Below are 230,686 nucleotides of genomic sequence, written 5' to 3' on the forward strand. Positions count from 1 at the left end.
CGGCCTCATCGTCGGAATGCCGCCCAGACCAAGCCCGCTCCCACAGGGATCTGTGCTGGCTCGGAGTAAGAGCCAGACAATAAAAAGCCCCCGCCGCCTTTACGGCAACGAGGGCTTTTTGATGTCGCGGGCTTACATCTCGACCTGCGTCCCCAACTCAATCACCCGGTTCAGCGGCAGATTAAAGAAGCGCAAATTGCCATTGGCGTTTTTCAACATGAAGGCGAACAACGCCTCGCGCCAGCGGGCCATGCCTTCAAGCTTGGAGGCAATCACCGTCTCGCGGCTGAGGAAGTAGGTGGTGCGCATCGGGCTGAAGTCCAGGTCATCGAGATGACACAACTTCAAGGCCTGCGGCACGTCCGGTTCGTCGACGAAGCCGAAGTGCAGGATCACCCGGAAGAACCCTTCGCCGTGGGACTCGACCTCGAAGCGCCGTGTTGGCGGCACTCGGGGGATGTCTTCATAGACCACCGTCAGCAGCACCACCTGTTCGTGTAACACCTGGTTATGCAACAGGTTGTGCAACAACGCATGAGGCACAGCGTCCGGGCGGGCGGTGAGGAACACGGCGGTGCCCTGGACGCGATGCGGCGGTTGGACGGCGATGCTGCTGATGAAAATCGGCAGTGGCAGCCCCCCTTCGTCCATGCGTTCCACCAGCAACTGTTTGCCGCGTTTCCAGGTGGTCATCAACACAAACAGCGCAATACCGGCGATCACCGGGAAGGCCCCGCCCTGAACGATTTTCGGCACGTTGGCGGCGAAGTACAGACCGTCCACCAGCAGGAAGCCGAGCAATACCGGCACCGCGAGGATCGGTGGCCATTTCCACAGCAACAACATCACCGCCGACACCAGAATGGTGGTCATCAGCATCGTGCCGGTCACCGCCACGCCATAGGCAGAGGCCAAGGCGCCGGAGGATTCGAAGCCGATCACCAGCAGGATCACGCCCACCATCAATGCCCAGTTCACCGCGCCGATGTAGATCTGGCCCTGTTCGGCACTGGAGGTGTGCTGGATGTGCATGCGCGGAATGTAGCCGAGCTGGATCGCCTGACGGGTCAGGGAGAACGCACCGGAAATCACCGCTTGCGAAGCGATCACTGTGGCCAGGGTCGACAGGCCGACCAGCGGAATCAACGCCCAACTTGGCGCCAACAGATAAAACGGGTTGCGCGCCGCTTCCGGATCGCCGAGCAACAACGCACCCTGGCCAAAGTAGTTGAGCACCAGCGCCGGCAGCACGAGGATGAACCAGGCGCGGGCGATCGGCTTGCGCCCGAAGTGGCCCATGTCGGCGTACAGCGCTTCGGCGCCGGTCAACGCCAGCACCACCGCGCCAAGAATCGCCACGCCCATGCCCGGGTGAACAATGAAGAAACGCACGCCCCAGGCCGGGTTCATCGCTTGCAACACTTCCGGGTGTTGCAGGATGCCGTAGACGCCCAGCGCACCCAGTACCACAAACCATGTAACCATGATCGGCCCGAACAGGATGCCGATGCGCGCGGTGCCGTGACGCTGAATCAAAAACAGCGCCACCAGCACGATCAGCGACAGCGGCACCACCCAATGGTCGATGCCATCGAAGGCCAGCCCCAGGCCCTCAATCGCCGAGAGCACGGAAATCGCCGGGGTGATCATGCTGTCGCCGTAGAACAGCGCCGCGCCGATCAGCCCGCAGACCACCAGCAAGGTGCGCAATCTCTTGTGCCCCGCCGCTGCCCGCCGCGCAAGCGCGGTCAACGCCATGATCCCGCCTTCACCCTGGTTGTCGGCGCGCAGGACAAACATCATGTACTTGATCGAGACCACCCAGATCAGCGACCAGAAGATCAGCGCCAGGATGCCCAACACGCCGTCATGGTTGACCGGCACGCCATAGCCGCCGGAGAACACTTCTTTGAGGGTGTACAGCGGGCTGGTGCCGATATCGCCATAAACCACCCCGACCGCCGCGACCAGCATGCCGATCGGCTTCGCCGCCGAATGCTCGGTATCCGCAGCCTGACTACTTGCCTGACCCATCCAACACTCCCGTTACCCAGACCGGACTTCTTTAAAAAGAAGCACTATGCTTTGCACGCAGCATGCGCTGTTTTACATGACGTTACAGACGTTTTGTTGACTGTAAAAAATCGGTAATGCCCAACGGCGCGAAGCATAGCGCAGCACTCGTCGTATTTCCCTGCATAAAGCTGGTCAAGTGCGTTGGTCACCGCTAGAATTGCGCACTTTTTGATCAGAGGCGCAGCAAAAGCGTCCGATTGTCGCCTTGCCCGTTTGCGGCTGGAGGCGTCACAAACACCGAGGTTAGACATGTCCACCACTCCTGCGCCGGCCAATCCAAAAGTTGGCTTCGTATCCCTGGGCTGCCCGAAGGCGCTCGTAGACTCCGAGCGCATCCTTACCCAGCTGCGCATGGAAGGTTATGACGTTGTGTCCACCTATCAGGACGCCGACGTCGTGGTGGTCAACACCTGCGGTTTCATCGACTCGGCCAAGGCTGAGTCCCTGGAAGTGATCGGCGAAGCCATCAAGGAAAACGGCAAGGTCATCGTCACTGGCTGCATGGGCGTGGAAGAAGGCACCATCCGCAACGTGCACCCGAGCGTGCTGGCCGTGACCGGTCCGCAGCAGTACGAGCAAGTGGTCAACGCCGTGCACGACGTCGTGCCGCCGCGCAAGGATCACAACCCGCTGATCGACCTGGTGCCGCCGCAAGGCATCAAGCTGACCCCGCGCCACTACGCGTACCTGAAGATTTCCGAAGGCTGCAACCACAGCTGCAGCTTCTGCATCATTCCGTCGATGCGCGGCAAGCTGGTCAGCCGTCCGGTCGGCGACGTGCTCGACGAAGCCCAGCGCCTGGTCAAGTCCGGCGTCAAAGAGCTGTTGGTGATCTCGCAAGACACCAGCGCCTACGGCGTCGATGTGAAATACCGCACCGGTTTCTGGAACGGCATGCCGGTGAAAACCCGCATGACCGAACTCTGCGAAGCCCTGAGCACCCTCGGCGTCTGGGTACGCCTGCACTACGTTTACCCGTACCCGCACGTTGACGAACTGATTCCGCTGATGGCCGCCGGGAAAATCCTGCCGTACCTGGACATCCCGTTCCAGCACGCCAGCCCGAAAGTCCTGAAGTCGATGAAACGCCCGGCGTTCGAAGACAAGACCCTGGCGCGGATCAAGAACTGGCGCGAGATCTGCCCGGACCTGATCATCCGTTCGACCTTCATCGTCGGCTTCCCCGGCGAAACCGAAGAAGACTTCCAGTACCTGCTGAATTGGCTGACCGAAGCCCAGCTCGACCGTGTCGGCTGCTTCCAGTACTCGCCGGTCGAAGGCGCCCCGGCCAACGATCTCGACCTGGAGATCGTGCCGGACGAGGTCAAGCAGGACCGTTGGGACCGCTTCATGGCGCATCAACAGGCCATCAGCTCGGCGCGTCTGCAACTGCGTGTCGGCCGTGAAATCGAAGTGCTGGTCGACGAAGTCGATGAGCAAGGCGCCGTTGGCCGCTGCTTCTTCGATGCTCCGGAAATCGACGGTAACGTATTCATCGACAACGGCAGCAACCTGAAGCCGGGCGACAAGGTCTGGTGCAAAGTGACTGACGCCGACGAGTACGACCTGTGGGCTGAACAGATCTAAACGCAAAAAATACAAAAAGCCCTGCTCTCTTGACGAGATGCGGGGCTTTTTTACGGCTATCGTTTCAGGTGAGAAAGGACTCGCACATTCCATTGCAAAAGGGGCAGCCGGCCATGCGCCAACACTCGGTCATCCACACGCCGAAACACAGTGACTATCAGGAACTCACGCAAGTCTGGGAAGCTTCGGTGCGCGCCACCCATGACTTTCTGCCGGACAGCTACATCGAATTGTTGAAGAACCTGGTGCTGACCCGTTACCTCGACGCGGTGATGCTGATCTGCACCAAAGACTCGCGCCAGCGCATCACCGGGTTCGCCGGCGTCGCGGCGGGCAAGATCGAAATGCTCTTCATCGACCCCGCTCATCGCGGTCAGGGTCTGGGTAAATTGTTACTGCGCTATGCCATGGAACACCTGAACGCCGATGAACTGGACGTCAACGAACAGAACCCGCAGGCGCTGGGGTTCTACCTGCAACAGGGCTTCGAGATCATCGGTCGCACCGAGCACGACGGCATGGGGCAGCCTTACCCGTTACTGCATATGCGTTTGCGCCAGGCGCAACAACTGACGCGCAATGGTTGAAACACCACAGACCCACTGTAGGAGCTAGCTTGCTAGCGATGGTCGCGAACGATAACGCGCCCTTTCAGGATAAAACGCGGTGGCTGTGGATCCATCGCAGGCAAGCCAGCTCCTACAAAATGCAGCGTACTGAAATGGACCCGCGATTAACCCGCGCCTAGCAGGTACAATGCTCACCCCTTTTTTGTTACGGCCCTGTCATGACTGACCCGATTCGTCTCTCCAAACGCCTCATCGAACTCGTCGGCTGTTCCCGTCGGGAGGCTGAGCTGTTCATCGAGGGCGGCTGGGTCACCGTGGACGGCGAAGTCATCGACGAGCCGCAGTTCAAGGTCGACGCCCAGAAAGTCGAACTTGACCCAGAAGCCAAGGCCACCGCGCCAGAGCCTGTGACCATCCTGTTCAACGTGGCGGCAGGCATGGACGCGGAAACGGCCATGGCCACCATCAGCGCCGACACCCTGAGCGAAGAACACCGCTTCAGCAAACGCCCGCTCAAGGGCCATTTCCTGCGCCTGACCGCCAGCACCGACCTGCAGGCCAACGCCAGCGGTCTGCTGGTGTTCACCCAGGACTGGAAAATCCTGCGCAAACTGACCGCCGATTCGGCGAAGATCGAGCAGGAATATGTGGTCGAAGTTGAAGGCGACATGGTGGCTCACGGGCTCAATCGCCTGAACCACGGCCTGACCTACAAAGGCAAAGAGCTGCCACCGGTGAAAGCCAGCTGGCAGAACGAAAACCGTCTGCGCTTTGCGATGAAGAACCCACAACCGGGCGTGATCGCCCTGTTCTGCCAGGCCGTCGGCCTGAAGGTCGTCGCCATCCGCCGCATCCGCATCGGCGGCGTGTCCATCGGCAAAGTGCCGTTGGGGCAATGGCGCTACCTGTCCGGCAAAGAGAAGTTCTAAGACTTTTCACGCCGCCACACATTTCGGCGCCGCTGCTTATGCGGCGCCCACTGCTGAATATCAGGATTGCACACCATGATTCATAACGACGTACTGCGCAGCGTGCGCTACATGCTCGACATCAGCGACAAGAAAGTCATCGAGATCATCAAACTCGGCGGCATGGATGTGTCCCTGGAAGACCTGGTGACCTACCTCGACAAGAAAGAGGAAGACGAAGAAGGCTTCGTGCGCTGCCCGGACGAAGTCATGGCGCATTTCCTCGACGGCCTGGTGACCTTCAAGCGCGGCAAGGACGAAAGCCGTCCGCCGCAGCCGATCGAAGTGCCGGTGACCAACAACATCATCCTCAAGAAACTGCGTGTGGCCTTCGAACTGAAGGAAGACGACATGCACGCGATCCTCAAGGCCGCCGAGTTCCCGGTGTCCAAGCCTGAGCTGAGCGCGCTGTTTCGCAAGTTCGGCCACACCAACTACCGTCCGTGCGGCGACCAGTTGCTGCGCAACTTCCTCAAGGGCCTGACCCTGCGCGTTCGCCCACAGTAACGCCGATGTAGGACCGTAGGAGCTGTCGAGTGCAACGAGGCTGCGATCTTTTGATCTCAAATGTCCAAAAAGATCGCAGCCTCGTTGCACTCGACAGCTCCTACAGTCCTACGGCTCCTACAGCTCCGTATGGCCCCCCATTCCTCGCAAAAATAGTGGCTCCGCTTTCCGCGACTGACGACTAGGGTGTAAAGACCCTCAGCTCTCAGGATTCGCCATGCACCCGTACTTTTCCCTGCAAGGCCGCACCGCTCTGGTGACCGGCGGCACCCGTGGTATCGGCAAAATGATCGCCAAGGCCTACGTCGAGGCCGGGGCTACCGTGTACGTCTGCGCCCGTGACGCCGAAGCCTGTCGGCAAACGGCTGACGAATTGAGCGCATTCGGGCGTTGCCACGGGGTGGCCGCCAATCTGGCGGCTGAAGAAGGTGTGCTGCAACTGGCCAAGCGCCTGGGCGAGCAGATCACCCATCTGGATATTCTGGTCAACAACGCCGGCACCACCTGGGGCGCGCCGCTGGAAAGCTATCCGGTGAAGGGCTGGGAAAAGGTCATGCAGCTCAACGTGACGTCGGTGTTTAACTGCATTCAGCAGTTCTTGCCGCTGCTGAAGAAAGCCGGTTCGGCGGCGAACCCGGCGCGGATTATCAATATCGGTTCGGTAGCGGGGATTTCTTCCTTCGGCGAGCAGGCTTATGCCTACGGGCCGAGTAAAGCTGCCCTGCATCAATTGTCGCGGATTCTCGCGCGGGAACTGGTGACCCAGCACATCAACGTCAACGTGATCGCGCCCGGGCGCTTTCCGAGCAAAATGACCCAGCACATCGGCAATGATGAGCAGGCGTTGGCTGAGGATACGGCGTTGATTCCGATGAAGCGCTGGGGACGGGAGGAAGAAATGGCGGCGCTGGCGATCAGCCTGGCGAGTACGGCCGGGGCGTACATGACCGGGAATATTATCCCGCTGGATGGTGGGTTCAGTCTCTGATATCCGCTTTTGTGGCGAGGGAGCTTGCTCCCGCTCGGTTGCGAAGCAACCGCCCAGACCACCGAGTTTCCACTGGAGAAACTCGGTGAAGGTGTTGGGGGCGCTTCGCGCCCCAGCGGGAGCAAGCTCCCTCGCCACAGTGTGCGCATGGGCTATCATATCCGCCCTCATTCCTGGCTCGACTCCACACCATGACCTACAGCGTTTCCCCCATCGGCTTCGTGCGCTCCTGCTTCAAGGAGAAGTTCGCCATCCCGCGCCAGCCGCAATTGGCGCCCGCCGCGCGCGGTGTGCTGGAACTGGTGGCGCCGTTTGATCAGGGGGATGCGGTGCAAGGCCTGGAACAGGTCAGCCACGTCTGGCTGCTGTTCCTGTTTCATCAGGCCCTGGAAGAGAAGCCGCGCCTGAAAGTCCGCCCTCCTCGCCTTGGTGGTAATAAATCCATGGGCGTGTTCGCCACCCGCGCCACGCACCGGCCCAATGGCATCGGCCAGTCCGTGGTGAAACTCGACAAGGTTGAAGCCGGTCGCTTGTGGATATCCGGCATCGATTTGCTGGATGGCACGCCAGTTCTCGACATCAAACCCTATGTGCCCTACGCCGACATCATCGACACGGCGTCAAACAGCATCGCCAGCGCTGCGCCGCAATTGATTGCCGTGCAGTGGACGGATTCGGCGCTGCAGCAGGCGCACGAGCACGCTCAGCGCCTTGAAGAACCGCTGGTCGAGCTGATTGAGCAGTGTCTGGCGCAAGACCCAAGGCCGGCGTATCAGACACCGACGCCGGAGCGCGAGTATGGGGCGCAGTTCTGGGATGTGGATGTGCGCTGGCATTACCCGACACCGGAGCTGATCCGCGTTCTGGAAGTCATCCCAGCCTCCAACCTGTAGGAGCTGTCGAGTGAAACGAGGCTGCGATCTTTTGATGTTGCTTTTAAAAACAAGATCAAAAGATCGCAGCCTCGTTTCACTCGGCAGCTCCTACAAGGATTGTGGCAAGCACAAAAAAGCCCCCATTACCGGTTAAGGCAATGGGGGCTTTTCAGTGGTGCGGTGCGCTTACTTCTCGACGAACGCACGCTCGATCAGGTAATCACCCGGCTCGCGCATCCGTGGCGAAACTTTCAGGCCGAAGCTGTTCAACACTTCGCTGGTTTCGTCGAGCATGCTCGGGCTGCCGCACAGCATGGCGCGGTCGTCCTGCGGGTTGATCGGCGGCAGGCCGATATCGCTGAACAGCTTGCCGCTGCGCATCAGGTCCGTCAGGCGGCCTTCGTTCTCGAACGGCTCGCGGGTCACCGTCGGGTAGTAGATCAACTTGTCACGCAGGGCCTCGCCGAAGAACTCGTTCTGCGGCAAGTGCTCGGTGATGAATTCGCGGTAGGCGACTTCGTTGACGTAACGTACGCCGTGGCACAGGATCACTTTTTCGAAACGCTCGTAGGTTTCCGGGTCCTGGATGACGCTCATGAACGGCGCCAGACCGGTACCGGTGCTGAGCAGGTACAAATGTTTGCCAGGCTTCAAGTCGTCCAGTACCAGCGTGCCGGTAGGCTTCTTGCTGATGATGATCTCGTCGCCTTCCTTCAGATGCTGCAGCTGGGAAGTCAACGGGCCATCAGGCACCTTGATGCTGAAGAACTCGAGATGCTCTTCCCAGTTCGGGCTGGCAATCGAGTAAGCGCGCATAAGCGGGCGGCCATTGGGCTGTTGCAGGCCGATCATCACGAACTGACCGTTCTCGAAGCGCAGGCCCGGGTCGCGGGTGCACTTGAAGCTGAACAGAGTGTCGTTCCAGTGGTGAACACTGAGGACACGCTCGTGGTTCATGTTGCTCATGTACGTGGGACTCCTGGAGATGGGTCTGCGCGGGTTCTGCGAAAAGAAAACCAGCTGTGCGCAATTGCATCGCATTCTAATGGCAGCGACAATATCTGTTAAATGGATTATTAAGATAAGGGTTATCGGTTATATAGATATGCGATTTACTCTCCGTCAACTTCAAGTCTTCGTTGCCGTTGCCCAGCAGGAAAGCGTATCCCGTGCCGCGGGTCTGCTCAACCTCTCGCAATCGGCGGCAAGCACCTCGATCACCGAACTCGAGCGCCAGTCCAGCTGTCAGCTGTTCGACCGCGCCGGTAAACGGCTGAGCCTCAACGCGCTCGGCAAACAGCTCTTGCCACAAGCCGTGGCATTGCTCGATCAGGCAAAGGAAATCGAAAACTTGCTCAACGGCAAGTCCGGCTTCGGTTCTCTGGCGGTCGGCGCGACCCTGACCATCGGCAATTACCTCGCCACCCTGTTGATCGGCAGCTTCATGCAGCGCCATCCGGAAAGCCAGGTGAAGCTGCACGTGCAGAACACTGCCAACATCGTGCAACAAGTTGCTCACTATGAAATTGATCTGGGTCTAATCGAGGGCGATTGCAGCCACCCCGACATCGAGGTGCAGAGCTGGGTCGAGGATGAACTGGTGGTGTTCTGCGCGCCACAGCATCCACTGGCGATTCGCGGCACGGCGAGCATGGATGAGCTGAGTCATGAAGCGTGGATCCTGCGGGAACAAGGCTCCGGAACGCGGCTGACGTTTGATCAGGCCATGCGTCACCATCGCAGCGCGTTGAATATCCGCCTGGAACTGGAGCACACCGAGGCCATCAAGCGCGCGGTCGAATCGGGATTGGGGATTGGCTGCATTTCGCGGCTGGCGCTGCGCGACGCGTTCCGTCGCGGCAGCCTGGTACCGGTGGAAACACCGGATCTGGACTTGGCGCGGCAGTTTTATTTCATCTGGCACAAACAGAAATTCCAGACGCCGGCGATGCGTGAATTCCTCGACCTGTGTCGCGCCTTCACCGCCGGAGTTCAGCGCAGCGACGAAATCGTGCTGCCCACCATCGCTTAAAGCAGGATCACCGCCCACACCAGCGCGATCAGGGTCAAGGCCACGAATTGCGCGGCGCTGCCCATGTCCTTGGCGTTCTTGGACAGCGGGTGCAATTCAAGGGAAATGCGGTCAATCGCCGCTTCCACCGCCGAGTTGAGCAACTCGACGATCAAGGCCAACAGACAGACGGCGATCAGCAACGCCTGCTCGACGCGGCTGACGTTCAAAAAGAACGAAATCGGAATCAGGATTACATTGAGCAACACCAGTTGCCGAAAAGCCGCTTCGCCGGTGAAGGCGGCGCGCAGGCCATCCAGCGAATATCCAGAGGCGTTGAGGATGCGTTTCAGGCCGGTCTGGCCTTTGAAAGGGGACATAGAATGGCAACTGACCAAAAAAGAGTGGGAAAGCTAGATCAACCCAAGTCAAAAAAGCGTGAAGACGCCACCCTCAGTGACTTGAAATTGACTCAAGTTGTTGCAGCAGCAACGCCGCCTGAGTCCGGGTCCGCACATTCAGCTTGCGGAAAATCGCCGTGACGTGGGCCTTGATCGTCGCTTCCGACACGCTCAACTCGTAGGCAATCTGCTTGTTCAGCAAGCCTTCGCAGACCATGGTCAACACCCGGAACTGCTGGGGGGTCAGGCTGGCAAGGCCTTCGCTGGCGGCCTTGGCTTCGTCGGACACGCTGACCGCTTCAAACGCCTGCGGCGGCCAGAACACATCGCCATCGAGCACCGCCCGGACGGCTTTCTGGATCACGCTCAAGTCACTGGATTTGGGAATGAACCCGCTGGCGCCAAACTCACGGGACTTGACCATGATCGAGGCTTCTTCCTGGGCCGAGACCATCACCACCGGAATCTGCGGGTACTGACCGCGCAACAGCACCAACCCGGAAAACCCATAGGCCCCCGGCATGTTCAGGTCCAGCAACACCAGGTCCCAATCGGACTTCTCGTCCAGACGGGTTTCCAGCTCGGCAATGCTCGCTACTTCGACCAGACGGACATCAGGCCCAAGGCCCAGGGTCAAGGCTTGATGCAAGGCGCTACGAAAAAGAGGGTGGTCATCGGCAATCAGGATTTCGTATGTGGCCATTTTTCTAATGATCCTGTTTTTCTAACAACTCGAGGTACAGCCACGAAGCTGCACCAACGGGGCACGTTCAACGCCAATCACGGCGCTATTTACATAGCTGTCCATGCAAGCATGCGGCGTATCAAATTTCGGCCGCGCCCCAATCGGCGCCAAGCATGCCCAGCGAAGCCGGGGTGGTCAAGGTGCCTGGCTGCTACAGATCTTTGCAGTATGGGCGACAATCAGGCCGTGACGACGAGCGTTTTCTGCACGAACGGCATCAGCTCGGCATGCGCCGGTGTTGCAACGTTCATGTCCAGCTGATGCTTGGCATCGAGGTAATGCTGGCTGAACACGTCAAAATAAGCGTCCAGTGCCGACGCAGCCTCGACATCGCCCGCCAGATCAAGGCACAGGGCCGCCACTTCAGCGGTGCACAAATGTTCGCTGCGGGTCGACCGGCGTAGCCGATAGCGTGACAATTTTTCGGGCAACAGGCTGAGGATCGGCAAAGCATCGAAATACGGACTTTTACGGAAAATCTTCCGGGCTTCGGTCCAGGTCGCGTCCAGCAGAATGAACAGCGGTCGCTTGGTGCTATCAACGTCGACTGTGTGGGTGACCCGCTGCGGTTCAACGTACTCGCCCGGAAATACCAGATAAGGCTGCCATTGCGGATCGGCCAGCAACGCCAACAGCTGGGGGTCAGTTTCCGTGCGCGACCAGATGAACGCATGGTTGTCGCGCACCACGTCAGCGATCAGCCACCCGGTGTTGCTCGGCTTGAACACTTCCTTGTTGGTCATGATCAGGCACACCCCGGAACGGGTTTCGACCTGCGGGCGCCAGGCGCACAGGCAGTGGCTCTCGATCACCCGGCACGCCCGGCAACGGGTGGCCCGCCAGCCACGGGCCTGAATCGGCTTGATGCCTTCTTCTTCACGTTGATCACGAAGGCGCGCGACAGCGTTGGGGGCATGGGTCATTGTGGGCAACGCCGGCAGACGGGGAAACTCGACACGACTATCACTCGGGACAATAAAGAGGCGGCAGTTTACCAGAGCATCCGGCGCAAGCCTGTACCGTCCAGACCAGCTCCCCTATAATTCGCCGCCAATGAACGCACAGTCATGTGACGGGTCGAACCACCAGTCACTGAACCAGGAGAGTTTCATGCTGCGCCTTATCGTTCCCACCGCTGCCATTCTACTGGTGTCGTCCTTCAGCGCTCAGGCTGCATCCCTGAGTGAACAGAATCTGAACAGAGAGCTGCGAAACGTCGCCGCACAAAGCAGCGCTGGCACTCCGCGGGCGATCAACGAAGACATTCTTGATCAAGGCTACACCGTTGAAGGTAATGTGCTGATCAACCACCTCAGCGTGCAAAGCAGCCATGCCAACAAGATGCGCGAAGACCCGAAAGCGGTGTACTTCCAGCTCGGCGCTTCGGTCTGCAGAAACGAGGGTTTTCGCAAGCTGATGAAGAAGGGAGCGGTAATGCGCTACGACTTCACCGAAGTGAAGACCAATCGCGCGGTCGGCTCTGCCAGTTTCCAGGAATCGGATTGCCCGAAAGCCACGCCAGCGAAGAAGAAGTAATTCAATGGGAATTGGCGCGCCGCTGTTCATCCTCGGCGCGCAATTCTGCCAACAGCGCCTGCAAGTATCGAGAGCGGCGCTCGGCGCCCTCCAGACGTCGGCAGCACTCCTCTTCGAGACTCAAATGATTGGTCTCGGCTGATGACTTCAGTAATCGATACAGTTGCGTATCGATCTCCAGAATGACTCTGGCCATAGCATCCCGCCTCCTTGCACCTCGCCCTTGCTTGAGCGATAAAATCCTTGAACCGCTTGTGCCGTGCGCCTTGCCTTAGACGCAAATTTCTCGTGTGACGCCTGTAACTCAGTAAATCAGAGTGGCAGAAGCTCGGCGTGCGTTCAGACGAGCGGTGAAATCACCTTGCATATCGTCAATAACCGGTTGCCAGCAAAGACTTTGCGGCGCAATCATCAAGTCAGCGAACTTCTCCGCAAGGGTCTAGATTCATAGAGTTCTCGTTCACTTTTCAGGGCAGAAAAGGGGCTGCCTGGTTTGCGTTTTTGATGCGAATGTTTCCTCATCCCAGGGAAACCAGAGCCTGTATGGAAGGAGAAATTGATGCCTTACCAACCGAATGACCTCCTGAGCCGCCATTTTGCAGAGAGCGGCCACGACCTCATCACCAAGGTCGAAGAACAACTCAAACTTGTTTCACCCAACAGCCCGAACATCCCGATCTACCGCGACATGATCCTGACCGTGCTGCGCATGGCCCAGGAAGATCACAACCGCTGGAATGCCAAAATCACCCTGCAAGCCCTGCGCGAACTGGAGCACGCCTTCCGTGTGCTCGAGCAGTTTCGCGGGCGGCGCAAGGTCACTGTCTTCGGCTCGGCCCGTACACCGATCGAACACCCGTTGTACGGCCTGGCCCGGGAACTTGGCGCAGCTTTGGCGCGCTCGGACCTGATGGTCATCACCGGTGCCGGCGGCGGCATCATGGCAGCTGCTCACGAAGGTGCCGGCCTTGAACACAGCCTGGGATTCAACATCACCCTGCCTTTCGAGCAGCACGCCAACCCCACTGTGAACGGCACCACCAATCTGTTGCCCTTCCACTTCTTCTTCACCCGCAAGTTATTCTTCGTCAAGGAAGCCGATGCGCTGGTCCTTTGCCCAGGTGGTTTCGGCACGCTCGACGAAGCATTGGAAGTGCTGACACTGATTCAGACCGGTAAAAGCCCACTGGTGCCAGTGGTGCTTCTCGACGCTCCGGGTGGCAAGTTCTGGCAAGGCGCGCTGGACTTCATCCGCAATCAACTGGAGGAAAACCGCTACATCCTGCCAACCGACATGAAGCTGGTGAGCCTGGTCTACAGCGCCGAAGAAGCGGTGGAACAGATCAATCAGTTCTACAGCAACTTCCACTCCAGCCGCTGGCTCAAGCATCAATTCGTGATCCGCATGAACCACAAGCTCAGCGACGACGCGCTCGAGCACATGCAGAAAGCATTCGCCGACCTGTGCCTGAGCGATCACTTTCATCAGCATGCCTACAGCGGCGAAGAACACGACGACCCGCAGTTCAGTCATCTGGCACGACTGGCCTTCACCTTCAACGCCCGTGATCATGGGCGTCTGCGGGAACTGGTGGACTACATCAACCTGGCGGAAAACTGGGCGCATTCCCAACCCCAGGCACAGCAACGCACGCGGGAACCATCCAAGGTTACGTGAAGCAAAAAAAACGGCCCGCTATCGAAATAGCGGGCCGTTTTTGTTTAATCATCCAGTCCCCGGCCGCTGAACAGCCGGCTGATCATTTCCATGGAATATCCCCGATAACTGAGGAACCGCCCTTGTTTGGCGCGTTCCCGGGCGTCTATCGGTAAATGCCCGGCAAACTTGCGCCGCCAGGTGTCTTCCAGCTGCTCCTGCCAGTTCATACCGCTCTCGCGAAGTGCGAGTTCGATATCGCTGCGTTGCAGGCCACGCTGGCTCAACTCTTCGCGAATGCGCAAAGGGCCGTAACCGGATCGGGCACGGTAGGAAACGAAGCTTTCGAGGTAACGGGATTCAGACAGCAGGCCCTCTTCCGTCAAGCGGTCGAGTGCTGTGTCGATCATTTCAGGGAGGGCGCCGCGCTGACGCAGTTTACGCGTCAGCTCGACTCGACCGTGCTCGCGTCGCGCGAGCAGGTCCATTGCGGTTCGCCGCACCGCGACGAGTGTATCGAGTACGGCGGTCATCGGATCAATCAGATGTCAGCGTCAGCCAGGTCATCAGCCGTCTCTTTGACGGGCGATGCTTTAACGTCCGGCGCTGGAGTCAGCAGTTTGTCGCGCAGCTGCTTCTCAAGTTTCTTGGCGATTTCCGGGTTGTCTGCCAGGAACTTGGCCGAGTTCGCCTTGCCCTGACCGATCTTGGTGCCTTCGTAGGCATACCAGGCACCGGACTTCTCAACGAAACCGTGCAGCACGCCGAGATCGATCATCTCGCCGTTGAGGTAGATACCCTTGCCGTAAAGAATCTGGAACTCAGCCTGACGGAACGGCGAAGCGACCTTGTTCTTCACAACCTTGACGCGGGTTTCGCTACCGACGACTTCATCACCTTCTTTCACCGCGCCAGTACGACGGATGTCCAGACGGACCGAAGCGTAGAACTTCAACGCGTTACCACCGGTGGTGGTTTCCGGGCTGCCGAACATCACGCCGATCTTCATGCGGATCTGGTTGATGAAGATCACCAGGCAGTTGGCGTTCTTGATGTTACCGGTGATTTTACGCAGCGCCTGGGACATCAGACGGGCTTGCAGGCCCACGTGCATGTCACCCATTTCGCCTTCGATTTCAGCCTTCGGAACCAGGGCGGCTACGGAGTCGACGATGATCACGTCAACCGCGTTGGAACGCACCAGCATGTCGGTGATTTCCAGAGCCTGCTCGCCGGTGTCCGGCTGGGAAACCAGCAGGTCGTCGACGTTGACGCCGAGTTTGCCGGCGTATTCAGGGTCAAGGGCGTGTTCGGCGTCGACGAATGCACAGGTCGCGCCGGCTTTTTGAGCCTGGGCGATCACCGACAGTGTCAGCGTGGTTTTACCGGAGGATTCAGGACCGTAGATTTCAACGATACGGCCTTTTGGCAGGCCGCCAATGCCGAGCGCGATGTCCAGACCCAGAGAGCCAGTGGAGATAGCCGGGATCGCCTGACGGTCCTGATCGCCCATACGCATTACGGCACCCTTGCCGAATTGACGTTCGATCTGACCCAGGGCCGCAGCCAAGGCTTTCTTCTTGTTGTCGTCCATTAAAGTCCTCACGTAATCAATAAGGCCTGACGGCCAACACCTGTATAAGTAGCCAGTATTATTCCACAGCGTTTCAGGATCGCCTACCCCTGATTTGAGATTTCTCCCGCAGCATGGCGAAGCAGCCCGTCTAGCGCGGCCTTCACCGTTTGTCGGCGAACCTCGTCACGGTTGCCAGGGAAGTGCTGCACCTCGCTGAACACCTGCTCGCCGACGCCCCAGGCCAGCCACACCGTGCCGACCGGCTTGTTCGGTGAACCGCCGTCAGGTCCCGCCACGCCACTGACCGCCACGCCAAAATGCGCCCGGCTTTTTTCCTGCGCACCGCGCACCATGGCCTCGACCACCTCGCGACTGACAGCCCCGACCGTCTCGAACAATTCAACCGGGACGCTCAACTGCTCAGCTTTCTGACGATTGGAGTAGGTGACATAACCGGCTTCGAACCATGCCGAACTCCCCGGAATACGCGTGATGGCCTCGCAAATGCCGCCCCCGGTACAGGATTCGGCGGCCGTGACATGCGCGTTGAGAACTTGCAGGCGCCTGCCCAGTTCAGCGGCCAGTTGGGTGATTTCTTTCACGGTGATCTCCTGAACGAGCGGAATGAGAACTACCGTACACGAGCGCATCGCGCTTGCAAGGCACAGGGTCGGTCAAAATGTTAGCCAGTCCAGGACTGCACTGTTGACAGTTATGGCGCCCGCTGATCTGGATCAGGCCGCGACCGCGATAGCGTTGACCGTCACCGTCGGGCGCCGCGCTATTGCCGCGGAGGCTATTGGTCCCGCGGGGAATCACGCGGCCGGATGTCACACACGCCGATGCGTTTGGCCGCCCAGCGCTCATAGAGGCCGATGGCAACATCAGCCCCGGCTATCGCTGTGAGGCCCCCGAAAGCGCCGGCCGCCCAGATCGACAAACCCGCGGCGTACAGCAGCATGAACGCCGACACCCCGCAAACCATGCAGGCCCCGGAACGCAGAGCCAGACGCCGCATCAATGACCAGCCGCGAGCGCCTTCCTTGTCAGCTCGCCACATTTCGCCGGTCAGCCCGCCCACCAGGGCGAGCGCGAGGACCAGCCAGATCGGCATGTCCAGCAACGCTTGTTGCTCGTTTGTCATGTCGCGCCTCCTGGGGGATGTGTGTGCCTCAAACAGTTTGCGATTGAGTACGCGCTGTTTGCGTATTTGTCGGCAGCCCGCACATCGAGCCCCTCAAATGCAAAAGGAGCCGGATGTATCGATCGCGCTACCCGAGCGGTCCGGCAATTACTGCCTTGTCGAGCGGCTTGAGACAAAGAATATGCATGGATGCATATACAGTCAATGCACTAGCGCATTTATTTTCAGGACGTAAATGCATTGGCGCATAGAACCCGATGAAATTAGAGGCTAACGGTTTTCAGCAGACGTAAAAAAACCCGCACAGCGGCGGGTTTTATCTGACAGCGTTGGGGTTATCGAGCGTACATACCCCACCAGAAGACATGACCAAGAATGACAATCTGCTCTCCCTGAATCTCCTGGAAGGTGTAGTCCTCGTCCGGATGCTCTTCACGATTGAAACTGCGCAGACGAATGCCCGTCGGCAACCGGTAAAGCTGTTTAACCCGTAGCTGCCCGTTGTGATTGATCGCATACAGGTCGCCATCGACGATGTCGCCAATCCCGCATTTCCCGGCATTGACCCCCACCGTCGCGCCGTCACGCAACACCGGCAACATACTGTTGCCGCGCACTGTCACACATTTGGCCTGATCGAACTGCACACCGTTGTGCCGCAAGCTGCGCTTGCCGAAGCGCAGGCTAGAGCGCTCGCTTTCTTCGATAACGAATCTTCCTGATCCAGCAGCCAATTCAACCTCTCGAAGAAAGGGGACCGACACCTCATCGTCATCGACGGGCGTATCGTCGTCCCACAGGCTTATGTCCTTGAGTTCGGAATGCGATGCCGCGCGTCCGGCATGGGCGGCGGGCGCGACATCAGCGCGGCCACGCAACTGGTCGGTGCTCACGGCGAAGTACTCGGCGATCTTCGAGATGTGTTTATCCGAAGGGTCGACGATCTTCCCGCTGAGGATGCGCGAAAGTGTGGATTGGGGCACGCCGGTGCGACGGTGAAGCTCCGTCGGGGAGATACCGTGCTGATCGAGCAGCGCTCTTAAGACAGAAGAAACATTGCGTTTTTGCATAACGCGCATAGTGCTTGATGTTTTTTCCGATGACAAATGCTGAATTGCATAACCCGTGCATAAAAAATCGGAAATGTATCGCGTGGCTTTCATGCCTGCGTCGGGCAGACCGCCCATGGTAACCTTGCGCCCATCGCGGAAAAGCCGGGCCGACGTCCCTCCTTTGCCCTACACCTTTCAACGAATTTGCCTGATTATCCGATGAATAAAGCCCTCTCCGATCTGTCTTCTCACACGCCAATGATGCAGCAGTACTGGCGCCTGAAGAACCAGCACCCAGACCAGTTGATGTTCTACCGCATGGGCGACTTTTACGAGATCTTCTATGAAGACGCGAAGAAGGCCGCCAAGTTGCTGGACATCACCCTGACTGCCCGTGGGCAATCGGCCGGTCAGGCGATTCCGATGTGTGGGATTCCTTACCACGCCGCGGAAGGTTACTTGGCGAAACTGGTCAAGCTTGGCGAGTCGGTGGTGATTTGTGAGCAGGTTGGCGATCCGGCCACCAGCAAAGGTCCGGTGGATCGTCAGGTGGTGCGGATCATCACGCCGGGTACGGTCAGTGATGAAGCGTTGCTGGATGAGCGTCGGGACAATCTGATCGCGGCGGTGCTGGGCGACGAGCGCCTGTTTGGCCTGGCCGTGCTGGACATCACCAGCGGCAATTTCACGGTGCTGGAGATCAAGGGTTGGGAAAACCTGTTGGCGGAGCTGGAACGGGTCAATCCGGTGGAGCTGATGATCCCGGATGACTGGCCGAAGGATTTGCCGGCGGAGAAACGTCGTGGTGTTCGTCGCCGTGCACCGTGGGATTTCGAGCGCGACTCGGCGCTGAAAAGTCTCTGCCAGCAATTCTCGACTCAAGACCTGAAAGGTTTCGGTTGTGAGAACCTGACCCTGGCCATCGGCGCTGCCGGTTGCCTGCTCAGCTACGCCAAGGAAACCCAGCGCACCGCCCTGCCCCATTTGCGCAGCCTGCGCCACGAGCGTCTGGATGACACGGTGGTGCTGGATGGCGCGAGCCGTCGCAACCTGGAGCTGGATACTAACCTTGCCGGTGGCCGCGACAACACCCTGCAATCGGTGGTCGACCGCTGCCAGACCGCGATGGGCAGTCGTCTGCTGACCCGCTGGCTGAACCGCCCGCTGCGAGACTTGAACGTCTTGCTGGCACGCCAGACCTCGATCACCTGTCTGCTCGACGGTTACCGTTTCGAAAAACTGCAACCGCAGCTCAAGGAGATCGGCGACATCGAGCGCATCCTTGCGCGGATCGGCCTGCGCAATGCCCGCCCCCGTGACCTGGCGCGTCTGCGCGACGCCCTCGGTGCGTTGCCTGAGTTGCAAGTGGCGATGACCGAGCTTGAAGCGCCGCACATCATTCAACTGGCGAAGACCACCAGCACATACCCGGAACTGGCGGCGCTGCTGGAAAAAGCCATCATCGACAACCCGCCAGCAGTGATCCGTGACGGCGGCGTGTTGAAAACCGGTTACGACGCAGAATTGGACGACCTGCAATCGCTCAGCGAAAACGCCGGGCAGTTCCTGATCGATCTGGAGGCGCGCGAAAAAGCGCGCACCGGCCTGTCGCATCTGAAAGTCGGCTACAACCGCATTCACGGTTACTTCATCGAGCTGCCGAGCAAGCAGGCCGAATCCGCGCCGGCAGACTATATCCGCCGCCAGACGCTCAAAGGCGCCGAGCGCTTCATCACGCCGGAGCTGAAGGCCTTCGAGGACAAAGCGCTGTCGGCGAAAAGCCGTGCCCTGGCCCGCGAGAAGATGCTTTACGAAGCGCTGCTCGAGGACCTGATCGGCCAGTTGCCACCGCTGCAAGACACCGCCGCCGCCCTGGCGGAACTGGACGTGCTGAGCAACCTTGCCGAACGCGCACTGAACCTCGATTTGAACTGCCCGCGTTTCGTCGAAGAGCCGTGCATGCGCATCACCCAGGGCCGTCACCCGGTGGTCGAGCAAGTGCTGACCACGCCGTTTGTGGCCAACGACCTGAGCCTCGACGACAACACGCGCATGCTGGTGATCACCGGTCCGAACATGGGCGGTAAATCCACCTACATGCGCCAGACTGCGCTGATCGTGTTGCTGGCGCACATCGGCAGCTTCGTGCCGGCGGCCAGTTGTGAACTGTCCCTGGTTGACCGGATTTTCACCCGGATCGGTTCCAGTGACGACCTGGCGGGCGGGCGCTCGACCTTCATGGTCGAAATGAGCGAAACCGCAAACATTCTGCACAACGCTACCGAACGCAGCCTGGTGCTGATGGACGAAGTCGGGCGCGGCACCAGCACCTTCGACGGCTTGTCGCTGGCCTGGGCCGCGGCCGAGCGCCTGGCACATCTGCGGGCTTACACGCTGTTCGCCACCCACTACTTTGAGCTGACGGTGCTGCCGGAAGCGCAACCGCTGGTGGCCAACGTGCACCTCAACGCCACCGAGCACAACGAACGCATCGTGTTCCTGCACCACGTGCTGCCCGGGCCTGCCAGCCAGAGTTATGGCCTCGCCGTGGCGCAATTGGCCGGCGTGCCGAGCGAAGTAATCGTGCGTGCTCGCGAGCATCTCGGTCGACTGGAAGCCACCGCGCTGCCTCACGAAGTGCCCAAGACGGCCAAAGGTAAACCGGCAGCGCCGCAGCAAAGCGACATGTTCGCCAGCCTGCCCCACCCGGTGCTCGATGAACTGGCCAAACTCGATCTGGACGACCTGACGCCGCGTCGCGCGTTAGAAATGCTCTATACACTGAAGACACGGATCTAACGCACTTGCCTGCAAGCTGTTAGAATCTCGCGCGGTTTGGGATGCTGCAGGCTAATAGCCTGGCCTGCAGACTATCGCTCCCAAACCTGGCGTCCCCAACGTGAAGGGGCTCCGCTGCCGCCGCCTGAGGAGAAAATTAGAAATGACCTTCGTCGTCACCGACAACTGCATCAAGTGCAAGTACACCGATTGCGTAGAAGTCTGTCCGGTGGACTGCTTTTACGAAGGCCCGAACTTCCTGGTGATTCACCCGGATGAGTGCATCGACTGCGCACTGTGCGAACCAGAATGCCCTGCCGTGGCCATCTTCTCTGAAGATGAAGTACCGGAAGACATGCAGGAGTTCATTCAGCTGAACGTTGAGCTGGCCGAAATCTGGCCGAACATCACCGAGAAGAAAGAATCGCTGCCAGACGCTGAAGAGTGGGATGGCAAGAAAGGCAAGATCAAAGACCTCGAACGCTGATTTTCCCCCGCGTTCTCGAAAAGGCCCCTTGCGGGCCTTTTTCATTTTCAGGATCAAGTCAAAAGATCGCAGCCTTCGGCAGCTCCTACAAGATCATCGGAAATTTGTAGTAGCTGCCGAAGGCTGCGATCTTTACTTTTCTGCAGGCAAAAAAAGGGGCGGTTTGACCCGCCCACATTTTTTCCCTATTCCCTGTGTTCCTTTTCATCGTCCTGATGAATCGCTTCCTGCAATGTCCTTTCCCCTCATCCTTGAGGGGCGTGTCGGTCCGTTGACACAACCTGGATACTAAAGCGTTTTCGGAACAGCGCAATCGGCCTCAGTCGCAAAATGGAACCGCCAAAAATTTTAGTATTTACATAAATATCCAATTAAATCAGATAGATGAAAACTACCACTGACTATCATGGACATCTGCGGGGGTGTAAAAATTGCGAACACTTACGAGAGAGTAAGCGAAGACTTACAACGCAAGCCTACAAAGCTGCCGCGCTTGCCTGGCCAACTGCCAGACACAAAAAACCCCGAACCAGTCGGGGCAGTTTGTGACTTGCTCAAGCGATTGCCTTATTGAAACAGCGACTCGCTCGATAGGCCATTTTTCTCCAGAATTTCCCGAAGACGCTTCAGGCCTTCAACCTGGATCTGTCTGACACGTTCCCGTGTCAGGCCAATTTCCAGGCCTACATCCTCAAGCGTGCTGCTCTCGTGACCGCGCAGGCCGAAGCGGCGTATCACCACTTCGCGCTGCTTGTCGGTCAATTCCGAAAGCCATTGATCGATGCTCTGGGACAGGTCGTCATCCTGCAACAGTTCGCATGGATCGGTAGGACGGTCATCAGTGAGGGTATCCAGCAGGGTTTTATCCGAATCCGGACCCAGCGAGACGTCGACCGAAGAAACCCGCTCGTTCAAACCAAGCATGCGCTTGACCTCTCCCACCGGTTTTTCCAGCAGGTTGGCGATTTCTTCGGGTGAGGGTTCGTGATCGAGTTTTTGCGTCAACTCCCGCGCAGCTCGCAGGTACACGTTCAGCTCTTTGACCACATGGATCGGCAACCGGATGGTCCGGGTCTGATTCATGATCGCGCGCTCGATGGTCTGACGAATCCACCAGGTAGCGTAGGTCGAAAAGCGGAAGCCGCGTTCAGGGTCGAATTTCTCCACGGCCCGGATCAGCCCGAGGTTGCCCTCTTCGATCAGGTCCAGCAGAGACAGGCCACGATTGACATAGCGTCGGGCGATTTTCACCACCAGCCGCAAATTGCTTTCAATCATGCGTTTGCGCCCGGCCGGATCGCCACTTTGCGACAAGCGTGCAAAGTGAACTTCTTCTTCGGGGGACAGCAGAGGGGAAAAGCCGATCTCATTGAGGTACAGCTGCGTGGCATCGAGTGCCCGAGTGTAGTCAATGTACTTGTGTTGCTTTAACGAAGCGGAGTGTCTGGATTTGGCACGAACGGAAGGTGGAGCAGCCCCTTCATCATTCGACATCGAATCCGTACCGATGCCGGTCTCCATCAGGAGAACCTCATCGTCGATGTCAAACTCCGGCACTTCTTTACTGAGAGCCATTGTTATAGTCCTTTGGTGAGTTCGACCTCAAGCTCAAGCGGCGCCTTTATCCTTGGCAACGCTGGAGCCTGTTCCCTCTACGTGACGGAACAGGCTGGTAACAAATCAACGACGTGGCAGGAACTGCAGCGGATCTACAGGTTTACCTTGTCGGCGAATCTCAAAATGCAGCTTCACCCGGTCTGTACCCGTTGACCCCATTTCGGCAATTGTCTGTCCGACCTTGACCTGCTGCCCCTCCCGAACCAACAGCCTGCGATTATGTCCGTAGGCACTGACGTAGGTATCGCTGTGTTTGATGATGACTAATTCGCCGTAGCCCCTTAAGCCACTCCCGGCGTATACCACCGTCCCATCAGACGCAGCTAAAACAGGCTGTCCCAAATCCCCGGCGATATCAATTCCTTTATTCAAACTCCCGTTTGAAGAGAATTTTCCAATCAGGATGCCATTAGAAGGCCATCCCCAGCCGGTCGGGGCCGGGCCTGCCGGAGGCATCGGGGCGGGTGCTGGCTTGTTCGCGACGGACGGTACAACCACCGCCGTACCAGTGGTGGCACCGTTCACCGGACGCTTGAATACCGTGGTTTTACTCGATGAAGAAGGTGTTGAATTGGAGGAACTGACCACCGCCGTCGGCGTTGAACCGGTGCGACCGTCAAAGCGAATCGTCTGACCCGGATGTATCGTGTAAGGCGCAGGAATGTTGTTACGCGCCGCCAGGGCCTTGTAGTCCCAGCCGTAGCGAAAGGCGATCGAGAACATCGTGTCTTTAGGTCGAACCACGTACTGCCCCGTGGTCACTGCCGGACGCTGGGCGGCGGCATTGTTGCGATCGATGACGCGCACGTCGCTCGATTTGTTGCTGGAACAACCGACCAGCAAGGTGCTCAAGACAAGGCCAGTCACCAGGCGCTGAAAGCTCGTGTTACCCATACGCTGCGCAATGACTGTGAGACTCACCCGCCGCTCCCTTTGTGGTGGCTGAAAATTTGAAATGCCGTGCTTTGGCATGAAGTGTCGCAAGTATAACGGGCCGTGCAGGCTTTACCTTTAATGAAGCGAAATGACATCGCGCACACGTTTGCTGCCTGACGATGAATCCCGTTTAACTGATCGATGCCGCTGTAAGACAGGGGCAATCGCAGAGAATTCAGCACGCTTTAACAAATGCTCAGGCCAGTGGCCCATTGAGCAATGGAACGAAGCGCACCGCCCCCAAAACACGTCGGGAAAACCCGTGCTCCTCACGAATGATCAACATCAATTGTTGCACCTCGCCGGAGCCGACGGGTATTACCAGGCGCCCGCCCGGCGCCAACTGATCAAGCAATGCCTGAGGCACATCAGTGGCCACCGCGGTCACGATAATGCCGTTGTACGGCGCCAGCGCCGGCCACCCTTCCCAACCGTCGCCCCAACGGAAGACCACGTTGCGCAGGTTGAGATCGACCAGACGTTCCTTGGCCCGGTCCTGCAAAACCTTGATGCGCTCGACGGAAAAAACCCGCTCGACCAACTGCGACAGAATCGCGGTCTGATAACCAGAACCCGTGCCGATTTCCATCACCTTGTCCAGAGGCCCCGCCTCCAGCAGCAGCTCGCTCATGCGGGCGACCATGTAAGGCTGGGAGATCGTCTGGTTGTTGCCGATCGGCAACGCCGTGTCTTCGTAGGCGCGATGCGCCAGCGCCTCGTCGACGAACAGGTGACGCGGTGTACGGCGAATCACTTCCAGCACCTTGGCGTTGGAAATACCTTCTTCATACAACCGCTGGATCAGGCGCTCGCGGGTTCGCTGCGAGGTCATGCCGATGCCGCGATGCATCGGGTCTTGTTCACGAGCCATCAGTTCAGTCCCTCCAGCCAGCCATCAAGACTTCTGAAGGCGTCATTGAAGGTGCGGTCCAGTTGCAGTGGCGTGATCGAAACGTAACCTTGCATGACCGCATGGAAATCGGTGCCCGGGCCGCCGTCTTCGGCGTCCCCGGCAGCAGCGATCCAGTAACCGGACTTGCCGCGCGGGTCGACCACTTTCATCGGGGCCGCCGCGCGTGCGCGATGGCCGAGGCGAGTCAGCTGAATTCCACGGATGTGGTCCAGTGGCAAATTGGGAATGTTCACGTTCAGTACCGTGCGCGGTGGCAGCTCAAGGTCAGCGTGGGCTTGCACCAGTTTGCGCGCAAAGTAAGCCGCTGTGGGAAGGTTATCAACCTGGCGTGAGACCAACGAAAAGGCAAACGAAGGGCGCTCGAGGAAACGCCCCTCAAGGGCCGCGGCCACGGTGCCGGAATACAACACATCGTCCCCCAGGTTGGCGCCCAGGTTGATCCCGGAAACCACCATGTCCGGTTGCCGCTCCAGCAAGCCGTTGAGGCCCAGGTGCACGCAATCGGTGGGTGTGCCATTGATGCTGATAAAGCCGTTGGCCAAAGTCTGCGGGTGCAACGGACGGTCGAGCGTCAGCGAACTGCTGGCGCCGCTTTTGTCCTGGTCCGGGGCGATAACCACGCATTCGGTGTAATCCGCCAGCGCAGCATAAAGCGCGGCGAGACCGGGTGCGGTTACCCCATCGTCGTTAGAAATCAGAATACGCATGGGCTGTCCGTCTGCCCCACCGGCACCAGATCGACAAGCTCGCGCACCAACACAGTGGCGAAGCATCCGGCCGGCAGGACGAATTCCAGTTGCAGAATGTCAGGCTCGGGATAATGCCACGTCAACCCAGCAATGGGCAGCCGCAGGATGCGACGTTCGTGGCTCATACCGGCGTTAATCAACCAATCGCGAAGGTCTGCTTCGCGGGCGGCGATTGCCTGCTCCAGTTCATGGACAGCGCCTGTCGCCGGCGAGTCACCTTCGCCCCACTGCGGACCGGTCGGGTGCAGGTCGAGAATCGCCAGGCGCGGGTCGCTGCACTCGGCCTCACCGGCCGGAAAGAAACTGCGGCTGTCGGTAAACGCCAGCAAATCGCCGACCTGCGCTTGCTGCCAGGTACCGTCGGCAACACGCGCCGCCAGAACCTGATTAAACAGAAAACTGCGCGCGGTGGAGAGCAAGCGCGACCGCACGTTACGCTGCTCCGGCAACGCTTTACGCGCGGCCCAGGCACGCGCGTCGACCACATTGCCGCCATCGAAGCCGAAGCGCTGGGCGCCGAAATAATTGGGAATACCTTGTTTGGCGATCAGTTGCAGACGCGCTTCGATCGCCGCTTTGTCGCCCGCGAACTGGGTCAGGCGCAACGTAAATCCGTTGGCCGAGTGGGCACCGCGCTGCAGCTTGCGTTTGTGCCGACCGGTCTTGAGGATTTTCAACGTGTCGTTTTCGGCTGCCGACAGATCAGGGTCGGCCTTGCCCGGCAGTTGTACGCTGAACCATTGACGCGTCAGCGCCTGACGATCCTTGAGCCCGGCGTAACTCACCGTGCGCAACGGCACGCCCGCAGCCTTGGCGATTCGACGTGCCGCTTCTTCGGTATTCAGACCGCGCTTTTCCACCCAAATCCACAGGTGCTCGCCGTCACCACTGAGCGGGATATCGAGCACTTCATCGACCTGAAAATCTTCCGCCGTGGCTTTCAACACCGCCGTGCCGAGGGCTTCACCATAGGCACGCGGGCCGAGCAATTGCGCCTCGTTCATGCGCGCAGCAACAAGGCAACGGAATGCACGGCGATGCCTTCTTCGCGACCGACAAAGCCAAGCTTTTCAGTGGTGGTAGCTTTCACGTTCACTTGATCCAGTTCAACTTGAAGATCCGCGGCAATCAGCGCGCGCATCGATTCGATATGCGGGGCCATTTTTGGCGATTGGGCGACGATGGTGTTATCGACGTTGCCGACTTTCCAGCCTTTGGCGTGGATCAGTGCGACGACGTGACGCAACAGCACGCGGCTGTCGGCGCCCTTGAATGTCGGGTCGGTGTCCGGGAAGTGCTTGCCGATATCACCCAACGCAGCGGCGCCGAGCAAGGCATCGCTCAAGGCGTGCAGCAGGACGTCACCGTCGGAGTGAGCGAGCAGCCCGAAGCCGTGTGCAATGCGCACGCCGCCCAGAGTAATGAAATCGCCTTCAGCGAAACGGTGCACATCATAGCCGTGGCCAATACGCATAAAAAAACGCCCCGATTTTTGTCAGGGCGTGATTCTACCCGCATTACACGCCTAGGGCGCGCCCGTGATGCTGTAAGTGGTCGTCGATGAAACTGGCGATGAAGAAGTAGCTGTGATCGTAGCCCGGTTGCAGCCGCAACGTCAGTGGATGACCGGCCAGTTTGGCCGCCTGTTGCAGGGCTTCAGGCTTGAGCTGAGTGGCGAGAAAATCGTCGCGATCCCCTTGGTCGACCAACAGCGGCAACTTCTCGTCAGCCTCGGCAATCAATGCGCAGGCATCCCATTCGCGCCACTTGGAACGGTCTTCACCCAGGTACCGGGAAAAGGCTTTCTGGCCCCACGGGCAATCCATCGGATTGTTGATCGGCGAGAACGCCGACACCGATTGATAACGCCCCGGATTGCGCAACGCACAGACCAGCGCGCCATGGCCACCCATGGAATGACCGCTGATGCCGCGCTGGTCCGATGCAGGGAAATGAGCCTCGACCAATGCCGGCAATTCCTGCACGACATAGTCATGCATCCGATAATGCCGCGACCACGGTTCCTGCGTGGCGTTGAGATAAAACCCGGCGCCGAGACCGAAGTCCCACGCGCCATCCGGATCGCCCGGCACGTCAGCACCGCGCGGGCTGGTGTCCGGTGCCACAATGATCAACCCCAGCTTGGCAGCCATGCGCAGGGCGCCGGCCTTGTGCATGAAATTTTCGTCGGTGCAGGTCAGGCCGGAGAGCCAGTACAGCACCGGCAATTTGCCGCCCTGCTCCGCTTGCGGCGGCAGGTACACGGCGAACACCATGTCGCAGCCGAGCACCTCGGAGCGGTGCCGGTAGCGTTTGTGCCAGCCGCCGAAGCTCTTCTGGCAGGAGATATTTTCCAGGCTCATGACCGACCTCAGAAATGGATGACGGAACGGATGCTCTTGCCTTCGTGCATCAGGTCGAACGCCTTGTTGATATCTTCCAGGCCCATGGTGTGGGTGATGAAAGTATCCAGCGGGATTTCGCCTGTTTCGGCCATTTCGACATAGCTCGGCAACTCGGTACGACCGCGCACACCGCCGAACGCCGAACCGCGCCAGACGCGACCGGTCACCAGCTGGAAGGGACGGGTGGCGATTTCCTGACCGGCGCCGGCCACGCCAATGATCACCGACTCGCCCCACCCTTTGTGGCAGCACTCAAGTGCAGCACGCATCAATTGGACGTTGCCGATGCACTCGAAGGAAAAGTCGACGCCGCCATCGGTCATGTCGACGATGACTTCCTGGATCGGACGGTCGAAGTCTTTCGGGTTCACGCAATCGGTTGCACCCAACTGTTTGGCAATTTCGAATTTGGCCGGGTTGATGTCGATGGCAATAATCCGCGCAGCCTTGGCTTTTACCGCACCGATCACCGCTGACAGACCGATACCTCCGAGACCGAAAATGGCCACGGTATCACCAGGTTTCACCTTGGCCGTATTGAGCACTGCGCCAATGCCGGTGGTGACACCGCAGCCCAGCAGACAGACTTTTTCCAGTGGCGCTTCCTTGGGGATTTTGGCGACAGAGATCTCCGGCAGCACGGTGTACTCGGAAAAGGTCGAAGTACCCATGTAGTGGAAAATCGGCTGGCCCTTGTAGGAAAAACGCGAAGTGCCGTCCGGCATCAAGCCTTTGCCCTGGGTGGCGCGAATGGCCTGACAGAGGTTGGTTTTGCCCGACAGGCAGAATTTGCACTGGCGACATTCCGGGGTGTAAAGCGGGATCACATGATCGCCGACCGCAACGGAGGTCACGCCCTCGCCGATCGCCTCGACCACTGCGCCACCTTCGTGACCGAGGATCGACGGAAAGATCCCTTCCGGATCAGCACCGGACAAGGTGTAAGCATCGGTATGACAGACACCGGAGGCAACCACACGCAGTAAAACTTCACCGGCCTTGGGCAGGGCGACATCGACTTCAACGATCTCGAGGGGTTTCTTGGCTTCGAAGGCAACGGCGGCACGTGACTTGATCATGTGGGTTCTCCAGAGAATTAAAGCGAGACAGGGAGTGTAATACAGCGATTTACGATGAATAATCGGGGCAAAAGCAAAACATTATTGCCATACAGGGATAATCCTTGATGTCCGAAAATCGCTGGGAAGGGATTGACGAGTTCGTTGCAGTGGCCGAGTGCAGTCAATTCACGGCAGCGGCAGAACGCCTCGGGGTTTCTTCCTCCCACGTCAGTCGCCAAATAGTACGTCTCGAAGAGCGCCTTCAGACGCGGTTGCTGTACCGCAGCACCCGACGCGTCACGCTGACCGAAGCCGGGCAAACCTTTCTGCAACATTGCCAGCGATTGCAGGACGGTCGCGAAGAGGCACTCAGGGCGGTCGGCGACTTGACCAGTGAGCCTAAAGGTATGCTGCGCATGACCTGCGCGGTGGCGTATGGCGAGCGATTTATCGTGCCGCTGGTCACGCGTTTCATGGGGCTTTATCCGCAGCTTCGAATTGATATCGAGCTGAGTAACCGCCAACTCGACCTGGTCCATGAGGGCCTGGACCTGGCGATCCGCCTGGGTCGTCTGCAAGATTCGCGATTGGTGGCTACGCGCTTGGCACCACGACGCATGTACCTGTGCGCATCGCCGTCCTACATCGAAAGGTATGGACGCCCACATAGCTTGTCGGAATTGAGTCGTCATAATTGCCTGATTGGGAGCTCGGATCTTTGGCAACTTGAACAGAACGGGCGGGAATTTTCCCAGCGGGTGCAGGGAAACTGGCGCTGCAACAGTGGGCAAGCGGTGCTGGATGCGGCGTTACAAGGCGTGGGGTTGTGTCAGCTTCCGGACTATTACGTGCTGGAGCATCTGAAAAGCGGGGTTTTGATTTCATTGCTTGAGGCGCATCAACCGCCGAATACGGCGGTGTGGGCGCTCTATCCGCAGCAACGGCATTTGTCGCCGAAGGTGCGCAAGTTGGTGGATTATTTGAAAGAAGGGTTGGCCGAACGGCCGGAGTATCAGGTTTAAGATCAAAGGATCGCAGCCTTCGGCAGCTCCTACAGGAGACTGCGTTCCCCGAGGGCTGCGATCTTTTTAGCGGCGGTTAGCCCAGCGCTGGCGCAGCCACTCCAGGTCTTCGGGGCGCGTAACCTTGAGGTTGTCTGCCCGTCCTTCGATGAGGCGTGGCGCCAGCCCGGCCCACTCCATCGCCGAAGCCTCGTCAGTGATCAGCGCATCGGCCACGAGACTGTCAGCCAATGCCCGATGCAAGGCACCGAGGCGGAACATCTGCGGCGTATAGGCCTGCCAAATCACACTGCGATCCACGGTTTCAACCACGCGACCGTGCTTGTCGACCCGCTTCAAGGTATCGCGTGCCGGCACCGCCAGCAGACCGCCGACCGGATCGTCAGCCAGTTCCATCAGCAACTTATCCAGATCATCCCGGCTCAGATTGGGCCGCGCAGCGTCGTGCACCAACACCCAATCCTCGTCGCCAGCGCCCAGTGCATGCAAATGCAGCAAGGCATTGAGCACTGATCCGGAGCGCTCGGTGCCGCCATCAACGCGTTGAATCCGCGAGTCGCTGGCGCACGCCAGATTGGGCCAGTAAGGATCATCGACAGCAAGACTGACCACCAACCCCTTCAGGGCAGGATGATCAAGGAAACAGCCGAGGCTGTGTTCGAGAATAGTGCGCCCGCCCAGCGGCAAGTATTGCTTGGGACGGTCCGCGGCCATACGGGCACCGACGCCCGCGGCAGGAATCACGGCCCAGAAGGCCGGTATCGAGGAATTCATTGCGCTAGCTGGTAAAGGGTTTCACCGTCCTTGACCATGCCCAGCTCATGGCGAGCCCGTTCTTCAACGGTCTCCATGCCTTTTTTCAATTCACTGACTTCGGCGTCCATGACCCGATTGCGCTCCAGCAACCCTTCGTTCTCAGCGTGCTGATCCGCGATCTGCTGAGTCAGCTCGGCCACTTGCGCGAGACTGCCATTACCCACCCACAGGCGGTATTGCAGGCCAGCCAGCAGCAAGAGCAAGACGAGGAACAACCAATTGGGACTGCGCATCGAATATCAGGTTTCCAGTGAAAAAAGACAGCCATGCAAAAACTTTGAAGCTTCTGATAGCACGAAGCCTGGAAGACCCAGGCTTGTGCTCTCAAGGCATCAGATTAGTGGCAAATCCATCGCTGTCGCGATTTTTTCGCCACAATCCGCTGACTTTATATCAGTCAACGATCAGCCGCGGAATTCGCTGCGGCCGTTGTACTTGGCTTTGCCATTCAACTGCTCTTCGATACGCAGCAGTTGGTTGTACTTGGAAACGCGATCGGAACGGCACAGGGAGCCGGTCTTGATCTGGCCAGCCGCGGTGCCCACGGCCAGGTCGGCAATGGTCGAATCTTCGGTTTCGCCGGAGCGGTGCGAGATGACAGCGGTGTAACCCGCGGCCTTGGCCATCTGGATGGCTTCCAGCGTTTCGGTCAGGGTGCCGATCTGGTTGAACTTGATCAGGATCGAGTTGGCGATCTTTTTATCGATGCCTTCCTTGAGGATCTTGGTGTTGGTCACAAACAGGTCGTCGCCTACCAACTGGATCTTCTCGCCGATTTTGTCGGTGAGGATTTTCCAGCCAGCCCAGTCGGACTCGTCCAGGCCATCTTCAATGGAGATGATCGGATAACGCTCGGTCAGGCCTTTCAGGTAATCGGCGAAACCTTCAGCGGTGAACACCTGGCCTTCGCCGGACAGGTTGTATTTACCGTCTTCGTAGAATTCGCTCGCCGCGCAGTCCAGTGCCAGGGTCACGTCGGTGCCCAGTTTGTAACCCGCGTTGGCCACGGCTTCGGAGATCACTTTCAACGCATCTTCGTTGGAGGCCAGGTTCGGCGCGAAACCACCTTCGTCACCGACTGCGGTGCTCAGGCCACGGGCCTTCAACACAGCTTTGAGGTGATGGAAAATCTCGGTGCCCATGCGCAGGCCTTCCGAGAACGACTTGGCGCCCACCGGCTGAACCATGAATTCCTGGATGTCGACGTTGTTATCGGCGTGCTCGCCACCGTTGATGATGTTCATCATCGGAACCGGCATCGAGTAAACACCCGGGGTGCCGTTCAGGTTGGCGATGTGTGCGTACAGCGGCAGGTCCTGGTCCTGTGCTGCTGCCTTGGCCGCAGCCAGGGAAACGGCGAGGATCGCGTTGGCGCCCAGGGAGCCTTTGTTTTCAGTACCGTCGAGCTTGATCATCGCGTGATCGAGGGCTTTCTGGTCGCTTGGGTCTGTGCCTTTCAACAGGTCGCGGATCGGACCGTTGATGTTGGCGACGGCTTTGAGAACGCCTTTGCCCAGGTAACGGCTCTTGTCGCCATCACGCAGCTCAAGCGCTTCGCGCGAGCCAGTGGAAGCACCGGACGGCGCGCAAGCGCTACCGATGATGCCGTTATCGAGAAGCACGTCCGCTTCCACGGTGGGGTTGCCACGGGAGTCGAGAACTTCACGACCTTTGATGTCGACGATTTTTGCCATTGTTGTAAACACTCCAAAGTTGACGAAAACGCTCTGTACCGATCGATTTATAACTTGTGGGTCACATTGTTGCATAAGACCGGCTTGCAAATGGTGCCCTCTCGGACCCCATCGCGAGCAAGCTCGGCTCCTACACGGAGAAATGAGGTTTACGCGGTTTCTACCGTCGGAAAACCCTTCACCAGTTCGTCCAGTGCTTTGAGCTGGGCCAGGAATGGCTCCAGTTTGTCCAGGCGCAAGGCACAAGGGCCATCGCATTTGGCGTTGTCCGGGTCCGGATGCGCTTCGAGGAACAGACCGGCCAGCGATTGGCTGATCCCGGCTTTCGCCAGATCCAGGACCTGGGCACGGCGACCGCCGGCAGAATCGGCGCGACCGCCCGGCATTTGCAGCGCGTGGGTCACGTCAAAGAACACCGGGTATTCCATCTGCTTCATGATGCCGAAGCCGAGCATGTCGACGACCAGGTTGTTATAGCCGAAGCTCGAACCGCGTTCGCAGAGGATCAACTGATCGTTACCCGCTTCCACGCATTTGTTCAGGATGTGCTTCATTTCCTGAGGCGCGAGGAATTGGGCTTTCTTGATGTTGATCACCGCACCGGTCTTGGCCATCGCGACCACGAGGTCGGTCTGGCGCGACAGGAAGGCCGGCAGCTGAATGATGTCGCAGACCTCGGCGACGACCGCAGCCTGCTCAGGCTCGTGGACGTCAGTGATGATCGGCACGCCAAACGCTTGCTTGATGTCCTGGAAAATCCGCATGCCTTCTTCCAGGCCGGGACCACGGTAAGAGGTCACCGAAGAACGGTTGGCCTTGTCGAAGCTGGCCTTGAACACGTAAGGGATACCGAGTTTCTCGGTGACCTTTACATACTCTTCGCAGACCTGCATCGCCATGTCGCGGCTTTCCAGCACGTTCATGCCACCGAAAAGCACCATTGGCTTGTCGTTGGCAATCTCGATATCGCCTACGCGGATGATTTTCTGCGCCATAAGGTTCAAGCCTTCTTCTGGTGTTGAGCCAAAGCTGCTTTGACGAAACCACTGAACAACGGGTGCCCGTCGCGCGGCGTCGAGGTGAACTCAGGGTGGAACTGGCAAGCGACGAACCATGGATGATCCGGGGCTTCGACCACTTCAACCAGCGCGCCATCACCGGAGCGACCGGAGATTTTCAGACCGGCCTCGATGATTTTCGGCAGCAGGTTGTTGTTCACTTCGTAGCGGTGACGATGACGCTCGACAATCACATCCTTGTTGTAGCAATCGTGCACCAGCGAACCCGGCTCAAGCAGGCAATCCTGTGCGCCAAGGCGCATGGTGCCGCCCAGGTCGGAGGTTTCGGTACGGGTTTCGACCGCGCCGGTGGCATCTTCCCACTCGGTGATCAGCCCCACGACCGGGTGGCCGCTGGCACGATCGAACTCGGTGGAGTTGGCGTCTTTCCAGCCCATGACGTTACGAGCGAACTCGATCACCGCCACTTGCATGCCCAGGCAGATGCCGAGGTACGGAACCTTGTTTTCGCGAGCGTATTGAACGGCGGTGATCTTGCCTTCCACGCCCCGCAGACCGAAGCCGCCTGGCACCAGAATCGCGTCGACACCTTCCAGCAGCGCGGTGCCCTGGTTTTCGATGTCTTCGGAGTCGATGTAACGCAGGTTGACCTTGGTGCGGTTGCTGATGCCGGCGTGACTCATTGCTTCGATCAGCGACTTGTAGGCGTCCAGCAGTTCCATGTACTTGCCGACCATGGCGATGGTGACTTCGTGCTCAGGGTTGAGCTTGGCGTCGACCACGGCTTCCCACTCGGACAGATCGGCGCCGCCACATTGCAGGCCGAAACGCTCGACGACAAAATCATCCAGGCCTTGCGAATGCAGGATGCCCGGGATCTTGTAGATGGTGTCGGCGTCTTCCAGCGCGATCACCGCACGTTCTTCAACGTTGGTGAATTGCGCGATCTTGCGACGCGAAGAGATGTCGATCGGGTGATCGGAGCGGCACACCAGCACGTCAGGTTGCAGGCCGATGGAACGCAGTTCCTTGACCGAGTGCTGGGTTGGCTTGGTTTTGGTTTCGCCGGCGGTGGCGATGTACGGCACCAGTGTCAGGTGCATCAGCATCGCGCGCTTGGCGCCGACTTCGAAACGCAACTGGCGGATGGCTTCGAGGAACGGCTGGGATTCGATGTCACCGACGGTGCCACCGATCTCGACCATGGCCACGTCGGCATCGCCGGCGCCCTTGATGATCCGGCGCTTGATTTCGTCGGTGATGTGCGGGATCACCTGAATGGTGGCGCCCAGGTAATCACCACGGCGCTCTTTGCGCAGCACGTGCTCGTAGACACGGCCGGTGGTGAAGTTGTTGTTCTGGGTCATGGTCGTGCGGATGAACCGCTCGTAGTGACCCAGGTCCAGGTCGGTCTCGGCGCCGTCGTGGGTGACGAACACTTCACCGTGCTGGAACGGGCTCATGGTGCCCGGATCGACGTTGATGTACGGGTCCAGTTTCAGCATGGTGACCTTAAGTCCCCGCGCCTCCAGGATGGCCGCCAATGAAGCCGATGCAATGCCTTTCCCCAATGAAGAAACAACACCGCCCGTGACGAATATGTAGCGCGTCATGAAAAACCCTAGAAGTCTGCGTTAAAGCGGTCCGAGCCGCCGGGGAAAGCGAAGGAAGGCCGAAGCCCCCGATCACCTGCATTAATCACAGTGCACCTTTCGAAAAAACCGCCGCGTTGTGACAGACCGGGAGATGAATCACCGGTACGTTGCTCGCTACACATTTTTTGGAATCGCCCAGCAAAGACTGCTTGGTAATCGGCAACTCCTGCAATTCAGGCGAATCCACAGAAGTTGTATCAAGAAGGGAGCGTAGTCTACCGGAAAGCCCCTTTCAGCTCAAACCTTGATCTTCGCCCGGTGGCTGCCAGTGAAAATTCCAGCCGTCCTGCGCGCTGCCGTTCAAACCCTGAACGCTGGCCACTGCGAGTAATTGCCGGTCACGATACAACAGCGGCAATCTGCCACGGGCGAACCCCGGAACGCCGCGTTCGTTGAGCAATCGCTTCAGATCACGGTGGCCACGCTCGGGCAGAGTCATGACCTCTCCACCCTCACGATAGCGGATATGCAGCGGTCCAGCGGGGCTTTGCCCGGTGCAGGTGAGCACCCCGTTTTCCGGCAAAATCAGGGCGGTCGAGGGGTCAGCCCAGACGCCGGCGGTCGGCGGGAGCCGCAGCCAGCAGCCGGACAGCCACCAGATCCGCCCACCCGCGCGATGCAACTCGCCATCCGCCAGGCGCCAGATCGGACGCGCATCGCCGGTGGCATCGCGCAAATCTTCCCAACCCGACCAATGGTCACTGTCCGGCAGCCGTGTCCGTGCGTTGAGCCAGTGACTCAGTGCGTTGCGCTGGCGCGAAGCAGACAGTTCTGCAAGGGGCGCCAACGCCAGCGACGGCAGGCCCAGCCAATCGAAATCACTGGCGGTGCGGGCACTGGCCAGGTCGATTTGCGCCAGTTCATCGAGCAACGCCTGCGCTTCAGTCAGATGCGCTGCACTGCGGGCCATGGTTGCAACGGCTTGAGGCCAGCGCTCGGTCAGGACCGGGAACACTTGTTGCCGCAGGTAATTGCGCGAGAATTGCCGGTCCTGGTTCGAAGGGTCTTCGATCCAGCGCAACCGATGCTCGGTAGCGTAAGCCTCAAGCTCCGCCCGTGTGACATCGAGCAGGGGGCGCAGCAGATGCCCCTTGCCCAGCGCGCGCTGGCTCGGCATCCCTGACAAGCCTCTGACCCCGGCCCCGCGCAACAGCCGGAACAACAGGGTTTCAGCCTGATCGTCGCGGTGCTGGGCGGTCAGCAGCACTTCGTTTACTTGAGTAGCCTCGATGAAGGCGTCATAACGCGCATCCCGCGCAGCACGCTCAAGGCTGGCGCCGGGTCGAACCTGAACGCGAACGACCTGTAGCTGCACACCCAGCGCATCACAGACCGACTGACAATGTTGCGGCCACGCATCAGCTGCGGCCTGAAGGCCGTGATGAATGTGAATAGCGTTGAGTACGGGGAGGGATTCGGTTTTTGCGAGATTGGCGAGCAGGTGCAGCAGGACGGTCGAGTCGAGACCGCCAGAGAACGCGATGCGCCAGGTTGTGGCGTTACGCCACGGGGCAAGATGCTTCAAAAGCCTGGCAGAAAGATCGATGTTGGAGGAATTCATAGGGATCGATCACTTCACACCAATCCCCTGTAGGAGCTGCCGCAGGCTGCGATCTTTTGATTTTGCATTTTCAAGATCAAAAGATCGCAGCCTGCGGCAGCTCCTACGGGGGTATTGCGTGTTCTTTAGAGACCGTAGCTCATCAGTCGCTCGTACCGACGGGTCAGCAGCGCTTCGGTATCGAACTTCTTCAGCATCGCCAGTTGCGAGCTCAGCTCGGCGCGGATCGATGCAGCGGCCGCCGCAGGATTGCGATGAGCGCCACCCAACGGTTCGCCGATGACTTTGTCGACGATGCCCAGGCCTTTCAGACGCTCGGCGGTGATGCCCATCGCTTCAGCGGCATCCGGGGCTTTTTCCGCGGTTTTCCACAGAATCGAAGCGCAACCTTCCGGCGAAATCACCGCGTAGGTCGAATATTGCAGCATGTTCAGCTGATCGCAAACGCCAATCGCCAGAGCACCACCAGAACCACCTTCACCGATCACGGTGGCGATGATTGGGGTTTTCAGGCGGGCCATCACGCGCAGGTTCCAGGCAATCGCTTCGCTCTGGTTACGCTCTTCAGCGTCGATGCCTGGGTAAGCGCCCGGGGTGTCGATGAAGGTCAGGATCGGCATTTTGAAACGCTCGGCCATTTCCATCAGGCGGCAGGCCTTGCGGTAGCCTTCCGGACGCGGCATGCCGAAGTTGCGGCGAACCTTCTCGCGCACATCGCGGCCTTTCTGGTGACCGATGATCATCACCGGCTGGTCGTCCAGACGGGCAACGCCGCCGACGATAGCCGCGTCGTCGGAAAAGTGACGGTCGCCGTGCAGTTCGTCGAACTCGGTGAAGATGTGTTCGATGTAGTCCAGGGTGTACGGACGTTTCGGGTGACGCGCCAGACGCGCGATCTGCCAGCTGGTCAGCTTGCCGAAGATGTCTTCGGTCAGCGTGCTGCTTTTGTCCTGCAGGCGGGAGATCTCATCGCCGATATTCAGCGAATTGTCGTTACCGACCAAGCGCAACTCTTCGATCTTGGCTTGCAGGTCGGCGATTGGCTGTTCGAAATCTAGAAAATTCGGGTTCATAGGCGTCCGTCTAGGGTCGACGTCCAAGAGAGCTTGGGCCGGCCGGTTGTCTATTCGCGCCCTACCTTAAGGGACAGGCGCGTTCAGGTCGAGATTAAAAATTCAGGTCGAGATCAGGGGAGTAGAAAGCACCTGACCGTCAACGGTATTGGAGGAAGACGTTGTCTCGCCCGAACTGGTCACGCAGGGCTTGAATCAACGCATCCGCCGGGTCGATCCGCCAAGTCTCGCCAAACTGCAGCAAGGCCTTCGCATCGGGGCTCGTGTACTCCATGGTAATCGGGCAGGCGCCGCGATGACGTTTGAACAACTCACCCAGCCAGCGTAGCTGATCGCCCTTCAAATCCTTGGTCTGCAACTTCAATCGCAGGCTTTCGGCGAGGTTGGTGCGCGCATCTTCCATGCTCATCACCCGTTTGACCCGCAGGCGCAAACCACCGGAGAAATCGTCGTTGCTGACTTCGCCTTCAACCACCACCATCGCGTCAGTCTGCAACAGCGAATGCGCCGAGTGGAACGCTTCTGCAAACAGCGAAGCTTCGATTCGCCCAGAGCGATCGTCAAGGGTGATGAACCCCATCTTGTCGCCCTTTTTGTTCTTCATCACGCGCAGGGCGATGATCATGCCCGCGACGGTCTGGGTATCGCGAGCCGGCTTCAGGTCGATGATGCGCTGGCGGGCAAACCGGCGGATCTCGCCTTCGTATTCGTCAATCGGGTGACCGGTCAGGTACAGGCCCAGCGTGTCTTTCTCGCCTTTGAGGCGCTCCTTCAACGTCAGCTCTTTCGCCTTGCGGTGATTGGCATAGACGTCCGCATCGGCTTCGACGAACAGCCCGCCAAACAGGTCGGCGTGGCCACTGTCGTGGGTGCGAGCGGTTTGCTCGGCGGCCTTGATCGCCCCTTCCATCGCGTTGAGCAACACCGCGCGGTTCTGGTCGATGCTCGCTTGATAGGCTTTCGGTTCGTCATGGAAATACGGCCCCAGACGATCCAGTGCACCGCTGCGGATCAAGCCGTCGAGGGTGCGTTTGTTGATGCGCTTGAGGTCGACACGGGCGCAGAAATCGAACAGGTCCTTGAACGGCCCATCCTGACGCGCCTCGGTGATCGCTTCTACCGGCCCTTCGCCCACACCCTTGATCGCGCCGAGGCCGTAAATGATCCGGCCTTCGTCATTGACCGTGAACTTGAACTCCGAAGTATTCACATCCGGCGCGTCGAGACGCAGCTTCATGGTGCGAATTTCTTCGATCAAGGTCACGACCTTGTCGGTGTTGTGCATGTCCGCCGAGAGTACCGCCGCCATGAACGGCGCCGGGTAATGCGTTTTCAGCCACGCCGTCTGATACGACACCAGGCCGTATGCAGCGGAGTGAGATTTGTTGAAGCCGTAACCGGCGAATTTTTCCACCAGGTCGAAAATGTTACCGGCCAGGTCAGCTTCGATATTGTTGGTCTTGCAACCTTCAATGAAACCGCCGCGCTGCTTGGCCATTTCCTCGGGCTTTTTCTTACCCATGGCTCGACGCAGCATGTCTGCACCGCCGAGGGTGTAACCGGCCATGACCTGGGCAATCTGCATCACCTGTTCCTGATACAGAATGATGCCGTAAGTCGGAGCCAACACAGGCTTGAGGCCTTCGTACTGGTAATCCGAGTGCGGGTACGCCAGTTCGGCGCGACCGTGCTTACGGTTGATAAAGTCGTCAACCATGCCCGATTGCAACGGGCCCGGACGGAACAGGGCCACCAGTGCGATCAAGTCTTCCAGGCAGTCGGGCTTGAGCTTCTTGATCAGCTCTTTCATGCCGCGAGACTCAAGCTGGAACACTGCGGTGGTTTCAGCTTTTTGCAGCAGTTGATAAGTCGGCTTGTCATCCAGCGGGATAAACGCGATGTCCAGCGGCGGCTCATCGACCTTGGCGCGGTCGCGGTTGATGGTTTTCAGCGCCCAGTCGATCACCGTCAGGGTACGCAGGCCGAGGAAGTCGAACTTCACCAGGCCGGCGGCTTCAACGTCGTCCTTGTCGAACTGGGTCACCAGACCGTCGCCGGCCTCGTCGCAATAGATCGGCGAAAAGTCAGTGAGTTTGGTCGGCGCGATGACCACACCACCGGCGTGCTTGCCGACGTTACGCACAACGCCTTCAAGTTTGCGCGCCATTTCCCAGATTTCCGCGGCTTCTTCATCGACCTTGATGAAATCACGGAGGATTTCTTCTTGCTCGTAGGCTTTTTCCAGGGTCATGCCGACTTCGAACGGAATCATCTTCGACAGACGATCCGCCAGTCCGTAGGACTTGCCCTGCACCCGCGCCACGTCACGGACCACAGCCTTGGCCGCCATGGAACCGAAGGTGATGATTTGACTGACGGCGTTGCGACCGTATTTCTCGGCCACGTAGTCGATCACCCGATCACGACCGTCCATGCAGAAGTCGACGTCGAAGTCGGGCATCGAGACCCGTTCCGGGTTGAGGAAGCGTTCGAACAGCAGGTCGTATTCCAGCGGGTCGAGGTCGGTGATCTTCTGCACATAGGCCACCAGCGAACCGGCACCCGAACCACGGCCCGGACCTACCGGTACGCCGTTGCTCTTGGCCCACTGGATAAAGTCCATCACGATCAGGAAATAACCGGGGAAGCCCATCTGGATGATGATATCCAGCTCGAAATTCAGCCGGTCGACGTAGACCTGGCGCTTGGCTTCGTAATCTTCAGTGGTGTCCTTGGGCAGCAGCACGCTGAGGCGGTCTTCAAGACCGTCGAAAGACACCTTGCGGAAATACTCGTCGATGGTCATGCCATCGGGAATCGGGAAGTTGGGCAGGAAGTGCGTGCCCAGCTTCACTTCGATGTTGCAGCGCTTGGCGATCTCGACCGTGTTTTCCAGCGCTTCGGGAATGTCGCTGAACAGCTCGGCCATTTCCTCGGCGGTTTTCAGGTATTGCTGATCGCTGTAATTCTTCGAGCGTCGCGGATCGTCGAGGGCGCGGCCCTCACCGATGCAAACACGGGTCTCGTGAGCGGCGAAATCTTCCTGCTTGATGAAACGAACATCGTTGGTCGCCACCAGTGGCGCACCGATTTTCTCGGCCAGGGCCACGGCGCCGTGCAGTTGCTCTTCATCATTGGGGCGACTGGTGCGCTGGATTTCCAGGTAAAAGCGATCCGGGAACACGGCCATCCATTCCCGCGCCAGTTTTTCCGCTTCAGCCGGGTTGCCACTGAGCATCGCCAGGCCGATCTCACCCTCTTTCGCCGCCGACAGCATGATCAAGCCTTCGCTGGCCTCAGCCACCCACTCGCGCTCGATGATCACCGAGCCATTGCGCTGGCCGTCGATGAAACCACGCGAGATCAGCTCGGTCAGGTTGCGATAACCGACCGCGTTCATCGCCAACAGGCTGATCCGGCTCAGGGCATTGTCCGGATCCTTGTTCGACAGCCACAGGTCAGCGCCGCAGATCGGCTTGATGCCTGCGCCCATGGCTGCTTTATAGAATTTGACCAGGGAACACATGTTGTTCTGGTCGGTGACCGCTACGGCAGGCATGTTCATGCCGACCAGGGTCTTGACCAGCGGTTTGATCCGCACCAGACCGTCGACCAGGGAGTATTCAGTGTGCAGGCGTAGATGGACGAATGAAGCCGGCATAGTGATCCTGCGTTAAGTCATGAAAACAACAAGGCCCGGATTGTACCGGGCCTTGGCGAAAACATCAGCCTTGCGACTAACTCTCGATCAGGCTTTCCCGCGCTTCATACGCCAGCCGCACCGGCGCGAACGAGCGACGGTGAATCGGGGTCGGGCCCAAGCGAGCCAGCGCTTCCAGATGAACGGGCGTCGGGTAGCCTTTGTGCCCGCCGATGCCGTAGCCCGGGTAAATCAATTCGAAGGCGGCCATCTCGCGGTCGCGGCTGACCTTGGCCAGAATCGACGCGGCGGCGATGGCAGGAACCTTGCCGTCGCCCTGCACCACCGCTTCGGCGCGCATGGACAGTTTCGGACAGCGGTTACCGTCGATCATCGCCAGTTTCGGCTGAATGTGCAGGCCCTCGATTGCGCGCTGCATCGCCAGCATCGTGGCATGGAGGATGTTGAGCTCGTCGATTTCTTCGACTTCGGCGCGGGCGATGCACCAGCTCAGGGCTTTTTCGCAAATTTCGTCGTAGAGCTTTTCGCGGCGCGCTTCGGTGAGTTTCTTCGAGTCATTCAGACCGAGGATCGGGCGATTCGGATCGAGGATCACCGCGGCAGTCACCACGGCACCGCAAAGTGGGCCGCGTCCGACTTCGTCAACACCGGCAACCAGTTCTTCGACTTCGGCGACCAAGGTGAAATCCAGGCCCATCTGTATCACTTTTGTCATTGTGTTTTGCCGATCAGATTCAGTACCGCGTCGGCTGCCTGGTTGGAGGCGTCCAGGCGCAAGGTACGGTGGATTTCGTCGAAACCGCGGGTTTGTTCTTCTCCACCTTCGATCAGGGGCGACAACGTCTGGGCCAGCGCTTCAACGGTTGCGTCATCCTGAAGCAACTCGGGCACTAACAGGCGCTGGGCCAACAGGTTCGGCAAGGACACATAGGGACTTTTCACCATGCGCTTGAGGATCCAGAACGTCAGCGGCGCCAGGCGATAGGCGACTACCATCGGCCGTTTGTACAGCAACGCTTCAAGCGTAGCCGTTCCGGAGGCAATCAACACCGCGTCGCAGGCGGCGAGCGCCAGATGGGAATTGCCGTCGAGCAAAGTCAACGGCAGGTCGCGACCGGCGAGCAACTCTTCAAGTTGCACGCGGCGCTGAGGGCTGGCGCAAGGCATCACGAACCGTACGCCGGGGCGCATGGCGCGCAAACGCTGGGCGGTGTCGAGGAACAACGCCCCCAGACGGCCGACTTCGCCACCGCGACTGCCCGGCATTAGCGCGACCAAGGGCCCATCCGGCAAACCGAGTTCGGCCCGCGCGGCGGCGCGATCGGCTTCAAGCGGGATTGCATCGGCCAGCGAGTGCCCGACAAACCGCACCGGCACGCCCTTCTCTTCGTAGAATTTGGCCTCGAACGGGAACAGCGTCAGCATCAGGTCGCAACCCTCGCGAATCTTCAGCACCCGCTTCTGCCGCCACGCCCACACCGACGGGCTGACGTAATGCACGGTCTTGATCCCGGCCTGACGCAGTTTCAGTTCGATATTGAGATTGAAATCCGGGGCATCGATACCGATGAAAACGTCCGGTTTCTCGGCGATCAGGTCAGCGATCAGCTTCTTGCGACGTTTCAACAACTCGCGCAGCCGACCCAGCACTTCCACCAGGCCCATGACCGAGAGACGTTCCATCGGGAAATACGAGTTCAGGCCTTCAGCCTGCATCAGCGGACCGCCAACCCCTATGAACTCGACCGCCGGATGCTGTGCCTTGAGCGCGCGCATAAGACCGGCGCCGAGAATGTCACCGGAAGCCTCACCCGCCACCAGCGCAATACGCAGATTAGCCATGGTTAACGCGTGATGCCGCGGGTCGAAGACTGGATGGAGTCACGAAACACCGCGACTTCCGGAAACTGTGCCGAAGGTTCGGCCAGTTCGGCGAGCGCTTGCTCAACGGTCAGGCCCTGACGGTAAACCGTCTTGTAGGCGCGCCGCAGGGCATGAATCGCGTCTTCGCTGAAACCGCGACGGCGCATGCCTTCGAAGTTCATGCTGCGGGCTTCGGCGGGGTTGCCGAACACCGTGACGTACGCGGGCACATCCTTGCCAATGGCGGTGCCCATGCCGGAAAAGCTGTGGGCGCCGATGTGGCAATACTGATGAACCAGGGTGAAGCCGGACAGGATCGCCCAGTCCTGGACGTGCACATGGCCAGCCAACGCCGTGTTGTTGACCAGAATGCAGTGGTTGCCGATGACGCTGTCGTGGCCGATGTGGGCGTAGGCCATGATCAGGTTGTGATCGCCCAGGGTCGTTTCCGCACGATCCTGAATGGTCCCGCGGTGAATCGTCACGCCTTCGCGGATGATGTTGTGATCACCGATGACCAGGCGTGTTTCTTCGCCCTTGTATTTCAGATCGGGCGTGTCCTCGCCTACCGAAGAAAACTGGTAGATGCGGTTGTGCTTACCAATTCGGGTCGGACCTTTGAGAATTACATGTGGCCCGATCACTGTCCCCTCGCCGATTTCCACACCAGCGCCGATGATCGACCAAGGGCCGACCTCGACGTCGTCGGCCAGAACGGCCGTCGGATCGATGATTGCGCGAGGGTCAATCAAACTCATACTTTTTGTTCCGCACAGATGATCTCGGCCGAGCAGACCGGCTTGCCATCCACCGAGGCCTGGCATTCAAACTTCCAGATCTTGCGCTTGCAGCTGATGAACCTGGCTTCGAGGATCAACTGGTCGCCAGGCTTGACTGGCTGACGGAAACGCAATTTGTCGGAACCGACGAAGTAGTACAGGGTGCCATCAGCCGGCTTCACGTCCAGCATCTTGAAACCAAGGATCCCGGCAGCCTGAGCCATCGCTTCGATGATCAGTACGCCCGGCATGATTGGATGCGCAGGGAAGTGACCATTGAAGAACGGTTCGTTGATGCTGACATTCTTGTAGGCGCGAATGCGCTTGCCTTCCACATCCAGATCCACGACCCGGTCCACCAGCAGGAACGGGTAACGGTGAGGCAGGTATTCGCGAATCTCGTTGATGTCCATCATTTCGGGAGGAAGCCTATGTAAAGATTGGGAACGCGCGACTGACGCGCGCTCCGCTAGCAAATCAAGGAGGCAGTCTAGCGGCTGTGCACACTTGATATGGAAATGGTATCAGCCATCTGATGAAGCATTACCGTCAGGGGTCACGTCCCCAACGCGCTTTTCCAGCTGTCGCAGCCGTCGCGCGATGTCATCGAGCTGACGGAGGCGTGCCGCGCTTTTGCGCCATTCGGCAGCCGGTTGCATGGCCGTACCGGAAGAATAGGAGCCCGGCTCGGTAATCGAGTGGGTCACCATGGTCATCCCGGTGATGAAAACCTTGTCGCAAATTTCGATATGCCCCACCAGCCCTACGCCACCGGCCAGCATGCAATGCTTGCCGATCTTGGTGCTGCCGGAAATGCCCACGCACGCGGCCATGGCGGTGTGATCACCGATCTGCACGTTGTGGGCAATCTGAATCTGGTTGTCGAGTTTGACGCCATTACCGATGACCGTATCCGCCAGCGCACCACGGTCGATGGCGGTATTCACGCCAATCTCCACGTCGTCGCCAACCAGCACACCACCGATCTGGGCGATTTTCTGCCAGATGCCTTTCTCGTTGGCAAAACCGAAACCTTCGCCCCCCAGAACCGCACCGGATTGAATCACCACACGCTTGCCAATGCGCACGTCGTGATACAGCGTGACTTTCGGGGCCAGCCAGCCGCCCTCGCCGATTTCGCTGCGGGCGCCGATGAAGCAGTGCGCGCCGACGGTCACACCGGCAGCAATACGCGCAGCGCTTTCGATCACGGCAAAGGCACCGATACTCGCCGCCGGATCGACCACCGCGTCCTCGGCCACGACTGCCGTCGGATGAATACCGGCAGCTGCTTTCGGCTTGGGATCGAACAGGTGGGAAATACGTGCGTAGGCCAGGTAAGGGTCGGGCACTACCAGCGCATCACCGGAAAAACCGTCGGCGTCAGCGGCCTTCAGCAACAAGGCTGCGGCCTGGCTGTCCACCAGGTATTTACGGTATTGAGGATTTGCCAGAAAGCTCAACTGAGCTGGGCCAGCCTCTTGCAAAGTGGCTAGCCCAGTAATTTCCTTCTCCGGGTCGCCACGCAGGGTGGCGCCGAGGAACTCGGCCAACTGGCCGAGTTTTATGGTCGCTGTCATGGATTACTTCAGCTGATTCATGCGCTCGATAACCTGGCGAGTGATGTCGTACTGAGGTTTGACATCAATCACTGCGCCACGCTCGAAGACCAGGTCAAAAGCACCTTTCTTGATGACTTCTTCCACAGCGCCGTCCAGTTTCGGCTTGAGCTGCTTCAGCATTTCACGGTCGGCAACGGCTTTGGCTTCGTTCAGCTCCTTGGACTGGAACTGGAAGTCACGGGCCTTTTGCTTGAATTCAAGCTCCAGACGCTCGCGCTCGCCTTGCTGCATCTTGTCGCCGCCCGCCATCAGGCGGTCCTGAATGCCCTTGGCGCTGCTTTCCAGCGTCTTGAGCTTGCTCAGCTGCGGGCCAAATTTCTTCTCGGCATCCACGGCGTATTTCTTGGCCGCGTCGGACTCCAGCAGAGCCATCTGATAGTTCAGAACGGCGATTTTCATGTCGGCAAAAGCCGGACCTGCTACCAGTACGGTCGCCAGGAGAACCAATTGAGTCAACTTACGCACGATGCACTCCTACAAAATCCATTGTCGTTATCTTGGGTCAGACGCTTAGAACGTCTGGCCGAGGGAGAATTGGAACACTTGAGTTTCAGCCTCATCCGGTTTCTTGATCGGCATGGCCAACGCGAAACTCAGAGGACCCAGTGCGGTGACCCACGTCACACCTACACCGACGGAACTGGCCATGTTGCTCAGGCTGATGTCGTTGCACTTGGTGTTGGACGACGAACCGTTTGCGTTGGTGCTGTCCTTACACGTCGAGTCGAAAACGTTACCCACATCCCAGAATACCGAAGTACGCAGGGAACGTTGATCCTTGACGAACGGCAGAGGGAACAGAAGCTCGACACCGCCCTGGATCAGGACGTTACCACCGAACGGCAGAGGATCCTGGTCCGGGTCAAGCGCTGTACCCGGGTTGGTGCCACGGCTCGGCGTACTGCGAGGACCCAGGGTGCTGTCCTTGAAGCCACGAACCGAGTTGAAACCACCAGCATAGTAGTTTTCATAGAACGGCAAGCCGTCGGTCGAACCATAACCATCGCCATAGCCCAGCTCGGTGTGCAGACGCATGGTGTAGTTTTCGCTCAGTGGCTGGAACAACTGGCCACGGTAGTCGAGTTTGAAGAACGACAAGTCACTGCCCGGCGTCGTGGTTTCCAGCACCAGACTTTGGGAATGTCCGCGGGTGGCCAGCACGCCCTTGTTCAGGGTCGACTCGGACCAACCGGCCGAAGCCTTGAAGTTGAGGTAGTTGTCGCCTTCCTTGTTAACGAAGTCGAAGATCTCGTCAACGGTGTACAGGCCCGTCTTGATCTTGTCCTGTTGCGCGGTCAGGCCGAAGGTCAGACGCGAGGTTTCGCTGATCGGATAACCGACGCTCACACCCGCACCCAGGCTGTCTACGGCGTAGCTGGCCACGTCGACGTCGAGGTCTTTGTAGTCAGTGGTGCGATAGAACGCGTTGTAACCCAGGCTCACACCGTCAGCCGTCCAGTACGGGTCGACATAACCGAAGTTATAGCGGCTCTGGTATTCACTGCGGGTCAGGCCGATGCTGACCTTGTTACCGGTACCGAGGAAGTTGTTCTGGGTGATCGAACCACCGAGGATCAGACCGGCGCTCTGTGCGAAACCGACGCTGGCAGTGATCGAACCGGACGCCTGTTCTTCAACGCTGTAGTTCACGTCAACCTGGTCGTCGACACCCGGTACGGCCGGGGTCTCGACGTTGACTTCCTTGAAGAAGCCCAGACGCTCAAGACGGGTCTTGGATTGGTCGATCAGGTAAGTCGACGCCCAGCCACCTTCCATCTGGCGCATTTCACGACGCAGCACTTCGTCTTCGGACTTGGTGTTGCCGCGGAAGTTGATGCGGTTGACGTAGGCGCGCTTGCCTGGATCGACGGCGAACGTGATGTCTACCGTGTGATCTTCATCGTGCGGCTGAGGCACACCGTTGACGTTGGCGAAGGTGTAACCCTCGTTACCGAGACGGCGGGTGATCAGTTCGGACGTGGTGGTCATCAGCTTGCGCGAGAACACCTGACCTTTCTGTACCAGCAGCAACGACTTGACCTGGTCTTCAGGGACTTTCAGGTCACCGCTGAGCTTGACGTCACGAACGGTGTACTTATCGCCTTCGTTGACGTTGACAGTAATGTAGACGTGTTTCTTGTCCGGGGTGATGGACACCTGGGTCGAAGCGATATCCATGTTGATATAGCCGCGGTCCAGGTAGTAGGAGCGCAGACGCTCCAGGTCACCGGAAAGCTTTTCACGTGCGTACTTGTCGTCGTTCTTGAAGAACGACAACCAGTTGGTGGTCTTGAGTTCGAACAGGTCGATCAGGTCTTCGTCAGGGAAAACCGTGTTACCCACCACGTTGATGTGCTGGATAGCGGCGACGGTGCCTTCGTTGATATTGACCTTCAGTGCCACGCGGTTACGCGGCTGCGACACCACTTCGGTGTCGACGGTAGCGGAGTAACGACCCTGAGCGACGTATTGGCGCTGCAGTTCGTTACGCACACCTTCGAGGGTGGCGCGCTGGAAGATTTCGCCTTCGGCCAGGCCGGATTGCTTGAGGCCCTTCATCAGGTCTTCAGTGGAGATCGCCTTGTTACCCTCGATCTCGATACTGGCAACCGACGGACGCTCGACTACTGTAATGACCAGGACGTTGCCATCGCGGCCCAGCTGGATATCTTGAAAGAACCCGGTTTTGAACAGCGCACGAGTGGATTCCACCAGGCGACGATCATCCGCCTGTTCACCGACGTTCAACGGCAAGGCACCAAAGACACTACCCGCGGAGACCCGCTGGAGGCCATTGACGCGAATATCAGAGATAGTGAAGGACTCGGCGTGAACTTCGGCGATCATCAATACGGTGAGAACCGCAGTTAGCAGCAGACGTTTCATGAAGTCCTTTCTTATTCCAACTGGCAATAAACAAACTGCCGCAAAATGCGGCAGATTCGCAATTCAGCGAAGTGTTACAGACGGCCCAAATCATTGACCAGAGCAAGCAACATCACCCCGACCACCAAACTGATACCGATCTGTATCCCCCAACCCTGCACCCGATCCGACAAGGGACGACCACGCGCCCACTCGATCAGATAAAACAACAAATGCCCCCCATCCAGTACAGGAATGGGCAACAAATTCAGAACTCCCAGGCTAATACTCAGATAAGCAAGGAAATTCAGGAAATCAGCGACGCCCGACTGGGCAGAAGCGCCCGCCACTTTAGCAATGGTTATCGGTCCACTCAAGTTTTTTACCGAGAGCTCACCGAACAACATTTTCTTTAGCGAATCGAGGGTCAGTACGCTCATGGTCCAGGTGCGTCGCGCGCCCTCGTCAATCGCTGCCAAAGGCCCGTAACTGACCTCGCGAATCATCTCTGGCGGCCAGTCGATTGCTTTCACGCCAGCCCCAAGATAACCACTGGGTGCCTTTTTCTCGCCACGCGCAGCCAGCGTCACGGGGACGTCGATTTGAGCACCCTCGCGCTCGACGCGCAGCATGATTTTGCTATCCGGACGCAAACGAACGGTATCGACCACCTGTTGCCAGTCATCCAGAGCCTTGCCATCCAGGGCCAACAAACGGTCACCGGTTTTCAGGCCGGCAGCCTGCGCCGGGCCTTTCGGATCGATTTCAGCAAGGACGGGCGGCAACGCCGGACGCCACGGACGAATACCCAGCGAGCGGATCGGATCCGGCTCCTCGGCGCCCTTGAGCCATTTGTCCAGCACCAGCTCACGCGGCGAGTCCGCCGTGGAACCCTGCTCACGGACCAGCACCTGAAGCGCACCGCTCTCGCCGAGACGACGAACCAGCTGCAGATTCACCGCGCCCCAGCCCGATGTCGGCTCGCCATCAATCGCAATAATTTCCTGACCCGGGCTCAAACCCGCCTTGGCGGCAATGCTCCCGGACTCAACAGCACCAATGACCGGGCGCACTTGCTCGCTGCCGAGCATGGCGAGCACCCAGAAGAAAATCATCGCCAGTAAAAAGTTGGCAATCGGCCCGGCCGAGACGATGGCAATGCGCTGGCGCACGGTTTTGCGATTGAAGGATTGATCGAGCTGATCGGCCGGCACTTCGCCTTCGCGCTCGTCGAGCATTTTCACATAGCCGCCCAGCGGAATGGCGGCGACGACGAACTCGGTACCTTGCTTGTCGTGCCAGCGCAGCAACGGCATACCGAAGCCTACGGAGAAACGCAGCACTTTGACCCCACAGCGACGTGCGACCCAGAAATGGCCGAATTCGTGGAAGGTGACCAGCACACCCAATGCAATCAGGGTGCCGACAATCATATAGAGCGCGCTCATCTACTTTCTCCGCAATCCTATCCAGTGCTGCATGGGCCAACGTATCGCAACACTTATCGCCCGTGACGACTCAACCATTGCCCGGCCAGTACTCGCGCTTTCGCGTCAGCCGTAAACACGGCCTCAAGATCATCCACCGCAACCACCGGCTCCAGATTCAAGACTTCTTCGATGATACTCGCGATTTCCGGATAGCGAACCCGCCCGTCTAGAAACGCCGCGACAGCCACTTCATTAGCGGCATTGAGCATCGCCGGCGCACTGTTGCCGGCTTCAGCAGCCTGCCGCGCCAGGCGCAGACAAGGGAAACGCTCTTCATCGGGCGCCTGGAAGTCCAGACGCGCGATGGCAAACAGGTCCAGCGGTGCAACCCCCGAATCAATCCGCTCTGGCCAGGCCAGGGCATTGGAGATCGGCGTGCGCATGTCCGGATTGCCCAACTGGGCCAATACCGAACCGTCGATGTAGTCGACCAGTGAATGAATGACGCTCTGAGGGTGAATCACCACTTCGACCTGGGACGGCTTGGCGTCAAACAGCCAGCAGGCTTCGATCAACTCGAGCCCTTTGTTCATCATGCTGGCCGAGTCCACCGAAATTTTGCGCCCCATGGACCAGTTCGGATGAGCGCATGCCTGATCAGGAGTGACGTGCATCAGCTCAGCCATCGGTGTCTGCCGGAAAGGACCGCCAGACGCTGTCAGCAAAATCCGACGAACCCCCACCGCACCGAGGCCGCGGGCAAAATCCTGTGGCATGCACTGGAAAATCGCGTTGTGCTCGCTGTCGATCGGCAGCAAAACCGAACCGCTCTTGCGCACGGCCTGCATGAACAATGCACCGGACATCACCAGTGCTTCTTTGTTGGCCAGCAGGATTTTTTTGCCCGCCTCTACCGCCGCCAGCGTCGGGCGCAGACCCGCCGCACCAACGATGGCCGCCATGACGGCATCGACTTCAGGATCGGAAGCGACCTGACACAGCCCCTCCTCCCCCACCAGCACGCGAGTCGACAGACCGGCTGCACGCAAATCATCCTGCAAGCCGCGGGCAGCAGCCTGTTCCGGCACAACGGCGAACTGTGGCGCATGACGGACGCAAAGTGCGAGCAGCTCGCTCAGGCGCGTGAATCCGCTCAGGGCAAACACTTGATAGCGCTCGGGATGCCGGGCGATCACGTCGAGCGTGCTCAAACCGATCGAGCCGGTTGCCCCCAGAACGGTGATCCGCTGTGGGCGGCTCACGGTGCTGCCATCCACAGCAACACGGCAAAGATCGGGATCGCAGCGGTCAGGCTGTCAATTCGATCCAGTACGCCACCGTGACCCGGCAGCAGATTGCTGCTGTCCTTGATCCCGGACTGGCGCTTGAACATGCTTTCGGTGAGGTCACCGACCACCGAAATGAACACGATGATCGCCGCGCCGATCAGCCCCATCAGCATTTGGCCGAAGCTCCAGTCACGCACCATACCGACGATCGCCGTGATCACCAGCGCCAACGCCAATCCGCCGTACACGCCTTCCCAACTCTTGCCGGGACTGACCTGCGGAGCGAGCTTGCGCTTGCCGAATGCGCGACCGGAGAAGTAAGCACCGATATCGGCGCCCCAGACCAACACCATCACCGCCATGATCAGCCAGTTGCCCAAGGGGTACTGTTTGATCTGGACCAGACCTTGCCAGGCCGGCAGCAGGATCAGCAGACCGATCACCAGTTTGCACGCGGCACTGGACCAATGCGCGCTGGAGCGCGGATACGTCAGCACCAGATACGTCGCCACGCCCCACCAGAGCACCGAAGCGCCCAACACCCAGGGCGCAAGGCCCGGCAGGATGTGCATCACAAACAGCATCAGCGCGACCACGGCCGCATAGGCAACGCGAATCGGCTGGGCCGTGAAGCCCGCCAGACGCGCCCATTCCCAGGCGCCAAGCGTCACGACCAGACCAATGAACAGCGCGAAGCCAGAGCCTTCGAGCAGGAAAAACCCGCACAGGGCGATCGGTAGCAGGATCAGTGCAGTGATGATTCGTTGTTTAAGCATTAAACCCGGGCTCCAGCCTCGACCTGCTCGCTCGTTTTACCGAAGCGGCGCTGGCGAGAAGCGAAATCGGCCAGCGCGGTGCGCATGGCGTCGTGTTTGAAGTCCGGCCAGAACAGGTCGGAGAAATACAACTCGGCGTAAGCCAGTTGCCACAGCAGGAAGTTACTGATGCGGTGTTCGCCGCCGGTACGGATGCACAAGTCCGGCAACGGCAGGTCGCCGGTGGCCAGACAGGTTTGCAACAGTTCCGGGGTAATGTCTTCCGGCCGCAGATGCCCGGCCTGAACTTCCCGCGCCAGACGCTGCGCGGCTTGCGCAATATCCCACTGACCGCCGTAGTTGGCAGCGATCTGCAGGACGAAGCGATTGGCGCCGGCCGTCATCGCTTCCGCCTCGCGCATTGCAGCCTGAAGCTCAGGATGGAAGCGCGAACGGTCGCCAATGATGCGCAAACTGATGTTGTTGTCGTTGAGGCGTTTAGCCTCGCGACGCAATGCCTTGAAGAACAGGTCCATCAAGGCACTGACCTCATCGGCCGGGCGCTGCCAGTTCTCGCTGGAGAAGGCAAACAGGGTCAACACTTCGACCTTGGCCTCGGCGCACACCTCAATCACGGCACGAACCGCATCCACACCCGCCTTATGCCCGGCGACACCCGGCATAAAGCGTTTTTTCGCCCAACGATTATTACCATCCATGATGATCGCGACATGGCGCGGCACCGCGGACGGCGCACCCTGCTTGCTCTTTTCCATGAAAACGCGACCCTTATACGGCCATCAGGTCCGCTTCTTTAGCCTTGGTGGCGGTGTCGATATCCGCCTCGGCCTTATCCGTCAGCTTCTGGATATCGGCAGCGGCACGACGCTCCTCGTCTTCGCTGATTTCCTTGTCCTTGACCAGTTTCTTCAGATCACCCAAGGCATCGCGACGAATGTTGCGCACGGCCACACGAGCATCTTCGGCGGCGCTACGCGCCTGCTTGGTAAAGCCTTTGCGGGTCTCTTCGGTCAACGCCGGCATGGAGATCAGCAGCAACTCACCCAGGTTGGTCGGGTTGAGATTAAGACCAGCGCTCTGAATGGCCTTGTCGACAGCCCCCAGCATGTTGCGCTCGAACGCCACGACTTGCAGGGTGCGGGAGTCTTTTACGGTGATGTTGGCCACCTGGGTGATAGAGGTGTCAGTGCCGTAGTACGGCACCATCACGCTACCCAGAATGCTCGGGTGCGCCTTGCCAGTACGAATCTGGCCAAATGCATGGTTCAGAGAATCCAGGGATTTCTGCATGCGCTCTTGAGCGTCTTTCTTGATTTCGTTGATCATTGTTGGCCTTCCTCGATCAGGGTCCCTTCAGCGCCGCCGTGCACGATGTTCAGCAGGGCGCCGGGCTTGTTCATGTTAAATACGCGCAATGGCATCTTGTGGTCGCGGCACAGGCAAATGGCCGTCAGGTCCATCACACCCAGCTTGCGATCCAGCACTTCATCGTAGGTCAGATGATCGAACTTCTCGGCATGCGGGTCTTTGAATGGGTCAGCGGTGTAGACGCCATCGACCTTGGTCGCCTTGAGCACGACATCGGCATCGATTTCGATCGCACGCAAGCAGGCTGCCGAATCCGTGGTGAAGAACGGATTACCGGTACCGGCCGCGAAGATCACGACTTCCTTGGCGTTCAGGTGACGCATGGCTTTGCGGCGGTCGTAGTGATCGGTCACGCCCACCATGGAAATGGCCGACATCACGATCGCCGAGATATTGGCACGTTCCAGCGCGTCGCGCATGGCCAGGGCGTTCATCACAGTGGCCAGCATGCCCATGTGGTCGCCGGTCACCCGATCCATGCCGGCCGCGCTCAGCGCTGCACCGCGGAACAGGTTGCCGCCGCCGATCACCAGACCGACCTGGACACCGATGCCGACCAGTTGGCCGACTTCCAGCGCCATGCGATCCAGAACTTTCGGATCGATCCCGAACTCTTCCGAGCCCATCAGGGCCTCGCCGCTAAGCTTGAGTAGAATGCGTTTATAGCGAGCCTGATAACCACTGCCCTGCTGAGCCATTGCGAATCTCTCCTGCGGCGTATTTTAAAAATTCTTTGCGAGCTGTTTACAGCTGGCGTTCACTCTAGCGTGGCGCTGCTTCAGCGCCATCGGAACATGGCTTTGTAAGCCAGTTCCAAGGGGAAACCAATAAAAATCGGCACCCCATCTGAAAAGAGGCTGCGCGCGTTAGCGGGCAGCCTCTTCAGGGCGACAGTTGAAAAACTGTCTTATTGCTTGGCGGCAGCCAGCTGGGCAGCAACTTCTTCAGCGAAGTTGTCGACCGGCTTCTCGATGCCGTCGCCTACTTTGAAGTAGGTGAAGGAAACGATTTCAGCACCGGCTTTCTTGGCCAGTTCGCCAACCTTGATTTCAGGGTTCTTGACGAACGCCTGCTCAACCAGGCTCGCTTCAGCCAGGAACTTGCTGATACGACCTTTGACCATGTTTTCAACGATGTTTTCCGGCTTGCCGGCGATCTTGTCAGCGTTGAGGGTCAGGAACACGCCTTTCTCGCGCTCGACCGCTTCAGCGGAAACTTCCGATGGCAGCAGGAATTCAGGGTTGGTGGCCGCTACGTGCATAGCGATGTCTTTGGCCAGTTCAACGCTGCCGCCTTTAAGGGCAACCACAACGCCGATCTTGTTACCGTGCAGGTAACCACCAACAACATCACCTTCAACGCGAGCCAGACGACGGATGTTGACGTTTTCGCCAACCTTGCCGACCAGAACCAGGCGATCGGCTTCTTGAGCTTCGATCAGTGGAGCGACGTCAGTCAGTTTGTCAGCAAACGCTTTTTCAACGCTGGAAGCGACAAATGCCTTAAAGTCGTCCTGCAAAGCCAGGAAGTCGGTCTGCGAGTTCACTTCCAGCAGAACAGCGGATTTACCGTCTTCTTTCAGAGCGATGGCGCCTTCAGCAGCCACGTTGCCTGCTTTCTTGGCAGCCTTGATGGCGCCGGAAGCACGCATGTCATCAATGGCTTTTTCGATGTCGCCGCCGGCCTTGGTCAAGGCCTTTTTGCAATCCATCATGCCTTCGCCGGTACGCTCACGCAGTTCTTTGACCAACGCTGCAGTAATCTCTGCCATTTCAAAATCCTCTTGGATAGGTTTTCAACCATTCCACCCGATCAAACGGGCGTTCAATTCTTCCCGAACCACCTTTGTTAGCAGCTGCAAGTTACAAATGCTGTAAATGCGCCACCAGACAAACGGTTTTCGAGGTGGCAAAAAGGGGGCCAAGCCCCCTTTTTGCTTACTGAGTCAACGCCAGGGCGTCAATTACTCAGCTGCAGCTGCCGGAGCTTCTTCAACGAACTGCTCGGCGGCGCCGCCAGCAACGTGGTTGCGGCCACGGATAACAGCGTCAGCCATCGAACCCATGTACAACTGGATAGCGCGGATTGCGTCATCGTTGCCTGGGATGATGTAGTCAACGCCTTCCGGGCTGCTGTTGGTATCGACTACGCCGATAACCGGGATGCCCAGCTTGTTGGCTTCGGTGATCGCGATGCGCTCGTGATCAACGTCGATAACGAACAGTGCGTCTGGCAGACCGCCCATGTCCTTGATACCACCCAGGGAACGATCGAGCTTCTCAAGATCGCGAGTGCGCATCAGCGCTTCTTTCTTGGTCAGCTTGGCGAACGTACCGTCTTCGGCCTGGATTTCAAGGTCACGCAGACGCTTGATGGAAGCACGGATGGTTTTGAAGTTGGTCAGCATGCCGCCCAACCAGCGGTGATCGACGTACGGCGAACCGCAACGTGCTGCTTCTTCAGCAACGATCTTGCCAGCGGAACGCTTGGTGCCGACGAACAGAATCTTGTTTTTGCCCTGGGCCAGGCGCTCTACGAAAGTCAGAGCTTCGTTGAACATTGGCAGGGTTTTTTCAAGGTTGATAATGTGGATCTTGTTACGCGCGCCGAAAATGTACTTACCCATTTTCGGGTTCCAGTAACGGGTCTGGTGACCGAAGTGCACACCGGCCTTCAGCATATCGCGCATGTTGACTTGGGACATGATAGTTCCTTAATAAGTCGGGTTTGGCCTCCACGTATCCCAATGACCAACCAGCAGCATCAGCTGAAGGCACCCAGGTCATCGTGTCGACACGTGTGTGGATTTAAGCCTTTCGGGGTATCCCCGGAAAGCGGCGCATTTTATATCACAAGGCTGCAAAAAACGGAACTCGAATTCTGAATTCCTGGAGCACGCCTTCATTCGCGCCCTTGGAATCGCCCAAGGATGCGCCTATCTATAGAGAGAAGCGATGCACAGAGGCTCAGATTTGCCCTGTTCGTCTGATAGAATCGCGTTTTTCAGGGCGGCGACCATTGATCGCACCTCGCCCATTTCGTTTTAGCGAGCGCCATCGAGCGCAGAGAGAGCCTGTATGACCGTCACCCTCAAAACCCCGGAGGACATCGCAAAAATGCGTGTCGCCGGCAAACTGGCCGCCGACGTGCTGGAAATGATTGCCGAACATGTCAAGCCGGGCATCACCACCGAAGAGCTGGACCGCATCTGCCACGACTACATCGTCAACGTGCAGCAGGCCATCCCTGCCCCGCTCAACTACAAGGGCTACCCGAAGTCGATCTGCACCTCGATCAACCATGTGGTCTGCCACGGCATTCCGAACGAGAAGCCGTTGAAGGATGGCGACACGCTGAACATCGACATCACCGTCATCAAGGACGGTTACCACGGCGACACCAGCCGCATGTTCCACGTCGGCACAGTGCCGGTCTGGGCTGAGCGCCTGTCGCAGATCACTCAGGAATGCATGTACAAGGCCATCGAAATCGTCAAACCCGGCTGCCGCCTGGGCGACATTGGTGAAGTGATCCAGAAGCACGCCGAAAAGAACGGGTTCTCGGTGGTCCGCGAGTTCTGCGGCCACGGCATCGGCAAAGTGTTCCACGAAGAGCCGCAGATCCTGCACTACGGCCGTGCCGGCACCGGCATGGAACTGAAAGCCGGCATGACCTTCACCATCGAACCGATGATCAACCAGGGCAAGGCCGACACCAAGGTGTTGGGCGACGGCTGGACCGCGATTACCAAGGACCGCAAGCTGTCGGCCCAGTGGGAACACACCTTGGTAGTGACCGACACCGGCTACGAGATCTTCACCTTGCGCAGCGATGACACCATCCCGCGCGTTTCGGCCTGATCCGGCCCGCACTGCACTCAGCCTTATAGAAAGGAAAGCCAATCGATGCCGCAGGTGGATCCCGAACTCTTCGACCGTGGCCAGTTCCAGGCTGAACTGGCCCTGAAGGCCAGCCCGATCGCGGCTTTCAAGAAGGCCATCCGCCAGGCGCGCGAGGTGCTTGACGGGCGCTTTCGCAGCGGCCGCGAGATTCGCCGGCTGATCGAGGATCGTGCGTGGTTCGTCGACAACATCCTGCAAAAGGCCTGGGAGCAGTTCGACTGGAGTGAAGACGCCGACATCGCGCTGGTGGCGGTGGGCGGCTACGGTCGCGGCGAGTTGCATCCCTTTTCCGACATCGACTTGCTGATCCTGCTGGACAGTGCCGACCATGAGATCTTTCGCGATTCCATCGAGCGTTTTCTGACGCTGTTGTGGGACATCGGCCTGGAAGTCGGTCAGAGCGTTCGCTCGGTCGACGAATGCGCGGTAGAGGCCCGCGCCGACCTGACGGTGATCACCAACCTGATGGAAAGCCGCACCATCGCCGGCCCCGAGCGCTTGCGCCAACGCATGCTGGAAGTCACCAGCACCGCGCACATGTGGCCGAGCAAGGATTTCTTCCTGGCCAAACGTGCCGAGCAGAAAGCCCGCCATCACAAGTACAACGACACCGAATACAACCTGGAACCCAACGTCAAAGGCTCGCCCGGCGGACTACGGGATATTCAGACGATTCTGTGGGTGGCCCGCCGTGAGTACGGCACGTTGAACCTGCGGGCGCTGGCCGGCGAAGGTTTCCTGGTCGAGAGCGAAAACGCGTTGCTGGCCTCCTCCCAGGAATTCCTGTGGAAGGTGCGTTACGCGCTGCACATGCTCGCCGGCCGTTCCGAAGACCGCCTGCTGTTCGATCACCAGCGTTCGATTGCGACGTTGCTCGGTTTCGAGGGCGATGACGCCAAGCAAGCCATCGAAAATTTCATGCAGCAGTATTACCGGGTGGTCATGAGCATCGCCCAACTCAGCGATCTGATCATTCAGCACTTCGAGGAAGTGATCCTGGCGCCGGAAGATGAAGCGCCGCCGCAGCCGATCAACTCGCGTTTCCAGCTGCACGACGGTTATATCGAGGCACGCAACGACAACGTATTCCTCCGCACGCCATTTGCCATGCTCGAAATTTTCGTGCTGATGGCCCAGCAGCCGGAAATCAAGGGTGTGCGGGCCGACACCATTCGTCTGCTGCGCGAAAACCGTCACTTGATCGATGACGATTTCCGCAACGATATCCGCAACACCAGCCTGTTCATCGAACTGTTCAAGTGCAAGATCGGCATCCACCGCAACCTGCGACGGATGAACCGTTACGGCATTCTCGGGCGCTATCTGCCGGAGTTCGGCTTTATCGTCGGGCAAATGCAGCACGACCTGTTCCACATCTACACGGTCGACGCGCATACCCTGAACCTGATCAAACACCTGCGTAAGTTGCAGTACACGCAAGTGTCGGAAAAATTCCCGTTGGCCAGCAAGCTCATGGGCAAGCTGCCGAAACCCGAGCTGATCTACCTCGCCGGCCTGTATCACGACATTGGCAAGGGGCGACATGGCGATCACTCGGAAATCGGCGCCGTGGATGCCGAAGCGTTTTGCCAGCGCCATCAACTGCCCGTGTGGGACAGCCGGCTGATCGTCTGGCTGGTACAAAACCATCTGGTGATGTCGACCACCGCACAGCGCAAGGATTTGTCCGACCCGCAGGTGATCCACGATTTCGCCCAGGCCGTCGGCGACGAAACCCGCCTCGACTATCTGTATGTGCTGACCGTTGCCGACATCAACGCCACCAACCCGACGCTGTGGAATTCCTGGCGCGCCAGCCTGCTGCGCCAGCTCTACACCGAGACCAAGCGTGCGTTGCGCCGTGGCCTGGAAAACCCGGTGGATCGCGAAATGCAGATCCGTCAGACCCAGAGCGCCGCCCTCGATATTCTGGTGCGCGGCGGCACCGATCCGGATGACGTCGAACAGTTGTGGTCGCAATTGGGCGATGACTATTTCCTGCGCCACACTGCCGGCGATGTGGCCTGGCACACCGACGCAATCCTGCAGCAGCCGGCCGACGGCGGCCCGTTGGTACTGATCAAGGAAACCACCCAGCGCGAATTCGAGGGTGGCACGCAGATCTTCATCTACGCGCCGGATCAGCACGACTTCTTTGCCGTGACCGTGGCCGCGATGGACCAGCTCAATCTGAACATTCACGACGCCCGGGTCATCACATCCAGCAGCCAGTTCACCCTCGACACCTACATCGTGCTCGATACTGACGGCGACTCGATTGGCGATAACCCGGCGCGGGTCAAGCAGATCCGCGAAGGCCTGACCGAAGCGCTGCGCAACCCGGACGACTACCCGACGATCATCCAACGACGCGTGCCGCGCCAGCTCAAGCATTTCGCGTTTGCGCCCCAGGTGACCATTCACAACGACGCCCAGCGCCCGGTGACGGTGCTGGAACTCAGTGCCCCGGATCGCCCGGGCCTGCTGGCACGGATCGGCACGATTTTCCTCGAATTCGATCTGTCGCTGCAAAACGCCAAGATTGCGACCCTCGGCGAACGCGTTGAAGACGTTTTCTTTATTACCGACGCCAACAACCATCCGTTGTCCGACCCGCTGCTGTGCAGTCGTTTGCAGGATGCAATTGTCGAGCAGCTCAGCGTCAGCGCGGAACCGGACATCAAATTGTCGCGAATCAGTATTTGAACAGGCCGGCTCTTTGTAGGAGCGAGCTTGCTCGCGATGAACTAACAAACGCCGCGAGGCATCAGGTGCCCCGCATTTGCGCTGACGACCATCGCGAGCAAGCTCGCTCCTACAGGGACCAGCGTCGCCCCACACCGAACGAGATCTACCGATGAACAACGCTCTGACCCAGCTCCAGCCCTACCCGTTCGAGAAGCTCCGCGCCCTGCTCGGCAGCGTCACACCTAACCCGGACAAGCGACCTATCGCGCTGTCCATCGGCGAGCCGAAGCACCGCTCACCCGGCTTTGTCGCCGAAGCCTTGGCAAGCAACCTGGATCAGATGGCCGTTTACCCGACTACCCTGGGCATTCCGGCCCTGCGTGAAGCCATCGCCGCGTGGTGCGAACGCCGTTTCAACGTCCCGAACGGCTGGCTCGACCCGGCGCGCAACGTGCTGCCGGTGAATGGCACCCGCGAGGCGCTGTTCGCGTTTACCCAGACCGTGGTCAACCGTGGCGACGACGCGCTGGTGGTCAGCCCAAACCCGTTTTATCAAATCTACGAAGGCGCAGCGTTCCTCGCCGGCGCCAAGCCGCATTACCTGCCGTGCCTGGACGAGAACGGTTTCAACCCGGATTTCGATGCCGTTTCCCCGGACATCTGGAAACGCTGCCAGATACTGTTCCTCTGCTCTCCGGGCAACCCGACCGGCGCATTGATCCCGTCCGAAACCCTGAAGAAACTGATCGCCCTCGCCGACGAATATGACTTCGTGATCGCCGCCGACGAATGCTACAGCGAGCTGTACTTCGATGAGCAAACCCCGCCGGCCGGACTGCTCAGCGCCTGCGCGGAACTGGGCCGCAAGGATTTCAAGCGTTGCGTGGTGTTCCACAGCCTGTCCAAGCGCTCCAACCTGCCGGGCCTGCGTTCGGGTTTTGTCGCCGGAGACGCTGAGATCCTCAAAGGCTTCCTGCTCTATCGCACTTATCACGGCTGCGCGATGCCGGTGCAGACTCAACTCGCAAGCGTTGCCGCATGGAATGATGAAGCGCATGTGCGGGCCAACCGTGACTTGTACCGCGAGAAGTACGATGCGGTGCTGGCAATCCTCAGCCCGGTCATGGATGTGCAGCGTCCGGATGGCGGTTTTTACCTGTGGCCGAATGTTGAAGGAGATGACGAGGCGTTCTGCAGGGACTTGTTCGTCGAAGAACATGTGACCGTGGTGCCGGGCTCTTACCTGTCCCGTGAAGTCGATGGGTTCAACCCGGGCGCAGGCCGCGTGCGCCTGGCGCTGGTTGCGCCACTGGCTGAATGTGTCGAAGCGGCAGAACGTATTCGCAGTTTTATTATTCGCCGCAAGTAACTCGAACTTGCCTGCACTGCGCAACGCAGTGCAGGCATTAATAACTCTTTGCAACAACCACTAATGAATACCAACTTTACGCCCGCCCGCACACCCAACTAACCTCCGACCAGAACCTTACCTGACCCACAACTTCAAAGTTCTAACACGGAGAACAATAATGTCTGACACACACCCCTGCAAAATAATCAGCAACTTTGATAGCCAAGCCTCTTATAACGCTGCCATCAGTGAAAGCACTGCCAACAAACAAAACGCTTCCAGCACAGGCAGGCAAAAACGTGGTGTCGCCACCCATACCAAATTCTGGGCTAGCCATAGAACCCTTAAAATCGCGTTCCTTAACCCTCCCTCCGATGCGCACCGTAAAGCGGCCACGGAAGCTATCAAGCAATGGCAGCCTTCCATCAATCTGAGCCTGGAGTTCGCACACGATGCCGAGGGCGACATTAGAATCACAATGGAAGCGCCTTTGAATTATTCGGCCGTGGGCACCGATGCCACCCTGCGCGGGCCTGGCGAAAACACAATGAACATCGGCACCGACCTTACACATCCGGGGTTTGAAAGCGCCGTGTTGCATGAGTTCGGACACGCACTGGGACTGGAACATGAACACCAGCATCCGCACGCCGATATCCCGTGGAACAAACCCCTCGTCTATTACCATTACCTGACTCGCTACAACTGGTCCAAAGAAGAGGTCGACCACAACTTATTCAGAAAACTCGAAACAACAAACACTCGAACTACACCCTACGACACAACATCAATAATGCATTACGCAGTTCCCAACGAATTGACTACAGGCGAATGGTTTGTGGAAAAAAACAAACACATCAGTCAAAACGATCGGAGACTGATGCGTAAAATCTATCCTAAGTAAAAACTCTCCCATAAAAAACATTACACGGACGTATATATGACTAGCGCAGTTTGTTGCCACATCAAAAAACCGGAAGACATTCAAGCTTCTTACGACATTGCTATCGCTGAAAATCCGGCGAATCGGCAAACCTCTGTGACCGGCCGCAAAAAGCGGGCAGCGGGCAAGCACACTTATTTCTGGGCACCCGGTCGAACCTTACGCATTGCATTTCTAAACGGAGATCAAAGTTTCAAGGACGCTGTCAAGGCAGCGGTCAGTATCTGGCAGCCCTACGTAAATCTGAATTTCGAATTCGTAGGAGGCGCAGAAGGTGATATCCGCATCAAGAGTGAAGCAGGCATCTACTGGTCCTACATCGGCACCAACGCCTTGACCGAAACCGATCAGAGCCTCCCGACCATGCGACTCTCACCGGATCACACTCTTTCCTTGAAATTCTTCAATGCCAATACCCTGCACGAATTCGGTCACGTATTGGGTGCAGAACATGAACATCTGCACCCCGAGTCGACCATTCCCTGGAACCGACAGGCAGTCTACGCGGACCATGGAGTGCCGGAGGACGCAGATGAAGACCACGACGCGCGACGCATGGTTGACGAACGCTACTTCAATCTTCTCGATGCCAGTGAAGTTGCTTATTCACCTTACGATCCACTGTCGATCATGCACTACGCCGTGCGCCAGGACTGGACCGAAGGCAACTTCAAGATCGACCTCAACTTTGTTTTAAGCGAAAAAGACAAAGCATTCATGGCGGCGATTTATCCTTTTCCTGCACAACAGTAAATTGAACATCCATTCACGTGATGGCAATTGCTGTGGATATCCCCGAGAGAAAAGCCAAGGCCCGGATTATTTGATGGGCCCCAGATTCGCTTCACTTAAATCCAGCTCCCCCAACACCTCGCGCAATACGTCATCGCCAATTTGGTGATGACGGCTAAGCTTGTACAACTCTAGGCGCTGCGCCTTTAACGCTTTCAAGCGTAAGCGGCGCTCCAGCAAATCCATCTGAAACGCCAGTGCCTGGGCTTCCGCCGAATCGTTGAACACGTCCAGTTGATGGCGGTATTCGGACATGATCCGGGCCTTGAGTTCAATGGCCATCGCCGCCTGAGCCGCGTCCTGAGGATTGACCTCTTCGATCTCTAACGCGTGAATCGCCGCCTCGGCGGTTTTACGCCAGGCATCGCGCACTTCGCCGCGACGCTTGTCATCGGGGCTCTTTTCGATACCGCGCAGTAACAGAGGCAGCGCCACACACGCTGCAATCAACGACAGAAGAATCACACCGGCCGCGATGAATATCAGCAAATCACGCTCGGGAAAGGCCTCACCGCCGATCAATATCGGCACCGACAGCACGCCCGCCAGCGTCACCGCCCCGCGCACACCGCCGACAGTCAGCAGCCAGCAGGATCGCGCCGTCGGTACCTGGGTCATCTGGCTTTTACCGCGCAAGCGCCGCAGCAGAACCGACAAACGCCAGATGCTCTGCACCCACACGAACCGCAACACCAACAGCACCAGGAAAATCGCCACCACGTCGAGGCAACGATAGAGCAGTGTCGGCCACAAGGCGGTTTCATGGCTGGCCACGGCTTTGATGATGTCCGGCAGTTGCAAACCCAGCAGCAGGAAGATCAGGCCGTTGAAAGCAAATTCCAGCAGCGACCAGACGCTGCGGTTGAGCAGTCGGGTGCTGGTCTGGCGCGGCAGCAGGTCGAGCCAGCTCTGCATCATGCCCGCCGCCACGGCAGACAGAATCCCCGAAGCCCCGAGGCGCTCGGCCAGCACATAGGCCGCAAACGGCAGCAGCAACATGAAGACAACGTGCGTCGCCGGGTCATCCCAGCCGCGCGCGATCATCCACGAGCGCAGACGCCCCACCAGCCAGCTCAGCGCGACACCGACCGCGAGGCCGCCGACCGCCACCAACACGAACGTCACACTGGCGTTGGCCAGGGAAAACACCCCGGTTATCGCCGCGGCCAAGGCGAACTTGAACGTCACCAGACCCGAGGCATCATTCATCAGTGCCTCGCCCTGCAGCATGTGCATCAACGGCGTCGGCAAGCGGTTGCGGGAAATCGCCGACACGGCCACGGCATCCGTCGGCGACAACACCGCCGCCAGGGCAAAAGCCACCGGTAGCGGAATACTCGGCAACAACCAATGGATGAAATAGCCGGCGCCGACCACAGTGAACAGCACCAAGCCGACGGCGAGCGTCAGGATCGGGCCGCGCAAACGCCACAGCTCACGCTTGGGCATGCGCCAGCCGTCGGAAAACAGCAGGGGCGGCAGGAACAGAAAAAGAAACAATTCGGGATCCAGCGCCACGTGCAGCCCCAAGGTCGGCCAGGCAAGCAAGGCACCGGCGGCGATTTGGACCAGCGGCAACGGCAGCGGGATCACGCGTCCGACCAGGCGCGAAACGCTGACCAGCATCAAGAGGATCAGGACGGTGTAAGCGGTTTGCATAGAGCGAAGTTCCCGGACAAGCGACAGCATTGAAGTGCCATATTAGTCGCTTAGACTGCTGCCTGACCTTTACACCAATGTCGCACATAGTCACAGCCAGCCAGAAAACCCCTGTGGGAGCGAGCCTGCTCGCGAAGCCGGTGGTTCAGTCAACAATGATGTTGAATGTGACGGCGCCTTCGCGAGCAGGCTCGCTCCCACAGGTTATGCGCGCAACCTGGACGGTCGTGGCATAATCCTTCACCTTTTTTTTCCAGCACCTGTAAAGGGGGCAATTCCTTGACCGTTTCAAGCAAAACGTTGCACCTTTTCGGCATCAAAGCCTGCGACACCATGAAAAAGGCGCGCACCTGGCTCGATGAACACGCTGTTGGTTATGACTTTCATGATTACAAAACGGCCGGAATCGACCGTGAACACCTGACCCAATGGTGCGACGAGCACGGCTGGCAAGTGGTGTTGAACCGTGCAGGCACGACCTTTCGCAAGCTCGACGACGAACGCAAAGCCGATCTCGACCAGCCGAAAGCCATCGAACTGATGCTCGCACAACCCTCGATGATCAAGCGCCCGGTGCTCGATCTCGGTGACCGAACCCTGATTGGCTTCAAGCCAGATATCTACGCAGCAGCGCTGAAGTAAACCTACCCGTTCAATTTTGTTAGAGGTATTTACATGTCTACTACCCCGTTCAGCCTGGCCTTTGGTGTCGGCACTCAAAATCGTCAAGGCGCATGGCTGGAAGTGTTTTACGCGCAGCCACTGCTTAATCCATCGGCTGAATTGATCGCGGCCATCGCGCCGGTACTGGGCTACACCGAAGGCAATCAGGCCATCGCGTTCACCAACGGTCAGGCCTCGCAGCTGGCGGAAGCGGTCAAAGGCGTCGATGCGGCACAGGCGGCCCTGCTGACCCGTCTCGCCGAGAGCCACAAACCGCTGGTGGCGACCATTCTGGCTGAAGACGCGCCACTGACGTCCACCCCTGAGGCTTACCTCAAGTTGCACCTGTTGTCCCATCGTCTGGTCAAGCCCCACGGCCTGAACCTGGCCGGCGTGTTCCCGCTGCTGCCGAACGTGGCTTGGACCAGCCAGGGCGCGATCGACCTGGCCGAACTGGCCGAGCGTCAACTGGAAGCCCGTCTGCGCGGCGACCTGCTGGAAGTGTTCTCGGTGGACAAGTTCCCGAAAATGACCGACTACGTGGTCCCGGCCGGCGTGCGTATCGCTGATGCGGCACGTCTGCGCCTGGGCGCCTACGTGGGCGAAGGCACCACCGTGATGCACGAAGGTTTCATCAACTTCAACGCTGGCACCGAAGGTCCGGGCATGATCGAAGGTCGCGTGTCGGCTGGCGTGTTCGTCGGCAAGGGTTCGGACCTGGGCGGCGGTTGCTCGACCATGGGCACCCTGTCGGGCGGCGGCAACATCGTGATCAAGGTGGGCGAAGGCTGCCTGATCGGCGCCAACGCCGGTATCGGTATTCCGTTGGGCGACCGCAACACCGTTGAGTCGGGCCTGTACGTGACCGCTGGCACCAAAGTCGCGCTGCTGGACGAGCACAACACGCTGGTCAAAGTCGTGAAGGCGCGTGAACTGGCCGGTCAGCCTGACTTGCTGTTCCGTCGCAATTCGGAAACCGGTGCCGTGGAATGCAAAACCCACAAATCGGCGATCGAACTGAACGAAGCGCTGCACGCTCACAACTAAGCCACGTTGACTCTGTGGGAGCCCCTGTGGCGAGGGGATTTATCCCCGTTGGGTCGCGCAGCGCCCTAAAGCCTGCAAGCGCGGTACGTCAGATGCACCGCGCTTGCTGGCTTTACGACTGCTGCGCAGCCGAACGGGGATAAATCCCCTCACCACAAAGGCTCGCTCCCACAGGGGGTCAGGCGTAACTTCACCAGGGCCCGATTGCATGATGATTCCCTCTCCCTGGCGCGCCGATTTCCCGGCCATCGCCGCCCTGCAACGGCAAGACCAGACCTATCTGGACAACGCCGCCACCACGCAAAAACCTCAAGCCCTGCTGGACGCTCTGGCGCATTACTACGCTAACGGCGCGGCCAACGTGCATCGGGCGCAGCACTTGCCCGGCGCCCATGCCACCCAGGCGTTCGAAGACAGCCGCAGTAAAGTCGCCCATTGGCTGAATGCCGGCGATTGCGGGCAGATCATCTTCACGCACGGCGCGACCTCCGCGCTGAACCTCCTGGCCTATGGCCTGGAACACTCATTCAATCCGGGCGATGAGATTGTCATCAGCGCTTTGGAGCATCACGCCAACCTGCTGCCGTGGCAGCAACTGGCCCACCGGCGTCAGCTGAAACTGCGGGTTCTGCCGCTGGATACCGACGGTTTGATCGACCTCGATGCCGCCGCGTCGATGATCGGCCCGCAGACCCGCTTGCTGGCGGTCAGCCAGCTGTCCAACGTGCTCGGCGCCTGGCAACCCTTGCCGGCACTGCTGGCGATGGCCAAGGCTCACGACGCATTGACCGTGGTCGATGGCGCTCAAGGCGTGGTCCATGGACGGCACGACGTGCAGGCGCTGGGTTGCGATTTCTATGTGTTCTCCAGCCACAAACTGTATGGCCCCGACGGCCTGGGTGTGTTGTTCGGCCGTAACGAAGCACTTCAGCACCTGCGCCACTGGCAGTTCGGCGGCGAAATGGTGCTGGATGCCGATTACCAGCACGCCCGCTTCCGCCCGGCCCCGTTGGGGTTTGAAGCCGGCACGCCGCCGATTGCCAGCGTGATTGGCCTCGGTGCGACGCTGGATTACCTCGCCGGCCTCGATCAGGACGCAGTGTCGGTCCACGAGGCCGCCCTGCATGATTACTTGCTCAAAGGCCTGCACGCGCGCAACGGCATCCGGCTGCTGGGCAACCCGCAACTGGCCTTGGCCAGTTTTGTCATCGAGGGTGTGCATAACGCCGATCTGGCGCACCTGCTGACAGAACAGGGCATCGCCGTGCGCGCCGGACATCATTGCGCCATGCCCCTGCTGAAAAGCTTCGGACTGGCCGGGGCAATTCGGGTGTCATTGGCGCTGTACAACGACTCCGAGGATCTGGAGCGTTTCTTTGATGCGCTGGATCAGGCGCTGGAGTTGCTGCGATGAACCTTCCGGCTGATGCCGTCACCGCGCTCGACACCTTTCAGGCTGCCGCTGGCTGGGAACAGCGGGCGCGACTGTTGATGCAATGGGGTGACCGTCTGCCGGCGATGAGCGATGTGGACAAGGTCGACGCCAACCGTGTGCATGGCTGTGAAAGTCAGGTGTGGCTGGTGGCCGCGTTGCAGGACGGTCTCTGGCAATTCACCGCGAGCAGCGATGCGCGAATGATTCGCGGGTTGGTGGCGTTGTTGTTGGCGCGGGTGAACGGGTTGTCGGCGGTTGAGTTGCAGGCGGTAGATTTGCCGGGGTGGTTTGATCAGCTTGGATTAAGCCGGCAGCTGTCGCCATCGCGCAGCAATGGCCTTAATGCCGTGTTACAGCGGATGCGGAGCCTCAGCGACGCGTAGGAGCTGCCGAAGGCTGCGATCTTTTGATGTCGATTCTCAAGATCAAAAGATCGCAGCCTTCGGCAGCTCCTACGAGGGTCAGCTTTTGATTTTGTCTGCCGGGCGCCGAACGCCCGCCACAATCTTGTCCACAGCCTTGGTCGCCGCGACCATGCCGAAGGTCGCTGTAACCATCATCACCGCGCCAAACCCGCCGGCGCAGTCCAGTTTCACGCCATCGCCGACAAAACTCTTCTGCAGGCAAATGCTGCCATCCGGTTTCGGGTAACGCAGCTGCTCGGTCGAAAACACGCACGGCACGCTGTAGTGACGGGTGACGGTGCGGGAGAAGTTGTAATCACGGCGCAGGGTCGAGCGCACTTTCGAGGCCAGTGGATCGTTGAACGTTCGGTTCAAGTCACAGACCTGAATCAGCGTCGGATCGATCTGCCCGCCCGCCCCGCCGGTGGTGATGATCTGAATCTTGCGACGCTTGCACCAGGCGATCAGCGCCGCTTTGGCGTTGACGCTGTCGATGCAGTCGATCACGCAGTCGATGTTTGGCGTGATGTATTCGGCCATGGTCTCGCGGGTAACGAAATCGGCCACCGCGTGCACGGTGCAATCCGGGTTGATTCCGCGCAGGCGCTCGGCCATCACCTCGACCTTGGGTTTGCCGACGGTGCTGTCCAGCGCATGCAACTGGCGATTGGCGTTGCTGACGCAGACGTCATCCAGGTCGAACAGCGAAATCTCGCCAACACCGCAGCGGGCGACGGCTTCGGCCGCCCAGGAACCGACGCCGCCGACGCCGACGATCGCCACATGCGCCGCGCGCAGGCGCTCAAGCCCTTCGATGCCATACAAACGGGCGATGCCTGCAAACCGCGGATCTTCTGTGCTCATGACCATTACCCTAAAAACCGGCGCGCATTATAGGGCCACACCGCCACAAGATCTAAGCTACATACGACAAGTGTAAGAACTTATGTGAAACGGAATTGCCCAACGTCCGGCATTTCCCTGTCCGCTGTACGGTCAGGGAGGCCCGGTGTAGGATGCGCGCCCCTTGGCGAACTGCCGACCGTTCCTTCGTTCCACAGCCTTTGGAACCCGAAATAGCTATGTCATCGCGTAAATTTGGACTCAACCTGGTCGTGGTGCTCGCCATCGCAGCCTTGTTTACCGGCTTCTGGGCGCTGATCAATCGCCCGGTCACTGCCCCCAATTGGCCTGAGCAAATCTCCGGGTTCTCGTACTCGCCGTTCCAGCAAGGCCAGTACCCGCAGAAAGAGCAGTACCCGACCGACGATGAAATGCGTCGCGATCTGGAGATCATGAGCAAGCTGACGGACAACATCCGCACTTACTCGGTCGATGGCACCTTGGGGGACATTCCCAAGCTGGCCGAAGAGTTCGGCCTGCGGGTGACGCTGGGTATCTGGATCAGCCCGGACCTGGAGCGCAATGAGCGGGAAATCACCCGCGCCATCGAAATTGCCAATTCCTCGCGCAGCGTAGTGCGCGTAGTTGTAGGCAACGAGGCGATCTTCCGTAAGGAAATTACCGCCGCTGAACTCAGCGTGCTCCTCGATCGCGTCCGTGCTGGCGTGAAGGTGCCGGTGACCACGTCCGAGCAGTGGCACGTCTGGGAAGAGCATCCGGAACTGGCCAAACACGTCGACCTGATTGCCGCGCACGTGTTGCCGTATTGGGAATTCATCCCGGTGGACAAGGCCGGTCAGTTCGTTCTCGACCGCGCCCGCGACCTGAAAAAAATGTTCCCGAAAAAACCGCTGCTGCTCTCGGAGGTTGGCTGGCCGAGCAACGGGCGCATGCGTGGCGGCACCGATTCGAGCCCGGCGGACCAGGCGATCTACCTGCGCACACTGGTCAACAAGCTCAACCGCCAAGGCTTCAACTACTTTGTGATCGAAGCCTTCGACCAGCCGTGGAAGGCCAGTGACGAAGGTTCGGTGGGCGCGTACTGGGGCGTGTTCAACGCCGCGCGCCAGCAGAAATTCAATTTCGAAGGCCCGGTCGTCGCGATCCCGCAATGGCGCGTGCTGGCTATCGGCTCAGTCGTGCTGGCATTGCTCTCCCTGACCCTGCTGATGATCGATGGCTCGGCCCTGCGCCAACGCGGCCGCACCTTCCTGACCTTTATCGCGTTCCTCTGCGGTTCGGTGCTGGTGTGGATCGGCTATGACTACAGCCAGCAATACAGCACCTGGTTCAGTTTGACCGTAGGGTTTCTCCTCGCCCTCGGCGCACTCGGGGTGTTTATCGTACTGCTGACCGAGGCCCATGAACTGGCGGAAGCAGTCTGGACTCACAAGCGTCGGCGTGAATTCCTGCCGGTGGTTGGGGATTCGGACTACAGACCGAAAGTCTCCATACACGTCCCTTGTTACAACGAGCCACCGGAGATGGTCAAACAGACCCTCAATGCCCTGGCCAACCTCGACTATCCGGACTTTGAAGTCCTGATCATCGACAACAACACCAAGGACCCGGCGGTTTGGGAACCGGTTCGCGATTATTGCGAAACCCTCGGTCCGCGCTTCAAGTTCTTCCACGTCGCGCCATTGGCCGGTTTCAAGGGCGGCGCGCTGAATTACCTGATTCCGCACACCGCCAAGGATGCCGAGGTGATTGCGGTGATCGACTCGGATTACTGTGTCGACCCGAACTGGCTCAAGCACATGGTGCCGCACTTCGCCGATCCGAAAATTGCCGTGGTGCAGTCGCCGCAGGATTATCGCGACCAGAACGAAAGCACCTTCAAGAAGCTCTGCTACGCCGAATACAAAGGTTTCTTCCACATCGGCATGGTCACCCGGAACGACCGTGATGCGATCATCCAGCACGGCACCATGACCATGACCCGGCGTTCGGTGCTCGAGGAACTCGGTTGGGCTGACTGGTGCATCTGCGAAGACGCCGAGTTGGGCCTGCGCGTGTTCGAGAAAGGGCTGTCGGCGGCGTATTACCACACCAGCTACGGCAAGGGCCTGATGCCCGATACCTTTATCGACTTCAAGAAACAGCGGTTCCGCTGGGCCTACGGTGCGATCCAGATCATCAAGCGTCACACCGCCAGCTTGCTGCGCGGCAAGGACACCGAGCTGACCCGTGGCCAGCGTTATCACTTCCTCGCGGGCTGGTTGCCGTGGGTTGCCGATGGCATGAACATTTTCTTCACGGTCGGCGCACTGTTGTGGTCGGCGGCAATGATCATCGTGCCGCAGCGGGTCGATCCGCCGTTGCTGATTTTCGCAATCCCGCCGTTGGCGCTGTTCGTGTTCAAGGTCGGCAAGATCATCTTCCTCTACCGTCGCGCGGTGGGCGTGAACCTCAAGGATGCGTTTTGCGCGGCTCTCGCCGGACTGGCGTTGTCGCACACCATCGCCAAAGCGGTGCTGTACGGCTTCTTCACCAGCAGCATTCCGTTCTTCCGCACGCCGAAAAACGCCGATAACCACGGTTTCTGGGTGGCGATTTCGGAGGCCCGTGAAGAGGTGTTCATCATGCTGCTGTTGTGGGGCGCGGCGGGCGGGATCTGCCTGGTGCAGGGCCTGCCGAGCAACGACATCCGTTTCTGGGTGACCATGTTGCTGGTGCAATCGCTGCCGTACCTGGCGGCGCTGATCATGGCGTTCCTGTCTTCGCTGCCCAAACCGGTGGTCGAGGCGGAAACGGCAACCGCATAGTCTGTATTTGGATAACGTTAAACGGCGGCCTTCGGGTCGCCGTTTTGCTTTAGAATGATCGCCCTTTCCACTGTAGGAGCTGCCGAAGGCTGCGATCTTTTGATCTTGAAGATCGAGAGATCGCAGCCTTCGGCAGTTCCTACAGGTTTACCGTGCGCACTCCGGAGTTTTTTCATGACGGCCCACGCCGACCTTTCGCCGACCCTTCAACTTGCCATCGACCTGATCCGCCGTCCGTCTGTGACGCCGGTCGACGCCGATTGCCAGAAGCAGATGATGCAGCGCCTGGGCGATGCCGGTTTCCAACTCGAGCCGATGCGCATCGAGGATGTGGATAACTTCTGGGCGACCCACGGCAAACACGACGGTCCGGTGCTGTGCTTTGCCGGTCACACCGACGTGGTGCCGACCGGTCCGGTGACCGCCTGGCAGATCGACCCGTTCAACGCGCTGATCGACGAACACGGCATGCTCTGCGGCCGTGGCGCGGCGGACATGAAGGGCAGCCTCGCGTCCATGACCGTGGCTGCCGAACGCTTCGTCGCCGACTACCCCGATCACAAGGGCAAGGTCGCCTTCCTGATCACCAGCGACGAAGAAGGCCCGGCGCATCACGGCACCAAGGCTGTGATTGAGCGCCTCGCCGCGCGTAAAGAGCGTCTGGACTGGTGCATCGTCGGCGAACCGTCGAGCACCACGCTGGTGGGCGATGTGGTCAAGAACGGCCGTCGCGGTTCCCTCGGCGCCCGGCTGACCGTACACGGTGTACAGGGCCATGTGGCCTATCCGCACCTCGCGAAGAACCCGATCCACCTGGCCGCCCCGGCACTGGCCGAACTGGCCGCCGAGCATTGGGACCACGGCAACGATTTCTTCCCGCCGACCAGTTTCCAGATTTCCAACGTGAATTCCGGCACGGGCGCGACCAACGTGATCCCGGGCGATCTGGTGGCGGTGTTCAACTTCCGCTTCTCCACCGAGTCCACCGTCGAAGGCCTGCAAAAGCGCGTCGCCGATATTCTCGACAAGCATGGCCTGGACTGGCACATCGACTGGGCGCTGTCCGGCCTGCCGTTCCTTACCGAGCCGGGCGCCTTGCTGGATGCCGTGGCGTCAAGCATCAAGGACATCACCGGTCGCGAGACCAAAGCCTCCACCAGTGGCGGCACCTCCGACGGGCGCTTCATCGCGACCATGGGTACACAAGTGGTTGAACTGGGCCCGGTCAACGCGACGATTCACCAGGTCAACGAGCGGGTCCTGGCTGCAGATCTCGACGTGCTGACCGAAATCTACTACCAGACCCTGATCAAGTTGCTCGCCTGATGCTCGCCTGCCCGATCTGCAGCGAACCGCTGAACGCGGTGGACAACGGCGTGGCCTGCCCCGCCGGGCATCGCTTCGACCGTGCGCGCCAGGGTTACCTGAACCTGTTGCCGGTGCAGCACAAAAACAGTCGCGACCCTGGGGATAACCTGGCGATGGTCGAAGCCCGTCGCGACTTTCTGAACGCTGGTCATTACGCGCCAGTGGCCAAGCGCCTGGCGGAGCTGGCGACCGAATACGCACCCCAGCGCTGGCTCGACATCGGTTGTGGCGAGGGTTATTACACCGCGCAAATCGCCGAGGCCCTGCCGAACGCCGAGGGTTACGCGCTGGATATTTCCCGGGAAGCGGTCAAGCGCGCCTGCAAACGCAACCCGCAGCTGACCTGGTTGATCGCCAGCATGGCGCGAGTGCCGTTGGCGTCGGGCAGCTGCCAGTTTCTCGCCAGTGTGTTCAGCCCGCTGGATTGGGAAGAAGCCAAGCGCTTGCTCAGCGTCGGCGGCGGCTTGATGAAAGTCGGGCCGACCAGCGGCCACCTGATGGAATTGCGCGAACGCCTGTACGATGAAGTCCGTGAGTACACCGACGACAAGCACTTGGCGCTGGTACCACAAGGCATGGCGCTGCAACACAGCGAAACCCTGGAGTTCAAACTGACGCTTGTCAGCGGTCAGGATCGCGCCAACCTGTTGGCCATGACGCCCCACGGCTGGCGCGCCAGTGCAGAACGCCGGGCGGCGGTCATCGACCAGGTCGAACCCTTCGAAGTCACTGTTTCAATGCGCTACGATTATTTCGTACTGCAGTAGTTGATAGAGAGCACTCTTAATTTTTGGTCTCGAGCAACAGCTCGACGCCGGCTAAATCCGCGAATGGATTTTTCAGACCCGCAGTGAGGACATCCATGCGCCAACCCGATATCGAGATTTACCTGAAAGACGCCGACGTCGATTACAAGGCTGTTGCGGCCTGGCTCGGCGAAGCGTTGGGCCCTTGCACCGACTGGGTTCAGAAAGGCCAGACCTACAAGTGCAAGGCCGGCAACGTGCCGGTGACCTGGCTGCCGAAAGCCGTAGGAAAGTGGAACAGCCTGTACCTGGAAAGTGACCAGACTCCGTGGGAAGACGACATCGCCTGCGCCCGCGCTGCGTTTGCTGCGCTGAACGTCGAAGTGCGTTGCGCACCGGGAAGCTGGGTCGAGGAAGAAGGTGAAGAGACCGCGGACCGCTGGATGCGCATCAGCGCCGATGGCGAAGAAGAGATCATCTGGAAAACCGCTTAAAGACGATACACAAAACCTGTGGGAGCGAGCTTGCTCGCGATGGGGTCTTGTCAGTCGACATCAACTTGGCTGACACACCGCAATCGCGAGCAAGCTCGCTCCCACAGTTGTTTGGTGTGAGGCATGAAACGGGTTTACAACCCCACCACATCCTCAGCCTGCAACCCCTTCTCCCCCGTCACCACCGCATATTCGACCTGCTGCCCCTCAGCCAGTGAGCGATGCCCTTCACCGCGAATGGCGCGGTAGTGCACGAACACGTCCACCCCGTCCTCGCGTTGAATAAAGCCGTAGCCCTTGGCGTCGTTGAACCACTTCACATTGCCGGTTTCGCGCGTTGCCATGAATCGTCACCCCTTGTTCTTATTGTTGAGCGGCCGAGTATATGACAGGCATGCAAACACTCAATACAACTTTACTTAAGCGCTTTTTTGCCGATTTTCGACGAATACGGCACACTACCGGGCGCCCGAGCACCTGCTCGGTTTTATCCCTTCATGCAGAAGCCGTATGACCCGTTCCCCGTTCCGCCGTCTTGTGTTTGGCACCCTGCGCCGACTGCTCTACCTCTGGGTTCGCTCGGAGACAATCAATCAGTCGTCGTTCACCCTCAACCTCGACCGCAGTCGTCCGGTGTTCTACGTCCTGCAAAACCCTTCATTGACCGACCTCGCCGTGGTCGATACCGAATGCACCAAGGCCGGGCTGCCGCGCCCGGTATTACCGGTGTCCGTAGGCAATCTGCTGGAACCCGCCGCGTTCTTTTACCTGACCCCCGACCCCGACTGGCTCGGGCGTCAGGACAAACGCGGCGCGCCGCCGACGCTGACCCGTCTGGTCAGCGCCCTCACCCAGAATGCCGCCGAAGACGCGCAGATCATTCCGGTCAGCGTGTTCTGGGGTCAGTCGCCAGACAGTGAATCAAGCCCGTGGAAACTGCTCTTCGCCGACAGCTGGGCGGTCACCGGGCGTCTGCGGCGATTGCTGAGCATCATCGTGCTGGGGCGCAAAACCCGCGTGCAGTTCTCCGCACCGATCCACTTGCGCGAACTGATCGAGCACAACAAGGGCCACGAGCGCACCGTGCGCATGGCCCAGCGCATTCTGCGGGTGCATTTTCGCAACCTCAAAGCCGCGGTCATCGGCCCGGACATTTCCCACCGTCGCAACCTGGTCAAAGGCCTGCTCAATCAGCCGCTGGTCAAGCAGGCGATCCTCGACGAAGCCGAGCGCGAGAACATCTCCCCGGAGAAAGCCAAGGCCCAGGCGTTGCGCTACGGCAACGAGATCGCCTCGGACTACACCTACACCGCGATCCGTTTTCTGGAAGTGGTGCTGAGCTGGTTCTGGAACAAGATCTACGACGGGATCAAGGTCAACCACATCGAAGGCGTGCAGAACGTCGCTCAGGGTCATGAAGTGATTTATGTGCCCTGCCATCGCAGCCACATCGACTACCTGCTGCTGTCCTATCTGCTGTTTCGCAACGGCCTGACCCCGCCGCACATCGCCGCCGGGATCAACCTCAACATGCCGGTGATCGGCAGCCTGCTGCGCCGGGGCGGCGCGTTTTTCATGCGCCGCACGTTCAAGGGCAATCCGCTATACACCTCGGTGTTCAACGAATACCTGCACACCTTGTTCACCAAAGGTTTTCCGGTCGAGTATTTCGTCGAGGGCGGCCGCTCGCGCACCGGGCGCATGCTGCAACCGAAAACCGGGATGCTCGCAATCACCCTGCGCAGCTTCCTGCGCTCCTCGCGCATGCCGATCGTGTTCGTGCCGGTGTACATCGGCTACGAGCGCGTGCTCGAAGGCCGGACCTACCTCGGCGAATTGCGTGGCGCGAGCAAGAAGAAAGAGTCGATCTTCGACATCTTCAAAGTCATCGGCGCGCTCAAGCAGCGTTTCGGTCAGGTGGCGGTGAACTTCGGCGAGCCGATCAAACTGGCGGAATTCCTCGACAGCGAGCAGCCCGACTGGCGCCAGCAGGAGCATGGCCCGCAGTTCAAACCGGCGTGGCTCAACGAAACCACCAATCGACTGGGCGAAAAAGTTGCGCAGCATCTCAACGAAGCCGCAGCGATCAACCCGGTCAATCTGGTGGCGCTGGCGCTGCTGTCCACCAGTCGCCTGGCACTGGACGATCGGGCCATGGCGCGGGTGCTGGATCTGTATCTGGCGCTGCTGCGCAAGGTTCCGTATTCCCCGCACACGACGTTGCCGGAAGGTGACGGCCGCGCGCTGATCGAGCATGTGAAGGACATGGATCTGCTGTCCGAGCAAAGCGATGCGCTGGGCAAAATCCTCTACCTGGACGAGCAGAACGCCGTCCTCATGACCTATTACCGCAATAACGTGCTACACATTTTCGCCCTGCCGGCGTTGCTCGCGAGTTTCTTCCAGAGCGCCTCGCGCATGAGCCGCGAACAAATCCTGCGCTATACCCGCGCGCTGTATCCGTACCTGCAATCGGAGCTGTTCATTCGCTGGTCGCTGGACGAGCTGGATGCGGTGGTCGATCAATGGCTCGAAGCGTTCGTCGAGCAAGGCCTGTTGCGCTTCGAGAACGAGGTGTTCCTGCGTCCGGCGCCCAGCTCGCGACATTTCGTGCTGCTGACCTTGCTGTCGAAAAGCATCGCCCAAACGCTACAGCGCTTCTACATGACTGTTTCCCTGCTGCTCAACAGCGGCCAGAACAGCATCAGCGCCGAAGAACTCGAAGACCTGTGCACGGTCATGGCCCAGCGCCTGTCGATCCTGCATGGCCTGAACGCCCCGGAGTTTTTTGACAAGAGCCTGTTCCGCCACTTTATCCAGACCCTGCTCGACCTCGACGTGCTCAAGCGTGACGAAGCCGGCAAGCTGAGTTATCACGACCTGTTGGGCGATCTTGCTGAAGGGGCCGCGAAGAGGGTGTTGCCGGCGGAAATTCGCTTGTCGATTCGTCAGGTGGCGTTGCATCGCAGTGAAGATGCGGCGGATCTGGTCGCCTCTCAACCCGAGACTTGATGCAAAAACCAGTGGGAGCGAGCCTGTGTGGCGAGGGAGCTTGCTCCCGCTGGGCTGCGAAGCGGCCCCAAAAGCTTTGCGACTGCTTTGCAGCCGAGCGGGACGGTGCGGCGTTCCGACAAGCTCCCTCGCCACACAGGCTCGCTCCCACAATGATTGGAGATGTACGATGAAAAAGCTCTCTCTGTTGGCCATTACCGCGTTGCTGGGTGCCTGTCAGTCAATGCAACCTGCCGCCAAAACCAGCCTCGACGGCGAAGTCTTCTACCTGCAACGCATCGCCCTGCCATCGACCGCGACCTTGAGCGTCAGTTTGCAGGACGTCTCTTTGGCCGACGCCCCCGCCGTGGTGCTTGCCGAGCAAAAAGGCCCCGTCAAAGGCCAGGTGCCGCTGCCATTCCACTTGAGTTACGATCCCGCGCAGGTCAAACCGGGTCATCGCTATTCCGTCAGCGCGCGCATCGAAGTGGATGGCCAGCTGATGTTCATCACCACCGAACATCACGCCGTGCAGCTGGATGGCAGCGATCCGCAGCCGCTGAAAATCCGCGTCGATGCGGCCCGCTGATTGTTTTTTTGCACAACTTTTTTCGAACAAGGAAATCACCATGTTCCGCCCTACCCTTCGCTTCGCCGGCCTGTGTGCAGGCTTGATGATGTCTGCCAGCGCCCTGGCGCTGTCGCTCGGTGACTTGTCGCAAAAAGACGCCACCGGCGGCCTCAAGGACGCACTGACCCAAGGTGCGCAACTGGCTGTTAAACAACTCGGCACACCGGGCGGGTTCAGCAACAACCCGGACGTGAAAATCGAGCTGCCGGGCAAACTGGGCAAGGTTGCCAGCAAGATGAAAGCCTTCGGCATGGGCGCCCAGGTCGATCAACTGGAAACCAGCATGAACAAAGCGGCGGAAGCCGCCGTCACTCAGGCCCAGCCGATCCTCGTGGACGCGGTGAAGAAAATGAGCGTGGAGGATGCCAAAGGGATTCTCAGCGGCGGCAATGATTCGGCCACGCAATACTTGAGCAAAACAAGCCGCGAACAGATCCGCGTCAAGTTCCTGCCCATCGTCAAGCAAGCCACCGACCAGGTCGGCCTGGCCAAACAATACAACTCGTTCGCCGGCCAGGCCGCAACCCTCGGCGTGCTGGATGCGAAAAGCGCCAACATCGAAAGCTACGTGACCGAACAGGCGCTGAACGGCCTGTTCGAGATGATCGGCAAACAGGAAGAAACCATCCGCCAGAACCCCGCAGCGGCCGCGACCAGTCTGGCGAAGAAGGTGTTTGGCACGCTCTAACGATCATCCGTAGGAGCTGCCGCAGGCTGCGATCTTTTGATCTTTTGATCTTTTGATCTTTTAACTTAAATGAAAAGACTGCAGCCTGCGGAAGCTCCTACGGGGCAGCGCGTAGAAAGAACACCCACTCCCGTCCCACCTTCCGCTTCTCGAACACCTTCAACTCTGCCAGCCCGTTCAGGGTGGCCGACGCAGTGTTGTAAGAGCAGTTCAGATTCTCCTTCACATTGACTGCCGTAAATTCCTTGGCCATCCCACTCTTGGCCACCTGGAATACAGCACGCTGCTTTTCAGTCAATCGGTCAAAAAAGCCGGACGCCAATAACCAGCGATCAAAGCTGTCGGAATACGCCAGGCTTTTCCGATAAGCCTCAGCAAAACCTCTGACAGCACGCAGGACTACGGAACACTGAAAGTCGATGAAGTAAGTCAGATCGAGGTCATCCGCTTCAGTGTTCAGATATGACCGCCCATATTTAACCGGGGCGTTGCGCAGCAAAATGCTGATCGCTATGTGACGAAAAGCCGAAAAATCATTCTTGAACATGAACCAGTAAAACAGCGCCCGCGCGACCCGGCCATTGCCGTCGCGAAAAGGGTGCTCAAAGCCCAGCGCAAAATGCAGCGCGATGCCTTTGATCAGAGGATGAAGGTAACCCGGTTGCTCGGGATCATTGTGGGACTGATTGATCCAGTTCGACAGCACCTGTAATCGAGACTTCAGCCCGGCAGCAGGTGGCGGCGAATGCACGGTGTTGCCCTCTCCGTCCTGTACCACCACGTCATCGCTATTCCTGAACTGGCCCGGCGAATACTGCGTGTCATCAATGCCCTCGACGCCGACCTGGTGCATAGCGCAGATCAAATCGGCACTCAGGGTTTCATAACGCTTTTCCCAGGCGAAGTTCATCATCCTGTAGTTGCCAATCACCATTCGCTCGTCCGGCGTACGCGGCAGGCGTTTGCGCTTGAGCATGTCCTTGGCCACCCGCGTGGTCGTCGCCGCACCTTCGAGCTGGCTGCTACTGATGGCTTCGTCTTCGATCAGATCATTGAGCAGGTAGCTGAAATGCGCGTGCTCGCCAATCTGACTGGTCATGAACTCCAGCGCCGCTGTCGTCCCTTGCCGGTCGACGGCGGAGATCGCTTTCTGCGCCAACGGCGTGAGTACGAAGTTGCTCCATTGGAGCGGCTCGCCCAGTGGTAACACGCTCGTGTACTGCGCGGTCCGCGCTTTTTTCACCAGCGCCCAGCACAGGTGTGGATCGAGCCCCGGCGCCCAGCGGTAGCGCAATTCGTCGAAGGGGCGATAGCGGCCCTGATCGTCCAGCGGCTTGAGCAGGGAGAGGTAATCCGAGAGGCGTTCTTTGTGAGGAGACTTCCCCAACAGGTCGAACACTGGATCTGTTCGCCCCTTCAGCATCGGTGGCTTTTTCATTATTGCTGTCTCAAAACCTCATGAAACTGAGGCTTGAGTACAGCATTGAGCTCCCTCTGACTCAATATCGGAGGTTTCCGAAATACGTGTAGGAGCTGCCGCAGGCTCGGGCCGCGTTCGGACGATCTTTTGATTTGGCATTCAGATCAAAAGATCAAAAGATCGCAGCCTGCGGCAGCTCCTACAGGGTGTTCAGGCGGGTTCTTTCTTGATGCGGAACCACGCCGCATACAGCGCTGGCAAGAACAGCAACGTCAGCGCCGTCGCCACGATCAAGCCGCCCATGATCGCCACGGCCATCGGCCCGAAGAACACGCTGCGCGACAGCGGGATCATTGCCAGCACCGCAGCAAGCGCGGTCAGCACGATGGGGCGGAACCGGCGCACCGTGGCTTCGATGATCGCCTGCCAGGGTTTGAGACCGGCAGCGATGTCCTGCTCGATCTGGTCCACCAGAATCACCGAGTTACGCATGATCATCCCCGACAGCGCGATAGTCCCGAGCATCGCGACGAAGCCGAACGGCTGGCGGAACACCATCAGGAACAAGGTCACGCCGATCAATCCCAGTGGCGCTGTCAGAAACACCATCACCGTGCGTGAGAAACTTCGCAGTTGCAGCATCAGCAAGGTCAGCACCACCACGATGAACAGCGGCACGCCGGCCTTCACCGAATTCTGCCCGCGGGCCGAGTCCTCCACGGTGCCGCCGACTTCCAGCAAGTAACCGTCGGGCAGTTCGGCGCGGACCGGATCAAGGGTCGGCATGATCTGCTGCACCAGCGTCGCCGGTTGTTCCTTGCCGTAGATGTCGGCGCGGACCGTCACGTTGGGCAGGCGGTTACGGTGCCAGATGATCCCCTCTTCGAAGCCGTATTCCAGCGTCGCTATCTGCGAGAGCGCAACGCTGCGACCGTTGTCCGTCGGCACTGCCAGACTCGGCAGCAACGACAGTTCAGTACGCTCATGCAAGGTGCCGCGCAGGAGGATTTCGATCAACTCGTTGTCTTCGCGGTACTGGCTGACGCTGGAACCGGTCAGCGAGCTTTGCAGAAACTTCGACAGGTTCGCCGTGCTCACGCCGAGCGCGCGGGCGCGGTCCTGATCGATGTTGAGGTACACCACTTTGCTCGGCTCTTCCCAGTCGAGGTGAACGTTGACCACGTGGGGATTTTCGCGAACCTTGGCGGCGACTTTCCGGGCCAGGGCGCGGACTTCTTCGATGTGCTCACCGGTGACCCGGAACTGCACCGGATAGCCCACCGGCGGGCCGTTTTCCAGGCGAGTCACCCGCGAGCGCAAGGCCGGGAATTGCTCATTGAGGGTTTCGATCAGCCAGGTGCGCAGGGGTTCGCGGTCTTCGATGGTCTTGGCCAGAACGACAAACTGGGCGAAGCTCGCCGCAGGTAGCTGCTGATCCAGCGGCAAGTAAAAGCGCGGCGAACCGGTGCCGACGTAGGCCACGTAATTGTCGATGCCGGCGTGATCCTTCAACAAGCCTTCAAGCCGTTTGACCTCGTCGGCGGTGTTGCTCAGCGACGCACCTTCGGCCAGTTTCAGATCGACCATCAACTCCAGCCGACCGGAAGCCGGGAAGAATTGCTGCGGCACAAAACGGAACAACACGATTGAGGCGATGAACAGCACCACCGTCAGCGTGATCACTGTTTTGCGCCAGCGCACGCACCACTCCACCAGTCGCCGGACGCGCTCATAAAAAGGCGTGGCGTACGGGTCAGGCTGACCCGCGCCGTGTTTGGCTGCATGAATTTTCGCCAGATCCGGCAGGAGTTTTTCCCCCAGATAAGGCACGAACACCACGGCGGCAATCCACGATGCCAGCAGCGCGATGGTCACCACCTGAAAGATCGAACGAGTGTATTCGCCGGTACCCGATTGCGCGGTGGCAATCGGCAGGAACCCGGCGGCGGTGATCAGCGTGCCGGTGAGCATCGGGAAGGCGGTGCTGGTCCACGCGTAGCTCGCGGCTTTGACCCGGTCGAAGCCCTGCTCCATTTTAATCGCCATCATTTCCACGGCGATGATCGCGTCATCCACCAGCAAACCCAGGGCCAGCACCAACGCGCCGAGGGAAATCTTGTGCAGGCCGATGCCGAGGTAATACATGCAGGCGAAGGTCATCGCCAGCACCAGCGGAATCGCCAGCGCCACCACCATGCCGGTGCGCACGCCAAGCGAGAAGAAGCTCACCAACAGGACAATCGCCAGCGCCTCTACCAGCACCTGAACGAACTCGCCGACGCCGGTTTTGACGGCAGCCGGCTGATCGGAAACCTTGCGCAACTGCATGCCGGCCGGGAGATTTTTCTGAATTCTGTCGAACTCGATTTCCAGCGCCTTGCCCAGTACCAGAATGTCGCCGCCGTCCTTCATCGCGACGGCCAGGCCGATGGCGTCTTCGGCCATAAAGCGCATGCGCGGTGCCGGTGGATCGTTGAAACCGCGACGAACGTTGGCGACATCGGAGATACGGAATGTACGATCGCCGATGCGGATCGGGAAGTTCTTGATCCCTTCGACCGTCTGAAAATTCCCCGACACCCGTAGCTGCAATCGCTCGCTGGTGGTTTCAAAAAACCCGGCCGTGGACACTGCGTTCTGCTCTTCGAGCGCCTGTTGCACCGCCGCCAACGGCAAGCCGAGGGTGGCCAGTTTGACGTTGGACAGTTCGACCCAGATCTTCTCGTCCTGCAACCCGAGCAAATCGACCTTGCCTACATCCTTGACCCGCTGCAGCTGAATCTGGATGCGGTCGGCGTAGTCCTTGAGCACCGCGTAATCAAAACCGTCGCCAGTCAATGCGTAGATATTGCCGAAGGTAGTGCCGAATTCATCGTTGAAGAAGGGTCCCTGAATGCCCGGTGGCAGCGTCTGGCGAATGTCGCTGATCTTTTTGCGCACCTGATACCAGAGTTCCGGGATGGCCACCGAGTGCATGGAGTCACGCGCGACGAACGTCACCTGGGATTCGCCCGGCCGCGAGAACGAGACGATGCGCTCGTACTCGCCGGTTTCCATCAGCTTCTTTTCGATGCGCTCGCTGACCTGGCGCGAGACTTCCTCGGCCGTGGCTCCCGGCCAGTTGGTGCGGATGACCATGGCCTTGAAGGTGAAGGGTGGGTCTTCGCTCTGGCCGAGTTTGGTGTAGGAAAGTGCACCGACGATGGCCAGCAACAGCATCAGGAACAGGACGATCTGGCGATTACGCAACGCCCATTCGGAAAGATTGAAACCCATCGGGAATTACTCCTTGTCCGCCAGATTGACTACGCGGTTGGAGCGATCCACCGGGCGTACCTGCTGCCCGTCGTGCAGCACATGGACACCGGCCGCTACCACCCAGTCACTGGCGTTCAGGCCTTCGAGCACCGGCACGGTTTTCTCGCCGAATGCACCGACCCGCACCGGGGCTTTTTTCAGGGTGTTGTTGGCGCCGAGCACCCACACGTAGGTGGCACCGTTTTCTGCGGTGAGGGCCGACAGCGGCACTGACAACGACACCACCTCGGCGGACTGGATGAACACCCGGGCGCTCTGGCCGAGTTCGGCGGGGACCTTGCCCGCAGCGAACGCAATGCGCGCGGCGAAGGTGCGGGATTTTGGATCGGCGGCGGGCGACAATTCACGGATGCGCCCGGCGAAACGTTGATCCGGTTGCGTCCAGAGTTCCACCGAGACCGGCTGCCCGACCTTGAACCGGCCGAAGTTCTGTTCTGGCAGGCTAATCAGTACTTCGCGCTCGCCATCGGTGGCGAGAGTGAAAACGGTTTGCCCGGCGGCAACCACTTGCCCGACTTCCACCGCACGCTTGGCTACGACGCCGTCCTGCGGCGCACGCAGCACCGCATAGCTGGCCTGATTGGTGGAGACGTTGAACTCGGCCCTGATCTGCTTCAGGCGTGCTTCACCGGATCTGTAGAGGTTTTCGGAATTGTCGTACTGGGAGCGGCTGACCATCTGACGCTCCATTAGCGTCTTGTAGCGATCACGCTCGGCGCGCACCAGATTCAGGTTGGCTTCGGCAGCGGCGACCTGGGCGCGAGTCGCCTCCAGTTGCAGGCGCACGTCTTGGGCATCGAGTTCCGCCAGAGGCTGATCGGCCTTGACTCGCTGCCCTTCTTCGACCAGTCGTCGGCTGACTTTGCCGCCAATCCGAAAGGCCAGCTCCGGCTCGTAGCGGGCGCGGACTTCACCGGGATAACTTTCCATGGCCTGCGCCGAGGGCTCCGGTTGCACCACCATGGCCGGTCGCACGATGACCTGCGGCGCCTCTTCGTGACCACACGCAGATAATAAAAACGCCAGGCTGACTGGCAATGCGAGGGGCAAGGCATAGCGGAACATGGTGAAGGACCTTTCGCTAATGGTGCTTGGAATAATTATACTGGCCGGTATGTTATTAATAGCAAACTCACCAGTCCAGTATTAAAAGCGAATAATGCCGAACAATCTTCCAGCACCCAACGGTCCGGGCCGCCCCAAGGATCTGGCCAAGCGCCAGGCGATCCTCGATGCGGCGAAAATCCTGTTTCTGAGCAAGGGTTATGCGAACACCAGCATGGACGCGGTAGCGGCCGAGGCCGGGGTGTCGAAGCTGACCGTCTACAGCCATTTCACCGACAAGGAGACCCTGTTCTCCGCTGCCGTCATGGCCAAATGCGAAGAACAACTGCCTACGCTGTTTTTCGAATTGCCTGAGGGCATCTCGGTAGAGACGGTACTGTTGAACATCGCGCGTGGTTTTCATCATCTGATCAACAGCGACGAATCGGTAAACCTTCACCGCTTGATGATGACCCTCGGCAGCCAGGACCCGAAACTCTCGCAGATCTTCTTCGAAGCCGGGCCGGAGCGCATGCTGCTGGGCATGGAACGGTTGCTGGGCAAGGTGGATCAGAGTGGCGCGTTGAGCATCGCCAAGCCGCGTAACGCAGCCGAGCATTTCTTCTGTTTGCTCAAGGGCGCGGGGAATTTTCGCTTGTTGTATGGCTGTGGCGAGCCACTGACCGGGGATGCGGCGGAGGAACATGTGCGCGAAGTGGTGGGGTTGTTTATGCGGGCTTATCGACCAGAGTCGGCCTGATAGCTTTTGGTTGTCCGGCCTGGCCCCTTCGCGAGCAGGCCCGCTCCCACATTTGATCTCCACACGACACACATCCAATGTGGGAGCGAGCCTGCTCGCGAAGGGCGCGCCACGGTCTCAGGGCTTGAGCGCCTTCTTCGGATAAATGTCATACCGGCTGGATTTCCCGTCCAGCGCATGGCTCGGCTTGGGCCCCGCAATGCACGGCGCCTTGCGCGGGCGCTTGACCACCACCCGGTGGCTGGCCAGTGCCAACGCCGCTTCGAGCAACGCCGGCGCATCCGGGTCATCCCCCACCAACGGCCGGAACAGGCGCATTTCCTTCTTCACCAGCGCGGTTTTCTCACGGTGGGGGAACATCGGATCGAGATAGATCACCTGCGGCGGCTCACCTTCCCAGTCGCGCATCACCTCGATCGAGTTGCCCTTGAGCAAACGCATGCGCGCCACAATCGACGCCACGTCGAAATCTTCCGCGCCACGCGCCAGTCCGTCCTCAAGCAAGGCACCGATCAGCGGTTGACGCTCGATCAGGCTCATCTCGCAGCCCAGACTCGCCAGCACGAACGCATCCTTGCCCAGGCCGGCCGTGGCATCCAGCACACGCGGACGTACGCCCTGCGCGATGCCCACCGCTTTGGCGATCATCTGCCCGGTTCCACCGCCGAACAACCGGCGATGGGCCGCACCACCCTCGACGAAGTCGACCCGCACCGGCCCCGGTGCGTCCGGCCCCAACTGCTGCAATTGCAAACCTTGCTCACCGACCTGCAAGGCAAACTCGCCGTCCGCCACTTGCAGGGGCAAGCCCAGGCGCTCGGCCCATTGCTCGGCCTGTGGCTGATAAGCCGCACTCAAGGCCTCGACGTGGATGCGGCAAGCCGCCGGTTGATCAATCATGGGAAAACACGCTCAAAAAATTAATGATCGGCAAAAACGGCCGATAACAAAACTAACGAGCATTTTGCCAGAGCTGAGCGTCGACCGAGAGAAATGTCAGACATTCAACGCACATCGATAGGTTACATCTCGCCCCACGGCGATTTTGGCCTGCGAAACTCCCAAGCACTGAGCGGCGTCAGTCACCTGTGGCAAGATTTTTTTGCCCAGGCGCTGGCCGATCAGTCGGGCGATGTCGTGCCGGCGTCTCTCACGTTCCCGCCCGTCGACCTTGAAAGTCCGCAAGAACCCACCGTTGGCAGTGAACTGCTGGCGCACATCGTTTCCCAGCGCGAATGCGATGTGAAAGAAACCCAGGTCAAACCACCCGAGCCACTGTTCCTGCCAATTGCCGAGTTCGAAATGGACCTGGCGGACAAACCGTTCCCACCGTTCCCGGCCGAAGAGATCGTCGCCCAACAGAAGCAGCAGGACTTCGAAAGCGGCTGGGTTCGCCCGATCGTCCTGACCCACGGCCAACCGCAGCCAGTCCCGGGCGCTGCACCGCAACCGCGTCCACTGCATTTGCCGATTGCCGAATTCGAACTCGATCTGCTGGACAAACCGTTCCCGCCGTTCCCGGCCGAAGAGCTGGCCGAGCAACAGAAAAACTTCGACTTCGATATCGGCTGGGCGCGCCCGATCGTGCTGCAGAACCTGCGCATTGCCGCCTGACCTTCAATAACAAGCCTTCAGCGACACACCCACCACGGCCCGACATCCACATGAAAGTGATTGCGATGGGCGGCGTTGTAGTCCGGGCTCAACACCACACTGAACATGTCGCAGGCGCCGTCGCGAACCTGGCGTAGAAACCGTGCGTCCTGATTATCCTTCGGCCAATCCTTGAGCACGCTGATGGTGCGGCCGTCGGCCAGGCGGAATCCGGCGATATCCAGCGCATCGGCGCTGGCATGCTGACTGCGCCTGCCGTTTTCGCGCCCGTAGACGTTGCGACAGGCAAAGCTGCCGAGATGGTCGACGCGGGTCACCGCTTGCCCATAGACCGCCTGCGCGGCGGGTTGCAGGGCATGGTGTTCGAATAGCGCGAACGATACCGCCAGACGGCAACTGGCGAGGAAACTGCTATTGAGCGTTACGTCGCCACCCTGCACACGCAAGGTGTTGATCAGCGGACAGCTTGCACCCGGACTGTCGGCCTGCCGCGCCACGCGCAAACCGGAGCTGCTCAGGGCTTGATCGCACAACTGCGGATCATCGCGCAGGCGCATCAGCTTGTAGCGGGTCAGCAGGTTCGGCTCGGCCTTCACGTCCAGCGGCGCCCACGGGTTCCATTGCGGGGGCAGCAATACCCAGCCGCGCCAGACGCTCACGCCCGCCGCACCGACTATCAGAACCAACACCAGCAGCACCTGCAAAAACCGCATCGTCAGCCTTTGAACAATTGATTGGCCTGCGCGTATGGCATCGACCGCGAGGTAAAGCTGAACGTGCCCGAGGTCTTGATCTCTTCAGCCGCACGGTAAAACTCACCGAGCGCCGCCAGGGCGAGTGCCGAACCGACGCTGATGCGTTTGACGCCCATTTCACTCAATTGCTCGACGGACAGTTTCAGCCCGCCCGACATCAACACGTTCACCGGTTTCGGCGCCACGGCGCGGACCACCGCCAGCACCTCTTCAGCGCTGCGCAGACCCGGCGCATACAACACGTCGGCACCGGCTTCGGCGAACGCCTGCAAGCGGCGAATCGTGTCGTCCAGATCCGGATGGCCATGCAGGAAGTTCTCGGCCCGCGCCGTCAATGTGAAATGGAACGGCAAGCTGCGTGCAGCGGCGACGGCGGCTTCAATCCGCGCAACGGCATGCTCGAAGCAATAAATCGGCGCGTCGGCGCGACCCGTGGCGTCTTCAATCGATCCCCCCACGGCGCCCGCGTTGGCGGCGCGTAAAATACTTTTCGCACAGTCGGCAGGGTCGTCGGCAAAACCGTTTTCCAGATCGACTGCGACCGGCAGGTCAGTGGCCGCGACAATCGCCCGAACGTTCGCCAGGGTATCGTCCAGCGTCAGCCCGCCGTCGGGGCGAGCCTGAGAAAAGGCAAAACCGGCGCTGGTGGTCGCCAGTGCCTCGTAGCCCAGGCTGGCGAGTATTTTCGCCGAGCCGGCGTCCCACGGGTTGGGAATGACGAACGCACCGTCGCGTTCATGCAGCGCTTTGAACGCTTGGGCTCGAAGGGTTTGCGCATCCATTGGCAGGCTCCTGAAATGGGAACGAAGCCGCCTCAGAGCAGGCCAAGTTGCTCGGCGGCGGGCTCTCTGTATAGCTCAGGCAGCGGCGGCAGGCCAGGCAATCGCAGCATCAGTCTGGCGTGAAAACGTTGCGCGAGTCTGGCGGCCAGCAGGTTGTCGGCGGTGTGCAGGAAGATATAGGGCGTGCGGCCCCCTTCGATCCACTCGGCGATTTTCTCGACCCAGGGCACCAGGAATGGATCGTTGGCTTCCAGTTGCGGATGGCCAATGAAGCGTACTTGCGGGCATTGGGTGAACGCCGCCGGCCGGGGCGGAACCCGGGGCTTCTGCGATTGAGCGTGAAGCAAGGCAGGATCGGTGGAGGTGCAGCTGAACAGCGCGCGCGGATCCAGGCAGATGCGCTCGACGCCGCGATCCAGCAGCAGGCGATTGAGCGAGCGCTCGGCCTCGCCTTTGGCGAAGAAATCGTCGTGCCGCACTTCGATAGCCAGCGGCCGGTCCACCGCATCGATAAAACCCGCCAGCTCGTGCAAGCGTTGCGGCGTGAAGCTTTTCGACAGCTGCAACCACAGCGGCGACACCCGCTGGCCGAGCGGGCTGAGCAATTGCAGGAAGGTTTCGGCAGCGGTCAGTTGTTCGCGCAGATCGCCGCCGTGGCTGATGTCGCGGGGGAATTTGGCGGTGAAACGGAAATGCTCGGGCATGGTCTCGGCCCAGCGCTGCACGGTGCTGGCAGCCGGGCTCGCGTAGAAGGTCGTATTGCCTTCAACGGCGTTGAATACTTGAGAATAGAGAGCTAAAAAATCGGCGGGTTTGGCGTCTTGCGGATAGAGATAATCGCGCCAGGCGTTTTCACTCCACGACGGGCAGCCGAGGTAGTAAGGCAGCAGCATCAGATGTACAGGTCGAGGCCCAGCACATCCGAATCCCAATCGACAAAACCGGCGGTGCTGAGGTAGCTGGCCAGGGCCATCGCCACACTTTTGCTCATGGCGCGGTGGTAAATCATGTCTTGCTGACGCGCCGGAAGATTGCTCAGGCGCTGCGCGGAGGCTTTGGCGGCACGGGCGGCCATTTGCTCTTCGGAGGGGAATTCCAGCTCGCCGTCGATATCAACGGAGTCGTCGTCAACCACATGCCCTTTGCGGGGCTGGCGCTTGATGGGGTAGGACTGAGAGGAAAGGCCGTCTATACGCATAAAGTCATGCTCGGTATCGATGATGGCAGTCTAGTGGCACATAACCCACTTCGCAAACCGCCGAGTGATAACTAGAACACAGAAAAGCGAAAAGGTTTAAAAGCGGGGAGATAAAACGACGATTGGGTGTGTTTGAACAAACATTGTGGCGAGGGAGCTTGCTCCCGTTCGCCTGCGAAGCAGGCGTAAATCAGGCTGCGCAGTGCATGTACCTGCCAACTTTTGGGGCCGCTTCGCAGCCCAGCGGGAGCAAGCTCCCTCGCCACAGGGATTCAACGGGCCTTTGGCGTCGCAACCTTGTCGCGCAAGTACACCGGCTGCGCCTCATCCGCCACAATCGCTTCACCGCGCTCCCAGGCGAAACGCGCCAGGGTCAGCAGGTCTTCGGCGTGAGGCAACAGGCCTGCGTCCTGGCCGGTCAGGCTGACGGCGATGCGTTCGGCATAGCCCCAACCGGTGCCCGCGCCAAACCATTCACCGCTGGCATCGGCCGGCAACGCCGCCACTTCCGGCGACAATACGGCCTCGTTGCCGACCAGTCGCATCTCCCCCGCCGTCTCGCGGTAGCAACCCCAATACACTTCATCCATCCGTGCATCGATGGCCGCCGCGACCTGGCTCACGCCGTGTTCGCGATACGCCCGTTGCGCCAGCACCGCCAGGTTGGACACCGGCAACACCGGGCGATCCAGCGCAAACGCCAGGCCCTGCACCACACCAATGGCGATGCGTACGCCGGTGAACGCGCCCGGCCCGCGACCGAAGGCAATGGCATCGACCGCTTGCAGGGTGGTGCCGGCATCGGCGAGCAACTGCTGGATCATCGGCAACAGCTTCTGCGCGTGCAGGCGCGGGATCACCTCGTAATGGCTCGTGACTTTGCCTTCATGCAGCAAGGCAACGGAGCAAGCTTCAGTCGCGGTGTCCAGGGCCAGCAAGGTGCTCATCGATGTTTCCGTAAGAGAGGTCAGAAAAAGTGCGCCAGTATAAACAACTACGGCCCGCAAGCGGGCCGTAGAAGATGAAGCGGTTCAGACTTTTCAGCTCAGCGCTTCAAGGACCTTGCCGGTGATCGCTTCAACCGAGCCGACGCCAGCGATGTGGCTGTACTTCGGCTTGCCGTCAGTGGCGGCGGACAGCTTCTGGTAGAACTCGACCAGCGGCTTGGTCTGCGAATGGTAGACCGACAGGCGATGACGAACGGTTTCTTCAGTGTCGTCCTTGCGTTGCACCAGGGCTTCACCGGTGATGTCGTCTTTACCGGCGATTTTCGGCGGGTTGTAGACGGTGTGGTACACGCGGCCGCTGGCCTCGTGAACGCGACGACCGGCAATGCGCTGGACGATTTCTTCGTCGTCGACGGCGATTTCAACCACGTGATCGAGCTCGACGCCAGCCTTCACCAGGGCTTCAGCCTGAGGAATGGTGCGCGGGAAACCGTCGAACAGGAAACCGTTGGCGCAATCCGCCTGGCTGATGCGTTCCTTGACCAGATTGATGATCAGGTCATCGGATACCAGGCCACCGCTGTCCATGACGCTCTTGGCGACCAGGCCCAGCTCGGTGCCGGCCTTGACCGCGGCACGCAGCATGTCGCCGGTGGAGATTTGCGGGATGCCGAACTTTTCGGTGATGAACTTTGCCTGAGTACCTTTACCGGCCCCGGGAGCTCCCAGCAGAATGACGCGCATCGATGTGCTCCTCAATTTTTATATAGATAACAACGGATTCGCCTCGTGGGGCCAATCTCAAAACAGGGTCGTGACCGCCCAAACGGCCAAAGGCTGATCAAGATACACAGCAGGCCCGGACCACACAAGCCGCCGAAAGTCGGAGAAACCCGCGCCTTGCGTGACCTTGCGACGGGGTACCCCTCGTCGCAACCCCGTCATTAACTGTCGCCTGGCAGCACTTTCCAGCCCTGCGCAAACCGGCACTCGACGCCGGGGTCGAGTACCCTGCCCCCCGACCAAAACCTTAGCCGGTATTTCGCAAACCGGCGGCAATCCCCGCCACAGACACCAGTAATGCTTGTTCTACCGGGCTGCCCTGTGCCACCTCCTGCTGCCGCGAACGCGCCAGCAACTCGGCCTGCAATAGATGAAGCGGGTCGAGATAGGTGTTGCGCAAGCGGATGAATTCGAGGGTGTCCGGGCTATGTGCCAGTAGCTGCGACTGACCGGTCAGCCCCAGCACCACCGCGCAGGCCTGCGACAATAGGTCGCGTAAATGCGCGCCCAATGGCAGCAGATCCGGCTCGACCAGCCGTTCGTCGTAGGAGCGGGCAATGTCGGCGTCCGCCTTGGCCAGCACCATTTCCAGCATATCGATGCGCGTGCGGAAGAACGGCCACTGCTCGCGCATCTGCCCCAGCAATTCACCTTCGCCGCGCTCCAGCGCCTTGCTCAGCGCCGCTTCCCAGCCAAGCCAGGCGGGCAACATCAGACGCGTCTGGGTCCAGCCGAAAATCCACGGGATCGCCCGCAGGCTTTCGATGCCGCCGGCTCGACGCTTCGCCGGACGACTGCCCAGCGGCAGACGGCCCAGCTCCTGCTCCGGGGTGGACTGGCGGAAATACTCGACGAATTGCGGATTTTCCCGCACCACGGCGCGGTAAGCGCTGACACCGTCTGCCGCCAATTCGTCCATCAAATGGCGCCAGGCGGGCTCAGGGGGCGGTGGTGGCAACAAGGTCGCTTCCAGCACCGCCGCGAGGTACAGATTGAGGTTTTGCTCGGCGATGTCCGGCAGGCCGAATTTGAATCGAATCATTTCCCCCTGTTCGGTCGTACGGAAACGCCCCGCCACCGAACCCGGCGGCTGCGACAGAATCGCCGCGTGCGCCGGACCGCCGCCACGGCCGACGGTGCCGCCACGACCGTGGAACAACAGCAGCTCCACTTGTTGCTCGCGGCAAATATCGACCAGGCGCTCCTGCGCCCGATACTGCGCCCAGGCCGCCGCCGTGGTGCCGGCGTCCTTGGCCGAGTCGGAGTAGCCGATCATCACTTCCTGCGGACCTTGCAGGCGCGCGCGATAACCCGGCAGCAGCAACAGTTTTTCGATCACCGGGCCGGCGTTATCGAGGTCGGCGAGGGTTTCGAACAGTGGCACCACGCGCATCGGCCGCAACACGCCGGCCTCTTTGAGCAGCAATTGCACCGCCAGCACATCGGAAGCGGCACCGGCCATGGAGATCACATACGAACCCAGCGAAGCGCCCGGCGCGGCGGCGATTTCGCGGCATGTAGCGAGCACTTCAGCGGTGTCGGCGGACGGTTTGAAATACGCTGGCAGCAATGGCCGACGGTTGTTCAGCTCGCGCATCAGAAAGGCGATGCGCTCCTCTTCGCTCCAATCTTCGTAGCGACCGAGGCCGAGGTAATCGGTGATTTCGGTCATCGCCGCCGAGTGTCGCGACGAATCCTGACGCACATCGAGGCGCACCAGGAACAAGCCGAAGGTGACCGCACGACGCAGACAATCGAGCAGCGGACCGTCAGCGATCACGCCCATGCCGCACTCGTGCAACGACTGGTAACAGAGCTCCAGCGGATCGAGCAGATCACGGTTGTTTTGCAGCACGTCGGCCGCTGCCGGGGTCGCCGTTTTCAGAGAAGCGTGCGCCCAGTTACGGGTGGCGCGCAGCCGTTCGCGCAATTGTTTAAGCACGGTGCGATAAGGCTCGGCGCTATCGCCAGCCTTGGCTTTCAGCGCGGCGCTGGCCTGTTGCATCGACAGCTCGGCCGCGAGGTGATCGATATCGCGCACGAACAAATCGGCCGCCATCCAGCGCGCCAGCAGCAACACTTCGCGGGTCACGGCGGCGGTGACGTTGGGGTTGCCGTCGCGGTCGCCGCCCATCCATGACGAGAAGCGAATCGGCGCGGCTTCCAGCGGCAGGTGCAGGCCGGTGGCGTCATGCAGGGCTTTATCGGCCTTGCGCAGGTAGTTCGGGATCGCATGCCACAGCGAATGCTCGATCACCGCAAAGCCCCACTTCGCCTCGTCTACCGGGGTCGGGCGGGTACGGCGGATTTCTTCGGTGTGCCAGGCTTCGGCGATCAGGCGCTGCAACTTCGATTGAATCTGTTCGCGCTCGGCGCTGGTCAGGTCGCGATGGTCCTGGGCGGCGAGCTGGGCGGCGATGGCGTCGTATTTCTGGATCAGCGTGCGGCGCGCGACTTCAGTCGGGTGCGCAGTCAACACCAGGTCGATTTCCAGACGGCCCAATTGCCGCGCCAGGGATTCGGCCCCATGACCTTCGGCAAGCAAACGCGCGAGCAGTTCAGGGAGCACTCGCGCCTCGAACGGCGGGGGCTGCGATTCTTCGCGACGGTGAATCAGCTGATACTGCTCGGCGATATTCGCCAGATTGAGAAACTGGTTGAACGCCCGCGCCACCGGCAGCAACTCGTCTTCGCTCAACTGGTTGAGGCTGGCGCTCAGTTCGGCGTCCATCGATCCACGACGGTCGGCCTTGGCACCTTTGCGGATCTGCTCGATCTTGTCGAGAAAACCGTCCCCGTACTGTTCACGAATGGTGTTGCCCAACAGCTCACCCAACAGGTGAACGTCCTCGCGCAAGCGTGCATCAATATCGGTCATCAGCCGTTCTCCAGCGAAAAATCCGGTGTGCTTTGTCACAAGAGAGTGCCGCTGCAAGGCACTTCTTACAAGCACACGACGAAGGGACTTTAAACTCAAGGCGTTCAAGCTAGTCTGAAGAGTAAGCCGTACAACGGCTTTCTCCGGCCATGGCCGGACATTCATTTGCCTGCCACGAGCCGGCGCGTCATGAGGTTTTTATGAAAATCCGCGAGCTTGCCCAGCATTGGGAAGAAAACGCCAAGGGTCGCCTGACCGATACCGGCTACGCGATTCATCTGGATGTGGAAGCCGCCGCGCGACTGGCGGCGATTATCGAGATGTACCCCAAACGGCACCCTGAAGAACTGCTCGGCGAACTGATCGGCGCTGCGTTGGAAGAGTTGGAAAAAAGCTTCCCGTACGTGAAGGGTTCGACCGTTGTCGCCACCGATGAGGAAGGTGATCCACTGTACGAAGATGTCGGCCCGACCCCGCGTTTTCTTTCGCTGTCACGTCGGCATCTGCACGATCTGTCGTCCGTTGATGACAAGCAGAAACATTAGAGTTGCCGCATAACCTGTGGGAGCGAGCCTGCTCGCGAATACGGTGTGTCAGTTGAAACACTTGTCGACTGACCCACCGCATTCGCGAGCAGGCTCGCTCCCACATTTGACTTGCATAACATTCGGATATTGCGTGTTCCCGCAGCTACAGCTCCTCCGCCTATTGCCAAAGCTCCCGATTTAGAGCCTTGTCCGTTCGGTCAATAATTCTCAGGCGATTGGCCATCTTTTCTGAACTTTTGAAAAACCCCTCCGGTCGTACCCAGTAACCACGCCTGGGACGGCCGTTTCAAAACGCCTCGAAAATTTGATGGTTGCGGCTCCACACCCAGGATGGATTTTAGTTTTTCAGGAGTTATTCCAATGGAGTTGAAGACCATGAAGATCAGCACTGCCAAGTCCTCGTTCAATCATCTGCGTAGTCTGAAACTGGCTGCCCTGGCCATCGGCAGCAGCTTCGTGCTGGCCGGTTGCGCCGGCAACCCGCCGAGCGAGCAATACGCCGTGACTCAGTCAGCGGTGAACAGCGCCGTCAGCGCCGGCGGTACCGAATTCGCCGCCGTTGAAATGAAGTCCGCCCAGGACAAGCTCAAGCAAGCCGAAATCGCCATGCACGACAAAAAGTATGACGAAGCCCGCGTGCTCGCCGAACAGGCCGAATGGGACGCTCGTGTAGCCGAACGCAAAGCCCAGGCGTTGAAAGCCGAACAGGCGGTGAAGGACTCTCAGAAAGGGGTTCAGGAACTGCGTCAGGAAAGCCAGCGCACCGTGCAATAAGCGCCGCTGCGACGTACTTCTTACTCGACTTAAAAGGACGATACCAACATGCGCACACAATTGATGATCCCTGCTCTGCTGGCCGCAAGCGTTGCATTGGCTGCCTGCTCGACGCCGCCTAACCAGAACCTGGAACAGGCCCGCACCAACTACAGCGGCCTGCAAGCCAACCCGCAGGCGAGCAAAGTCGCGGCGCTGGAAACCAAAGACGCCAGCGATTACCTGGACAAGGCCGACAAGGCGTATCTGGACAAGCGCGACGCGAATGAGGTCGATCAACTGGCCTACCTGACCAATCAGCGTGTTGAAGTGGCGAAGCAAACCATCGCGCTGCGCACCGCTGAAGCCAACCTGAAGAACGCTTCTGCCCAACGCGCCCAGGCTCGCCTGGATGCCCGCGATGCGCAGATCAAGCAGCTGCAGGACAGCCTGAACGCCAAGCAGACCGATCGCGGTACGCTGGTGACCTTTGGTGATGTGTTGTTCGCCACCGACCGTGCCGATCTGAAATCCAGCGGTCTGGTCAACATCAACAAACTGGCGCAGTTCCTCCAGGAAAACCCGGACCGCAAAGTGATTGTCGAAGGCTACACCGACAGCACCGGCACGGCTTCGCACAACCAGTCGCTGTCCGAGCGCCGCGCCGCTTCCGTGCGTACCGCGCTGGTGAAGATGGGCGTTGATCCTGCGCGCATCGTTGCCCAGGGTTACGGCAAGGAATACCCGGTTGCTGAAAACGGCAGCGTTTCCGGCCGGGCGATGAACCGTCGGGTGGAAGTGACCATTTCCAATGATAATCAGCCAGTGATTCCGCGTTCGGCTGTTAGCTCGAACTAAGCTTCACCTGGTAACGCAAAAGCCCCGCCTGATTTGATCAGAGCGGGGCTTTTTTAAGATCAAAAAATCGCAGCCTCGTTTCACTCGACAGCTCCTACACGGTTCCTGCATAAACCATGTGCTTCTGTAGGAGCTGTCGAGTGAAACGAGGCTGCGATCTTTTCGAGCGTGCTACGGTTGCAGCTTCTGCGGCGTTTCCTGGCCGATGCAACGCACGGCTCTTTTCTTGTTGTTGACCAACACGCCGCTGAGGCCTTTCTGGTCGGTGTCGAACATCACCAGCACCCCATCGACGCACTGAGCCACTTGCGCAGCGGGCTCGAGGGAGACTTTGTAGTCTTCGCCCGGCACGGTCTTGAGCAGGGTGAAGTCGCTGAGCAGCAGCGCATCTTCGGGTTTGGCGAAGTGCAGGTAACCGTAGAACCACAGGGCCCCGACGGTGCCGAGGATGCTGCAGATACCGGTGATGATCAGCGGGATGGCGTTACGTTCTTCACTCATTGCGGGCTCTCTGGTGGTTCATCTTCAGAATGTTCGGGGGCCGGGTAGTTGGGGGTTTCACCCAGCCGGCGCAGACCGTTGAAATGCTGCGGGTCATCGAGGTAACGCAGCATGACCTTGCGCCACACCGGGTCGGCGAACGTCTGCACATGACCGCCACGGGTCAGTTGCAGGACGCGCGGCGGCGGCGCAGCTTGATACAGACGGATGCCGTTGGAAAGGGGCACGATCGGATCGTCGATGCTGTGGTAGATCAGTTTCGGCACGCCGTTGAGTTGCGCCATGGAATTGATTGCGCTGTCGCCGTCCGGCACCAGCCACGACAGCGGCACCTGAAACGCCCAGGTCAGCCAGGAATGGCTCAGGGCAAATTGGCCGATGCTGCGATAACTGGCGGGCACGCCATCGAGGACAAACGCCTTGAGTTGTTTCTGGCGTTCGGGGTGCTGAACCAGGTAATGCACGGCCATGGAACCGCCGAGGCTTTGGCCGAGCAGGATCAGCGGTTTGCCTTTGACCTCGGGGGCGTTGTCGAGCCATTTGAATGCAGCGTCAATGTCCTGATAAATCGCCGGCAAACTGGGTTCGCCTTCGGACAAGCCGTAACCGCGATAATCGATCAGCAGCACTTGGTAGCCTTCTTCCGGCAACCACCAGCTACCGCCGAGATGCATCGGCAGATTGCCGCCGTTGCCATGCAAGTGCAGCACCGTGCCTTTGACCTCGACACCTTTCTTTGCCGGCAGCCACCAACCGTTGAGCTTGAGGCCGTCAGCGGTGGTCAGGGTGATTTCGCGGTAGTCGAGTTTGGCTTTTTCCGGGGTGAACAACTGGCCGGGTTCGGGGTAGAACAGCAAGGAGCTGCAACCGCTGAGGGTCAGTAGAAGGCAGAAGATGCCGAGGATTCTCATCCGTTGAAGCCTCGCAAGAAATAAAGTTGGAACACAATCCTGTGGTAAGCAAATTAACTGTGGGAGCGAGCTTGCTCGCGATAGCGGTGGATGAGTCCACCTCTATGTCGAAAGGTAAGCCGCCATCGCGAGCAAGCTCGCTCCCACAGGGATACCACTGTTCTAGAGAATATTGGAGTAATCCGCTTCAATCCGGTCCAGGCTCAGGTGATTCAGGAAGTTGGAGAAGCACATCCACGCCGACAGCGCGTTCATGTCGCGGAACTGTTCCGGCAAGTACTTGGGCGGCACCACCAGACCTTCATCGACCAACTGGCGCAATGTGCGCATGTCTTCCAGTGTGGTCTTGCCGCAAAACAGCAAGGGTATTTGCTCGAGCTTGCCTTTGCGCACGGCCAACTGAATGTAGTTGTAAACCATGATAAAGCCCTTGAGGTAGGACAAGTCTTTGGTGAATGGCAGACCGTTTGGCACCGAACCCCGGAAAACCCGACTGGCATTGCCGTAACTTTCCGCCATCTCGAAACCCTGCTCGCGGAAGAACTCGAAGATTTGCAGGAAGTCCGCGCCCTCCTCCACCATGTGAATGGCGCGGGTGCGGTTGGTCAGTTTGCGCAGGCGGCTCGGGTAGGAGGCGAAGGTGATGATTTCCATCAGGATCGCCAGCCCTTCCTGCGTCACCGTCGACGAGGGCGGGCCTTTGGACAGGAAGGTGCAGATCGGCTGGTTCAGCCCGTTGAGCGTGGTGCCCACGTGCACCAGCCCTTCGTGGACTTCGAGGGCGCGCACGTCACGCTCGTTGAACATCGCGTCGGTGCGAATCTTGATGTAGTCGGCGCCCGCCGCCGCATCGGCGACGATGCCGTCGGACTCGAATACCCGAATGGTTTCCTCGGCCTCGCCAAACACCTTGCTCAAGCGCGTCTGGAGTAAATGCACGGCGTCCTTGGCGGTAAGGATTTTCGGTTCGTCCTTCAGGTCGCCACGGCCATCGATGTTGTTCAGGTAATCGGAGAGCATCAGCCCGAGGTCCGACAACGTCGGGTCGCCCGCGTGAAACGCATCGGACGCCGCGCCGTACAACTCTTGGGAAATCAGGCCGAAATCCTCGGTGCCGCGCGCTTCGAGCATGCGCACCACCATGCGGTATTCCTTGCACATGCGGCGCATGATCTGACCGACCGGATTGAACTGGCCGAGCTGGCGAGTGATGTCACGCTCGATGTTCTGGAATTCCAGTTTCACTTTGCTGGAGTCGAAGGACAGCGGCCGGTTCAAGTAATAGTCGCGGTCCACCGCCGGCATTTCCTTGCCCTTGGCCTTGAGGAAACCCTTGCGGACACTGTCGTCCCACTTCACCGCATCGAGGACGCGAATGGGCGTCTGCGCCAGCACTATGCGATCGGACAAAATGCGTATCGTCTGCTGGTAATCGTCCACCCGAAACTCCTGTAGAAAACCGTTATGTGCTGGACTTATTTGGCTTTGGCAAGGCGCTGATAGCGCACGGCCTCGACGAAGACATCGGAATTGGCCGGATCATCCAGGTAGGCGAACACCCGGTCCATCCGGGTATCGATCAACACGCCATCGCCATCGTCGGTCTGGAAACCTTCGCCGCTGAGGACTTTCTGCCCCAGGGCCTGGTTGATCTGCTCGAGGTCGAGGTTGTAGACCACCAGTTCATGTGTGTCCGTGAGTTCGAAACCGGCAATGGTGAAATGCCCGCCGAACTGCGCCGGCACCTTCGCCGACAGGTACCAGCGGCTGCCATGACGCGAAACCGTGAAAGGATAGGCCTCGCGCTCTTTGGGTCTGGCCTTGAAATAGCTGACCGCCTGATAGCGATTGTCGGCAATGCGCGTCAGTTCCAGGTTCATCGGCTCACCCCAGGCATTGGTGCTGGTCCATTTGCCAAGCAACCCCTTGGGCGCGGGGTCGCTGGTGGGCAGCGGTTCCTTGAAAGTCACCAGACAGCCACTGAGCAGCAGGAACGACAAGGCGATCACCACGACGCGCCAGGCTTTCATTCAATACTCCCTATGAACAGACGACGCCCCGTAGGAGCTGCCGCAGGCTGCGATCTTTTGACCTTGCTTTGCTGAAGTCTCAAGAAGATCAAGATCAAAAGATCGCAGCCTTCGGCAGCTCCTACAGGGGATCGGATTACACCGACGCCAATACCAGATGCATATACCGCGTCAGGATACCGAGCATTTCAGCTTCGGTGTCAGGCTCGGCTTCGTTGAGCAGGCCCTGATATTCCATCCGTCCGATAATCGCCGTCAACACTTTGGCATCCTGTTGTGGTTCGCGCGAACCCAACACCTGGAAAAGCTGACACGATCCCTGCAGGAGAATTTGCTGATGCGAACGTACCAGCAGTGCCAGGCGCGGGTTAAGCAGCGCTTCCTGACGGAACGCTTGCTCGGCCATCAAATGCTCGCGACGGTTGATCAGTTGCCGGTGGACATAGTCCGCCATCAACCGCGCGATATCGTCTGCCAGCTGCGAGCGCGACTCGCGGCTGCCGTCGGCACTGACGACCATCTCGCGCAGCAGCCCTTCGTTGTTCACCCACAATTTGGCCATGAACGCCGCACTGCGCTCAACGTATTGGGCGAAGGTATCGGTGAGCAAGTCATCGATATCCTTGAAATAGTAAGTGGTGGCCGACAGCGGCACACCGGCTTCGGCGGCAACCGCGCGGTGACGCACGGCCCGCACGCCATCGCGCACGACAATGCGCATGGCGGCATCGAGAATGTCCTGTCGACGCTGCTCGCTGCCCTGGCGGCTGGCCTTGCGGCCCTGGTACTGAACACTTTCAGCGACCGCAGTGGCGATACCCGCTGCACCCTCTTGAGCCATTGCACGGTTCACGACAGGTATTCCTCTTTTACTTCAAAAGTAACCAATTGATACGTTTGTACCAGACAGGCAATAAAAAGCCGCCTTATTCAGGCGGCTTTTTGTTTGAAACACTTAAGCTTGCGGCCGCATGTGCGGGAACAGGATCACGTCGCGGATCGACGGGGAGTTGGTCAGCAGCATCACCAGACGGTCGATGCCGATACCTTCACCGGCCGTTGGCGGCATGCCGTACTCCAGCGCGCGAACGAAGTCGGCGTCATAGTGCATGGCTTCGTCGTCGCCGGCGTCCTTATCGGCCACCTGCGCCATGAAGCGCTCGGCCTGGTCTTCCGCGTCGTTCAACTCGGAGTAGGCGTTGGCGATTTCACGGCCGCCGATGAACAGCTCGAAACGGTCGGTGACGTTCGGGTTGTCGTCGTTGCGACGCGCCAGCGGCGACACTTCGAACGGGTACTGGGTAATGAAGTGCGGCTGCTCCAGCTTGTGCTCGACCAGTTCTTCGAAAATCATCACCTGCAGTTTGCCCAGACCTTCGAAGCCCAGCACCTTGGCGCCGGCCTTCTTGGCGATGGCGCGAGCCTTGTCGATGTCAGTCAGATCGTCAGCGGTCAACTCAGGGTTGTACTTGAGGATCGAGTCGAACACCGACAGACGCACGAACGGCTCACCGAAATGGAACACCTTGTCGCCGTAAGGTACGTCGGTAGTCCCGAGCACCAGCTGCGCCAGTTCACGGAACAGCTCTTCAGTCAGGTCCATGTTGTCTTCGTAGTCGGCGTACGCCTGGTAGAACTCCAACATGGTGAATTCAGGGTTGTGACGGGTCGATACGCCTTCGTTACGGAAGTTGCGGTTGATCTCGAACACTTTCTCGAAACCACCGACAACCAGACGCTTCAAGTACAGCTCAGGCGCGATACGCAGGAACATTTCCATGTCCAGCGCATTGTGGTGCGTTTCGAACGGCTTGGCCGCCGCACCGCCCGGGATGGTTTGCAACATCGGCGTTTCGACTTCGAGGAAGTCGCGTTGCATCAGGAAGCTGCGGATGTGCGCGATCACTTGCGAACGTACGCGGAACGTCTGGCGCACGTCTTCGTTGACGATCAGGTCAACGTAACGCTGGCGATACCGCTGCTCGGTGTCGGACAGACCGTGGTGCTTGTCCGGCAGCGGGCGCAGGGATTTGGTCAGCAGGCGCACGCTGGTCATTTCGACGTACAGGTCGCCTTTGCCGGAACGGGCCAGGGTGCCTTCGGCGGCAATGATGTCGCCCAGGTCCCAGGTTTTCACGGCGGCCAGGGTGTCTTCGGACAGGGTTTTACGGTTGACGTACACCTGGATGCGCCCGGACATGTCCTGAATGACCATGAACGAACCACGGTTGAGCATGAGACGACCGGCAACCTTGACCGGGATTGCAGCCTCGGCGAGCTCTTCCTTGGTCTTGTCCGCGTACTGTTTCTGCAAGTCTTCGCAGTAATTGTCGCGGCGGAAGTCGTTCGGGAAGGCATTGCCCTTGGCGCGCTCGGCAGCCAGCTTTTCCTTGCGCAGGGCGATCAGGGAGTTTTCTTCCTGTTGCAGGGCTTGCGGGTCGAGTTCTAGGTCGCTCATGTCTTTAAGTATTCCATCAGGTTCATTGTCCCCGGCCTGTGGCCGGGGATCGCCAGCAAGCCGGCTCCTACAGGGGGGATCGTTGTCTTACAGGCCTTGTTTCAGGCTGGCTACCAGGTATTCGTCGATGTCGCCGTCGAGCACTTTGTCGCAGTCGCTGCGTTCGATGTTAGTGCGCAAATCCTTGATTCGCGACGCATCGAGCACGTAGGAGCGAATCTGGTGACCCCAGCCGATGTCCGACTTGGTGTCTTCCAGCGCCTGGGAAGCGGCGTTGCGTTTCTGTACTTCCTGCTCGTACAAGCGCGCCCGCAACATTTTCATCGCGGTGTCTTTGTTGGCGTGCTGAGAGCGTTCGTTCTGGCAGCTGACCACGGTGTTGGACGGTACGTGAGTGATACGGACGGCCGAGTCGGTGGTGTTTACGTGCTGACCACCGGCACCGGAGGAGCGATAGGTATCGATCCGCAGGTCCGACGGGTTGATGTCGATTTCGATGTTGTCATCGATTTCCGGCGACACAAACACGGCAGAGAACGAGGTGTGGCGACGGTTGCCGGAGTCGAACGGGCTCTTGCGCACCAGACGGTGCACGCCGATTTCGGTACGCAGCCAGCCAAAGGCGTATTCGCCCTTGATGTGCACGGTGGCGCCCTTGATCCCGGCGACTTCACCGGCCGACAGCTCCATGATGGTCGCGTCGAAACCGCGTTTGTCAGCCCAGCGCAGGTACATGCGCAGCAGGATGTTGGCCCAGTCCTGGGCCTCGGTGCCGCCGGAGCCGGCCTGGATGTCCAGGTAGGCGTTGTTGGCGTCCATCTCACCGCTGAACATGCGACGGAATTCGAGTTTTTCCAGCGACTCGCGCAGGCGCTCGACTTCGGCGGCGACGTCATCGACGGCGGCCTGGTCTTCTTCTTCGGCGGACATCAGCAGCAGGTCTTTGGCGTCAGCCAGGCCGGAGTGCATTTCGTCGAGGGTTTCGACGATCTGCGCCAGCAGCGACCGCTCGCGGCCCAGTTCCTGAGCGTACGACGGGTTGTTCCAGACAGACGGATCTTCAAGCTCGCGATTGACTTCGGTCAGACGCTCATGCTTTTGATCGTAGTCAAAGATACCCCCGAATAGTTTCGGAGCGCTCGGACAGGTCCTTGATACTGTTAAGGATCGGGTTGATTTCCATGGCGGGCAGCACTCGTTGGCGAACTTTTGAAAGCCGGCGAGTATAACGTAATCAGACTGTCACGGCAGCCCGCCTGGCGGCTTTAGCAGCGATTGATTAAAGCAAACACGGAGTAAATCTGTGGCGAGGGGATTTATCCCCGTTCGGCTGCGAAGCAGTCGCAAATCCGGACAATTGCGTCTGTCTGGCCGGACGCTGGGGGCCGCTTCGCGACCCAACGGGGATAAATCCCCTCACCACAGGTTTTTTTGCCAGGCAGGTAATCTGTATTCACAAGGCCGGTAGGCCGTTATTCAATCCCCACCTGATTGCGCCCATTGTGCTTCGCCAGGTACAGCCCCTTGTCCGCCGCCGAGATCAGTTGCCGGCAATCGGCGCCCGGCTGCGGGGTCATGGTTGAGAGGCCGATGCTGATGGTCAGGTGTGAACCCTCGACCGGTGCGATGTGCGGGATTTTCAATGCTGCCACGGTCTGGCGCAGTTTTTCCGCCACCAGTCGGGCGCCGCCCGGTGAAGTGTTGGGCAGGACCAGGGCGAACTCTTCGCCGCCGTAGCGGGCCGGCAGGTCCGAAGGGCGGGCGCTGGCCTCACGGATGGCGCTGGCGACTTTGCGCAAGGCTTCGTCGCCTTCGAGGTGGCCGAAGCTGTCGTTGTAGGACTTGAAGTAATCCACGTCGATCATCAGCAACGACAGTTGGCTCTGGTCACGCAGGGAACGTCGCCACTCCAGCTCCAGGTATTCGTCGAAATGGCGGCGATTCGACAGGCCGGTCAGGCCGTCGGAGTTCATCAGGCGTTGCAGCACCAGATTGGTGTCGAGCAATTGCTGCTGGCTGACCCGCAACGCGCGGTAGGCCGCGTCGCGTTGCAGCAGGGTCATGTAGGACCGCGAGTGGTAGCGAATGCGCGCCACCAGTTCGATGTTGTCCGGCAGTTTCACCAGGTAATCGTTGGCCCCGGCCGCGAACGCCGCGCTTTTGACCAGCGGGTCTTCCTTGGTCGACAGGACAATGATCGGAATGTCCTTGGTCGCCGGGTGATTGCGGTATTCACGCACCAGGCTCAGGCCGTCGAGACCGGGCATGACCAGGTCCTGGAGGATCACGGTCGGCTTGATCCGGATGGCCTGGGCAATCGCCTGATGCGGGTCGGCGCAGAAATGGAAGTCGATGTTGTCTTCATTCGACAACCCGCGACGGACCGCCTCGCCGATCATCGCCTGATCGTCGACCAACAACACCATGGCGGCGTTTTCATCGCTCTTGAAGCCGTCGAGCTGTAATTCATTCATGTGCGATCACCTGAGTACTGCCTGGGCCAGGATTGCTGTTTAGCGTCGTCATTTGGCGAGAATCTCCAGCAATCGTGGCGCGATCTTGTCCAGCGGGCGAATTTCCATGGCAGCGTCGATGGCCGCAGCCGCCTTCGGCATGCCATACACCGCACTGCTTTGTTGGTCCTGAGCGATGGTCAGATAGCCCTGTTGGCGCATGAGTTTAAGCCCCTGCGCACCGTCGCGCCCCATGCCGGTCAACAAAACCCCGATAGCATCGCCGTTCCAGTGACTGGCCACGCTTTCAAAAAACACATCGATGGAGGGCCGATAGATCTCGTTGACCGGCTCGGCGGTGTACGCCAGCGTGCCGTTTTTCAACAAGCGAATATGGTGATTGGTGCCGGCCAGGAGCACGGTGCCGGCCTGTGGCGGTTCGCCCTCCTGGGCCAGGCGCACATTCAGGCCGCTGGCGCTGCTCAGCCACTCGGCCATGCCGGCGGCGAACACCTGGTCAACGTGCTGCACCAGCACAATGGCAGCGGAAAAATCCCGTGGCAGACCCTTGAGCAGGATTTCCAGCGCCGCCGGGCCGCCCGCCGATGAACCGATGGCGATCAGTTTTTGTCGGGAACCCGAACTGCGCAACGGACCCGGAGCGGGACGCGCCCGATTGCTTTTGTCACCAATCAGCCAGCCGATGTTCATAATCTTGCGCAGCAACGGTGCGGCTGCTTCCTGGGGATTGCCGGCACCGATGGCCGGTGTATCCACCACGTCCAGAGCGCCATGGCCCATGGCCTCGAACACCCGATGCACGTTCTGCTGGCGGTCCACGGTAACGATCACGATCGCGCACGGGGTCTCGGCCATGATCCGCCGGGTCGCCTCCACGCCATCCATCACCGGCATGATCAAATCCATCAGGATCAGGTCCGGGGTGTTTTCGGCGCAGCGTTGCACCGCCTCGGCGCCGTTGCTGGCGACCCATATCACTTCGTGCGCCGGATCGAAGGCCAAGGCGCGGCGCAGAGCTTCCACAGCCATGGGCATATCATTGACGATTGCGATTTTCATGCCCGCGTTCCTCCGATGAGCTCAACCACTGCATCAAGCAGGGCGTCGTCATGAAAACTGGCTTTGGCTAGATAATAGTCGGCTCCGGCGTCCAGTCCACGACGACGGTCTTCTTCGCGATCCTTGTAGGACACCACCATCACCGGCAGCGATTGCAGTCGATTGTCCCGGCGCAGTAACGACACCAGTTCGATGCCGTCCATGCGCGGCATGTCGATGTCGGTGATCAACAGATCGAAATCCTCCGAACGCAGGGCGTTCCAGCCATCCATCCCGTCCACCGCCACGGCCACGTCGTAGCCGCGATTGAGCAACAGCTTGCGCTGCAATTCGCGAACGGTCAGCGAGTCATCGACCACCAGGATCCGCTTGCGCGCCGCTTCAACGGCCTGGTTGCCTTGACGGGCGATCCGTTCCAGACGCCCGGTGTTGAGCAGTTTGTCCACCGAGCGCAGCATGTCTTCGACATCGACGATCAGCACCACCGAACCGTCATCGAGCAGGGCGCCGGCGGAGATGTCCTGCACTTTGCCCAGCCGCTCGTCCAGTGGCAGGACCACCAGCGTGCGCTCGCCGATAAAGCGCTCGACCGCCACGCCGTAAATCGCCTCGCGCTCGCGGATCACCACGACCTTGAGGGTTTGCTGACTGTTCTGACTCGCCGGGCGCTGGAGCAATTGGCTCGCCGCCACCAGTCCGACATGCCGGCCTTCGTACCAGAAATGCTGTCGGCCTTCGACCTGCACGATGTCCGCCGGCTCCAGGTCGCACATGCGCTCGATGTGGGCCAGCGGAAACGCATACGCCTCGTCGCCGACCTCCACCACCAGGCTGCGCACCACGGACAGCGTCAGCGGCACCTCAAGGTGGAAGTGACTGCCCTCGCCCGCCGTCTGCTCCAGCACCACGGCGCCCCGCAACTGGCGGACCATGTGCTGAACGGCGTCCAGGCCGACGCCGCGCCCGGACACTTCGGTGACCCTGTCGCGCAGGCTGAAACCCGGCAGGAACAGGAAAGTCAGCAGCTCTTCCTCGCTCAGTTGCGCGGCAGTGTCGGGCGGGGACAATTGACGCTCGATGACGCTGCAGCGGACCTTTTCCAGGTCGACACCGTTGCCGTCATCACTCAGCTCCAGCACCAGCAATCCCGCTTGATGGGACGCTCGCAAGCGGATCAGACCTTCTTCAGGTTTACCGGCCAACAGGCGTTGCTCCGGGGATTCGATCCCGTGGTCGACGGCGTTGCGCAGCAGGTGCGTCAGCGGTGCTTCGAGCTTCTCCAATACGTCGCGGTCGACCTGGGTTTTCTCGCCCGTGATCTCCAGCCGCACCTGCTTACCAAGGCTGCGTCCGAGGTCGCGGACCATGCGCACCTGTCCGCTCAGCACATCGGCGAACGGCCGCATGCGACAGGCCAGCGCGGTGTCGTACAACACTTGTGCGCGCTGACTGGCCTGCCAGGCGAACTCGTCCAGCTCGGCGTTTTTCTCCACCAGCATTTGCTGGGATTCGGCCAGCAGCCGACGGGCAACATCAAGCGCTTCCCGGGCCTCCAGGCTCAGGGCCTGGTCCTTGAGATGCACGTTGAGATTTTCCAGCGCCCGCAGGCCGTTGTTCTGCATGCGTTTGAGGCATTGCAGGGTGGCCAGGTGCGGTTTGAGTCGCAGGGTTTCTACCAGGGATTTGCTCGACAGATCGAGCAGGCTGTTCAAGCGCTCGGCCGTGACCCGCAGGACTCGCTCACCGTTTTCGGTGGTGCGTTTGGTTCGGCGCGGGGGCGCACCAGGTGTTTCGGGGGCTTCTGGTGTGGCGAAGACCGGCTCGACTTCTGCAATGAACAGGTCGGTCGAGGGTATTTCTGCCTCGGCCATGAACGGCGCAATGGGTGTGCTGATCGGTGCCGCGAGGGCCAGCGGGTCGAGCAAACGCGCCATCAACGCCACGTAGCCGTCGATGTCCGCCGGCGTCGGCGCGTTGTCAGGCGTGGCAATGCGCATCAGCAGGTCAGTGCCTTGCAGCAAGGCATCAATATGCTCGGGCCGCAGGTACAACCGCCCTTCCTGAGCGCTGACCAGGCAATCTTCCATCACATGGGCAACGCTGACGCCGGCATCGACACCGACTATCCGCGCCGCGCCCTTGAGCGAGTGCGCGGCGCGCATGCACGATTCAAGGTGATCGGCCTGGGTCGGATCGCGCTCCAGCGCCAACAGTCCTGCGCTCAGCACTTGGGTCTGGGCTTCGGCTTCGAGGCTGAACAGTTCGAGTAACGAGGCGTCGCGCATTTGCTCGGGGGTCATGCGAGGCTCCGGGTCACGGCGGACAACAGCTGTTCTTCATCCAGCCAACGCAGGCTGCGACCTTTGAATGGCAACACACCACGGGTGTATTTGGCGCTGGCCTGGGTGCCCGACCGCGACGCTGCGTCGAGGATGCGTTCATCGATGGCATGAATCCCGTCGACCTCATCCACTGGCACCACCACCGGCCCGCCGTGCGCCGCGATAATCAGCATCCGCGGCATCACGCGCGCACCGGACGCGACGCTGCTCGCGCCGTCCAGCCCGAGCAATTCAACCAGCGACAGGCACGCCACCAGCGCGCCGCGTACATTGGCCACGCCGAGCAAGGCCCGGGAACGCTGGTGCGGCAGGGAGTGAATCGCTTGCAGCGGCGCCACCTCCACCAGACTGCGAGTGACCAGCCCCAGCCATTCCTCGCCGAGGCGAAACATCAACAACGAGCGAGTTTTCACCTCGCTTTCGACCGCGACAGAGACTTCACCTCGGTCTTCCTGTTGCAGTGCGTAGCGATCGAGCAAACGCGTGGCAGCGGCTGAATACACCGCGCAATTGCGGCAATGCACGTGCTCGATCAACAGCGGGCAGGACTTGTCGCCGTGGATACCGATGCGGTTCCAGCAATCGTCGATGGCCTCGGCGTCTTCATGGGTGAGGCGAAAGGTGTCGGCGGCGTTCATCGTTTGCGCTCACTGTTGGCGCGTTCGCTGCGGGCGGCGCGGTCTTGCAATCGTTTCGCGCCCGCCGTATCGCCTTGGGATTGCAGCAGGGCGGCCAGGTGCATCAACGCATCGGGATGGTGCGGTTCGAGGTACAAGGCCTTGCGATAAAAACCCTGGGCTTCGAAGACGCTGCCGGCCACATCACTGAGCAGACCGAGCCAATAAAAGACCTGGGCCACGGGCTCGTGGCTGCGCAGATAGCTTTCGCACGCTGCTCGGGCTTCGGCACTTTTGCCTTCGTTGGCCAATGCGGCGATGCTCGCCAGCAACGTGGCGGCGTCGGGGTTGGCGGCTTTGGTCGCCACGGGCAGTGGCGTCACGCTCGCGAACGGCTGGCGGCGAACGGGCGGCGGCGTCACGCTGCGCACCGGTTGACGCACCGGCAGCGGCGTCGGCACGAAGGCCGGAATCGGCTCGGGCACGTGCTGCCGACTGAACGCGAAAGACTGCGGGATGCCGATCGAGCGCATGCCAAACCGTCCCAGCAGACTGCCCTCGGCAGGGCCGATAAACAGCACACCGTCGACATGGGTCAGACGCTTGAGCACCTCGAAGACTTGTTGTTGGGTGGGCTGGTCGAAATAGATCAACAGGTTGCGGCAGAACACGAAGTCATACGGCGGCTCGCTGGCCAACAACGTCGGATCGAGCAGATTGCCGACCTGCAAACGCACTTGTTCGAGCACCCGCTCGCTGAGTCGATAGCCATCGTTTTCCGCAACGAAATGCCGTTCGCGAAAAGCGATGTCCTGGCCACGAAATGAATTTTTTCCGTACCGCGCGCGTTTGGCCTTCTCCACCGATAACGGGCTGACGTCCATGCCCTCGACTTTGAACTGATGCGGCTTCAACCCGGCATCGAGCAACGCCATGGCGATGGAATACGGTTCTTCACCGGTGGAACACGGCAGGCTGAGGATCCGCAGGGCGCGCATATGATTGATGTCGTTAAGGCGTCCAACCGCCAGTTTCGCCAACGTGGCGAAAGATTCCGGGTAGCGGAAAAACCAGGTTTCGGGGACGATCACCGCTTCAATCAACGCCTGTTGCTCGTCCCGCGAGCCTTGCAACGTGTGCCAGTACTCATCAGCCGTCAGCGCACTGCACGCCGTGGTGCGCTGGCGCACTGCGCGCTCGATGATCGCCGGCCCCACCGAGGTCACATCAAGGCCGATGCGTTCCTTGAGGAAATCGAAAAACCGCTGATCGCTGCTCATGGCCGCTCCTCGAGCTGCGCCAGATCCAGCGGCGGCGAAGGGAACAGCAACGCGCGCACGTGATCGTCCAGCAGATCGGCGACCCGTACCCATTGCAACAAACCCTGAGCATCTTCACGCACCGGCCCGAGGTACGGCGCCTGGCGATTGTCCAGGCCATAAGGCTGGAAATCCGCGGGGTTGCAGCGCAGCGTGTCGGTCGCCTGCTCCAGGATCAGCCCGAGCAATTGCGCATCGGCGGACTCATCCGGACGGTAATTGACCAGCACCAGCCGTGTGCTGGTGCGGGCCTGAGCCGGTTTACCAAAGGTCAGCGCACTGACGTCGATCACCGGCACCACGGCGCCGCGATAGGCAAACACCCCGGCCACCCAGTCAGGTGCGCGGGGGATGGGTTTCAATGGCAGGCGCGGCAGCACTTCCGCCACTTCGATCGCTTGCAACGCATAGCGCTCGCTGCCGATGCGAAACACCAGGAACAGTGCATGCAACGCCGGCTTCACGGCGGCGCGTTTAGCCGTGAGTTCGCTCATCAGACTTTGAATCGCGAAACGCCGCCACGCAGGCCCACAGCCACCTGACTCAGCTCGTCGATGGCAAAACTGGCCTGGCGCAGGGACTCGACGGTCTGGCTGCTGGCATCGCCCAACTGCACCAGCGCGTGGTTGATCTGCTCGGCGCCGGTAGCCTGGGCCTGCATGCCTTCGTTGACCATCAACACCCGTGGCGCGAGCGCCTGAACCTGATGGATGATCTGCGACAGCTGCTCGCCCACCTGCTGCACCTCGGACATGCCGCGACGCACTTCTTCGGAAAACTTGTCCATGCCCATGACCCCCGCCGACACGGCCGACTGGATCTCGCGCACCATCTGCTCGATGTCGTAAGTGGCCACGGCGGTCTGGTCCGCCAGGCGCCGCACTTCGGTAGCGACCACGGCAAACCCGCGGCCGTATTCACCGGCCTTTTCCGCTTCGATGGCGGCGTTCAAGGACAACAGATTGGTCTGGTCGGCGACTTTGACGATGGTCACGACGACCTGGTTAATGTTGCCGGCCTTCTCGTTGAGGATCGCCAGTTTGGCGTTGACCAGATCGGCGGCGCCCATCACCGAGTGCATGGTCTCTTCCATCCGCGCCAGGCCTTGCTGCCCGGAACCGGCGGCCACCGAAGCCTGATCGGCGGCTGTGGAGACTTCGGTCATGGTGCGGACCAGATCGCGGGAAGTGGCCGCGATTTCACGGGACGTGGCGCCGATTTCGGTGGTAGTGGCGGCAGTTTCGGTGGCGGTGGCTTGTTGCTGTTTGGACGTCGCGGCAATTTCAGTCACCGACGTGGTGACCTGTACCGACGAGCGCTGGGCCTGGGACACCAGCGAGGTCAGCTCGGCCATCATGTCGTTGAAGCCGGTTTCCACGGCGCCGAATTCGTCCTTGCGCGCCAGGTTCAGACGCCCGCTGAGGTCGCCGGTGCGCATGATTTGCAGAATCTCGACGATGCGGTTCATCGGCGCCATGATCGCGCGCATCAGCAGCAAACCGCAGAGACCGGCCGCGAGCACTGCCACCAGCAGGGAAATACCCATGATGGTTTTCGCGGTGACCACCGCAGCATCGATGGCTGCAATGTCCTCGTCCGCCACGGCTTTGTTTTCGCGGATGATGTCATTGAGCTTCATGCGCCCTGCGGTCCAGGCCGGGGTCAGTTGCTCGTTGAACATCTTGATGGCTTCGCCTTCCTGGTTGCGCTTGTGCAGGTCGAGCACCGCCGCCAGGACTTTGTTGTAATGCTCATGGAGTTTTTCGAAAACGGCGTATTCGACCTTGTCCTCGTCCGTGGTCACGGTCTGCTGATACTTGCCCATCTGCTCGAGCAGACGCGCCTGGAAGGTGTTGAAATTCTCGGCCTCTTCAGGGGTGAAGCCCTGCCCTTCTTTCAAGCCGAGCATTTCCTGGGTACGCAGGTAAGTGTCGACCCAGGCGCTGCGCACCATCGAGCTGTAATACAGCCCTGGAAGTGCGTCTTCGCGAACGCTGGCTTCACTTTCCTCGATTTTCAACAGCCGCGAATACGAGACAATGACCATCAGCAACATGATGGCGATGATCACCGCAAAGCTCGCCAAAATGCGTTGGCGCAACGTCCAGTTCTTCACAGTCAGTCCTCGGGGCTGTTTCAAATGCTGGGCAGTATAGCCGAGGGTGCTGTTTCATTAGTAAGGGGGATGCGGGGCAGTTCTCATCCTCGCCTGGAAAATGCTGGAGTTGGCCTTGGGGTGCTTGGGCGTGGCTGATGACGCCATCGCGGGCAAGCCCGCTCCCACAGGGATTTGGGGCGTTCCAGAATAATGTGATCGACCCCAATCCTGTGGGAGCGGGCTTGCCCGCGATGGCGGCCTTGAGATTTACACAGAAGCCTGGCGGACCTGTTTCTCCAGCTCAGCCTTCAAACCCGGTTCCAGTTTCAGTTGGCGCGCCAGTTCATCAAGGTACGACTTCTCCATAAAGTTCTCCTCATCCACCAGCATCACGCTCGCGATGTACATCTCGGCGGCTATTTCCGGCGTGCTGGCAGCGCGTGCCACATCGGTGGGGTCGAGCGGTTTGTTGAGCTCGGCGTGCAGCCAGTGCTGCAATTCCTGATCGTTGTCGAGCTTGGTGAACTCGCCTTCGATCAACTCACGCTCGCGCTCATCGACATGACCATCGGCCTTGGCCGCAGCCACCAGTGCCTTGAGGATCGCCTGGCTGTGTTGCTCAACCTGCGCCGGTGGCACGCGGTCCACGGTTTGCGGTTCACCGCGCGCTGCCGTGCCCTGCTGGGCCTGCCAGTTGCCATACGCCTTGTAGGCAATGACCCCCAGCGCCGCAAGTCCGCCATAAATAGCGACTTTGCCGCCGACTTTGCGCACTTTTTTATTGCCGATCAGCAAGCCCATCGCACCAGCCGCCAGGGCACCGCCGCCCGCGCCTGACAGCAAACCGCCAAGGCCGCCCGAACCACCGCTGCCGCCGAGCAACCCGCCCAGTCCACCGCTGGAGGCTTTGTTCTTCGCGCCACCGGCCTTGTTCTGCAACAGGTCCTGGCCGGACTTGAGCAGTTGATCGAGCAATCCACGGGTAATCATTTTCCGCCTCCAAAAAGGGCTGTACGGGACACATAAGGCCACCAGCCTAGTTCGAAAGTGCCCGGAGTCTTCTGCAGAGAGTGCTTCCAGATGTTGCTCATCTCCTGTAACACCGAAAAGCCCATCGATTAAAAAGATATACACTCAGGTGAATCTATAAAAACCGCCCACCGGGTACTTCCTGATGATGACCCTGCGTCAAATCCGCCATTTCATTGCCGTGGCCGAGACCGGCTCGATCTCGGCCGCCGCGCAAACCGCCTTCATTTCCCAATCGACGTTGACCCTGGCCATCCAGCAACTGGAGCAGGACATCGGCGTCAGCCTGTTTAACCGCCACGCCAAAGGCATGACGCTGACCCACCAGGGGCATCAATTCCTGCGCCAGGCGCACTTGATTCTGGCGACCGTGGACAACGCCAAACGCAGCCTTCAACAAAGCACCGACCAGGTCGCCGGCCAGTTGATCATCGGCGTGACCAGCCTGGTCGCCGGTTACTACCTGGCGGATTTGCTCACCCGTTTTCAACGCGCCTACCCCAACGTCGAGCTCCGCGTGATGGAAGACGAGCGCCCGTACATCGAGCATTTGCTGGTCAGCGGCGAAATCGATGTCGGTGTGTTGATCCTCTCCAACCTCGAAGATCGCCACGCCCTGCAAACCGAAGTGCTGACCCATTCGCCCCACCGGTTGTGGCTGCCGGCCCAGCATCCGCTGCTGGAACACGACAGCATCAACCTCGCGGATGTAACGCGTGAGCCGCTGATTCAGCTCAACGTCGATGAAATGGACCGCAATGCCCAGCGCATGTGGTCGGCGGCGTCGCTGCAACCGCGCATCACCCTCAGAACCGCCTCGACCGAAGCGGTGCGCAGCCTGGTTGCCGCAGGATTGGGCGTTTCCATTCAGCCGGACATGACGTACCGCCCATGGTCACTGGAAGGCGACATCATCGAAGCCCGCCCGATTGCCGACCTCAACCAGACCCTCGACGTCGGCCTGGCCTGGCGCCGAGGCACGGCACGCCCGGCGTTGGTGGACCCGTTCCTGACCGTCGCGCGTGAACAACCCCACGGCGGGCGCAAGCCATCTATTTAATCGAATGCCACCTTCAGTATTTAGAATTTGTCGACCTCGGATCCCGGCACTAGTCTTGGTACATCTATAAGACGGCCGGGTCCCAGTCACAGGGAGCAGCATGGCCACACAAGAAAAGAGAACCCGGAAAATGGCTGGCGCGCAGACCCCGTTGTTCACCGCGTTGTTGATCGATGGCGAACTGGTCGCGGGTGAGGGTTTTGTCGAACCTATCCTTAACCCCGCCACCGGCGAGGTCCTCACGCACATCGCCGAAGCCAGCACCGAGCAAGTCGAAGCCGCCATCTCCGCCGCCCACCGCGCCTTCAGCGGATGGTCACGGACCACGCCGCAGCAGCGCTCGAACCTGTTGCTGGACATCGCCAACGCCATCGAAAAACAAGCTGATTTGCTCGCCCGCCTCGAATCCCTGAACTGCGGCAAGCCGTTGCATCTGGCGCGTCAGGATGACCTGAGCGCGACGGTCGACGTGTTCCGCTTTTTCGCCGGTGCGGTGCGGTGCCAGACCGGCCAACTGAGCGGCGAATACCTGCCGGGTTACACCAGCATGGTCCGTCGCGACCCGATTGGCGTGGTCGCCTCGATTGCGCCCTGGAACTACCCGATCATGATGGCCGCGTGGAAAATCGCCCCGGCCCTCGCTGCCGGCAACACGCTGGTGTTCAAACCGTCCGAGCACACACCGCTGTCGATTCTGGCCCTGGCGCCAGCGCTGGCCGAGATCCTGCCGCGCGGGGTGATCAATATTATTTGCGGCGGCGGCGAAGGTGTTGGCCGCCACTTGGTCAGCCATCCCAAAGTGCGCATGGTGTCGCTGACCGGCGATATCGTCACCGGGCAGAAAATTCTCCAGGCCGCCGCGAAAACCCTTAAACGCACGCACCTCGAACTCGGCGGCAAAGCCCCGGTGATCGTCTGCAACGATGCCGATATCCAGGCAGTGGTCGAAGGCGTGCGCACTTACGGTTACTACAACGCCGGTCAGGATTGCACCGCCGCCTGCCGGATTTATGCCCAGGCCGGAATTCACGACCGACTGGTGGCTGAACTCGGCGCGGCGGTCAGCAGCCTGCGCTTCGCCGGCAAACGCGATGCGGATAACGAGATCGGGCCGCTGATCAGCACTCGTCAGCGCGACCGTGTCGCCAGCTTCGTCGAACGCGCCCTCGGCCAACCGCACATCGAGCGCGTGACGGGTGCGGCGGTGCATTCCGGTGCCGGTTTCTATTACCAACCGACCCTGCTGGCCGGCTGCAAGCAGAGCGATGAAATCGTTCAGCGCGAAGTGTTCGGGCCGGTGGTCACCGTGACCCGTTTCGATCAGCTCGAGCAAGCGGTGGACTGGGCCAACGATTCGGAATACGGCCTCGCGTCCTCGGTCTGGACCCAGAACCTCGACAAGGCGATGCAGGTCGCCGCGCGGTTGCAGTACGGCTGCACCTGGATCAACAGCCATTTCATGCTGGTCAGCGAAATGCCCCATGGCGGCCTGAAACGATCGGGCTACGGCAAAGACCTGTCCAGCGATTCGCTTCAGGACTACAGCGTGGTGCGGCACATCATGGCGCGCCACGGACAGCATCTCTGACTACGCTAATAACAAGCCGCTAACGGCATGCTTCACCACGTTCAAAACTGCCCCGACCATAATTAAAGAAGAGGGAAATCCCATGTTCGTGCACAAGACCGCACTGCTCAGTGCCATCACCACCGCACTGTTGGCCAGCGCCAGTATCCAGGCCGCCGAACCGCTGAAAGCCGTCGGCGCCGGCGAAGGTCAACTGGATATCGTCGCCTGGCCCGGCTATATCGAACGTGGCGAAAGCGACAAGGCCTACGACTGGGTGACCGGTTTCGAGAAGGAAACCGGCTGCAAGGTCAATGTGAAAACCGCCGCGACTTCCGATGAGATGGTCAGCCTGATGTCCAAGGGCGGTTATGACCTGGTAACGGCGTCGGGCGACGCGTCGCTGCGCTTGATCGCCGGCAAGCGTGTGCAGCCGATCAACACCGCGTTGATCCCGAACTGGAAGAACATTGATCCGCGCCTGAAAGATGGCCCGTGGTACGTCGTCAACAAACAGACCTACGGCACTCCGTATCAGTGGGGCCCGAACGTGTTGATGTACAACACCAACGTGTTCAAGACCGCCCCGGACAGCTGGAGCGTGGTGTTCGAAGAGCAGAACCTGCCGGACGGCAAATCCAACAAGGGCCGGGTCCAGGCCTACGACGGTCCGATCTACATCGCCGATGCGGCGCTCTACCTCAAGGCCAAACGTCCGGAACTGGGGATCAAGGATCCGTACCAGCTCAATGAAGAGCAATACAAAGCCGCGCTGGATCTGCTGCGCAAGCAACAGCCGTTGATCCACCGCTACTGGCATGACGCAACGGTGCAGATGAGTGACGTCAAGAACGAAGGCGTCGTGGCTTCCAGCACCTGGGGCTACATGGTCAACGGCCTGGTAGCGGACAAGCAGCCGGTGGCCTCGGTCATTCCAAAAGAAGGTGCAACGGGCTGGGCCGACACCACCATGCTGCACGCCGACGCCAAGCATCCGAACTGTGCCTACAAATGGATGGACTGGTCGCTGCAACCGAAAGTCCAGGGTGACCTGGCCGCCTGGTTCGGTTCGTTGCCGGCGGTTCCAGCGGCGTGCAAGGAGAGCGAATTGCTCGGTGCCGAAGGCTGCAAGACCAACGGTTTCGACCAGTTCGAGAAGATCGCCTTCTGGAAAACCCCGCAGGCTGAAGGCGGCAAGTTCGTGCCTTACAGCCGCTGGACCCAGGACTACATCGCGATCATGGGCGGTCGTTAAGCCCGCCTGATATCAAAAGATCGCAGCCTTCGGCAGCTCCTACACGGTGCACGTCGATCACCTGTAGGAGCTGCCGCAGGCTGCGATCTTTTCGATGCTACAGCAGATTCAAATTTTACAAAGCGCGCCTTTCCGGAGCACCGCACCATGACGCTTGCAGTCCAGTTCACCAACGTTTCCCGTCTGTTCGGCGAAGTGAAAGCCGTCGACCGGGTTTCCATCGACATCGAGGACGGCGAGTTCTTTTCCATGCTGGGCCCTTCCGGTTCGGGCAAAACCACCTGTTTGCGCCTGATCGCCGGCTTCGAGCAGCCAAGCGCCGGTTCGATCCGCATTCATGGCGAAGAAGCCGCCGGGCTGCCGCCGTATGAGCGTGACGTCAACACAGTGTTCCAGGATTACGCGCTGTTCCCGCACATGAACGTGCTCGACAACGTGGCCTACGGTTTGAAAGTCAAAGGCGTGGGCAAGGGCGAACGCCAGCAACGCGCCGAAGAGGCCCTCGACATGGTCGCCCTCGGCGGCTATGGCGAGCGCAAGCCAGTACAACTTTCTGGCGGTCAACGCCAGCGTGTGGCGCTGGCCCGAGCGTTGGTCAATCGCCCTCGAGTGCTGTTGCTCGACGAACCCCTCGGCGCCCTCGACCTGAAGCTGCGCGAGCAAATGCAAAGTGAGCTGAAGAAGCTGCAACGCCAGCTCGGCATCACGTTCATTTTTGTCACCCATGACCAGACCGAAGCCCTGTCGATGTCCGACCGCGTGGCGGTGTTCAACAAAGGCCGCATCGAGCAGGTCGACACGCCGCGCAACTTGTACATGAAACCCGCGACCACCTTTGTGGCGGAGTTCGTCGGCACCTCCAACGTGATTCGCGGTGAGCTGGCACAACAGCTCAGCGGCACTTCACAACCGTTTTCGATTCGCCCGGAGCACGTGCGTTTCGCTGAAGGCCCGTTGGCCAGTCACGAGATCGAAGTCAGTGGCCTGCTCCACGACATCCAGTACCAGGGCAGCGCCACCCGCTATGAACTGACACTGGAAAACGGCCAGACCCTGAACATCAGTCAGGCCAACAACCAATGGCTGGACGTCAGCGCGCAGCACCAGACCGGGCAGCGCATCCGCGCACGCTGGGCGCGGGAAGCGATGATCGCGCTGCACGACACCGTGGCCGGCGGGGTGTGAGATGACCCTCGTGGCTACTTCCCAGACACCGGGCGGCGACTCGCCGTTGCGCAGGTTTTCCAACCTGTTGTATCGGCGGCCGAGCCTTTACCTGTCGCTGCTGCTGATACCGCCGCTGCTGTGGTTCGGCGCGATCTACCTCGGCTCGTTGCTGATGCTGTTGTGGCAAGGTTTCTACACCTTCGATGATTTCACCATGGCGGTCACCCCCGACCTGACCCTGGCGAACTTCGCAGCGCTGTTCCAGCCGTCGAACTTCGACATCATCCTGCGCACCCTGAGCATGGCCGTCATGGTGTCGATCGCCAGTGCCATCGTCGCGTTCCCGATTGCGTACTACATGGCGCGCTACACGACCGGCAAGACCAAGGCGTTTTTCTACATCGCGGTGATGATGCCGATGTGGGCAAGTTACATCGTCAAGGCCTATGCCTGGACCTTGCTGCTGGCCAAGGGCGGCGTGGCGCAATGGTTTGTTCAACACCTCGGACTCGAGCCGGTGTTGCAGTTCGTGCTGGGAATTCCGGGCGTGGGCGGCAGCACCTTGTCGACCTCGCATCTGGGGCGGTTCATGGTGTTTGTCTACATCTGGCTGCCGTTCATGATCCTGCCGATTCAGGCGGCCCTCGAGCGTCTGCCGCCCTCCTTGCTGCAAGCGTCTGCAGACCTTGGCGCCAGGCCGCGCCAGACGTTCATGCAGGTGATTCTGCCATTGTCGATTCCAGGCATCGCCGCCGGCTCGATCTTCACCTTTTCCCTGACCCTGGGCGACTTCATCGTGCCGCAACTGGTGGGCCCGCCGGGGTACTTCGTCGGCAGCATGGTGTACGCCCAGCAAGGCGCAATCGGCAACATGCCGATGGCCGCGGCGTTCACCCTGGTGCCGATTGTGTTGATCGCTGTTTACCTGACTATCGTCAAACGACTGGGGGCTTTCGATGCACTCTGAGAAGGCTTCTTTAGGTTTGAAAATCGCTGCCTGGGGCGGGTTGGTGTTTCTGCACTTTCCGATCCTGATCATCTTCCTGTATGCCTTCAACACCGAAGACACAGCGTTCAGTTTTCCACCCAAGGGCTTCACCCTGAAGTGGATCGGCGTGGCATTTTCGCGGCCGGACGTGCTGGAGGCGATCAAGCTGTCACTGCAGATCGCCTCCGTCGCGACATTGATTGCACTGGTGCTCGGCACCCTCGCGTCGGCGGCGTTGTACCGGAGGGATTTCTTTGGCAAGCAAGGCATCTCGCTGATGCTGATTTTGCCGATTGCGTTGCCTGGGATCATCACCGGGATCGCCCTGCTGGCGACGTTCAAGACGCTGGGGATCGAGCCTGGGATGTTCACCATCATCGTCGGCCACGCGACCTTCTGTGTGGTGATCGTCTACAACAACGTCATCGCTCGTTTGCGCCGCACGTCGCACAGTTTGATCGAAGCCTCAATGGACCTCGGCGCTGATGGCTGGCAGACCTTTCGCTACATCGTTCTGCCGAATCTGGGGTCGGCATTGCTGGCCGGCGGCATGCTCGCCTTTGCGCTGTCGTTCGACGAAATCATCGTCACCACGTTCACCGCCGGCCATGAACGCACCTTGCCGCTGTGGCTGCTCAACCAGCTCAGCCGCCCCAGGGACGTGCCGGTGACCAACGTCGTCGCGATGCTGGTGATGATGGTGACCATGCTGCCGATCCTCGGCGCTTATTACCTGACGCGTGGCGGTGAAAGCGTTGCGGGGAGTGGCGGGAAGTAATGATTAAAGACCGGTAGGAGCTGCCGAAGGCTGCGATCTTTTGACTTTTCTTTTGCAGATCAAGATCAAAAGATCGCAGCCTTCGGCAGCTCCTACGGGGATCCGGTTTCGACAGAAAAATAATAGCTTCGAAGAGGAGATGAACATGCAGACCCAACTCTTGATCAACGGCCAACTCATCAACGGCGAAGGCCCCGCCCAACCGGTGTTCAACCCGGCCCTCGGTCGGGTGCTGGTGGAAATCAACGAAGCCAGCGAAGCCCAGGTCGACGCCGCCGTGCGTGCCGCCGATGCCGCATTCAACGGCTGGTCGCAAACCCCGCCGAAAGAGCGCTCGTTGCTGCTGCTTAAACTCGCCGACGCCATCGAGGCCCACGGCGAAGAGCTGGCGAAACTCGAATCGGACAACTGTGGCAAACCCTACAGCGCCGCGCTGAACGACGAGATCCCGGCGATTGCCGACGTGTTCCGCTTCTTCGCCGGCGCCAGCCGTTGCATGAGCGGTTCTGCCGGCGGTGAGTATCTGCCGGGCCACACCTCAATGATCCGTCGCGACCCGGTGGGCGTGATCGCCTCCATCGCGCCGTGGAACTACCCGTTGATGATGGTCGCCTGGAAAATCGCCCCGGCCCTCGCCGCCGGTAATACCGTGGTGCTCAAGCCGTCGGAACAAACCCCGCTGACCGCGTTACGGCTGGCCGAACTGGCGTCGGAAATTTTCCCGGCCGGCGTGCTCAACCTGGTGTTCGGTCGTGGTCCTACGGTCGGCAGCCCGCTGGTCACCCACCCCAAAGTGCGCATGGTGTCGCTGACCGGTTCCATCGCCACCGGCTCGAACATCATTTCCAGCACCGCCGACAGCGTCAAGCGCATGCACATGGAACTGGGCGGCAAGGCCCCGGTGATCATCTTCGACGACGCCGACATCGATGCCGCCGTGGAAGGCATCCGCACCTTCGGTTTCTACAACGCCGGCCAGGACTGCACCGCCGCCTGCCGCATCTACGCGCAGGCCGGCATCTACGAAAAATTCGTCGAGAAACTCGGCGCGGCGGTCAGCAGCATCAAGTACGGCTTGCAGGATGATCCGGCGACCGAGCTCGGCCCGCTGATCACCGCGCAGCATCGTGACCGTGTGGCCGGGTTTGTCGAACGCGCCGTGGCGCAATCGCACATCCGCTTGATTACCGGCGGCAAGGCGGTGGAAGGCAATGGCTTCTTCTTCGAGCCGACGGTGCTGGCGGATGCGCAGCAGGACGACGAGATCGTCCGTCGCGAAGTATTCGGGCCGGTGGTCTCGGTGACGAAATTCAGCGATGAGGCGCAGGTGCTGGGTTGGGCCAACGATTCGGACTACGGCCTGGCCTCGTCGGTGTGGACCGCGGATGTCGGTCGCGCGCATCGCCTGTCAGCGCGCTTGCAGTATGGCTGCACCTGGGTGAACACCCACTTCATGCTCGTCAGCGAAATGCCCCATGGCGGTCAGAAATTGTCCGGCTATGGGAAGGACATGTCGATGTATGGGCTGGAGGACTACACCGTGGTGCGGCATGTGATGTTCAAGCATTAAAAGCGAAAAGATCGCAGCCTTCGGCAGCTCCTACGGGATATACGCCGTTCCTGTGTAGGAGCTGCCGCAGGCTGCGATCTTTTCGGCAGGCACACGGACGATGTCGGCGATTGACCTCAAGGATTCAACACACAACAAAACAATAACCACCGATCCGGGCAGTGCCATCAAGCCCCGCCACGGTTTCGGACATCCGAAATCTGCCGATTTTCCGGAGCTAACACACCATGACACTACCCGAACTCTCCGCCGCCACTGCCGACAGCGATGCCGAGCAACTGCGCAAGCTGGGTTACACCTCTAACTTCAATCGCAGCATGAGCCTGTGGGAAAACTTCGCCCTGGGCTTCACTTATCTGTCCCCGGTTGTAGGGGTTTATACCCTCTTCGGCCTGTGCCTCGCCGCCGGTGGGCCACCGATGTTCTGGGCCTATTTGCTGGTCGGTTGCGGCCAGTTGCTGGTGTGCCTGATCTTCGGAGAAGTGGTCTCGCAATTCCCGATTTCCGGCGGCGTCTACCCATGGGCTCGCCGCTTGGTGGGCAAGCGCTGGGCGTGGATGGTCGGCTGGATCTACTCCATCGCCTTGTGCGTGACCATCGCCGCCGTTGCGGTGGGTGCCGGTCCATACCTCGCGGCAATGATGGGTTTCGAACCGAGCAACAACACCAACATCGTTATCGCCCTGGTACTCACGCTGTTCGCCACGCTGGTCAACCTCAGCGGCACCAAAGTGCTGGCGCGGATCGCCATGTTCGGCTTTCTCTGCGAGTTGATCGGCGCGGTGATCGTCGGCGTTTACCTGCTGATTTTCGAACGTCATCAACCAATCAGCGTGTTGTTCAACACCTTCGACATCAGCATCAACGGCTCGTATCTGCCAGCCTTCCTCACAGCGTCACTGGCGGGGATGTTCCTGTACTACGGCTTCGAAGCCTGCGGCGACGTGGCCGAAGAAACACCGAACCCAAGCAAACAAATTCCGGTGGCCATGCGCATGACCATCTACATCGGCGGCATCGCCGCGATGTTTGCCTGCCTGGCGTTGATTCTGGCAGTACCGGACATGCAAGCGGTGATCAACGGCACCGACAAAGACCCGGTCACCACCATCCTCAACAACGCCTTCGGCCCGGTCGGTTCGAAAGTGGTGATGGGCGTCGTGATGATTTCCTTCATCTCCTGCGTCATCAGCCTGCAAGCGGCAGCCAGTCGCCTGCTGTATTCCTACGCTCGAGATGAAATGGTCGTCGGTAGCTCACTGCTGAAAAGGATCTCTCCTACGACCCAGGTTCCGGTCGCGGCACTGTTTGTCTCCGGTGTCCTGCCGGCGCTGATCATTATTCTGGGCTTCTTCCTGCAAGACGCCGTGGCCACCATCGTAAGCTTCGCGGCAATCGGCATCTACCTCGCCTTCCAGATGATCGTGCTCGCGGCCCTCTATGCCCGAATGAAAGGCTGGAAACCAAGCGGCAAATTCACCCTCGGCGCCTGGGGCTGGGCGGTGAACATCGGCGCGCTGGTCTACGGCGTCGCCGCCATCATCAACATGGCCTGGCCGCGCACACCGGATGCCGCGTGGTACATCAACTATGCGATGGTGCTGAGCACGGCGATCGTGATTGGGTTGGGGTTGCTTTATATGTGGGTGGCCAAGCCGTATGACCATGGGACGGCGCCGGCGGGGGATGCGTGGAAGGTTAGTCGCTAGGGCTGATTGCCCCGGGATCCAGTGAGTTCCCGGGGCAAGCGCTACCCACCGAACAGCATTTATCGTCGCCTCGCAGCACAGCCATCAAATCATCCGTACGCCATTTGATATCCGCTTTGCCCCGCACGGCTTCGAAGCGATCTTGGGTATAAGCATCACGTTTCTCGTCGCCATTTTTGGTCATCGATCCTTTCTCCCTGTTCAGATAGACGTGGCATAGCGACCACAACCAGGTCCAATACTCGTCAAACCGCGGATGCTGTTCACTTAAAAAGCGCCGGCACCCACATTTTGTGGCGAGGGGATTTAGCGAAACGTCGCACCGTCCCGTTGTGTGGCGAAGCGGTCCCAGCGTCCATTCAAATAGACTGAGCTACCCGGATTTACGACTGCTTCGCAGCCGAACGGGGATAAATCCCCTCGCCACAGATTTCTTGTTCGTCTGAAGATTGTTTTAAGTGAACAACATTCCGTCGAACCGCGAAGCTTTTGCCGTTAACTCTTAGGAATTGAATAAATAGCGGAAAAACTGCGACTCAGGTGCCGATTTTCTGCATGCGGTGGAAAAACAGGAAAATCCTACAGACCATGCCTTCTAGCAAAGACTCTCATTCCTACGACACGCGGCGTTAGAGAAGACTAGGCGTCGTGAGCGCCTGACCGATAGGCTTTACCCCGTCGCTGCAAATTCCGCGGCCCGGTGTCGAAGCCGGAACACAATCAATATGGCGCAACCGCGCTCATCTGAGTGGCGGCTCCCTTTCAACTTGGAGTCGAATAATGCACACGCCAAATCCGTCTGAAATTCATCCTCATTTCGTTCCCACCGTTTTCCCCCGCCACAATCGCTTTCTCCACACCATCATCCAAGCCAACCAAGCCTCGTTCTGCGTCCAGGACCTGGGACGTTTGATGGGTCGCCCGCTGGATCAACGACTCACGCAAAAACGCGATCCCGATCAACGCCGATATGTATGGTTGCTGAGGAACAGCAAACCAGTCGAGGCACTCATGGTCAGCGAATCAGGAATGTACGCATTGCTGGTCCACCATTTCGTCCCGGAAAATCGAAACCTGCGCCAATGGCTGAGTAACGAAGTGATTCCTACGCTGCGTGAGTCGACCGCAACATCAGTCGGAAATATTCCGAGCCTGAGTTCGTTGCAATGGGGCGGGCTCTCATTGCCGCTACTGCATTGGCAACATTCGGCCTGGATCAAATGGCGGGACATGCCGGATCTGGTGCAGGCGCAGCAACCGTTCCCGGTTATGGGCACCTGCAGTTAGGCATTAGACGCCGCTGTAGGAGCGAGCTTGCTCGCGATGGACTTCTATGCGCCGCGTTGAATCAGAAACCACGCGTTATCGTTGACGACCATCGCGAGCAAGCTTGCTCCTACAGTGGGTGTGCATTTCAAGGTGATTCTTCCATTTAACAAGATCCGGCCGTGACACTGATGTCACGGCCAAATCAATCACCTCCTTAAAACCGCGAAACACTGCGCATCGCATCCACCAGATACCGCATCGCAATCCGGTCACTTTCGGACAACTCGCGATACCGCTCCACCAGCTTCAACTCTTCGGAATTAAGCCGACGCCTTCGCCGCCCAAGACCCAGGCAGGGAAAGATTCCCAACATTTCGGTGATGCCTTGTACTTTCGACATGGACGATGTCCCTCTCTACGTCAAAGAAAACTTCAGATACCGCATCGCCCTTCTCTTTTTTCAGCCGCTTCCTTGTACCAACTGAATCCTACCGGCCTGAGGGCAGAAACCGGTTATGCCAATAGAATAGGGGCTTCACGAGCGCTGAAAAGGGGTTATTAGAGTAATTAGTCGAAAAAAGCAGAAATGCCCTATAAATCAGAAACCACTGTGGGAAACGTTACCGGAAATGTCTTGTTTCATTGCCGGGCCATTGTCACGCCATCAATCAATTTTGCTCTGCAACCGAACGGTTTAAGCTATTTGGCATCTGTTTAAAGTCCGTCGCGTTTGGCCGAAGGCATGTCCGAACCTCCATTTCTGATCCAGTACGTGCCAGGAACGGCGCGGGATTGTTCACGACAGGTTGTACTTATGCATCGCAGGAATTTGCTCAAAGCATCCATGGCCATCGCTGCCTACACGGGTTTATCTGCCTCCGGCCTGCTGGCTGCGCGGGCCTGGGCCGGTAATGGCACGGCTGATGGCGAGGCTCAGGCCTTCGACTTCGAAGCCCTGAAAATCCAGGCCAGGCAACTTGCCGGCAACCGCTATCAGGACACCAAGCAGGTGCTGCCGCCGACCTTGGCGACGATGACGCCGCAGAACTTCAACGCGATCCGCTACGACGGCAATCATTCCCTGTGGAAGGATTTGAAAGGCCAGCTGGATGTGCAGTTTTTTCACGTCGGCATGGGTTTCAAGCAACCGGTGCGCATGTACAGCGTCGACCCCAAGACGCGTCAGGCGCGGGAAGTGCACTTCCGCCCTTCGCTGTTCAACTACGAAAAAACCACGGTCGACACTCAGCAGCTCAAGGGCGATCTGGGGTTTTCCGGGTTCAAGCTGTTCAAGGCCCCGGAACTGGACCGGCACGACGTGCTGTCCTTCCTCGGCGCCAGTTATTTCCGCGCGGTAGATGCCACCGGCCAGTACGGTCTGTCGGCCCGTGGTCTGGCGGTTGATACCTACGCCAAGAAGCGTGAGGAATTCCCGGACTTCACCAAGTTCTGGTTCGAGACGCCGGACAAGGACAGCACCCGCTTCGTGGTCTACGCCCTGCTGGACTCGCCAAGCGCCACGGGCGCCTACCGTTTCGACATCGATTGCCAGGCCAGTCAGGTGGTCATGGCCATTGACGCCCACATCAACGCGCGGACCGCCATCGAACAGCTCGGCATCGCGCCGATGACCAGCATGTTCAGCTGTGGCACCCACGAGCGGCGCATGTGCGACACCATTCACCCGCAAATCCATGACTCGGATCGCCTGGCGATGTGGCGCGGCAACGGCGAGTGGATCTGCCGACCGCTGAACAACCCGGCGACCCTGCAATTCAATGCCTTCGCCGACACCGACCCGAAAGGTTTTGGCCTGGTGCAGACCGATCACGAATTCGCCAGCTATCAGGACACCGTCGACTGGTACAGCAAGCGTCCAAGCCTGTGGGTAGAACCTACAACCGCGTGGGGCGAGGGCTCTATCGATCTGCTGGAAATTCCTACAACCGGCGAGACCATGGATAACATCGTCGCGTTCTGGACCCCGAAAAAACCGGTCGCGGCCGGTGATTCCCTGAACTACGGCTACAAGCTCTACTGGAGTGCTTTGCCGCCGGTGAGTACGCCGCTGGCGCGGGTCAATGCGACGCGGTCGGGCATGGGTGGCTTTGTCGAAGGCTGGGCACCGGGCGAGCATTACCCGCCTGTCTGGGCGCGGCGCTTTGCCTTGGACTTCAATGGGGGTGGTCTGGACCGCTTGCCCGAGGGTACGGGCATTGAACCGGTAGTGACCTGCTCCCACGGCGAGGTCAAGGATTTCAGCGTGCTGGTGCTCGATGACATCAAGGGATACCGGATTTTGTTCGACTGGTACCCGACCAGCGACAGCGTCGAGCCGGTTGAACTGCGGTTGTTCATTCGCACCAATGACCGGACGTTGAGCGAGACCTGGCTGTATCAGTATTTCCCGCCGGCGCCGGACAAGCGTAAGTACATCTGAGGGTCAGTGGTCGGATGATCTGGCCCCTTCGCGAGCAGGCTCGCTCCCACATTTGGAAGCCTGCTCGCGAAGACGGCCGTCCGCCCTGAAACGCAAAAAACCCCGGTCACAACGACCGGGGCTTTTTCATTTCAAACGCTACAACTTACGAAACCGAACGCACCGCACCTTGCGACACATTGGTCGGTTGCAACTTGAACACGTAGAACAACACCGTCAGCAACACCAGAAATGCCGGGCCGACATACAACGCGACGCGGGTGTCCGGGAAGTACGCCATCAAGCCGACTACCAGCACCAGGAACGCCAGCGCCAGGTACGAGCTGACCGGGTACAGCCACATCTTGTATTTCAGGGCGGCTCGTTCGCTGGCGCTCAGGCCTTTGCGGAATTTGAGCTGGGCCAGCAGGATCATCACCCATGTCCAGATTGCGCCGAAGGTGGCAATCGCGGTCACCCAGACGAAGACTTTCTCCGGCACCAGATAATTCAGCAGCACGCCCAGCAGCAACGCGGCGATCGACAGCAGCAGCGCGCGACGCGGCACGCCGTTGTTCGACGTCTTGGCGAAACCGGCCGGGGCCTGGCCGTTCTGCGCCAGGCTGTAGAGCATGCGCCCGGTGCTGAAAATGCCGCCGTTGCAGGACGATAGCGCCGCGGTGATCACCACGAAGTTGATGATACCGGCGGCGGTCTTGATGCCCAGACGCTCGAACGTCATCACGAACGGGCTGCCCTGGGTGCCGATTTCGTTCCACGGGTAGATCGACAGAATCACGAACAACGCGCCGACGTAGAACAGCAGAATCCGCCAGAACACCGAGCCGATCGCATTGGGGATGGTCTTCTGCGGGTTCTTCGCTTCACCGGCGGTCAGGCCGATCATCTCGACGCCGAGGTAGGCGAACATGACCATTTGCAGGGACATCAACACGCCTTGCACGCCGTTGGGCATGAAACCGCCATGCGCCCAGAGGTTGGAAATCCCCAGCGCCACGCCGTCGTTGCCAAAACCGAACGCGATCACGCCGACGCCGCCGATCACCATCGCGATGATGGTGACGATCTTGATCAGGGCGAACCAGAATTCGAATTCACCGAAGGCTTTCACGGCGATCAGGTTGATCGAGCCCATGCTGATCAACGCTGCCAGCGCCCAGATCCAGCGCGGTACCTCGGGGAACCAGACACCCATGTACACCGCCACCGCAGTGATTTCCGCGACGCAGGTCACCAGCCACAGGAACCAGTAATTCCAGCCGGTCAGGAAGCCCGCCAACGGGCCGAGGTAGTCTTGAGCGTAACGGCTGAAGGAGCCGGCGACCGGGTTGTGCACGGCCATTTCGCCGAGGGCGCGCATGATCACCAGGATCGCCAGACCGCCGATGATGTAAGACAACATGATGGCGGGGCCGGCCATCTCAATGGCCTTGGCCGAACCGAGAAACAGACCGACGCCAATACAGGCACCGAGCGCCATCAGGCGAATATGCCGTTCGCCGAGTTCGCGTTTAAGCGGGCCGCCCTGAGCGGTCTCGCCGTGGGGCAGGTGATTGCCGACTGGCATAGGGGTACAACCTCGTCTTGTTATTGGATAAAACCACCGAGTGTCGAAGCGCTGACCGATAAGCCATTGCTTGCCTGAAACCGGACCTGCTTCGTGGGCAGAGCCGTCTTGTAGGACAAAACCTCCAAGATCAGCGGGGCGTGCAGTATAAAAAGCTTCATACAGGTGTTTTCACTCTATAAACCACAACATTCAGCGAGAACTCGCGGTTAATGCGCGGTTTGCGGAGGGGCATTACCTGGGTTGTGTAGGAATAGTTACCGCAAAAACGGCGCGGATTATTGCACAGCATTGGTGCATCGTCATGCCCCTGCTTGGGCAGCGTTGCGGCTGGAGGTGTCTGGCCAAGGTCTTTCAGACTGAACCGACGGTCTTTGTAAAAGGAACCATTGTGGTGAGGGGATTTATCCCCGTCGGCTGTGGAGCGGTTGTGAAATTCGGCAATATCGGGGGTGGCTGCGCCACCCAACGGGGATAAATCCCCTCACCACAGTAAATCCCCTCACCACAATAAATCTCATCACCTCAATATCCCCTCACCATGGTAAATCCCCCCCGCCAAATTCCTCGCGGGAGTCAGAATTTTCACTCAAGAATTTCGGACCCAACCAGCCAATTCAGCGCCTAGCCTGAAAGCGTCACCCAACGGTCACACAAGGAAGCAATGGATTGCCTACTCAGCCAAACTCTCATCGCCTGCGCTTGGGCCGATACTCCGAGACGGGGCGCGCCTATCTCATCACCGCAGTTACCCACTACCGTCAGCCCCTATTCTCTGATTGGCGATTAGGTCGCTTGCTCGTTAGGGAATTGCGTCGAACCCAAGAATCGGGAGTCGTAGACTCAATAGCCTGGGTTGTCATGCCGGATCACTTCCACTGGCTGATGCAATTGCGAGCCAGCAATCTGGGAAGTGTCATTGGTGCGACCAAGGCGCGCTGCACCCAGGCAGTGAACAAAATGACTGGAAGAAGCGGCCCTCTTTGGCAAACCGGATACCACGACCGCGCAATCCGGGATGGAGAAGAACTTCTGCCCTTTGCTCGCTACATTGTCGCCAACCCTTTGCGCGCAGGGCTGGTGGACAAGATCGGCAATTACCCGCTCTGGGATGCGTGCTGGTTGTGAAATCAAACATCACTGCGCAGGCAACCGAGCCCTGTGGTGAGGCGATTTATATGTGGCGAGGGGATTTATCCCCGTTGGGCGGCGCAGCCGCCCCCAAGCCCTTCATCCCCGTCCGTCAAAAAGACCGCATTTGCAGGATCTACGACTGCTGCGCTGCCGAACGGGGATAAATCCCCTCACCACAACCATTGGTGATTATTCGACATTTGAGTGTCTACAATTTTATCCCCATCCCCAACCACCGACTAAGCTTCAAACAAGTCCGATCAATCTGCGTGAATGGATCAGTCGACTATGGGCGCTTTATGGCAAACCGATTCGAGTAAAACTGTGGTCCCGACTGAACGTGTGGATGAAGCGCCTTTACCTGAGAAACCTCCTCGCAGTCGGACGAAACACGGCTGGGGGGCGTTTTGGTTGTTGCTGTTGATTATCGCGATTGTCGTGGGGCTGGCGGCTGCCAGGGAAATGCGCACGTCGAAGTTTCAATCCCGGGAGGCCAGCAAATTTGCCGCGACGCTGAACTACGAACTCAAACCCGGCGCCAGCGACTCCATTCACTATCCGGGCGCCGGGCCTTTTGATTTGCGTCTGGGCTACAGCTCACTGGGCGAATTCCTGCCGCGCCTGATCAAGCGCGACTACGTCGTTGCCGCCCAGACCCGCTTTTCCCAACCGTTGATGGACTACACCGACAAGGGCTTTTTCGTACCCTACGCGGAGAAAATCCAGGCCGGGTTGTTGATCACTGATTGCCGCGCTGCGCCGCTTTATCAATACAAATACCCCCAGCAGCTCTATTCAAGCTTCGACGCGATCCCGCCCGTGGTGGTCAGCAGTTTGCTGTTCATCGAGAACCGCTTTCTGCTCGACCCGCGCCTGCCCCGGGCCAACCCCGCCGTGGATTGGCCACGGTTCGGCATGGCGGCGTGGTCGCAGGTTGCGAAGATGCTGCACATGCCCGGCCAGTCGGCGGGCGGCAGTACCCTGGCGACACAACTGGAAAAGTACCGTCACTCGCCGGATGGCTTGACGGTGTCGGGTGGGGAAAAAATCCGCCAGATGATTTCCGCCAGCGTGCGCGCCTATCAGGCCGGGCCGGAAACCCTTGAAGCGCGTAAAAACGTGGTGCGTGATTACCTCAACAGCGTGCCGCTGTCGGCGGTGCCGGGCCACGGTGAAGTGCATGGCATGGCCGAGGGGTTGCGCGTGTGGTACGGCGCCGACTTCAATAAGGCCAACGAGACGCTGGCCAGCCCCGACACCGATCCAAAGACCCTGGCGGACAAAGGCCTGGCCCTGCGCGAGATGCTCTCGTTGATGATCGCCCAGCGCCGCCCTTCCCACTACCTGACTAAGGGCCGCGACGAACTGGCCGACCTCACCGACAGCCACATTCGCCTGCTTGCGCTGAATCATGTGATCGACGCGCCATTCGCGGCGGCCGCGCTCGCCAGCAAAGTGACCTACCGCGACTGGCAGACCCAGCCGACGATTCAACCCATCGAAACCAACAAAGGCATCAGCGTGGCGCGCAGCCGCTTGAGCGGGTTGCTCAATCGGCCGCTGTACGACCTTGATCGTCTCGACCTCTCGGCGACCAGCACGCTGCAAGGCGACCTGCAAACCCAGGCCACCGAATACCTCAAGCACCTCGCCGACCCGGTTTTTGCCACGCAAATCGGGCTGATGGGCGAACGCCTGCTGACGCCCACCAGCACCACCCAAGTGCGTTACAGCTTCACGCTGTTCGAACTGACGCCGGACGGTTCGCGGGTGCGGGTGCAGACCGACAGCACCGATCAACCGTTCGACATCAACGAAGGCAGCAAACTGGAATTGGGCTCCACGGCGAAGATGCGCGTGATGACCACTTACCTGCAAATCATCGCCGAGCTGCACGACAAATACGCCGAAATGACCGTCCCGGAATTGAAGAAAGTCGAGATCCCGGATCAGGATCGCCTGAGCCGCTGGGCCGTCGATTACCTGATCCAGAACAAAGACCGCAACCTGCAGGCGATGCTGGGCGCGGCGCTGGACCGCAAATATTCCGCCAGCCCCGGCGAAGCCTTTTTCACCGGCGGCGGGCTGCACACCTTCGTCAACTTCCGCAAGGAAGACAACGGCCGCCTGCCGACCCTGCGCGATGCCCTGCGCGAATCGATCAACCTTCCGTTCATCCGGCTGATGCGTGATGTGGTGCGTTACACCACCTATTCCGGCCCGAGCAGCAGTGCCGAATTACTCAAGGACGATCGCGACCCTCGACGTCAGGAATACCTGGCGTCCTTCGCCGACCGCGAAGGTACGTCGTTCCTGCTGAAATTCTGGAAGAGGTACAAAAACAAGGACACCCAGGCACGGCTCGAAACCTTCCTCGACAGCATGCGCCCGACGCCGATTCGTATGGCGGCGGTGCATCGCTATCTGCTGCCACAGGCCAGTCAGGAAAGCTTCAACACCTTCGTGCGCTCGCACCTCACGGGCGCCAAGCTCACCGAGAAACTGACGGATGAGCGCCTGCAAAGGCTCTACGAAAACTACAGCCCCGGCACCTACGATTTGCCGGACCAAGGCTTTATCGCCAAGGTGCACCCGCTGGATCTGTGGCTGATCGGTTACTTGTTGAATCATCCCGACGCCAAATGGAGCGACGTCGTCAAGGCCAGCCGATTTGAACGCCAGGAGGTTTATAGCTGGCTGTTCAAAAGCAAACACAAGGGCGCCCGCGATGGCCGCATCCGCACCATGCTGGAGATCGAAGCGTTCCTCGACATCCACGCGCGCTGGCAGAAAGTCGGTTATCCGTTCGACCACCTGGTGCCCTCGCTGGCCACCGCCATCGGCAGTTCCGGTGACCGTCCGGCGGCCTTGGCCGAACTGATCGGGACCATTCTCAACGACGGCGTGCGCATGCCGACATTGCGCATCGACAGCCTGCACTTCGCGGCTAACACACCTTATGAAACCAAGCTGATCAACGACCCGGATGTCGGCAAGCGGGTGATGCCGTCCGAAGTCGCCAAAGCCATGCGCGAAGCCTTGTCACAAGTGGTCGACGCCGGTACGGCGAAACGCGTTTCCGGCAGCTTCATCACGCCCGATGGCAAGCCGCTGGGCATGGGCGGGAAAACCGGCACCGGCGACAACCGCATCGAAGCCATTGGTTCTGGCGGCCGAATCCTCAGTTCCAAATCGATCAACCGCACCGCCACTTTCGTGTTCTTCATTGGTGACACTCACTTTGGCACCATGACCGCGTTTGTGCCCGGCCGCACGGCCGAAGCCTTCAAGTTCACCTCGGCGTTGCCCGTGCAAGTGCTCAAGGGCATGGCGCCGATTCTCACGCCTTACTTGCAACCGGGCAGTCATACGCAGTGTTTGCCGGTTGAAGTGGCGAGGCGTTAAGCACCTCTCGGCGCAACTTCCTCCAAGCACCCCCTCCTTTACACCCGTCCGGTAAACGCGCTCGACCATTGGTCGTGTCTTATTGCCCCCGAATAAGATATATCTTAAGTTATGTCTAAACATGACGAGAGAAGCAGAAAAATGAGAGACCATCATTCCCCCCACCGCGAACACAGCGACGGTCGCGACGGCTTCGAGAAACGCCCCGGGCGTGAACGCGGCGGTCGCGGGCCCCGGGTTTTTGCCCCCGGCGACCTGAAGTTGTTGCTCCTGGCGCTGATCGCCGAGCAGCCCTGCCATGGCTATGACCTGATCCGCCAGATCGAAGGCATGTTCGACGGCGCCTACAGCCCCAGCCCCGGCGTGATCTACCCCACCCTGACGTTTCTCGAAGAGAGCGAAATGATTCAGGGCGATGCCGAAGGCGGGAAAAAACGTTACAGCGTCACCGACGCCGGACGTCTGTCTTTAAGCGAGCAGGCGATTGCACTGGACGGGGTGCGCATGCGCATCGATGTCAGCAAACGCTCGTTGCGCGGCCATGACCGGCCCGCCGAGATTCACGAAGCGGTGCATAACTTGCGGCATGCCTTGCAGTTGCACCACGGGCGCTGGAGCCCGGAAGAAATCCTGCGCGTCGCTGCCTTGCTCAACGACACCGCCAAAGCCATCGTCGATGGCCCCCTCGTTCAACCCGCTCAGGAGAACGCCGAATGACTGAAGTGACCGAACAGACCATCCATCGCGTCATGCATGAAATCAAACGCCGGCGCCTGGAGGTCTTGCGTGTGGTCGATCTGACGCCGCGCATGCGCCGGATTACGGTTGGGGGGCCAGAGTTGGCCGGGTTCGTCAGTCTCGGAACCGACGACCACGTCAAGCTGCTGTTCCCGCAAAACGCCGCCGAACAGGCAGCGCTGGAAACCATGGTATTGGGCGCCGGCAAAGACAATGGGCCGATGCCCGCGATGCGTGACTACACGCCCCGTCGTTATGACCTGAACACTCTGGAGCTGGACATCGACTTCGTGCTGCACGGCGACGGCCCCGCCTCGACTTGGGCCGAACAGGCCAAACCCGGGCAATACCTGCACATTGGCGGGCCTAAGGGTTCGATGATCGTGCCGGACATTTTTGACAGCTATCTGCTGATCGGCGACGAAACCGCGATCCCCGCCATCGCTCGCCGCCTCGAAGGTCTGGCGGCCAATCGCCGGGCGCTGGTGGTCATCGAAGTGGAGAACGGCGCGGAACAGCACAAGCTGGAAAGCCCGGCTCAGGTGGATGTGATTTGGGTGTTGCGCGAGGGTGGCCGGAACAACCTGCTGACCAGCGTGAAACAACTGCAAGTGCCCAGCGGCAATCTCTACGCGTGGGTAGCGACCGAGAGCAAGGTGTCACGGCAGATTCGCCGGGTGTTGCTGGATGAGCATGGGTTGAACGAGCAGTGGGTCAAAGCGGTTGGCTATTGGCGGCTGGATGACAGCGACGACGAATAATCGCACTCATGTGGCTTAACGGGTTTCTGCGACTGACGAACCTCTGTGGTGAGGGGATTTATCCCCGTTAAGCTGCGAAGCAGCGCCAGGATCTCTTCCACTCTTGGGGGCTGCTTCGCAGCCCAACGGGGATAAATCCCCTCGCCACAAATTGTCTGGTACTCGCAAAAACTCTGTTGCCGCCGTGCGGGATTACTTGCGGCCGGCACGCCAGCGATCCAGCCCGATCACCACCAGCGAAATCACCACAAACCCCACCAACAACCCGGCCGCATTCACAAACACCTGTGGATAACCCAACTTGTCCACATCGATAAACGGATACGGATAAGCCGCCAGCACATGCCCGCGCAACAACGCATACGCGAAGTACACCACCGGGTAAATCACCCAGAGCGCCATGTGCCGTAAGCGCAGCGTGCCTTTGGGCACACACAGCCACCACCAGGCCAGATACAGCAGCGGCATCACGTCATGCATCAACTCATCGGCAAGCCATTGCCAGCCTTCGGGATGCCACAAATGGCGCAGCAAAATGTTGTACGCCAAGCCGACTACGGCGATGCTCACGGCAATCGCGCTGCTCACCCAAGGTTGCAGGAACCAGCGTCGCGCCGCCGACTCGCGGGGGGTCAATTCGCAGGTCAGCACGGTCGCTGCCAAGGTGTTTGTAAGCACGGTGAAATAGCTGAAGAAACTCATCAGCCCACCCAGCAGGCTGGCGCTCAACGTCCAGCGCGAATAGAAAATCAGGTACAGCTGAATGCTCAATCCGGCCCATCCGAGGAAGGCGGCGACGGTCACCAGTCGCCGTCGCACGGCCGCCGGGATGTTCATGTTCAGAGCGGACGCTTGGTGCGCATCAACTTCACGTACAAGCGTTCGACCTTCTCCCGCGCCCATGGGGTTTTACGCAGGAACGTCAGGCTCGACTTGATGCTCGGGTCGCTTTTGAAGCAACGAATATCGATGCGCTCGGCCAACCCCGACCATTCGTAATGCTCCACCAGCGCATTGAGGATTTGCTCCAGCGTCACGCCGTGCAGCGGGTTGTTGTTCTGTTCGGTCATGCCGGGCCTTCGAGCGATGAGTGAAATGGAAGGCGCGCACCTTAGCCGAGGGCTGCCTCCGGGGAAAGCGATCTGTGCGCTGTCTGTTCAATGTAGGTGAACCTTGGAAGATCGCAGCCTTCGGCAGCTCCTACGCGGGAATGTGTACACCGTAGGAGCTGACGAAGGCTGCGATCTTTCCCACGAAGACTGTTACCAAATCTGAAAGAATTCATGTCGGGAAAAGGTCTTTCTCTATTTGTAACAGAACATTATCCTTACACCCGCCACGCTGAAACGCTTCTGCCAGACCCACTCCCCAAAAAAAGACCCAGAATTTTCCCCCTATGCCTTATATCCGATTATCGCGAGACAGCGCTGTCTGCCTGCCCGTTACCCGCCGAAAAATTCTGAACCTGATCGGCGGATGCACCGCATTGGGCCTCGCCAGCTGTGTTCAGGCCGCTCCGGCTTTTGATAGAGAATCGCCGTGGATGCTCGGCGACTGGAACGGCACGCGCACCGAGCTTTCGGAAAAAGGCTACGACTTCAAAGTCGATTACACCGGCGAAATGGGCAGCAATCTGCACGGCGGCTACGACCATGATCGCACTGCACGCTACAGCGACCAGTTCGGTCTCGGTGCTCATATGGACTTGCAGAAAATTCTGGGATGGGACGACGCTGAATTTCAGCTGACCATCACTGAGCGCAGCGGCAACAACATCAGCAACGACCGGATCAACGATCCTCGGGTCGGCGGTTTTACCTCGGCGCAGGAAGTCTGGGGCCGTGGGCAAACCTGGCGCCTGACGCAGATGTGGTATCAGCAGAAATTCTTCGACCAGAAGCTCGACATCAAGGTTGGCCGTTTCGGTGAAGGCGAAGATTTCAACAGCTTCCCGTGCGACTTCCAGAACCTGGCGTTCTGCGGTTCGCAGGTCGGCAACTGGGTCGGCGGCATCTGGTACAACTGGCCGGTCAGCCAGTGGGCGATGCGCGTCAAGTACCACCTGACGCCGCAACTGTATGCGCAAATCGGCGCGTATGAGCAGAACCCGTCGAACCTCGATCGAGGCAATGGTTTCAAGCTCAGCGGTAGCGGCACCCAAGGCGCGGTGCTGCCGGTGGAGCTGGTGTGGACACCGAAACTCAACGGCCTGCCGGGCGAATACCGCGCCGGTTATTACTACAGCAACGCCAACGCGACCGATGCCTACAAGGACACCAGTGGCCAGCCCGCCGCCCTGAGCGGCGAGGCTTATCGCAGCGCGTCGAGCAAGCACGGCGTGTGGTTGGGCGTGCAGCAGCAGATCACCAGCCGCGCCAGCGATCACTCCCGCGGCCTGAGCGTGTTTGCCAACGGCACGATGCACGACAAGAAGACCAACGCCATCGACAACTATGTCCAGGCCGGCGTCGTCTACAAAGGCCTGTTCGATGCGCGCGCCAAAGACGACATCGGCTTCGCCATGGCCCGGGTGCACGTCAACCCGGCCTATCGCAAAAACGCCGAAGCGACCAATCAGGCGCGTGCGGTTTACGACTTCGATGATCCGACTTTCTTGCCGCCGCAGGACACCGAATACAGCGCCGAGCTCTATTACGGCGTGCACGTCACGAACTGGCTGACCGTGCGCCCGAACCTGCAATACATCCGCCACCCCGGTGGCGTGGACAAGGTCGATGACGCGCTGATCGGCGGGATCAAGATCCAGTCGCAGTTCTAACCTGCACCACAAATACCCTGTGGGAGCGAGCCTGTGGTGAGGGGATTTATCCCCGTTGGGTCGCGAAGCGGTCCCTGACTGTAAGCCGCGGTCAACGGTTTGCGACTGCTTCGCAGCCGAACGGGGATAAATCCCCTCACCACAGGCTCGCTCCTCCAAGGAGCGCATTAACAGTTTCACTTTTATATATGAACCATGCCCGCACCAGATCGTCATCTACAGTGAACTTGCGCGGGACTACTTGAAACGTCACGGAGAACCACACTATGAGCACTGATGGTGCTTTGAGTCGAAGCCGTCTATTGCCGACGCTGCTCGGCATTCTGCTTCTGCTAATGGGCCTGGCCATGCTGGCCGGGGGGATCAAGCTGAGCATGCTCGGCGGCTCGCTGTATTACCTGCTGGCCGGTATCGGCCTGATGCTGACCGGCGTGCTGCTGATTGCCGCACGCCGCGCTGCGCTGGGCCTGTACGCATTGGTGCTGTTTGCCAGCACCGTATGGGCCCTGTGGGAAGTCGGCCTCGACTGGTGGCAACTGGTGCCGCGTCTGGCGCTGCTGTTTGCGCTGGGACTGGTCATGTTGCTGCCGTGGTTGCGCCGTCCGTTGCTGCGCGAAGGCGAAGCGAAGATGGGCACCGGCGCGCTGAGCGTGGCCGTGGTGCTGGCGGGCGTTACCGCACTGGCCAGCCAGTTCACCAACCCCGGTGAAATCAAGGGCCAACTGGACCGCGACAGCGTGCCGGGTATGACCAACACCGCGCCGGCGATGCCCGACGGTGACTGGAATTCCTATGGCCGCAGTGCCCACGGTGACCGTTACTCGCCACTGGCGCAGATCACCCCGCAGAACGTGAGCAAGCTGGTGCCGGCCTGGACCTATCGCACCGGCGACATTCCGGGTCCGAACGATCCGGGCGAAACCACCGCCGAAAACACCCCGCTGAAAGTCAACGGCATGCTTTACGTGTGCACGCCGCACAGCCAGGTGATCGCGCTGGACCCGGACACCGGCAAGGAAATCTGGCGTTTCGATCCGAAGCTCTCGACGCAAAACGCGGCGAACTTCAAGGGTTGGGCGCACATGACCTGCCGTGGCGTGTCGTATCACGATGACGCCGTGTATGCCTCCGAGCAGAGCCCGACCGGCAGCGCCAGCGGCGCACCGGTCAGCAGCGTCTGCCCGCGCAGGATCTTCCTGCCGACTGCCGACACCCGTCTGATCGCCCTCGACGCCGACACCGGCAAGATGTGCGAAGACTTCGGCGATAAAGGCCAGGTTGACCTGAGTGCCAACATCGGCCGCTTTAACGCCGGCGGTTACTACTCCACCTCGCCGCCAGCCGTCACCAAAGACCTGGTGGTGATTGGCGGCCACGTCACCGACAACGTCTCCACCGACGAGCCAAGCGGCGTGATCCGCGCGTTCGACGTGCACACCGGCCAACTGGTGTGGAACTGGGACAGCGGCAAACCTGACGACACCACGCCGATTGCCGAGGGCGAAACCTACACCCGCAACTCGCCAAACATGTGGTCGATGTTCGCGGTCGATGAAAAACTCGGCATGCTCTACCTGCCGATGGGCAACCAGACCCCGGACCAGTTCGGTGGCGCACGCACCCCTGAGTCGGAGTTGCACGCGGCCGGCCTGACCGCGCTGGATATCGCCACCGGTCAGGTGCGCTGGCACATGCAGTTCACCCACCATGACTTGTGGGACATGGACGTCGGTGGCCAACCCACCTTGATGGACCTGAAAACCGCTGACGGCGTTAAGCCGGCGGTACTCGCGTCGACCAAGCAGGGCAGCATCTACGTGCTCGACCGCACCAACGGCAAGGCCATTGTGCCGATTAACGAAGTGCCGGTGCCGCAAGGCGCTGTCGAAGGTGATCACACCTCGCCGACCCAACCGAAATCCGACCTCAACCTGATGCCGCCGCCGCTGCAAGAGCGCGACATGTGGGGCGTGACCCCGTTCGACCAGCTGATCTGCCGGATCGATTTCAAATCCATGCGCTACGACGGCCCGTTCACACCGCCATCGTTGCAGGGTTCGATTGTGTATCCGGGCAACTTCGGCGTGTTCGACTGGGGCGGTATCGCGGTGGACCCGGTGCGTCAGATCGCGTTCGTGAACCCGAGCTACATGGCGTTCAAATCGAAAATGATCCCGGCCGCCGAAATCGCCGCCCAAGGCCCGCGTAAAAGCGAAACCGAAGGCGTGCAGCCGAACAAAGGCGCGCCGTACGGCGTGGTCCTCGAAGCACTGTTGTCGCCAATGGGCCTGCCGTGCCAGGCGCCAGCGTGGGGTTACGTGGCGGCGGTCGATCTGACCACCTCGAAAGTGTTGTGGAAACACAAGAACGGCACCGTGCGCGACAGCTCGCCGGTTCCGATCCCGCTGAGCATGGGCGTGCCAAGCCTGGGCGGCACCTTCACCACCGCCGGTGGCGTTGGCTTCCTCAGCGGCACCCTCGACCAGTACCTGCGTGCCTACGACATGAAAAACGGCAAGCAACTGTGGGAAGGCCGCCTGCCAGCCGGCGCGCAAACCACGCCAATGACCTACACCGGCAAGGACGGCAAGCAATACGTGCTCGTCGTCGCCGGCGGTCATGGTTCGCTGGGCACCAAGCAGGGTGACTATGTGATTGCGTACAAACTGTCCGAGTAAGCTTTAGCGGCAGTGAATACAAAGGCGACTCCCGCAAAGGAGTCGCCTTTTTTGTATGTCACTGACACACCCCCCCCGTAGGAGCTGCCGAAGGCTGCGATCTTTTGCCCTTGATTATTAAAAATCAAAAGATCGCAGCCTTCGGCAGCTCCTACGTAGAGCGTCAGATCTTCGGACGTTCAGGACCTGTCCAAACCCTGAACACACAACCGGAAATATCCCCTGCCATTGAAACCACCACCCACCTGCCCCATCTAAGACCCATACTCCATTGCGCAGGTGCCCCATGAGCGACCAGCAAGAATTCCCTGAAGACCTCGGCGAATACGCCGACCCGGAGAACGCCGAACACACTTCTCCCGGCAAAGGCCTCGCATTGCCCGGCCAGAACCTGCCGGACAAGGTCTACATCATCCCGATCCACAATCGCCCGTTCTTCCCGGCCCAAGTGCTGCCGGTTATCGTCAACGAAGAACCCTGGGCTGAAACCCTGGACCTGGTGAGCAAATCCGATCATCACTCCCTCGCGCTGTTCTACATGGACACGCCCCAGGAAGACCCGCGCCATTTCGACACCTCGGTCCTGCCGCTCTATGGCACGCTGGTCAAGGTGCACCACGCCAGCCGCGAAAACGGCAAGCTGCAATTCGTCGCCCAAGGCCTGACCCGCGTACGCATCAAAACCTGGCTGAAACACCATCGCCCGCCGTACCTGGTGGAAGTCGAATACCCGCACCAGCCCACCGAGCCGACCGACGAGGTCAAGGCCTACGGCATGGCGTTGATCAACGCGATCAAGGAACTGCTGCCGCTCAACCCGCTGTACAGCGAAGAGCTGAAGAATTACCTCAACCGCTTCAGCCCCAACGATCCGTCGCCGCTGACCGACTTCGCCGCCGCCCTGACCTCGGCCACTGGTAGCGAACTGCAAGAAGTGCTCGACTGCGTGCCGATGCTCAAGCGCATGGAAAAAGTCTTGCCGATGCTGCGCAAGGAAGTCGAAGTCGCGCGCCTGCAAAAAGAAATTTCCGCCGAAGTGAACCGCAAGATCGGCGAGCATCAACGCGAGTTCTTCCTCAAGGAACAACTCAAGGTCATCCAGCAAGAGCTCGGCCTGACCAAGGACGACCGCAGCGCCGACATCGAGCAGTTCGAGCAACGCCTGCAAGGCAAGGTGTTGTCGGCGCAGGCGCAGAAACGCATCGAAGAGGAAATGAACAAGCTGTCGATCCTCGAAACCGGGTCGCCGGAGTACGCAGTCACCCGTAACTACCTCGACTGGGCGACCTCGGTGCCGTGGGGCGTGTACGGCGAGGACAAACTCGACCTCAAGCACGCCCGCAAGGTGCTGGACAAACACCACGCTGGCCTCGACGACATCAAGGACCGCATCCTCGAATTCCTCGCTGTGGGCGCCTACAAAGGCGAGATCAGCGGCTCCATCGTGCTGCTGGTCGGCCCGCCCGGCGTGGGTAAAACCAGTGTCGGCAAATCCATCGCCGAATCCCTCGGGCGGCCGTTCTACCGTTTCAGCCTCGGCGGCATGCGCGACGAAGCCGAGATCAAGGGCCACCGCCGCACCTACATCGGCGCGCAGCCGGGCAAACTGGTGCAGGCGTTGAAAGACGTCGAAGTCATGAACCCGGTGATCATGCTCGACGAGATCGACAAGATGGGTCAGAGCTATCAGGGCGACCCGGCCTCGGCGCTGCTGGAAACCCTCGACCCGGAACAGAACGTCGAATTCCTCGATCATTACCTGGACCTGCGTCTGGACCTGTCGAAAGTGCTGTTCGTCTGTACCGCCAACACCCTCGATTCGATTCCCGGCCCGTTGCTGGACCGGATGGAAGTGATCCGACTGTCGGGTTACATCACCGAAGAAAAAATCGCCATCGCCAAGCGTCACCTGTGGCCGAAACAGCTGGAAAAGGCCGGGGTGTCGAAAGGCAGCCTGAGCATCAGCGACAGCGCGTTGAAGGCGCTGATCGATGGTTACGCCCGTGAAGCCGGTGTGCGGCAGCTGGAAAAACAGCTGGGCAAGCTGGTGCGCAAAGCCGTGGTGAAACTGATCGACGAGCCGAAAGCCGTGATCAAGATTGCGCCGAAGGACCTGGAAGCCTCGTTGGGCCACCCGGTGTTTCGCAACGAACAAGTGCTGTCCGGCACTGGCGTGATCACCGGCCTGGCCTGGACCAGCATGGGCGGCGCGACGCTGCCGATCGAAGCCACGCGCATTCACACGCTGAACCGTGGATTCAAACTCACCGGGCAACTGGGTGATGTGATGAAAGAATCGGCGGAAATTGCCTACAGCTACGTCAGCTCGAACCTGAAGTCGTTTGGCGGTGATCCGAAGTTCTTCGACGAGGCTTTCGTCCACCTCCACGTCCCGGAAGGCGCTACCCCGAAAGACGGCCCGAGCGCAGGCGTGACCATGGCCAGCGCCCTGCTCTCGCTGGCGCGCAATCAAGCGCCGAAAAAGGGCGTGGCGATGACTGGCGAACTGACCCTGACCGGGCACGTACTGCCGATTGGCGGGGTGCGCGAGAAGGTAATCGCTGCGCGGCGGCAGAAGATTTTCGAATTGATTCTGCCGGAGCCGAACCGTGGGAGTTTTGATGAATTGCCGGATTACCTGAAGGAAGGCATTACCGTGCACTTCGCCAAGCGCTTCGCGGATGTGGCGAAGGTGTTGTTCTGATCGGGACCACCGAAATGAGAATGGCCAGTCAACCGACTGGCCATTTTTTTTACCTGAAAATCGCAACAGATATAGCGATTCATTTTAACTAACTAGCAGAAGTGACAGTTCCCGCCTCGCCCCCCATTGCTACATTCAGACCTCGATGGATGCTTACCAAAAAGGAAACAGGATGATGGCGAGCCAGAACGCGTCTGCCACAACAAAGGCCACCGGCTATTTCAATGCAACACATAACGGCGCCGATTTATGTCCATCAACCCCTTTACGTCGAGCGGACCACGCCCGTTCGTGCCCGGGGGTGACCTGAGCAGGGTCTATTACCTGGATGGAAACGGGACAACCGTATCCGCCCTGAGTGGGACGTTCGACGCCACCCTCGACAACTCCGCTAAAAGATATCGAATAACGTTTAAATTGATCTTCGCCGGATATGGCGAGATTCAGGGTGATATCGACGTCGCCGAATAGCTATTAAAAGACAGAAGCGCTTTACGGATGTGGCGAAGATGCTGTTCTGATAGTTGTGTAGTGCCGGCAAGATTGCTTTCGCGAGCAGGCTCGCTCCCACAGGTTCAGCATCCTCACCTGTGGGAGCGAGCCTGCTCGCGAAAACGTCAGACCCGACGCCGCCGAATCCCGGCGTCGTCACAATTTGTCTCATCTTCAGTTATGCTCGCCGTTCGTCGTGAATGCCGGAGCCGCTGATCTTATGTCCCCCACCCGCCTGTTGGTCCCTCTCGCCCTGGCCTTGCTGGCCGCGTGTGCCACGCAACCGAAACAGAACGTAACCGTGGAAAAACAAAGCGGCTGCCCGGTGCAGCTGCACAGCGGGCAAAACCTGATCCTGACCCTACCGAGCAACCCGACCACGGGTTACCGCTGGGCGATCCAGGATTCCGCCGGTGGCGTATTGCGCGCTCTTGGGCCAGAGGTTTATCGCAATCCGGAAGATGCCGGTGTCGTCGGTGCCGCCGGTGTTTCCACGTGGCGTTTCCAGGCGTTCACCAAGGGTGACGGGCGTTTGCGCCTGACTTCGCAACAACCCTGGGCACCGGAAGTATTGCCGGTCGACACCTTCGACTGCGCGATCTCGGTCAACTGATCGTGGGCTGGCTGATCCTGGCGCTGATGGGCGCGGTGACTTTTCTATACGGCTTGAGCGTGCACGCGGCGCTGCTTTGCATGATGGTCAAACCGATGCCGGTGCTGGCTTTGCTCGGCTGGTTGCACGACGCACCGCCGAGCGAATATCGACGCTGGATCAGCCTGGGTTTGATTTTCTCTTTGCTTGGCGACGTGCTGCTCGCGTGGCCGCAGGATTTGTTTGTGTTCGGCCTCGGGGCGTTTCTGGTTGCCCACCTCGCCTACTTGAAAGCGTATTTGAGTGATTGCCGGCGATTGGCGGTGTTGCCGTTGATACTCGCGCTGGGCGTCGGTGCGCTGCTGTTGGGGATCTTGATTTCCAGCGGTTTGGGCCCGCTGCTGTTCCCGGTGATTATCTACGGCCTGGCCATCAGCGCCATGCTCTGGCGGGCGCTGGCTCGACTCGGGACCGACGTACCCAAACGCTCGGCGCTGCTGGCGGCGGCGGGTGCGCTGGCGTTTGTGGTTTCCGACAGCGTGATTGGCATCGATCGGTTTGTTGCGCCGTTTCATGCTGCGCCTTACGTGATTATCCTTAGCTACTGGCTGGGGCAATGGGGGATTGCGGCGTCGGCGTTCGGCCCGAAATCGCGTTGAATTTGTGGTGAGGGGATTTATCCCCGTTCGGCTGCGTAGCAGACGCAAGGCTTTGATCCTAGGGGACTGCTGCGCAGTCCAACGGGGATAAATCCCCTCACCACGTCAGACAACCCGCGCATCCCCGCGCCAACTTGGCTAAAATGCCGGCCTTTTCACCTACGCCGCTGGAACCGCCGTGAGCAAAGAATCCGATCGTATTTTCGCCCAGCCGTTGGCCCAGGTGCCAGACTTCGCCTTTAACGAGGACGTGGTGCGGGTGTTCCCGGACATGATCAAGCGCTCGGTGCCGGGCTATCCAACCATCGTCGAGAACCTCGGCGTGCTCGCCGCGCAATTTGCCCAGCCCGACAGCGTGCTCTACGACCTCGGCTCGTCCCTCGGCGCCGTGACCCAGGCCTTGCGCCGACACGTGCGCACTGACGGCTGCCGCGTGATCGCTGTGGATAACTCGGCAGCCATGGTCGAACGCTGCCGCGAGTACCTCAACGGTCAGGATTCGATGTTCCAGGAGTTGTTGCCGGTAGAAGTGATCGAAGGCGACATCCTCGCGCTGCAATTCCAGCCTGCCTCAGTTGTGGCATTGAATTTCACCCTGCAATTCATTGCGCCTGAACAGCGAACTGCGCTGCTCAGCCGTATCCGCCAATCGCTGTTGCCGGGCGGCGCGTTGATCCTCTCGGAAAAGCTGCGCTTTGAAGACGAACAGGAACACGCGCTGCTCACCGACCTGCACGTCGCATTCAAACGCGCCAACGGCTACAGCGAACTGGAAATCGCCCAGAAGCGCAGCGCCATCGAAAACGTCATGAAGCCCGACAGCCTTGAAGAACACCGCGAACGCCTGCTGGCGGCCGGGTTCTCGAAAGTCGTGCCGTGGTTCCAGTGTCTTAACTTTGCCTCGTTGATTGCCTTGCCATGATTGATCTGTCCCCCCTCGCCCGCCGTCTGGCCGGTACACCGCTGGCCGAATGGGCCAACACGCTGCAAGCGCAACTCGACAAGAAAATGGAAAAGGGCCATGGCGATCTGGAGCGCTGGCAGAGTGCGCTGGACGCCTTGCCAAAAATCCAGCCGAGCGAAGTCGACCTGCTCAACGGCCTGACGCTGGACACCGATTGCGACGACGCCACCCGCGCCCAAATGCGCACCGCGCTGATGGGGCTGTCGCCGTGGCGCAAGGGGCCGTTCGACCTGTTTGGCGTACACGTTGATACCGAATGGCGCTCGGACTGGAAATGGTCACGGGTCGCACCGCATCTGGACCTGAAGGGCAAACGCATCCTCGACGTCGGCTGCGGCAACGGTTACTACATGTGGCGCATGCTCGGTGCCGGCGCCGACAGCGTGATCGGCGTCGATCCGAACTGGCTGTTCTTCTGTCAGTTCCAGGCCGTCCAGCGCTACTTGTCCGAGCCGAATGCCTGGCACTTGCCGTTTCCATTCGAAGACCTGCCGCCGGAACTCGAAGGCTTCGACACCGTGTTTTCCATGGGGGTTTTCTATCACCGTCGTTCGCCGATCGAGCATCTGCTGGCGTTGAAGGATTGCCTGGTCAAGGGCGGTGAACTGGTGCTGGAGACGCTGGTGATCGAAGGCGATCAGCAACAAGTGCTGGTGCCGGAAGATCGTTATGCGCAGATGCGCAACGTGTGGTTTTTGCCGTCGGTGCCGGCACTGATGCTGTGGTTGCGTCGTGCCGGGTTCACCGATGTGAAGTGCGTGGATGTGAGCGTGACCACGGTCCAAGAGCAACGCGGGACGGAGTGGATGAAGTATCAGTCGCTCAGCGATTTCCTGGATCCCGAGGATCACGGCAAGACCGTTGAAGGATTGCCGGCGCCGATGCGGGCGGTCATCGTAGCCAAAAAGTAAATCTCTCCAACACCGAATAACCCTGTGGGAGCTGGCTTGCCAGCGATAGCGGTGGGTCAGCCAACATCAATGTTGTGTGGGCCGGCCCCATCGCTGGCAAGCCAGCTCCCACAGGGATCGGGGCCGTTACCTAAATTGTGGGTTTCGCCCGGCGGGCCTTGAAGAATTCGCTGAGCACCGCCCCGCATTCTTCTGCCAGCACCCCCCCCTCAACCAACACCCGGTGGTTCAAAAAGCCCTGGGTAAAAAACTGTCCCTGACTCTGCACAATCCCCGCCTTCGGCTCGAGTGCGCCATATACCACCCGCGCAATCCGCGAATGCACAATCAGCCCGGCGCACATGCTGCACGGCTCGAGTGTCACGTACAGCGTGCTGCCCGGCAGCCGGTAGTTGCCGGCAGCGAGTGCGGCGGCGCGTATCGCGACCATTTCCGCGTGTGCACTCGGGTCGTGGCGGCTGATCGGGCAGTTGAAGCCGCGACCGATAATCTCACCGCCCTGCACCAGCACCGCGCCCACCGGCACTTCACCCAGCGCCGCGCCCTGTGCCGCCAGCGCCAGCGCTTCATGCATGAAGTCGCGATCGCGGCTGCGGTCGATGATCGCGGCGGGACGAATCTGGCGCATCACGCCACCTCGATGGCGGCCATCAGGCCGGTTTCCATGTGGTCGATCACATGGCAATGGAACATCCACACGCCGGGGTTATCCGCTACCAGCGCCACTTGCGCGCGTTCGTTCTTGCCCAGCAGATACGTGTCGGTAAAGTACGGAATCACCTTGTGTCGGTTCGAGGCGATGACCTTGAAGCTCATGCCGTGCAGGTGAATCGGGTGCTGATACTGGGTCATGTTTTTCAGTTCGAAAATGTAGCTCTTGCCCTTCTCCAACGTCGCAATCGGACGGTCGGCGCAAGTCTTGTCGGTGATGTCCCAGGCCTTGCCGTTGATTTGCCACAGGCTGGGCGGCCGACCGTTGTCGACGTTCACCGACACCGAGCCGACCCATTCGAAATTGAAGTTGAGTTTCTCGGCATTCGCCAGGTCCGGCTCGGCAACCGGGTTGGCGGGCAACGCAGCCGGCCACGAAGTAGGCGCATCGCTGTTCGCTACCGAGCGCAAAGTACCCAAGCGCACCGGACCGTTGCGCAGCGACAGCTCCTGACCTGCCGGCGGTGCCTTGATCGCCAGGCAAATGCGCATGCCGGGACCCAGCCAGTATTCCTTGCCCAACGGGCGCGGCTCGATGGGGTTGCCGTCCAGTGCATAGATCTGCGCTTCGACCCCCGGAATGTTCAGGCGATAAGTCAGCGTGTTGTCGAGGTTGAGCACGCGCACGCGAGTGATCTGCCCGGCAGGCAAATCGATGACCGCTTGCGCGACGCCATTGATCGTCGACAGGCGCCCCGCCGTGCCACCCCGCGCCGCTTCACGGGGAATGCTGAACGCGACAAACGCGCCTTCCTCGTCCACGTGCCAGCTCTTCAGGCTCAGGGTTTTTTCGTACTTGAACCCGGTGGGCTCGCGCTCTTCGACGATCAGCGGCCCGACCAGCCCGCGCCCCAGTTCTTCGCTGCTGTTGACGTGCGGGTGATACCAATAGCTGCCCGCGTCGGGCACGCGAAACTTGTAGTCGAAATATTCCCCCGGCAGCACCGGCAGTTGCGAGACATACGGCACGCCGTCCATTTCCAGCGGCAGGCGGATGCCGTGCCAGTGAATGGTCGTCGCCACCGGCAGGTGATTGATGAACCGCACCCGCAGCCATTCACCCTGACGCACGCGCAATTCGGTGCCCGGCGCCGAGGGACCGAACGCCCAGGCTTCAGTCTTGTGCCCGGCCACCAGTTCGACGTCCAGCGGCGCGGCGATCAGCTCATAGTCATGGCCGGCGTCTGCATCGGCCATCTTGCCCAGCCAATAACGCGACGCGCCCCCCGCTCCCACGCCAACGACAACAAGACCGGCCAGGCCACCGAGGATTTGGCGACGGGTAAAGGACATGAACTCAACTACCTCACGTATCAGCGACAGACCCGCAGGCCCGTAAAAGGCGAATACGATACACCTGCGGATGAGAAACAGTAAGGCCGGCGCGGCGACTGGCCGCAGGCTGATCTGCCCTTACACGACTTCGAATCGCGACAGGCGCTAGATATGTAGCGCACTTTGCGCCAATCAATCGAGGATCCTCAAACGCCCACTGTTCAAGGAATGAACGCGCATGAATCCTCTCGATAACCGCCCGCTGCCCAACGCAGCTGACAAAGCCGCCCTCAAGGCCATCGCCGTCAAGGTCGTCGCCGCTTGCCCGAGTCTGCAAGACACCGCTCACGAGGTCGCCAGTAATTTGCTGACCAGGTTCGGCGTAGTCGGCCACGACCCCGACAAGGTCTACTTCCACCGTTTCAAATTCTCCAGCAGCAGTTCGACCGCCTTCACGGGCTGGGACCACTGCTGCACACAACCTGTTGAATCCATGACCTTGACGCAACTGGTGATCCACCGGTTCCGCGTGGGTGATCAGGACAACGCCGACATGCTGGACGTCGATTCAGGCTTCTACACGGCGGGACCGGAGGCCGACGAGTTCAATCACACTAACGAAATACGCTTGCATGGCGACGAGGTTCTCAGGGAATTCTGGAACATCAACTTCAGCGACGTTTACCGCAACAAGCTGCAAGCATTCTGGAACGACTTCTCCAACGACTTCCGCACCCTGGCCAAGTGCAATTTCCTCAGCAAGGCCGTTGATGCAAGGGATCGCCGTGTATTGACTGACGATGACTTTCAAACGGTGGTCAGCGCCGTCATCGGCCCGTTGAGCTGGCCGGTCAGCCTGCACATGCTGCAGTCCGAGACGCCCGCGGGCCATGGGTTGCGCGTGTGTGCGCTGGATATCGACGCTCATGTGGCTACCAACATCCTGCGCATCACCGATCTGAACGGCCGACAAATCATTTACACGCCGGGCGAAACCGAGTCGTTTCATGTGCTGCAAACCCCTACCGACGTGCATTGGTGGTTCTTGCAACAGTTGAACGAAAAAGCCCCTCGCCAACTGTTCCTCAGCCATTTCGCGCTGGCCGACCGTCATGACATCAACCAGAACATCACTGATCTGATGAACCGGCTTGTCAGCACCTGGGGCCATGCCGATCACCACATGCTCAATCAAATAGACCAGCGCGTGACGAACGATGCCTTTAGCTGGATGCGAGACGCGACTCAGGCGGCGATGTCCGCCGAGGCCGATCTGTCATTGACGTCCAATGGCGACCTGCGAAAAAAATTGTGGATCGGCTACCTGAGCGCCGGGTTGAAAATGTTTGGTCCGATGGCTGCCGTGGGCTGGCCAGTCGCCCTGCCGGTGATTGGCGCCAGTCTCGTCAACATGGGCTTGAACATCGACCAGGCCGTCAACGGCAAGACGTCGACCGAGCGCAAGGCAGGCGTAATCGGCGCAGTCCTCAGTGGCATTGATGCCTTGTTCAACCTGCCGTTTTTGAAAGGCACGGGATCGCTGGCGGAAGTCGTCACGGAGGCCGAAGCCGTCGAGCCCCTGGAAGTCGCGCAACCCATGGAAGCCAACTCGGGAGAAGTCCAACCCGAAGAATCGAACTGGATAGTGCCGGCACTGGAACAGGTGTCGCGGACAGGGACTGAAACGGTGGAAATAACCGAGGTCCCGCAAACCTTTCAATCCAACGAGCTGCTGGACGGCTACACACCCGTCGCAGAACCTGGAAAGTTTGAGGGTATCTACCGGCTGCACTCCGATCCTCCCTACGCCATTCTGATGAATGACACGGCCTATTACGTGCGCTATTTCGATGCCTCACAAGGCGACGGGTTTTGGGCGATCGTCGACCCGGAAAAGCCGAACCAGTTCATCCACTCACTGCCGGTGCGCTTGAATGCCGAAGGCAACTGGGAGCGCCTGTCCCGATTGGGACTCAAGGGTGGTGGCCAGTGCCTGGGCAAGGAATGCACGGTGGAGCTGGAGATGGATGTTCGCGAATCTGTACCCGGCGAGCCAGAGCCGTCCGCGCCTGAAGCCGGAACGTCGACCAACCCGCCGCTCACCGACCCTCAGCCCTCCACATCGACTCCCATCGGTTTAGTGAAAACGCCCTATGACGTGGCCTTGGCGAACCGATCGGCACTGAGAAAATGGGCCATGCAACTGCGTGAAACGCACATTCTCATGCAGGTCGGGCCCGATGGCGCCATGATCGTTCCGGATCGGTATGCACTGTACTTCGCTGAAAAAGCCCGAGACCTGTTGACCTCCGCCCTGCGTTTTTACAGAAACCTTCCGTGGGCCAACCTGCCGCCACGCCCGCAGATCCCGACCGTCAACGCGTCAACGACCATCACGGACCTCCTTACTCAGGTTTTCCAGCATTCACCGGGGCTGGTCATCAGTGAAACGCTGGGCCGCATCACCAGCATGCGCTTCATGATCGAGCACATGGCCGATATGGCCAGGCAAGGCGTCAAGACCCTGTATGTGCGACGCTTGCTCAGCGATTTTGCCCAAATCGACCTGAACGATTACTTCAAGAGCGGCGTCATGTCCGAGGATCTCCAACACTATCTGACGCGCCTCGGCACCGACCCCTCGGCACAATTCAATGAACTGGCGCTGGTCAAAACCGCAAGGCAAAACGGTATTCGTGTCCAGGCCACCGACTGTGCAGCCACCTATCGAAAGCCAACGTCGTTCACGCGGGTTCAAGAACAGATGAGCACCAACCATCTGACCGCCGACATCATGTTCATGGATAAATCCCTGAATACCGTCGACAAGTGGGTGGTGTTGACGGGGGTCGAAAGCACCAACACGTTCAGGGAGATGGCGGGTATCAGTGAACTGGAAGGCGGCATTGGCTTGCGAATTGAAGAAGTCGCTCCCGGACAAGGTGAGCGTATTTTGCTTGACCCCGGCATCGCCATCGAAAGGGGGCCTTTTGCCCAGAACGAGACGGCACGCGGAACAGTCGATACCTTTTACGCCGACCTGCTCCTGCAAATGGAGGCCCCCACCGTCACCCGCAATGAACAGCAGCTAGGCAGACTGCTCAGCCGTCCTGGCATGTATAGCTTCGAGCGGTCGGAAGGCGGTTACACGTTGTTTCACCGCAGTCAGACCGAGCAGCTTGTGCAAACACCGGTCCAGACGCTCGCCGACGGCCGTTACTCGATTAATCGTCCGTCCTGGGTTCAAGTCAGCGGCGTTCCCTTCGACAGCCTGGAACAACTCTCCCACAGCATGAATCAAATGGGCCTGAGCCTGCAGAGCCGCATCCCGATCTGACCCACCATTAACCGAGACTGCGGGCGGGGCTTACGCGCCCCTCCCGCAGCGGAAATCGCACACGCCTCAGGTCCTTTTCCCATGCCCCCCGCCTATTAAGACGACAACCGATCAACCCGACTCCCGACAGACCGGCCCTGCGTCCCTTGAAATGATCGCGGTCACTTCCCACACAACGATCAAGGAAAGACCGTGGACACATCAGAAGACACCACATTACCCAACGCCGCCGACCGGCTAGCGCTCAAAAACCTGGTACCCACCCTGATCCAGGCCTGCCCCGACATGTACGAAATGGCCTGCGAGGTTGCTCAGAATATTCTGACCAAACATGGCGTGACTCACCTGGACCCCGAACAGGTTTACTGGCATCGATTCAAATGGTCCGCCAGTCGTTGGCAAGCTTTTACAGGCTGGGAACACAACGGCGCAAAACCCACTGAGTCGATGACCTTGCCGCAACTGGTGATCCAGCGTTTCCGCGTCGGCGATCAGGACAACGCCGATATGCTGGACGTCGACGCAGGCTTCTACACAGCGGGGCCGGAGGCCGAGAATTTCAACGAAACGAATGAAGTGCGCCTGCATGGCAACGAGGTGTTGAAGGATTTCTGGGCGATCAACTTTGCTGATCTCTTCGATCAAAGAGTGGCTTCATTCTGGAGCAAGCACAGCGAGACATTCCGCGCCCTGGCCAAATGCACGTTTCTCACCAAAGCCATGGAGGATCGCGAGGGCGGCCGGTTATCGGATGATAATTTCCGAACCGTGATCAAAGCCCTGGCCGGCAATGTGAGCTGGCCAACAACGCTGCAGATGCTTGAAGAGCAAACCCGGCCAGTCGATGGCCTGCGCCTGAGTCTGTTGAAAATCGGCGGGTACGTGGCAACCGATATTCTGTGCATCATCGACGACCATGGCAGGAAAATTCTCTACGTACCTGGCGAAGTCTGGGGCCTCCACGCGTTCGAAACTTCCCGCGATCTGCATTGGTGGGTGTTGTCGCAGACCCGTAAACCCGCTGACCGCAAGCGCTTCCTCGCGCACTTCCAGGTCGCCGATCACGACATCATGGAAGACACCTCCTGGCGGGACGCGGCGAAATTGAAGTGGATCTCGGTGTTGAGTCCTGTCGTGAGTGTGGCTGCGACCCTGTTCCCCGCACCGCATGTCGAAAACGTCGGACTCAACCATGTCCTCGATCTACTGGTCAGCACGTGGGACAGCGCCGATCACACACTGATCGAACACACGGGCGATGCGATCAACGAGGATGCCTTCGCGTTTCTCGCCAGCGCCACCCATGCCCGCATGATCAGCGACGCCACCTTCATGATGCACACCAATGGCGATCTGCGGAAAAAACTGTGGGTCGGCTATCTCAATGCCTTCAACCGCATGTTCGGCCCCATGGCAGCCGTCGGCTGGCCCGTGGCGCTGGCGGTCGTCGGCGCGGGTATCGCCAACGTCGGCTTGCAGATTGATCAGGCGGTCAATGGCAAGACTCCAGGCGAGCGCAAGGCCGCGGTGACGGGCGCGATATTCGCGACTATCGATACCTTGTTCAACGCAACTTTCATCAAAGGCAGTGGCCACCTGCCGGAAATTGCCGAGGCCGAAACCTTCTTCGCGCCTGAAGAAAAACTGGCCGAAGCGGCTATCGCCCGCACGCCACTGCCGGCACTGGAAGACATCGCGCCAACACGCATCCTGCCCGCGGAGCCGGAGGATTTTCTCGCGTCCTTCAAGACCGATATCACCGAGGGCACCCGCGTCGAAGCGGGCGACCCCAAGTTTCAGGAGATCATTCAGACCGCGTCGGGCAAGCACTACATTTTCATGCGCCGCGCGGGGAGCGGCGGCTATTACCAGGTGCGATATGTCGAGCAATTGCGTGGCTGGGTGATTGTCGATCCGGCCAACCCCTTTTCGTTTTACCGCAATGTACCGATTCGTTTGAACGAAGCCGTGAGATGGGAGCCCACCGCCCGCAACGGCCTCAGGGGTGGCGTGAAGATTTTCGGCAAGTGGCCCTTCGGACACACGGCCGACCCCCTACCCGAGGTGGAAGCGCAGCCGCTGGCATACGACGTGCCACCCGCATCGAGACCGGCACTGCAACCGGTGGCGGAGGCTGACATCGATGATTTTCCGCTGGACCCGCAAGACCATAGCGACCGTATCTATGAAAATTTCAAGGCATCGCGCCGCACGCTGTACGACGACGCCATCACCTTCTATGTCGGCCCTGAATTACCGCCGCGTCCGCTCGTACCGGCGTTCAAACCGACAACGCCGTTTGCCGAAATGACCAAGCGCCTGTTCCAGGAGAACCCCGGCCTGGTGATCGGACAGGACAGTTCCGGCATCGGCGCCAGGCAGGTGCTGATCGACAACTTCAAGGCGTTGAACAAGCAAAAGATCAGAACCCTGTACATGGATCACCTGTTCACCGATTTCCATCAAGCGGATCTGGATGTTTTCCACAAGACCGGCAAGATGCCGCCCGCACTCGAACGTTATCTGAAGGCCCTCGACACCCGGTTCAAGACTGATCCGGCCGGACCTTATTCCTACACCGAGCTGGTGAAAAGCGCGCAGAAAAACCACATCCGCGTCCAGGCCATCGACAGCATGGCCAGCCGGCGCTTTCCACACATGGAGGGGACGACTGAGGCGAGTAGCAGCAAAATGATGAACTACTACTCGGCCACCACCCTGCGCGCAGATCAGGCCGCCCGGGGTGCTCACCGTTGGGTGGCGCTGGTGGATGAGACGCGCGCCAGTACGTTCGACAAGGTTGCCGGACTCAGCGAACTGGAAGGCACGGTGGCGCTGCGCGTCGACGAAAGCGCGTTCGGCCAGGCTCAGGGGCTGACCGCTGATCCAGGAAAAAAGATCAAGGACATCGCCGGAAGGACCGTCGATGAACTGAAGAGCGACCTGCGCCTCCAACTGCGTGCCGAACCTGCGAAGGCTACGGCCCGCACCCTTGAGGAGGCGCTGCCCAAGCCCGGCAAGTTCATGTTGCAGGAGCCATCCACTCTGGTTCACCGCAGTGGCGATGGCACCTTGGTGCACACGCCGATCCAGCAGGATGAGACAGGTTTTTTCATCGTCCGTCCGAAATGGTCACGGGTCAGTGGCCGTCATTTCGATAGCGTGCATGAACTGGCCGAGGCCATCGAACATGAAGGCTTGTCGCAGGTGCGGGTGCGCATTGATCCATCGGCCGGCCCCGGCACGCTGCCGGACATCGAACCCTCGACCTCCGTCCCCGGCACCGTGACGCCACAAGCCCCCGACTTGACGATCACGGACCCGCCGCGGATCTCTTCGCCCTATGAGATCCCGGTGCAGGAGCGAGCCGAACTGAAAAGCGCTGCCGCGGGCAATGATCCTCGCCTGTTGCCCGACTTCCTCGATACGCACGGCAACTCGCCCTATGACGTGTTCAGGGCGCTGCGAAAACAAGTGTATGAGGCTGCCGCTCGCTTTTATGCCGAACTGCGCCTCCCGACGCGTCCACCGATTCCGTCCGTGGATCCGGCCTTGTCGGCGCAGGCGCTCATCGAGCGATTGTTCGAAGAGTTCCGCGGGCTGGTCATCGGCGAAAGCCATGCCGACATCGGCAGCAAGCAATGGCTCATCGACAATATGCAAGCGTTGGCCAACAAGGGTGTGAAGACTATCTACTTCGAACATCTGCTCACCGACTTTCACCAGGCCGCGCTGGACAACTTCGCCAGGACCTCGGTCATGCCCCGGGATCTTGAGCGGTACCTGGTCGAACTCGACCGCGGCCACATGACCGATCCGCTGCAACGCTATACCTTTCTCAACGTGGTCAAAGCGGCAAACCGGAACGGCATCCGGGTTCAGGCCATCGACTGCATGGCGAGCTACCGGGTTGAAGGGATGAGAATTAACGACCCGACGGCACGGCAGAAAATGATGAATTTCTACGCTCACACGGTGATCGAAGCCGACCAGGCTGCACGCGGGCCGCACAACTGGGTCGCACTGATGGGCAATTCCCACTCGAACACGTTCGAAGGCGTTGCCGGTGTCAGTGAACTGGAGGGCGCCGTCGGCCTGCGCGTCGAGGATGTCGCCGAAGGAAAATCCGCCGGTATAGAACCTGATCCTGGCAAAAGCTTTTCCGATGACAGCGGCAAAAATACGGGAACGGTCAGAGGTGACCTGCGCCTGCAAGTTGAAACGCCGTGGTACACACAGTCGACCCCAGAGATTGAAAAAATGCTCTCCCAACCGGGTATGTACACCTTGAAAAAGGAACTGGGCGAAACCTTTCTGGTTCATCGCGGCCGCGATAATGCGATCGTACGGACTGAGATCCACTCTGAATCCGGCCGCGTTTACATTAAGCGTCCGGCGTGGCCGACCGTTCATGAGAAACGCTTCGACAGTATCCAGGCGCTGCTCGCGGCGCTGAATCAACGAGGCATGAAACTGGCCGGCTGGTCCAAGCCCTTGTAATAAAAAAGCCGCGTGAAACATCGTTTCACGCGGCTTTTGTGGCAATCCCTGTAGGAGCGAGCTTGCTCGCGAAGAACGTCACGACAACGCGTTTTTTCAGCAACACGCGTTACCGTTGTCGTCCATCGCGAGCGAGCTCGCTCCTACAGTGGGAATGCGGTGTACTTATTTCATTCCCACTCTATTATCAATAGAACTAAAATCCCCCGACTGCCATGGTAATTATCCAAGTATTTTCTAAAAATACCATGAACAATACCATTACGCTCTAACACGTCTATCGATTACTGACATTAGGTTAGGTTTTGTTCGGTCCCTTTTGTGAAAGGCTCAAGCTCGCGGCAGTTCGATACTGAGTCACGCTGAACATGTCAACGCAGGAAATAAAACGTCATCGGTTGGTCCGCTTCAGAACTCGACGCGTCCTGCTTAATTTTCTCTTGAATTAGCGACTTTGGTGTTCGCGGGTAACTCTTTTTCCGAATCACGACGACACATTGGCAAGCCCGCGCGTAGACATCGCCCAACACACGATTCGCATGACTGAGATCTAATCAAATTTAGATTGTCAATGAACGCCAGAGATAGCTATACGCCATTACTCAGTGCTAGCCAGTGTCGGTGGATGCTAAGCTTCAACGCGTCAGGTAGGAATACCGAAAATCATTGATCGAGTCATGATTGGATGAGCAGAGTCGACCATACGAATGAGAGCTACTCGTGCCCTTCTCATACAGCAACGCACGCTATGGGCATCGCGTCGTTGCTTTGATCTAGGATGACTACGTCTTGTGAGACACACCGTGTAGAGCTGGCTAAAAACGATAATCACTCAAGGATAAGAGCTGTAATGGGCGCATCTGGGACTTCAAAAAGTGTAAATATTAAAGCGGAACAAATGGCTGCCAACAGATTGGTCGGTCAGTTCCTGACTATGGTCAAGTCATATAAAAGATCCGACATACCAATTTTCCAGCTGAAGAAGAAAGCAAAACCAAATCATATATTCCACACTTTTTTAAAGATCCCCGATATTCGCGACCATCTCGCCATGGCATACGGAGACCCTTTTCCAAAAAACATAAATAGCTTGCACAGCACTACCGTTGTTGGTTTTGCTTTATCAAGATTAAAAGAGTTAGTCTGGGCTATCTCAAGATGCAATCAGTATGGAAAAGAACTCAAACGCTACGTTCAATTGAGACAAGGCTTTGAGAAAGCAATCTTATCTAACGACAGAAATGACAGCTGGGCACACTTGGCAAAAATAGAGGAGGAGTTCGGATATTCTACATGGCTAATCCAATCGAAGCTAAGCATTGCTCAGCACTGGGATGGCTTCGAAGGGACGAGAAAGATAGAGAACGAATACACAAGCATCATTGAAAATAATGCACTCCTGAGCACCATTTTGTGGTTTTCCAAAAAGCGAATTGAAGCTGCCACATTAAAATTAAATTTGGAAGAAGAACTTGAGGAATACATCTCAGGTTTAGACGATAAATTAAAAACGTATTTACAGTGCAAAATTCTTGGACAGACTGACATGCTGTCAGACGCAATGCCTGAAATGTTGCTGATGGAGGGCCATAGTAGCCTTATCGACTTATATGAAGCTCTTTTATCTGGATTGCATACGGCTGTACTCACTGACGGTCTAACAGGCCGCATACCGAAAGAAATTTTAAAACCAGTTTCGGTTTTGTTCTCCAAAACAGATGATCCAAGTCTAGTAGGCATACTTAGAGGCTTAGGTATAGTTCCGAACAGCTATACATTGATATGCCCAATACGAGCCAATGCAGTTGAGTTATACCTCCAAGATAAACATGATGAATTTTTAAAAGCAGTTGACACCCCTTTAAAAGACAATCCATTTGACGTATATCTATTCACACTAAAAGTAAAATCATTAATCGCACTTAATATACCACATGAAGAAGAGAAAGGCATTCTTAGTCATGTAGCTAAACACCTGAGGGACGTATTGCTTCTGAATGACGAGGCGTATATTTCAGGGCACACACTTCTCTCTTTAACTGGCCGTTTTTATTGTCAGTCATGGATGAACTATTTCAGATCTTTAGTAATGCATACCCTTAAGGAGGAAGATGTTGAATACCCTTCCTACTGGATGAGGGATATGCTGATGAGAGATCACCCCCTAAGTCCATATCTAGCATTAATATCTACTGGTGAAGCTAAGACCCAAGCCCTAAGCTCGATCAATTTAAAAAAGCAGTATCCGACGGCATTAATGCTTCAGCATGTATTAATTAGCGGAACAACTGACAACACCATCGACCTGCCACAGATTCGAGTTAAAAAAAATCTGGCTAGATATTATCTTCGCACAAAACAGCCAATCCAAGCCCAAGAAATATACTACTGGTTATATCGCAATGTATCCTCGGCAAATGTAAGTCGCTTTGGCGGGGGAATGGCAGTGTGCCACCTACTCCAAAAAAACATCCCCAAGGCTGCAATGGCTGTTGTGGAGAGTATGTTAGCGAATCCTAGAATCCCATCAGTTGTTCCAATAAAAGAAGTCGCAGATGCGCTACCTAGCGCCGATGAATGGCCAAATTGCGTTAGCTACCCTTTATTGCTTGGCTTCTTTTTAGAGTTTTTCGACGGCAGCAAATTATCAGAACTACGATACGCCTTTGAGAAATTCCAACTAGAAAATGACGTTGACCATCCGGACGACCTGCTAAAACTTTTTGACGAGTCACAAAAAGGACTTCTTGTAGCGTATCTACAAAAAATATGGCATCCGGAGATCATGCGAAAGACGTTGATATACGACGGTACGAGAGTGATAGAAGAGGCTCGAATTAAAGTATGCCAAAAACTATCCGAAATTGATTCCGCAAATGAAAAAATTTACATGGAGGAAATCAAAGATAGAGTGAAGCAGCTTGCTATCGCAAAAGGCATGACTATGGTACAGCAAAGCAAAGTGTACGTAGACGTCGATGCGATTAGAAAAGCGCTTCGTAGTAAGCTTGGCAACTCATATGCAATGTACAAGGCTGCAACATACGCCCCCCAGAATCAAGCCGAACAGATGAAAGAGGACTTTTCACAAGTATATTTTGAGGCTGACTCAGAAGCGGCGTCGATAGCAAGGCTTATAGCGGACATTGCTATGATCAGCCGAGAATCCACGAGTGAAGCGGATGTACAGTTTGACGCCCTTTATTCTGAGGTCACGAATGAATTTCTAAGAGGAGGCCATGGGTTAAATGCATACCTTAGCACTAGGGTTAGGCACGGCACGCTTAGCAACACACTTCGCAAGCCAGTAGAGGACGAAAAACTCGTCACAAGCAAAGAGAAAGATCGGGAAACCTATACACCTAATAGCCATTGGATGGAAGCTTTCTCGGAATGTTCGTCTCCTGAACATCTGAATATTCTTCGCGACTCTCTAAATGGGTTCTCTCAAGACTTTGATGCAATACTCGACATTCTTCGCGACAAGCTATTGCAAATTCGGATCGTGAATGAAGCAGTGACTGGTGACAAATCAAACTATGGTCTTTTCATATACAATTCTTCAAGACTCGAAAGAAAGCTCGCACAACTTGAAGATCAAGAAATAGAGAGCATTGATAAATTCATCGACAAATGTGTTGATCGACTATGGGAAAAAACAGACCAAAACTTGGAACTGGTACAGCGGGTATTTAGCACGAAAGTTAAAGATTTCTTCCATGATACCTTTGACGCCCTAAATCGACGAATTGAACCCCTAGCAGGAGATGCGGCATACGGCGAATTGGTCAACGCAATAATGCGGGCACGCACGAATACTCGGATCCGACTAGACGTGGTCACATCATGGTTCAAAAGAAGCGAGGTCTATGATCGGCAAGACTATTCGGTTGACTTTCCTTTCCATATCGCCGTTAACATGATCAGAAATACGATTTCGATCGCGTCGAATTGGGAGGGAGCTACACTATCAACAAACCCGGACTCAAAAGCAATGCCAGGGCGGACACTGGACGCGATGGTTTATGTTTTCTACGGGCTTATTGAAAATGCGATTAAACACTCAAAAGTCGATATCAGTGACCTTAAAGTACATGCCGAACTAAACTACTTTGACGGTCGTTACTCCATGGCATTCACAAACAATGTTGACTCAGAAAAAATATCAGAAGAAGATTTGAAAAAGGTAATTCAGATCAGAGAGTCTATCAAATTAAAAGAGTCTAGCAGGCGTGCTCAAGGTGAAGGAGAGAGTGGTTTACATAAAATATGGCTTGCCGCAAACGGCCCAGTCCATAAAGATGCAACGCTCGAATTCCATCATACTGACTCAGCCTTTAATGTTAGTCTAGGTTTTGTTATTGAAAGGGGTTGAAATTGAATATTTTGATCATTGAAGATGACGACGAAAAGCTGATGAAAATTACAAATTTTGTTGAGACAACCTTTGTAGGCTCGAAGGTAAGCTCAGCAAGATCTTATGCATCAGGATTAAGGAAAATAATCAGCCTTAAAAGCACTACGGATATTATTTTAATGGATATGAGCATGCCAAGCTTTGATATAGCTGAGCACGAGCCAGGAGGCGGAACACCGGAACATTTCGCCGGAAGGGATTTATTGGCTCAAATGAAACTGCGAAAAATTTATGTCCCAACGGTAATAGTCACCATGTTTGATTCATTCGGTGAAAAAGGAAGTGAGAAGTCCCTAAACCAATTAAAAAATGAGCTCAAATGCGAATATGCGCCGCCGTTTGTTGGGCTCGTCTATTACGACTCCCGCCAAGAAGGATGGCAGTCTGAACTAAAACTAATTATTCAGGAATCTCGTCTATCATGATCAAAATTTTAGTTGTAGACGATGAAATATCAAAGCTGCAGGAAGTCGCCGCGATTTGCGAGGATACCGCCCCTGGGATTTCCATTACACATGTGGCTACTGCAGTAGCAGCACGCAAAGCGGTGCGCTTAGATAAATATGACGTTTTGATAATCGATCTCAACCTTCCTGACGGACTTAGAGATAAACCTCAGATTGAAGGCGGCCTGGATTTACTTGACCTGCTGCTTACCGACGTAAACTGTCGTCTTCCCGCTGACATTATGTTTATTACAGCCCGAGAGGATAACGTCGACGCAGCACGCACAAAGTCCGCTGAAAGGGGAGCAGTTTTGTGGCAGTTTGGCCATGGAGATGAATGGAAATCTTATTTGAGAGGCCGTCTCAAATATTTGATGACTCGCTTAGGCAGAACTCTAGACGGTTTTCCCGTAGATATCGCATTCGTGACAGCTCTGCAATCACCGGAACTTGACGCTATCTTAGCTCTAGATTATGGCTGGAAGACTAAGATTTTTTCGGGTGATCCATCAACTTATCATTTCGGCAGTTTTGAAAAAACAGGAGAGATGGTTCGAGTTGTCGCAGTTAGCGCTCCACGCAAAGGAATGCCGTCTGCGGCCTCTCTTTCAGCAAAAATTGTAGCTTTATTCAAACCTAAAATACTTATCATGACGGGTATCTGCGCAGGCATAGCCTCGCGCACGAACTTCGGAGATATCATCGTCGCAGACCCTGCATGGGACTATGGAAGTGGCAAAAGAGCATTAGACTCCAACCGCTCTCCCGTATTTCAGGCTGCCGCTTATCAAATGTCGTTAGATCCGAACATACGGCAAGTTGTCAATGAACTTGCGAGGGATCCGGCAACTATGCAATCTATAAGATCCGGATGGCAAGGTAATTTCCCTCAAGGAGTGCTCAATGTGAAGCTCGCGCCGATGGCATCGGGTGCGAGTGTAATTGCAGATGACGCAGAGGCTAGAAGTGTTACCTTACAACATCGAGAGCTGGCGGCTATCGAAATGGAAGGGTACGCAGTAATGGCTGCAGTCGAGTCAGCCGCCAATCCGAAACCGCTAGCAATAGTCATTAAATCTGTATGTGATTACGCTGATGCAGAGAAAAATGACGACTGGCAAGCTTATGCTGCATATACAAGCGCAGCTTTTGCTAACTTATTGCTTAAATCCCCTTCCTTAGAGTTATAGTAGCTCAGGCTCTGGCGTGGACTTGTTTCTGCAAGTCCACGCACAGCGATAAAGCAACTATGTCAGCCACCATGTGAACCTCTAACTATAAAATGATTAAGTCGTTAACTAAGCGTCCAGTCAACTGGGCAAAGCGGACAATCCTATGGGGCACCACCTTTAATGTAGGAGTTGACATGATTAAAGATCTCTATCATGACGATGCAATGGCTGAAATCTACAGAAGAGATCCTATGCTGGCGGAAGCCCTTTTTAATGCCATTGAAGCAGATGGTAATAAAGCCGAACTTGCTATCATTAAACGCCAAATAGCAAAATCCGCTAAACTGCCTCACAAAGATGATAGTAAAAAGCAATAACGATCAGTACGCCCACATTTTTCATTAGATAAAACGGGAATCAGCACACCAAGGAAACTAATTCCGCCATATCCAAGAAAAACCCAAATGGAATATCCATTTAAAGCTAAGTATGACCACTTTCATTTGCTTCCATAAACGATTTCGCTCATTTTCGCTCTTACTATCGCTTGTAACTCTCTGAATTCGATCATTACTTCCTCAACATCTTCGGGTCTTGCGCCTTGGCCACGCCTCTCTGATAGCCATAATTTGAGAAGACCTGCAGCTCTGCCGAGGTCGCCATTTACCTTAGCCAAGTCTGCTACTGCCAATAAATCTACTCGTGACTTTATCGGCGTGTTCAATCCGGTAGCCAGTAAAAAGCTAGACATAGACAGCCCAGTTTGAGCGGCTCTCTGGGCGATGGTTGCCTTCTCTAGATCAGACACCCAAACCTTGATCGGCGGAACTTCTCTACGCGGCCGGGCTTGGGGCTCTTGGCCTCTGAGGTCCTTCATTCCAGTTAGCACCTTTGGTTTTGATCTTTGGTCGTGGTAACGAGTGTATGCCTCGCGGAGTGAAATTCCTTCGAGCCGCAGGCGAGTAAGGCAAGGTGTTGTAGGCCTTCGCTACGAAGTAGCGTAGGCCTACAACACACATCTTGCCGTCTCTGCCATTGCGATTCTATGCGATTTGGACAAAACAGCTAGTTCCAAATTTCCCAATCGCATACATTTTCCTAAGTTCGCATTGAATCGCATAAAATCGCATAAAATCGCATAAAATCGCATAAGTCGGGGAACTCAATCTTGGAAAGTTGCGATGTTTTTTCTTAAATGGATATATTGATTGGTATCAGAATGCGCGAACGGAGAACGACACTTGAGTAACCACGAATTGCCCCATGACGACCACCACACACAACGCCGCGGGTGCGGCCGTATTTCGTTCGTAGCCGTCATGCATGAGGTGCGGGCGGAAGTCGAGCGAGGAGTACCTCTGGTGCAGATTTACGAGGCTTTCGAGGATCGGTTGAACCTCGGCTATACGCAGTTCACCAAATACGTCACCCGATTCATCAAGCAGGGTCGACCAATTTTTTAATCTCGGACCCGGCGAACTAATTAAAAAATTCTGCGCGACCAGAATCAACATAAATTGCTAAAGCGCCGATTACGAAAAGAGCGACACCAAAAAAAAAGGGCATCAGATAATTTTTAAATATGGGTAAGAAAAACACATTAAATCCAAAAGACAGTTTTCGTTGCATCTACAGACGTCTTCCAAAAAAATGCTGAAGGCTATATTGTCAAAATGCACATTCTTATGCCAACTTCCAACACATCAACAATACACCGAACCAGGTTGTCAAGACAGGGAGCGTCATGACAATATAAGCGACTTTTTTGTGATAACGAGGTCTATATGCCCTGCATCAAGCTCCATACTTATTGGCAGAAGTGGATGTCATTCGATTTCAGTTACGACCAACTTATCGCACTTAAACAACATCTGCGTTCGGGTACCGACTCAACCATTCGAATTGGCGGTCATGTATTTCGCTACGCCGATGGCTACTTATACTTCGCCAACGTTGGAACACCTAACAAATACTATTTTGATACACCTTTAAGCGAAATTTTTGAACTCATCGATCAAGCCATCGCCACTGACAGCTGAAACACTATGAACCAGCATTCTTTGGTGCCTTACCCACAACTATCTTTCACCGAGCGATTGCGAACATATAGGCCGGTCGATGGCGCCCTTATGCATAATGCCTTCTCGACTTCACATCGTACACCTCGGCCGTACTACTGAGAGTACAGAGCACTATTGCTAAAACCCAAGATACATTCATATATAAATGCGAGTCACATGAAAAGTACCATATTTGAAACCAATCTTCTCCCACACAAACACTTATTACTAAAAATCTCTGATGATGAGGCAGAGAACATTTACTTGGGCTCACCTTTTTATGGCGCCCCAAACTTTTCTGAAATCAAGACAAAGGTGAATACCCTCTTGATTCTAGATCTAAATATATTGAGTGACCTTCGTAACAAAAAAAACCAAAAAAACATTAGAAGCTTATTGGCTTGGGCGGCCGAGCATAACGCCGAAATCACGCCACTAGTTGCCCTATCGGAACAGCAGAGAACTCACGGAAGTCCTCGCTATGCATACGATGAATACTTAGATGCTCTTAAAGCTGAGTATGGTTGGAGTATAAGCAAGAAAGAGATCGAAAAAAACTATCTGGCAATAGAAAAAATCTCACCAAACATCGAAATAAATACTGCCTTATGGCGTGATTATCTATTACTCATAAAAAAATTTTATCACTCTAAAGCAGGATTCAAACGGAAGGTAGATGAGTTCATCGGCTATCTACTTAATAATAATCTTCCAATATTCACCCTCGGACTATACGCGGGATGCTCTTACTTCCACATGAAAGCTAATCCCTCCCTATATGACGAGGGACTAGTTTCGAAGGTTCAGAGCGACATGGACATCCATGGTAAGGACCATGAAAAACGTCTGATGAACGTGGCTAGCGATATGGCTCTGATTCAATCTTCGGCAGAGCTTTTCTATGTTAGACAAACACAAGAGTTTAACGTAGCCTTTATTGCATCCAAAGATGTGACCATACCACATATATTGACTGAACTATGCTGGGCTGAGGTTCTAGTAAACGCTGCGGGAAATTTTGGTCGCATGGGTTTCAGACCTGAAAGCAAGTCAGGAAAAGAAATTTTCAAAATACTTTCTCCCCACTTAGAAAGTATTAATATTCGATCTCAAGATGATAATTCTGTAGCGGCTCGAAAGATAAATTTGAAAGTAATCGCTAATGAGATTTTTTCTCAGCTTTGAGCGGCATTGTTTAATGCAGATGGCATATCGAATGAAGTGCAAATTAGCACTGGTTATTTCTTTTGGTGGGTATAGTTTAAGAAAGCCATTCTGGCGACGCCTGTAGCTTTTTGTCACTCACGAATTGCAATCTCAGCAGCCTTTCCTTTTGGTGCTTGACGGCCGAAGGCCACCAACACTGCAAGCGATGGGCTGCGCCCTCAAGGCGCGGCGCTTTGCGCGCATGGTAGAAGTTCTTTAGAACTTCTTAGACCGGAATTTTAAGGAAAAGCTGAAAGCGAGATTAGACGCGGCTTTACACGCAATTTTGGGGTACGGCCAGTAAAGGGTTAGAGCTAGAGCAGTAAAGGGTTAGGGCTGAAGTAGTAAAGGCTTAGGGCTAGGGTGCGTCGGGCGACCCAGCGTCCAGTCCTGCCTGTTGAACAACTCCGAATCGGCCGGCTGGCTCATGATCTCGTGATACTCGCTGGGGGTCATGCCGTGCTCACCTTCAAGGAGCGGCAGTTCCTTGGGACGGCTTACAAGCACAAGCCCGCTGCTGGTCTGGTCGATTGCCCAACCTATGCCGCCTTGTAAGCCGCGTGTGCGGTCTGCTATCTCGTCCAAGCCATCTCGCAATAGCCCGCGCTTCTGGCTCTTACTCTGTTTCGAGAAGCCTTCCCATGCCGCCCTGCCCCAGACATGGGGCGCAAGGGTGTCGAGGTGTGCCCCGTTATTGTTGCCAAGCGCCCGGCCGAGACGGATGTTCGAGCAAAGCCAGCAGTGCAGAAGCTTCGCGACTTCGCTTTCCAGCTCGTTGCGTTCAAACAGTGAGACCTTTACGTGCTGCCCCCGGAAAACTGCGCCTGTCAGACGGGGATTGGCCGCGACGTGAATTTCCTTAGTCTTATGATTGAAGCTGACGGAAATCAGATTGCAGACTCGGTCCCAGCCAGTTTCTCGATCGATCTCCCGAATCTGCGTAGCCCGTAGCCTATTTAAGCTGTCTTTGGCCTTGTCGGTGCTAGTATCCGGATTGTATCCGGCGTCGATCAGCAAGCTTCGTAGGCTGGTGCGCTTGCTAGCCAGCGGCGCGCCGTCGTCTTGGTTGAAGTCCAGCGCAAGGCGTAACTGCTTGCTCACCGGCCCCACCGAGGTAGCGTCGATCACAAGTCGGGCAATGCCAAGCTGGGCAGTCAGGGCCAGCAAAATCGACTGGTCCTGGGCCCCAAGTTGCTCATATCCCTGAAACCCGATCTCTAGGTTGCCGAACCGACGCGGCTCTACAAGCAAGCGCCCATGCTTCTTGCCCTTGGTCGGTACGAATAGCCCGTCGAATACATGAGCAGGATCAAATCGGGCGTAGGCAGGTTTAATACGTTGCTGTGCCATAACCCTTACCCCCGCTCCCGCTTCCCGTATCGTGCCTTGTCTCCGTCAACACCACAGGGAGCAACACACCGCCGCCGTGCTGTGAGTACCAGCGGTCAACCGGCGTGGTGGAATAATTTTGCTTAGACACACCAAATCGCACAAAGAAGCGGCGCCTGTCGTTGTCGATGGGCTGTCTATCAAAGGAGCGTTCGCTCAGGCGCTTGGCCTCGTCCTCGGTCATCTTGGCGACGAAACCGCACCACCGGGCATTGTCGATTAAAGCGGACGCGCCTCGCGCTGCCTGCTGCTGATCAGTCTGGCCCTCGCGAGCGCTGCCCTTGCTAACATGGTGAAGGTAGAGGACTGACGCCCCAGTACTTGTCGCGATGTGCTCCAGGGTGGACACAAGCCGCGCCATGTCGCCATTACTATTCTCATCGAGACTGTGAATCCGGCTCAGGGTGTCCAGCACGATCAGCCGGGCACCGGCGCAGAAATCGATGACGCGATTAAGATGCCGATCATCCATGACGTTCAGGCGCTTGCCCATGATCGGCTCAAGGGTAAGGTTCTCCGCGATGACTTGACGTGCCTGCTGATTTAGATGCTTGCCTATGGCATGAATGCGGCCCACCAACGCGACCTCTGGGTCCTCTCCGGCGAGATAGACCACACGGCCAGCTCGCGCGGGGGCAAGTCCTATCAGGTCACCACCAGCAGCTCTGCTCTCCCCAGTTGCCCCGCAAGCGACGGACATTGCGGCCTCCAACGCCCAGAAGCTCTTGCCTGTAGCTCCGGGAGCTACCAACGCTCCAACAGTTCCAGCGAGGAAGCCGGGCCAGATAAAGTCCAGCACGGGTGGCTCATCCTCGAACGCCGCTAGTAAATCAATCGCCATAGCTCATGCCCCCATTCCCGGACGGGAGGCTGAGCCAGACTCCCTACAACCATCAATCCATTCCTCGACTTCGGCCAAATCCCACACGACCTTTCGGCTGCTGAGTGCAATCCGGCGAGGAAATCTTCCTTGCTTTTCAAAGTTGTAGATCGTGCGCTCGCATAACGGGATGATTGCCAGCAATTGCCTCTTACTGATGAGGACTGTTTTCTTTTTTTCCGATTCCTTTTCCACCCGAAACACCTCTACTAATCACATATCGAAGCTCGATTATTACCCCCAATTACCGGTACTTTCCAGCATTAGAAAATCGATTTTTACCATATAGATCAGATAGTTAATGTCCGTAAACATCTAGTTCACGGACAAAAAATGCGCTCAATCAGATGTGTTTTTGCAGGAGTTTCACTCGACCTATTTTCGAGAATGAATGTGTCCGGCAAACGGGATATTTCGGGACGAAAAAAAACCCACCGGAGTGGGCGTTTCGCTACGGAAAATACAGTTTCCTGTGTGCTTGGTGCATCGCGAGGTTAAAAATCAGCCACTTGTACGAGATTTTTTGGTCGTCCATTCGTCAATCATGTCAGCCCAGTCCTGCAACATAGCATTGCGCTGATCGCGGTATTCAGCCTTGTTGTAGACGGCTCGCACGCCCTTCTGTTCGTGCGCGAGGCATTTCTCGATCCAGTCTGAGTTGTAACCCGCCTCATGCAGCAACGTGCTTGCTGTCCGCCTCAGATCATGCGGCCCGAACTTGCTCAGCGGCTTTCCTTCTTTCTGCGCAAGCCGATAAGTGAGAGTCAGCACTTGGTTGATCGTGGCTGCGCTCATGGGCAAATCTGAGTCGTAGCGTGAAGGCAACACGTAGTCTGATCCACCAGCAAAGGTCTTCAGCGCAATGAAGATATCCAGCGCTTGCCTAGACAAGTACACCAAATGGGGATTTCGCCGCTTCATGCGCTCTTTGGGAATGGTCCATAGGGCTTCGCTGAAATTGATCTCACTCCAGGTCGCGTTGGTTAACTCACTTTTCCGCACCATAGTGAGCAACAACAGCTTAGCCGCAGCTCGCACCGATGATGCAGTTCCTATGCGATCCATGTATTGATACATCAAGGCGATTTCGTCAGGGGTCAAAGCCCGGTCGCGTGGCTCGAACTTGGCGATGCTTGCAGGACGCACTAGATCGGCCGGGTTCTCAACCTTCTGGCCACGCTCAATAGCCCAGCGGAAGACCTGTAGCATAATCTCACGGGAATGCACTGCCGTTGCTGGGGCGCCTCGCTCTACGATTGCTTCGGTAAGCGTACGCAGATCCTCATGGGTGATCTCTATTAGTTTCTGATTGCCGAATTTCGGCTTGAGCTCACGCTCGTAAACCGAGCGGCGCATGTCACGAGTTGAATCGGCCATCTGATACCCGCGCAACCATTTCTCGGCCCAAGCATCAAACGTCTCCGCGCCCTTGATACGAGCCTTGTCGCGGGCTTTCTCCTTGGCAGGTGACTTGCCAGCCGAAACCAGTTTCTTGGCCTCGCCCAAGCGCTCCCGGGCTTCCGCAAGCGTTATACCACCTACCCCGTAGCGACCGAACGTGACGGTCTCCTGTCGGCCGTTGATGGAGTAGTTGTAGCGGAACGAGATTGATCCCGCAGCCGTGACAGCCACATAGAGTCCATCACGGTCGTTAACTTTATAGAGTTTTTCTTTCGGTTTGAGATTACGCAGCTTGGTATCGGTCAGCATGGCGCTCGCGGATTCCGTTCAAAAAATACCATGCTCAGAAAACACCCCAAGACCGCAAGAAAACCCAATGAAACCGGGCGGATGATGAGATTTGATACCATGCTACCCCCTACAGAGACGACATGGTATCGAACACCGAGCATGGCATTGGGCTCAGTCAATGCCCTGTACCATGCCACACAAACACGGTGCTTGGCGATGCACAGAGCTGCCAGAATTTGCTAGACCAAAAAAGCCGAAAGCCCGCAGTTACGCGGGCTTCAGGGTGTTTCTTGCTAGTTGGTGCCGGTCAGTGCCGGACAACCAATCATTCCCACTCAATGGTCGCTGGCGGCTTGCTCGATACGTCGTAGGTGACGCGGGAGATGCCTTCGATTTCATTGATGATGCGGCCGGAAACAGTTTCCAGCAGTTCGTAAGGCAGGTGTGCCCAACGCGCGGTCATGAAGTCGATGGTTTCCACGGCACGCAGGGCCACGACCCAGGCGTAACGACGGCCATCGCCCACGACGCCAACCGATTTCACCGGCTGGAACACCACGAAGGCCTGGCTGACTTTGTGATACCAGTCGGCCTTGCGCAGTTCTTCGATGAAGATGTGGTCGGCACGACGCAGCAGGTCGGCGTATTCCTTCTTCACTTCACCGAGAATCCGCACGCCCAGGCCCGGGCCCGGGAACGGGTGACGGTAGACCATGTCGTACGGCAGGCCGAGTTCCAGGCCCAGGCGACGCACTTCGTCCTTGAACAGTTCGCGCAGCGGCTCGACCAGTTTCAGGTTCATCTCTTCCGGCAGGCCGCCCACGTTGTGGTGCGACTTGATCACGTGAGCCTTGCCGCTCTTCGCGCCAGCCGACTCGATCACGTCCGGGTAGATGGTGCCTTGTGCGAGGTACTTGATGTTGTCCAGTTTGTTCGACTGGGCATCGAAGACGTCGATGAAGGTACGGCCGATGATCTTGCGCTTCTTCTCTGGGTCGCTTTCGCCAGCCAGGTTGTTCAGGAACTGGTCTTCAGCGTTGGCGCGGATCACCTTGACGCCCATGTTCTCGGCGAACATGGCCATCACTTGCTCACCTTCGTGCAGACGCAGCAGGCCGTTGTCGACGAAGACGCAGGTCAGCTGGTCGCCGATGGCTTTGTGCAGCAGCGCGGCAACTACCGAAGAGTCAACACCGCCAGACAGGCCGAGCAATACGTTGTCGGTGCCGACCTGGGCGCGAACGTTGGCGATGGCGTCTTCAGCAATCTTCGATGGCGTCCACAGGGCTTCGCAGCCGCAGATGTCGAGGATGAAGCGCGAGAGGATGCGACCGCCCTGCTTGGTGTGGGTCACTTCCGGGTGGAACTGCACGCCGTAATAGCCGCGCGCGTCGTCGAACATGCCGGCGATCGGGCAGCTCGGGGTGCTGGCCAGGATGTGGAATTCCTGAGGCATCTTGGTGACCTTGTCACCGTGACTCATCCACACGTCGAGGCCGAACAGGCCGTCGGCATCGATGTGGTCTTCAATGCCGTCGAGCAGGCGGCTCTTGCCGACCACGTCGACACGGGCGTAACCGAACTCACGCAGTTCGGAACCTTCAACCTTGCCACCCAACTGTTCGGCCATGGTCTGCATGCCGTAGCAGATGCCGAAGACCGGCACGCCCAGATCGAACACCGCTTGCGGGCAGCGAGGGCTGTTGGCTTCGTGCACAGACTCGGGGCCACCGGCGAGAATGACGCCTTTGGGAGCGAATTCGCGAATCGCGTCTTCATCCATATCGAACGGATGCAGTTCGCAGTACACGCCGATTTCACGCACGCGGCGGGCAATCAGCTGGGTGTACTGGGAACCGAAATCGAGGATCAGGATGCGGTGAGCGTGAATGTCGAGGGCCATGATTCAGTCTCGTCTAGAAATTCAGAAACAGTCGTGATTCAGAAACAACTCGGGGCTGAATAGAACAGCCCCGGTTACTTGATGTTTTGCTTGAAGCCTCAACCTACGCGGTAGTTTGGCGCTTCTTTGGTGATCTGCACGTCGTGGACATGGGACTCGGCCATGCCAGCGCCGGTGATCCGCACGAACTCAGGCTTGGTGCGCATTTCTTCGATGTCGGCGCTGCCGGTGTAGCCCATCGAGGAACGCAGGCCGCCCATCAGTTGATGGATGATCGCGCTCAGGCTGCCCTTGTACGGGACACGCCCTTCGATGCCTTCCGGAACCAGCTTCTCGGCACCCGCGGAGGAGTCCTGGAAGTAACGGTCGGAGGAGCCTTGAGCCTGGGACATGGCGCCCAGCGAACCCATGCCGCGATACGCCTTGTACGAACGACCCTGGAACAGTTCGATCTCGCCCGGCGCTTCTTCAGTACCGGCGAACATCGAGCCCATCATCACGCAGGACGCACCGGCCACGATGGCCTTGGACAGGTCACCGGAGAAACGGATGCCGCCGTCGGCGATCAACGGAACGCCAGTGCCCTCAAGGGCAGCGGCAACGTTGGCGATGGCACTGATTTGCGGGACGCCGACACCGGCGACGATACGGGTGGTGCAGATCGAGCCCGGGCCGATACCGACCTTGACCGCGTCGGCGCCTGCTTCGGCCAACGCCTTGGCGGCTGCGCCGGTGGCGATGTTGCCGCCGATGACTTGCACTTCAGGGAAGTTCTGTTTGACCCAGCGAACGCGGTCGATCACGCCTTTGGAGTGACCGTGAGCGGTGTCGACCACCACCACGTCAACGCCGGCATTGACCAGTGCGGCAACGCGGTCACCGGTGTCTTTACCGGTGCCGACGGCAGCGCCTACGCGCAGACGACCTTGATCGTCCTTGCTGGCCAGCGGGTAAGCCTTGGCTTTTTCGATGTCGTTGACGGTCATCATGCCTTTGAGGGCGAATTTGTCGTCGACGATCAGTACGCGTTCGATGCGGTGCTTGTGCAACAGCTCGCGAACGTCGTTCTTGTCGGCGCCTTCCTTGACCGTGACCAGACGCTCTTTAGGCGTCATCACTTCGCGGACAGTGGCTTCAAGGCGGTTTTCGAAACGCACGTCACGGGAAGTGACGATGCCGACCAGGTCGCCGTTGTGCAAAACCGGAACGCCGGAGATGTTGTGCTGGCGGGTCAGTTCGAACAGCTCACGAACTGTGGCGTCGGCCTCGATAGTGATCGGGTCCTTGACCACGCCGGCTTCGTAACGCTTGACCTTGCGCACTTCGGCAGCTTGCTGCTCGATGGTCATGTTCTTGTGGATGATGCCGATGCCACCTTCCTGAGCCATGGCAATTGCCAGACGGGCTTCAGTGACGGTGTCCATGGCGGCAGAAACCAGAGGAATATTCAGCTCGATGCCACGGGTTAGGCGGGTCTTGAGACTGACTTCGTTAGGAAGCACCTCGGAATAACCGGGCACTAGGAGAATGTCGTCGAATGTCAGAGCTTCTTGGCTGATACGCAGCATCGCGGGGGCTCCCGAGCGGGAAAATGGAAGCGCGCCATTATAGTCAGACACCCCCTCGGGTTCAACGTAAAACTCTGTCTATTATTGGCATTACTGATATACGGAAAAACAACGCCCCGTAGGAGCTGCCGAAGGCTGCGATCTTTTGATCTTGTTTTTCAAAGTCAAAGTCAAAAGATCGCAGCCTTCGGCAGCTCCTACGAGGACCGGGGGTATTCAGAGTTCGACTTTGACCCAGCTCACGGGCTGATCCAGCCAATCGGCAAATTCATCGATAAAGCTTTGCTTGAACCCGGCCTCGGCCCAGTTGTTGAAAATGAACCCCAAGTTGGAAAAGCCGCATTCCTGAAGAAACAGAAACCCGTTGATGTCGTCTTCATGGCCGCACTCCGGGCAGGTGAAGTTATCGGTGCGCCCCGGCATCCAGTCTTCCAGGCTTTCAAACAGCGCTTCGCCGACTTCCTTGCGACACTCGGCGCAGCCCGCCTCTTCGAGAAATCCCTTGGCCGGCGTATAGATGCAGCGCTTGGTAATAATCTCCAGGCCATTGATCGCCTCGCCGAACGGCAACGCTTCGGGGTGCAGCACCACGGCGCGGGCACCGTCGGCAAGGGCGTGGCCCATGCGGTTGCCGGTGCGCCCGCAGGTGGTCAATTCTTCCTTGATGATGTTCTTGCGCACCAGCCAACGCACAACCGCCCTGGCCCGGGGTTCGTGTACCGGCAATGTGGAGATTTTCGGGACGATGATGCTTTGGGAATTCATGGGTGCAAGCCTGCTGCGTCAGATGGAGGTTCTGCGGTGTTCGTACTGACGTCTTCGCGGGCAAGCCCGCTCCCACAAGGATTGGAGGTGTACATAAGAATCATGTTCACTCCAATCACTGTGGGAGCGGGCTTGCCCGCGAAGGCGTCGGAACGGCGGGCAGCTTAATCCCTGACGAAATCCGGTCAAGTACTCAAATACCGCCCGATCAGCGCAATCCCGCTGACCAGCACCAGCCAAGTCACCAACCGCACAAACGCCTCGCGGGACAATCTCATGGTCAATCGCCGGCCGACCCACAGCCCCAACGCCATCGCCGGCAACAAACACAGCGCCAGTACCAATAAGGGTAGCTCGGCATACACACCCGCGACAGCGAACAGACTCAGGCGCACCACGGTGCTGCAGCTGATCAGCGCGCTCTGGGTCGCCCGCGCCGCGTCTTTGGGCAAGCGACTGTTCAAATAGATCGCATATAAGAAGCCGCCACTGCCAAACAACGCGCCGAACATCCCACCGACCGTGCCCATCGGCACCGCCCAAGCCACTGACAATTGCCTGGGCCGGGTTTTTACCCACAGGCTGTAAATCGCGTAGGCACTGATGAACAGCCCCATCAACAACAGCAACAGATCGGATTTGAGGTTCAGCAGAAAAATCACCCCCAGCGTGCAGCCCACCGCCATGCACGGCAGCAGCCGCAGCAATTCCGGTCTGGCCACATCCCTTCGCGAAGGCAGCAGATTGCCGAATGCCGCGACAAAATCCAGCAGCACCAGCAGCGGCACAATCTTCGAGAGCGGCATGAACAGAATCAGAATCGGCCCTGCCACCAGCGCGGTACCGAAGCCGGCGATGCCGAACACGATATACGCAAGGGCGATGCCCAGACCGATTATCAGCCAATCCGTTGGGCCGAACGGCCATTGGGTCAACAACTCGAGCACATTCATCTGCACAGCTTCCTTGAATACCTGAGATGACTTTAGCCAGCGCCGAGTCTTGCGACTAATATCTTCAAAGCCCTCAACCCATCTCAAAAAGGCATGACTGGTGCTTTCGACCCGCCAATTGCGTTACTTCGTGGAAATCGCCGACTGCGGCAGCTTCAGCGCCGCAGCCGAACGCCTGTTCATTGCTCAGTCGGCCCTGAGCCGGCAAATAAAGGACATGGAAACCCGCCTGCAAACGCCCTTGTTTGAACGCACCGCACGCCTGCCCCGACTGACCGCGGCCGGTGAAGCCTTCTTGCCCCGTGCCAGAAACCTGTTGAGCGAACTGAGCAAGGCCAGTGAAGTGGCGACCCAGGTCGGCAACGGAGAACTCGGCACCTTGCGCCTCAGCCATTCCAGCACCGTGCCCATGAGTGGCCGCTTGCTGCGGGGTATCAGCGACTATCTGGATCAGCATGTCAGCGTGTCCGTTGATATCGCCAAGCTGTCTTCCGAAGCGCAACTGGAAGCGTTGGCCGACAATCGGTTGGACGTCGGACTGCTGCGCCTGCCGGTGTTGCGCCAGCGTGAAGGCGTGCAGGTGACGCCCTTGTATAGCGAACGATTATTGCTGGCCGTTCCGCCCCATCATCGGCTGGCTGTGGATAAGTCCGCTCAAGGCATCGATCTGGCGCAGTTGAAGGATGAGGCGTTTATTTCCATTCCTCATCCTCAACGGGGCGGGTTGAGTTACCTGTCCGCCGAGTTGTGCATGCGCCATGGTTTCTTCCCGAAAGCGGCGCGGGTTGTGTCGCGCAAAACCACGCAACTGCAATTGATCCAGGCCGGCTTCGGCATTGCCCTGCTGCCGGAGTCGATGCGCGACATCGCCCCGCCGGACATTCACTTCCTGCCGCTGTCCGACCCGGATTGCCACAGCACCGTCGCCCTCGCCTGCGGGCAAAACCCGACGGCGCTGGCAGAGCAATTCACTCACCACTTGCGCCGATCCGAGTAGGAGCTGCCGAAGGCTGCGATCTTTTTGATCTAGATGATGAGGATCAAAAGATCGCAGCCTTCGGCAGCTCCTACACGTATCGTGCAATGCGCAGGAAAATGCCTTTATCATGCGCCCCATGATTAAAGATCCCTTTGCAAGACTCGGCCTGGACCGTGAAGTCCTGACTGTCAGCCAGCTCAACGGCCGTGCGCGGGTGTTGCTCGAAGACGTGTTCAGTAACATCTGGGTCGAAGGCGAAATCTCCAACCTCGCCCACCCGGCATCCGGCCACGTGTATTTCACCCTCAAGGACAGCGGCGCCCAGGTGCGTTGCGCGTTGTTCCGGCAGAACGCGGCGCGGGTTCGTCAGGCGTTGAAAGATGGCCTGGCGGTCAAGGTGCGCGGCAAGGTCTCGCTGTTCGAAGGGCGCGGTGATTATCAGCTGATCCTCGACACCGTCGAGCCGGCCGGCGATGGCGCATTGCGCCTGGCCTTCGATGCGCTGAAGGAAAAACTCAGTGCCGAAGGCCTGTTCAGCGCCGAACGCAAAGTGCCGCTGCCGGCGCATCCGCAACGCATCGGCATCATCAGTTCGCCGACCGGCGCGGTGATTCGCGACATCATCAGCGTGTTCCGCCGCCGTGCGCCGCAGGTGCAACTGACGCTCATCCCCACCGCCGTGCAGGGCCGCGAAGCCACTGCGCAGATTGTCCGCGCGCTGAAACTGGCGGACGCGCGGGGTTTCGATGCGTTGATCCTGGCCCGTGGCGGCGGCTCGCTGGAAGACCTCTGGTGTTTCAACGAAGAAGCCGTAGCCCGCGCCGTGGACGCCTGCGTGACGCCGATTGTCAGCGCTGTCGGCCATGAAACCGATGTGTCGATCAGCGATTTCGTCGCCGACGTGCGCGCCCCGACGCCGTCCGCCGCTGCCGAACTGCTGGCCCCGGATTCCAGTGATCTGGTGCGCCGGGTCGAGAGCCTGCACCGCCGGCTGGTGATGCGCATGCGTGATCGCTTGATGCGCGATCGCCTGCGTCTGGAAGGCATTTCCCGACGCTTGCGTCATCCCGGTGAACGCCTGCGCCAGCAAGCACAGCGTCTGGACGATCTGGACATGCGCATGCGTCGCGCCTTCGAACGCAGCCTCAATACCCGCCGCGAACGGTTGATTCGCCTGGAAACCCGCCTCGCCGGGCAACATCCGGGACGGCAACTGGCGATGCTTCGTCAGCGTCTCGACAGCCTCGCCGAACGCCTGCCCCGTGCTATCCGCGAAGGGCTCAAATCCCGTCGCCTGCAACTGCAAAGTCAGGTGCAGACGCTGCAAGTGGTCAGCCCGCTGGCGACGCTGGCCCGTGGCTACAGCATTCTGCTGGACGAGCGCGGCAACGCGATCCGCAGTGCCGCGCAAACCCACAACGGCCAGCGCCTGAAAGCCAGGCTTGGCGAAGGCGAACTGCTCGTGCGGGTTGAAGACAATCACCTGACGCCCGTCACCCTTTCTTTACTGGATTGATCCATGCCGCGTTTTCTCGCTTCGCTGCTGTTGCTGTGCCTGACCTTCAACGCCCATGCCGACAGTTACATCACCCGACTGCTGAACAAACCGGTGCCGGGAGGCGTGGCAGTCGTGGACCTGGGCGCCGCTGCCCAGGCGCCAAAAGCCAGTTATCTAGGCAAACCGGTGCTGGTGGTCAAGGAACAGAACAATTGGCTGGCGATTGTCGGTGTGCCGTTGACGGTCAAACCGGGCACGCAACAGGTCAGCAGCGGCGGCCGGAATCTGAATTTCACCGTCGGCAACAAGAAGTACCCCGAACAACGCATCACTTTGAAAAACACCCAACAGGTCAATCCGGACCCGGAAAACCTCAAGCGTATCGAACGCGAACTGGCCGTGCAGATCGCCGCGTACCGCACGTTCAGCCCTAACACCCCGAGCAACCTGCTGCTGGACAAACCGGTCAACGGGCCGCTGTCGAGCAAGTTTGGTGTGCGCCGCTTCTTCAATGGCGAAGAGCGCAATCCCCACTCGGGCCTGGATTTCGCCGTGCCGGCCGGCACACCGATCAAGACCCCGGCGGGTGGCAAGGTGATCCTGATCGGTAACTACTTTTTCAATGGCAACACGGTGTTTGTCGATCATGGGCAAGGCTTTATCAGCATGTTCTGCCACATGTCGAAGATTGATGTGAAAGTGGGTCAGCAATTGGCCCGTGGCGCTGTAGTCGGGAAGGTTGGCGCTACCGGTCGGGCAACCGGGCCGCACATGCACTGGAACATCAGCCTGAATGATGCGCGGGTGGATCCGGCGATTTTTATTGGCGCTTTCCAACCCTGATTTTTTGCTGAGGCATTTGGCCTCTTCGCGAGCAGGCTCGCTCCCACACTGGATTTGCGGCGTGTCACAGATCCCCTGTGGGAGCGAGCCTGCTCGCGAAAGCGATAGCCGCATCACCACCCACCTTCAATTGCCGACGATTAACTATCACCGCAATCATTAATGCCTCATGGGCAAACCGACGCGATTAAATCTCGCCAAACCCTCCAAAAGCAGAACTCCTCTCAATTATTTTCCACTGCTTGCCATCCTTCACCCTCGCGGTTAGGGTTGAAGGCATGAAAACCTCTCACACCCTCATTCAGCTTCGCCAGCACCGCAGCCTGTGCCTTGTCAGCGCACGACTGCCGGGCTGAATCGCGGTGCCTCGCCCCACGCTTTTCCCAAGAACATTTGATCCACCGGCAGGCCGCCTTTTTTCGGCCCACACAATAAGGATTTCCCGATGAGCATGCTCAAAGACCCGTCTTCGAAATACCGCGCGTTCCCGACCATCGACATTCCGGACCGCACCTGGCCGTCGAAGACCATCACCGCCGCGCCGATCTGGTGCAGCTCCGACTTGCGCGACGGCAACCAGTCGCTGATCGAGCCGATGGACGCGGTGAAGAAGCTGCGCTTCTGGAAAACCCTGGTGCAGGTCGGCGTGAAAGAAATCGAAGCCTCGTTCCCGGCCGCTTCGCAAACCGACTTCGACTTCGTGCGCACCTTGATCGAAGGCGGCCACATCCCGGACGACACCACCATTCAGGTGCTGACCCAGGGCCGTGAAGACTTGATCGAGCGCACCTTCGAATCCTTGCGCGGGGCGAAGAAAGCCATCGTTCACCTGTATAACGCGACCTCCCCCTCCTTCCGCCGCATTGTCTTCAACCAGGACAAGGACGGGATCAAGGAAATTGCCGTGAGCGCGGCCAAGCTGTTCGTCAAATACGCCGCCCAGCAACCGGACACCGAGTGGACCTTCGAGTACTCGCCGGAAACCTTCAGCGCCACCGAACTGGAGTTCGCCAAGGAAGTCTGCGACGCAGTGATCGACGTCTGGAACCCGACGCCTGAGCACAAGATGATCCTCAACCTGCCGGCCACGGTCGAGTGCGCGACCCCGAACATCTATGCCGACCAGATCGAGTGGTTCGGCCGTCACATCAACCGTCGCGACAGCGTGATCATCAGCCTGCACACCCACAACGACCGCGGCACCGGCGTAGCCGCCACCGAACTGGGCCTGATGGCCGGCGCGGACCGTGTCGAAGGTTGCCTGTTCGGCAATGGCGAGCGTACCGGTAACGTCGATCTGGTGACCGTGGCACTGAACCTCTATACCCAGGGCATTCACCCTGAGCTGGACTTTTCCGACATCGACGGCGTGCGCAAGGTCGTCGAAGAGTGCAACCAGATCCAGGTGCACCCGCGCCACCCCTACGTCGGTGACCTGGTTCACACCGCGTTCTCTGGCTCGCACCAGGACGCCATTCGCAAGGGCTTCGCCCAGCAGAAACCGAACACCCTGTGGGAAGTGCCTTATTTGCCGATCGACCCGGCCGACATCGGTCGCAGCTATGAGGCGGTGATCCGCGTCAACAGCCAGTCGGGCAAGGGCGGTATCGCTTACTTGCTGGAACAGGAATACGGCATCAGCTTGCCGCGCCGCATGCAGATCGAGTTCAGTCAGGTGGTGCAGCGTGAAACCGATCGCCTCGGCCTCGAGATGACCGCGCAGCAGATCCACGCGTTGCTGCACAGCGAGTACTTGCAGGCCAACACCCCGTACGCGCTGGTCAGCCACCGCCTGCAGGAAGAAAACGGTAGCAGCGCTGTGGAAGTGGAAGTCTCGGGCAAAGGCCAGGGCGAAAACAACCTGCACTGGCGCGGCAAGGGCAACGGCGCACTGGAAGCGCTGGTGGCCGGTCTGCCGATTCCGGTGGAAATCATGGACTACAACGAACACGCGATCGGCGCGGGCACCAACGCCAAGGCGGCGGCCTACATCGAACTGCGGGTGAACGGTGAGCGTGCGGTGCACGGCGTCGGTATTGACGAAAACATCACCACCGCCAGCTTCAAGGCCCTGTTCAGCGCGCTGAACCGCTCGCTGAGCCAGCCGGAAGCGAAAGCGGCGTAAGCCACTGCCGAAATGCAAAAGGCCCCAAGGTGCGAACCTTGGGGCCTTTTTTGTCGGAATGATCGCAGCCTTCGGCAGCTCCTACAGGAATCGCACTCCAATGTGGGAGCTGCCGAAGGCTGCGATCTTTCTAGCCGTTGATGTCAGGCATGAGTATCAACACTGAACATCGCCTGCAACAACGCCGCTTGCAGCACCTGCAAGTTGCTGCTGGTCGCGGCGATCTGGCTCTGGATTTCCATCACCTGCTGCGCCTTCTGCTCATCGTCCTGGCGCTTCTGTGCATTGGCCAGTTGAGCCTGCTGCGCGGCCAGCAACTTCTGCGCTTCTTCGATCTGCTTTTTCAACGCCGCGATCGGATCACCAGAGGTGTCGACGGAATCGATCCTTGCCCCGGCACTGTCGACGTGCAGCTTGCCATTCTCGTCAGTCTGGTCAACGACCGGAACGAGCTTGCGCTCGTCAGGCTGACCGGTCGCGACATTCGGCGAGGACACGGCGTATGAGTTAACGGTGATGGTGTTCATGTTGATCATGGATCACTCCTCCTTGGCTGACCTTTCTATCGGCCAGCGCAAAAAAATCTGTAGCCATCAACCGGCCAGCATTCGCCGATCAGGTGAACTCAAACGTGTCCGCATCCAGATTCGCCGGAAAACGCGTGCGATAAGCCTGGAGGTCGGCCGCATTGAGCACCACCTGAAACACCCCGTCCGCCTCACCGGCGCTGAGCAATGTCTCACCCTGAAAATCCAGGACCTGGCTGTCACCGGTGTACGCAAAGCCTTTACCGTCAGTGCCGATGCGATTCACCGCCGCCACATAACACAGGTTTTCAATCGCCCGTGCCGGCAGCAGACGGTTCCAGTGCTGGCGCCGTGCGCCCGGCCAGTTGGCGGTGTACAGCAACAGATCGGTGTCCTGGGCATCGCGGCTCCACACAGGGAAACGCAGGTCGTAACAAATCAGCGGACGCACGCGCCAGCCTTTGAGCTCGAACTGCACCTGGCGCTCGCCGGGAGTGTAGTGATTGTGCTCGCCAGCCATGCGGAACAAGTGGCGTTTGTCGTAATGCCAGACCTCGCCGTCTGGACGCGCCCACAACAGACGATTGCGATGACTGCCATCAGCGGCCTGAACAATGACGCTGCCAGTGATCACGGCGTCCATTTTCGCCGCCTGGGCGCGCAGCCACTTGCTGGTGGGACCGTTTTCCGCCTCGGCGAGGGTTTCGGACTCCATGGAGAAACCGGTGGTGAACATCTCCGGCAGGATGATCAGGTCTGCACCACGCGCATGCTCCAACAGTGGCTCGAAATGCTCCAGATTGGCCTGACGGTCGTGCCAGGCCAGGCTGGTCTGGATCAGCGCGACGTTCAGGTTTGGCAACGCACTCAAATCACGCATAGTTTTTCCGCTGCTTCACGCAGGGTCTCCTCACGCTTGGCAAAACACAGACGCACCAGACGCTGGCCTTCGGGCGGGGCCTGGTAGAACACCGAGATCGGAATGCTCGCCACGCCGTGTTCGCGGGTCATCCACAACGCCATTTCGACGTCGTTGAGGTCCGGGCGAATCTGCGAATAATCAACCAACTGGAAATAGGTGCCGGTCACGCGGGTAAAGCTGAAGCGCGACGGCGTCAGCAAATCGCAGAACAGATCACGCTTCTTCTGATAAAAATCCGGCAACTCTTCAACGTGCTCGGGATGCTCGGCCATGAAGTCGGCCAAGGCGTATTGCAGCGGCGTCACCCCGCAGAAACTGACGTACTGGTGAACCTTGCGCAACTCCGCCGTAAGGGCCGGCGGTGCGACCACATAGCCGGTTTTCCAGCCGGTGACGTGATAGGTCTTGCCAAAGGAGCTGACCACGAAGGCGCGTTGATACAGCTCTTGATGATTGAGCACACTGACGTGAGGTACGCCGTCGAACACCAGGTGTTCGTAGACTTCATCGCTGATCAGGTAGATGTCGCGATCACGAATCAAATCGGCCAACTGATCCAGTTCGGGACGGCTGATCAGTGCGCCACTCGGGTTGTGCGGCGTGTTCAGCACAATCATCCGCGTGCGTGGCGTAATCGCCGCGGCCAGCTTCTCGAAGTCGATGGAGAAATTATCCAGCCCAAGCTGCACATGCACGCAGCGACCGCCAGCCAGCTCGGTGGCCGGTTCATAACTGTCGTAGCACGGATCGAAAACGATCACTTCGTCGCCGCTGTGGATAACCGCCTGAATAGCGCAAAAGATCGCCTGGGTGGCGCCGGGGGTGATGGTCACTTCATTGTCGGCATCGACATTGATGCCGTAGCTGCGCGCGATCTTCGCCGCCACTTGCTGACGCAATGCCGGCAGGCCCGTCATCGGCGAATATTGGTTGTGGCCGTTGGCAATGTGTCGACCCACCGCATCGCACAAGGCCTGCGGGGCATCGAAGTCGGGAAAACCCTGGGACAGGTTGATCGCCCCGGTTTGCGCCGCGAGCTGAGACATCTGCGTGAAGATAGTGATGCCGACATTCGGCAGCTTACTGGTGATCATCGGTGATTCCCTGCTCTACACCCGGCTCTAACGGCGGCGCGGGAGAGCCCGAGGATAGCCCAAACGGCGGGCATAAAAAAAGGGCGCCCAAACGAGCACCCATTTTTTGGTTGAGCCCTGTAGGAGCTGCCGCAGGCTGCGATCTTGTGCTCTTGCCTTTTAAGCAAAGTCAAAAGATCGCAGGCTTCGCCAGCTCCTACAAAAGCTGTCGGCCATCCGCCACGCAAGCGCGGGAATGGCCAACTGCATCAGCGCTTGTCGCGGCGCTTTTTGTCGGCCTTTTTGTGGTGCGACATCATGCGGCGCTTCTTGTTGACCTGACGGTCGGTGAGCGAGTTCTTGTTACCTTCGTACGGGTTCTCGCCACCCTTGAACTCGATGCGGATCGGCGTACCGACCAGTTTCAAGACACGGCGATAAGTGTTTTCCAGGTAACGCACGTAAGACTTCGGCACCTTCTCGATCTGGTTACCGTGAATCACGATGATCGGCGGGTTCGCACCACCCAAGTGGGCGTAGCGCAGCTTGATCCGGCGGTTGTTGACCATCGGTGGCGCGTGCTCGCCGACCGCGTCTTCCAGAATCTGGGTCAGGCGGTTGGTCGGCCAGCGGGTGACCGCGGACTTGAACGAGTTCTGCACGGAAGCGTAGAGGTTGCCCACGCCAGTGCCGTGCAGTGCCGAGATGAAGTGGATGTCGGCGTAGTCGACGAAGAACAGCCGACGTTGCAGCTCGACCTTCACGAAGTCGCGCTCGCTCGGGGTCATGCCATCCCATTTGTTGATCGCGATGACCAGCGCACGACCCGACTCAATGGCAAAGCCCAGCAGGTTGAGGTCGTGGTCCACCACGCCCTCGCGGGCGTCCATCACGAAGATCACCACGTTGGCGTCTTTGATCGCTTGCAGGGTTTTGACCACGGAGAATTTTTCGACTTCTTCGTGGATCTTGCCGCGCTTGCGCACACCGGCGGTGTCGATCAGCGTGTACTTCTCGTCGTTACGCTCGAACGGGATGTAGATACTGTCGCGGGTGGTGCCCGGCTCGTCATACACGATTACGCGGTCTTCACCGAGCATGCGGTTGACCAGGGTCGACTTGCCGACGTTCGGGCGGCCGATGATTGCGATCTTGATCCCGTCTTTTTCGCTTGGGCCGGGAATGCGCTTGGCTTCCTCGCCTTCAGCAACGATCTCTTCTTCGCCGTCTTCAGATTCTTCTTCGTCTTTCGGGAAAGTGCTGAGCGCAATTTCCAGCATCTGGGTGATGCCACGACCATGAGCACCCGCGATCGGGATCGCGTGGCCCATACCCAATGGGGCGAATTCGGCGCGGGCCATTTCAGGGTCGATGTTGTCGACCTTGTTGGCAACCACGTAGGAACGCTTGTTACGTTTGCGCAAATGCTCGGCGATCATCTGGTCGGCGGCGGTGAAACCGGCCTTGGCATCTACCAGGAACAGAACGACATCAGCTTCTTCAATGGCTAGCAGCGACTGCTCGGCCATTTTTTCGTCCATACCGTGCTCGTCACCGGAGATACCGCCGGTGTCGACCAGAATGTAGGAACGCCCTTGCCACTTGGCCTCACCGTATTGGCGATCACGGGTCAGACCGGACAAGTCGCCGACGATGGCGTCGCGAGTCCTGGTCAGGCGGTTGAACAAGGTGGACTTGCCGACGTTCGGTCGGCCCACCAGGGCGATTACGGGAACCATGCGGCTCTCCACTTCGTTATTTCAGAAAATACAAAAGCCGCTGCGAGGCAGCGGCTGGTGCTCGGGGCATTGACTGTAGGAGCGAGCTTGCTCGCGAAAAACGCAATGGCACCGCGTTTATTCAGACAGCAAACGTAATCGTTGTCGCCCATCGCGAGCAAGCTCGCTCCTACAGAAGCCGCTTGGGGGTTAAACCCCAAGCATAGTCGTTACTTGATGGACAGGGCTTCCAGTTTGCCGCTGTTGCCATACAGATAAATCGTGTCACCCACCACCAGCGGACGGGCGCGCAGGCCGTCGCTGTCGATGCGTTCGCGGCCGACGAAACGACCGTCCACCTGACTCAGCAGGTGCAGGTAGCCTTCCATGTCGCCGACTGCAACATAACTGGAGAACACTTCCGGAGCCGACAATTGACGGCGAGCCAGCGAGTCGTTGCTCCACAAAGCGGTGGTGGTACGTTCGTCAACGCCTTCAACGGTGCCCGAAGACAGGCTGACGTAGACGCTGCCGAAACCCTGGGCAACGCCGGCGTAACTGGAAGCATCACGCTGCCAGAGCTGACGACCGCTTTCCAGGTCCAGTGCCGCCACGCGACCCTGATAGCTGGCGACGTACAGCGTACCGCCGGACAGCAGCAAGCCGCCGTCGATGTCGACAACCCGCTCCAGCTCCGAACGACCTTGCGGGATCGCGACTCGTTGTTCCCACACCGGCACGCCGTTGGAGATATCGAGAGCAACCACTTTACCGGTCGACAGGCCAGCTACCGCGAGGCGGTTGGTGACGATCGGTGCGCTGGTGCCGCGCAGGGTCAGGAGCGCAGGCGTGCTGTCATACAACCAGCGCTGGTTGCCGGTGGCGGCATCCAGACCGATCAGACGGTCATCCTGAGTCTGAACCACCACCACGTCGCCGTTGTTGGCCGGCGGCGCGAGGACTTCGCTGGACACGCGAGCGCGCCATTTTTCTTCACCGTTGCTGGCGTCCATCGCAACGATTTCGCCTTTGGTCGTGCCGATCACGAGCAGACCGTAACCCACGCCAACGGCGCCGGACACAGGCAGTTCGAGGTCTTGCTTCCATTTGACGTCGCCATTGCTGCGATCCATCGCCATCACCACGCCAGTGACGTCGGCGGCATAAATGGTATCGCCATCGATCGCCGGGACCAGCATGTTGTAGGTTTCGCCCTGACCGTCACCGATCGAACGACTCCACTGCTTTTGCAGAACGACTTCTTCTTTGAAGTCAGTCAGCTCGGCCGGCGGCAATTCTTTCTTGCTGTTGCTGCTGCAACCCGCGGCCAATACGGCCAGAGCCAGCAATGCTGCATGTTTCCAACGGATCACGTCACGCATCCCCTTTGGCCAGGTCGTCCAGCTTGATTTGTAGGCCACCGACCGCCGCTTCATCCGACAGTGCCGCCTTGGCTTTTTGATACGCAGCGTTCGCTTCGTCAGTACGACCCAGTTGCACCAGCAGGTCGCCCTTGAGTTCTTCGCGAGTGGCCAGGAATGCTTTGTCAGCATCGCCTTCGAGCAGTTTCAGGGCTTCATCGGCCTTGTTCTGCGCCGCCAGTACCTGCGCCATGCGCTGACGGGCGATTTCGCCCAACGCCGGGTTGGCCGGTTTGGCGAAGATGGCTTTCAGTTCATTGGCTGCGTCGTCCAGCTTGCCGCTGTCGACCGCCACTTTCGCCACGAACAGGCTGCCGTACTGCGCGTAGGCGCTACCGCCGAATTCGCTGTTGAGCTTGCCGGCCAGGTCCGAAACACGCGCCGCATCAGGCTTGCCGTCAGGCGTCAGCGTGGTTTCGAGCAATTGCTGATAGAGGATCGAAGCGCCTTGCGCCTGATTGCTCTGATACTTGTGATAGGCCTGCCAGCCGAACACGATGACCAGCGCCAACAGGCCGCCAGTGACCAGGGGCTTGCCGTTGCGTGTCCACCAGTCCTTAAAATCCGCCAGCTGTTCGTCTTCGGTACTCGACACCCCAATACTCCTTAATCGCTAATTCGGCTGTTTGACAGCTTCAACCCTGCACGACGCAGGTGGCCAGGTGTGCAGCAAGCGCATCCCAGGCAATGCTTTGTTGTTCGCCCTGGCCACGCAGGGGTTTGAAACCTACCACTTGCTGGGCCATTTCGTCGTCACCGAGGATCAGTGCATACAGCGCACCGCTCTTGTCGGCCTTCTTGAACTGGCTTTTGAAGCTGCCGGCGCCGGCATTCACTTGCAGGCGCAGGTTGGGCAATTGATCGCGGACTTTCTCGCTCAACGTCAGGGCAGCCAGTTCGGCAGCCTCGCCGAATGCGCAGAGATAGACGTCGACCTGACGGGAAATCTCTTGCGGGATCTGCTCCAGGGTTTCCAGCAGCAGCACCAGGCGCTCGATGCCCATGGCGAAACCAACGCCGGTGGTCGGTTTACCGCCCATTTGTTCCACCAGACCGTCGTAACGACCGCCGGCACACACGGTGCCTTGAGCGCCCAACTTGTCGGTGACCCATTCGAAAACGGTCTTGCTGTAGTAATCCAGCCCGCGCACCAGCTTCGGGTTGATCACGTAGGGAATACCGGCGGCGTCGAGGCGAGCCTTGAGGCCCTCGAAGTGCACGCGGGACTCGTCGTCGAGGTAGTCGGCCATTTTCGGCGCATCGACCAGGATCGCTTGCGTGTCGGCGTTCTTGGTGTCCAGAACCCGTAGCGGGTTGGTCTTCAGGCGGCGCTGGCTGTCTTCGTCCAGTTTGTCCAGGTGAGCGGACAGGAACTCGACCAGTGCTTCACGGTAACGACCACGGGATTCGCTGGTGCCCAGGCTGTTGAGTTCGAGCTTGACCGCATCGCGGATGCCCAGCTCGCCCCACAGGCGCCAGGTCAGCACGATCAGCTCGGCATCGATGTCCGGGCCGTCGAGGTTGAACACCTCGACACCGATCTGGTGGAACTGGCGATAACGGCCTTTCTGCGGACGTTCGTGGCGGAACATCGGGCCGATGTACCACAGCTTCTGCACTTGACCGCCGCCGGTGATGCCGTGCTCGAGGACGGCACGCACGCAGGCCGCCGTGCCTTCAGGGCGCAGGGTCAGCGAATCGCCGTTGCGGTCGTCGAAGGTGTACATCTCTTTTTCGACGATGTCGGTCACTTCGCCGATGGAGCGCTTGAACAGCTCGGTGAACTCGACGATCGGCATGCGGATCTGCTTGTAACCGTAGTTATCCAGCAGACGCGAAACGGTGCCCTCGAAATGACGCCACAGGGGAGTCTGTTCGGGCAGGATGTCGTTCATGCCACGAATGGCTTGCAGAGACTTGCTCACAAAAATTCCTTAATTCGTTCGATCAGCCGCGGGCGATTACAGCCGCGTCGGCTTCGACCTTTTCGGCCGCTTTCTGGCGGATCAAGCGTTCAAGCTCATCCACCAGATTGTCATTCGTCAGTTTCTGCGACGGCTTGCCGTCGATGTAAATCAGGTTTGGCGTGCCGCCGGTCAAGCCGATATGGGCTTCCTTGGCTTCGCCCGGCCCGTTGACCACGCAACCGATGACCGCGACATCCAGCGGCACCAACAGGTCTTCGAGGCGCCCTTCCAGTTCGTTCATGGTTTTGACCACATCGAAGTTCTGCCGCGAGCAGCTCGGGCAGGCGATGAAGTTGATGCCACGGGAACGCAAGTGCAGGGATTTGAGAATGTCGTAGCCGACTTTCACTTCCTCGACCGGGTCAGCCGCCAAGGAGATGCGGATAGTATCGCCAATCCCTTCGGCGAGCAGCATACCGAGGCCCACGGCGGATTTCACTGTGCCTGAACGCAAACCACCGGCCTCGGTAATACCCAAGTGCAGCGGCTGGACGATTTCCTTGGCCAGCAAGCGGTAAGCGGCGACGGCCATGAACACGTCGGAGGCTTTTACGCTGACCTTGAAGTCCTGGAAGTTCAGGCGCTCAAGGTGTTCGACGTGGCGCAGGGCAGATTCGACCAGCGCGGCCGGGGTCGGCTCGCCGTATTTCTTTTGCAGGTCTTTTTCCAGGGAACCGGCGTTGACGCCGATGCGGATCGGAATCCCGCGATCACGGGCGGCATCGACCACCGCCCGCACACGATCTTCACGACCGATGTTGCCCGGGTTGATGCGCAGGCAATCCACGCCCAGCTCGGCTACGCGCAGCGCGATCCTGTAGTCGAAATGGATGTCGGCCACCAAAGGCACTTTGACCAGTTTCTTGATTTTGCCGAAGGCTTCGGCGGCGTCCATGTCTGGCACGGAAATACGCACGATATCGACGCCAGCGGCTTCCAGACGATTGATCTGGGCCACAGTGGCGGCGACGTCATTGGTGTCGCTGTTGGTCATGCTTTGCACAGCGATGGGCGCATCGCCGCCAACAGGTACGTTACCGACCCAGATTTTCCGGGATTCGCGACGCTTGATTGGAGATTCGCCGTGCATGACTTATTGACCCAACTTCAGGCGAGCAGTCTCGCCACTGGTGAACGGAGCGACATCAACCACCTGCCCGTTGTAGCTGACCTGCGCGCCACGGGCAAAGCCCAGACGCACGGTAAAAGGCGGTTTGCCGCTGACGGAAACATTTTCGCCCTTGCGCTTGAGACCGCTCAGCAGCACCTTGCCGGAGCCATCGGTCACTTGCGTCCAGCAATCGGCGGTGAATTGCAGTTGAACCTGCCCCGGGCCGGCAGCCGGAGTAGCCGCTGCTGGAGGAGGAATGGTCGGGGTCACGGACGCGGATGCAGGCGGTGTCGACACAACCGGGGCAGTCGGGGCAGCCGGAGCGGGCGTGGCCGGCGTCGCGACAACCGGAGCGGCGCTGTGGGCCGGTGCGGCCGGGGTTGGAGTCGGTGCAGCCGGCGCGGTCACTTCAGCCTCAGCCGGCGCTTCATCCGGGGTATCGGCTTGCGGTAGCGCGAGCGCAGTCGCGCCCTCGGTCTGACCTTCCGCGACGGCCTGGTCTTCCGGCTCGTCCAGCGGATGGATCTGCGTGGTCCCGTCGGCGCCTTCGACTTCAACGTGTTCCGGGCTCAGGCTCACCTGGTCTTTGGTGCGCAAGGACGTCTGATCCTGCCACCAGATAAAACCACCGCCGATCACCGCCAGCAGCAACAGCAGGCTGACGATGCGCAAAATAGTGTGGGAAACCCGAACCGGCTCTTCGATACGACCCAGGCTGTGGACACTGCTGCCTTGGGAATCGGTGCCGGTGGATTGGTCGAACTGCTGAACCAGAACGGTCTGGTCCATGCCGAGCAACTTGGCGTACGCGCGAATGTAACCGCGGGCAAAGGTGTGCCCAGGCAACTTGTCGAATGCGCCAGCTTCCAGATTGCTCAGGGAATTGACGGTGAGGTTGAGCTTGAGGGCCACTTCGGCCAGCGACCAGCCATTGCTTTCGCGGGCCTGGCGCAGAGTCTCACCGGGGTTAACGCGATTCGCTGCTACAACTTCGGGATGCGCCGCTTTCATCATTGCTCCGACAGGTATTGCTGATATTCCGGCGTACCGGGATAGAGTCGTTTTAATTGCAGGCCAAAACTGGCGGCCTTGTCACGGTCTTCAAACACTTTTGCCAGCCGGACGCCGAGCAATAGACTACGTGCATTTTGCTCGGTGAGCAGGCTAAAACGGTCGTAATAGTCACGCGCGGGCACATAATGCCTGTCTTCGTAAGACAACTCAGCCATTTCCAGCAACGCACGCGGTTGTTGACGATTCAACCGCAGGGCTTTTTCCAGTTGCTGACGGGCCAGATCACCCTGGCCCAGCTTCGAAGCGGTCATGCCCAGGTTCTCGAACACCCGGGAACGCTCAGGATACAGGGTATCGGCAGCGGCCTGTTCAAAGCGCTCGTAGGCCTCTTTGTAACGTTTTTGCTCGTAAAGAAAACTGCCGTAGTTGTTCAGGATGCGTGCATCGCCGGAACGGGAGGACAGCGCCTTGCGGAAATGTTCGTCTGCCAGCTCCGGCTCCATCTCGGCCTGGAACACCAACCCCAGCGCGGCATTGGCATCAGGGTCGGAACTGTCCAGCTCCAGGGCTTTTTTCAGCGGGACTTTGGCGCGTTCGGTCATGCCCTGCTGCAAGTAGCCCAAGCCCAGTTGCACGTAGGCAACACGCGCTTCGTCGCGGCCCTTGCTGGTCTTCATCGGGTTGAAATCGCCCGACAGAACGCAGCCAGTACAAAGACTGGCCAACAGCACAAGCAGCGCGAAGCGCAGGGACATAGAGATCCTCTCTCGGTTTATTTCGCGGCGTTTTGCGCCATATCGCTGTCGGCGCTCAACTCGCGCACGGCAATATAACGTTCGCTGCGACGGGTGCGATCCAGCACCTGCCCTACCAATTGGCCACACGCGGCATCGATGTCTTCACCGCGGGTGGTGCGCACGGTGACATTGAAACCTGCATGGTGAAGCTGATCCTGGAAACGGCGAATCGCGTTGTTACTCGGACGCTCGTAACCGGAATGCGGGAACGGGTTGAACGGAATCAGGTTGATCTTGCACGGGATGTTCTTGAGCAACTCGATCATCTCGACGGCATGCTCAACCTTGTCGTTGATGTCCTTGAGCAAGGTGTACTCGATGGTCAGCACGCGCTTTTCGCCCAGGGACGACATGTAGCGCTGGCACGACTCGAGCAGCATCTTAAGCGGATATTTCTTGTTGATCGGCACCAATTGGTTACGCAATGCGTCGTTCGGTGCGTGCAGGGACAACGCCAGGGAAACGTCGATGTGCTTGGACAGCTCATCGATCATCGGCACCACGCCGGAGGTCGACAGGGTCACACGGCGCTTGGAAATGCCGTAACCCAGGTCGTCCATCATCAAATGCATGGCCGCCACGACGTTGTCGAAGTTCAGCAGCGGCTCGCCCATGCCCATCATCACCACGTTGGTGATGGCACGGTCGGCGGTCGCCGGGATGCTGCCGAACGATTTGTTGGCAATCCACACCTGGCCGATGACTTCGGCGGCGGTGAGGTTGCTGTTGAAACCTTGCTTGCCGGTGGAGCAGAAACTGCAATCCAGGGCACAGCCTGCCTGGGACGAAACGCACAACGTGCCGCGTTTGCCTTGGGGAATGTAGACAGTCTCGACGCAACTGCCGGACGCCACGCGCACCACCCACTTACGGGTGCCGTCGGTGGAAATGTCCTCGCTGACAACTTCAGGACCGCGAACTTCAGCAATAGCCTTGAGCTTGTCGCGCAAAGCCTTGCTGACGTTCGTCATGGCGTCGAAATCATCGACGCCAAGGTGGTGAATCCATTTCATTACCTGACCGGCACGGAAACGCTTCTCCCCGATCGAGTCGAAGAATTTTTCCATTTCCTGTTGAGTCAGACCCAGCAGGTTGGTTTTTACAGTCGATGTAGTCATGGATTCACCTTCACTCATAAGCCAATGCTTAGCGAGTGGTTACTTCAGTAGCTGCGAAGAAGTACGAGATTTCGCGAGCAGCAGCGGCTTCGGAGTCCGAACCGTGTACAGCGTTGGCGTCGATGGAATCAGCGAAGTCAGCACGGATAGTGCCGGCAGCAGCTTCTTTAGGGTTGGTAGCGCCCATCAGCTCACGGTTCAGAGCGATAGCGTTTTCGCCTTCCAGAACCTGAACGACAACCGGACCGGAGATCATGAAAGCAACCAGGTCGCCGAAGAAACCACGAGCGCTGTGCTCAGCGTAGAAGCCTTCAGCTTCAGCTTTGGACAGTTGCTTCAGTTTCGAAGCTACAACGCGCAGGCCTGCTTTTTCGAAACGAGTGGTGATCTCGCCGATGACGTTTTTTGCAACAGCGTCAGGCTTGATGATGGAGAAAGTACGTTGAACAGCCATGGTGTAACTCCAGAAACGGTAATTTGTGAAAAATTAAACCCGCGAATTATACGCGGGTTCTTGGGTATTGCCTAACTGCATACGGTCGCGGCCTCTGTAGGAGCTGCCGAAGGCTGCGATCCTTTGATCTCGCTCTTGCGCTTGAGATTCAAGTGGAGAATTGGAAAAGATCGCAGCCTCGCTTCGCTCGTCAGCTCCTACTCTGCTTCTTCGATCCAGGCAGCCTGAATGGCTTCAAGCACCTTTTCGCCACCGCGATTCGGATCGTCGCTAAACTCCGGCAATGCCTGCACCCAACGCGACAGTTCGACGAAGTTTACATAACGCGGATCAACATCCGGCTTCGATTCGGCCAGCTGGATCGCGATTTCCAGCACATCAACCCATTTCAGACTCATGTCGTTTCCCGGAATCAGTGCGGCGCTTCAGCCGCATGGTTGAGCGAGTATTTCGGAATTTCGACAGTCAGGTCTTCAGTCCCGACGATCGCCTGACAGGCCAGGCGCGACTGCGCTTCCAGCCCCCAGGCCCGATCAAGAAAATCTTCTTCCAGTTCGTCGGCTTCTTCCAGCGAATCAAAGCCTTCGCGAACGATGCAGTGACAAGTGGTACAGGCGCAGACGCCACCACAGGCATTTTCCATCTCGATGTGGTGCTCATGGGCCAGATCGAGAATCGACGTACCGGGCTCAGCTTCCACAACCATGCCGTCCGGACAAAACTTATCGTGTGGCAGAAAAATGACCTGCGGCATCAGTTATCCTCGATTTCATTCAGGTTGCGCCCCGCCAGCGCGGCTTTCACCGTCGAATCCAGACGGCGGGCAGCAAAGGCATCGGTCACTTGCGACAGACGCTTGGTCTGCTGCTCGATGGCGTAACCATCGGTACCTTTCATCAGTTCGCTCAGTTCCTGCAGTTGCAGATCGATGACCATGCGCTCTTCGGCGTCGAGCAAACGCTCACCATCGGCCTCCAGAGCAGCTTGCACCGCTTCGATCAGGCGCTGGGCATCGACCTGCTGCTCACGCAACACACGGGCGACTTTGTCGTCGTTGGCGTGCTGGAACGAATCCTTGAGCATTTTGGCAATTTCGCCGTCGGTCAGGCCGTAGGACGGCTTGACCTGAATGCTGGCTTCAACACCTGAGCCGAGTTCACGCGCAGCCACACTGAGCAGACCGTCGGCATCGACCTGGAAGGTCACGCGAATCTTCGCCGCACCGGCGACCATCGCCGGAATGCCGCGCAATTCGAAGCGCGCCAGCGAGCGGCAGTCGCTGATCAGCTCGCGCTCACCCTGCAACACGTGGATGGCCATGGCCGACTGGCCATCTTTGTAGGTGGTGAAGTCTTGGGCACGGGCAACGGGAATGGTGGTGTTGCGCGGAATCACCTTCTCCATCAGGCCGCCCATGGTTTCCAGGCCCAAGGACAACGGAATCACGTCCAGCAGCAGCAGTTCATCGCCATCGCGCTTGTTGCCTGCGAGGGTATCGGCCTGGATCGCGGCACCGATGGCCACCACTTGATCCGGATCGATTTCGGTCAACGGTTGGCGACCGAAGGCTTCAGCGACGGCTTCACGAACGCGAGGGACACGCGTCGAGCCACCCACCATCACCACCGCGTGGACTTCTTCCAGCTCGATGGCGGAATCACGCACGGCTCGACGGCAGGCCTTGAGACTGCGAGCAACCATCGGCTCGATCAGCGCATTGAAGGCTTCGCGAGTCAGTTGCGCTTTCCAATCGCCATAGGCGACCTCGACAGTCTCGGCATTGGTCAGGGCTTCTTTGGCCGCACAGGCGGTTTGCAGCAGATGGCGTTGCGCGCCCGGATCGAGGTCGGCGGACAAACCGGCGCTCTCGATGATCCAGCCAGCGATTGCATGGTCGAAATCGTCGCCGCCCAGCGCGCTATCGCCACCGGTGGCCAGCACTTCGAACACACCGCCGGTCAGACGCAGAATCGAAATATCGAAGGTACCGCCGCCCAAGTCATAAATCGCGACCAGGCCTTCAGCATGCTGATCCAGACCGTAAGCGACGGCAGCGGCGGTCGGCTCATTGAGCAAACGCAGCACATTCAGACCGGCCAGCTTGGCCGCATCCTTGGTGGCTTGACGCTGAGCGTCGTCGAAATAGGCCGGAACGGTGATCACTGCGCCCACCAACTCACCACCCAATGCCGCTTCAGCACGCTGACGCAGGACTTTGAGGATATCGGCGGAGACTTCGACCGGGCTTTTCGGCCCCTGGATGGTGTCGATGAACGGCATGTGCGACTCACCACCGACAAAGCGGTACGGCAGTTGATCGCCCAATTGCTTGACGTCGGACAGACCCCGACCCATCAAGCGCTTGACCGACAGCACGGTGTTCAAAGGATCGCTCGCGGCCGCCAGCCTGGCCGATTCGCCGACTTCGACGTGATCGGCGTGATAACGCACGGCAGACGGCAGGATGACCTGCCCGTCAGCGTCGGCCAGAGGCTCGGAAAGACCACTGCGCAACGCAGCGACCAGCGAATTGGTAGTGCCCAAGTCGATCCCCACAGCCAGACGACGCTGGTGCGGTTGAGGACTTTGGCCGGGTTCGGCGATCTGCAGTAGGGCCATCGTTATCAGGACTTATCTGTATATCAGGCGTGCGACCGGAGCGGCACTGGGTTAATCGTCGAGGCGCTCTTCTAACTGGCGCACTTCGTAGGTGAGCTTGTCGAGAAACTGCATGCGGCGCATCAGGCGTTCGGCCTGCTCGCGTTGCGCTGCGTCATCCCAACAGGCTGCGAAGCTTTGGTTCAGTTCATCCTGCGCCGTTTTCAAGCGACGCTTGAACACCGCAACACCGGCCAGATCGGCACTGTCCTGCAGGTCTTCGAGCTCTTCACGCAGCTCCATTTGCTGCAGAAGAAACTCCGGATCATGCACCGTGACCTCCAGCGGCAGCTCGCGACCGCCCATGGCGAGCAGGTATCGCGCGCGTTTGGGGGGACTTTTGAGCGTCTGGTAGGCCTCGTTGAGGCTCGCGGATTGCTCTAGCGCCAACCGTTGCTCGCGCTCGGAAGCGTCTGCAAACCGGTCCGGATGAACACTGCGCGCCAACTCACGGTAGCGCGTAGCCAGCTGGTCGAGGTCCAGATTGAATCTCGGTTGCAGCTCAAATAAAGCGAAATGACAAGGAGTACCCACAAGAAGCCTCAGATGTTGAAGCTTTCGCCGCAGCCACATTCACCGCGCACGTTGGGGTTGTTGAACTTGAAGCCTTCGTTCAACCCTTCCTTGACGAAATCGAGCTCGGTGCCGTCCAGGTAGGACAGGCTCTTCGGGTCGATGATCACTTTCTCGCCGTGACTTTCGAACACCTGATCCTCTTCAACCACCTCGTCGACAAACTCCAGCACGTAGGCAAGGCCGGAACAGCCCGTGGTGCGAACACCCAGACGAATCCCCTCACCTTTGCCGCGCCCGTCAAGGGAGCGTCGCACGTGTCGAGCAGCCGCTTCTGTCATGCTGATAGCCATCGTTGACTCCTTACTCGTCGCCCAATGCTTAGATCAAGCCTTTCTTCTGCTTGTAGTCGCGAACGGCCGCCTTGATAGCGTCTTCAGCGAGTACGGAGCAGTGAATTTTCACTGGCGGCAGGGCCAGTTCTTCGGCCAGCTGAGTGTTCTTGATGGTCTCTGCTTCATCCAGAGTCTTGCCTTTCATCCACTCGGTCGCCAGGGAGCTGGAGGCGATCGCCGAACCGCAACCGTAGGTCTTGAACTTGGCGTCTTCGATGATGCCTTGCTCGTTGACCTTGATTTGCAGACGCATCACGTCGCCGCACGCCGGGGCGCCGACCATGCCGGTGCCGACATCAGGATCTTCCGCGTCCATCTTGCCGACGTTACGCGGGTTTTCGTAGTGGTCGATGACCTTTTCGCTGTAAGCCATGATTCTTAATCCTCACTCATCAGAGAGTCGCTCTTTAAGCCCTGGGAACCGTGGTTCGACAGGGCCGGTTCGCGGCGACTTGTAATCAGTGTGCCGCCCACTCGATTTTCGAAATGTCGACACCGTCTTTGTACATGTCCCACAGCGGCGACAAGGTGCGCAGCTTGGTAACGGCCTCGCAGACTTTCTGCGCGGCGTAGTCGATTTCTTCTTCGGTGGTGAAGCGGCCGAAGGTGAAGCGGATCGAGCTGTGCGCCAGTTCGTCGTTACGGCCCAGGGCGCGCAATACGTACGAAGGTTCCAGCGAAGCCGAGGTGCAGGCCGAACCGGACGAAACCGCCAGATCCTTGAGCGCCATGATCAGCGACTCGCCTTCAACGTAGTTGAAGCTCAGGTTCAGGTTGTGCGGAACGCGGGCGGTCATGCTGCCGTTGACGTACAGCTCTTCCAGGTCTTCGACCTGCTTGAAGAAGCGGTCGCTCAGGGCTTTGATCCGGACGTTCTCGGCAGCCATGTCTTCCTTGGCCACGCGGAAGGCTTCACCCATGCCGACGATCTGGTGAGTCGCCAGAGTGCCGGAACGCATGCCGCGCTCATGACCGCCGCCATGCATGGTCGCTTCGATGCGCACACGCGGCTTGCGGCTCACGTACAGCGCGCCAATGCCTTTAGGGCCGTAGGTTTTGTGGGCGGAGAACGACATCATGTCGACTTTCAGCTTCTGCAGGTCGATCTCGACCTTGCCAGTGGACTGAGCCGCGTCAACGTGGAACAGGATGCCTTTGGAGCGGCACAGTTCGCCGATGGCTTCGATATCGTTGATGGTGCCGATTTCGTTGTTCACGTGCATGACCGAGACCAGGATGGTGTCATCACGCAGCGCGGCTTCGATCATTTCAGGCGTAACCAGACCATCGGTGCGGGGCTCGAGGTAGGTCACTTCGAAGCCTTCACGTTCCAGTTGGCGCATGGTGTCGAGGACAGCCTTGTGCTCAATCTTGGTGGTGATCAGGTGTTTGCCCTTGGTCGCATAGAAATGCGCCGCACCCTTGATTGCCAGGTTGTCGGATTCGGTGGCACCGGAGGTCCAGACGATTTCACGCGGGTCGGCGTTGACCAGGTCAGCGACCTGGCGACGGGCGTTTTCGACGGACTCTTCGGCTTTCCAGCCAAACACGTGGGAACGGGACGCCGGGTTACCGAAGTTTCCGTCGACCAGCAGGCATTCACTCATCTTTTGCGCGACACGCGGATCAACCGGGGTGGTCGCAGAGTAATCAAGGTAAATCGGCAATTTCATGGACTATCTCCTAAATCAGGCTGGCTGGCGCGCCGCTAGCTCTATGGCTGTCATTCGACGGCGGACGCTTCAATCTTGTCCAGGCGCGGCGTCTTGCTGTTGCAACGACGCTGGTCCTGACGCTGGGCTACTTCTTGTACCTCACGGCGAGTGACAAGGTCAGCCAAGCTGATACCGCTCAGAAATTCGTGGATCTGCAGGCTCAGGTCGCACCACAAGTGGTGAGTCAGACAGGTGTCGCCTTGATGGCAATCCCCCTGGCCCTGGCATTTGGTGGCATCGACCGATTCGTTTACCGCATCGATCACCTGGGCGACCTGGATGCCCTGCATGTCGCGGGACAACTGGTAGCCGCCGCCCGGACCACGGACACTGGACACCAGATTGCTGCGGCGCAATTTGGCGAAGAGCTGTTCGAGGTAGGACAGGGAGATGCCTTGGCGCTCGGAGATATCGGCCAGGGACACCGGCCCGTGCTGCGCGTGCAACGCCAGATCGAGCATGGCGGTCACGGCGTATCGGCCTTTTGTAGTCAGTCGCATGGACAATTACCACGGAGTTCGGAATGGGGCGAGTATGCAATTCCCGAGTATTTAAGTCAACTATAAGACCTAGTACTTTAGTCAGGTTTACCCGCAAAAGAGCGGCCGCATCATAACAAAGGCCGGGCGTTTACAGCCAGCAGTACCTCGTTATCGTTCATCGCGGGCAAGCCCGCTCCCACAGGACTTGCGTCAAGCCTGCCATTGAAGGCAAACGCAAATACCTGTGGGAGCGGGCTTGCCCGCGATTGAAGTCGACGAGGTCTAGCTGGCCTGACTCTGATCCTTGTCCTTCACACAGGCGAAGTCTTCTTCGCGCAGCTCAGGCAAATCTTTCGCACAGTAATTACTGCCCAGATCCTTCAACGCCCCGCACATCCCCTCCAGACGCCCATCAACCGCCTGCAAGTGATCAAGCAGCTGGTTGATCGCGCGCGCCACCGGGTCCGGCATATCTTCCCCGACACCGTAGGCATCAAAACCGATTTTCTCGGCCATCGCCTTGCGCTTGGCGTCCTGCTCTTCATCGGATTTGACGATGATCCGCCCAGGAATTCCGACGACGGTCGCCCCGGCCGGAACAGCCTTGGTCACCACCGCATTGGAACCGACCTTGGCCCCGGCGCCCACAGTAAACGGCCCCAACACCTTGGCGCCCGCCCCCACCACAACACCGTCTTCCAGCGTCGGGTGACGCTTGCCTTTGTTCCAGCTGGTGCCGCCGAGCGTCACGCCTTGATAAAGGGTCACGTCGTTACCGATTTCAGCGGTTTCGCCAATGACAATGCCCATGCCATGGTCAATAAAGAAGCGCCGCCCCACCTTGGCACCCGGATGGATCTCGATCCCGGTCAACCAGCGACCGAAGTTCGACACCAGCCGCGCCAGCCATTTCAGCTCGGCGCGCCACAGGGCCGCCGACAGACGATGGATCCAGATGGCGTGCATGCCGGGGTAGCACGTCAGGACTTCAAAAGCGTTACGCGCCGCCGGGTCACGATGGAAAACACTCTGGATATCTTCACGCAAACGCTCGAACATCATTAATCCTTCCGCTTTAGAAGCTCGCCACGGGCCGCTTTCTGGGTTTCCGTGAGGATGCCACGCAATATATTCATTTCCGCCCGGCTGACCGAGCTTCGTCCGTACAACCGGCGCAGGCGCGCCATCAAGTGCCGTGGTTTTTCCGGATCGAGGAATTCGATGGCCACCAGGGTCTGCTCCAGGTGTTCATAGAATCGCTCCAATTCGTCCATGGTCGCCAGCTCACCGCTTTTGGTGGACGCCACTTCATCCTTCTCGACCTTGCTCGGCTGGCCTTGGGCCGCGAGCCAGGACATGCGCACTTCATAGCTCAACACCTGCACCGCTGCCCCGAGGTTCAGCGAACTGAACTCGGGGTCTGAGGGGATGTGCACGTGATAATGACATCGCTGCAGCTCTTCATTGGTCAGGCCGGAATCTTCACGGCCAAATACCAAGGCAATCTCGGCGCCCGATGCCGCTTCCTCGACCACTTTAGTGCCGCACTCGCGGGGATCGAGCAGCGGCCAGGGAATCCGCCGGTCACGGGCGCTGGTGCCCAGCACCAGATTGCAGCCGACCAAGGCATCTTCCAACGTGGCGACGACTTGCGCGTTTTCAAGGATGTCACCGGCACCGGAAGCACGGGCATCGGCCTCGTGATGCGGGAACAACCGCGGTTCGACCAGTACCAGCCGCGACAGGCCCATGTTCTTCATGGCACGCGCAGCCCCACCGATATTGCCGGGATGACTGGTATTGACCAGGACGACACGAATGTTATGCAGCAAGGGAGGCGCTCTCGAACACTGGATTGGGGAGCAGAATCTTACAGAGCATCCTACCGTTAAGCTATGAAAGCGAACGTCGACCTTCTCCTGTAGAAACTTTCTGATAGAATGCCCGGCTTTCTTTAACAACCTTAGGTGACACATCCATGCAGCCCATGCTGAATATCGCGCTGCGCGCCGCCCGCAGCGCCAGTGAATTGATCTTCCGCTCCATCGAGCGCCTGGATACCATCAAGGTCGACGAAAAAGACGCCAAGGATTACGTATCCGAGGTGGATCGCGCCGCTGAACAGAAAATCATCGACGCGCTGCGCAAGGCCTACCCGAACCACTCGATCATGGGTGAAGAAACCGGCATGCACGCCGGCACCGGGATCGAAGGCGAAGAGTACCTGTGGATCATCGATCCGCTGGACGGCACCACCAACTTCCTGCGCGGCATTCCTCACTTCGCTGTCAGCATCGCCTGCAAATACCGTGGTCGCCTGGAACACGCTGTGGTTCTGGACCCGGTTCGCCAGGAAGAATTCACCGCCAGCCGTGGTCGCGGCGCTCAACTGAACGGTCGTCGCCTGCGCGTCAGCGGCCGCACCAGCCTGGACGGCGCCCTGCTGGGTACCGGCTTCCCGTTCCGTGACGACCAGATGGACAACCTCGACAACTACCTGGGCATGTTCCGCGCTCTGGTTGGCCAGACCGCCGGCATCCGCCGCGCTGGCTCCGCGAGCCTGGACCTGGCTTACGTGGCTGCCGGCCGTTTCGACGCGTTCTGGGAGTCGGGCCTGTCCGAGTGGGACATGGCGGCAGGCGCCCTGTTGATCCAGGAAGCCGGCGGTCTGGTGAGCGACTTCACCGGCGGTCACGACTTCCTTGAGAAAGGCCATATCGTTGCCGGTAACACCAAGTGCTTCAAGGCAGTACTGACGGCGATCCAGCCGCACCTGCCGGCCTCGCTGAAACGCTAAGCGAGCGGCCACAAAAAAGCACCCTTCGGGGTGCTTTTTTTATGCCTGGAATTTGATTTCGAGAACACCCCAGATCCCTGTGGGAGCGGGCTTGCCCGCGATTGCAATTTGTCGGTCGATATTGATGCAACCTGAGACACCGCCATCGCGGGCAAGCCCGCTCCCACAGGGATGGGTGATGAGACATAAAATTCAGGCACAAAAAAAGCACCCCGAAGGGTGCTTCTTTTCAAACCTGAGCGACTTACTTGGCCGGCTCATTCTGCGACAGGACCAACTTGCCTTCCTTATCCACCGGAATCTGGTTGCCCGGATCACGGTCCATCCGCACTTTGCCTTCCTTGCCATCCAGCGAATAACGAACGTCGTACCCTACAACCTTGTCGCTGATGTCATTCACCGTATTACAGCGAGTCTGCGTCGTGGTGTAGGTGTCGCGGTTCTGCATACCTTCCTGAACCTTGTTGCCGGCGTAACCGCCGCCGACCGCACCGGCAACGGTGGCAATTTTCTTGCCGGTGCCGCCGCCCACCTGGTTACCCAGCAAACCACCTGCTACCGCACCAATGGCGGTGCCGAGGATCTGGTGTTGATCTTTGACCGGCGCCTGCCGGGTCACTGCGACATCCTTGCACACTTCACGTGGCGTTTTGATTTGTGTCTTGACCGGTTCAACGGCTAGCACTTGCGCATACTCAGGGCCGCTTTTAACCAGGCTGTAGGTGGCAACAGCACCCCCGGCAGTCACACCGACAGCACCCAATACCGCACCAACCAGCAACGACTTGTTCACATGAACCTCCTGACCATCACATGCGGGACATGCCCGCGCTTCTCCCAGCCTTGGAGCATAAAAAAAGGCGCGAGTTCAACTCGCGCCTTTTTTGGCAGCCAGCAGGAGGATCGATAGCCGTTATGGACGGTCGTCGACTTCCTTGTCAGTGGACACAGGAGGAATCAGGTCTTCGGAGCTCAGGTTCAGCCAGATCAGCACCACGTTGGCGATGTAGATCGACGAATAAGTACCCGCCAGAACACCGATAAACAGGGCAATGGAGAAGCCGAACAGGTTATCGCCACCGAAGAACAGCAGCGCCGCAATCGCCAGCAACGTGGAGATCGACGTCGCCATGGTCCGCAACAGGGTTTGCGTGGTCGAGATGTTGATGTTCTCGATCAGGCTGGCCTTGCGCAGCACCCGGAAGTTCTCACGAACCCGGTCAAATACCACGATGGTGTCGTTGAGCGAATAACCGATGATCGCCAATACCGCCGCCAGCACCGTCAGGTCGAAGGTGATCTGGAAGAACGACAGGATGCCGATGGTCACGATCACGTCGTGGATCAGCGAAACGATCGCGCCAACCGCAAACTTCCACTGAAAGCGGAACGCCAGGTAGATCAGGATGCCGCCCAGCGCCATCAGCATGCCGAGGCCGCCCTGGTCGCGCAGTTCTTCACCGACCTGCGGGCCGACAAACTCGACGCGCTTGACCGTCGCCGGGTTGTCGCCGCCGACCTTCAGCAGCGCTTCTGCCACCTGCTGGCCCAACTGCGGGTCTTCACCCGGCATGCGCACCAGCAAATCGGTGGTTGCACCGAAGCTCTGCACGATTGCCTCGTGATAACCCGAAGTGGCCAGCTGCTCACGCACCTTGGTGACATCGGCCGGACGCTCGTAGGTCAGCTCGATGAGCGTACCGCCGGTGAAGTCCAGGCCCCAGTTCATGCCCTTGGTGGCGACGCTGAACAAGGCCAGCACCGTAAGGAACAATGTGACGCCGAACGCAACGTTGCGAACGCCCATGAAGTTGATTGTACGTAACATGGCAGCCCCTTAAATCCACAACTTCTTGAAGTCACGACCGCCGAAGATCAGGTTGACCATCGCGCGGGTCACCATGATGGCCGTGAACATCGAGGTAAAGATCCCGAGGGACATGGTCACTGCGAAACCTTTGACCGGGCCGGTGCCCATCGCAAAGAGAATCCCGCCGACCAACAGTGTTGTCAGGTTGGCGTCGAGGATCGCGGTGAATGCCCGGCCGAAGCCTTCGTTGATTGCTCGCTGGATGGTCATGCCCGCCGCGATCTCTTCACGAATCCGCGAGAAGATCAGTACGTTGGCGTCGACCGCCATACCCATGGTCAGGACGATACCGGCGATACCCGGCAGGGTCAGCGTTGCACCCAACAGCGACATCAAGGCCAGCAGCAGCACCATGTTCACGGCCAGAGCGACGGTGGCGATGATGCCGAAGAAACGGTAGATGGCAATGATGAACAGCGAGACGAACAACATGCCCCACAGCGATGCATCGATACCTTTGGTGATGTTGTCGGCACCGAGGCTCGGGCCAATGGTGCGCTCTTCAGCGAAGTACATCGGCGCGGCCAGACCACCGGCACGCAACAGCAGCGCCAGCTCGGACGACTCGCCCTGACCGTTCAGGCCAGTGATGCGGAATTGAGCACCCAGCGGCGACTGGATAGTCGCCAGGCTGATGATCTTCTTCTCTTCTTTAAAGGTTTGAACCGCTACGTCTTTCTCGACGCCGTTCACCATTTGCTTGACGTAAGTGGTGACCGGGCGTTGCTCGATGAAGATCACCGCCATGCTGCGACCGACGTTGCTGCGAGTCGCACGACTCATCAGCTCGCCACCGTGGCCATCCAGACGGATGTTCACTTCTGGCGTACCTTGCTCACCGAAGCCGGCTTTGGCATCGGTTACCTGGTCGCCAGTGATGATCAGGCCACGCTCGATTTGCGCCGAAGGACGATTGCCCTCACGGAACTCGAAGGTTTCGGAAGTCGCTTTCGAAGCGCCCGGCTCAGCGGCCAGACGGAACTCAAGGTTGGCCGTCTTGCCGAGGATACGCTTGGCTTCGGCGGTGTCCTGCACGCCCGGCAGCTCAACCACGATGCGGTTGGCGCCCTGACGCTGGACGATCGGTTCGGCAACACCCAGTTCGTTGACGCGGTTACGTACCGTGGTCAAGTTCTGCTTGATGGAGTATTCGCGGATTTCCGCCAGCTTGGCCGGGGTCATCGCCAGACGCAGTACCGCCTGACCATTGAGGTCGGCCGGAACAATGTCGAAATCGCTGAAGTTCTTGCGGATCAGTGCACGGGCCTGTTCGCGGGACGCTTCATCACTGAAACCCAGCTGAATGGCACCGTCGAGTTGCGGCAGGCTGCGATAGCGCAGTTTCTCTTTACGCAACAGGCTCTTGACGTCGCCTTCGTAGACTTTCAGGCGCGCGTCGAGGGCTTTGTCCATGTCCACTTCGAGCAGGAAGTGCACACCACCGGACAAGTCCAGACCCAGCTTCATCGGGTGCGCGCCCAGGTTGCGCAGCCATTGCGGGGTGGTTTGCGCCAGGTTCAGTGCAACGACGTAGTCATCACCCAATGCCTTGCGTACGACATCCTTGGCCGGCAGTTGATCGCTAGCCTTGGTCAGACGGATAAGACCGCCCTTGCCGCTTTCTGCCAGTGTGGCAGCCTTGACTTCGATACCGGATGCCTTGAGCGCTGCGCTCACACGATCCAGATCAGCCTGATTGACCTGCAGCGCAGTGCTTGCGCCGCTGACCTGAATGGCCGGGTCATCAGGATATAAATTGGGAGCGGAATAAATCAGACCGACCGCCAGCACCGCCAGGATCAGAATGTATTTCCACAGAGGGTATTTGTTCAGCATCACGCCGCCCGCTTATGACGCGGGGCGCCTTGCGCGCCCCGTCGATTGAGTAGAAGTTGAAACTTAGATCGCTTTCAGCGTGCCTTTTGGCAGCGTGGCGGCAATGGCGCCTTTCTGGAACTTCATTTCGACGGTGTCGGACACTTCCAGTACCACGAAATCGTCAGCCACTTTAGTGATCTTGCCGGCGATACCACCGGTGGTCACAACTTCGTCGCCTTTTTGCAGGCTGCCCAGCAGGGTTTTCTGCTCTTTGGCGCGCTTGGCCTGTGGACGCCAGATCATCAGGTAGAAGATGACCAGGAAACCGACCAGGAAAATCCACTCAAAACCGCCACCCATTGGGCCGGCAGCGGCCGGTGCAGCAGCGTCAGCCATGGCATTCGAGATAAAAAAGCTCATTTAGCACTCCAGTTGCAAATGTTGAATCTTGGGGTCAGAAAACTCAGTTCAAAGGCGGAACGGGAAGCCCGCGTTTGGCGTAGAAGGCATCGACAAAGGCGGCCAATGTACCCTGTTGAATAGCCTCGCGCAAACCAGCCATAAGCACTTGATAATGACGCAAGTTATGGATGGTATTGAGCATGCTTCCCAGCATTTCGCCGCACTTGTCCAGATGATGCAGATAAGCGCGGGAGAAGTTCTGGCAGGTATAGCAATCGCAGGTCGGATCGAGCGGCGAATCATCATGGCGATGGAACGCGTTACGGATCTTCAGCACGCCGGTATCAATGAACAGATGCCCATTGCGGGCATTACGGGTTGGCATCACGCAATCGAACATGTCCACCCCGCGGCGCACACCCTCAACCAGATCTTCCGGTTTGCCAACGCCCATAAGGTAACGAGGTTTGTCAGCCGGCATCTGGCCCGGCAGGTAATCCAGCACCTTGATCATTTCGTGCTTGGGCTCGCCCACCGACAGACCGCCAATGGCCAGGCCGTCGAAACCAATCTGGTCGAGACCTTCCAGCGAACGCATGCGCAAATCCTGGTGCATGCCGCCCTGAACGATGCCGAACAGCGCCGCCGTGTTGTCGCCATGGGCTTCTTTCGAACGCTTGGCCCAACGCAACGACAGCTCCATCGAAATCCGTGCGACGTCTTCATCAGCCGGGTATGGCGTGCATTCGTCGAAAATCATCACGATGTCCGAGCCCAGATCGCGCTGTACCTGCATTGACTCTTCCGGGCCCATGAACACCTTGGCGCCGTCGACCGGAGAGGCGAAGGTCACGCCCTCCTCCTTGATCTTGCGCATCGCGCCGAGGCTGAACACCTGGAAACCGCCGGAGTCTGTAAGAATCGGGCCTTTCCACTGCATGAAATCGTGCAGGTCGCCGTGCTTCTTGATCACTTCGGTGCCAGGACGCAGCCACAGGTGGAAAGTGTTACCCAGAATGATTTCGGCGCCGGTCGCGGTGATATCCCGCGGCAGCATGCCCTTCACGGTGCCGTAAGTCCCGACCGGCATGAACGCCGGGGTCTCGACGGTACCGCGCGGGAAGGTCAAACGACCGCGACGAGCCTTGCCGTCAGTAGCAAGCAACTCAAACGACATACGACTTTGGCGACTCATTCTTTGTCCTCAGGGCCACGTGGTGCGGGATTACGGGTGATAAACATCGCATCACCGTAGCTGAAAAATCGGTATTGATGCTCGACGGCGGCTTTATAAGCGGCCATGGCTTCGGGATAACCGGCGAACGCCGAAACCAGCATCAACAGCGTGGATTCGGGCAAATGGAAGTTGGTGACCAGGGCATCGACCACATGAAACGGCCGGCCCGGGTAGATAAAGATGTCGGTGTCGCCACTGAACGGCTTGAGCACGCCATCGCGCGCGGCACTTTCCAGCGAACGCACGCTCGTGGTCCCCACCGCCACCACACGACCACCGCGAGCGCGGCAAGCGGCGACGGCATCGACCACGTCCTGGCCGACTTCAAGCCATTCGCTGTGCATGTGGTGGTCTTCGATCTTCTCGACCCGCACCGGCTGGAACGTACCCGCACCAACGTGCAAGGTCACGAACGCGGTTTCGACGCCCTTGGCGGCAATCGCCTCCATCAGCGGCTGATCAAAATGCAGCCCCGCCGTCGGCGCCGCGACCGCGCCCAGGCGCTCGGCGTACACCGTCTGATAACGCTCGCGGTCCGAGCCTTCATCCGGGCGGTCTATATAAGGAGGCAGCGGCATGTGCCCGACGCGGTCGAGCAGCGGCAACACCTCTTCGGCAAACCCCAGCTCGAACAACGCATCGTGACGCGCCAGCATCTCGGCCTCGCCACCGCCATCGATGAGGATCTTCGAACCCGGCTTCGGCGACTTACTGGACCGCACATGGGCCAGCACGCGGTGACTGTCGAGCACCCGCTCCACCAGAATTTCCAGCTTGCCGCCGGAAGCCTTCTGGCCAAACAGCCGCGCCGGAATCACCCGGGTATTGTTGAACACCATCAAATCGCCCGGGCGCAAATGCTCAAGCAAATCAGTGAATTGACGGTGTGCCAGGGCGCCGCTGACACCATCAAGGGTCAACAGGCGACTGTTGCGACGCTCGGCCAAAGGGTGGCGAGCAATCAGCGAATCAGGGAGTTCGAAAGTAAAGTCAGCAACGCGCATGATGGGGTTCGTCTAGCAGGGGCCGGAAGTCTAGCGGAAATAGTGAAAATTCTCCATGAAACGTGATTGACCGACGGTAATCTCATCTCTATACTTCGCCGCCATTGAGCCCTGATGGCGGAATTGGTAGACGCGGCGGATTCAAAATCCGTTTTCGCAAGAAGTGGGAGTTCGAGTCTCCCTCGGGGCACCATATAGCAGTACATGCAAGTCTCTACCAGACTTGCAGACCCAGAGAAACCGGCCACTTGAGCCGGTTTTTTTGTGCCTGACAATCTACCCCTGTCTCCCCCTATACGTTGTATCCCTGTATCCCTGCTTGTATCCTGAGAAAAATACCGAACTTTGGGATACAAGGATGAAGCGCGCAGACATCAAGCGCCGCCCTCTCGCTGATACCACGCTTGCGGGGCTGGAGCCTGAATCAAAGGAATACCGGGAATTGGACGGGAATGGTCTCTACTTCAGGGTCAAACCTGATGGTGGCAAATCCTGGCAACTCCGCTACAAACGTCCGGCGGGCAATTGGGCTTGGATGGGGCTCGGGGGTTACCCTGAAGTAAGTGGTGCGCTGGCACGAGACAAAGCCGCCGAACTGCGTAAAGTAGTGAGTAGCGGCGCCGATCCTCTCGAACAAAAGAGATCCGTAAAAGCTGCTATCGATGCGGCGAAAACTCGCACCTTCCGAGCTGCTGCAGATGCTTGGATCAAGTCGAAAGAGGAAAAGGGTCTTGCACCCTCCACTCTCAACAAAATCCGTACGTACCTCGACAAGGACATTCTCCCAGCATTAGGAGATAAGCCCCTCGACGAAATCACCCGTACCGATTGCGCAGAACTTCAGGCATCCATCGAAGCCCGAGATGCACACAATGTGGCGGAAAAGTGCCGCACCTGGATCAATCAGATCTTCGGACGAGCCATTGGCTTAGGACTGACTGAAAACGATCCGGGCAGCCGACTTCGCGATATTGCGGCCCAAGCCCCCAAGACTCAGCAACATCCGCATTTGCTGGAACCCGAGCTGGGTGAATTCCTCCAGGCTCTCAAAAACACCCCGAGCAGACTGACAGCCCGCACTGCTGCATGGCTTTGTGTATGGACGGCATCACGACCTGGCATGGTCCGCCTGGCTGAATGGAAGGAGTTTGATCTTGAGAAAGCCATTTGGACTACTCCATCCGCCAAGATGAAGATGCGCCGAGATTTTGCATGCCCCCTTCCCCACCAAGCTGTTACAGCACTGAAGGAGCTGCACTGTTTAACCGGTCGCAGTCGCTGGCTCTTCCCTGGGGTCGGAGCCAAAAATCCGACCATCAGCGAAAACACGATCAACAAGGTATTCGCTACCATCGGCTACAAAGGCCGACTAGTTGGACACGGGACTCGGCACACCGCGAGTACATTGCTTCGAGAACACGGCTGGCCGAAAGAACACGTCGAAGCGCAGCTTGCTCACAAAGAGGAAGGTATTTCAGGGGTGTACAACAAGGCTCAATACTTTGAGCAACGAGTGACAATGATGCAGTGGTATGCCGACTACCTCGATGGTCTGGAGCATGGAAATGTCCTTCATGTTCAGTTTGGGAAGGTGGTATGAGATCGCTTATCCATCACCCCTTCAAAAACGGTGTTACGCGTGTTACTGGTGTAACGGGCGACATCAAACCCTTGAATTTATTGAGCCTCACGCCTGTAACACTCTTGAGAGCGGTGGCATACGCGTCGTGTAACGCTACACATCCGTGTAACGCCAAAAGCGCATCATTCTCACTGTTGGCTAACCATTTCCGTCGTATGCGAGAACGCTCGGTGCGCTGGGTGTGCCACAGAAACACAGGGCGTGGGATGGCTCGGGGTGAAATGGCACAGAGATTGTTCGTGTGACAGTGATCCATATTCAAGAATCCTGCGAACGCCCTAAGCCCTCAGCAAGCCTGATCGAATTCCTCGCTACCCAACCGCTCTACGCGCTCTGTCGTGAGCAGGTCATGAACGTCTGCCACCTGATTGATCAGTGCTGCCTACGCATTCAAACGGACGATATCAATAGCGACCTAAATACCCTGTGCATCCAAACAACCAGGCACGAAGAAGCTATTTTCCAGTACGCCTCAACCGATACCTCTGCACGCTTGGCTGATTGGGTTAGGCAATACGGTGGCTGCCCATCAGCTACAGACGATCAGGCACATGCGGCCTACATCATGGCCTGTGCGGTGAAAGCACTGGAGGCTCTCAGCGACTGGATGCGCGTTGCGGAGCAAGACGCTTGGTCGCACACGAAAGAGATACCGGATTGGCCTTGGGATCTTTACTGCGAGTTTGTAGAAATGCAGGTCAACTCGGATGAGCGTATCGAGGCGCTCGAACATTACGTGATGTACCTAGAGCCGATCTCCTCCCTGCCATCGTTACAGGATGACGAGTTGCTACCCTTTGCGGTAGAGGCGATCAAGAACGCAGTTAGGCGAAAAGGTGGCGTGCTCAGTGGCAAGGATCGGAATGAGGAAATCAGCGATCGTGACGCCGCTATCGTCAACCATGCACGGAGCCTGCTGAAGAAGGGTATGTCGCATCGGAATGTCACAACAGCGACGCATTGTTGGCTTGAAAGGGAAATAGCGAAACCCATAAAACAACGCCCTGAATGGGTCCCCCTCGAAACGGAAAAAGCACTAACCCGCAAACAGGTGAACTCCATACTGAAACGCTACTGGGTGATGTAAACCAGAAATTTCAAATGGAAGTGAACTGCTCACCACATTTCAACGCTTAGATCATTGCTCTCGTCAGTCCAAACTAGCCGAGAGCAATACCTATGAGCCCAAACGTAACCCCCCTTTCCAGCAAAGCCCCGAAGCATCCCGCAACGCTGTTTGATGCCGCCTCCACCCTAATTCGTATGCGCGAAGTCGAGGGTATCGTCGGCATGAAACGCTCCACTATCTACAAGCTCATGCAGCGCCCCGAATGCGGCTTCCCACAGCCAGTCAAACTGAGCACCAGTACCGCACGCGGCGCGCCGGTCGCGTGGGTGCTTGCCGAAGTTCAAGCCTGGGCACGGGGCCGCATTGAAGCCCGTGATCAGGTGGCCGCATGAGACGTAGCCACTGCCCTTTCAAGGGACCCTTTCTCGATTCCTACAGCGTCGGATTCCGTCTCTATCGACCTGATGCTATCAACTGGCGGCATCGCACCATCGCAGGTGTGAGCTGGAGCGGGGAAGAACAAGAAGCCTTCTTTTTCAACCCTGATGGCCTGGTCCTTCCGCTTAAACCCAATCCGTGGGAATTGCCTGAACTGCTCCGCAAAACCGCGGTACGCAGAGAGTTTTCCAGCATCCACGGTACGGGCCATTTCGCGATGAAAGAGGGCCGCCGCACCGCCCTGAAATCGCTGTGTTTGACCGACTGGGTCACCTACTGGCTGGCCGATCAATCGACTGGTTACGCGAACGATCCGGCGGTGTGGCGACACATCACTGAACAGGACCTTGCCGAGGAAAAAACCGCAAGCGAACGGCTGCACCGTGAAATGAAGTTGACCTCGGACCTGTCCGAATACGTGGATGAATGCCTGGCACAACGGCGGGAGCTGCTCGCGGTAGAACATCGCCGACGGTGCGTCGAGGACAGCAAGATCCTGGCTTGGCTCAAAGGCGAAACGCCGCTACCGCTGTTTGCCAATGTGCAGGAGGCAGCATGACCCCGACCTTTCTGCCCCACCAAGCATTGGATCTTGTCGGTGCACTTCGAGAATCTCAGCCTTCTAACGCAGAGATCAAGGGTCGCCGGCGCTTGCTTGCCCTCCGCGATCAAGCGATCTCGGCCGGCGCTCAGGTGCTGATCGTGCAGTGGCATGACCTGGAGTGGACGCTGTTAGCCATTCAGCCGCCCGCAGACGTGGTGATCAGCGACGCTCGCGAACTGATTCCCAACCTGCTGCGCAACCCCGAAGCGCTACAGCAGATGCGGCAACGCGCCGGCCAAGGCAACCACCTGCAATGGCTCACGCTCGCCCGCCCCGTCACTACCCAGCACTAACGAAAACGCCCCCGGGAGCGATCCGGGGGCGTTGAGGTAAATCTACATGCCCGCACAATTTATGTCGCATCGAAAAAATGCGCAAGATCTCCGCACAGTTGCACTTTTGAAAACAGGACGTTACTCTCTGACTGTCGCTGCAAATTCAGCGGTTGGGCTTGGCGGCCCAAACAGTACAAGGCGCAACAGCGCCCCCATTACGATTGCAGGCGCTTTTTTTGTGCCCGCATTCCTGTGTTATGGCGGGTTGCGTAGGAGCACCCTCGGGTGCGCCGGTCTCCTTGTACGCCGGTCCGCCAATCCTGCGCAATCCGTCACCCAAATCTGCTTGGCGGCAGACGGTGACGGTTCCTCAGTACAAGGAGCCTCACATGCTAGACGCCCTCAATCCGTCCAAAAATCGCGCCGCTGCCCATCGTGCAATGGCTCTCGCCGCTTTACACGCCAATTCCAGCCTCGCTACACGCCTCACCCGATACAACGCCCATATGGCCAAAGCCCGCGCACTCGAAACCGCAGGCGGTGCCCAATGAATCACGCCCTGAGCTTCTCCCTGCCCGAGGATCTGCTTTGCGTCCACAAAGGCGCCGAAGCCGGTGTGCCGATTGACGCCATCACCTGTGCAGTGGATCGAGCCAACTCTGTGCTCTTGCTTCTTGAAGATCAGTTCGAGTGCGACGGACCACGTCTGGCCAACCATGTCATCGCGGCGGCGCTGTGGGACGTTCGAGGGACGTTGGGACTGATCCGCACCCTCGCCGTGCACGCCGACAACTCCACTCGGCCACCCGTGAGTGGAGGCGCCCAATGAACCCTTCCATTGCGATCAATACCGTGGGGGGCGCCACCTTTGCCAAGTGCAACGCTCAGAATCAGCCACTGTTCCGTATCAATGCCGGCATATCGTGCGAGGAAGCGCTCGAACAAGCTTCTCTACTCATGGATTGTGTAAACAAGCTCACTTTCTTGAGCGGCATGGAGAATGACAACGACGCGATGGTCTGGGCTTCGCATTATTTGAGCGAGATGGCCAAAGCCATCATTGATGACGTTACCAGCGGGTTGCAATTGGCCCAAGGCGGTGGCGTATGAAGGCCTCTACCTCCAATGCCCGTCGCCCCACGTTCGCCCAAGTCAAAGCCGGTGCGCTGCAGAACATTGATCGCGTGCTAGCCCATTGGCTGCCCAACGGCAAACGCGTCGACGGCGGCAAGGAATACACCGCTGCCAACCCCACCCGCGCCGACAAGCGCGCCGGCTCCCTCAAGGTCAACTTGAGCAAAGGCACCTGGGCGGATTTTGCCACCGGTGACAAGGGCGGCGATCTGATCGATCTGGTGCGCTATCTCGATGGCGGCACCGACGTCGAAGCCTGCAACAAGCTGGCGGATCTGCTGCACGTTACCGCTTGGACGGCTGAATCGAAGCCAAGCCCCAGCAAAAGCAAAACACCGGAATGGCTGGCCATACAGCCGATCCCGGCCGAGGCCATGAGCAAGTGCCCGGCCAAACACCGACAGCACGGCGCACCTTCGAAAGTCTGGATGTATCGCGACGCTCAGGGCCAGCCGGTCATGGCGCTCTACCGCTTCGATTTGGGCCCGGATGAAGACGGCAAGCCCCGCAAGGTGTTTGCCCCGTTGACCTGGTGCCAACGTGCCGACGGTCAAACGCAGCAATGGCGCTGGCAAGGCTTGCCGGAGCCGCGTCCACTGCTGCACCTGCATGAACTGGCGCAACGCGCAGAGGCTCCAGTCATTCTGTGCGAAGGCGAAAAGGCCGCCGACGCTGCGGCGGAGCTGCTGCCCAGCTACGTGGCCACGTGCTGGCCGAACGGTTCGAACTCCTGGCACAAAGCTGACCTGACACCGCTCAAAGGTCGGTCCGTGGTGGTGTGGCCAGACAACGACGCTAGTGGCAAAAGCTGCATGGACGCCATCGCCAAACAACTGCAACAGATCGGTGCCGCGTCGGTGCGCGTGATCGCCCTGAACGTCTTCAAACGCAAGCCCACGTTCACGAATGACCAACCGACGTTCGCCAAGGGTGACCAATGGGAAGACGGTGACGACGCGGCCGATGCCCAAGCCAAAGGCTGGACGGCGGCGCACGTCGCCGAGTTGGAACGCAGCGGCGAACTGTTCGGTGTTGAGCCGGAAAAAGCACCGGCTGAATCACCGGAAGTTAAAGCCAAACCAGCGAGCAAGCGCGCCACCAAACCCAAAAACGATCTGCTGCCCGGTGGCTTTCGCCTAACAGCCGAAGGCGTGTTTTATTCCGGTGACGATGGCGAGGCCCGCCCCGTGTGTTCGCCGCTGGAAATCCTGGCGCGCACCCGTGATGCACAGGGGCATAACTGGGGTTTGCTGGTCGAGTTCGACGATCCCGACGGCGCCAAAAAACGCTGGAACATTCCGGCGCGGACCATGACCGGCGACTTCGGCAAGGACGTGCTAGGTCCACTGGTGGACATGGGTTTGCGTCTCGCCGGCAGTCGCTCCGGTCGCAATGCCCGCAACGACCTGCAGAGTTACCTCGGCGGCTTCGAGAGCGCCCAGCGCGCACGCTTGGTCACCCGTTTGGGCTGGCATGACAGCGCCTTCTTGCTGCCCGAACAGCAGGTCGGCTTGCACACCGAACACCTGCACTTCTATGAGGCCGGCGCGCAGCTTCCGCCCATCAGCGAAGCCGGCACCCTGGAACAGTGGCAAGAGCAGATCGGCGCCTTGTGCATCGGCAATCACCGCTTGGCGTTTGTGGCCAGCGTGGCGTTTGCCGGTCCGCTGTTGCACATGCTCGGCCATGAGTCGGGTGGCTTCCACCTCTACGGAGATAGCTCGGGCGGCAAGACCACGCACCTGCAAGTGGCCGCCTCGATCTACGGTGGGCCGCGTCTGGTGCGCTCCTGGCGCTCGACCGATAACGCCTTGGAATCCATCGCCGCCGCGCACTCCGACGGGCTCCTGGTGCTGGATGAAATCGGCATGTGTGACCCGCGCATCATTGGCGAAACGGTGTACATGCTCGGCAACGGCACCGGTAAGGCTCGCGCCAATGATCGCGGACAAGCCGGCCGCCAGGTGCAGGAGTGGCGTTTGCTGTTTCTCTCGACTGGCGAGAAGACCTTGGCGCAGCACATGGCTGAAGCCAACAAGGAACTGAAAGCCGGTATGGAAGTGCGCATGCTTGCCGTACCAGCGGATGCCAGCAAGGGCCTGGGCATGTTCGACGTACTGAACGGCTTTGATGACGCCGCCGCCCTCTCCGATGCACTCAAGGCACGGGTGGCCAAGTACTACGGCACACCGCTCACCGCCTTCCTGTCGGCCCTCTGTGAGCCCGGTAAGCGACATGCTTGGTCGGCGATCCTGCGCCACACCTTGGAGGGGTTCATCGCCAAAGCGCTACCTGCCTCGGCCAGCGGTCAGGCGCATCGTGCGGCGGCCCGTTTCGGTCTGGCCGCAGCAGCCGGCGAACTGGCCACCGCGATGGGGATTACCGGCTGGCCCGATGGCGCCGCCACCACCGCAGCTCGGGTGTGCCTCAGTGCCTGGATGAATGAGCGCGGCGGGGCTGGCAACTTGGAAGGGGACGCGATCTTGGCGCGGTTGCGTCAGGTCATCGAGCGCTTCGGTGAAAGCCGTTTCACCCGCTGGGAGTCGGCCGCCGCGAAGATCGATGAGCACGGTCCACGCACCATTGACCGGCTGGGTTTTCGCAAGACGCTGGAGCATGGCCTCGGTGACGCGTTGCACACCACCAACACCTACTACGTGTTGCCGGAGGCTTGGCGCTCCGAGGTGTTCAAAGGCATGAACATCAACGCAGTGAACAAGGAGCTGATACGCCGTGGCGTCCTTGAGCCAGGTCCCAACGGCAAAGCCTCCTGCGCCGTCCGTTTACCCGGGATGGGCATACAGCGTTGCTACGTGGTGAAGACCGTGCCGGTAGCGGATGAGAGCGAGGCTCAGGCCGCCTGACGGCGGGCCTACTGACTGAGGTAGAGCCGGCTTAATCGGCCTCGCCAGCCACTCCAAACCCCAATTAAATCATCAGGACAAAACTCATGAACCGAATTGAACAACTGAAAGACGCACGCGCCAATAAAGTCATCGAAATGGAGGCGCTCAAAAAGGAAATACCACCTTTTGAGTCAGCGCTTCACAGCGAGGACGTCATTAACAACGGCCGAGAGAGCGACGTCAGGCATGAAATCAGCAGTCGCCAAATCAAAATCGACTCAATCGATCATCAGATCTTCCGACTCGACCAAACGCTGGACCGCCTGGAGAAGCTGGCCAACCGAGAAAGCTTGATGGAAGGCTACATTACCGACATGGCTAACTGGATGGCGGATGAGCTGGAGCTTAACGATAAACGGCAAAGCCTGAGCACTCGCCTGGAGGAAATTCGTCAGCAAGCACAGGAGGAGATTACCAGCGCACGGCAGGCTGAGACTCAGGCGGCTACCGCTTACGCACAGGCCGTGGCGTGGGGCGACGTCGACGGCGAAAAAGCAGCTAGCACCGACGCTCAGAAAGCCGCGAAAAACCTCAGTACCGCCACCGAACAACATCGCCGCCAGCTCCTGATCATCACCGCCTTGGAGCAAGAGCTGGCCATCGTAGACCGACACATCAGCGAGGCTCAGGTAGAACACCAAAAAATTGAGGATACAGCCTTGCGGCTGGTCCACAACGCGCTGGAGGAAGCGTGGAATGAAGCCGCCCAAGCGCTGCTAGATGTGGGAGGCAAGCTGTACGCCGCAGCTCGGCTGATAGGCCGTGACCCGGTGTCCTTAATGAAGCTCGACATCCCGGAGCAAGGTGAAAACTTCGGCAGTTGGAGGTGGAGCGAACTGGCGGACCGTGGCCGCCAGCATCGCACGCGCGATCTGCTCTCGATGTAACTGCAGATTACCCCGAAACAGCCTGCAATCGCGGGCTGTTTAAATCACTCCAAGGATCGAAGTCATGAACACAGCGATAGAAAACAGCTCATCCCTAACCGAAACGCTTCAAGCGAGAAAAGCCCACCTGACCGCCCTACTCAAGATCGTGGATACCAAAATCGGAAAAAGCACAGCGATGCAGAAGCTCACCATCACTGCGATCAAGGCAGAAATGGGGCTAATCGAGCATAAGCTGAAAAAACGGTAATGAAGATAAACGGAAGCTCGCAAAAGCTTCCGTTGCATTCAAATTCCGCAGCCAGCTTCCAGGCAATAGCGGCAGTCAGCTCCAGCAATGTGGAGCAAAACTAAGCTATTGAAAAATGTGTCCACAAAATTGAGAACTACATCAGCTTAACGGAGCTTGAATATTATAAAAACAACCTAGCACCCAAACTCCGTATAGCTTGTCCTTCCCAAAAACAACTCCTAGGAATATTAGTTAAATATCAAGATCAGGATGCAGACTTAAGTTTTTGGCTGGCTTCCTCTAACGAGTTATGTACTTCAACCCTAGAATCATCTAAGCCCTCAATGATATCTGCCAAAATACTTTTACACTCAGAGTAATTAGCGGCAAGCTCTTTTTTTCGGCGCGAACTCAACCCCTCGGCGGTATAATTTAAAAACACTGAGTTTGCAGCTTCAGCGAGACGATAATAATTCACACTTCTAATATCGCCAGCCTTAATCGCCTTCTGCATAGCCTTCAAGGCAGTGTAATCCTCACGCTCTTGGGAGCAAACTTTCCAGAGAGCGTCAAGAACACTAACTGAGAGCTCTTTCAGCTCGTGCTTAAGGGCGCCGTGGCTTTTCCTAAACGCCTTTGATACGTCATCATAAGCACCCGCTAAAAGCTCTATTTGTCGGGCGACTGACCCCACCACACAAGAGAGCAAAAGTTTAGCTTCAGCCGATCTTCTAAACCACTTCGTACTGGCTAGCTTTCCGTCAATTATCGCCAGCCGACAAACATCTACGAGTTCAGACTTATTACCTACTCGAGCCTCAACTTGAAACCAAAGATCAAATAGCAACTCTTTCCTTTGCCCGTGTAGATACGCATCTTTAAAGGCGCTCCGTACGGAATTTATTTCCGCTCCAGGATCAAAAGAGTCGATCTGCGCTAATGCCAACAGAAGATCTGGATTGTTTTTGTACTGCTGTTTCCGCAATAACGACTTGATGGTCGCACGCGCCTTTAAAAAGTCATACTCTTTAAGGAGTGCAACAGATTGACGAATTGCTTCTCCCACCGCCACCTGACTACTCTGAGAAGAGTTGGCCCTTAAAGCCTGGGCCCTTCCCTTAACATATCCAAGGTAGCGATCAGCATTAGTTACCACCTCATCCTTGAGGGACAAGGTTAAATTAACAATTGATTGAGAGCATTTGAAGCGAGGTTCTGATTCAATAAATGAAGCTGATTGCAAAAGAAATAGTCGACCCAACTCTAATATGGCGTCTTCGATTAACAGCTGCTCCAACTCCGTATAATGCCTAAGCTCAGCCAGAGAGCAAGATCCAATGAATGAGATCGTCAGCAGAATCTTCCTAGCTTCAGGACTCAACTGATGAATTTCTCGACGAAGAGCCGCACTCCGTACCGCCTCACCCTTTTTGCCTTGCCACTCAGCTATCGCTTTATCTATAGAATATCCGACACGGCACAAGCGAAGAATAGATTCAGTAAATAAAGGCGATCCTTCAGACGCCTCTTCTAGTTTCCTTATTGACTTTGAGGTAATACCTTCAAACCCCATAGATGACTTAAGCTCATCAATGTAATGGACGTATTCCTCTCCTGACAAGCCAGGCACTTCGATAGCGGTATCAGATGAGTAACTTACATTTGATCGCGTAGTCAGAAGTATTTTTGAATTACTTCCGCCAATTTCACGAGCAGTTTCCATGATTCTTTTCTGCTCATCGACGTCCGCTGAATCGACATCATCAACCACAATAAACGAAGGGAAGGTTTGCAAATTCTGTCTAGCAAGCCTTTTTAGCTGATTGATGGAAACATCCTCTAACTCTGAATCTAAAGTCCCTGTTTTTTGACAAATAGCAACTAAAAGAGTTTCAAGGTTGGAGTAGTGTGTTTCCGGGGTCCCAATAAAGCCGTCCATACCAGCTTTAAACTGCTGAGTCTTGGCGGTTAACCAAATGATCTGATCAAATAGCGGAGCGCCGGTTGACGCTATCAATTGACAAAACTCATACGCGATAGAGGTTTTACCTTTTCCGCCTTCTCCGGCCAAAACCTTCGCATACTGAAATTCGTCAGACAACCAAGCCCAGAGCTTCTGAATTATTTCTACACGTCCAACAAAATTGGGGCAAACAAAATTTCGATCGGGGAGATTATGATCAAGTAGATTTATCTTCTTAACAAAACGGCCTTCCAGCAGTGCGAGTAAATCACGACCACTTGTGAGAAACTCAAAGTCAGCATGAGTCACCGCTTGTTTACACTCGTCCCCGGCGCGATAAAGAGTTGCTCCCTCGCTGAAAATCTGTTTGTTTTTTGCATCGTCTGCCCTTTTACTGGCAGATATGGTATGCAATTGCTCTGGCCGCTTAGGCACATGAAGCAACCCTATGGTGACAGAGGGAGATCCATAGGGAATTTCGATAATACTTATGTCAAGACGCTGACCAAAATACTTATCAAGTTGACCCTTAAGTTTTTGTACATTTAATCCGTTCGGTTCAACTCCAACAAGTTCAAATCGTTGGTCTTTCTCCACCTCCTTTACACCGTATACTATATAACCACCATAAGTATTATAGAAACTCGCGATAGATCGCACAGTCTTTGAATAATCATGCGCGCTATCCTCATAAACCTCTTTATAGTCCCAGAGCTCACACTCGATAGGCACAGGATTGTAATTAGGAATTATAAGATTTAAAACCGCCTCAGACAAAGCGCCAGCCTGAATTTTTGTATAAATCTCTTTCTTTAACTCCGTAACATTCATGGCCATTCCTTGTACACGCTAATAGGGACTTAATTATTGAAATCTGACTGCTAATGACTATTGTTTTCTAGCAAATGTAGGGTTGAAGATACGATCAACACGCCTTAAGGCGTCAAAAAGCCACTACACGATCTGATATACCACTTCTCACGGTGTTTGCACAACGGCAAAGGGTTTTGTGCTAACGGAATGAAAGCGAAGATATCCCTTCTCATACGCTGTTGCTGGGTAGCTGTGGGTCGATTGCGGCTCTTCCTGACAGACCGCTAACGGCCCAGGTTGTGTAAAAACGCAGGTCCTGTTTTCAAGTCTGTGTCGCTAAGCAAAATCTGCCAGTGATTGGCGGCAGCTCAGTGGACCTAAAATCTGCGTAGGCGAGCAAATTTCGTTCAGAATCAGACCGTCAAACCTGCTCTAAACGTCTTTACACAGCCTCGGCCAAAAGAGGATGTTCGACGGAGACAGCTTTCAGCTCTAAGATGATGTTCACCAAGGTCTGCCTTCGGTTAACGAAAGTAGTTTAGGTATAATTACCAGATGAGGGGCGATCTCCCCTACCTATGGAGCGTAGTTCGTGCAGCGCCTTTCAAAAAAAAAGCCCATCGAAGAAAGTTCATCTGAATCCCAGAAGCACACAAATCAGAATAAATATCATAGCGATTTGGATGTCTGGCTTTCCCGGCTAAGTCATTTGTCTCAGTTTGGTCTTCTCGCACTTACCATTGGAGCGTTTTATTTTACGGTTATCCCTTTATATAAGACTGCTGCACTAGAGGAAAGCATAGCTCGGCGCGAGGCTGAACTCAGCGCGATGAACAGTAAGCTCATCGCCGCGACTGCCTCTCTTGAAAAAGTTAAACTTGAAATCTACGAACGTAACAGAACAGATTTAATTAAAGGGATAATTTCAATCGCGCCTTATTGTTCAGGACTGATAACACGGCCAGATCCAACTAACACTTCGGAAGGCAAAGAGCTAGGATACCATCTATTAAAGGTCGACGCGGCACAGTGTATGCGGGATGAGTTCAAACAGCGAAAAGCTGAAGCCATACTCACCGCCGATGACTATTCACAACTTAAAGATAAAATAGAAATAATCGCCGTGAATTTGTCGCAGATCCAAAAAAAAGCACTATTTGATATAAATTCTGTTCCAGAGCTGGCTGCAAATGACCCAACCACACTGACACCTCCGGGGCACTATGCAGAGGAAGCAGAGCAACTAGATAGACTCATAGAAAATCTTGCACCTGGTCTCATAGATAAAAACGCTAAACTTCAAGCGGCGATTGATCGTACGCGCAGCAAGATATCTATAGATTACAATGAATCTGTCAGCAAAGAAATCCTGAAACTTCGCACCATTAATTGGCTGAGCAGCAAGCAACTATAACTTCTTGTTTACAAATACGCTGAATGGCTCCTGTCGACATGTTGAAAAAAAACGGCTTCAGGAAGAGTTTCATTCGGGGCAGCATCTTGTCAAATTCTCAGCCCCCCTCATCGAGCGAGTAATCGTCACGCCAACTTAAACTTTCTTACAACAGCACTTTCAAGAGCCGACACTATTCCTTTGAGAAGATATCGGGCATCATCCCAATCCGACTCGGTAATAATAATACTTTCTCCCATTGAGTATTTACTGATGGCTCTAACGCGCAAAAATTTTTCATCTACCCTTCCTTGGTTATGAACCAAAATATTTCTCTGCGCCTTACACCAATTCAACTCTTCCTTTTCTTCTGGCAAAAATTCTATAGGTATGTGAAGCTTGTTTTTAAGGTACTCAATTAAATCATCTATCGAGCCATATGTGAGATCGGAGATTTCTTTATCTACAATTTTTGCTACAAGCGACCCCATATCTGGCTCGCTAAGAACATCCTCATAAGAAATCATCTTCTTTGATTTCAATATTTTAGGTTTGTACAGAAGAGTGGCCCTTATAATATCGCTTAGGGCCGCTTCGAATAGCGTGATCAAATGAACATAGGTCATGCGCAAACACAGCTCAGGCAGGCTTAGCAAATCACTACCCTGCTTTTTTAATGGGGTAGCCACATCAATTAAGAGCTTCTTCGGCACACTAATAAACCGCCTGTCGCCTGGGGCGGCAGAGTGCACTATCTCACCCGATATTACTTTATCTAACTCATCATAAAGTCCAGTGATACTTTCGGCTTCACTTATAGCAACACGCCCCAGAAATGCTGACAGCAGTTTTGTTCTAGCGACTTCCGCGTCATAACCGCTCGTAATTTCAGAGATCTTTTCTTTTAGATTCAACTTGAATACCCCTTTTTTCACAGACTCATTTTAAGGTCTTTTCTTGGTCGACAGCCCCCTTGAATGCCTTGTCTGCGTTTAGGCGAACTGCTGGTGAGCGCGCTGCCACAGTTCGTGCGCGTCATCGATCAGGCTGACGGCAATCGACTCCCTCGTCTCCGGATCTCGGAGGAGCGCCAAGTCCTCATTGGAAGGGGCGTGGAAGTTCACATTGAACTTAGAGAACTTCCAGAAAAGGCTGCCCGGATTACGAGCTTTTGGTGCGATCTCTCGACTTAGCGTCAACAGGCGCTCCCGGTCTTCCGGGAACTGCTCACCGTCACAGTAGTAGCTAACGTAGAGACGGTGGTTGAGTTCGATGTACACACCCCCGCTCATGAACATGAAGGGAAAAGTGAGGCCGATGTATTTGCTGTTTTTTGCCTTCTTGTAATAGGCGGCAACCGCCTCCTTCGTGGCAGAAATTTCGGGCTTGCCGAGTTGCGGACACTGGATCGCTTGATAAGCCGTCATGCGCTCCCAAATATCGAACTGTAGGTCGGCCAGTACGGACTTGAACGCATGGTTGATGTCGGCGATTACGAAGATATTCTCGCCCAGCAGGATCTGTTCTTTTAGCTTACTCATGTAGATCTCGCCCTGGTCACTGGATGTCAGCTTTTGGAGTAATTCGATGTACTGGAAAACGCTTTCCCGCACCCCGGGCTCGCGGGCGACCAGTGGAACACAGTCCTTCAGCCAAGAGATGATCTCAGCTTCGTAGCTCAAAAGAACTACAGACAGAGACCTGCGACTCTGTTCACTGGGCTCCGAACCATCCAGAGTGAGGTAAGTCGTCCAAATCTCGCCATAGCCTTCCGCCTGCATTCGCTGGTGATAGGTCCAGAGCTGCTCGTCCTGATCGCCGGCGTAGATCTTGTTTTCGATGATCACAGCCTGCTTGGATTGGTTGCGGACCAGAATGTCGATGTTCCGGTACTCGACCTCGACAAACGCATTCTCTAAATCGAAGTTCTGGATGCCTAACCGCTTCAACAGAAGATTCAGCAGCGCTGTTCCCTGATTGTGGCTGGCCTTAGGGTCGAGCAAGAAGGCGAGAAAGCGCGAGTGAAGCCGAACCTCGTCACTTGAGCTGCGGAGTACGGAGAAGAGGTTGAAGCCTGCCGGGCGCTGATACCTCGCGCGCAGCAAAGCCACGGTTTGCAAAAAATCGTCCATGAGAGAGGATCCCTGATTAAGGCCGAGTTATGGCGCGCAGTATCAGGCAAATCACGCCCTGATGTAATGGCCATTTGACTCTACCGGCATCATACAAATCTTTGTTTAGAGCTGTGTCGACCGCTCAAACCTTTGCCAATGAAGCGTTTTGCGAAGTCGCATCGCACTACATTACCCAATTTGTAAACACGGCTGTAACACCTCCTAGGCTTGTAACACCCAACGCAAGTAAAAGAGGAAGCGTGTGTAACGCCAATAAAATCAAATAAATTCAATTAGTTAACATAGCTCGTAACACCCGCAACACCTGTAACACGTCTTTTCGAGCCCCACACCCCATCGATGATAGCGCCGCCAGCGAAAGTAATACTGGCTTGGTATCGACTAATTCAGAATTCGAACGCTGGGTCGCCGAACTACAGGACGCTTGGGAGATGCCGTCTGCCAACGACGAACAGGGGAGATGCATCGACCGGGGCACCGACATCGCCTGGGACCCTGGGGATGTTCGGTAGGTACGGGGTCGGAAACCCGCGTGATCGTGTTAGCGGAAAAGTGCACAGCTTAGTGAACAGGTGAACCTGGTGAACTGCCTGTTCACCTGTGCATTTGCCCTACAAAAAGACCGATCTGAGGTCACCATTGCCGATACGGTAACGATGCTCCTTTTTCTTCAAGATCCTTTCAATTTCAGCATTGAAATTTCAGTAAGCTGGAGCAGCTCCCACTACCAAAACCCCGCGGGTTTCCGACCCCGTGTGGACAAGAAACCCCCAGGGTCCCCGGCAGGCTTTTGCACTTGGACCTAGCAGGCAGCATGTAATGGACAGGTACACGATGACTGGATAGCCTCAATGCCCAGCACGTTGGTAGATGCATTCAGCGGGGAAACCGAAATGAGCGATATCTATTCGAATGCAGTCGACTCCTTCCGAATCGGAATCGAGCACTTCTTGAAGGAGCCAGGGTATTCCAGTAGGAAACACGCGATCCTGACGATCTTCCATGCCATAGAGCTGTTGCTTAAGGAGCAGCTGTATCGCACCAATCCGATTTTGATTTATAGGAACATCGACGCAAAAATCACGGACGACTCGCTGACCGTAGGGATCAAGGAGGCGCTCGCCCGGCTTGAGAATGTCGGACAAGGCTTACATAAGGGTCCTCAATCCGTCATTGAGCGAATCCAAAAAAGAAGAAACCGCATTGAGCACCATCGCTACGACCATAAAGAAGAAGATGAAGCGATAATTTCAGAGTCTCTGCAGTTTATTTTTTTCTTCGTCGAAGGTGTTTTGAAGGAAAAACTGGAACGTGACATTCAACCTACGACGCTTCGGCAGATACGAGGTTTGATTTTCAACCGGCAGGATCTTGAATGGATCGCCATGCATCGACTGGACCAGTGGTTCCACGACACCTGGCCTGATTGGAGCGAGGAGGATGTGGACTCACCAGATGAGTTCGAGGGAACGTTGGATTGTCCAGTTTGCTACCAAACCTACCTAGTAATCGACAATCTCCCAATCCCCTTCTGCTTTCACTGCAACACGACAGTTGACGCAAAGCTATGCGACTGTGGCTTTACCCACCTTTCCAGTGAAAGGTGCCGTCACTGCTATTGAATGTGGACTGCTGTTAAGATCGAGGCTGGATTCGCCCGGAGGCGATCCGCTACCCCCGGCAGTAGCCGTAAGCGTGTATCCCTCCCTGTATCCCTAACCAAGAAAGCGCCCCAAAGACCTTGAATTATATGGATTGCACGAGTCTCCCTCGGGGCACCAAAATTAAGAAAGGTCTTGCTTTGCAAGGCCTTTTTTTTCGCCTACAGAAAAGCACCTGACACCCCACCGCCCCGTAGGAGCTGCCGAAGGCTGCGATCTTTTGATTTTCGCGTTCTGGGCGGGTACAACAATCCTCAAGGATTCATCCCATGGAACTGCTGCTGGAAACTGTTGCTCTGTTCTGTCTCAAGCTGACTTATGAGACGGAGGGGTCGAGTCCGATTCTGCGCGACGATCCGATCATGAGCGATTACGAGCGGGAGGTATTTGGCTTGCTGGTGCGCCGGGGGGATATCGAGGGTATTCAGTTTAGATTGGCGCACTGCGCAGGTTTGGCGCTAGACGCTATAGGCGGGGCTGATACGCCGTTAGGGCGAGAGTTGCAACGGTTGTCAGCTGATGTCAGCAATGCGCAGACGATGGCGCAGCTTGATGCACCGCTTATCGTGCTTAAGGATTACCTGAAAGATATTCAGTGAATGAAAGCGAGCGACTTAACAAACGCGAATATCCGATAACCGAAATAGCGCCAGCTGCCACGCCTTATCAAAAAGGCAGTTTTGACTCATAGCCTTGCGGAATTAGCACTAAGAAATACGCTAGACACTAAAACAATACTTAGCTCTAGCTAGTTGCACTGCGCTGGCTGTAGTGTGTAAACACCTTTCGGTGGACTGAATATGCTAACTCCATATCAGTATTCTTTTCATCGCATTAATCTCGCGATTAATGCTCAGAAAATATAGCCAGCGAGTGCCAGGAGATTATGAAGTGCTAGTACACTGCCTGCAACTCTTTTTTTTCCAGCAAACTCATCATTGCCGCTCTATCCCAAGAAGAGCAGAATTTTATCCTCTCCAAATCTTGTGTAACCTGTAGCACGTCATAACCCACCGTCAGATGGCTAGCCAAGCCCGTGCTCTCGAGAGCCTTCTTCACTAAGGCCATTCTATCTCGCTCTTCCAAATATGGGCATGTTGCGGCTTCAAAAAACAGGTAAGCCTTGTTTGTTGAGGTTTTAATATCACTCAAATCCTGCAATACCGTGTTTATAGACGAAATAACTCGCACACGAATAGCAGAGTATATCGAATTATCCTTAATATAATAGAGCAGTACGATTATCTCAAAATAGCTTAATGTCCTTGCCGCGTTTATTTCAAAAATAGAATTCAAGTCTTTCGTCGACAACATATAGTCATCCCCGAGACAACTGGACACTATTAACATATTTAGCGTTTCGAGTAATGTATCATCTGAATACTGCCGTGAAATTTTTGAAAACTCACTACTCTTGAAAAAATCAACACACCTACTGAATATCTGACTTTTAATTAGTGGAGCTTCTGCTGGTATAATGTTGTCGCAAAACTCTCCAACAATAGTTGTCATTTTACAAAGCTGAACCGCTCCTGAATGGCTTGGATTCACAGTAAAAAAATGAAACAAAAGATCAATTATTACGATAAAAAAATCAGAGAACAGAGCTAGAGACTTACCCTCAAAATCTCTTTTGGAGTTTTTTTTACAGAACTTTATCGAGATATTTGTCAGTGCTTTTATTAAAAAATTACAAGCCATTGTATATGAAGACGCATCATCCAGGCAGAGCGACTTTATTTCGTTAGCGAAAGAAATTATAATGTGTTTTTTATTCATGAGGCGCCTAGGAAAAAGCTTGGCCTCACCATCATTTTTTTCCACAAGCTTTTCTTCGAGCTGCTTTAATCTAGACTTGATATCGAGCATTGTCTGTGTTTTTTTGGTGACAAACGGACGCCTAACTTTTGCTGTTTTTGATTTATTAAGACTTAACTTGTATTTTTTTATGTTTTTATCGACTGCCTCATGAACCTTTAAAGCCTCATGGTCACTTCTTGAAAACACATAAATATCATCTACATATCTTCTAATCTCATAATGCTCTCCCGATTCAAGCCCATCAGCTTGTAGTGTTTTTTTAATATCGCTATCGATTTTTTGAAAAATAACTTCCGCGAAAACTCTACTTACTTCTGGGCCAATCACAATTCCGGAGGAGTCGTTATGATTAGACGTTTTCATTAATCTATTAAAAACCGAGCCAAATGTATTTTTCACATCCGAATTATTTTTTGAAAAGTCTTTTTCTTGGTTTGACCAGTTTATAGATTCAGTATAGATACTATCAAAGCATCTACTAACATCGAGAGACCAAAAAACTGAATATTTTCTTTCAAGTCTCATAAATTCGTATGAGTCAAAAAAATTATACAACCTGCGGTAGCCGTGATATGAAAAATATGAAGTAAGATGCTTGTATGTCATCTCGTTTGCAGTATCAATCATCTTGTCACTTTTGTACTCATTGACCCATTGCAAATTATTTTTTTTATAATACTTACTAGCAATTTTTTTTGGAGACCTAATACTGAAGTCACTCAAACCGCACAGATTGATAATTTTGTATTGAAATTCTTTGTAAAAACTGACTATTTCATTTTGAGAAGCTGGGTGGAGCAACGAAAGCTCTCGAAAAGACTCGCTATCTTTTCTAATCTTGTAAGGTAAAGGAACAGTGTATGCCGCCTGATCTTTTATTATTATTTTGTCAATCAAGGACTTGGTAACAGGATGTTCAACCTTTGTATGACCAGAAGATATTTTTAGTAACCGGTAAACTCCCACATTTTCGAAAATGATAGGAACTTCGTAAGGACATGTCTCTGTCAGTACTACTCGCTCATAGTCTGTCTTACGTACGCGCATCACTTGGCTATTCATAATTATTTATTCCAGTGCATACGTATTTTCACCAACTCTATATAAGAAAAAGAGTAATATGTGATATTTTCATAGCCTTTGACAAAACTAAACCCTGACAGCTTTCGTTTTTCATGGGGCATTATCGAGGCCGAGAGCTTTATGAACAAAGGGTGCGCCCGAGAAAAAAGAGCACGACGAAATGTTCTATCTAACTCTGTTAATCGACAGTTATTTTGGGGTGTCCTGTGATGGTAATTAAAATATATACCTGTTTTAATTATAACATTAGTACCCGATGAATTAATTTCATAATTGCCGGTTAACGTTTTCAACCTCTTTTCCAAGAGCTTAAAATCGGATGAATTTCTCTCGGATGAGCAATAGGATAATAGCGAACTAAATAATCGAGATTTTATTTTTCTAATCTTATTATTTGAAATTTCAACTTCCAATCTACGCTTAATTCTAAAATCACAACTTGGAAGGTATGTATTGAATATTTTAAACTCATAGCCAAGGTAATTTAGCAGCTCAAACTTTTCTATCGACTTATCAACCTCATGGGAAATTTCTGATTTACTTATATAGATATCAGATCTCTTACCCGTATCATGCAAAGTCAAATCATCACTCAAGAACTCCTTGACATATTTCGTGATTTCTTCCGCCTTATCATTGGAAGTTAGGATGATAATATCGTCTACGAAACGAGCGTAAAAATTGACGTGCTCCAATCTTTTGAGCTTAGTATCAAAGTGCCTGAGATAAATTTCAGAAAGATAAGCACTTATGTCCAACCCACGCGGCAATCCCTTAATATTTTCACGATCTAGAGCGCTAAATAAAATTTTTATTAACTTCAATGTCTTTAGAGAACACAGAGACTCGTCATCAAGCATTGTGAGAACAGCAGCACGATTTATGCTTTCGTAAAAACTTTTAATATCATAACGATGAGCTCTATAAGGAGTACCATCTTGAAGAGATGATATTAACGCAGCGATTATTTCGCTTCTATTAGGCTGTTTTATTCTAGCATTAAGTTCTAAATTCCTTATGATCAATCTAGATGCTATCTTGGCATCCTCAGTCGTATAAGTGAGTACAGTCTTATTGTTAAGTGAAAACTTTTTAATTGCGCCTTCAAAAACCGTTCCGGCTTCAATTTTTTTTAATATTTCACTTGCGACTGATTCATAATCTGCTTTAGTATTTGAAGAGTCGTCGTTTCGATTTCTTGCAACAAACTTAGCAAGGTTTCTTATAGTGAACGGTGACTCAATCAATTTTAACCACTCCTGTTAGTCACGTATCGAGAAAATTATGTCAGCCGAAGATACCAATTGCGATGCTTTGAGGCAAATGATTTCTAAAACAGTAGCGGCACGATTTCAGGCGAGCCGACGTTTAGATCTCCATAACAAGCTATCCTTATTTAGTATTTCACTATTTTCGATCATACTCATCTTAGTTTCACTCTTGCAGCTAGTTGAGTTCAAATTTTCTTTTGCCAGTGTTGTTGTTAATATCGGACAAGTCTTCCTATCAATAGTGATTTTGTGCTTTTCTATAGCTATAGGCATGAGCGATTTTGGTTTAAAATCCTCTAAACATCATGATTGCGGGGTTCAGCTGAATGAGCTGACCTACAAACTCATGAACAAATGGGGAGTAGTTCTCTCGGACCAAGAGTATGAACAGAAACTGGATGAATACTTTAGCATACTGAGCAAATACGACAATCACACTGAGGCTGACAATAGCAGAGTTAATAAAAAAACCCAATATATAGAAAAAAGTGGACTTGGATATTACTCTAGGTTTTCGCTATATTTTATATTGATTATTATCTCCCTTGGGTGGTTTTTGGTTCTCATCGCAAAGACGGCATTCATCTGAAAAAAGGAAAAGGGATAGCGGTTTAATTTTTTGCTTTTTCGCAACGCTATAGGACGCATGGCGACAGCAGTCAAAACTTCAGCTCGATCAACGATTTGATCAGGGTATATATGTGCCCCTTTATTTGATCTACTGATAGTAAAAACTATATATTTTAAGCCGCTATAAATGCCTAATCTATCAAGGACCCATTTCTGAATACCTCCCTATGGAAGAATTGGAAAACAAAAGCGATTACGATTCTATAGATCTCAACGAAAAACACTACGTCGAGATCGCCGAGCTATTTGATTACGCCAAGGCTACCGCGGAAGAACGGAGTAGCGCGTATGCCAAGTACAAGAGATTCATGAAAGAAGATGTAGCGCCGCGCTACCTCTATATTATTCGGTGCCACGGGACGACATACTACAAAATTGGCATAACGAACGACCTTGCGAAACGACTTGCGGCCCACCAAACGGGAAACCCGAACAATCTGACCATGGTTTTATACGCTGAAGCTGATTTGGACGATTACCTAGGAAAAGAAATTGTTTATCTTGAGTCTTTCCTACATAAAAACTATTCTCATTTTCGCGTCAGAGGTGAATGGTTCAATTTGAATTATCATCACATTTCGGACATCGCGTTATTCCTTGAGCTAAACAGAGAGTTAGGCATTCGAATATGCTCTAGGCGGGAGTTGGTGCATTACTACAAATATCTCTCCCCAGATGACGAAAGAGAGTTCTGAAATTATGCGAATATTTGGAAAAATCTGTCCACCATAGCTAGAGATTCCCACCCCGTAAGTCTTATATTAGTAGTAAGTATTCACAGGAGTTATTTTTCGAATACAAGCAAATTATCAAAATTAAAGAAACATAAAACCTGGTGGCCTGCTCCTAAGTTACTTACTCTCGTGCCAAATATCAGCTGACATAAGTTGTGTTCATCGCCTGACCTCCCACCCTACGGTAAGAGCCTCATAAGCGTCAGTGTGCATTCAAACCGCCGCGCAGGTATTCGGGGTTGCAGGAACGAAATCTCCACGATACCCTCCCACTGTCGCTGCCAATTCAGCGACCGGGTGTGGTAACCCGAGTTATTCAAGGCGCAACAGCGCGCCATCACGATTGCCGGCGCTTTTTTTATGCCAGCAAACGTGAGTTATGGCGGCTGTGCGTGGGACGCCCTCGGGCGTGCCGGTTTCCTTGATTCCCGGTTTACCACCCTGCGCACAGCTGTCACCCATTCGTGTGGTAACGAACGTGGCAGCTCCTCGTATCAAGGAGTCTGATAATGCGCAGTATCAATCCGTACAAATTTTGCCGTTCCCCTCACCGCAACTTCCAATCGTGTAACGCCCCACCCTACACCCTCTCCCACCGCCTCTCCCTCATCGGAGGTGGCCAATGACCGATCAACCCGAACTCAAAACCATCGGCCTCACTCCCGCCATCTACTGCGGGGATGAACCGCTATTCCATGTCACCCGCAACGTACCCCTTGGCGATGCGTTGGCCATGGCTTCTGATTTTCTGTTTCTCGCTAAAGCGTTGGCCAAGGATGCGGCTTATGCCAGGGACACGGATTACCACGCTTGGGCCGCGCATTATTTGACGGCGATGAGTAAGGCGGTGGTGGATGATGTGGTGAAGGTGCTTACTCTGGATCGGCCTGGGCCGACGGTTAAGCGGGCCGGGGCGAAGGCTGAAGAGTTACGGGAGAAAACGCAGGACGCTGTCTAGCGTTTGAAGTTAGACATG

At 57.9% G+C, this 230,686-nt stretch carries 203 protein-coding genes, 1 tRNA gene and 1 pseudogene; 85 read left to right on the forward strand and 120 right to left on the reverse strand.

The window, feature by feature from the left end; genetic code table 11:
* Positions 1-132 precede the first annotated feature (132 nt).
* Positions 133-2,034 (reverse strand): potassium transporter Kup, encoded by a 1,902-nt coding sequence (locus F8N62_RS05010; protein ID WP_150709913.1) that lies wholly within the window; start codon positions 2,032-2,034, stop codon positions 133-135.
* 291 nt (positions 2,035-2,325) lie between these two features.
* Between F8N62_RS05010 and rimO the strand changes: the two genes are divergently transcribed.
* From rimO to tsaA, 6 genes are all read left to right on the forward strand, one after another.
* Positions 2,326-3,663, forward strand: a complete 1,338-nt coding sequence (rimO, locus tag F8N62_RS05020) for a 30S ribosomal protein S12 methylthiotransferase RimO (RefSeq protein WP_150709915.1) — start codon at positions 2,326-2,328, stop codon at positions 3,661-3,663.
* Positions 3,664-3,776: 113 nt separating this feature from the next.
* Positions 3,777-4,250, forward strand: a complete 474-nt coding sequence (locus F8N62_RS05025) for a GNAT family N-acetyltransferase (RefSeq protein ID WP_150709916.1) — start codon at positions 3,777-3,779, stop codon at positions 4,248-4,250.
* A 200-nt stretch (positions 4,251-4,450) separates the two neighbouring features.
* Complete coding sequence (locus F8N62_RS05030) at positions 4,451-5,161, forward strand: rRNA pseudouridine synthase (RefSeq protein WP_150709917.1); 711 nt, start codon at positions 4,451-4,453, stop codon at positions 5,159-5,161.
* Positions 5,162-5,236: 75 nt separating this feature from the next.
* Positions 5,237-5,707, forward strand: coding sequence for a DUF1456 family protein (locus F8N62_RS05035; RefSeq protein WP_150709918.1), 471 nt, complete (start codon positions 5,237-5,239; stop codon positions 5,705-5,707).
* 217 nt (positions 5,708-5,924) lie between these two features.
* Positions 5,925-6,695, forward strand: coding sequence for an SDR family oxidoreductase (locus F8N62_RS05040; protein ID WP_150709919.1), 771 nt, complete (start codon positions 5,925-5,927; stop codon positions 6,693-6,695).
* A 191-nt stretch (positions 6,696-6,886) separates the two neighbouring features.
* Positions 6,887-7,588, forward strand: a complete 702-nt coding sequence (gene tsaA / locus F8N62_RS05045; protein ID WP_150709920.1) for a tRNA (N6-threonylcarbamoyladenosine(37)-N6)-methyltransferase TrmO — start codon at positions 6,887-6,889, stop codon at positions 7,586-7,588.
* 168 nt (positions 7,589-7,756) lie between these two features.
* Here tsaA and fpr read toward each other — a convergent pair whose 3' ends face one another.
* Positions 7,757-8,536 (reverse strand): ferredoxin-NADP reductase, encoded by a 780-nt coding sequence (gene fpr / locus F8N62_RS05050; RefSeq protein WP_003443014.1) that lies wholly within the window; start codon positions 8,534-8,536, stop codon positions 7,757-7,759.
* Positions 8,537-8,675: 139 nt separating this feature from the next.
* Here fpr and F8N62_RS05055 point away from each other — a divergent pair, with 139 nt between their 5' ends.
* Positions 8,676-9,602 carry a LysR family transcriptional regulator gene (locus F8N62_RS05055; RefSeq protein WP_150709921.1) on the forward strand — a complete coding sequence of 309 codons (927 nt, stop codon included), beginning with the start codon at positions 8,676-8,678 and terminating at the stop codon, positions 9,600-9,602.
* Here the strand turns inward: F8N62_RS05055 and F8N62_RS05060 are convergent.
* The 3 genes from F8N62_RS05060 to F8N62_RS05070 form a co-directional block, all read right to left on the reverse strand.
* Entirely contained in the window at positions 9,599-9,961 is a 363-nt protein-coding gene (locus tag F8N62_RS05060) for a diacylglycerol kinase (protein WP_150709922.1), read from the reverse strand. The genes F8N62_RS05055 and F8N62_RS05060 overlap by 4 nt on opposite strands.
* 73 nt (positions 9,962-10,034) lie before the next feature.
* Complete coding sequence (gene erdR, locus F8N62_RS05065; protein ID WP_017336764.1) at positions 10,035-10,685, reverse strand: response regulator transcription factor ErdR; 651 nt, start codon at positions 10,683-10,685, stop codon at positions 10,035-10,037.
* 221 nt (positions 10,686-10,906) lie between these two features.
* Positions 10,907-11,650, reverse strand: coding sequence for a tRNA-uridine aminocarboxypropyltransferase (locus F8N62_RS05070; protein WP_150709923.1), 744 nt, complete (start codon positions 11,648-11,650; stop codon positions 10,907-10,909).
* 187 nt (positions 11,651-11,837) lie between these two features.
* Between F8N62_RS05070 and F8N62_RS05075 the strand changes: the two genes are divergently transcribed.
* Complete coding sequence (locus tag F8N62_RS05075; protein WP_150709924.1) at positions 11,838-12,263, forward strand: PA3611 family quorum-sensing-regulated virulence factor; 426 nt, start codon at positions 11,838-11,840, stop codon at positions 12,261-12,263.
* Between the two features lies 1 nt (position 12,264).
* Here the strand turns inward: F8N62_RS05075 and F8N62_RS05080 are convergent, their stop codons facing one another.
* Positions 12,265-12,459, reverse strand: a complete 195-nt coding sequence (locus tag F8N62_RS05080; RefSeq protein WP_008030018.1) for a hypothetical protein — start codon at positions 12,457-12,459, stop codon at positions 12,265-12,267.
* A 363-nt stretch (positions 12,460-12,822) separates the two neighbouring features.
* Between F8N62_RS05080 and F8N62_RS05085 the strand changes: the two genes are divergently transcribed.
* Positions 12,823-13,941 (forward strand): TIGR00730 family Rossman fold protein, encoded by a 1,119-nt coding sequence (locus F8N62_RS05085; RefSeq protein ID WP_150709925.1) that lies wholly within the window; start codon positions 12,823-12,825, stop codon positions 13,939-13,941.
* A 44-nt stretch (positions 13,942-13,985) separates the two neighbouring features.
* Here F8N62_RS05085 and recX read toward each other — a convergent pair whose 3' ends face one another.
* The 6 genes and pseudogenes from recX to F8N62_RS05115 form a co-directional block, all read right to left on the reverse strand.
* The gene (gene recX, locus F8N62_RS05090; RefSeq protein WP_150709926.1) at positions 13,986-14,453 is read right to left on the reverse strand and encodes a recombination regulator RecX; all 468 of its coding nucleotides are present in this window, start codon (positions 14,451-14,453) and stop codon (positions 13,986-13,988) included.
* Between the two features lie 8 nt (positions 14,454-14,461).
* Positions 14,462-15,514, reverse strand: coding sequence for a recombinase RecA (gene recA, locus F8N62_RS05095; protein WP_150709927.1), 1,053 nt, complete (start codon positions 15,512-15,514; stop codon positions 14,462-14,464).
* An 83-nt stretch (positions 15,515-15,597) separates the two neighbouring features.
* The gene (locus F8N62_RS05100) at positions 15,598-16,098 is read right to left on the reverse strand and encodes a CinA family protein (RefSeq protein ID WP_150709928.1); all 501 of its coding nucleotides are present in this window, start codon (positions 16,096-16,098) and stop codon (positions 15,598-15,600) included.
* Between the two features lie 85 nt (positions 16,099-16,183).
* Positions 16,184-16,303, reverse strand: a pseudogene (locus F8N62_RS31730) (glycoside hydrolase family 19 protein); the annotation flags it as partial.
* Entirely contained in the window at positions 16,293-16,640 is a 348-nt protein-coding gene (locus tag F8N62_RS05110) for a phage holin family protein (RefSeq protein WP_150709929.1), read from the reverse strand. The gene F8N62_RS05110 and the pseudogene F8N62_RS31730, both read right to left, overlap by 11 nt.
* Positions 16,641-16,975: 335 nt before the next feature.
* Positions 16,976-17,710, reverse strand: a complete 735-nt coding sequence (locus tag F8N62_RS05115; RefSeq protein WP_150710268.1) for a helix-turn-helix transcriptional regulator — start codon at positions 17,708-17,710, stop codon at positions 16,976-16,978.
* Between the two features lie 201 nt (positions 17,711-17,911).
* Here F8N62_RS05115 and mutS point away from each other — a divergent pair, with 201 nt between their 5' ends.
* Positions 17,912-20,491: a DNA mismatch repair protein MutS gene (mutS, locus tag F8N62_RS05120; RefSeq protein ID WP_150709930.1), complete on the forward strand. Its 2,580-nt coding sequence runs from the start codon at positions 17,912-17,914 to the stop codon at positions 20,489-20,491.
* A 142-nt stretch (positions 20,492-20,633) separates the two neighbouring features.
* Entirely contained in the window at positions 20,634-20,957 is a 324-nt protein-coding gene (gene fdxA, locus F8N62_RS05125; RefSeq protein WP_100938647.1) for a ferredoxin FdxA, read from the forward strand.
* A 567-nt stretch (positions 20,958-21,524) separates the two neighbouring features.
* Here fdxA and rpoS read toward each other — a convergent pair.
* The 8 genes from rpoS to F8N62_RS05165 all read right to left on the reverse strand — a co-directional run bounded on the left by rpoS (position 21,525) and on the right by F8N62_RS05165 (position 28,656).
* The gene (gene rpoS, locus F8N62_RS05130; protein ID WP_008029016.1) at positions 21,525-22,532 is read right to left on the reverse strand and encodes an RNA polymerase sigma factor RpoS; all 1,008 of its coding nucleotides are present in this window, start codon (positions 22,530-22,532) and stop codon (positions 21,525-21,527) included.
* A gap of 105 nt (positions 22,533-22,637) precedes the next feature.
* The gene (locus F8N62_RS05135) at positions 22,638-23,495 is read right to left on the reverse strand and encodes a peptidoglycan DD-metalloendopeptidase family protein (protein WP_150709931.1); all 858 of its coding nucleotides are present in this window, start codon (positions 23,493-23,495) and stop codon (positions 22,638-22,640) included.
* Positions 23,496-23,706: 211 nt separating this feature from the next.
* Complete coding sequence (locus tag F8N62_RS05140; RefSeq protein WP_174602683.1) at positions 23,707-24,342, reverse strand: protein-L-isoaspartate(D-aspartate) O-methyltransferase; 636 nt, start codon at positions 24,340-24,342, stop codon at positions 23,707-23,709.
* Between the two features lie 38 nt (positions 24,343-24,380).
* Positions 24,381-25,130 (reverse strand): 5'/3'-nucleotidase SurE, encoded by a 750-nt coding sequence (gene surE / locus F8N62_RS05145; protein WP_150709932.1) that lies wholly within the window; start codon positions 25,128-25,130, stop codon positions 24,381-24,383.
* The gene (gene truD, locus F8N62_RS05150; protein WP_150709933.1) at positions 25,118-26,176 is read right to left on the reverse strand and encodes a tRNA pseudouridine(13) synthase TruD; all 1,059 of its coding nucleotides are present in this window, start codon (positions 26,174-26,176) and stop codon (positions 25,118-25,120) included. The genes surE and truD overlap by 13 nt, the downstream gene beginning before the upstream one ends.
* Positions 26,173-26,646 carry a 2-C-methyl-D-erythritol 2,4-cyclodiphosphate synthase gene (ispF, locus tag F8N62_RS05155; RefSeq protein WP_150709934.1) on the reverse strand — a complete coding sequence of 158 codons (474 nt, stop codon included), beginning with the start codon at positions 26,644-26,646 and terminating at the stop codon, positions 26,173-26,175. The genes truD and ispF overlap by 4 nt, the downstream gene beginning before the upstream one ends.
* A gap of 43 nt (positions 26,647-26,689) precedes the next feature.
* Positions 26,690-27,535 carry an S-formylglutathione hydrolase gene (gene fghA, locus F8N62_RS05160; RefSeq protein WP_150709935.1) on the reverse strand — a complete coding sequence of 282 codons (846 nt, stop codon included), beginning with the start codon at positions 27,533-27,535 and terminating at the stop codon, positions 26,690-26,692.
* 8 nt (positions 27,536-27,543) lie between these two features.
* A complete protein-coding gene (locus tag F8N62_RS05165; protein WP_150709936.1) occupies positions 27,544-28,656 on the reverse strand; it encodes an S-(hydroxymethyl)glutathione dehydrogenase/class III alcohol dehydrogenase in 1,113 nt (370 codons plus the stop codon).
* Between the two features lie 107 nt (positions 28,657-28,763).
* Here F8N62_RS05165 and F8N62_RS05170 point away from each other — a divergent pair, with 107 nt between their 5' ends.
* Positions 28,764-29,660, forward strand: a complete 897-nt coding sequence (locus F8N62_RS05170; protein WP_150709937.1) for a LysR substrate-binding domain-containing protein — start codon at positions 28,764-28,766, stop codon at positions 29,658-29,660.
* 66 nt (positions 29,661-29,726) lie between these two features.
* Here F8N62_RS05170 and ispD read toward each other — a convergent pair whose 3' ends face one another.
* The 23 genes from ispD to rpsB form a co-directional block, all read right to left on the reverse strand.
* The gene (gene ispD / locus F8N62_RS05175; RefSeq protein ID WP_150709938.1) at positions 29,727-30,434 is read right to left on the reverse strand and encodes a 2-C-methyl-D-erythritol 4-phosphate cytidylyltransferase; all 708 of its coding nucleotides are present in this window, start codon (positions 30,432-30,434) and stop codon (positions 29,727-29,729) included.
* On the reverse strand, positions 30,431-30,709 hold the full coding sequence (gene ftsB / locus F8N62_RS05180; protein WP_008028992.1) for a cell division protein FtsB: 279 nt from the start codon (positions 30,707-30,709) through the stop codon (positions 30,431-30,433). Before ftsB ends, ispD begins: the two co-directional genes overlap by 4 nt.
* Before the next feature lie 171 nt (positions 30,710-30,880).
* The gene (eno, locus tag F8N62_RS05185; protein ID WP_150709939.1) at positions 30,881-32,170 is read right to left on the reverse strand and encodes a phosphopyruvate hydratase; all 1,290 of its coding nucleotides are present in this window, start codon (positions 32,168-32,170) and stop codon (positions 30,881-30,883) included.
* Between the two features lie 149 nt (positions 32,171-32,319).
* Positions 32,320-33,165: a 3-deoxy-8-phosphooctulonate synthase gene (kdsA, locus tag F8N62_RS05190; RefSeq protein ID WP_150709940.1), complete on the reverse strand. Its 846-nt coding sequence runs from the start codon at positions 33,163-33,165 to the stop codon at positions 32,320-32,322.
* A gap of 5 nt (positions 33,166-33,170) precedes the next feature.
* On the reverse strand, positions 33,171-34,802 hold the full coding sequence (locus F8N62_RS05195; RefSeq protein WP_150709941.1) for a CTP synthase: 1,632 nt from the start codon (positions 34,800-34,802) through the stop codon (positions 33,171-33,173).
* 274 nt (positions 34,803-35,076) lie between these two features.
* Positions 35,077-36,405 (reverse strand): tRNA lysidine(34) synthetase TilS, encoded by a 1,329-nt coding sequence (gene tilS / locus F8N62_RS05200; RefSeq protein ID WP_150709942.1) that lies wholly within the window; start codon positions 36,403-36,405, stop codon positions 35,077-35,079.
* A gap of 125 nt (positions 36,406-36,530) precedes the next feature.
* The gene (locus F8N62_RS05205) at positions 36,531-37,478 is read right to left on the reverse strand and encodes an acetyl-CoA carboxylase carboxyltransferase subunit alpha (RefSeq protein WP_150709943.1); all 948 of its coding nucleotides are present in this window, start codon (positions 37,476-37,478) and stop codon (positions 36,531-36,533) included.
* Between the two features lie 139 nt (positions 37,479-37,617).
* On the reverse strand, positions 37,618-41,139 hold the full coding sequence (dnaE, locus tag F8N62_RS05210; RefSeq protein WP_150709944.1) for a DNA polymerase III subunit alpha: 3,522 nt from the start codon (positions 41,137-41,139) through the stop codon (positions 37,618-37,620).
* 76 nt (positions 41,140-41,215) lie between these two features.
* Positions 41,216-41,842, reverse strand: a complete 627-nt coding sequence (gene rnhB, locus F8N62_RS05215; RefSeq protein ID WP_045060138.1) for a ribonuclease HII — start codon at positions 41,840-41,842, stop codon at positions 41,216-41,218.
* Positions 41,843-41,850: 8 nt separating this feature from the next.
* Entirely contained in the window at positions 41,851-42,981 is a 1,131-nt protein-coding gene (gene lpxB / locus F8N62_RS05220; protein WP_150709946.1) for a lipid-A-disaccharide synthase, read from the reverse strand.
* 2 nt (positions 42,982-42,983) lie between these two features.
* Complete coding sequence (gene lpxA, locus F8N62_RS05225) at positions 42,984-43,760, reverse strand: acyl-ACP--UDP-N-acetylglucosamine O-acyltransferase (protein ID WP_150709947.1); 777 nt, start codon at positions 43,758-43,760, stop codon at positions 42,984-42,986.
* Positions 43,757-44,197: a 3-hydroxyacyl-ACP dehydratase FabZ gene (fabZ, locus tag F8N62_RS05230; RefSeq protein WP_150709948.1), complete on the reverse strand. Its 441-nt coding sequence runs from the start codon at positions 44,195-44,197 to the stop codon at positions 43,757-43,759. The genes lpxA and fabZ overlap by 4 nt, the downstream gene beginning before the upstream one ends.
* A gap of 108 nt (positions 44,198-44,305) precedes the next feature.
* Positions 44,306-45,361, reverse strand: a complete 1,056-nt coding sequence (gene lpxD, locus F8N62_RS05235; protein ID WP_150709949.1) for a UDP-3-O-(3-hydroxymyristoyl)glucosamine N-acyltransferase — start codon at positions 45,359-45,361, stop codon at positions 44,306-44,308.
* 3 nt (positions 45,362-45,364) lie between these two features.
* Positions 45,365-45,868, reverse strand: a complete 504-nt coding sequence (locus tag F8N62_RS05240; RefSeq protein WP_150709950.1) for an OmpH family outer membrane protein — start codon at positions 45,866-45,868, stop codon at positions 45,365-45,367.
* A gap of 45 nt (positions 45,869-45,913) precedes the next feature.
* Positions 45,914-48,289, reverse strand: a complete 2,376-nt coding sequence (gene bamA / locus F8N62_RS05245) for an outer membrane protein assembly factor BamA (protein WP_150709951.1) — start codon at positions 48,287-48,289, stop codon at positions 45,914-45,916.
* A gap of 74 nt (positions 48,290-48,363) precedes the next feature.
* Complete coding sequence (gene rseP / locus F8N62_RS05250) at positions 48,364-49,716, reverse strand: sigma E protease regulator RseP (protein WP_150709952.1); 1,353 nt, start codon at positions 49,714-49,716, stop codon at positions 48,364-48,366.
* 53 nt (positions 49,717-49,769) lie between these two features.
* Positions 49,770-50,960, reverse strand: a complete 1,191-nt coding sequence (gene ispC, locus F8N62_RS05255) for a 1-deoxy-D-xylulose-5-phosphate reductoisomerase (RefSeq protein WP_150709953.1) — start codon at positions 50,958-50,960, stop codon at positions 49,770-49,772.
* A complete protein-coding gene (locus F8N62_RS05260) occupies positions 50,957-51,763 on the reverse strand; it encodes a phosphatidate cytidylyltransferase (RefSeq protein WP_150709954.1) in 807 nt (268 codons plus the stop codon). The genes ispC and F8N62_RS05260 overlap by 4 nt, the downstream gene beginning before the upstream one ends.
* Positions 51,763-52,518, reverse strand: a complete 756-nt coding sequence (gene uppS / locus F8N62_RS05265; RefSeq protein WP_150709955.1) for a polyprenyl diphosphate synthase — start codon at positions 52,516-52,518, stop codon at positions 51,763-51,765. Before uppS ends, F8N62_RS05260 begins: the two co-directional genes overlap by 1 nt.
* A 13-nt stretch (positions 52,519-52,531) precedes the next feature.
* The gene (gene frr / locus F8N62_RS05270; protein ID WP_150709956.1) at positions 52,532-53,089 is read right to left on the reverse strand and encodes a ribosome recycling factor; all 558 of its coding nucleotides are present in this window, start codon (positions 53,087-53,089) and stop codon (positions 52,532-52,534) included.
* A complete protein-coding gene (pyrH, locus tag F8N62_RS05275; RefSeq protein WP_003172271.1) occupies positions 53,086-53,829 on the reverse strand; it encodes a UMP kinase in 744 nt (247 codons plus the stop codon). The genes frr and pyrH overlap by 4 nt, the downstream gene beginning before the upstream one ends.
* 209 nt (positions 53,830-54,038) lie before the next feature.
* Positions 54,039-54,902 (reverse strand): translation elongation factor Ts, encoded by an 864-nt coding sequence (gene tsf / locus F8N62_RS05280; protein ID WP_150709957.1) that lies wholly within the window; start codon positions 54,900-54,902, stop codon positions 54,039-54,041.
* 192 nt (positions 54,903-55,094) lie between these two features.
* Positions 55,095-55,835: a 30S ribosomal protein S2 gene (gene rpsB / locus F8N62_RS05285; protein WP_150709958.1), complete on the reverse strand. Its 741-nt coding sequence runs from the start codon at positions 55,833-55,835 to the stop codon at positions 55,095-55,097.
* A 373-nt stretch (positions 55,836-56,208) separates the two neighbouring features.
* Here rpsB and map point away from each other — a divergent pair, with 373 nt between their 5' ends.
* The 5 genes from map to F8N62_RS05310 all read left to right on the forward strand — a co-directional run bounded on the left by map (position 56,209) and on the right by F8N62_RS05310 (position 62,768).
* Positions 56,209-56,991, forward strand: a complete 783-nt coding sequence (gene map, locus F8N62_RS05290) for a type I methionyl aminopeptidase (protein ID WP_150709959.1) — start codon at positions 56,209-56,211, stop codon at positions 56,989-56,991.
* A 45-nt stretch (positions 56,992-57,036) separates the two neighbouring features.
* Positions 57,037-59,739, forward strand: coding sequence for a [protein-PII] uridylyltransferase (locus tag F8N62_RS05295; protein ID WP_150709960.1), 2,703 nt, complete (start codon positions 57,037-57,039; stop codon positions 59,737-59,739).
* A 151-nt stretch (positions 59,740-59,890) separates the two neighbouring features.
* On the forward strand, positions 59,891-61,090 hold the full coding sequence (gene dapC, locus F8N62_RS05300; RefSeq protein ID WP_150709961.1) for a succinyldiaminopimelate transaminase: 1,200 nt from the start codon (positions 59,891-59,893) through the stop codon (positions 61,088-61,090).
* A gap of 160 nt (positions 61,091-61,250) precedes the next feature.
* Entirely contained in the window at positions 61,251-61,976 is a 726-nt protein-coding gene (locus F8N62_RS05305; RefSeq protein ID WP_150709962.1) for a M12 family metallopeptidase, read from the forward strand.
* 36 nt (positions 61,977-62,012) lie between these two features.
* Positions 62,013-62,768 carry a hypothetical protein gene (locus F8N62_RS05310; RefSeq protein ID WP_150709963.1) on the forward strand — a complete coding sequence of 252 codons (756 nt, stop codon included), beginning with the start codon at positions 62,013-62,015 and terminating at the stop codon, positions 62,766-62,768.
* Between the two features lie 66 nt (positions 62,769-62,834).
* On the opposite strand, the gene F8N62_RS05315 is transcribed toward F8N62_RS05310, so the two are convergent.
* Positions 62,835-64,466: a Na+/H+ antiporter gene (locus tag F8N62_RS05315; protein WP_150709964.1), complete on the reverse strand. Its 1,632-nt coding sequence runs from the start codon at positions 64,464-64,466 to the stop codon at positions 62,835-62,837.
* A gap of 279 nt (positions 64,467-64,745) precedes the next feature.
* Here F8N62_RS05315 and F8N62_RS05320 point away from each other — a divergent pair, with 279 nt between their 5' ends.
* From F8N62_RS05320 to F8N62_RS05335, 4 genes are all read left to right on the forward strand, one after another.
* Complete coding sequence (locus tag F8N62_RS05320) at positions 64,746-65,108, forward strand: ArsC family reductase (protein ID WP_150709965.1); 363 nt, start codon at positions 64,746-64,748, stop codon at positions 65,106-65,108.
* Positions 65,109-65,141: 33 nt separating this feature from the next.
* On the forward strand, positions 65,142-66,176 hold the full coding sequence (gene dapD / locus F8N62_RS05325) for a 2,3,4,5-tetrahydropyridine-2,6-dicarboxylate N-succinyltransferase (protein ID WP_150709966.1): 1,035 nt from the start codon (positions 65,142-65,144) through the stop codon (positions 66,174-66,176).
* A 208-nt stretch (positions 66,177-66,384) separates the two neighbouring features.
* Positions 66,385-67,590 (forward strand): aminotransferase class V-fold PLP-dependent enzyme, encoded by a 1,206-nt coding sequence (locus F8N62_RS05330; RefSeq protein ID WP_150709967.1) that lies wholly within the window; start codon positions 66,385-66,387, stop codon positions 67,588-67,590.
* On the forward strand, positions 67,587-67,994 hold the full coding sequence (locus F8N62_RS05335) for a SufE family protein (RefSeq protein ID WP_150709968.1): 408 nt from the start codon (positions 67,587-67,589) through the stop codon (positions 67,992-67,994). The genes F8N62_RS05330 and F8N62_RS05335 overlap by 4 nt, the downstream gene beginning before the upstream one ends.
* 78 nt (positions 67,995-68,072) lie before the next feature.
* Here F8N62_RS05335 and tcdA read toward each other — a convergent pair whose 3' ends face one another.
* On the reverse strand, positions 68,073-68,885 hold the full coding sequence (gene tcdA / locus F8N62_RS05340; RefSeq protein WP_150709969.1) for a tRNA cyclic N6-threonylcarbamoyladenosine(37) synthase TcdA: 813 nt from the start codon (positions 68,883-68,885) through the stop codon (positions 68,073-68,075).
* A gap of 212 nt (positions 68,886-69,097) precedes the next feature.
* Between tcdA and F8N62_RS05345 the strand changes: the two genes are divergently transcribed.
* From F8N62_RS05345 to F8N62_RS05360, 4 genes are all read left to right on the forward strand, one after another.
* Positions 69,098-71,686 carry a glycosyltransferase gene (locus F8N62_RS05345; RefSeq protein WP_150709970.1) on the forward strand — a complete coding sequence of 863 codons (2,589 nt, stop codon included), beginning with the start codon at positions 69,098-69,100 and terminating at the stop codon, positions 71,684-71,686.
* Positions 71,687-71,860: 174 nt separating this feature from the next.
* Positions 71,861-73,012, forward strand: a complete 1,152-nt coding sequence (dapE, locus tag F8N62_RS05350; RefSeq protein WP_150709971.1) for a succinyl-diaminopimelate desuccinylase — start codon at positions 71,861-71,863, stop codon at positions 73,010-73,012.
* A complete protein-coding gene (locus F8N62_RS05355) occupies positions 73,012-73,821 on the forward strand; it encodes a putative RNA methyltransferase (RefSeq protein ID WP_150709972.1) in 810 nt (269 codons plus the stop codon). Before dapE ends, F8N62_RS05355 begins: the two co-directional genes overlap by 1 nt.
* Before the next feature lie 95 nt (positions 73,822-73,916).
* On the forward strand, positions 73,917-74,294 hold the full coding sequence (locus F8N62_RS05360; protein WP_150709973.1) for a hypothetical protein: 378 nt from the start codon (positions 73,917-73,919) through the stop codon (positions 74,292-74,294).
* Between the two features lie 134 nt (positions 74,295-74,428).
* Here the strand turns inward: F8N62_RS05360 and F8N62_RS05365 are convergent, their stop codons facing one another.
* Entirely contained in the window at positions 74,429-74,638 is a 210-nt protein-coding gene (locus F8N62_RS05365) for a cold-shock protein (protein WP_010462862.1), read from the reverse strand.
* Positions 74,639-74,804: 166 nt separating this feature from the next.
* Between F8N62_RS05365 and plsB the strand changes: the two genes are divergently transcribed.
* The 3 genes from plsB (at position 74,805) to F8N62_RS05380 (ending at position 78,604) form a co-directional block, all read left to right on the forward strand.
* Positions 74,805-77,306, forward strand: coding sequence for a glycerol-3-phosphate 1-O-acyltransferase PlsB (gene plsB, locus F8N62_RS05370; RefSeq protein ID WP_150709974.1), 2,502 nt, complete (start codon positions 74,805-74,807; stop codon positions 77,304-77,306).
* Positions 77,307-77,475: 169 nt separating this feature from the next.
* A complete protein-coding gene (locus F8N62_RS05375) occupies positions 77,476-77,874 on the forward strand; it encodes a YbaY family lipoprotein (RefSeq protein WP_150709975.1) in 399 nt (132 codons plus the stop codon).
* Positions 77,875-77,914: 40 nt separating this feature from the next.
* The gene (locus tag F8N62_RS05380; RefSeq protein ID WP_150709976.1) at positions 77,915-78,604 is read left to right on the forward strand and encodes a DUF4197 domain-containing protein; all 690 of its coding nucleotides are present in this window, start codon (positions 77,915-77,917) and stop codon (positions 78,602-78,604) included.
* Between the two features lie 97 nt (positions 78,605-78,701).
* Here the strand turns inward: F8N62_RS05380 and F8N62_RS05385 are convergent, their stop codons facing one another.
* The 3 genes from F8N62_RS05385 to F8N62_RS05395 form a co-directional block, all read right to left on the reverse strand.
* Positions 78,702-80,042, reverse strand: coding sequence for a Fic family protein (locus F8N62_RS05385; protein ID WP_150709977.1), 1,341 nt, complete (start codon positions 80,040-80,042; stop codon positions 78,702-78,704).
* A 192-nt stretch (positions 80,043-80,234) separates the two neighbouring features.
* A complete protein-coding gene (locus F8N62_RS05390) occupies positions 80,235-83,300 on the reverse strand; it encodes an efflux RND transporter permease subunit (RefSeq protein WP_150709978.1) in 3,066 nt (1,021 codons plus the stop codon).
* A gap of 6 nt (positions 83,301-83,306) precedes the next feature.
* Positions 83,307-84,407 carry an efflux RND transporter periplasmic adaptor subunit gene (locus tag F8N62_RS05395; RefSeq protein WP_150709979.1) on the reverse strand — a complete coding sequence of 367 codons (1,101 nt, stop codon included), beginning with the start codon at positions 84,405-84,407 and terminating at the stop codon, positions 83,307-83,309.
* A gap of 94 nt (positions 84,408-84,501) precedes the next feature.
* Here F8N62_RS05395 and F8N62_RS05400 point away from each other — a divergent pair, with 94 nt between their 5' ends.
* Positions 84,502-85,146: a TetR/AcrR family transcriptional regulator gene (locus F8N62_RS05400; RefSeq protein ID WP_150709980.1), complete on the forward strand. Its 645-nt coding sequence runs from the start codon at positions 84,502-84,504 to the stop codon at positions 85,144-85,146.
* 117 nt (positions 85,147-85,263) lie between these two features.
* Here the strand turns inward: F8N62_RS05400 and F8N62_RS05405 are convergent, their stop codons facing one another.
* On the reverse strand, positions 85,264-86,046 hold the full coding sequence (locus F8N62_RS05405; protein ID WP_150709981.1) for a class I SAM-dependent methyltransferase: 783 nt from the start codon (positions 86,044-86,046) through the stop codon (positions 85,264-85,266).
* A 93-nt stretch (positions 86,047-86,139) separates the two neighbouring features.
* On the opposite strand from F8N62_RS05405, the gene F8N62_RS05410 reads away from it, so the two are divergent.
* A complete protein-coding gene (locus F8N62_RS05410) occupies positions 86,140-86,760 on the forward strand; it encodes an energy transducer TonB (RefSeq protein ID WP_150709982.1) in 621 nt (206 codons plus the stop codon).
* A gap of 17 nt (positions 86,761-86,777) precedes the next feature.
* Here the strand turns inward: F8N62_RS05410 and F8N62_RS05415 are convergent, their stop codons facing one another.
* From F8N62_RS05415 to ppc, 7 genes are all read right to left on the reverse strand, one after another.
* Positions 86,778-87,473: an extensin family protein gene (locus F8N62_RS05415; protein ID WP_150709983.1), complete on the reverse strand. Its 696-nt coding sequence runs from the start codon at positions 87,471-87,473 to the stop codon at positions 86,778-86,780.
* A 2-nt stretch (positions 87,474-87,475) separates the two neighbouring features.
* Positions 87,476-88,297, reverse strand: a complete 822-nt coding sequence (locus F8N62_RS05420) for an isocitrate lyase/PEP mutase family protein (RefSeq protein WP_150709984.1) — start codon at positions 88,295-88,297, stop codon at positions 87,476-87,478.
* A 32-nt stretch (positions 88,298-88,329) separates the two neighbouring features.
* Positions 88,330-89,190 (reverse strand): DUF72 domain-containing protein, encoded by an 861-nt coding sequence (locus F8N62_RS05425; protein WP_150709985.1) that lies wholly within the window; start codon positions 89,188-89,190, stop codon positions 88,330-88,332.
* Positions 89,190-89,495 carry a hypothetical protein gene (locus tag F8N62_RS05430; protein WP_150709986.1) on the reverse strand — a complete coding sequence of 102 codons (306 nt, stop codon included), beginning with the start codon at positions 89,493-89,495 and terminating at the stop codon, positions 89,190-89,192. The genes F8N62_RS05425 and F8N62_RS05430 overlap by 1 nt, the downstream gene beginning before the upstream one ends.
* 272 nt (positions 89,496-89,767) lie before the next feature.
* Positions 89,768-90,442 carry a tRNA (adenosine(37)-N6)-threonylcarbamoyltransferase complex dimerization subunit type 1 TsaB gene (tsaB, locus tag F8N62_RS05435; RefSeq protein WP_150709987.1) on the reverse strand — a complete coding sequence of 225 codons (675 nt, stop codon included), beginning with the start codon at positions 90,440-90,442 and terminating at the stop codon, positions 89,768-89,770.
* Between the two features lie 93 nt (positions 90,443-90,535).
* Positions 90,536-91,186 (reverse strand): adenylate kinase, encoded by a 651-nt coding sequence (gene adk / locus F8N62_RS05440; RefSeq protein WP_150709988.1) that lies wholly within the window; start codon positions 91,184-91,186, stop codon positions 90,536-90,538.
* A gap of 286 nt (positions 91,187-91,472) precedes the next feature.
* Positions 91,473-94,103 (reverse strand): phosphoenolpyruvate carboxylase, encoded by a 2,631-nt coding sequence (gene ppc, locus F8N62_RS05445; RefSeq protein WP_150709989.1) that lies wholly within the window; start codon positions 94,101-94,103, stop codon positions 91,473-91,475.
* A gap of 200 nt (positions 94,104-94,303) precedes the next feature.
* On the opposite strand from ppc, the gene F8N62_RS05450 reads away from it, so the two are divergent.
* The 3 genes from F8N62_RS05450 (at position 94,304) to F8N62_RS05460 (ending at position 96,262) form a co-directional block, all read left to right on the forward strand.
* Complete coding sequence (locus F8N62_RS05450) at positions 94,304-94,648, forward strand: pilin assembly protein (protein WP_150709990.1); 345 nt, start codon at positions 94,304-94,306, stop codon at positions 94,646-94,648.
* Between the two features lie 363 nt (positions 94,649-95,011).
* Entirely contained in the window at positions 95,012-95,425 is a 414-nt protein-coding gene (locus F8N62_RS05455; protein WP_150709991.1) for a DUF4398 domain-containing protein, read from the forward strand.
* Positions 95,426-95,473: 48 nt separating this feature from the next.
* Positions 95,474-96,262 (forward strand): OmpA family protein, encoded by a 789-nt coding sequence (locus F8N62_RS05460; RefSeq protein ID WP_150709992.1) that lies wholly within the window; start codon positions 95,474-95,476, stop codon positions 96,260-96,262.
* A gap of 171 nt (positions 96,263-96,433) precedes the next feature.
* On the opposite strand, the gene F8N62_RS05465 is transcribed toward F8N62_RS05460, so the two are convergent.
* The 15 genes from F8N62_RS05465 to F8N62_RS05535 all read right to left on the reverse strand — a co-directional run bounded on the left by F8N62_RS05465 (position 96,434) and on the right by F8N62_RS05535 (position 113,061).
* A complete protein-coding gene (locus F8N62_RS05465; protein ID WP_150709993.1) occupies positions 96,434-96,763 on the reverse strand; it encodes a hypothetical protein in 330 nt (109 codons plus the stop codon).
* Positions 96,760-97,674 (reverse strand): alpha/beta hydrolase, encoded by a 915-nt coding sequence (locus F8N62_RS05470; RefSeq protein ID WP_150709994.1) that lies wholly within the window; start codon positions 97,672-97,674, stop codon positions 96,760-96,762. Before F8N62_RS05470 ends, F8N62_RS05465 begins: the two co-directional genes overlap by 4 nt.
* Positions 97,675-97,836: 162 nt before the next feature.
* Positions 97,837-99,114 carry a flavohemoglobin expression-modulating QEGLA motif protein gene (locus F8N62_RS05475; protein ID WP_150709995.1) on the reverse strand — a complete coding sequence of 426 codons (1,278 nt, stop codon included), beginning with the start codon at positions 99,112-99,114 and terminating at the stop codon, positions 97,837-97,839.
* A gap of 35 nt (positions 99,115-99,149) precedes the next feature.
* Complete coding sequence (locus F8N62_RS05480; protein WP_150709996.1) at positions 99,150-99,704, reverse strand: hypothetical protein; 555 nt, start codon at positions 99,702-99,704, stop codon at positions 99,150-99,152.
* A gap of 136 nt (positions 99,705-99,840) precedes the next feature.
* A complete protein-coding gene (locus F8N62_RS05485; RefSeq protein ID WP_150710269.1) occupies positions 99,841-100,545 on the reverse strand; it encodes a TetR/AcrR family transcriptional regulator in 705 nt (234 codons plus the stop codon).
* A gap of 114 nt (positions 100,546-100,659) precedes the next feature.
* Positions 100,660-102,162: a lysine--tRNA ligase gene (gene lysS / locus F8N62_RS05490; protein ID WP_150709997.1), complete on the reverse strand. Its 1,503-nt coding sequence runs from the start codon at positions 102,160-102,162 to the stop codon at positions 100,660-100,662.
* 87 nt (positions 102,163-102,249) lie between these two features.
* A protein-coding gene (prfB, locus tag F8N62_RS05495; protein WP_150630852.1) for a peptide chain release factor 2 occupies positions 102,250-103,345 on the reverse strand; the annotation gives its coding sequence in 2 pieces (ribosomal slippage) (positions 102,250-103,272 and positions 103,274-103,345; 1,095 coding nt in all).
* A 289-nt stretch (positions 103,346-103,634) separates the two neighbouring features.
* A complete protein-coding gene (locus tag F8N62_RS05500; protein WP_150709998.1) occupies positions 103,635-104,636 on the reverse strand; it encodes a response regulator in 1,002 nt (333 codons plus the stop codon).
* A 48-nt stretch (positions 104,637-104,684) separates the two neighbouring features.
* Positions 104,685-105,695 (reverse strand): chemotaxis response regulator protein-glutamate methylesterase, encoded by a 1,011-nt coding sequence (locus F8N62_RS05505; protein ID WP_150709999.1) that lies wholly within the window; start codon positions 105,693-105,695, stop codon positions 104,685-104,687.
* Positions 105,692-107,995, reverse strand: coding sequence for a hybrid sensor histidine kinase/response regulator (locus tag F8N62_RS05510; protein WP_150710000.1), 2,304 nt, complete (start codon positions 107,993-107,995; stop codon positions 105,692-105,694). The genes F8N62_RS05505 and F8N62_RS05510 overlap by 4 nt, the downstream gene beginning before the upstream one ends.
* Positions 107,992-108,675: a chemotaxis protein CheW gene (locus F8N62_RS05515; RefSeq protein ID WP_150710001.1), complete on the reverse strand. Its 684-nt coding sequence runs from the start codon at positions 108,673-108,675 to the stop codon at positions 107,992-107,994. The genes F8N62_RS05510 and F8N62_RS05515 overlap by 4 nt, the downstream gene beginning before the upstream one ends.
* Entirely contained in the window at positions 108,672-109,934 is a 1,263-nt protein-coding gene (locus F8N62_RS05520; RefSeq protein WP_150710002.1) for a CheR family methyltransferase, read from the reverse strand. Before F8N62_RS05520 ends, F8N62_RS05515 begins: the two co-directional genes overlap by 4 nt.
* On the reverse strand, positions 109,931-110,467 hold the full coding sequence (locus F8N62_RS05525) for a chemotaxis protein CheW (protein ID WP_150710003.1): 537 nt from the start codon (positions 110,465-110,467) through the stop codon (positions 109,931-109,933). Before F8N62_RS05525 ends, F8N62_RS05520 begins: the two co-directional genes overlap by 4 nt.
* Positions 110,467-112,089, reverse strand: a complete 1,623-nt coding sequence (locus F8N62_RS05530) for a methyl-accepting chemotaxis protein (protein ID WP_150710004.1) — start codon at positions 112,087-112,089, stop codon at positions 110,467-110,469. The genes F8N62_RS05525 and F8N62_RS05530 overlap by 1 nt, the downstream gene beginning before the upstream one ends.
* Before the next feature lie 249 nt (positions 112,090-112,338).
* Complete coding sequence (locus F8N62_RS05535; RefSeq protein WP_150710005.1) at positions 112,339-113,061, reverse strand: tellurite resistance TerB family protein; 723 nt, start codon at positions 113,059-113,061, stop codon at positions 112,339-112,341.
* Between the two features lie 184 nt (positions 113,062-113,245).
* On the opposite strand from F8N62_RS05535, the gene F8N62_RS05540 reads away from it, so the two are divergent.
* The 9 genes from F8N62_RS05540 (at position 113,246) to F8N62_RS05590 (ending at position 124,481) form a co-directional block, all read left to right on the forward strand.
* Positions 113,246-114,160: a LysR family transcriptional regulator gene (locus F8N62_RS05540; protein ID WP_150710006.1), complete on the forward strand. Its 915-nt coding sequence runs from the start codon at positions 113,246-113,248 to the stop codon at positions 114,158-114,160.
* 130 nt (positions 114,161-114,290) lie between these two features.
* Positions 114,291-115,748, forward strand: a complete 1,458-nt coding sequence (locus F8N62_RS05545) for a gamma-aminobutyraldehyde dehydrogenase (RefSeq protein ID WP_150710270.1) — start codon at positions 114,291-114,293, stop codon at positions 115,746-115,748.
* An 82-nt stretch (positions 115,749-115,830) separates the two neighbouring features.
* Positions 115,831-116,982 (forward strand): putative ABC transporter substrate-binding protein YdcS, encoded by a 1,152-nt coding sequence (ydcS, locus tag F8N62_RS05550; protein WP_150710007.1) that lies wholly within the window; start codon positions 115,831-115,833, stop codon positions 116,980-116,982.
* A gap of 147 nt (positions 116,983-117,129) precedes the next feature.
* Complete coding sequence (locus tag F8N62_RS05555; RefSeq protein ID WP_150710008.1) at positions 117,130-118,167, forward strand: ABC transporter ATP-binding protein; 1,038 nt, start codon at positions 117,130-117,132, stop codon at positions 118,165-118,167.
* A 1-nt stretch (position 118,168) separates the two neighbouring features.
* Entirely contained in the window at positions 118,169-119,116 is a 948-nt protein-coding gene (locus F8N62_RS05560) for an ABC transporter permease (protein ID WP_150710009.1), read from the forward strand.
* Positions 119,106-119,915, forward strand: a complete 810-nt coding sequence (locus F8N62_RS05565) for an ABC transporter permease (RefSeq protein ID WP_150710010.1) — start codon at positions 119,106-119,108, stop codon at positions 119,913-119,915. Before F8N62_RS05560 ends, F8N62_RS05565 begins: the two co-directional genes overlap by 11 nt.
* Positions 119,916-120,060: 145 nt before the next feature.
* Positions 120,061-121,485 (forward strand): gamma-aminobutyraldehyde dehydrogenase, encoded by a 1,425-nt coding sequence (locus tag F8N62_RS05575; RefSeq protein WP_150710011.1) that lies wholly within the window; start codon positions 120,061-120,063, stop codon positions 121,483-121,485.
* Positions 121,486-121,712: 227 nt separating this feature from the next.
* Complete coding sequence (locus F8N62_RS05580) at positions 121,713-123,194, forward strand: APC family permease (RefSeq protein WP_150710012.1); 1,482 nt, start codon at positions 121,713-121,715, stop codon at positions 123,192-123,194.
* Between the two features lie 780 nt (positions 123,195-123,974).
* Positions 123,975-124,481, forward strand: a complete 507-nt coding sequence (locus tag F8N62_RS05590) for a Bro-N domain-containing protein (RefSeq protein ID WP_150710013.1) — start codon at positions 123,975-123,977, stop codon at positions 124,479-124,481.
* 196 nt (positions 124,482-124,677) lie between these two features.
* Here the strand turns inward: F8N62_RS05590 and F8N62_RS05595 are convergent, their stop codons facing one another.
* Positions 124,678-124,863 (reverse strand): hypothetical protein, encoded by a 186-nt coding sequence (locus F8N62_RS05595; protein ID WP_150710014.1) that lies wholly within the window; start codon positions 124,861-124,863, stop codon positions 124,678-124,680.
* A gap of 414 nt (positions 124,864-125,277) precedes the next feature.
* On the opposite strand from F8N62_RS05595, the gene F8N62_RS05600 reads away from it, so the two are divergent.
* On the forward strand, positions 125,278-126,903 hold the full coding sequence (locus F8N62_RS05600) for a glucan biosynthesis protein D (protein WP_150710015.1): 1,626 nt from the start codon (positions 125,278-125,280) through the stop codon (positions 126,901-126,903).
* Positions 126,904-127,048: 145 nt separating this feature from the next.
* Here the strand turns inward: F8N62_RS05600 and F8N62_RS05605 are convergent, their stop codons facing one another.
* Positions 127,049-128,470 carry an amino acid permease gene (locus F8N62_RS05605; RefSeq protein WP_150710016.1) on the reverse strand — a complete coding sequence of 474 codons (1,422 nt, stop codon included), beginning with the start codon at positions 128,468-128,470 and terminating at the stop codon, positions 127,049-127,051.
* Between the two features lie 669 nt (positions 128,471-129,139).
* On the opposite strand from F8N62_RS05605, the gene F8N62_RS05610 reads away from it, so the two are divergent.
* The 4 genes from F8N62_RS05610 (at position 129,140) to F8N62_RS05625 (ending at position 134,508) form a co-directional block, all read left to right on the forward strand.
* Positions 129,140-129,598 (forward strand): REP-associated tyrosine transposase, encoded by a 459-nt coding sequence (locus F8N62_RS05610; protein ID WP_150710017.1) that lies wholly within the window; start codon positions 129,140-129,142, stop codon positions 129,596-129,598.
* Between the two features lie 294 nt (positions 129,599-129,892).
* Positions 129,893-133,009 (forward strand): transglycosylase domain-containing protein, encoded by a 3,117-nt coding sequence (locus F8N62_RS05615; RefSeq protein WP_150710018.1) that lies wholly within the window; start codon positions 129,893-129,895, stop codon positions 133,007-133,009.
* Positions 133,010-133,150: 141 nt separating this feature from the next.
* Positions 133,151-133,726, forward strand: a complete 576-nt coding sequence (locus F8N62_RS05620; protein ID WP_150710019.1) for a PadR family transcriptional regulator — start codon at positions 133,151-133,153, stop codon at positions 133,724-133,726.
* Complete coding sequence (locus F8N62_RS05625; protein WP_150710020.1) at positions 133,723-134,508, forward strand: siderophore-interacting protein; 786 nt, start codon at positions 133,723-133,725, stop codon at positions 134,506-134,508. Before F8N62_RS05620 ends, F8N62_RS05625 begins: the two co-directional genes overlap by 4 nt.
* Positions 134,509-134,700: 192 nt before the next feature.
* Here the strand turns inward: F8N62_RS05625 and F8N62_RS05630 are convergent, their stop codons facing one another.
* A complete protein-coding gene (locus tag F8N62_RS05630) occupies positions 134,701-135,345 on the reverse strand; it encodes a Pr6Pr family membrane protein (RefSeq protein ID WP_150710021.1) in 645 nt (214 codons plus the stop codon).
* Positions 135,346-135,347: 2 nt separating this feature from the next.
* Positions 135,348-135,578: a VF530 family DNA-binding protein gene (locus tag F8N62_RS05635; protein ID WP_007903672.1), complete on the reverse strand. Its 231-nt coding sequence runs from the start codon at positions 135,576-135,578 to the stop codon at positions 135,348-135,350.
* 326 nt (positions 135,579-135,904) lie between these two features.
* On the opposite strand from F8N62_RS05635, the gene F8N62_RS05640 reads away from it, so the two are divergent.
* The 7 genes from F8N62_RS05640 (at position 135,905) to cmoB (ending at position 146,287) form a co-directional block, all read left to right on the forward strand.
* Positions 135,905-137,287 (forward strand): carbohydrate porin, encoded by a 1,383-nt coding sequence (locus F8N62_RS05640; protein ID WP_150710022.1) that lies wholly within the window; start codon positions 135,905-135,907, stop codon positions 137,285-137,287.
* A 266-nt stretch (positions 137,288-137,553) separates the two neighbouring features.
* A complete protein-coding gene (locus tag F8N62_RS05645) occupies positions 137,554-139,965 on the forward strand; it encodes a glucose/quinate/shikimate family membrane-bound PQQ-dependent dehydrogenase (protein WP_150710023.1) in 2,412 nt (803 codons plus the stop codon).
* A gap of 286 nt (positions 139,966-140,251) precedes the next feature.
* A complete protein-coding gene (gene lon, locus F8N62_RS05650; RefSeq protein WP_150710024.1) occupies positions 140,252-142,669 on the forward strand; it encodes an endopeptidase La in 2,418 nt (805 codons plus the stop codon).
* A 712-nt stretch (positions 142,670-143,381) separates the two neighbouring features.
* Complete coding sequence (locus F8N62_RS05655; RefSeq protein ID WP_150710025.1) at positions 143,382-143,774, forward strand: protease inhibitor I42 family protein; 393 nt, start codon at positions 143,382-143,384, stop codon at positions 143,772-143,774.
* A 2-nt stretch (positions 143,775-143,776) separates the two neighbouring features.
* Complete coding sequence (locus tag F8N62_RS05660) at positions 143,777-144,412, forward strand: lysoplasmalogenase (RefSeq protein ID WP_150710026.1); 636 nt, start codon at positions 143,777-143,779, stop codon at positions 144,410-144,412.
* Positions 144,413-144,590: 178 nt separating this feature from the next.
* Positions 144,591-145,334, forward strand: a complete 744-nt coding sequence (gene cmoA, locus F8N62_RS05665) for a carboxy-S-adenosyl-L-methionine synthase CmoA (RefSeq protein ID WP_150710027.1) — start codon at positions 144,591-144,593, stop codon at positions 145,332-145,334.
* Positions 145,331-146,287 (forward strand): tRNA 5-methoxyuridine(34)/uridine 5-oxyacetic acid(34) synthase CmoB, encoded by a 957-nt coding sequence (gene cmoB / locus F8N62_RS05670; RefSeq protein WP_150710028.1) that lies wholly within the window; start codon positions 145,331-145,333, stop codon positions 146,285-146,287. Before cmoA ends, cmoB begins: the two co-directional genes overlap by 4 nt.
* Before the next feature lie 130 nt (positions 146,288-146,417).
* Here the strand turns inward: cmoB and tadA are convergent, their stop codons facing one another.
* Both tadA and F8N62_RS05680 read right to left on the reverse strand, forming a co-directional pair.
* Positions 146,418-146,915 (reverse strand): tRNA adenosine(34) deaminase TadA, encoded by a 498-nt coding sequence (tadA, locus tag F8N62_RS05675; RefSeq protein WP_150710029.1) that lies wholly within the window; start codon positions 146,913-146,915, stop codon positions 146,418-146,420.
* A complete protein-coding gene (locus F8N62_RS05680) occupies positions 146,915-148,291 on the reverse strand; it encodes a multicopper oxidase family protein (protein ID WP_150710030.1) in 1,377 nt (458 codons plus the stop codon). Before F8N62_RS05680 ends, tadA begins: the two co-directional genes overlap by 1 nt.
* 220 nt (positions 148,292-148,511) lie before the next feature.
* On the opposite strand from F8N62_RS05680, the gene F8N62_RS05685 reads away from it, so the two are divergent.
* The 6 genes from F8N62_RS05685 (at position 148,512) to F8N62_RS05710 (ending at position 162,522) form a co-directional block, all read left to right on the forward strand.
* Entirely contained in the window at positions 148,512-151,610 is a 3,099-nt protein-coding gene (locus F8N62_RS05685; protein ID WP_150710031.1) for a membrane-targeted effector domain-containing toxin, read from the forward strand.
* Between the two features lie 192 nt (positions 151,611-151,802).
* The gene (locus F8N62_RS05690) at positions 151,803-156,110 is read left to right on the forward strand and encodes a membrane-targeted effector domain-containing toxin (RefSeq protein ID WP_150710032.1); all 4,308 of its coding nucleotides are present in this window, start codon (positions 151,803-151,805) and stop codon (positions 156,108-156,110) included.
* Between the two features lie 850 nt (positions 156,111-156,960).
* Positions 156,961-160,485, forward strand: a complete 3,525-nt coding sequence (locus tag F8N62_RS05695) for a hypothetical protein (RefSeq protein WP_150710033.1) — start codon at positions 156,961-156,963, stop codon at positions 160,483-160,485.
* A gap of 2 nt (positions 160,486-160,487) precedes the next feature.
* Positions 160,488-160,952: a response regulator transcription factor gene (locus F8N62_RS05700; protein ID WP_150710034.1), complete on the forward strand. Its 465-nt coding sequence runs from the start codon at positions 160,488-160,490 to the stop codon at positions 160,950-160,952.
* Complete coding sequence (locus F8N62_RS05705) at positions 160,949-162,163, forward strand: response regulator (RefSeq protein WP_150710035.1); 1,215 nt, start codon at positions 160,949-160,951, stop codon at positions 162,161-162,163. Before F8N62_RS05700 ends, F8N62_RS05705 begins: the two co-directional genes overlap by 4 nt.
* Before the next feature lie 176 nt (positions 162,164-162,339).
* Positions 162,340-162,522, forward strand: a complete 183-nt coding sequence (locus tag F8N62_RS05710; protein ID WP_150710036.1) for a hypothetical protein — start codon at positions 162,340-162,342, stop codon at positions 162,520-162,522.
* A 122-nt stretch (positions 162,523-162,644) separates the two neighbouring features.
* Here the strand turns inward: F8N62_RS05710 and F8N62_RS05715 are convergent, their stop codons facing one another.
* Entirely contained in the window at positions 162,645-163,022 is a 378-nt protein-coding gene (locus tag F8N62_RS05715) for a plasmid mobilization protein (RefSeq protein WP_150710037.1), read from the reverse strand.
* A gap of 442 nt (positions 163,023-163,464) precedes the next feature.
* On the opposite strand from F8N62_RS05715, the gene F8N62_RS05720 reads away from it, so the two are divergent.
* From F8N62_RS05720 to F8N62_RS05730, 3 genes are all read left to right on the forward strand, one after another.
* On the forward strand, positions 163,465-163,608 hold the full coding sequence (locus F8N62_RS05720) for a hypothetical protein (RefSeq protein WP_263597206.1): 144 nt from the start codon (positions 163,465-163,467) through the stop codon (positions 163,606-163,608).
* A gap of 321 nt (positions 163,609-163,929) precedes the next feature.
* Positions 163,930-164,184, forward strand: coding sequence for a hypothetical protein (locus F8N62_RS05725; protein ID WP_150710039.1), 255 nt, complete (start codon positions 163,930-163,932; stop codon positions 164,182-164,184).
* A 198-nt stretch (positions 164,185-164,382) separates the two neighbouring features.
* Positions 164,383-165,390 (forward strand): hypothetical protein, encoded by a 1,008-nt coding sequence (locus F8N62_RS05730; RefSeq protein ID WP_150710040.1) that lies wholly within the window; start codon positions 164,383-164,385, stop codon positions 165,388-165,390.
* A gap of 351 nt (positions 165,391-165,741) precedes the next feature.
* On the opposite strand, the gene repC is transcribed toward F8N62_RS05730, so the two are convergent.
* From repC to F8N62_RS05775, 8 genes are all read right to left on the reverse strand, one after another.
* On the reverse strand, positions 165,742-166,761 hold the full coding sequence (repC, locus tag F8N62_RS05735; protein WP_150710041.1) for a replication protein C, IncQ-type: 1,020 nt from the start codon (positions 166,759-166,761) through the stop codon (positions 165,742-165,744).
* Positions 166,742-167,641 (reverse strand): helicase RepA family protein, encoded by a 900-nt coding sequence (locus tag F8N62_RS05740; RefSeq protein ID WP_150710042.1) that lies wholly within the window; start codon positions 167,639-167,641, stop codon positions 166,742-166,744. Before F8N62_RS05740 ends, repC begins: the two co-directional genes overlap by 20 nt.
* 3 nt (positions 167,642-167,644) lie before the next feature.
* Positions 167,645-167,875, reverse strand: a complete 231-nt coding sequence (locus F8N62_RS05745) for a helix-turn-helix transcriptional regulator (protein ID WP_150710043.1) — start codon at positions 167,873-167,875, stop codon at positions 167,645-167,647.
* 306 nt (positions 167,876-168,181) lie between these two features.
* Positions 168,182-169,390, reverse strand: coding sequence for a tyrosine-type recombinase/integrase (locus F8N62_RS05750; RefSeq protein ID WP_150710044.1), 1,209 nt, complete (start codon positions 169,388-169,390; stop codon positions 168,182-168,184).
* A gap of 307 nt (positions 169,391-169,697) precedes the next feature.
* Complete coding sequence (guaA, locus tag F8N62_RS05755; RefSeq protein WP_150710045.1) at positions 169,698-171,275, reverse strand: glutamine-hydrolyzing GMP synthase; 1,578 nt, start codon at positions 171,273-171,275, stop codon at positions 169,698-169,700.
* Between the two features lie 98 nt (positions 171,276-171,373).
* Positions 171,374-172,843 (reverse strand): IMP dehydrogenase, encoded by a 1,470-nt coding sequence (gene guaB / locus F8N62_RS05760; RefSeq protein WP_109634587.1) that lies wholly within the window; start codon positions 172,841-172,843, stop codon positions 171,374-171,376.
* Between the two features lie 216 nt (positions 172,844-173,059).
* A complete protein-coding gene (locus F8N62_RS05770; protein ID WP_150710046.1) occupies positions 173,060-173,608 on the reverse strand; it encodes a sugar ABC transporter ATPase in 549 nt (182 codons plus the stop codon).
* 185 nt (positions 173,609-173,793) lie between these two features.
* Complete coding sequence (locus tag F8N62_RS05775) at positions 173,794-174,561, reverse strand: sulfite exporter TauE/SafE family protein (protein WP_150710047.1); 768 nt, start codon at positions 174,559-174,561, stop codon at positions 173,794-173,796.
* A 100-nt stretch (positions 174,562-174,661) separates the two neighbouring features.
* Between F8N62_RS05775 and F8N62_RS05780 the strand changes: the two genes are divergently transcribed.
* The 4 genes from F8N62_RS05780 (at position 174,662) to leuA (ending at position 180,006) form a co-directional block, all read left to right on the forward strand.
* Entirely contained in the window at positions 174,662-175,558 is an 897-nt protein-coding gene (locus F8N62_RS05780; protein ID WP_150710048.1) for a LysR family transcriptional regulator, read from the forward strand.
* Positions 175,559-175,676: 118 nt separating this feature from the next.
* Positions 175,677-177,056, forward strand: a complete 1,380-nt coding sequence (gene xseA, locus F8N62_RS05785) for an exodeoxyribonuclease VII large subunit (RefSeq protein ID WP_150710271.1) — start codon at positions 175,677-175,679, stop codon at positions 177,054-177,056.
* 3 nt (positions 177,057-177,059) lie between these two features.
* Positions 177,060-177,881: a M23 family metallopeptidase gene (locus F8N62_RS05790; protein WP_150710049.1), complete on the forward strand. Its 822-nt coding sequence runs from the start codon at positions 177,060-177,062 to the stop codon at positions 177,879-177,881.
* A 445-nt stretch (positions 177,882-178,326) separates the two neighbouring features.
* Positions 178,327-180,006, forward strand: coding sequence for a 2-isopropylmalate synthase (leuA, locus tag F8N62_RS05800; protein ID WP_150710050.1), 1,680 nt, complete (start codon positions 178,327-178,329; stop codon positions 180,004-180,006).
* 143 nt (positions 180,007-180,149) lie between these two features.
* Here leuA and F8N62_RS05805 read toward each other — a convergent pair whose 3' ends face one another.
* From F8N62_RS05805 to trmJ, 22 genes are all read right to left on the reverse strand, one after another.
* Positions 180,150-180,542 (reverse strand): hypothetical protein, encoded by a 393-nt coding sequence (locus F8N62_RS05805; RefSeq protein WP_150710051.1) that lies wholly within the window; start codon positions 180,540-180,542, stop codon positions 180,150-180,152.
* A 79-nt stretch (positions 180,543-180,621) separates the two neighbouring features.
* Positions 180,622-181,413, reverse strand: a complete 792-nt coding sequence (locus tag F8N62_RS05810; protein ID WP_150710052.1) for an amidohydrolase — start codon at positions 181,411-181,413, stop codon at positions 180,622-180,624.
* Positions 181,401-182,549, reverse strand: a complete 1,149-nt coding sequence (locus tag F8N62_RS05815) for a pyridoxal phosphate-dependent aminotransferase (RefSeq protein ID WP_150710053.1) — start codon at positions 182,547-182,549, stop codon at positions 181,401-181,403. The genes F8N62_RS05810 and F8N62_RS05815 overlap by 13 nt, the downstream gene beginning before the upstream one ends.
* Before the next feature lie 248 nt (positions 182,550-182,797).
* Positions 182,798-184,267, reverse strand: a complete 1,470-nt coding sequence (der, locus tag F8N62_RS05820; protein WP_150710054.1) for a ribosome biogenesis GTPase Der — start codon at positions 184,265-184,267, stop codon at positions 182,798-182,800.
* 209 nt (positions 184,268-184,476) lie between these two features.
* Complete coding sequence (gene bamB / locus F8N62_RS05825; RefSeq protein WP_150710055.1) at positions 184,477-185,628, reverse strand: outer membrane protein assembly factor BamB; 1,152 nt, start codon at positions 185,626-185,628, stop codon at positions 184,477-184,479.
* On the reverse strand, positions 185,621-186,262 hold the full coding sequence (locus F8N62_RS05830; protein ID WP_150710056.1) for a tetratricopeptide repeat protein: 642 nt from the start codon (positions 186,260-186,262) through the stop codon (positions 185,621-185,623). The genes bamB and F8N62_RS05830 overlap by 8 nt, the downstream gene beginning before the upstream one ends.
* Positions 186,263-186,302: 40 nt before the next feature.
* Positions 186,303-187,592, reverse strand: a complete 1,290-nt coding sequence (gene hisS / locus F8N62_RS05835) for a histidine--tRNA ligase (protein WP_150710057.1) — start codon at positions 187,590-187,592, stop codon at positions 186,303-186,305.
* A 22-nt stretch (positions 187,593-187,614) separates the two neighbouring features.
* On the reverse strand, positions 187,615-188,724 hold the full coding sequence (ispG, locus tag F8N62_RS05840) for a flavodoxin-dependent (E)-4-hydroxy-3-methylbut-2-enyl-diphosphate synthase (RefSeq protein WP_150710058.1): 1,110 nt from the start codon (positions 188,722-188,724) through the stop codon (positions 187,615-187,617).
* A 3-nt stretch (positions 188,725-188,727) separates the two neighbouring features.
* A complete protein-coding gene (locus tag F8N62_RS05845; RefSeq protein ID WP_150710059.1) occupies positions 188,728-189,756 on the reverse strand; it encodes a helix-turn-helix domain-containing protein in 1,029 nt (342 codons plus the stop codon).
* Positions 189,756-190,514 (reverse strand): type IV pilus biogenesis/stability protein PilW, encoded by a 759-nt coding sequence (gene pilW, locus F8N62_RS05850; protein ID WP_150710060.1) that lies wholly within the window; start codon positions 190,512-190,514, stop codon positions 189,756-189,758. The genes F8N62_RS05845 and pilW overlap by 1 nt, the downstream gene beginning before the upstream one ends.
* A 17-nt stretch (positions 190,515-190,531) precedes the next feature.
* On the reverse strand, positions 190,532-191,674 hold the full coding sequence (gene rlmN, locus F8N62_RS05855) for a 23S rRNA (adenine(2503)-C(2))-methyltransferase RlmN (RefSeq protein ID WP_017340314.1): 1,143 nt from the start codon (positions 191,672-191,674) through the stop codon (positions 190,532-190,534).
* Between the two features lie 28 nt (positions 191,675-191,702).
* Positions 191,703-192,128 carry a nucleoside-diphosphate kinase gene (ndk, locus tag F8N62_RS05860; RefSeq protein WP_007916882.1) on the reverse strand — a complete coding sequence of 142 codons (426 nt, stop codon included), beginning with the start codon at positions 192,126-192,128 and terminating at the stop codon, positions 191,703-191,705.
* A 197-nt stretch (positions 192,129-192,325) separates the two neighbouring features.
* Positions 192,326-192,526 carry a Fe-S cluster assembly protein IscX gene (iscX, locus tag F8N62_RS05865; protein ID WP_150710061.1) on the reverse strand — a complete coding sequence of 67 codons (201 nt, stop codon included), beginning with the start codon at positions 192,524-192,526 and terminating at the stop codon, positions 192,326-192,328.
* Between the two features lie 14 nt (positions 192,527-192,540).
* The gene (fdx, locus tag F8N62_RS05870) at positions 192,541-192,882 is read right to left on the reverse strand and encodes an ISC system 2Fe-2S type ferredoxin (RefSeq protein WP_150710062.1); all 342 of its coding nucleotides are present in this window, start codon (positions 192,880-192,882) and stop codon (positions 192,541-192,543) included.
* Positions 192,882-194,747, reverse strand: coding sequence for a Fe-S protein assembly chaperone HscA (gene hscA / locus F8N62_RS05875; RefSeq protein ID WP_150710063.1), 1,866 nt, complete (start codon positions 194,745-194,747; stop codon positions 192,882-192,884). Before hscA ends, fdx begins: the two co-directional genes overlap by 1 nt.
* A gap of 51 nt (positions 194,748-194,798) precedes the next feature.
* A complete protein-coding gene (gene hscB / locus F8N62_RS05880; RefSeq protein WP_150710064.1) occupies positions 194,799-195,320 on the reverse strand; it encodes a co-chaperone HscB in 522 nt (173 codons plus the stop codon).
* An 8-nt stretch (positions 195,321-195,328) separates the two neighbouring features.
* Entirely contained in the window at positions 195,329-195,652 is a 324-nt protein-coding gene (gene iscA, locus F8N62_RS05885; RefSeq protein WP_123435026.1) for an iron-sulfur cluster assembly protein IscA, read from the reverse strand.
* Positions 195,653-195,680: 28 nt separating this feature from the next.
* Positions 195,681-196,067 carry a Fe-S cluster assembly scaffold IscU gene (iscU, locus tag F8N62_RS05890; RefSeq protein ID WP_003443374.1) on the reverse strand — a complete coding sequence of 129 codons (387 nt, stop codon included), beginning with the start codon at positions 196,065-196,067 and terminating at the stop codon, positions 195,681-195,683.
* 85 nt (positions 196,068-196,152) lie between these two features.
* The gene (locus F8N62_RS05895; protein ID WP_028620149.1) at positions 196,153-197,367 is read right to left on the reverse strand and encodes an IscS subfamily cysteine desulfurase; all 1,215 of its coding nucleotides are present in this window, start codon (positions 197,365-197,367) and stop codon (positions 196,153-196,155) included.
* 50 nt (positions 197,368-197,417) lie between these two features.
* The gene (gene iscR / locus F8N62_RS05900; protein WP_008042436.1) at positions 197,418-197,909 is read right to left on the reverse strand and encodes a Fe-S cluster assembly transcriptional regulator IscR; all 492 of its coding nucleotides are present in this window, start codon (positions 197,907-197,909) and stop codon (positions 197,418-197,420) included.
* A 264-nt stretch (positions 197,910-198,173) separates the two neighbouring features.
* Positions 198,174-198,950, reverse strand: coding sequence for a serine O-acetyltransferase (gene cysE / locus F8N62_RS05905; RefSeq protein ID WP_150710065.1), 777 nt, complete (start codon positions 198,948-198,950; stop codon positions 198,174-198,176).
* A gap of 2 nt (positions 198,951-198,952) precedes the next feature.
* Positions 198,953-199,723 carry a tRNA (cytosine(32)/uridine(32)-2'-O)-methyltransferase TrmJ gene (trmJ, locus tag F8N62_RS05910; RefSeq protein ID WP_150710066.1) on the reverse strand — a complete coding sequence of 257 codons (771 nt, stop codon included), beginning with the start codon at positions 199,721-199,723 and terminating at the stop codon, positions 198,953-198,955.
* Positions 199,724-199,869: 146 nt separating this feature from the next.
* Here trmJ and suhB point away from each other — a divergent pair, with 146 nt between their 5' ends.
* On the forward strand, positions 199,870-200,688 hold the full coding sequence (gene suhB / locus F8N62_RS05915; protein ID WP_008014726.1) for an inositol-phosphate phosphatase: 819 nt from the start codon (positions 199,870-199,872) through the stop codon (positions 200,686-200,688).
* Between the two features lie 244 nt (positions 200,689-200,932).
* On the opposite strand, the gene F8N62_RS05920 is transcribed toward suhB, so the two are convergent.
* From F8N62_RS05920 to queA, 6 genes are all read right to left on the reverse strand, one after another.
* Positions 200,933-201,481 carry a glycine zipper 2TM domain-containing protein gene (locus tag F8N62_RS05920; RefSeq protein WP_150710067.1) on the reverse strand — a complete coding sequence of 183 codons (549 nt, stop codon included), beginning with the start codon at positions 201,479-201,481 and terminating at the stop codon, positions 200,933-200,935.
* A 120-nt stretch (positions 201,482-201,601) separates the two neighbouring features.
* Positions 201,602-202,516, reverse strand: a complete 915-nt coding sequence (gene secF, locus F8N62_RS05925) for a protein translocase subunit SecF (RefSeq protein ID WP_150710068.1) — start codon at positions 202,514-202,516, stop codon at positions 201,602-201,604.
* A gap of 9 nt (positions 202,517-202,525) precedes the next feature.
* On the reverse strand, positions 202,526-204,394 hold the full coding sequence (gene secD, locus F8N62_RS05930) for a protein translocase subunit SecD (protein ID WP_150710069.1): 1,869 nt from the start codon (positions 204,392-204,394) through the stop codon (positions 202,526-202,528).
* 63 nt (positions 204,395-204,457) lie between these two features.
* Entirely contained in the window at positions 204,458-204,796 is a 339-nt protein-coding gene (gene yajC / locus F8N62_RS05935; RefSeq protein ID WP_131059389.1) for a preprotein translocase subunit YajC, read from the reverse strand.
* 43 nt (positions 204,797-204,839) lie between these two features.
* On the reverse strand, positions 204,840-205,955 hold the full coding sequence (gene tgt, locus F8N62_RS05940; protein ID WP_191632353.1) for a tRNA guanosine(34) transglycosylase Tgt: 1,116 nt from the start codon (positions 205,953-205,955) through the stop codon (positions 204,840-204,842).
* Positions 205,956-205,969: 14 nt separating this feature from the next.
* On the reverse strand, positions 205,970-207,019 hold the full coding sequence (gene queA, locus F8N62_RS05945; RefSeq protein ID WP_150710071.1) for a tRNA preQ1(34) S-adenosylmethionine ribosyltransferase-isomerase QueA: 1,050 nt from the start codon (positions 207,017-207,019) through the stop codon (positions 205,970-205,972).
* 108 nt (positions 207,020-207,127) lie between these two features.
* Between queA and F8N62_RS05950 the strand changes: the two genes are divergently transcribed.
* From F8N62_RS05950 to F8N62_RS06005, 11 genes are all read left to right on the forward strand, one after another.
* Positions 207,128-207,212 (forward strand) — tRNA-Leu (locus tag F8N62_RS05950).
* Between the two features lie 165 nt (positions 207,213-207,377).
* Positions 207,378-208,619, forward strand: a complete 1,242-nt coding sequence (locus F8N62_RS05955) for a tyrosine-type recombinase/integrase (protein WP_150710072.1) — start codon at positions 207,378-207,380, stop codon at positions 208,617-208,619.
* 283 nt (positions 208,620-208,902) lie between these two features.
* Positions 208,903-209,748 carry a hypothetical protein gene (locus tag F8N62_RS05960; protein WP_150710073.1) on the forward strand — a complete coding sequence of 282 codons (846 nt, stop codon included), beginning with the start codon at positions 208,903-208,905 and terminating at the stop codon, positions 209,746-209,748.
* 92 nt (positions 209,749-209,840) lie between these two features.
* Positions 209,841-210,122, forward strand: coding sequence for a helix-turn-helix transcriptional regulator (locus tag F8N62_RS05965; protein ID WP_150710074.1), 282 nt, complete (start codon positions 209,841-209,843; stop codon positions 210,120-210,122).
* Complete coding sequence (locus F8N62_RS05970) at positions 210,119-210,727, forward strand: hypothetical protein (RefSeq protein ID WP_150710075.1); 609 nt, start codon at positions 210,119-210,121, stop codon at positions 210,725-210,727. The genes F8N62_RS05965 and F8N62_RS05970 overlap by 4 nt, the downstream gene beginning before the upstream one ends.
* A complete protein-coding gene (locus F8N62_RS05975) occupies positions 210,724-211,065 on the forward strand; it encodes a hypothetical protein (RefSeq protein WP_150710076.1) in 342 nt (113 codons plus the stop codon). Before F8N62_RS05970 ends, F8N62_RS05975 begins: the two co-directional genes overlap by 4 nt.
* A gap of 529 nt (positions 211,066-211,594) precedes the next feature.
* Positions 211,595-211,876, forward strand: a complete 282-nt coding sequence (locus F8N62_RS05985) for a hypothetical protein (protein ID WP_150710077.1) — start codon at positions 211,595-211,597, stop codon at positions 211,874-211,876.
* Positions 211,873-212,157 (forward strand): DUF3077 domain-containing protein, encoded by a 285-nt coding sequence (locus tag F8N62_RS05990; protein WP_095127669.1) that lies wholly within the window; start codon positions 211,873-211,875, stop codon positions 212,155-212,157. The genes F8N62_RS05985 and F8N62_RS05990 overlap by 4 nt, the downstream gene beginning before the upstream one ends.
* Positions 212,154-215,045, forward strand: a complete 2,892-nt coding sequence (locus F8N62_RS05995; protein ID WP_150710078.1) for a DUF927 domain-containing protein — start codon at positions 212,154-212,156, stop codon at positions 215,043-215,045. Before F8N62_RS05990 ends, F8N62_RS05995 begins: the two co-directional genes overlap by 4 nt.
* A gap of 86 nt (positions 215,046-215,131) precedes the next feature.
* Positions 215,132-215,974, forward strand: coding sequence for a chromosome segregation protein SMC (locus tag F8N62_RS06000; protein ID WP_150710079.1), 843 nt, complete (start codon positions 215,132-215,134; stop codon positions 215,972-215,974).
* A gap of 64 nt (positions 215,975-216,038) precedes the next feature.
* Complete coding sequence (locus F8N62_RS06005) at positions 216,039-216,224, forward strand: hypothetical protein (protein ID WP_150710080.1); 186 nt, start codon at positions 216,039-216,041, stop codon at positions 216,222-216,224.
* Positions 216,225-216,471: 247 nt separating this feature from the next.
* On the opposite strand, the gene F8N62_RS06010 is transcribed toward F8N62_RS06005, so the two are convergent.
* Positions 216,472-219,000: an ATP-binding protein gene (locus F8N62_RS06010; RefSeq protein WP_191632348.1), complete on the reverse strand. Its 2,529-nt coding sequence runs from the start codon at positions 218,998-219,000 to the stop codon at positions 216,472-216,474.
* Between the two features lie 574 nt (positions 219,001-219,574).
* Between F8N62_RS06010 and F8N62_RS06015 the strand changes: the two genes are divergently transcribed.
* Complete coding sequence (locus tag F8N62_RS06015; RefSeq protein WP_150710082.1) at positions 219,575-220,396, forward strand: hypothetical protein; 822 nt, start codon at positions 219,575-219,577, stop codon at positions 220,394-220,396.
* 125 nt (positions 220,397-220,521) lie between these two features.
* On the opposite strand, the gene F8N62_RS06020 is transcribed toward F8N62_RS06015, so the two are convergent.
* Both F8N62_RS06020 and F8N62_RS06025 read right to left on the reverse strand, forming a co-directional pair.
* On the reverse strand, positions 220,522-221,289 hold the full coding sequence (locus F8N62_RS06020; protein ID WP_150710083.1) for a hypothetical protein: 768 nt from the start codon (positions 221,287-221,289) through the stop codon (positions 220,522-220,524).
* Between the two features lie 78 nt (positions 221,290-221,367).
* A complete protein-coding gene (locus F8N62_RS06025) occupies positions 221,368-222,507 on the reverse strand; it encodes a PD-(D/E)XK nuclease family protein (RefSeq protein WP_150710084.1) in 1,140 nt (379 codons plus the stop codon).
* 896 nt (positions 222,508-223,403) lie between these two features.
* Here F8N62_RS06025 and F8N62_RS06030 point away from each other — a divergent pair.
* Together F8N62_RS06030 and F8N62_RS06035 are read left to right on the forward strand one after the other, a co-directional pair.
* The gene (locus F8N62_RS06030) at positions 223,404-224,132 is read left to right on the forward strand and encodes a hypothetical protein (RefSeq protein WP_150710085.1); all 729 of its coding nucleotides are present in this window, start codon (positions 223,404-223,406) and stop codon (positions 224,130-224,132) included.
* Positions 224,133-224,440: 308 nt separating this feature from the next.
* On the forward strand, positions 224,441-224,770 hold the full coding sequence (locus F8N62_RS06035; protein ID WP_150710086.1) for a hypothetical protein: 330 nt from the start codon (positions 224,441-224,443) through the stop codon (positions 224,768-224,770).
* 295 nt (positions 224,771-225,065) lie between these two features.
* Here F8N62_RS06035 and drt3b read toward each other — a convergent pair whose 3' ends face one another.
* Complete coding sequence (drt3b, locus tag F8N62_RS06040; RefSeq protein WP_150710087.1) at positions 225,066-227,054, reverse strand: antiviral reverse transcriptase Drt3b; 1,989 nt, start codon at positions 227,052-227,054, stop codon at positions 225,066-225,068.
* A 2-nt stretch (positions 227,055-227,056) separates the two neighbouring features.
* A complete protein-coding gene (gene drt3a / locus F8N62_RS06045; RefSeq protein ID WP_150710088.1) occupies positions 227,057-228,322 on the reverse strand; it encodes an antiviral reverse transcriptase Drt3a in 1,266 nt (421 codons plus the stop codon).
* A gap of 37 nt (positions 228,323-228,359) precedes the next feature.
* Here drt3a and F8N62_RS06050 point away from each other — a divergent pair, with 37 nt between their 5' ends.
* The 3 genes from F8N62_RS06050 to F8N62_RS06060 all read left to right on the forward strand — a co-directional run bounded on the left by F8N62_RS06050 (position 228,360) and on the right by F8N62_RS06060 (position 230,668).
* Positions 228,360-228,935, forward strand: coding sequence for an SLATT domain-containing protein (locus tag F8N62_RS06050; protein ID WP_150710089.1), 576 nt, complete (start codon positions 228,360-228,362; stop codon positions 228,933-228,935).
* 208 nt (positions 228,936-229,143) lie between these two features.
* A complete protein-coding gene (locus F8N62_RS06055) occupies positions 229,144-229,671 on the forward strand; it encodes a GIY-YIG nuclease family protein (protein ID WP_150710090.1) in 528 nt (175 codons plus the stop codon).
* Positions 229,672-230,332: 661 nt separating this feature from the next.
* Positions 230,333-230,668, forward strand: coding sequence for a DUF3077 domain-containing protein (locus tag F8N62_RS06060; RefSeq protein ID WP_150710091.1), 336 nt, complete (start codon positions 230,333-230,335; stop codon positions 230,666-230,668).
* Positions 230,669-230,686 lie beyond the last annotated feature (18 nt).

This window comes from Pseudomonas fluorescens, assembly GCF_902497785.1.
Classification (GTDB): domain Bacteria; phylum Pseudomonadota; class Gammaproteobacteria; order Pseudomonadales; family Pseudomonadaceae; genus Aquipseudomonas; species Aquipseudomonas fluorescens_BO.

Excerpts from the sequence above, each read along its gene's own strand:
- F8N62_RS05345 (WP_150709970.1), top strand. The coding sequence starts at position 69,098 with ATGTCATCGCGTAAATTTGGACTCAACCTGGTCGTGGTGCTCGCCATC.
- F8N62_RS05790 (WP_150710049.1), top strand. The coding sequence starts at position 177,060 with ATGCCGCGTTTTCTCGCTTCGCTGCTGTTGCTGTGCCTGACCTTCAAC.
- eno (WP_150709939.1), bottom strand. The coding sequence starts at position 32,170 with ATGGCAAAAATCGTCGACATCAAAGGTCGTGAAGTTCTCGACTCCCGT.
- fghA (WP_150709935.1), bottom strand. The coding sequence starts at position 27,535 with ATGAGCCTGGAAAATATCTCCTGCCAGAAGAGCTTCGGCGGCTGGCAC.
- F8N62_RS05165 (WP_150709936.1), bottom strand. The coding sequence starts at position 28,656 with ATGATCAAGTCACGTGCCGCCGTTGCCTTCGAAGCCAAGAAACCCCTC.
- F8N62_RS05450 (WP_150709990.1), top strand. The coding sequence starts at position 94,304 with ATGAAAATCCGCGAGCTTGCCCAGCATTGGGAAGAAAACGCCAAGGGT.
- F8N62_RS05515 (WP_150710001.1), bottom strand. The coding sequence starts at position 108,675 with ATGAACGCCGCCGACACCTTTCGCCTCACCCATGAAGACGCCGAGGCC.
- repC (WP_150710041.1), bottom strand. The coding sequence starts at position 166,761 with ATGGCACAGCAACGTATTAAACCTGCCTACGCCCGATTTGATCCTGCT.
- F8N62_RS05055 (WP_150709921.1), top strand. The coding sequence starts at position 8,676 with ATGCGATTTACTCTCCGTCAACTTCAAGTCTTCGTTGCCGTTGCCCAG.
- F8N62_RS05985 (WP_150710077.1), top strand. The coding sequence starts at position 211,595 with ATGAATCACGCCCTGAGCTTCTCCCTGCCCGAGGATCTGCTTTGCGTC.
- F8N62_RS06025 (WP_150710084.1), bottom strand. The coding sequence starts at position 222,507 with ATGGACGATTTTTTGCAAACCGTGGCTTTGCTGCGCGCGAGGTATCAG.
- F8N62_RS05715 (WP_150710037.1), bottom strand. The coding sequence starts at position 163,022 with ATGAAGGACCTCAGAGGCCAAGAGCCCCAAGCCCGGCCGCGTAGAGAA.
- F8N62_RS05405 (WP_150709981.1), bottom strand. The coding sequence starts at position 86,046 with ATGATTGATCAACCGGCGGCTTGCCGCATCCACGTCGAGGCCTTGAGT.
- F8N62_RS05480 (WP_150709996.1), bottom strand. The coding sequence starts at position 99,704 with ATGAAAGCCTGGCGCGTCGTGGTGATCGCCTTGTCGTTCCTGCTGCTC.
- xseA (WP_150710271.1), top strand. The coding sequence starts at position 175,677 with ATGATTAAAGATCCCTTTGCAAGACTCGGCCTGGACCGTGAAGTCCTG.
- F8N62_RS06030 (WP_150710085.1), top strand. The coding sequence starts at position 223,404 with ATGAGCGATATCTATTCGAATGCAGTCGACTCCTTCCGAATCGGAATC.
- F8N62_RS05455 (WP_150709991.1), top strand. The coding sequence starts at position 95,012 with ATGGAGTTGAAGACCATGAAGATCAGCACTGCCAAGTCCTCGTTCAAT.
- F8N62_RS06010 (WP_191632348.1), bottom strand. The coding sequence starts at position 219,000 with ATGAATGTTACGGAGTTAAAGAAAGAGATTTATACAAAAATTCAGGCT.
- F8N62_RS05385 (WP_150709977.1), bottom strand. The coding sequence starts at position 80,042 with ATGAAAAAGCCACCGATGCTGAAGGGGCGAACAGATCCAGTGTTCGAC.
- mutS (WP_150709930.1), top strand. The coding sequence starts at position 17,912 with ATGAATAAAGCCCTCTCCGATCTGTCTTCTCACACGCCAATGATGCAG.
- F8N62_RS05390 (WP_150709978.1), bottom strand. The coding sequence starts at position 83,300 with ATGGGTTTCAATCTTTCCGAATGGGCGTTGCGTAATCGCCAGATCGTC.
- F8N62_RS05535 (WP_150710005.1), bottom strand. The coding sequence starts at position 113,061 with ATGATTACCCGTGGATTGCTCGATCAACTGCTCAAGTCCGGCCAGGAC.
- F8N62_RS06000 (WP_150710079.1), top strand. The coding sequence starts at position 215,132 with ATGAACCGAATTGAACAACTGAAAGACGCACGCGCCAATAAAGTCATC.
- F8N62_RS05710 (WP_150710036.1), top strand. The coding sequence starts at position 162,340 with ATGATTAAAGATCTCTATCATGACGATGCAATGGCTGAAATCTACAGA.
- F8N62_RS05645 (WP_150710023.1), top strand. The coding sequence starts at position 137,554 with ATGAGCACTGATGGTGCTTTGAGTCGAAGCCGTCTATTGCCGACGCTG.
- lpxB (WP_150709946.1), bottom strand. The coding sequence starts at position 42,981 with ATGGCTAATCTGCGTATTGCGCTGGTGGCGGGTGAGGCTTCCGGTGAC.
- uppS (WP_150709955.1), bottom strand. The coding sequence starts at position 52,518 with ATGGAAAAGAGCAAGCAGGGTGCGCCGTCCGCGGTGCCGCGCCATGTC.
- F8N62_RS05360 (WP_150709973.1), top strand. The coding sequence starts at position 73,917 with ATGCGCCAACCCGATATCGAGATTTACCTGAAAGACGCCGACGTCGAT.
- dnaE (WP_150709944.1), bottom strand. The coding sequence starts at position 41,139 with ATGCCGGCTTCATTCGTCCATCTACGCCTGCACACTGAATACTCCCTG.
- ftsB (WP_008028992.1), bottom strand. The coding sequence starts at position 30,709 with ATGCGCAGTCCCAATTGGTTGTTCCTCGTCTTGCTCTTGCTGCTGGCT.
- F8N62_RS05075 (WP_150709924.1), top strand. The coding sequence starts at position 11,838 with ATGCTGCGCCTTATCGTTCCCACCGCTGCCATTCTACTGGTGTCGTCC.
- F8N62_RS05640 (WP_150710022.1), top strand. The coding sequence starts at position 135,905 with ATGCCTTATATCCGATTATCGCGAGACAGCGCTGTCTGCCTGCCCGTT.
- F8N62_RS06005 (WP_150710080.1), top strand. The coding sequence starts at position 216,039 with ATGAACACAGCGATAGAAAACAGCTCATCCCTAACCGAAACGCTTCAA.
- F8N62_RS05635 (WP_007903672.1), bottom strand. The coding sequence starts at position 135,578 with ATGACCGAACAGAACAACAACCCGCTGCACGGCGTGACGCTGGAGCAA.
- F8N62_RS05995 (WP_150710078.1), top strand. The coding sequence starts at position 212,154 with ATGAAGGCCTCTACCTCCAATGCCCGTCGCCCCACGTTCGCCCAAGTC.
- queA (WP_150710071.1), bottom strand. The coding sequence starts at position 207,019 with ATGCGCGTTGCTGACTTTACTTTCGAACTCCCTGATTCGCTGATTGCT.
- F8N62_RS05685 (WP_150710031.1), top strand. The coding sequence starts at position 148,512 with ATGAATCCTCTCGATAACCGCCCGCTGCCCAACGCAGCTGACAAAGCC.
- F8N62_RS05810 (WP_150710052.1), bottom strand. The coding sequence starts at position 181,413 with ATGCGTGATTTGAGTGCGTTGCCAAACCTGAACGTCGCGCTGATCCAG.
- F8N62_RS05205 (WP_150709943.1), bottom strand. The coding sequence starts at position 37,478 with ATGAACCCGAATTTTCTAGATTTCGAACAGCCAATCGCCGACCTGCAA.
- F8N62_RS05080 (WP_008030018.1), bottom strand. The coding sequence starts at position 12,459 with ATGGCCAGAGTCATTCTGGAGATCGATACGCAACTGTATCGATTACTG.
- iscA (WP_123435026.1), bottom strand. The coding sequence starts at position 195,652 with ATGGCTATCAGCATGACAGAAGCGGCTGCTCGACACGTGCGACGCTCC.
- F8N62_RS05110 (WP_150709929.1), bottom strand. The coding sequence starts at position 16,640 with ATGACAAACGAGCAACAAGCGTTGCTGGACATGCCGATCTGGCTGGTC.
- iscR (WP_008042436.1), bottom strand. The coding sequence starts at position 197,909 with ATGCGACTGACTACAAAAGGCCGATACGCCGTGACCGCCATGCTCGAT.
- F8N62_RS05540 (WP_150710006.1), top strand. The coding sequence starts at position 113,246 with ATGATGACCCTGCGTCAAATCCGCCATTTCATTGCCGTGGCCGAGACC.
- F8N62_RS05470 (WP_150709994.1), bottom strand. The coding sequence starts at position 97,674 with ATGAGAATCCTCGGCATCTTCTGCCTTCTACTGACCCTCAGCGGTTGC.
- F8N62_RS05400 (WP_150709980.1), top strand. The coding sequence starts at position 84,502 with ATGCCGAACAATCTTCCAGCACCCAACGGTCCGGGCCGCCCCAAGGAT.
- tadA (WP_150710029.1), bottom strand. The coding sequence starts at position 146,915 with ATGCGCCAGATTCGTCCCGCCGCGATCATCGACCGCAGCCGCGATCGC.
- F8N62_RS05560 (WP_150710009.1), top strand. The coding sequence starts at position 118,169 with ATGACCCTCGTGGCTACTTCCCAGACACCGGGCGGCGACTCGCCGTTG.
- rseP (WP_150709952.1), bottom strand. The coding sequence starts at position 49,716 with ATGAGCGCGCTCTATATGATTGTCGGCACCCTGATTGCATTGGGTGTG.
- F8N62_RS05355 (WP_150709972.1), top strand. The coding sequence starts at position 73,012 with ATGCTCGCCTGCCCGATCTGCAGCGAACCGCTGAACGCGGTGGACAAC.
- tcdA (WP_150709969.1), bottom strand. The coding sequence starts at position 68,885 with ATGGTCATGAGCACAGAAGATCCGCGGTTTGCAGGCATCGCCCGTTTG.
- F8N62_RS05330 (WP_150709967.1), top strand. The coding sequence starts at position 66,385 with ATGATGATTCCCTCTCCCTGGCGCGCCGATTTCCCGGCCATCGCCGCC.
- ppc (WP_150709989.1), bottom strand. The coding sequence starts at position 94,103 with ATGACCGATATTGATGCACGCTTGCGCGAGGACGTTCACCTGTTGGGT.
- F8N62_RS05140 (WP_174602683.1), bottom strand. The coding sequence starts at position 24,342 with ATGACCTCGCAGCGAACCCGCGAGCGCCTGATCCAGCGGTTGTATGAA.
- pilW (WP_150710060.1), bottom strand. The coding sequence starts at position 190,514 with ATGTCCCTGCGCTTCGCGCTGCTTGTGCTGTTGGCCAGTCTTTGTACT.
- F8N62_RS05740 (WP_150710042.1), bottom strand. The coding sequence starts at position 167,641 with ATGGCGATTGATTTACTAGCGGCGTTCGAGGATGAGCCACCCGTGCTG.
- tsf (WP_150709957.1), bottom strand. The coding sequence starts at position 54,902 with ATGGCAGAGATTACTGCAGCGTTGGTCAAAGAACTGCGTGAGCGTACC.
- lysS (WP_150709997.1), bottom strand. The coding sequence starts at position 102,162 with ATGAGCGACCTAGAACTCGACCCGCAAGCCCTGCAACAGGAAGAAAAC.
- fdxA (WP_100938647.1), top strand. The coding sequence starts at position 20,634 with ATGACCTTCGTCGTCACCGACAACTGCATCAAGTGCAAGTACACCGAT.
- F8N62_RS05990 (WP_095127669.1), top strand. The coding sequence starts at position 211,873 with ATGAACCCTTCCATTGCGATCAATACCGTGGGGGGCGCCACCTTTGCC.
- F8N62_RS05425 (WP_150709985.1), bottom strand. The coding sequence starts at position 89,190 with ATGCTGCTGCCTTACTACCTCGGCTGCCCGTCGTGGAGTGAAAACGCC.
- F8N62_RS05375 (WP_150709975.1), top strand. The coding sequence starts at position 77,476 with ATGAAAAAGCTCTCTCTGTTGGCCATTACCGCGTTGCTGGGTGCCTGT.
- F8N62_RS06035 (WP_150710086.1), top strand. The coding sequence starts at position 224,441 with ATGGAACTGCTGCTGGAAACTGTTGCTCTGTTCTGTCTCAAGCTGACT.
- F8N62_RS05565 (WP_150710010.1), top strand. The coding sequence starts at position 119,106 with ATGCACTCTGAGAAGGCTTCTTTAGGTTTGAAAATCGCTGCCTGGGGC.
- F8N62_RS05380 (WP_150709976.1), top strand. The coding sequence starts at position 77,915 with ATGTTCCGCCCTACCCTTCGCTTCGCCGGCCTGTGTGCAGGCTTGATG.
- pyrH (WP_003172271.1), bottom strand. The coding sequence starts at position 53,829 with ATGGCTCAGCAGGGCAGTGGTTATCAGGCTCGCTATAAACGCATTCTA.
- secF (WP_150710068.1), bottom strand. The coding sequence starts at position 202,516 with ATGTTACGTACAATCAACTTCATGGGCGTTCGCAACGTTGCGTTCGGC.
- F8N62_RS05725 (WP_150710039.1), top strand. The coding sequence starts at position 163,930 with ATGCCCTGCATCAAGCTCCATACTTATTGGCAGAAGTGGATGTCATTC.
- F8N62_RS05335 (WP_150709968.1), top strand. The coding sequence starts at position 67,587 with ATGAACCTTCCGGCTGATGCCGTCACCGCGCTCGACACCTTTCAGGCT.
- tgt (WP_191632353.1), bottom strand. The coding sequence starts at position 205,955 with ATGTCGTTTGAGTTGCTTGCTACTGACGGCAAGGCTCGTCGCGGTCGT.
- F8N62_RS05590 (WP_150710013.1), top strand. The coding sequence starts at position 123,975 with ATGCACACGCCAAATCCGTCTGAAATTCATCCTCATTTCGTTCCCACC.
- F8N62_RS05310 (WP_150709963.1), top strand. The coding sequence starts at position 62,013 with ATGACTAGCGCAGTTTGTTGCCACATCAAAAAACCGGAAGACATTCAA.
- F8N62_RS05965 (WP_150710074.1), top strand. The coding sequence starts at position 209,841 with ATGAGCCCAAACGTAACCCCCCTTTCCAGCAAAGCCCCGAAGCATCCC.
- F8N62_RS06050 (WP_150710089.1), top strand. The coding sequence starts at position 228,360 with ATGTCAGCCGAAGATACCAATTGCGATGCTTTGAGGCAAATGATTTCT.
- plsB (WP_150709974.1), top strand. The coding sequence starts at position 74,805 with ATGACCCGTTCCCCGTTCCGCCGTCTTGTGTTTGGCACCCTGCGCCGA.
- F8N62_RS05520 (WP_150710002.1), bottom strand. The coding sequence starts at position 109,934 with ATGAGCAGCGATCAGCGGTTTTTCGATTTCCTCAAGGAACGCATCGGC.
- dapC (WP_150709961.1), top strand. The coding sequence starts at position 59,891 with ATGAACAACGCTCTGACCCAGCTCCAGCCCTACCCGTTCGAGAAGCTC.
- surE (WP_150709932.1), bottom strand. The coding sequence starts at position 25,130 with ATGCGTATTCTGATTTCTAACGACGATGGGGTAACCGCACCCGGTCTC.
- lpxD (WP_150709949.1), bottom strand. The coding sequence starts at position 45,361 with ATGACAGCGACCATAAAACTCGGCCAGTTGGCCGAGTTCCTCGGCGCC.
- secD (WP_150710069.1), bottom strand. The coding sequence starts at position 204,394 with ATGCTGAACAAATACCCTCTGTGGAAATACATTCTGATCCTGGCGGTG.
- guaB (WP_109634587.1), bottom strand. The coding sequence starts at position 172,843 with ATGCTGCGTATCAGCCAAGAAGCTCTGACATTCGACGACATTCTCCTA.
- F8N62_RS05035 (WP_150709918.1), top strand. The coding sequence starts at position 5,237 with ATGATTCATAACGACGTACTGCGCAGCGTGCGCTACATGCTCGACATC.
- tsaA (WP_150709920.1), top strand. The coding sequence starts at position 6,887 with ATGACCTACAGCGTTTCCCCCATCGGCTTCGTGCGCTCCTGCTTCAAG.
- F8N62_RS05260 (WP_150709954.1), bottom strand. The coding sequence starts at position 51,763 with ATGCTTAAACAACGAATCATCACTGCACTGATCCTGCTACCGATCGCC.
- F8N62_RS05975 (WP_150710076.1), top strand. The coding sequence starts at position 210,724 with ATGACCCCGACCTTTCTGCCCCACCAAGCATTGGATCTTGTCGGTGCA.
- rimO (WP_150709915.1), top strand. The coding sequence starts at position 2,326 with ATGTCCACCACTCCTGCGCCGGCCAATCCAAAAGTTGGCTTCGTATCC.
- F8N62_RS05955 (WP_150710072.1), top strand. The coding sequence starts at position 207,378 with ATGAAGCGCGCAGACATCAAGCGCCGCCCTCTCGCTGATACCACGCTT.
- F8N62_RS05655 (WP_150710025.1), top strand. The coding sequence starts at position 143,382 with ATGTCCCCCACCCGCCTGTTGGTCCCTCTCGCCCTGGCCTTGCTGGCC.
- F8N62_RS05625 (WP_150710020.1), top strand. The coding sequence starts at position 133,723 with ATGACTGAAGTGACCGAACAGACCATCCATCGCGTCATGCATGAAATC.
- lpxA (WP_150709947.1), bottom strand. The coding sequence starts at position 43,760 with ATGAGTTTGATTGACCCTCGCGCAATCATCGATCCGACGGCCGTTCTG.
- F8N62_RS05525 (WP_150710003.1), bottom strand. The coding sequence starts at position 110,467 with ATGAGCGAACTCACGGCTAAACGCGCCGCCGTGAAGCCGGCGTTGCAT.
- F8N62_RS05970 (WP_150710075.1), top strand. The coding sequence starts at position 210,119 with ATGAGACGTAGCCACTGCCCTTTCAAGGGACCCTTTCTCGATTCCTAC.
- F8N62_RS05365 (WP_010462862.1), bottom strand. The coding sequence starts at position 74,638 with ATGGCAACGCGCGAAACCGGCAATGTGAAGTGGTTCAACGACGCCAAG.
- F8N62_RS05195 (WP_150709941.1), bottom strand. The coding sequence starts at position 34,802 with ATGACGCGCTACATATTCGTCACGGGCGGTGTTGTTTCTTCATTGGGG.
- F8N62_RS05895 (WP_028620149.1), bottom strand. The coding sequence starts at position 197,367 with ATGAAATTGCCGATTTACCTTGATTACTCTGCGACCACCCCGGTTGAT.
- F8N62_RS05420 (WP_150709984.1), bottom strand. The coding sequence starts at position 88,297 with ATGGATGCGCAAACCCTTCGAGCCCAAGCGTTCAAAGCGCTGCATGAA.
- F8N62_RS05775 (WP_150710047.1), bottom strand. The coding sequence starts at position 174,561 with ATGAATGTGCTCGAGTTGTTGACCCAATGGCCGTTCGGCCCAACGGAT.
- rpoS (WP_008029016.1), bottom strand. The coding sequence starts at position 22,532 with ATGGCTCTCAGTAAAGAAGTGCCGGAGTTTGACATCGACGATGAGGTT.
- F8N62_RS05040 (WP_150709919.1), top strand. The coding sequence starts at position 5,925 with ATGCACCCGTACTTTTCCCTGCAAGGCCGCACCGCTCTGGTGACCGGC.
- F8N62_RS05580 (WP_150710012.1), top strand. The coding sequence starts at position 121,713 with ATGACACTACCCGAACTCTCCGCCGCCACTGCCGACAGCGATGCCGAG.
- map (WP_150709959.1), top strand. The coding sequence starts at position 56,209 with ATGACCGTCACCCTCAAAACCCCGGAGGACATCGCAAAAATGCGTGTC.
- F8N62_RS05460 (WP_150709992.1), top strand. The coding sequence starts at position 95,474 with ATGCGCACACAATTGATGATCCCTGCTCTGCTGGCCGCAAGCGTTGCA.
- erdR (WP_017336764.1), bottom strand. The coding sequence starts at position 10,685 with ATGGCCACATACGAAATCCTGATTGCCGATGACCACCCTCTTTTTCGT.
- ispD (WP_150709938.1), bottom strand. The coding sequence starts at position 30,434 with ATGAATTCCTCGATACCGGCCTTCTGGGCCGTGATTCCTGCCGCGGGC.
- ndk (WP_007916882.1), bottom strand. The coding sequence starts at position 192,128 with ATGGCTGTTCAACGTACTTTCTCCATCATCAAGCCTGACGCTGTTGCA.
- F8N62_RS05115 (WP_150710268.1), bottom strand. The coding sequence starts at position 17,710 with ATGCAAAAACGCAATGTTTCTTCTGTCTTAAGAGCGCTGCTCGATCAG.
- F8N62_RS06060 (WP_150710091.1), top strand. The coding sequence starts at position 230,333 with ATGACCGATCAACCCGAACTCAAAACCATCGGCCTCACTCCCGCCATC.
- suhB (WP_008014726.1), top strand. The coding sequence starts at position 199,870 with ATGCAGCCCATGCTGAATATCGCGCTGCGCGCCGCCCGCAGCGCCAGT.
- F8N62_RS05060 (WP_150709922.1), bottom strand. The coding sequence starts at position 9,961 with ATGTCCCCTTTCAAAGGCCAGACCGGCCTGAAACGCATCCTCAACGCC.
- F8N62_RS05085 (WP_150709925.1), top strand. The coding sequence starts at position 12,823 with ATGCCTTACCAACCGAATGACCTCCTGAGCCGCCATTTTGCAGAGAGC.
- F8N62_RS05845 (WP_150710059.1), bottom strand. The coding sequence starts at position 189,756 with ATGAAAGCGGCGCATCCCGAAGTTGTAGCAGCGAATCGCGTTAACCCC.
- F8N62_RS06055 (WP_150710090.1), top strand. The coding sequence starts at position 229,144 with ATGGAAGAATTGGAAAACAAAAGCGATTACGATTCTATAGATCTCAAC.
- F8N62_RS05720 (WP_263597206.1), top strand. The coding sequence starts at position 163,465 with ATGCATGAGGTGCGGGCGGAAGTCGAGCGAGGAGTACCTCTGGTGCAG.
- F8N62_RS05605 (WP_150710016.1), bottom strand. The coding sequence starts at position 128,470 with ATGCCAGTCGGCAATCACCTGCCCCACGGCGAGACCGCTCAGGGCGGC.
- F8N62_RS05430 (WP_150709986.1), bottom strand. The coding sequence starts at position 89,495 with ATGCGTATAGACGGCCTTTCCTCTCAGTCCTACCCCATCAAGCGCCAG.
- bamB (WP_150710055.1), bottom strand. The coding sequence starts at position 185,628 with ATGCGTGACGTGATCCGTTGGAAACATGCAGCATTGCTGGCTCTGGCC.
- F8N62_RS05395 (WP_150709979.1), bottom strand. The coding sequence starts at position 84,407 with ATGTTCCGCTATGCCTTGCCCCTCGCATTGCCAGTCAGCCTGGCGTTT.
- yajC (WP_131059389.1), bottom strand. The coding sequence starts at position 204,796 with ATGAGCTTTTTTATCTCGAATGCCATGGCTGACGCTGCTGCACCGGCC.
- F8N62_RS05505 (WP_150709999.1), bottom strand. The coding sequence starts at position 105,695 with ATGAAAATCGCAATCGTCAATGATATGCCCATGGCTGTGGAAGCTCTG.
- hscA (WP_150710063.1), bottom strand. The coding sequence starts at position 194,747 with ATGGCCCTACTGCAGATCGCCGAACCCGGCCAAAGTCCTCAACCGCAC.
- recA (WP_150709927.1), bottom strand. The coding sequence starts at position 15,514 with ATGGACGACAACAAGAAGAAAGCCTTGGCTGCGGCCCTGGGTCAGATC.
- bamA (WP_150709951.1), bottom strand. The coding sequence starts at position 48,289 with ATGAAACGTCTGCTGCTAACTGCGGTTCTCACCGTATTGATGATCGCC.
- cmoB (WP_150710028.1), top strand. The coding sequence starts at position 145,331 with ATGATTGATCTGTCCCCCCTCGCCCGCCGTCTGGCCGGTACACCGCTG.
- F8N62_RS05415 (WP_150709983.1), bottom strand. The coding sequence starts at position 87,473 with ATGCGGTTTTTGCAGGTGCTGCTGGTGTTGGTTCTGATAGTCGGTGCG.
- rlmN (WP_017340314.1), bottom strand. The coding sequence starts at position 191,674 with ATGACTACATCGACTGTAAAAACCAACCTGCTGGGTCTGACTCAACAG.
- F8N62_RS05485 (WP_150710269.1), bottom strand. The coding sequence starts at position 100,545 with ATGGCTCAAGAGGGTGCAGCGGGTATCGCCACTGCGGTCGCTGAAAGT.
- F8N62_RS05575 (WP_150710011.1), top strand. The coding sequence starts at position 120,061 with ATGCAGACCCAACTCTTGATCAACGGCCAACTCATCAACGGCGAAGGC.
- lon (WP_150710024.1), top strand. The coding sequence starts at position 140,252 with ATGAGCGACCAGCAAGAATTCCCTGAAGACCTCGGCGAATACGCCGAC.
- F8N62_RS05805 (WP_150710051.1), bottom strand. The coding sequence starts at position 180,542 with ATGATCAACATGAACACCATCACCGTTAACTCATACGCCGTGTCCTCG.
- F8N62_RS05025 (WP_150709916.1), top strand. The coding sequence starts at position 3,777 with ATGCGCCAACACTCGGTCATCCACACGCCGAAACACAGTGACTATCAG.
- ispF (WP_150709934.1), bottom strand. The coding sequence starts at position 26,646 with ATGCGTATTGGCCACGGCTATGATGTGCACCGTTTCGCTGAAGGCGAT.
- iscX (WP_150710061.1), bottom strand. The coding sequence starts at position 192,526 with ATGAGTCTGAAATGGGTTGATGTGCTGGAAATCGCGATCCAGCTGGCC.
- F8N62_RS05815 (WP_150710053.1), bottom strand. The coding sequence starts at position 182,549 with ATGATCACCAGTAAGCTGCCGAATGTCGGCATCACTATCTTCACGCAG.
- F8N62_RS05465 (WP_150709993.1), bottom strand. The coding sequence starts at position 96,763 with ATGAGTGAAGAACGTAACGCCATCCCGCTGATCATCACCGGTATCTGC.
- F8N62_RS05555 (WP_150710008.1), top strand. The coding sequence starts at position 117,130 with ATGACGCTTGCAGTCCAGTTCACCAACGTTTCCCGTCTGTTCGGCGAA.
- F8N62_RS05620 (WP_150710019.1), top strand. The coding sequence starts at position 133,151 with ATGAGAGACCATCATTCCCCCCACCGCGAACACAGCGACGGTCGCGAC.
- F8N62_RS05500 (WP_150709998.1), bottom strand. The coding sequence starts at position 104,636 with ATGAATGAATTACAGCTCGACGGCTTCAAGAGCGATGAAAACGCCGCC.
- F8N62_RS05410 (WP_150709982.1), top strand. The coding sequence starts at position 86,140 with ATGTCAGACATTCAACGCACATCGATAGGTTACATCTCGCCCCACGGC.
- F8N62_RS05600 (WP_150710015.1), top strand. The coding sequence starts at position 125,278 with ATGCATCGCAGGAATTTGCTCAAAGCATCCATGGCCATCGCTGCCTAC.
- F8N62_RS05705 (WP_150710035.1), top strand. The coding sequence starts at position 160,949 with ATGATCAAAATTTTAGTTGTAGACGATGAAATATCAAAGCTGCAGGAA.
- ispG (WP_150710058.1), bottom strand. The coding sequence starts at position 188,724 with ATGCACGGCGAATCTCCAATCAAGCGTCGCGAATCCCGGAAAATCTGG.
- cysE (WP_150710065.1), bottom strand. The coding sequence starts at position 198,950 with ATGTTCGAGCGTTTGCGTGAAGATATCCAGAGTGTTTTCCATCGTGAC.
- tilS (WP_150709942.1), bottom strand. The coding sequence starts at position 36,405 with ATGAATTCCTCCAACATCGATCTTTCTGCCAGGCTTTTGAAGCATCTT.
- dapE (WP_150709971.1), top strand. The coding sequence starts at position 71,861 with ATGACGGCCCACGCCGACCTTTCGCCGACCCTTCAACTTGCCATCGAC.
- F8N62_RS05595 (WP_150710014.1), bottom strand. The coding sequence starts at position 124,863 with ATGTCGAAAGTACAAGGCATCACCGAAATGTTGGGAATCTTTCCCTGC.
- drt3b (WP_150710087.1), bottom strand. The coding sequence starts at position 227,054 with ATGAATAGCCAAGTGATGCGCGTACGTAAGACAGACTATGAGCGAGTA.
- der (WP_150710054.1), bottom strand. The coding sequence starts at position 184,267 with ATGGTTCCCGTAATCGCCCTGGTGGGCCGACCGAACGTCGGCAAGTCC.
- F8N62_RS05170 (WP_150709937.1), top strand. The coding sequence starts at position 28,764 with ATGTCCGAAAATCGCTGGGAAGGGATTGACGAGTTCGTTGCAGTGGCC.
- F8N62_RS05295 (WP_150709960.1), top strand. The coding sequence starts at position 57,037 with ATGCCGCAGGTGGATCCCGAACTCTTCGACCGTGGCCAGTTCCAGGCT.
- F8N62_RS05315 (WP_150709964.1), bottom strand. The coding sequence starts at position 64,466 with ATGCAAACCGCTTACACCGTCCTGATCCTCTTGATGCTGGTCAGCGTT.
- F8N62_RS05750 (WP_150710044.1), bottom strand. The coding sequence starts at position 169,390 with ATGCTGACCGATACCAAGCTGCGTAATCTCAAACCGAAAGAAAAACTC.
- F8N62_RS05630 (WP_150710021.1), bottom strand. The coding sequence starts at position 135,345 with ATGAACATCCCGGCGGCCGTGCGACGGCGACTGGTGACCGTCGCCGCC.
- dapD (WP_150709966.1), top strand. The coding sequence starts at position 65,142 with ATGTCTACTACCCCGTTCAGCCTGGCCTTTGGTGTCGGCACTCAAAAT.
- F8N62_RS05030 (WP_150709917.1), top strand. The coding sequence starts at position 4,451 with ATGACTGACCCGATTCGTCTCTCCAAACGCCTCATCGAACTCGTCGGC.
- adk (WP_150709988.1), bottom strand. The coding sequence starts at position 91,186 with ATGCGCGTCATTCTGCTGGGAGCTCCCGGGGCCGGTAAAGGTACTCAG.
- ydcS (WP_150710007.1), top strand. The coding sequence starts at position 115,831 with ATGTTCGTGCACAAGACCGCACTGCTCAGTGCCATCACCACCGCACTG.
- leuA (WP_150710050.1), top strand. The coding sequence starts at position 178,327 with ATGAGCATGCTCAAAGACCCGTCTTCGAAATACCGCGCGTTCCCGACC.
- iscU (WP_003443374.1), bottom strand. The coding sequence starts at position 196,067 with ATGGCTTACAGCGAAAAGGTCATCGACCACTACGAAAACCCGCGTAAC.
- kdsA (WP_150709940.1), bottom strand. The coding sequence starts at position 33,165 with ATGGCGCAGAAAATCATCCGCGTAGGCGATATCGAGATTGCCAACGAC.
- guaA (WP_150710045.1), bottom strand. The coding sequence starts at position 171,275 with ATGGCCCTCGACATTCACGCTCACCGCATCCTGATCCTCGATTTCGGT.
- F8N62_RS05545 (WP_150710270.1), top strand. The coding sequence starts at position 114,291 with ATGGCTGGCGCGCAGACCCCGTTGTTCACCGCGTTGTTGATCGATGGC.
- fabZ (WP_150709948.1), bottom strand. The coding sequence starts at position 44,197 with ATGATGGACATCAACGAGATTCGCGAATACCTGCCTCACCGTTACCCG.
- F8N62_RS05680 (WP_150710030.1), bottom strand. The coding sequence starts at position 148,291 with ATGTCCTTTACCCGTCGCCAAATCCTCGGTGGCCTGGCCGGTCTTGTT.
- F8N62_RS05730 (WP_150710040.1), top strand. The coding sequence starts at position 164,383 with ATGAAAAGTACCATATTTGAAACCAATCTTCTCCCACACAAACACTTA.
- F8N62_RS05010 (WP_150709913.1), bottom strand. The coding sequence starts at position 2,034 with ATGGGTCAGGCAAGTAGTCAGGCTGCGGATACCGAGCATTCGGCGGCG.
- F8N62_RS05510 (WP_150710000.1), bottom strand. The coding sequence starts at position 107,995 with ATGACCCCCGAGCAAATGCGCGACGCCTCGTTACTCGAACTGTTCAGC.
- F8N62_RS05615 (WP_150710018.1), top strand. The coding sequence starts at position 129,893 with ATGGGCGCTTTATGGCAAACCGATTCGAGTAAAACTGTGGTCCCGACT.
- F8N62_RS05070 (WP_150709923.1), bottom strand. The coding sequence starts at position 11,650 with ATGACCCATGCCCCCAACGCTGTCGCGCGCCTTCGTGATCAACGTGAA.
- rpsB (WP_150709958.1), bottom strand. The coding sequence starts at position 55,835 with ATGTCCCAAGTCAACATGCGCGATATGCTGAAGGCCGGTGTGCACTTC.
- frr (WP_150709956.1), bottom strand. The coding sequence starts at position 53,089 with ATGATCAACGAAATCAAGAAAGACGCTCAAGAGCGCATGCAGAAATCC.
- truD (WP_150709933.1), bottom strand. The coding sequence starts at position 26,176 with ATGAACGAGGCGCAATTGCTCGGCCCGCGTGCCTATGGTGAAGCCCTC.
- tsaB (WP_150709987.1), bottom strand. The coding sequence starts at position 90,442 with ATGAGCACCTTGCTGGCCCTGGACACCGCGACTGAAGCTTGCTCCGTT.
- recX (WP_150709926.1), bottom strand. The coding sequence starts at position 14,453 with ATGACCGCCGTACTCGATACACTCGTCGCGGTGCGGCGAACCGCAATG.
- F8N62_RS05305 (WP_150709962.1), top strand. The coding sequence starts at position 61,251 with ATGTCTGACACACACCCCTGCAAAATAATCAGCAACTTTGATAGCCAA.
- F8N62_RS05695 (WP_150710033.1), top strand. The coding sequence starts at position 156,961 with ATGGGCGCATCTGGGACTTCAAAAAGTGTAAATATTAAAGCGGAACAA.
- F8N62_RS05770 (WP_150710046.1), bottom strand. The coding sequence starts at position 173,608 with ATGAATTCCCAAAGCATCATCGTCCCGAAAATCTCCACATTGCCGGTA.
- fpr (WP_003443014.1), bottom strand. The coding sequence starts at position 8,536 with ATGAGCAACATGAACCACGAGCGTGTCCTCAGTGTTCACCACTGGAAC.
- fdx (WP_150710062.1), bottom strand. The coding sequence starts at position 192,882 with ATGCCGCAGGTCATTTTTCTGCCACACGATAAGTTTTGTCCGGACGGC.